The 188146-nt window shown below is 65.0% G+C and carries 167 protein-coding genes and 6 pseudogenes; 66 read left to right on the top strand and 107 right to left on the bottom strand.

Features of this window, described 5'->3' with window-relative positions:
• Positions 1–65 precede the first annotated feature (65 nt).
• Entirely contained in the window at positions 66–704 is a 639-nt protein-coding gene (locus HWY30_RS14325; protein WP_090809956.1) for a peptidoglycan recognition protein family protein, read from the bottom strand.
• A 228-nt stretch (positions 705–932) separates the two neighbouring features.
• On the opposite strand from HWY30_RS14325, the gene HWY30_RS14320 reads away from it, so the two are divergent.
• Complete coding sequence (locus tag HWY30_RS14320; protein ID WP_090809955.1) at positions 933–1130, top strand: hypothetical protein; 198 nt, start codon at positions 933–935, stop codon at positions 1128–1130.
• Positions 1131–1212: 82 nt separating this feature from the next.
• On the opposite strand, the gene HWY30_RS14315 is transcribed toward HWY30_RS14320, so the two are convergent.
• Positions 1213–1509, bottom strand: coding sequence for a DUF2628 domain-containing protein (locus HWY30_RS14315; RefSeq protein WP_090810532.1), 297 nt, complete (start codon positions 1507–1509; stop codon positions 1213–1215).
• A 172-nt stretch (positions 1510–1681) separates the two neighbouring features.
• Between HWY30_RS14315 and HWY30_RS14310 the strand changes: the two genes are divergently transcribed.
• The 3 genes from HWY30_RS14310 (at position 1682) to HWY30_RS14300 (ending at position 3554) form a co-directional block, all read left to right on the top strand.
• Positions 1682–2002: a thioredoxin family protein gene (locus tag HWY30_RS14310; RefSeq protein WP_090809954.1), complete on the top strand. Its 321-nt coding sequence runs from the start codon at positions 1682–1684 to the stop codon at positions 2000–2002.
• Between the two features lie 15 nt (positions 2003–2017).
• Entirely contained in the window at positions 2018–2437 is a 420-nt protein-coding gene (locus HWY30_RS14305) for a secondary thiamine-phosphate synthase enzyme YjbQ (protein WP_090809953.1), read from the top strand.
• A gap of 97 nt (positions 2438–2534) precedes the next feature.
• A complete protein-coding gene (locus HWY30_RS14300) occupies positions 2535–3554 on the top strand; it encodes a class I fructose-bisphosphate aldolase (protein WP_090809951.1) in 1020 nt (339 codons plus the stop codon).
• Positions 3555–3743: 189 nt separating this feature from the next.
• Here HWY30_RS14300 and HWY30_RS14295 read toward each other — a convergent pair whose 3' ends face one another.
• From HWY30_RS14295 to HWY30_RS14280, 4 genes are all read right to left on the bottom strand, one after another.
• A complete protein-coding gene (locus HWY30_RS14295) occupies positions 3744–4229 on the bottom strand; it encodes a hypothetical protein (RefSeq protein ID WP_090809949.1) in 486 nt (161 codons plus the stop codon).
• A 28-nt stretch (positions 4230–4257) separates the two neighbouring features.
• Positions 4258–4647 (bottom strand): hypothetical protein, encoded by a 390-nt coding sequence (locus HWY30_RS14290; protein WP_244144908.1) that lies wholly within the window; start codon positions 4645–4647, stop codon positions 4258–4260.
• Positions 4648–4944: 297 nt separating this feature from the next.
• On the bottom strand, positions 4945–5238 hold the full coding sequence (locus tag HWY30_RS14285; RefSeq protein ID WP_090809947.1) for a hypothetical protein: 294 nt from the start codon (positions 5236–5238) through the stop codon (positions 4945–4947).
• Between the two features lie 151 nt (positions 5239–5389).
• The gene (locus HWY30_RS14280) at positions 5390–7549 is read right to left on the bottom strand and encodes a hybrid sensor histidine kinase/response regulator (protein WP_090809945.1); all 2160 of its coding nucleotides are present in this window, start codon (positions 7547–7549) and stop codon (positions 5390–5392) included.
• A 251-nt stretch (positions 7550–7800) separates the two neighbouring features.
• Between HWY30_RS14280 and HWY30_RS14275 the strand changes: the two genes are divergently transcribed.
• The 5 genes from HWY30_RS14275 (at position 7801) to HWY30_RS14255 (ending at position 14265) form a co-directional block, all read left to right on the top strand.
• On the top strand, positions 7801–9411 hold the full coding sequence (locus HWY30_RS14275; protein WP_090810528.1) for an FAD-dependent oxidoreductase: 1611 nt from the start codon (positions 7801–7803) through the stop codon (positions 9409–9411).
• Between the two features lie 39 nt (positions 9412–9450).
• Positions 9451–9624 (top strand): hypothetical protein, encoded by a 174-nt coding sequence (locus tag HWY30_RS14270; protein WP_167368765.1) that lies wholly within the window; start codon positions 9451–9453, stop codon positions 9622–9624.
• Positions 9625–9762: 138 nt separating this feature from the next.
• Positions 9763–10992, top strand: coding sequence for an HlyD family secretion protein (locus tag HWY30_RS14265; RefSeq protein ID WP_090809943.1), 1230 nt, complete (start codon positions 9763–9765; stop codon positions 10990–10992).
• The gene (locus HWY30_RS14260) at positions 10989–12587 is read left to right on the top strand and encodes a DHA2 family efflux MFS transporter permease subunit (RefSeq protein ID WP_090809941.1); all 1599 of its coding nucleotides are present in this window, start codon (positions 10989–10991) and stop codon (positions 12585–12587) included. The genes HWY30_RS14265 and HWY30_RS14260 overlap by 4 nt, the downstream gene beginning before the upstream one ends.
• 70 nt (positions 12588–12657) lie before the next feature.
• On the top strand, positions 12658–14265 hold the full coding sequence (locus HWY30_RS14255) for an efflux transporter outer membrane subunit (protein ID WP_244144909.1): 1608 nt from the start codon (positions 12658–12660) through the stop codon (positions 14263–14265).
• A gap of 22 nt (positions 14266–14287) precedes the next feature.
• Here HWY30_RS14255 and HWY30_RS14250 read toward each other — a convergent pair whose 3' ends face one another.
• The 3 genes from HWY30_RS14250 to glgX form a co-directional block, all read right to left on the bottom strand.
• Entirely contained in the window at positions 14288–16267 is a 1980-nt protein-coding gene (locus HWY30_RS14250; protein ID WP_090809939.1) for an AI-2E family transporter, read from the bottom strand.
• 95 nt (positions 16268–16362) lie between these two features.
• Positions 16363–16539, bottom strand: a complete 177-nt coding sequence (locus tag HWY30_RS14245) for a DUF2934 domain-containing protein (RefSeq protein WP_090809937.1) — start codon at positions 16537–16539, stop codon at positions 16363–16365.
• A gap of 151 nt (positions 16540–16690) precedes the next feature.
• Positions 16691–18904: a glycogen debranching protein GlgX gene (gene glgX, locus HWY30_RS14240; RefSeq protein WP_090809935.1), complete on the bottom strand. Its 2214-nt coding sequence runs from the start codon at positions 18902–18904 to the stop codon at positions 16691–16693.
• Positions 18905–19198: 294 nt separating this feature from the next.
• On the opposite strand from glgX, the gene HWY30_RS14235 reads away from it, so the two are divergent.
• The gene (locus HWY30_RS14235) at positions 19199–19621 is read left to right on the top strand and encodes a PRC-barrel domain-containing protein (protein ID WP_090809933.1); all 423 of its coding nucleotides are present in this window, start codon (positions 19199–19201) and stop codon (positions 19619–19621) included.
• Between the two features lie 71 nt (positions 19622–19692).
• On the opposite strand, the gene HWY30_RS14230 is transcribed toward HWY30_RS14235, so the two are convergent.
• From HWY30_RS14230 to HWY30_RS14195, 8 genes are all read right to left on the bottom strand, one after another.
• Positions 19693–21954, bottom strand: coding sequence for a xanthine dehydrogenase family protein molybdopterin-binding subunit (locus tag HWY30_RS14230; protein WP_090809931.1), 2262 nt, complete (start codon positions 21952–21954; stop codon positions 19693–19695).
• Positions 21951–22958, bottom strand: coding sequence for an FAD binding domain-containing protein (locus tag HWY30_RS14225; protein WP_090809929.1), 1008 nt, complete (start codon positions 22956–22958; stop codon positions 21951–21953). Before HWY30_RS14225 ends, HWY30_RS14230 begins: the two co-directional genes overlap by 4 nt.
• A complete protein-coding gene (locus tag HWY30_RS14220; RefSeq protein WP_090809927.1) occupies positions 22955–23515 on the bottom strand; it encodes a (2Fe-2S)-binding protein in 561 nt (186 codons plus the stop codon). The genes HWY30_RS14225 and HWY30_RS14220 overlap by 4 nt, the downstream gene beginning before the upstream one ends.
• 155 nt (positions 23516–23670) lie before the next feature.
• Positions 23671–23985 carry a hypothetical protein gene (locus HWY30_RS14215; protein WP_090809925.1) on the bottom strand — a complete coding sequence of 105 codons (315 nt, stop codon included), beginning with the start codon at positions 23983–23985 and terminating at the stop codon, positions 23671–23673.
• 87 nt (positions 23986–24072) lie between these two features.
• A complete protein-coding gene (locus HWY30_RS14210) occupies positions 24073–24939 on the bottom strand; it encodes a glucose 1-dehydrogenase (protein ID WP_090809923.1) in 867 nt (288 codons plus the stop codon).
• A gap of 270 nt (positions 24940–25209) precedes the next feature.
• Positions 25210–25686 (bottom strand): response regulator, encoded by a 477-nt coding sequence (locus HWY30_RS14205; protein ID WP_018425151.1) that lies wholly within the window; start codon positions 25684–25686, stop codon positions 25210–25212.
• 443 nt (positions 25687–26129) lie between these two features.
• Complete coding sequence (locus HWY30_RS14200) at positions 26130–27803, bottom strand: ATP-dependent DNA ligase (RefSeq protein ID WP_090809921.1); 1674 nt, start codon at positions 27801–27803, stop codon at positions 26130–26132.
• A 10-nt stretch (positions 27804–27813) separates the two neighbouring features.
• Positions 27814–28896 carry a ligase-associated DNA damage response exonuclease gene (locus HWY30_RS14195; RefSeq protein WP_090809919.1) on the bottom strand — a complete coding sequence of 361 codons (1083 nt, stop codon included), beginning with the start codon at positions 28894–28896 and terminating at the stop codon, positions 27814–27816.
• A 159-nt stretch (positions 28897–29055) separates the two neighbouring features.
• Between HWY30_RS14195 and HWY30_RS14190 the strand changes: the two genes are divergently transcribed.
• The 5 genes from HWY30_RS14190 to HWY30_RS14170 all read left to right on the top strand — a co-directional run bounded on the left by HWY30_RS14190 (position 29056) and on the right by HWY30_RS14170 (position 34446).
• Positions 29056–29958 carry a YihY/virulence factor BrkB family protein gene (locus HWY30_RS14190; RefSeq protein ID WP_090809917.1) on the top strand — a complete coding sequence of 301 codons (903 nt, stop codon included), beginning with the start codon at positions 29056–29058 and terminating at the stop codon, positions 29956–29958.
• A 96-nt stretch (positions 29959–30054) separates the two neighbouring features.
• Positions 30055–31890: a thiamine pyrophosphate-requiring protein gene (locus tag HWY30_RS14185; protein WP_090809915.1), complete on the top strand. Its 1836-nt coding sequence runs from the start codon at positions 30055–30057 to the stop codon at positions 31888–31890.
• Positions 31891–32150: 260 nt separating this feature from the next.
• On the top strand, positions 32151–33251 hold the full coding sequence (gene zapE / locus HWY30_RS14180; protein WP_090809913.1) for a cell division protein ZapE: 1101 nt from the start codon (positions 32151–32153) through the stop codon (positions 33249–33251).
• A 250-nt stretch (positions 33252–33501) separates the two neighbouring features.
• The gene (locus tag HWY30_RS14175; RefSeq protein ID WP_090809911.1) at positions 33502–33930 is read left to right on the top strand and encodes a VOC family protein; all 429 of its coding nucleotides are present in this window, start codon (positions 33502–33504) and stop codon (positions 33928–33930) included.
• Between the two features lie 228 nt (positions 33931–34158).
• Positions 34159–34446: a hypothetical protein gene (locus tag HWY30_RS14170; protein ID WP_090809909.1), complete on the top strand. Its 288-nt coding sequence runs from the start codon at positions 34159–34161 to the stop codon at positions 34444–34446.
• A gap of 161 nt (positions 34447–34607) precedes the next feature.
• Here HWY30_RS14170 and HWY30_RS14165 read toward each other — a convergent pair whose 3' ends face one another.
• Positions 34608–35519: an AraC family transcriptional regulator gene (locus tag HWY30_RS14165; RefSeq protein ID WP_244144907.1), complete on the bottom strand. Its 912-nt coding sequence runs from the start codon at positions 35517–35519 to the stop codon at positions 34608–34610.
• 154 nt (positions 35520–35673) lie between these two features.
• Between HWY30_RS14165 and HWY30_RS14160 the strand changes: the two genes are divergently transcribed.
• Complete coding sequence (locus HWY30_RS14160) at positions 35674–36507, top strand: oxidoreductase (RefSeq protein WP_090809906.1); 834 nt, start codon at positions 35674–35676, stop codon at positions 36505–36507.
• A 262-nt stretch (positions 36508–36769) separates the two neighbouring features.
• On the opposite strand, the gene HWY30_RS14155 is transcribed toward HWY30_RS14160, so the two are convergent.
• On the bottom strand, positions 36770–37123 hold the full coding sequence (locus HWY30_RS14155; RefSeq protein ID WP_090809904.1) for a DUF4148 domain-containing protein: 354 nt from the start codon (positions 37121–37123) through the stop codon (positions 36770–36772).
• Positions 37124–37755: 632 nt separating this feature from the next.
• Here HWY30_RS14155 and HWY30_RS14150 point away from each other — a divergent pair.
• Both HWY30_RS14150 and HWY30_RS14145 read left to right on the top strand, forming a co-directional pair.
• The gene (locus tag HWY30_RS14150; RefSeq protein WP_176078892.1) at positions 37756–39705 is read left to right on the top strand and encodes a hybrid sensor histidine kinase/response regulator; all 1950 of its coding nucleotides are present in this window, start codon (positions 37756–37758) and stop codon (positions 39703–39705) included.
• 69 nt (positions 39706–39774) lie between these two features.
• Positions 39775–41721, top strand: a complete 1947-nt coding sequence (locus tag HWY30_RS14145) for an ATP-binding response regulator (protein WP_090809900.1) — start codon at positions 39775–39777, stop codon at positions 41719–41721.
• A 43-nt stretch (positions 41722–41764) separates the two neighbouring features.
• Here the strand turns inward: HWY30_RS14145 and HWY30_RS14140 are convergent, their stop codons facing one another.
• Entirely contained in the window at positions 41765–42469 is a 705-nt protein-coding gene (locus HWY30_RS14140) for a LuxR C-terminal-related transcriptional regulator (RefSeq protein WP_090809898.1), read from the bottom strand.
• A gap of 370 nt (positions 42470–42839) precedes the next feature.
• On the opposite strand from HWY30_RS14140, the gene HWY30_RS14135 reads away from it, so the two are divergent.
• Complete coding sequence (locus HWY30_RS14135; RefSeq protein ID WP_425199380.1) at positions 42840–43904, top strand: DMT family transporter; 1065 nt, start codon at positions 42840–42842, stop codon at positions 43902–43904.
• On the opposite strand, the gene HWY30_RS14130 is transcribed toward HWY30_RS14135, so the two are convergent.
• The 5 genes from HWY30_RS14130 to HWY30_RS14110 form a co-directional block, all read right to left on the bottom strand.
• Entirely contained in the window at positions 43901–44359 is a 459-nt protein-coding gene (locus HWY30_RS14130; RefSeq protein ID WP_018425186.1) for a ferritin-like domain-containing protein, read from the bottom strand. The genes HWY30_RS14135 and HWY30_RS14130 overlap by 4 nt on opposite strands.
• Before the next feature lie 162 nt (positions 44360–44521).
• A complete protein-coding gene (gene tkt, locus HWY30_RS14125; protein ID WP_090810524.1) occupies positions 44522–46603 on the bottom strand; it encodes a transketolase in 2082 nt (693 codons plus the stop codon).
• A 265-nt stretch (positions 46604–46868) separates the two neighbouring features.
• A complete protein-coding gene (locus HWY30_RS14120; protein WP_090809896.1) occupies positions 46869–47414 on the bottom strand; it encodes a cupin in 546 nt (181 codons plus the stop codon).
• A gap of 53 nt (positions 47415–47467) precedes the next feature.
• On the bottom strand, positions 47468–47644 hold the full coding sequence (locus tag HWY30_RS14115; protein WP_167368764.1) for a hypothetical protein: 177 nt from the start codon (positions 47642–47644) through the stop codon (positions 47468–47470).
• Between the two features lie 60 nt (positions 47645–47704).
• Positions 47705–48031, bottom strand: a complete 327-nt coding sequence (locus HWY30_RS14110; protein WP_090810523.1) for a hypothetical protein — start codon at positions 48029–48031, stop codon at positions 47705–47707.
• A gap of 198 nt (positions 48032–48229) precedes the next feature.
• Between HWY30_RS14110 and HWY30_RS14105 the strand changes: the two genes are divergently transcribed.
• Positions 48230–48466 (top strand): hypothetical protein, encoded by a 237-nt coding sequence (locus tag HWY30_RS14105; protein ID WP_090809894.1) that lies wholly within the window; start codon positions 48230–48232, stop codon positions 48464–48466.
• 47 nt (positions 48467–48513) lie between these two features.
• On the opposite strand, the gene HWY30_RS14100 is transcribed toward HWY30_RS14105, so the two are convergent.
• Positions 48514–48759 carry a DUF6723 family protein gene (locus HWY30_RS14100; protein ID WP_090809892.1) on the bottom strand — a complete coding sequence of 82 codons (246 nt, stop codon included), beginning with the start codon at positions 48757–48759 and terminating at the stop codon, positions 48514–48516.
• A gap of 177 nt (positions 48760–48936) precedes the next feature.
• Here HWY30_RS14100 and HWY30_RS14095 point away from each other — a divergent pair, with 177 nt between their 5' ends.
• Positions 48937–49305, top strand: a complete 369-nt coding sequence (locus tag HWY30_RS14095) for a hypothetical protein (protein ID WP_244144906.1) — start codon at positions 48937–48939, stop codon at positions 49303–49305.
• Here the strand turns inward: HWY30_RS14095 and HWY30_RS14090 are convergent.
• A complete protein-coding gene (locus HWY30_RS14090; RefSeq protein WP_018425193.1) occupies positions 49222–49899 on the bottom strand; it encodes a MarC family protein in 678 nt (225 codons plus the stop codon). The two genes, HWY30_RS14095 and HWY30_RS14090, sit on opposite strands and share 84 nt — an antisense overlap.
• Positions 49900–50248: 349 nt before the next feature.
• Here HWY30_RS14090 and HWY30_RS14085 point away from each other — a divergent pair, with 349 nt between their 5' ends.
• The 3 genes from HWY30_RS14085 to HWY30_RS14075 all read left to right on the top strand — a co-directional run bounded on the left by HWY30_RS14085 (position 50249) and on the right by HWY30_RS14075 (position 52749).
• Entirely contained in the window at positions 50249–50464 is a 216-nt protein-coding gene (locus HWY30_RS14085) for a DUF3311 domain-containing protein (protein WP_090809890.1), read from the top strand.
• Entirely contained in the window at positions 50461–51936 is a 1476-nt protein-coding gene (locus HWY30_RS14080) for a sodium:solute symporter family protein (RefSeq protein WP_090809888.1), read from the top strand. The genes HWY30_RS14085 and HWY30_RS14080 overlap by 4 nt, the downstream gene beginning before the upstream one ends.
• A gap of 162 nt (positions 51937–52098) precedes the next feature.
• Complete coding sequence (locus HWY30_RS14075) at positions 52099–52749, top strand: glutathione S-transferase family protein (protein WP_090809886.1); 651 nt, start codon at positions 52099–52101, stop codon at positions 52747–52749.
• 12 nt (positions 52750–52761) lie between these two features.
• Here HWY30_RS14075 and HWY30_RS14070 read toward each other — a convergent pair whose 3' ends face one another.
• Complete coding sequence (locus tag HWY30_RS14070) at positions 52762–53958, bottom strand: GGDEF domain-containing protein (RefSeq protein ID WP_244144905.1); 1197 nt, start codon at positions 53956–53958, stop codon at positions 52762–52764.
• Positions 53915–54694 (bottom strand): hypothetical protein, encoded by a 780-nt coding sequence (locus tag HWY30_RS14065; RefSeq protein ID WP_090809884.1) that lies wholly within the window; start codon positions 54692–54694, stop codon positions 53915–53917. Before HWY30_RS14065 ends, HWY30_RS14070 begins: the two co-directional genes overlap by 44 nt.
• Before the next feature lie 589 nt (positions 54695–55283).
• On the opposite strand from HWY30_RS14065, the gene HWY30_RS14060 reads away from it, so the two are divergent.
• Positions 55284–56351, top strand: a complete 1068-nt coding sequence (locus HWY30_RS14060; RefSeq protein ID WP_090809879.1) for an aromatic acid exporter family protein — start codon at positions 55284–55286, stop codon at positions 56349–56351.
• Positions 56352–56426: 75 nt separating this feature from the next.
• The gene (locus tag HWY30_RS14055; protein ID WP_090809877.1) at positions 56427–56732 is read left to right on the top strand and encodes a hypothetical protein; all 306 of its coding nucleotides are present in this window, start codon (positions 56427–56429) and stop codon (positions 56730–56732) included.
• 78 nt (positions 56733–56810) lie between these two features.
• On the opposite strand, the gene HWY30_RS14050 is transcribed toward HWY30_RS14055, so the two are convergent.
• The 4 genes from HWY30_RS14050 to HWY30_RS14035 form a co-directional block, all read right to left on the bottom strand.
• Positions 56811–57194 (bottom strand): cupredoxin domain-containing protein, encoded by a 384-nt coding sequence (locus HWY30_RS14050; protein ID WP_425199379.1) that lies wholly within the window; start codon positions 57192–57194, stop codon positions 56811–56813.
• A 33-nt stretch (positions 57195–57227) separates the two neighbouring features.
• Complete coding sequence (locus HWY30_RS14045) at positions 57228–58172, bottom strand: metallophosphoesterase family protein (protein ID WP_090809872.1); 945 nt, start codon at positions 58170–58172, stop codon at positions 57228–57230.
• A 172-nt stretch (positions 58173–58344) separates the two neighbouring features.
• A complete protein-coding gene (locus HWY30_RS14040; RefSeq protein ID WP_090809870.1) occupies positions 58345–59304 on the bottom strand; it encodes an aldo/keto reductase in 960 nt (319 codons plus the stop codon).
• 163 nt (positions 59305–59467) lie between these two features.
• Positions 59468–60643 carry an epoxide hydrolase family protein gene (locus HWY30_RS14035; RefSeq protein WP_090809868.1) on the bottom strand — a complete coding sequence of 392 codons (1176 nt, stop codon included), beginning with the start codon at positions 60641–60643 and terminating at the stop codon, positions 59468–59470.
• A 116-nt stretch (positions 60644–60759) separates the two neighbouring features.
• Between HWY30_RS14035 and surE the strand changes: the two genes are divergently transcribed.
• Positions 60760–61539, top strand: coding sequence for a 5'/3'-nucleotidase SurE (surE, locus tag HWY30_RS14030; protein WP_090809866.1), 780 nt, complete (start codon positions 60760–60762; stop codon positions 61537–61539).
• 31 nt (positions 61540–61570) lie between these two features.
• Here the strand turns inward: surE and HWY30_RS14025 are convergent, their stop codons facing one another.
• From HWY30_RS14025 to HWY30_RS14010, 4 genes are all read right to left on the bottom strand, one after another.
• Positions 61571–62356, bottom strand: a complete 786-nt coding sequence (locus HWY30_RS14025; protein WP_090810518.1) for a DUF4148 domain-containing protein — start codon at positions 62354–62356, stop codon at positions 61571–61573.
• Between the two features lie 166 nt (positions 62357–62522).
• Positions 62523–62696: a hypothetical protein gene (locus tag HWY30_RS14020; protein WP_167368763.1), complete on the bottom strand. Its 174-nt coding sequence runs from the start codon at positions 62694–62696 to the stop codon at positions 62523–62525.
• A gap of 45 nt (positions 62697–62741) precedes the next feature.
• Complete coding sequence (locus tag HWY30_RS14015; protein WP_090809864.1) at positions 62742–63377, bottom strand: carbonic anhydrase; 636 nt, start codon at positions 63375–63377, stop codon at positions 62742–62744.
• A 319-nt stretch (positions 63378–63696) separates the two neighbouring features.
• Positions 63697–63972, bottom strand: coding sequence for a DUF1488 family protein (locus HWY30_RS14010; RefSeq protein ID WP_008923225.1), 276 nt, complete (start codon positions 63970–63972; stop codon positions 63697–63699).
• On the opposite strand from HWY30_RS14010, the gene HWY30_RS14005 reads away from it, so the two are divergent.
• Positions 63971–65671, top strand: a complete 1701-nt coding sequence (locus tag HWY30_RS14005) for an MDR family MFS transporter (RefSeq protein ID WP_279613286.1) — start codon at positions 63971–63973, stop codon at positions 65669–65671. The two genes, HWY30_RS14010 and HWY30_RS14005, sit on opposite strands and share 2 nt — an antisense overlap.
• Before the next feature lie 37 nt (positions 65672–65708).
• On the opposite strand, the gene HWY30_RS14000 is transcribed toward HWY30_RS14005, so the two are convergent.
• The 7 genes from HWY30_RS14000 to HWY30_RS13970 form a co-directional block, all read right to left on the bottom strand.
• The gene (locus HWY30_RS14000) at positions 65709–66884 is read right to left on the bottom strand and encodes an alpha/beta hydrolase family protein (RefSeq protein WP_090809860.1); all 1176 of its coding nucleotides are present in this window, start codon (positions 66882–66884) and stop codon (positions 65709–65711) included.
• A 2-nt stretch (positions 66885–66886) separates the two neighbouring features.
• Positions 66887–67912, bottom strand: a complete 1026-nt coding sequence (locus HWY30_RS13995; protein ID WP_090809858.1) for an AraC family transcriptional regulator — start codon at positions 67910–67912, stop codon at positions 66887–66889.
• 171 nt (positions 67913–68083) lie between these two features.
• Positions 68084–68812: a precorrin-4 C(11)-methyltransferase gene (cobM, locus tag HWY30_RS13990; RefSeq protein ID WP_090809856.1), complete on the bottom strand. Its 729-nt coding sequence runs from the start codon at positions 68810–68812 to the stop codon at positions 68084–68086.
• 20 nt (positions 68813–68832) lie between these two features.
• Positions 68833–69573, bottom strand: coding sequence for a cobalt-precorrin-6A reductase (locus HWY30_RS13985; protein ID WP_090809854.1), 741 nt, complete (start codon positions 69571–69573; stop codon positions 68833–68835).
• A complete protein-coding gene (locus HWY30_RS13980) occupies positions 69570–70670 on the bottom strand; it encodes a cobalt-precorrin-5B (C(1))-methyltransferase (protein WP_090809852.1) in 1101 nt (366 codons plus the stop codon). Before HWY30_RS13980 ends, HWY30_RS13985 begins: the two co-directional genes overlap by 4 nt.
• A complete protein-coding gene (gene cbiE, locus HWY30_RS13975; RefSeq protein ID WP_090809850.1) occupies positions 70670–71893 on the bottom strand; it encodes a precorrin-6y C5,15-methyltransferase (decarboxylating) subunit CbiE in 1224 nt (407 codons plus the stop codon). The genes HWY30_RS13980 and cbiE overlap by 1 nt, the downstream gene beginning before the upstream one ends.
• Positions 71894–71930: 37 nt before the next feature.
• Entirely contained in the window at positions 71931–72161 is a 231-nt protein-coding gene (locus HWY30_RS13970; protein WP_143037283.1) for a hypothetical protein, read from the bottom strand.
• 39 nt (positions 72162–72200) lie between these two features.
• Here HWY30_RS13970 and cobG point away from each other — a divergent pair, with 39 nt between their 5' ends.
• Genes cobG through cobJ form a run of 4 tightly spaced genes read left to right on the top strand, consistent with a single transcriptional unit; the run spans position 72201 to position 76754 of the window.
• Positions 72201–73640, top strand: a complete 1440-nt coding sequence (cobG, locus tag HWY30_RS13965) for a precorrin-3B synthase (RefSeq protein WP_090809846.1) — start codon at positions 72201–72203, stop codon at positions 73638–73640.
• Complete coding sequence (locus HWY30_RS13960) at positions 73633–74259, top strand: precorrin-8X methylmutase (RefSeq protein WP_090809844.1); 627 nt, start codon at positions 73633–73635, stop codon at positions 74257–74259. Before cobG ends, HWY30_RS13960 begins: the two co-directional genes overlap by 8 nt.
• Complete coding sequence (locus tag HWY30_RS13955) at positions 74260–75003, top strand: precorrin-2 C(20)-methyltransferase (RefSeq protein WP_090809842.1); 744 nt, start codon at positions 74260–74262, stop codon at positions 75001–75003.
• On the top strand, positions 75000–76754 hold the full coding sequence (gene cobJ, locus HWY30_RS13950) for a precorrin-3B C(17)-methyltransferase (protein WP_090809840.1): 1755 nt from the start codon (positions 75000–75002) through the stop codon (positions 76752–76754). The genes HWY30_RS13955 and cobJ overlap by 4 nt, the downstream gene beginning before the upstream one ends.
• A gap of 34 nt (positions 76755–76788) precedes the next feature.
• Here the strand turns inward: cobJ and HWY30_RS13945 are convergent, their stop codons facing one another.
• Together HWY30_RS13945 and HWY30_RS13940 are read right to left on the bottom strand one after the other, a co-directional pair.
• On the bottom strand, positions 76789–79410 hold the full coding sequence (locus tag HWY30_RS13945; RefSeq protein WP_090809838.1) for an AAA family ATPase: 2622 nt from the start codon (positions 79408–79410) through the stop codon (positions 76789–76791).
• On the bottom strand, positions 79407–80612 hold the full coding sequence (locus tag HWY30_RS13940) for a metallophosphoesterase family protein (RefSeq protein ID WP_090809836.1): 1206 nt from the start codon (positions 80610–80612) through the stop codon (positions 79407–79409). Before HWY30_RS13940 ends, HWY30_RS13945 begins: the two co-directional genes overlap by 4 nt.
• 215 nt (positions 80613–80827) lie before the next feature.
• Between HWY30_RS13940 and HWY30_RS13935 the strand changes: the two genes are divergently transcribed.
• Both HWY30_RS13935 and HWY30_RS13930 read left to right on the top strand, forming a co-directional pair.
• Complete coding sequence (locus tag HWY30_RS13935; protein ID WP_090809832.1) at positions 80828–82108, top strand: DUF445 domain-containing protein; 1281 nt, start codon at positions 80828–80830, stop codon at positions 82106–82108.
• A 142-nt stretch (positions 82109–82250) separates the two neighbouring features.
• Positions 82251–84245, top strand: a complete 1995-nt coding sequence (locus tag HWY30_RS13930) for an AI-2E family transporter (protein ID WP_090809830.1) — start codon at positions 82251–82253, stop codon at positions 84243–84245.
• A gap of 49 nt (positions 84246–84294) precedes the next feature.
• Here HWY30_RS13930 and HWY30_RS13925 read toward each other — a convergent pair whose 3' ends face one another.
• Positions 84295–85200 carry a LysR family transcriptional regulator gene (locus HWY30_RS13925; protein ID WP_090809828.1) on the bottom strand — a complete coding sequence of 302 codons (906 nt, stop codon included), beginning with the start codon at positions 85198–85200 and terminating at the stop codon, positions 84295–84297.
• Between the two features lie 114 nt (positions 85201–85314).
• Here HWY30_RS13925 and HWY30_RS13920 point away from each other — a divergent pair, with 114 nt between their 5' ends.
• The 5 genes and pseudogenes from HWY30_RS13920 (at position 85315) to HWY30_RS13905 (ending at position 88843) form a co-directional block, all read left to right on the top strand.
• The gene (locus HWY30_RS13920; protein WP_090809826.1) at positions 85315–85743 is read left to right on the top strand and encodes a (R)-mandelonitrile lyase; all 429 of its coding nucleotides are present in this window, start codon (positions 85315–85317) and stop codon (positions 85741–85743) included.
• A complete protein-coding gene (locus HWY30_RS13915; RefSeq protein WP_341809932.1) occupies positions 85700–86419 on the top strand; it encodes a carboxymuconolactone decarboxylase family protein in 720 nt (239 codons plus the stop codon). The genes HWY30_RS13920 and HWY30_RS13915 overlap by 44 nt, the downstream gene beginning before the upstream one ends.
• A 124-nt stretch (positions 86420–86543) precedes the next feature.
• Positions 86544–86762, top strand: a pseudogene (locus HWY30_RS41620) (MocR-like pyridoxine biosynthesis transcription factor PdxR); the annotation flags it as partial.
• 128 nt (positions 86763–86890) lie between these two features.
• On the top strand, positions 86891–88627 hold the full coding sequence (locus HWY30_RS13910; RefSeq protein WP_090809822.1) for an FAD-dependent oxidoreductase: 1737 nt from the start codon (positions 86891–86893) through the stop codon (positions 88625–88627).
• 21 nt (positions 88628–88648) lie between these two features.
• Positions 88649–88843 carry a hypothetical protein gene (locus tag HWY30_RS13905; RefSeq protein WP_090809820.1) on the top strand — a complete coding sequence of 65 codons (195 nt, stop codon included), beginning with the start codon at positions 88649–88651 and terminating at the stop codon, positions 88841–88843.
• Between the two features lie 108 nt (positions 88844–88951).
• Here HWY30_RS13905 and HWY30_RS13900 read toward each other — a convergent pair whose 3' ends face one another.
• From HWY30_RS13900 to HWY30_RS13890, 3 genes are all read right to left on the bottom strand, one after another.
• Positions 88952–89935 (bottom strand): 2-dehydropantoate 2-reductase, encoded by a 984-nt coding sequence (locus HWY30_RS13900; RefSeq protein WP_090809818.1) that lies wholly within the window; start codon positions 89933–89935, stop codon positions 88952–88954.
• Positions 89936–90006: 71 nt separating this feature from the next.
• Positions 90007–90801 carry a class II aldolase/adducin family protein gene (locus HWY30_RS13895; RefSeq protein WP_090809816.1) on the bottom strand — a complete coding sequence of 265 codons (795 nt, stop codon included), beginning with the start codon at positions 90799–90801 and terminating at the stop codon, positions 90007–90009.
• Between the two features lie 99 nt (positions 90802–90900).
• Positions 90901–92100, bottom strand: a complete 1200-nt coding sequence (locus tag HWY30_RS13890) for an amino acid aminotransferase (RefSeq protein ID WP_090809814.1) — start codon at positions 92098–92100, stop codon at positions 90901–90903.
• 65 nt (positions 92101–92165) lie between these two features.
• On the opposite strand from HWY30_RS13890, the pseudogene HWY30_RS13885 reads away from it, so the two are divergent.
• A pseudogene (locus HWY30_RS13885) lies at positions 92166–92548 on the top strand (hypothetical protein); the annotation flags it as partial.
• Between the two features lie 58 nt (positions 92549–92606).
• Here the strand turns inward: HWY30_RS13885 and HWY30_RS13880 are convergent.
• The 9 genes from HWY30_RS13880 to HWY30_RS13840 form a co-directional block, all read right to left on the bottom strand.
• Complete coding sequence (locus HWY30_RS13880; RefSeq protein ID WP_090809812.1) at positions 92607–93431, bottom strand: helix-turn-helix transcriptional regulator; 825 nt, start codon at positions 93429–93431, stop codon at positions 92607–92609.
• Positions 93432–93531: 100 nt separating this feature from the next.
• Positions 93532–94659 carry a hybrid sensor histidine kinase/response regulator gene (locus HWY30_RS13875; RefSeq protein ID WP_090809810.1) on the bottom strand — a complete coding sequence of 376 codons (1128 nt, stop codon included), beginning with the start codon at positions 94657–94659 and terminating at the stop codon, positions 93532–93534.
• Positions 94660–94668: 9 nt separating this feature from the next.
• Positions 94669–95310 carry a chemotaxis protein CheB gene (locus tag HWY30_RS13870; protein WP_090809808.1) on the bottom strand — a complete coding sequence of 214 codons (642 nt, stop codon included), beginning with the start codon at positions 95308–95310 and terminating at the stop codon, positions 94669–94671.
• 10 nt (positions 95311–95320) lie between these two features.
• Positions 95321–96166, bottom strand: a complete 846-nt coding sequence (locus HWY30_RS13865) for a CheR family methyltransferase (protein WP_090809805.1) — start codon at positions 96164–96166, stop codon at positions 95321–95323.
• A gap of 34 nt (positions 96167–96200) precedes the next feature.
• Positions 96201–99662 carry a response regulator gene (locus HWY30_RS13860; RefSeq protein WP_090809803.1) on the bottom strand — a complete coding sequence of 1154 codons (3462 nt, stop codon included), beginning with the start codon at positions 99660–99662 and terminating at the stop codon, positions 96201–96203.
• 262 nt (positions 99663–99924) lie between these two features.
• Complete coding sequence (katE, locus tag HWY30_RS13855) at positions 99925–102045, bottom strand: catalase HPII (protein ID WP_090809801.1); 2121 nt, start codon at positions 102043–102045, stop codon at positions 99925–99927.
• A gap of 119 nt (positions 102046–102164) precedes the next feature.
• Positions 102165–103064, bottom strand: coding sequence for a MipA/OmpV family protein (locus tag HWY30_RS13850; RefSeq protein WP_090809799.1), 900 nt, complete (start codon positions 103062–103064; stop codon positions 102165–102167).
• A gap of 358 nt (positions 103065–103422) precedes the next feature.
• Entirely contained in the window at positions 103423–104181 is a 759-nt protein-coding gene (gene msrA / locus HWY30_RS13845; protein WP_090810517.1) for a peptide-methionine (S)-S-oxide reductase MsrA, read from the bottom strand.
• A gap of 147 nt (positions 104182–104328) precedes the next feature.
• Positions 104329–104844, bottom strand: a complete 516-nt coding sequence (locus tag HWY30_RS13840) for an Lrp/AsnC family transcriptional regulator (RefSeq protein ID WP_026226668.1) — start codon at positions 104842–104844, stop codon at positions 104329–104331.
• 140 nt (positions 104845–104984) lie between these two features.
• On the opposite strand from HWY30_RS13840, the gene HWY30_RS13835 reads away from it, so the two are divergent.
• A complete protein-coding gene (locus HWY30_RS13835) occupies positions 104985–106001 on the top strand; it encodes a 1-aminocyclopropane-1-carboxylate deaminase (protein ID WP_090809797.1) in 1017 nt (338 codons plus the stop codon).
• A 12-nt stretch (positions 106002–106013) separates the two neighbouring features.
• Here the strand turns inward: HWY30_RS13835 and HWY30_RS13830 are convergent, their stop codons facing one another.
• Positions 106014–106925: a LysR family transcriptional regulator gene (locus tag HWY30_RS13830; protein WP_090810514.1), complete on the bottom strand. Its 912-nt coding sequence runs from the start codon at positions 106923–106925 to the stop codon at positions 106014–106016.
• 137 nt (positions 106926–107062) lie between these two features.
• Between HWY30_RS13830 and HWY30_RS13825 the strand changes: the two genes are divergently transcribed.
• Positions 107063–107788 (top strand): pirin family protein, encoded by a 726-nt coding sequence (locus HWY30_RS13825; protein WP_090809795.1) that lies wholly within the window; start codon positions 107063–107065, stop codon positions 107786–107788.
• 97 nt (positions 107789–107885) lie between these two features.
• The gene (locus HWY30_RS13820; protein ID WP_090809793.1) at positions 107886–108299 is read left to right on the top strand and encodes a DoxX family protein; all 414 of its coding nucleotides are present in this window, start codon (positions 107886–107888) and stop codon (positions 108297–108299) included.
• Between the two features lie 112 nt (positions 108300–108411).
• On the opposite strand, the gene ahpF is transcribed toward HWY30_RS13820, so the two are convergent.
• The 3 genes from ahpF to prpR form a co-directional block, all read right to left on the bottom strand.
• Positions 108412–110010, bottom strand: a complete 1599-nt coding sequence (ahpF, locus tag HWY30_RS13815) for an alkyl hydroperoxide reductase subunit F (protein WP_090809791.1) — start codon at positions 110008–110010, stop codon at positions 108412–108414.
• 172 nt (positions 110011–110182) lie between these two features.
• Positions 110183–110746, bottom strand: coding sequence for an alkyl hydroperoxide reductase subunit C (gene ahpC, locus HWY30_RS13810; protein ID WP_090809789.1), 564 nt, complete (start codon positions 110744–110746; stop codon positions 110183–110185).
• A gap of 148 nt (positions 110747–110894) precedes the next feature.
• Complete coding sequence (gene prpR / locus HWY30_RS13805; RefSeq protein WP_090809787.1) at positions 110895–112916, bottom strand: propionate catabolism operon regulatory protein PrpR; 2022 nt, start codon at positions 112914–112916, stop codon at positions 110895–110897.
• Between the two features lie 200 nt (positions 112917–113116).
• Between prpR and HWY30_RS13800 the strand changes: the two genes are divergently transcribed.
• The 3 genes from HWY30_RS13800 to HWY30_RS13790 all read left to right on the top strand — a co-directional run bounded on the left by HWY30_RS13800 (position 113117) and on the right by HWY30_RS13790 (position 116187).
• Positions 113117–114001, top strand: coding sequence for an isocitrate lyase/PEP mutase family protein (locus HWY30_RS13800; protein WP_090810512.1), 885 nt, complete (start codon positions 113117–113119; stop codon positions 113999–114001).
• A 271-nt stretch (positions 114002–114272) separates the two neighbouring features.
• Positions 114273–115706 (top strand): MFS transporter, encoded by a 1434-nt coding sequence (locus HWY30_RS13795; RefSeq protein WP_090809785.1) that lies wholly within the window; start codon positions 114273–114275, stop codon positions 115704–115706.
• Positions 115707–115746: 40 nt separating this feature from the next.
• Entirely contained in the window at positions 115747–116187 is a 441-nt protein-coding gene (locus HWY30_RS13790) for a GNAT family N-acetyltransferase (RefSeq protein WP_090809783.1), read from the top strand.
• A gap of 39 nt (positions 116188–116226) precedes the next feature.
• Here HWY30_RS13790 and HWY30_RS13785 read toward each other — a convergent pair.
• Positions 116227–116367, bottom strand: a pseudogene (locus HWY30_RS13785) (2-oxoglutarate-dependent dioxygenase); the annotation flags it as partial.
• Between the two features lie 3 nt (positions 116368–116370).
• On the bottom strand, positions 116371–116850 hold the full coding sequence (locus HWY30_RS13780; RefSeq protein ID WP_090809781.1) for a nuclear transport factor 2 family protein: 480 nt from the start codon (positions 116848–116850) through the stop codon (positions 116371–116373).
• A gap of 178 nt (positions 116851–117028) precedes the next feature.
• On the opposite strand from HWY30_RS13780, the gene HWY30_RS13775 reads away from it, so the two are divergent.
• On the top strand, positions 117029–117541 hold the full coding sequence (locus HWY30_RS13775; protein WP_244144903.1) for a LysR substrate-binding domain-containing protein: 513 nt from the start codon (positions 117029–117031) through the stop codon (positions 117539–117541).
• A 140-nt stretch (positions 117542–117681) separates the two neighbouring features.
• On the opposite strand, the gene HWY30_RS13770 is transcribed toward HWY30_RS13775, so the two are convergent.
• From HWY30_RS13770 to HWY30_RS13760, 3 genes are all read right to left on the bottom strand, one after another.
• Positions 117682–119121: a nicotinate phosphoribosyltransferase gene (locus HWY30_RS13770; RefSeq protein WP_090809780.1), complete on the bottom strand. Its 1440-nt coding sequence runs from the start codon at positions 119119–119121 to the stop codon at positions 117682–117684.
• 291 nt (positions 119122–119412) lie between these two features.
• Positions 119413–120615, bottom strand: coding sequence for a CpaE/TadZ family protein (locus HWY30_RS13765; protein ID WP_090809778.1), 1203 nt, complete (start codon positions 120613–120615; stop codon positions 119413–119415).
• 181 nt (positions 120616–120796) lie between these two features.
• Entirely contained in the window at positions 120797–121066 is a 270-nt protein-coding gene (locus HWY30_RS13760; RefSeq protein ID WP_090809776.1) for a hypothetical protein, read from the bottom strand.
• Positions 121067–122102: 1036 nt separating this feature from the next.
• Here HWY30_RS13760 and HWY30_RS13755 point away from each other — a divergent pair.
• The 3 genes from HWY30_RS13755 to HWY30_RS13745 all read left to right on the top strand — a co-directional run bounded on the left by HWY30_RS13755 (position 122103) and on the right by HWY30_RS13745 (position 126893).
• Positions 122103–122372 (top strand): hypothetical protein, encoded by a 270-nt coding sequence (locus HWY30_RS13755; protein ID WP_143037282.1) that lies wholly within the window; start codon positions 122103–122105, stop codon positions 122370–122372.
• 19 nt (positions 122373–122391) lie between these two features.
• Positions 122392–123819, top strand: a complete 1428-nt coding sequence (locus HWY30_RS13750) for a sigma-54-dependent transcriptional regulator (RefSeq protein ID WP_090809774.1) — start codon at positions 122392–122394, stop codon at positions 123817–123819.
• A 416-nt stretch (positions 123820–124235) separates the two neighbouring features.
• Positions 124236–126893, top strand: coding sequence for a mechanosensitive ion channel domain-containing protein (locus HWY30_RS13745; protein WP_090809772.1), 2658 nt, complete (start codon positions 124236–124238; stop codon positions 126891–126893).
• A 34-nt stretch (positions 126894–126927) separates the two neighbouring features.
• On the opposite strand, the gene HWY30_RS13740 is transcribed toward HWY30_RS13745, so the two are convergent.
• From HWY30_RS13740 to HWY30_RS13710, 7 genes and pseudogenes are all read right to left on the bottom strand, one after another.
• Positions 126928–129189, bottom strand: a complete 2262-nt coding sequence (locus HWY30_RS13740) for an ATP-dependent DNA helicase (protein WP_090809770.1) — start codon at positions 129187–129189, stop codon at positions 126928–126930.
• The gene (locus tag HWY30_RS13735; RefSeq protein WP_090809768.1) at positions 129186–130955 is read right to left on the bottom strand and encodes a VRR-NUC domain-containing protein; all 1770 of its coding nucleotides are present in this window, start codon (positions 130953–130955) and stop codon (positions 129186–129188) included. Before HWY30_RS13735 ends, HWY30_RS13740 begins: the two co-directional genes overlap by 4 nt.
• 69 nt (positions 130956–131024) lie before the next feature.
• On the bottom strand, positions 131025–131609 hold the full coding sequence (locus tag HWY30_RS13730) for a LutC/YkgG family protein (RefSeq protein ID WP_090809767.1): 585 nt from the start codon (positions 131607–131609) through the stop codon (positions 131025–131027).
• Positions 131596–132999: a lactate utilization protein B gene (locus HWY30_RS13725; protein ID WP_090809765.1), complete on the bottom strand. Its 1404-nt coding sequence runs from the start codon at positions 132997–132999 to the stop codon at positions 131596–131598. Before HWY30_RS13725 ends, HWY30_RS13730 begins: the two co-directional genes overlap by 14 nt.
• Complete coding sequence (locus HWY30_RS13720; protein WP_090809763.1) at positions 132996–133739, bottom strand: (Fe-S)-binding protein; 744 nt, start codon at positions 133737–133739, stop codon at positions 132996–132998. Before HWY30_RS13720 ends, HWY30_RS13725 begins: the two co-directional genes overlap by 4 nt.
• 41 nt (positions 133740–133780) lie before the next feature.
• Positions 133781–134242 (bottom strand): annotated as a pseudogene (locus HWY30_RS13715) (FadR/GntR family transcriptional regulator); the annotation flags it as partial.
• Positions 134243–134335: 93 nt separating this feature from the next.
• The gene (locus HWY30_RS13710; RefSeq protein WP_090809761.1) at positions 134336–136150 is read right to left on the bottom strand and encodes a S10 family peptidase; all 1815 of its coding nucleotides are present in this window, start codon (positions 136148–136150) and stop codon (positions 134336–134338) included.
• Between the two features lie 215 nt (positions 136151–136365).
• Here HWY30_RS13710 and HWY30_RS13705 point away from each other — a divergent pair, with 215 nt between their 5' ends.
• Positions 136366–137355, top strand: coding sequence for a hypothetical protein (locus HWY30_RS13705; RefSeq protein ID WP_090809759.1), 990 nt, complete (start codon positions 136366–136368; stop codon positions 137353–137355).
• 68 nt (positions 137356–137423) lie between these two features.
• Here HWY30_RS13705 and HWY30_RS13700 read toward each other — a convergent pair whose 3' ends face one another.
• Positions 137424–138617 carry a pyridoxal phosphate-dependent aminotransferase gene (locus tag HWY30_RS13700; RefSeq protein WP_090809757.1) on the bottom strand — a complete coding sequence of 398 codons (1194 nt, stop codon included), beginning with the start codon at positions 138615–138617 and terminating at the stop codon, positions 137424–137426.
• A 216-nt stretch (positions 138618–138833) separates the two neighbouring features.
• Entirely contained in the window at positions 138834–140321 is a 1488-nt protein-coding gene (locus HWY30_RS13695) for an RNA polymerase factor sigma-54 (RefSeq protein WP_090809755.1), read from the bottom strand.
• Between the two features lie 509 nt (positions 140322–140830).
• Between HWY30_RS13695 and HWY30_RS13690 the strand changes: the two genes are divergently transcribed.
• The gene (locus tag HWY30_RS13690; protein WP_090809753.1) at positions 140831–141169 is read left to right on the top strand and encodes a BON domain-containing protein; all 339 of its coding nucleotides are present in this window, start codon (positions 140831–140833) and stop codon (positions 141167–141169) included.
• A 94-nt stretch (positions 141170–141263) separates the two neighbouring features.
• Here HWY30_RS13690 and HWY30_RS13685 read toward each other — a convergent pair whose 3' ends face one another.
• The 6 genes from HWY30_RS13685 to HWY30_RS13660 form a co-directional block, all read right to left on the bottom strand.
• Positions 141264–141716, bottom strand: coding sequence for a PA2169 family four-helix-bundle protein (locus tag HWY30_RS13685; RefSeq protein WP_090809752.1), 453 nt, complete (start codon positions 141714–141716; stop codon positions 141264–141266).
• Positions 141717–142042: 326 nt separating this feature from the next.
• Positions 142043–142624, bottom strand: a complete 582-nt coding sequence (locus HWY30_RS13680; protein ID WP_090809750.1) for a hypothetical protein — start codon at positions 142622–142624, stop codon at positions 142043–142045.
• 97 nt (positions 142625–142721) lie between these two features.
• Positions 142722–143066, bottom strand: coding sequence for a DUF1488 family protein (locus HWY30_RS13675; protein ID WP_090809747.1), 345 nt, complete (start codon positions 143064–143066; stop codon positions 142722–142724).
• Positions 143063–143635, bottom strand: a complete 573-nt coding sequence (locus HWY30_RS13670) for a DUF4142 domain-containing protein (protein WP_090809745.1) — start codon at positions 143633–143635, stop codon at positions 143063–143065. Before HWY30_RS13670 ends, HWY30_RS13675 begins: the two co-directional genes overlap by 4 nt.
• Positions 143636–143695: 60 nt before the next feature.
• Complete coding sequence (locus tag HWY30_RS13665; RefSeq protein ID WP_090809743.1) at positions 143696–144247, bottom strand: type 1 glutamine amidotransferase domain-containing protein; 552 nt, start codon at positions 144245–144247, stop codon at positions 143696–143698.
• A gap of 202 nt (positions 144248–144449) precedes the next feature.
• Positions 144450–144794: a chemotaxis protein gene (locus tag HWY30_RS13660; protein ID WP_090809741.1), complete on the bottom strand. Its 345-nt coding sequence runs from the start codon at positions 144792–144794 to the stop codon at positions 144450–144452.
• 171 nt (positions 144795–144965) lie between these two features.
• Here HWY30_RS13660 and HWY30_RS13655 point away from each other — a divergent pair, with 171 nt between their 5' ends.
• Positions 144966–146273, top strand: a complete 1308-nt coding sequence (locus tag HWY30_RS13655) for a DNA topoisomerase IB (protein ID WP_090809738.1) — start codon at positions 144966–144968, stop codon at positions 146271–146273.
• A gap of 250 nt (positions 146274–146523) precedes the next feature.
• On the opposite strand, the gene HWY30_RS13650 is transcribed toward HWY30_RS13655, so the two are convergent.
• The gene (locus HWY30_RS13650) at positions 146524–146835 is read right to left on the bottom strand and encodes a hypothetical protein (RefSeq protein ID WP_090809736.1); all 312 of its coding nucleotides are present in this window, start codon (positions 146833–146835) and stop codon (positions 146524–146526) included.
• Positions 146836–147136: 301 nt separating this feature from the next.
• On the opposite strand from HWY30_RS13650, the gene HWY30_RS13645 reads away from it, so the two are divergent.
• Both HWY30_RS13645 and HWY30_RS13640 read left to right on the top strand, forming a co-directional pair.
• Positions 147137–147640 carry a PRC-barrel domain-containing protein gene (locus tag HWY30_RS13645; protein ID WP_090809734.1) on the top strand — a complete coding sequence of 168 codons (504 nt, stop codon included), beginning with the start codon at positions 147137–147139 and terminating at the stop codon, positions 147638–147640.
• Between the two features lie 62 nt (positions 147641–147702).
• Entirely contained in the window at positions 147703–148116 is a 414-nt protein-coding gene (locus HWY30_RS13640) for a DUF3175 domain-containing protein (RefSeq protein WP_090809732.1), read from the top strand.
• 38 nt (positions 148117–148154) lie between these two features.
• Here the strand turns inward: HWY30_RS13640 and HWY30_RS13635 are convergent, their stop codons facing one another.
• Both HWY30_RS13635 and HWY30_RS13630 read right to left on the bottom strand, forming a co-directional pair.
• Positions 148155–150920: a winged helix-turn-helix domain-containing protein gene (locus HWY30_RS13635; protein ID WP_090809730.1), complete on the bottom strand. Its 2766-nt coding sequence runs from the start codon at positions 150918–150920 to the stop codon at positions 148155–148157.
• Positions 150921–151079: 159 nt separating this feature from the next.
• A complete protein-coding gene (locus HWY30_RS13630) occupies positions 151080–151865 on the bottom strand; it encodes a response regulator transcription factor (protein WP_090809728.1) in 786 nt (261 codons plus the stop codon).
• Between the two features lie 321 nt (positions 151866–152186).
• On the opposite strand from HWY30_RS13630, the pseudogene HWY30_RS13625 reads away from it, so the two are divergent.
• Positions 152187–152474 (top strand): annotated as a pseudogene (locus HWY30_RS13625) (aminotransferase-like domain-containing protein); the annotation flags it as partial.
• Between the two features lie 71 nt (positions 152475–152545).
• A complete protein-coding gene (locus HWY30_RS13620; protein WP_090809726.1) occupies positions 152546–153118 on the top strand; it encodes an FUSC family protein in 573 nt (190 codons plus the stop codon).
• Positions 153119–153143: 25 nt separating this feature from the next.
• Here the strand turns inward: HWY30_RS13620 and HWY30_RS13615 are convergent, their stop codons facing one another.
• Positions 153144–154124: a cupin domain-containing protein gene (locus tag HWY30_RS13615; RefSeq protein ID WP_090809724.1), complete on the bottom strand. Its 981-nt coding sequence runs from the start codon at positions 154122–154124 to the stop codon at positions 153144–153146.
• Between the two features lie 117 nt (positions 154125–154241).
• Between HWY30_RS13615 and HWY30_RS13610 the strand changes: the two genes are divergently transcribed.
• A complete protein-coding gene (locus HWY30_RS13610; protein ID WP_090809722.1) occupies positions 154242–154583 on the top strand; it encodes a carboxymuconolactone decarboxylase family protein in 342 nt (113 codons plus the stop codon).
• A gap of 364 nt (positions 154584–154947) precedes the next feature.
• Here the strand turns inward: HWY30_RS13610 and HWY30_RS13605 are convergent, their stop codons facing one another.
• A complete protein-coding gene (locus tag HWY30_RS13605; protein WP_090809718.1) occupies positions 154948–156003 on the bottom strand; it encodes an aldo/keto reductase in 1056 nt (351 codons plus the stop codon).
• Positions 156004–156264: 261 nt separating this feature from the next.
• Here HWY30_RS13605 and HWY30_RS13600 point away from each other — a divergent pair, with 261 nt between their 5' ends.
• Positions 156265–161064: a DEAD/DEAH box helicase gene (locus HWY30_RS13600; protein WP_090809716.1), complete on the top strand. Its 4800-nt coding sequence runs from the start codon at positions 156265–156267 to the stop codon at positions 161062–161064.
• A gap of 205 nt (positions 161065–161269) precedes the next feature.
• Complete coding sequence (gene pdeR, locus HWY30_RS13595) at positions 161270–163273, top strand: cyclic di-GMP phosphodiesterase (RefSeq protein WP_090809714.1); 2004 nt, start codon at positions 161270–161272, stop codon at positions 163271–163273.
• 18 nt (positions 163274–163291) lie between these two features.
• Here the strand turns inward: pdeR and HWY30_RS13590 are convergent, their stop codons facing one another.
• Positions 163292–164395, bottom strand: coding sequence for a malate/lactate/ureidoglycolate dehydrogenase (locus tag HWY30_RS13590; protein ID WP_090809712.1), 1104 nt, complete (start codon positions 164393–164395; stop codon positions 163292–163294).
• Between the two features lie 123 nt (positions 164396–164518).
• Positions 164519–165979 carry a M20 family metallopeptidase gene (locus tag HWY30_RS13585; protein ID WP_090810511.1) on the bottom strand — a complete coding sequence of 487 codons (1461 nt, stop codon included), beginning with the start codon at positions 165977–165979 and terminating at the stop codon, positions 164519–164521.
• Positions 165980–166148: 169 nt separating this feature from the next.
• On the opposite strand from HWY30_RS13585, the gene HWY30_RS13580 reads away from it, so the two are divergent.
• Positions 166149–166460, top strand: coding sequence for a superinfection immunity protein (locus tag HWY30_RS13580; protein ID WP_090809710.1), 312 nt, complete (start codon positions 166149–166151; stop codon positions 166458–166460).
• Positions 166461–166551: 91 nt separating this feature from the next.
• Here the strand turns inward: HWY30_RS13580 and HWY30_RS13575 are convergent, their stop codons facing one another.
• The 4 genes from HWY30_RS13575 to HWY30_RS13560 all read right to left on the bottom strand — a co-directional run bounded on the left by HWY30_RS13575 (position 166552) and on the right by HWY30_RS13560 (position 170167).
• On the bottom strand, positions 166552–166824 hold the full coding sequence (locus tag HWY30_RS13575) for a YodC family protein (RefSeq protein ID WP_090809708.1): 273 nt from the start codon (positions 166822–166824) through the stop codon (positions 166552–166554).
• 490 nt (positions 166825–167314) lie between these two features.
• Positions 167315–168862, bottom strand: coding sequence for an MFS transporter (locus HWY30_RS13570; protein ID WP_090809706.1), 1548 nt, complete (start codon positions 168860–168862; stop codon positions 167315–167317).
• 58 nt (positions 168863–168920) lie between these two features.
• On the bottom strand, positions 168921–169550 hold the full coding sequence (locus HWY30_RS13565) for a TetR/AcrR family transcriptional regulator (RefSeq protein ID WP_090809704.1): 630 nt from the start codon (positions 169548–169550) through the stop codon (positions 168921–168923).
• A gap of 191 nt (positions 169551–169741) precedes the next feature.
• Entirely contained in the window at positions 169742–170167 is a 426-nt protein-coding gene (locus HWY30_RS13560; RefSeq protein WP_090809702.1) for an OsmC family protein, read from the bottom strand.
• Positions 170168–170486: 319 nt separating this feature from the next.
• On the opposite strand from HWY30_RS13560, the gene HWY30_RS13555 reads away from it, so the two are divergent.
• Positions 170487–170795, top strand: a complete 309-nt coding sequence (locus HWY30_RS13555; protein WP_090809700.1) for a DUF4148 domain-containing protein — start codon at positions 170487–170489, stop codon at positions 170793–170795.
• Between the two features lie 141 nt (positions 170796–170936).
• Here HWY30_RS13555 and HWY30_RS13550 read toward each other — a convergent pair whose 3' ends face one another.
• From HWY30_RS13550 to HWY30_RS13530, 5 genes are all read right to left on the bottom strand, one after another.
• A complete protein-coding gene (locus HWY30_RS13550) occupies positions 170937–171491 on the bottom strand; it encodes a carboxymuconolactone decarboxylase family protein (protein ID WP_090809698.1) in 555 nt (184 codons plus the stop codon).
• A 32-nt stretch (positions 171492–171523) separates the two neighbouring features.
• Positions 171524–172852 (bottom strand): aspartate aminotransferase family protein, encoded by a 1329-nt coding sequence (locus tag HWY30_RS13545; RefSeq protein WP_090809696.1) that lies wholly within the window; start codon positions 172850–172852, stop codon positions 171524–171526.
• Between the two features lie 5 nt (positions 172853–172857).
• The gene (locus tag HWY30_RS13540; RefSeq protein ID WP_425199378.1) at positions 172858–173214 is read right to left on the bottom strand and encodes a hypothetical protein; all 357 of its coding nucleotides are present in this window, start codon (positions 173212–173214) and stop codon (positions 172858–172860) included.
• A gap of 97 nt (positions 173215–173311) precedes the next feature.
• Positions 173312–174166 carry a MurR/RpiR family transcriptional regulator gene (locus HWY30_RS13535; protein ID WP_090809694.1) on the bottom strand — a complete coding sequence of 285 codons (855 nt, stop codon included), beginning with the start codon at positions 174164–174166 and terminating at the stop codon, positions 173312–173314.
• An 80-nt stretch (positions 174167–174246) separates the two neighbouring features.
• Positions 174247–174969, bottom strand: a complete 723-nt coding sequence (locus HWY30_RS13530) for a haloacid dehalogenase type II (protein ID WP_090809692.1) — start codon at positions 174967–174969, stop codon at positions 174247–174249.
• A gap of 144 nt (positions 174970–175113) precedes the next feature.
• Between HWY30_RS13530 and lhpH the strand changes: the two genes are divergently transcribed.
• Positions 175114–176121 carry a trans-3-hydroxy-L-proline dehydratase gene (gene lhpH, locus HWY30_RS13525; protein ID WP_090809690.1) on the top strand — a complete coding sequence of 336 codons (1008 nt, stop codon included), beginning with the start codon at positions 175114–175116 and terminating at the stop codon, positions 176119–176121.
• Positions 176122–176254: 133 nt separating this feature from the next.
• Here lhpH and HWY30_RS13520 read toward each other — a convergent pair whose 3' ends face one another.
• The 4 genes from HWY30_RS13520 to gltA all read right to left on the bottom strand — a co-directional run bounded on the left by HWY30_RS13520 (position 176255) and on the right by gltA (position 181519).
• On the bottom strand, positions 176255–176926 hold the full coding sequence (locus HWY30_RS13520; protein ID WP_090809688.1) for a hypothetical protein: 672 nt from the start codon (positions 176924–176926) through the stop codon (positions 176255–176257).
• Between the two features lie 61 nt (positions 176927–176987).
• Positions 176988–177614, bottom strand: coding sequence for a DUF429 domain-containing protein (locus HWY30_RS13515; protein ID WP_090809686.1), 627 nt, complete (start codon positions 177612–177614; stop codon positions 176988–176990).
• Positions 177611–179890 carry an amylo-alpha-1,6-glucosidase gene (locus HWY30_RS13510; protein WP_090810509.1) on the bottom strand — a complete coding sequence of 760 codons (2280 nt, stop codon included), beginning with the start codon at positions 179888–179890 and terminating at the stop codon, positions 177611–177613. Before HWY30_RS13510 ends, HWY30_RS13515 begins: the two co-directional genes overlap by 4 nt.
• A gap of 330 nt (positions 179891–180220) precedes the next feature.
• On the bottom strand, positions 180221–181519 hold the full coding sequence (gltA, locus tag HWY30_RS13505; RefSeq protein WP_090809684.1) for a citrate synthase: 1299 nt from the start codon (positions 181517–181519) through the stop codon (positions 180221–180223).
• A 381-nt stretch (positions 181520–181900) separates the two neighbouring features.
• Here gltA and HWY30_RS13500 point away from each other — a divergent pair, with 381 nt between their 5' ends.
• Positions 181901–182302, top strand: coding sequence for a hypothetical protein (locus HWY30_RS13500; protein WP_090809682.1), 402 nt, complete (start codon positions 181901–181903; stop codon positions 182300–182302).
• A gap of 62 nt (positions 182303–182364) precedes the next feature.
• On the opposite strand, the pseudogene HWY30_RS41615 reads toward HWY30_RS13500, so the two are convergent.
• From HWY30_RS41615 to HWY30_RS13490, 3 genes and pseudogenes are all read right to left on the bottom strand, one after another.
• Positions 182365–182493: pseudogene (locus tag HWY30_RS41615) on the bottom strand (alpha/beta fold hydrolase); the annotation flags it as partial.
• Positions 182494–182715: 222 nt separating this feature from the next.
• Positions 182716–183768, bottom strand: a complete 1053-nt coding sequence (gene mreB, locus HWY30_RS13495) for a rod shape-determining protein (protein WP_090809681.1) — start codon at positions 183766–183768, stop codon at positions 182716–182718.
• A gap of 189 nt (positions 183769–183957) precedes the next feature.
• Complete coding sequence (locus tag HWY30_RS13490) at positions 183958–184620, bottom strand: alpha/beta hydrolase (protein ID WP_090809679.1); 663 nt, start codon at positions 184618–184620, stop codon at positions 183958–183960.
• A 293-nt stretch (positions 184621–184913) separates the two neighbouring features.
• Here HWY30_RS13490 and HWY30_RS13485 point away from each other — a divergent pair, with 293 nt between their 5' ends.
• Complete coding sequence (locus HWY30_RS13485) at positions 184914–186515, top strand: DHA2 family efflux MFS transporter permease subunit (RefSeq protein WP_090810507.1); 1602 nt, start codon at positions 184914–184916, stop codon at positions 186513–186515.
• 54 nt (positions 186516–186569) lie between these two features.
• Here HWY30_RS13485 and HWY30_RS13480 read toward each other — a convergent pair whose 3' ends face one another.
• Positions 186570–187418, bottom strand: a complete 849-nt coding sequence (locus HWY30_RS13480; RefSeq protein ID WP_090809677.1) for an AraC family transcriptional regulator — start codon at positions 187416–187418, stop codon at positions 186570–186572.
• A gap of 414 nt (positions 187419–187832) precedes the next feature.
• On the opposite strand from HWY30_RS13480, the gene HWY30_RS13475 reads away from it, so the two are divergent.
• Entirely contained in the window at positions 187833–188009 is a 177-nt protein-coding gene (locus HWY30_RS13475) for a DsbA family protein (protein ID WP_090810505.1), read from the top strand.
• The last annotated feature ends 137 nt before the right edge of the window (positions 188010–188146 follow it).

The raw sequence follows: 188146 nt of genomic DNA, 5'->3' as shown, positions 1-188146 counted from the left end.
CGAAACCCTGGCAGGCCTGCACTTCGTCGTCTTCGCCATGCTTATGCTCGTTCATGCTGCACCGATTATGAAAAGTGCCTAACACGCTCTAAGACGCCACACAAAGCTGTGGCAGCTTGAATCTGAGCCGGGGTTGGCTTATCATGCCCTGAAATAGTCTGATCGGTTAGAATCCCGCGAATATTTTTGAGCTTATCAAATATCGATAGATTGCCGTATTCCTGTTCATAGGCCTCACCTGCCTCAACCAAATCGGATAGAAACACAATACCGATTTTTCCCGAATTGCTTGCAGCCACATGCTCACCAACAAACCGAATATCGCGGGCCTCATATATCTCGCCCTGACATGAAACTGCGTAGTGGTATCCTGCATCGCCAAAAGGCGGGCTTCTGCGCATGTCCTCCGCCTGTAAGCGCTGCATCTCTTCAATAGAAGGTGCGCCACAAGAATAGCTGCGGCCCGCGTGGTGTATCACAATATCCTGATAGTCCCAATGACTTTCCCGCATCGCGCCACTCGGGGGCTTTGCGTGCCACGCTGAACGCTCAATCAGCCTGTAGCCTTTTCGCGCAAGCATATTGATAATCGCCTGCCGGGTGGCGGCGCGGTCATCGACCGATATTGCAATGGCGTTTTGCTTGCTGTCATGCTTTTCTGTAGTTGAGGAGGTCCAGTAGTTGCTGCTGTTATAGTCAGCCATTATTAGGTTTCTGAGGCATTAAGTTTGCGTGCGTGAGGGATGCGTGGGGATCACGCTAGCACGGAAGGAAATTCTGGCGCAATCAAACGGATTTTGGTTTTTGTTAACAATGGTCAATTATCCGGGGTGCATAGCGATGTCTAGCGTTGCTGCCCGCTCGGCGTAATCCGTTGTTAGGGCAGACAACCAGACAGCAGCGCGAGTCGTTCGCGACGGTAGGATAAGCAAGTGCCAGCAGTCGCTTTCGTCGTCATCGTTCAAGCCGCAGCCGTCATGCGTTCGGCGGGACGGGTCAATCGAGCGACGAGCCTGAATGTGTCCGTGGGCCGCACATTCGCAATGCTCGGCCAGTTGCCGCAGCGTGAGGGCAAGGCCGGCGCGTCGAAAGCCGATCAGCGGAAAGACCAGCGACTGCCGATGCAATGAGCATAAAACGCCTCCATGACGGATTGAACTCAGCTTCGATCACATTCCTGCGCGCAGCAATCCCCGCTCCAGCGCGAACGCATCACACCACGACGTAGCCGCGCTGTTCGAGCGTCCAGCGGTGCCACCGGTTGCCATACGCGCCGCATGCGAACGCGAACACGATCGACAGCACGAAGCCGATCAGATCGGCCGTCTCGCCCCACAGACCGATGCCGAGCAGGATCACGTTGATGCCTAGCATCACGAACGCGGCGAACCACATTCTCTTCGACAGCGCCCAGATGAAGCCGAGCAGGCACGCGCCCCAGCTGAAGCCGGTCGCGACCGCGATAGCGTCTTTGTGTTGCGGATGTTGCAGATAGATTCGTGCGTTCATGTTTTGCGAGGTTCCGTGCGATGACGCGGCGCGTCGATCGATCGAGCACGCGCGCACCGCTTTTTAACATGCCGCGGCGACACCGCGCGCATCGGCAGCATACAGCCGCTGCGCTGACGATCCGCGGCATAGCTGCTACCCTTGGCAGATCACGATCAGCAGCGGAGCACGCATGACCTCGCCGACAGCTTATTCCCCGAAAGGACCGACCCGCGCGGAGCTCGACTCGCTGCCCGGCGTCACCGTCGTCGAATTCGGCACCGACTGGTGCGGCTATTGCCAGGGCGCGCAGGCATCGATCCGGCAGGCGCTCGCGCCGCACGCGGGCCTGCGGCATCTGAAGATCGAGGACGGCCCAGGCCGCCCGCTCGGCCGCTCGTTCAAGGTCAAACTGTGGCCGACGCTCGTGCTGATGCGCGACGGCGCCGAGGTCGCGCGCGTGGTGCGGCCACGCAGCGCCGAGGATATCGACGACGCGTTCGCGTCGCTCTGAGATTCGAGCTCCGTCATGCGCCAGGTCATCCATCATCTGAGTGTCCAGGCCCGCGGCCGCGGCCTCGTCGAATTTACCGACGACGCGCGCCGCTTCGTCGACGAGACGGACATCCGTACCGGTCTGCTGACGCTGTTTTGCCGGCACACGTCGGCGTCGCTGCTGATTCAGGAGAATGCCGATCCGTCCGTGCGGCGAGATCTGCAGCGCTACTTCGAGACCCTCGCGCCCGAGGACGACACGCGCTACGAGCACGACACCGAAGGCCCCGACGACATGCCCGCGCATCTGCGCACGGCGCTCACCCAGGTGCAGTTGTGCGTGCCCGTCGAGCATGGAAGGATGGTGCTCGGCACATGGCAGGGGCTGTATCTGTTCGAACATCGGCGTCACCCGCAGCCGCGCGATATCGTGTTGCATCTGCTCGGCGAATGAAGTCCGCTTTCGCACCCACTCGTCACGCAAAGGAAACTGTCACCGGCACTTCTTTGCACACCGCATCGAACGGAGCCTACCCAAGGGAGCACACCTCATGGACACCCGTAGCGAGCTGCAAGCCACCGTCAAGGCGATGGTTCAACCGGGCAAGGGTCTTCTCGCCGCCGACGAAAGCGGCCCGACCATCGCCAAACGCTTCAAGACGATCGGCCTCGAATCGACCGAGGAAAACCGTCGCGCGTATCGCAACCTGCTCCTGACGACGCCCGGTCTCGGCGAGTTCGTGAGCGGCGTGATCCTCTACGAAGAAACGCTCGGCCAGAAAGCCGACGACGGCACGCCGTTCCCGCAGGTGGCCGCGGCAAACGGCATCGTGCCCGGCATCAAGGTCGACCTCGGCAAGGTGCCGCTCGCGCTCGCTCCCGGCGACGAGATCACCGAGGGCCTCGACGGTCTCGCCAAACGCTTCGTCGATTACAAGCGGCAAGGCGCGCGCTTCGCGAAGTGGCGCGCGGTCTACAACATCACGGCGAGCCTGCCGAGCCGGCTCGCGATCGAGGCGAACGCCGATTCGCTCGCGCGCTACGCGGCGATCAGCCAGGAAGCCGGCATCGTGCCGATCGTCGAACCCGAGGTGCTGATGGACGGCGAGCACACGATCGAGCGTTGCGCGGAAGTCACCGAGGCCGTGTTGCACGAGGTGTTTCATGCGCTGCATCGGCATCGCGTGGTGCTCGAACATATCGTGCTGAAGCCGAGCATGGTGCTGGCCGGCTCCGAGCATCAGCAGCAGTCGAGCACGGCGCATATCGCGGCGGCGACCGTGCGCGTGCTGATGCGTACGGTGCCCTCTTCGGTTCCCGGTCTCGTGTTCCTGTCGGGCGGACAGTCGCCCGAGGAGGCTACCGCCAATCTCGGTGCGATGAACCGGCTCGGCGCGCTGCCGTGGAATCTGAGCTTTTCGTACGGGCGCGCGTTGCAGGAGCCGCCGTTGAATGCGTGGCGCGGACAGCCGGCCAACGTGAAGGAAGCGCAGCAGGCGTTGCTCAAGCGCGCGCGCCTGAACGGCGCGGCCGCGCTCGGCAAGTACGACGCGGCGATGGAAAAGGATTGAACCCAGGGATTGAACCCAGGCGCGGGCGCAGGCTATCCGGGAGCTGTGGAAAAAGGCTTCTGGATCGCGTCCGCGCATAACATCCATCCCGCACATATCACAGCCGACAGTACGAATTGACGGTCAGCGATTGTTACGGGCTTTGCAGATAATCCAACGCCGAGATTTGCCTTTTCCTGGGGACGTTCGTCACGATAAAGACCAGGGATCAACCTTGCCGCCCTCGATGATAAAGTGCTTCGCATCGGAGGTTGGGTCAAAAAAGCGCCAGTCTTCTTCGTCAGGCGCACTGTTCGGGCTGATGACAAGCCGCAAGCCACCGGACAGTAAAATGTCTGCACCGCCTTCTTCGCTTCCCGATACGCCTTTCACAATGGCAGGGCCCTGTTTGACCAGCAAATCGTCAATACGCTGAGCCGAACGGTGTGCCTTTTCATCGGGACCGAAAAGATCATCTTGCGTTGCAATCGCACTGCCAGCCTGTTCTATTTTCCAGTTGCATTGGACGTGTAACGACCACTCCCCAACGTGCCTGATCGCACCTTTGAAATTGGCTACCGGTCTTAGGGAGCCAAACTGCATCGTCAGCGTGCCTGCTGCATGATGTACCGCACTTATCGGCAGTCCTTCAACAGCTGACAGGCGGCGCTCAATCTCGTCTCGTGTGTTAATCATTCGGTAATTCCACTGTTTGTTGGCCGCGTTACCACAAGTTGAACATATCTTTGGCGCGTTCCATTATTTCGTGATAACCGAGCCGTTGACCGCCAATTTCCCGATGAAGCTGCTGCGCCTGATTTTTGTTGAGGCCCAAGGCAGTTGCTACATCACGAGTCTGCCTGCCACCGTTCTGCACTTCGTTGTAAAGGGCCTTTGCAACCTCATGGTCGTCCATCCGGCGCATATCGAATCGGTTGTCACTTCGGCCAAGCACGTCGCGCAGCTCGTACGACTGGAAGGACAGCAGCATCGAGGGGGCGTGTTGCAGCCACGCTGCGCGCGCTTCCTCCATGCCTTGCGCCAAGTCGTCGTTTCCCGCGCGGGGTGCGCCGGCTGGCAGGGCAAAATGAAACCAGCGGTCCGCGTCAAACATGCGGGGCGACTCAATGTGAAGGTAGATCGATTTGCGAACGCTCTGCCAGAAGAAATGTCCGTGCCGTCTTTCACGGATGTCGAGGTGAGGAGCGGGAAAAGTGAAGTCATCGTGCCTCACAGTCAATTGACGAGGCCCGATTGTGCAACATGGCACCATCTCATAAAACCCTCCCCCCGTTGCCGACAGTGCCGGGCTCTGGGGGGACTGCGGCGCACAGAAAAACTGCCGGAGCCGACGCGCCAGACGATGCTCGACGCGGGGCGCCTGCCGCCCTTCTGCCTTGACACGCTGCGCTTACTGCCCCTTCGTATCGCTGCTCGCGTCGGCGCCCGGCGTATTCGTCGAGTCGGTCATGGGCTTCTTCGACTTCGAATGCTTCTTCATGTGATGGTGAGTCGAAGGCGTGGTCTCCCCGGTCGCGCCCGCATCGCCGCCCTCGCGTGTCGAGGTCGCGGCGTTGGTGTTCGGGTCGTTGCCGGCCGGCCCCCCGCCGCCGCCTGCGCCACCGCCGGCGCCGGCGCCTTGGGCCATTGCGAGCGACGAAGCCGCGAGCAAGGTGGAAACGAGCACTGCGTGTCTGATTTTCATGGCGATTCTCCTGGGTGTCGAGAGTGTCGAAAGAAAGTGGGCGCGCGGTGACCGCACGCGCAAACCTCGCGCTCTTTTCAGCAAGGGCTGTGCCGCAGCACAGCACGCCAGGAAAAGCCCATGGACGCGATAGACGAACGGTGCCGCGGCTTCAGGTGCCGCAAGCCACCAGCGCATGCAGTTCGTCGATATTGAACGGCTTCGCGAGTATCGCAATGCCGAGCCGACGCGCGCGGTCGAGCTCGTCGGCGTAACCGGTCATCAGCGCGATCTTCTGCGACGGCCACGCGCTGCGGATCTTCTCCGCCAGGTCGATACCGTTCAGCCTGCCCGGCATCTGGATGTCCGACAGCACGAGCTCGAAGCGCTCGCCGGCGCTCAGCACGTCGAACGCCTGGTCGGCGGTCGGCTCGTGATGCACCTCGCAGCCGAAGGTTTCGAGCACCGCGGTCACGCCGGCCGCGACGTCCTCGTTGTCCTCGACGAGCAGCACGGCCCCGGCCGCGGTCGGCAGAGGCTGGCGCGCATCGGCGCCGGCCAGCGCGGCGCCCTCACGATAGCGCGGCAAAAACATCCGCACCGTCGTGCCGCTGCCCAGCACGCTGTCGATCTTCGCGGTGCCTCCGGCCTGCTCGGACATCGACAGCACCTGGGCGAGCCCGAGGCCGGTGCCCGAGCCGCGCAGCTTGGTCGTGAACAGCGGCTCGAACGCGCGTCGCGCGACCGATTCGGGCATCCCTTCGCCGTCGTCGGAACAGGCGATCAGCACGTACTCGCCGTCCGGCAGCAGCGTATCGCCGCTGACCAGCCGATTGTTCTGGCAGCGGATCACGAAGCGTCCGCCGCGCGGCATCGCATCGCGCGCGTTCATCGCGATGTTCACGATCGCGAACTCGAGATCGGTCGGATCGACGAGCACCTGCCACAGGTTCTCCGGCATGCGCAACGCCAGTTCGATCGTGTCGCCGAGCGCCGCGTTGATCAGCGGCACGGCGGCCGGCAGCCAGCGCGCAAGCTCGACGGGCTCCTGCTTCAGCGGCTGCTTGCGCGCGACGCTCAACAGACGCCGCGTCAGCGCTTCGGCCGTAGCGGTGGCACGCTCGACCGCATGCACTTCCTTCTCGAGATCGTTGTAATGCTTCAGGCGCGCGAGCTCGGTGTTCGCCGACACCACCATCAGCAGATTGTTGAAATCGTGCGCGACATTCGCGACCAGATTGCCGAGCGCGCCCATGCGCTGCAGTTGCCGGCTCGACGCCTCGGCCGACAGACGCATCGCGACCTCGCCCTGCCACCGCTCCCACGCGCGCCGCTCCGCCTCGAGCTGACGCAGCGAATACAGCACGAGCCCCCAGATCGCGATGCAGGGCACCGCCGTCAGCGCCGCGATCAACATAAAGTGCGTGCGCCACGCCGCCACGATCGATGACATCGCGTACGCGCTCATCACATACAACGGATAGTCGCCGACGCGGCGAAACGCGAGCAGCCGCTCGACACCATCGACGGTCGAATTCAGATGCAGGTGCCCGAACAGCTGTTTGTCGCGCAACGCGGACATGAACGCGCTGTGCATCGACGGCCGCGCGCCGGCCGGCCATGGCGGATAGTGCACCAGCAGATTGCCGTCCTGCCGGTACAGCGCGAGCGCGAGCGACGGATCGCCGTTGGTCAGCTCGCGATAGAAGCGCGAAAAATATTCGCTGCGCAGCGCCACCGTGACCACGCCGAGAAACTGACCGTCCGTACCCGTGCGGCCGATCGCGGTCGTGAACACGTCGACCTTCGACGGCGCGCCGACCATCGGCAGCGAGAAATACGGCTGGGGACGCATCGCCTTCGCGGCGAGAAAGTCGTCGCGCAAGCCGCTCGTCACTGCCGGCGCCGGATACGCGAGGCTCGACGCAAGTAACTGGCCGTTCACACCGAGCAGCGAGATCGACGCCACCTGCGGAAAGTCGCCGCCGATGCTCTGCAGACGCTCGTGCAATTCGCGCTCGCGCGCGCGGATCTGCGCGTCGTCGGAATTGCCGAGCAGCTCGATCACGCGCGAGGCCATCTGCCGGTTCAAATCCAGCACCTTGACGGCCTGCTCCTGCGCCACGCGCGCGAGGCGGTCGAGCGCATCGTTCGCATCGGAGATGCGGCGCTGGTAGTCGAAGTAGCCGTAGCCCACGAGGCAGGCCAACGGAAACACGATCGACACGGCCAGCAAGATCAGCAGCATGCGCTGCGTCGCCGCGAAGTTGCGTGACGGCATCGGCACATCGACTGCGACACGTTCTGCACGCTGCACGGTCACCTGCTCCATCAAAGTTGCATACGGTCAGGGAAGGCATTGCCTGTGAATTCGCACGCCGCTGTTCGCGCGCTAATTCCCCTGTCTCGAAATTTACCGCAACTCGGCCTATCTTCCCAAGCAGCTTCACGGCATCACTCCGCCGACGCGTCCGGGCACGACGATTGCTGCCTTATCGCTGCTTGATGGCAAGCGTACTTCCGTCACCGCTCGCGACGCGTTTGCGTGCGCTGCGCGAGCTCTTTCTTGCGCGAGGCCTCACCATGTCCACGACTGCCCACCGCGTCGCGCGGCTCTCGGAATTGCCAGCGGACCGCGCGCTGCGCGTGATCGTGGACGGCACGCCGATTCTGCTGGTGCGCGATGGCGACACCGTGCGGGCGTACTCGCCTGATTGCCCGCATGCCGGGGGCCCGCTTGAAGAGGGCGCGCTGTGCCACGGCCGCATCATCTGCCCATGGCACAAGGGTACGTTCGACGTCTCGACCGGCAACGTGCTCGAGCCGCCCGCGCTGCTGCCGCTCGATCGCTACCCGGTCACGCTCGATGGAGACGACGTGCTCGTGTCGGCGGAAAAAATCGCAGCGCCGGCACCGGCGGCACACACATCCCCGCCCGATGCCACCGCGCAACGCAAGCACTACGTGGTAATCGGCGCGGGCGCGGCCGGCGCCGCTGCCTGTGCCGCGTTACGCGAGTTCGGCTTCGAGGGCCGCATCACGCTGATCGGCGACGAAGCGCACGCGCCCTATGACCGCACCTCGCTGAGCAAATTCGTCCCCTCGTTTGAAATGACGCCGGCCGACGTGCCGCCGCTGCTGCCGCCCGACTGGCTGCACACGCACGGCATCGAGCGTATCGTCGCGAAGGTCGCGCGGCTCGACGTGCCTGCGCACACGATCCATTTCGAAGCCGGCGCGGGTAGTAGCGAGCAGAGCATCGAGCCGCTGAAATACGACACCGCGCTGCTCGCGACCGGCAGCGTGCCGAAAGTGCCCGACATGCCCGGCTGCGAACTCGGCGGTGTGCATGTGCTTCGACACCTCGACGATGCCGCCGCGTTGATCGACGCGCTCGGTGACGATGCATCGCAAACCCGGGTCGCGATTCTCGGCAGCAGCTTCATCGGCCTCGAAGTCGCGTCCGCGTTGCGCAAGCACGGGGTGCCCGTCACCGTGATTTCGCGCGACAAGGTGCCGTTCGCGAAGCAGTTCGGCGAGCGCGCGGGCCAGATGTTTCGCGCGCTGCACGAAAGCAATGGCGTGAAGTTTTATCTCGACGCCAAGGTCGCCTCACTCGAGGGCGAGGAAGGCAATGTGCATACGGTGATGCTTGCCGGCGGCGAGGCCATCGCGGCCGATGTCGTGCTGCTGGGCACGGGGGTTGCACCGGCTACGGGGTTTGTCGAAGGACTGCCGTTGCAGAAGGACGGCGGCGTGGTCGTCAATGCCGGCATGAACGCCGCGTGCGGTCTATATGCGGCCGGCGATATCGCCGTGTTCACGCTGCATGAGAACCAGGAGCCGGTGCGTATCGAGCATTGGCGCGTCGCGCAGCAGCATGCGCGCATCGCCGCGCAGAACATGTGCGGTTTGCGCAATCGCTATGCCGACGTGCCGTTCTTCTGGACCTATCACTACGGCAAGAACTTCGAATACCTCGGCCACGCGAGCGAGTGGGATGAGATCGTCGTCGATGGCGACTTCGATCATCACCAGTTCATCGCGCTGTACGTGTGCGACGGCCACGTCGACGCGGTGTTCGCCTGCGAGCGCGAAGCGCTGACCGCGCGGCTTTCCGACGCGATGCGCGGCGGGCTGTCGCGGGCCGACGCGCTCGCGATCATCGGCGCGCCGGAAGCGGCGGCGTCGTGACCCATCGTGTTGCCGTTCAACCTTGACTAAGGAGTCACCATGACGACATACAAGGAAAAACATCCTCACTCGGAAAAGAGCGAAAAGCAGATCGACAAGCAGGTCGAAGACAGCTTCCCGGCTAGCGACCCGCCGTCGACGGGCGGCACCACGAGGATCGAGCCGGAGCAGGACAAGGCAAAGGCCGGGCACGACAAGCCCGCCGGTCAATAGCCGCGTGGCAGCGGTTCGCGCTGCCCGCGCTTGCCGAGCGCCCGCGGCCTCGCCCATCACTGTGTTCGCGGCGGCCGCGGATGGCATCTATTGCACTCCCCCATTCTCAACCCACTGGAACGACGGAAACGACTCACCATGTCAGACGAGACCGGCTCGGCCAGCGCCGGGCAGGAAGCATTCGGGCGTGATGCGCCGCACGGCGATGATCGCCGCGACGGCAACGACGAACGCGACGGCGTCGGCAAACGCGGCGACCAGGGCCGCGCTGACGGCAAACATGGCAACGGCAACAACGACAAGGACAACGGCGACGACGGTCAGCAGAAAAAGACGCCCGGCAAGAAGCCGCTGATCATCCTCGGCGCGGTCGTGATCCTGATTGGCATCGTCGGCTTCGTCTGGTGGTTCGCGACGCGCAACGAGGTGACGACCGACGACGCCTACACCGATGGCAACGCGATCACGATGGCGCCGAAAGTCTCCGGCTACGTGGTGACGCTGGCGGTCGACGACAACCAGTTCGTGCACAAGGGCGACCTGCTGCTCGTGATCGACAAGCGAGACTACCAGGCGCAGGTCGATCAGGCGAAGGCGCAGCTTGGTCTTGCAAAGGCGCAATTGAACGCCGCACAGGTGCAGCTCGACATCGCGCGCGTGCAGTATCCGGCGCAGTACCGCGAGGCGAAGGCGCAAACCTCGTCGGCGGAAGCGAATCTGCGCGAGGCGCAAGCCTCCTGGCAGCGTCAGCACACGGTCGATCCGCGCGCGACCACGCAGCAGAACGTCGATACCGCCGACGCACAGCGCCAGTCGGCCAACGCGAGCCTCGAGCAGGCGCGCGCGCAGCAGCGGACCGCGAGCCTCGTGCCGCAGCAGTTGCGCGAGGCCGAGGCCGCCGTCGACGAACGCCGCCAGCAGGTGCATCAGGCTGAGGCACAGCTCGAACAGGCGAAGCTGAATCTGTCGTACTGCGAGGTGCGCGCGCCGTCGGATGGCTGGATCACGCGGCGCAACGTGCAGCTCGGCAGCTTCCTGACCGAGGGCGTGTCGCTGTTCTCGATCGTCACGCCGCAGGTGTGGGTTACCGCGAACTTCAAGGAGTCGCAGCTCGAACGCATCCGCCCCGGCGAAAAGGTCGAAGTCGACGTCGACGCGTATCCGAAGCTCGATCTGCGCGGCCATGTGGATAGCGTGCAACTCGGCAGCGGCTCGCGCTTCTCGGCGTTCCCGACCGAAAACGCAACCGGCAACTTCGTGAAGATCGTGCAGCGGGTACCGGTCAAGATCATCATCGACGAAGGTCTGCCGCGCGATCATCCGCTCGGGCTGGGCTTGTCGGTCACGCCGAAGGTGTACCTCAAATGACGGCGTCCGACGCGCCCGGCGAGGCGTCGCTTGGCGAGGCGTCGAACTGGAAGCCATCCGCGAATCCGTGGCTGATCGCGATCGTCGTCACGCTCGCCGCGTTCATGGAAGTGCTCGACACGACCATCGTCAACGTCGCGCTGCCGCACATCGCGGGCACGATGTCTGCCAGTTACGACGAAGCGACGTGGACGCTGACCTCATATCTGGTCGCCAACGGCATCGTGCTGCCGATCTCGGGTTTCTTCGGTCGGCTGCTCGGGCGCAAGCGCTATTTCCTCGTCTGCATCATTGCGTTCACCGTGTGCTCGTTTCTATGCGGCATCGCGACCAATCTGTGGCAGCTGATCATCTTCCGCTGTTTGCAGGGCTTTTTCGGCGGCGGACTGCAACCGAACCAGCAATCGATCATTCTCGACACGTTCCCGCCGCAGCAGCGCGGCCGCGCGTTTTCGATCTCGGCGGTCGCGATCGTCGTCGCGCCGGTGCTGGGACCCACGCTCGGCGGCTGGATCACCGACAACTTTTCGTGGCGCTGGGTGTTCCTCGTGAACGTGCCGTTCGGCGTGCTGACCTCGCTCGCGGTGATGCAACTGGTCGAGGATCCGCCGTGGAAACGCAAGGGCGATCTGCGCGTGTCGGTGGATTACGTGGGCATCCTTTTGATCGCGATCGGCCTCGGCTGCCTGCAGGTGATGCTCGATCGCGGCGAGGACGACGACTGGTTTTCGTCGAACTTCATTCGTACGTTCGCGGTGCTCGCGGTGTCGGGCATCGTCGGTGCGACGTACTGGCTGCTGTACACGAAGAAGCCGGTCGTCGATCTGCGCTGTCTGAAGGACCGCAACTTCGCGCTCGGCTGCGTGACGATCGCCGCGTTCGCGACGATTCTGTATGGCAGCGCGGTGCTCGTGCCACAGCTCGCGCAACAGCAGCTCGGCTATACGGCGATGCTCGCGGGCCTCGTGCTGTCGCCTGGCGCTGTGCTGATCACGATGGAAATTCCACTGATCAGCAAAATGATGCCGCACGTGCAGACGCGTTTTCTGGTGGCCACCGGCTTCGGGCTGCTCGCGTGCGCGCTCGCGTATTCGCACATGCTGGTGCCGGACATCGACTACTTCACGCTGGTGAAGATGCGCAGCGCGCAGTCGCTGGCGATCGGCTTCCTGTTCGTGCCGATCACGACGCTTGCGTATCTGACGGTACCGCCGCGACTGAACGACGACGCGTCCGCGCTGTTCACGATGTTCCGCAACGTCGCGGGTTCGATCGGTATCTCGCTGTCGACCGCGATGGTTCGCGAGCGCACGCAGGCTCGCATGGCGCATCTATCGGAGTTCATGTCGCCGCTTTCACAGAATTACAACGATACGTTGCAACGCAACGCGCGGACGATCGCGGACATCAATGGCATGCCGCTTTCTCAGGCGCTGCAAACGGCGAACGGTCATCTGTACACCACGTACATCTCGCAGGCGACGTTCCTTGCCTATGTCGACGTGTTCGCGTTCCTCGCGATTTTCTGCACGCTTTGCATTCCGATCACGATTTTCTTTTCACCGGCCAAGGCGTCCGGCGGCGGAGGACATTGAAGTGAAGCCTGGTTTGAAGCGCGGCGTTCCCGAACCCGCCACGTGTTTGATTGCCTGTGTCGTCGTCGCCATGTCCGCGCTGCTCGCGTCCTGCACGGTCGGCCCCGACTTTCATGCGCCGCACGCCGACGTGCCGGCGCAGTGGCACGATACGCAGTGCACCGCGGCGAATGCCGCCGCGAGCGACGCGTCCGCTAGCGGCGCCTCCGCAACGAGGCCCAACGTCGCTTCGGTGCCCACCCTCGACACCGATCCCGACCCGCGCTGGTGGCGCAGTTTCAACGATCAGACGCTCGACGCGCTGATCACGCGCGCCGCGCTCGGCAATCTGGACTTGCAGCAAGCGGTGCTGCGCATCGTCGAAGCGCGCACCCAGGTCCAATCGGCGGCCGCGCAGGGTCTGCCGAATCTGCGCGCGACCGGCAGCTATCAGCGCGAGCAGCTTGGCCTCAAAGGTTTTCTGCAGGAGAACGGCGCCTACGACAAGGTCGATCAGCTCGGCGCGCCCAATTCGTCCGTCAATGCGATCGCACCGGGCGCGGGCGCCGCGTTGCAAAAAGGCGCGAACAACCTGCTCGACCAACTGACCGCGCCGATCAATCTGTGGCAGGTCGGCTTCGACGCAACCTGGGAGCTCGATCTGTTCGGCCGCGTGCGTCACTCGGTCGAGGCCGCGAACGCGCAAACCGAGGCCGCGTACGAGAGCCGCAACGACGCGTTGCTGTCGCTCGAAGCCGAGGTCGCGCAGACCTATATGCAGCTGCGCGGCGCGCAAACCTTGCACAACATCGCGATGAGCCTCGTCGAGCAGCAAGCCGAGACCGTCGAGTTGACGCAGAACAAGGCGAAGGTCGGACTCGCGAGCGAGCTCGACGTGCAAAGCGCGCGGGCGCAGCTCGCGCAAACGAAAACGCAGTTGCCGCAATACGATCAGCAGATCGCCCAGTCGCTCAACGCGCTCGCGTATCTGATCGGCGAGCCGCCCGGCGCGCTCGAAGCGCAGCTGAGCACGCCGCAAACCGTGCCGCCGGTGCCGCCCGTCGTGCCGATAGGCTTGCCGTCGACGCTCGCGCGGCGCCGGCCCGACATCCGCCGCGCCGAGGCGAATCTGCATGCGGCAACGGCCAGTGTCGGCGTCGCGGTCGCGCAGTTCTACCCCGACGTGTCGCTGACCGGCCAGGCCGGCATGCGCGCGACGAATGCCCGCGATCTCGCGCGCTGGTCGCACCTGTTCTATTCGCTCGGGCCCACCGTGTCTCTGCCGATTTTCCAGGGCGGCGCGCTGGTAGCCAATCTGCGCATGTCGAAGGCCCAACAGGCCGAAGCCGCGCTCGATTACCGCAAGACCGTGCTGAGCGCGCTGAGGGACGTCGACAACGCGCTGGTCGTCTATCGCACCGATCAGGCGCGGCGCGATGCGCTCGCGGACAGCGTCACCGCGCAGCAGACCTCGTTCGATCTGTCGCGCGATAGCTATCGCAAGGGCCTGACGAGCTTCATCAACGTGCTCGATGCGCAGCGGCAGCTCGCGCAGGCACGAGAGCAATACGCTCAGGGCACGACCCAGGTCAGCACCGACCTGGTGGCGCTGTACAAGGCGCTAGGCGGCGGCTGGCAGAGCGATGCCGATGCGGCGGGAGCAACGGGCGCGGCGACGCCGTCAGGCAGCGGCGGATAACCAGCCACGCTGCCGCAAGGCTTCAGCCATGCTCGAACTGGGGCTCCGCGATCACCGTTCGCGTCGCATCGAGACGACGGCACGCGGCCAGCATCTGCTGCAACGACGTCACGGCGCACTCCGCTTCCAGCGATTCCTGCTGTTCCGCACTCCACTGCTGCGTATCCTCGGGTGTCCAAAGGCCGGCCACGATCGACACATTCGGCAAGCGCGTGCGGATGCGCCGGATCAGATTGCGCAGATGCGACGGAATGCCGTCGATCTGCAGATACAGAAGGCAGACGATGCCCACGTCGTCCGCCACGAGGCTGTCGATCGACGCGCGCGACACCGCCTCGTGCGGCAGCGAGCGCGCCGCGAAGCCGTGCTTGCCGAGCAACTGCAGCAGAATGATCGTCGCGAGCGCATCGAGCGGGCCACGGCCCGGCAGGCACAACACGCGGCTCGTCGGCGCCTGCGAGGCGAACACGGGCGCGGCGTCGACCGATCGTGGCATCGCCCGCGCGGCCTGCGTTTCGTCGGAAGGTGCCAGCGGCCCCACTGGGCCCCGGTTCGCCTGCGTCGCGAGCGGCGCCGGCTCGCGATCCTCGTAGCCGTCGAGGCCGTCGACCAGGTCGTTGGTCGTCGACTCGATGCGCGCGAGTTGCGCGCTGGTCACGCTGCCGCGCGTCACGTCGTTGGCCGCGAGCCGCAAGCCCTGGATCGCGACTTTGTCGTAATAGGCAGACAGCGAGCAGTCGCGCAATAGCACTTCGGCCTGCTCGATCGCGTCATCCGGATCGCCGGCGAGCGCGCGTTGATAGAAGTTTTCGACCGGCGTCAGCGCGGGCTGATCGCCGAGCAGCACGTCGAGAAACTCGAGACGCCGCACGTGCCGGCCGAGCACCAGCAGACACAGCGTCAACGGTGTCGACAGGATCAGCCCGATCGGCCCCCAGATCCAGCTCCAGAAGATCGCCGCGACCACCACCGAAAACGGCGACAGGCCGGTGCTGCGCCCATACAGCAGCGGCTCGACCACCTGCCCCACCGCCAGCTCCGCGACCACGAACAGCACCAGCGACCAGATCGCCATCGCCCAGCCGGGACTGACCGCAGCGGCGAGCGCGGTGGGCAGTATCGCCGCGATCCAGATGCCGACGTAGGGCACGAGCCGCAGCAGCGCCGCGAGAATGCCCCACAGGATCGGGCTCGGCACGCCGATCAGAAACAGCCCCGTCCCGATCACGACGCCGACGCCGGTGTTGACGCCGAGTTGCGACACGAAGTAGCGGCTCAGGCGCCGCGCGGTCTCGTCCATCACCGTGGTCGTGCGGTGCAGGTCGCGCGAGCCGAACAGCCGGATCGCGCGATCGCGCAGGTCGTCGCGTTGCAGCAGGATCACGATCGTGACGACGAAAACGATGAACGCGGTTGCCAACGGACTGATGGCCGGCGACAGCACGCGTCGCGCGAGCTCGAACGGCGTCGGCACCGGCTCGCGCACTTCCACCGGCACCGCCGTCGACGCCTGCGGACTCGCCGCGGCCGCCGCGCCGTTCGGCGCTCGCGGCTGCGGCGGCTCGATCGTCGCGCGCTGCAATGCCTGCCCCGCCTCGCTCGCGAAACGGTTCAGCTTGCCGATCGTCAGACTGCGCACGGTGTCGATCTTGTGCTGGATGGTCGCCTGATAGCGCGGCATGCCGGCCGCGAGATCGGTCAGCTGCGTGGCGATTACCGCGCACAGCAGCGCGATGACCGACACCGAGATCAGGACCGCCGCGCACACCGACGCGACATGGCCGAGTTTGAGCCGGGACAGCGCATCGGCGAGCGGTGCGACGAGAAAGCTCAACAGGATCGCGAGCGTGATCGGAATCATCACCGCGCTCGCGACGTACAGGCATGCGACCGCGATCACGCCGACGCCGAACGTGACGAGCCCCTCGATACCGAAGGCGGTGGAGGCCGCCTGAATGCGCGCGGCGGCGCTCGTGCCGCGCGGCTCGGGTGTGTCGTTCATGTTGCGGAGCGAAAAGCGGGCATGGAAAAACGGTCCCTGAGCCGGACGCGGTTCGCCGGCTCGGAGTCTTATTACTCAATCCCGTTGAGGAATGTCTATTTCAGCGAATCGCCCGACACCGGCCCGCTCTCGACCGGTGGTGCCTCCTTCTCGATCTCACTGCGGGCCTGCTCCCAGTATTGCTCGGGCGTGCCCTTCGGCTCGGCCGCCTGCTCCCACAGATAGTAGGCGCGCGTGCGGATCTGCTCGTCGACGCTTGGTTCCTGTTCCATTTGTTCACTCCAGCTTGGCCGTTTGCGTGCGCACGCCTGCCGTGGCGAAGGTCGCAGACGCGTGCGTATCGCCAACGACAGAAGGAGCAAACCTTGTACCTGTGCTGCGGCCCGCTTTTGCAACGGGGCTGGCGTCGCTCGCCAGCCGGGACTAGCCTGGCGCGGAGTCGCCTTCGTCGGAAGTCAACTGCTCTTCGAGGCGGTCGAACACGCGCTGCGTCGCGCGGCTCGGCGCTTCGAGCGCGAACAGCAGCAGCGAGCGGCCGGTCACCTGGTAGGCATCGCCCGCGCTGAATTGCGGCAGCTCGGCGCGCACCGGCATGTTGGTGTCGACGAGGCAGGTCCAAAAATCGCCCTCGGGAATGTCGGGCAGCGTGAAGTTGACGACGTCGTGATACGCGTTCAGCACCAGCAGCAAGGTCGCGTCTGACGCGAGACGGCGAATGCCGCTCGCCTGCGCACGTCCGTCGATCACGAGGCCGAAGCAGCGCATCGCCGGATCGGCCCACTGCTCGCCCGTGATGTCGGTGCCGTCCGGCGATAGCCAGCGCGTGTCGGTCACGTCGAGCGTCTCGTTGTATTCGCCAGTCAGAAAACGGCCGCGCCTCAGCACCGGCAAACGGTGGCGCAACGTGGTCAGATTGCGCACGAACTCGGTCAGCGCGCGGCCGTCGTCGTCGATCGCATCCCAATCGACCCAGCTGATCTCGTTGTCCTGGCAATACGCGTTGTTGTTGCCCTGCTGCGTGCGGCCGAATTCGTCGCCGGCGAGGATCATCGGCGTGCCCTGCGACAGCAGCAACGTCGCGAGCAGATTGCGCTTCTGGCGCTCGCGTTGCTGGCGGATGTCGGCGTCGTCGGTCGGTCCTTCGGCGCCCATGTTCCACGACTTGTTGTCCGAATGGCCGTCGCGGTTGTCCTCGCCGTTTGCCTCGTTGTGCTTGTCGTTGTACGAGACCAGATCGCTCAGCGTGAAGCCGTCGTGCGCGGCGATGAAGTTCACGCTCGCCCACGGCCGCCGGCCGCGATGATTGAACTTGTCGCCCGACGCGGTGACGCGCGTCGCGAGATCGGCGGCGCTGCCCTCGTCGCCCTTCCAGTACGCCCGCGCGGTGTCGCGGAAGCGATCGTTCCATTCGGCCCAGCCCGGCGGAAAACCGCCCACCTGATAGCCGCCGGGGCCGCAATCCCACGGCTCGGCGATCAGCCGGATGCTGGAGAGGACCGGGTCCTGGCGGCAGCTGTCGAGAAAGCCGCCGCCCTCGTCGAAGCCGTGATCTTCGCGGCCGAGGATCGTCGCGAGATCGAAGCGGAAGCCGTCCACTTTCATTTCGGTGACCCAGTAGCGCAGGCTGTCGGTCACCATCTGCAGCACGCGCGGATGCGACAGGTTCAGCGTATTGCCGGTGCCGGTGTCGTTGATGTAGTAGCGCGGCTCGTCGGGCATCAGCCGGTAGTACGACGCGTTGTCGATGCCCTTGAACGAGACCGTCGGGCCGCGTTCGTTGCCTTCGGCCGTGTGGTTGTACACGACGTCGAGTATCACTTCGAGATCGGCCTGGTGAAAGCGGTCGACCATCTCCTTGAATTCGCCGACCGACTCGGTCGATGACGCGAAAAAGCGCGGATCGGCCGCGAAGAAGCCGATCGTGTTGTAACCCCAGTAGTTCGTGAGACCCTTGTCGAGCAGATGGCTGTCGTTGACGAAAGTCTGGATCGGCATCAGCTCGACCGAGGTCACGCCAAGGCTGCGGATATAGTCGAGCACCGGCTGCTGCGCCAGACCCGCGAACGTGCCGCGCAAATGCTCGGGCACCCGCGGATGACGTTTCGTGTAGCCGCGCACGTGCGTCTCGTAGAGAATCACGCGCTCCCACGGCAGCGCGTTGCGCTCCGGATGGCTCCACGAAAAATTCGCGTCGACCACCTTGCACTTCGGCACGAAAGGCGCGCTATCGCGTTCATCGAATGACAGGTCGAGTTCTTCCGAGCCGAGCGTATAGCCGAAGATTTCCGGCGCCCATTTCAGCTCGCCGATGTGCGCCTTCGCATATGGATCGAGCAGCAGCTTGTTCGGATTGAAGCGATGCCCGTTTTCGGGCTCGTAGGGACCATGCACGCGATATCCATAGACGGCACCCGGTTTCAGATTCGGTACGAACACATGCCATACCTCGTCGGTGTATTCGGGCAGCTCGATCCGTTCGAATTCGTATTGGCCAGTTTCATCGAACAGACACAGTTCGACTTTGGTTGCGTGCGCGGAGAACAACGCGAAGTTGACGCCACTGCCGTTCCATGTCGCGCCGAGCGGAAAAGGCGTGCCTTCGGCAATGCGTGTCGAGTAGCTGGCTGGGGAAGACATAGGTGTTCTCAGTGGCTGCAAGGAGGTTGGTATCTCAGGGTCATGCATGTGTTTTTTTCAACTGCCTTTCCACGTGTTCTTTGCTGCTCATTGTTCCAGTGTAGGCATTCGAGGCCCGCGCGCCGGACATTGCACCGCGCGCAAGCAGCGGGCCGGTGCGTGCAGCAACTTATGGGCCTGATGCGCCTCGCTTTCCCTCAGCTCAAAGTCGCGGCATGAGATTTGCAGCATACCGGCAAGGCGCACGCATTGCGCGCCGTCGAAACGCCACCACACCAAACCGGGAGAACACAGATGATGCGCAACCCGCAGATCACACCGCTGGCCGCTTCCGCATCGCTTCTCGCCGCCATTACGCTGATTTCCGCGTTAGGCACGTGCGGCAGCGCGTTCGCGCAAGGCGCGCCGCAGGCGATCACCGAAAAACGCACGGACGTCGTGCAGCTTGCGAGCGGCTATCGCGCGTCGAAGCTGTCGGGCGCGGACGTGTACAACCGCAACAAGGACAACATCGGCACGCTCGATGATCTGATCGTGTCGCCGGGCACCGAGCGCACCACGTATGCGATCCTGTCGGTCGGCGGCTTTCTCGGCATGGGCAAGCATCTGGTCGCCGTGCCGTTCAACGATCTGCAGATCGACAACCGGCGCGTCGTGCTGCCCGAGGCGACGAAGAAATCGCTCGAGGCGTTGCCGGAGTTCAAGTACGCGAATTGAGCGCGGCGTTGCCGCGTCGAATCGATCGACGCGGCAACGGGCCGTCCATGCACATGCGCTCAGGGGCGTAGTCAGCCGAGCAGCTTGTCGGGCGTAATGGGCAAATCGCGGATGCGTTTGCCGGTCGCATGCCAGATCGCGTTGCACACTGCCGCGGCCACGCCCACCACGCCGATTTCGCCGACACCTTTGACGCCGAGCGGATTGACGATGTCATCGCGCTCGTCGACGAACAGCACGTCGATCTCGTGAATGTCGGCATTCACCGGCATGTGATATTCGGCGAGGTTGTGATTCATCTGGCGCCCGAGCGCGTGATCGAACTGGCCGTGCTCGTGCAGCGCCATGCTGATGCCCCACACGACGCCGCCTGCGACCTGATTGCCCGCCGTCTTCGGATTGACGATGCGTCCCGCCGCGACCGCGCTGACCACGCGCGTGACCCGCACAGTGCCGAGCGCTTCGTCGACGCGCACTTCGGCGAACACCGCCGAATGCGTGCCCATCGAATACGCCTGCTGCTTTTCGTGCGGCTTCACGCTGGCCTGCTCTTCGAGTTCGTCCAGCCCGGCGCGCTGCAACAGCGTCGCAATCGCGATCGAGTCGTCCGCGTGTGGGCCGCACACGAGCCGGTTGCGCTCGCGCCGCACGTGTTCGCGAGTCGCCGACGCGAACCGTGCCCCACCATGTTCGCGCGCCAGTTCAACCAGACGGTTGTGCAGGCGCGTACACGCGGCATCGACTGCGCTGCCCACCGACGACACCGTCCACGATCCGCCCTCGATCGGCGCCTTCGGCAGCCGGGTGTCGCCGAGTTCGAAGCTGACGTCGCCGAGCGGCACGCCGAGCGCATCGGCGGCGATCTGCGTCATCGCGGTGTAGGTTCCGGTGCCGATATCGGCGGTCGAACTCGACACGCTGACGCGGCCATCGGGCGTCAACACCGCGCGTGCGGCCGCTTCGTTCTGCATCGCGTCCCACACACCGGTCGCCATGCCCCAGCCGATCAACTCGTTGCCGTCGCGGCGTGCGCGCGCCTCGAGCGGCCGCCCCGCCCAGCCGAAGCGGGCCGCGCCATCGCGATAGCAGTCGCGCAGCGCCTTGCTCGAAAACGGCAGATTCTTGTTCGCGTCGCGCTCCGCATAGTTGACGAGCCTCAATTCGAGCGGGTCCATCCGCAATGCCTCGGCCAGTTCGTCCATCGCGACTTCGAGCGCAAAGAGCCCTTGTGTCGCGCCGGGCGCGCGCATGTCGGCCGGTGTCGGCACGTCGAGCTTCGCGACCCTGTAGCCCATCGACACGTTGTCGCATCGATACAGCTGCCCCGCCCAGTTGACCACCACGTCGCAGTAGTCCTCGTAGCGCGAGGTTTCCGACACCGCCTCGTGGATCACCGCCTGCAGGCGGCCATCCGCCGACGCGCCGAGCGCGACGCGCTGCACCGTTTGCGGACGATGCGCGAAGGTGAACATCTGCTGCCGCGTCAGCGTGACGCGCACGGGTTTCTTCAGTTCGCGCGCGGCCATCACCGCGAGCGCCAGATGATATTGCGGCCGCAAGCCGGAGCCGAACGCGCCGCCGACGAACGGCGACACCACCTGCACTTCGTCGTCCTTCAAACCGAACACACGTGTCAGATAGCCCTTCGTATTGACGACGCCCTGAGTCTTTTCATAGACGGTCAAGCGTCCTTGCGCATCGGGCACCACGGTGCATCCGTGCATTTCCATCGGATTGTGATACTCCGGTGGTGTCGTGTAGAACGCGTCCACGCGCGCCTTTGCTGCGGCCAGGGCCTTGCGTGGGTCGCCACGCTCGGGCGGAGGCGGATCGAAGCCGCCCTTCTCGGCCGACGGCGGCACGGCGCTCGTCAACGCTGCTTCGATATCGGTCTGGTGCGAGCCGGCCTCGTAACGCACCTGCACCAGCGACGCCGCGTAGCGCGCCAGTTCCAGCGATTGCGCGACCACCAGCGCGACCGGCTGCCCGCTGTACCACACGCGCTCGTCCCACAGCGGCCTCAATGGCGTGCCGCCGGGCGCGACCATGTCCTTGAACGCGTCGACGTCCGACGGCAGCGCCGGGCGCTTGCGATGCGTGAGCACGAGCAGCACGCCGGACAGCGCCTCGGCGGCCGAGGTATCGATCGACACGATCTTGCCTGTCGCGATCGTGCCCGACACGACGACGCCATACACGAGCCCTTCGACGCAGAACTCGGCGGCATATTGCGCGGCGCCGGTCACTTTGACGGGCCCGTCCACACGCGAATGCGGCGCGCCGGTGGCAGGCTTCGGGCTGCCTGTCGACGGCAAGGTTTCGGCACGGTTCATCGCGCGGCCTCCTCGAACGAACGTTGTGTGGCCTCGCCGAAGGCGCGCACGATCACGCGCGCCGCGAGTTCGATCTTGAACGCGTTGTCGCGCTGAGGGCGCGCACCGCGCAGCAGCGTCGCCGCAAAGTCGCGCAACGTTCGCGCGTTCAGCATCGCGCCGCGCAGTGCGGCTTCGGCGGCGGGATCGCGCCACGGCTTGTGCGCGACCCCGCCGAGCGCGCAACGCGCGTCGACGATCCGCGACTCGTCATCGAGCTCGACACCGACCGCGGCCGACACCAGCGCGAACGCATACGATGCGCGGTCGCGCACCTTCACGTACGCGTGATGCGCGGCAAAACCTTGCGGCGGCAGTTCGATCGCGGTCACGAGTTCGTCGTCGCGCAGGTTGGTGTCGATCTGCGGCGTATCGCCGGGCAGCCGGTGAAAATCCGCGAACGGCAGCGTGCGTGCGCCGTCGTTGCCGATCAGATGCACAGTGGCGCCGAGCGCCGCCAACGCGACGCACATATCGGACGGATGCACGGCGATGCAGTGCTCGCTCGCACCGAGGATCGCGTGAATGCGGTTCACGCCGTGCAGCGCCGGACAGCCGCTGCCGGGTTCGCGCTTGTTGCACGGCGTGCCCACGTCGTAGAAGTAGTAGCAGCGCGTGCGTTGCAGCAGATTGCCGCCGACCGTCGCGACGTTGCGAATCTGCGGCGACGCGCCCGCCAGGATCGCTTTCGCGAGCAGCGGGTAGCGTGTCGCGACAGTATCGTCATACGCGAGCGCGCTATTGGTTACGAGCGCGCCGATCTTCAGGCCGCCTTGCGCCGACGCTTCGATCTGCCTGAGCGGCAAACGGTTGATGTCGACGAGCAAAGCCGGGCGCGCCACGTCTTCGCGCAGCAGGTCGACGAGATTCGTGCCGCCCGCGATGAACGCGGCGCCCCTGTCCGAACGATGCCGTTCGAGCGCATCCTGCACCGCATCGGCGCGCGTGTACGAGAAGCGGTTCATGGCCGCGCCCCAGATTTATTCGCGACCGCACTGTCTTGCCTTGCGTCATCGTCACCGAAATGCGCAGCGTCGAGAATCGCCGCGACGATGTTCGGATACGCGCCGCAGCGGCACAGATTGCCGCTCATCTGCTCGCGCACATCGTCCGCGCAGCGCGCATGTCCTTCTTCGAGCATCGCGTGCGCGGAGCAGATTTGTCCGGGCGTACAGTAGCCGCACTGGAACGCGTCGTGATCGATGAACGCCTGCTGCAGCGGATGCAACGTGTCGCCGTTCGCGAGACCTTCGATCGTCGTGATCGATGCGCCGTCGTACACGACCGCGAGCGCGAGGCAGGTATTGATCCGCTGGCCATTGACGATCGCCGTACAAGCGCCGCATTGACCGTGATCGCAGCCCTTCTTGGTGCCGCTCAGGTGCGCATGCTCGCGCAGCAGATCGAGCAGCGAGGTCCACGCTTCGACGTCGAAGCGCCGCGTCTCGCCGTTGATCTCGAACGTCAATGCATGCGACGCGGGCGCGTCGGCCCGGGCGGTTTCAGCATCGGGGGTAGCCATCGGATTTCCTCCTCACAAGGCATCGCGCAAGCAATGCGACACGCGACGGAACTCAACGCAACTCAAACCAATGCAAAGCGGCGACAGCGCGCGAGCGCGATGCCGCCGCGGCGTCCGGCGCGTCGCGAGGCAGGCCGACGCGCTCGACGGATCGCTTATTGCCCCGCCCCACTACCCGCGCGCGGCGGCGTCGCGCCTTTGAAGCGCCTGTTGGTGGTTTTCCCATTGCCGCCGCCGGCCACCCCATTGGTGGCGCCCCCCGATTCGCCGACATTGCCGTTCGCGTTGTTCGCGCTGGTCGTGTCCGGCGTGCGCGATTCTTCCAGGCTTGCGCCGGGTTGCGCGGCAGACTTGCCGTTTTGCATGGACGGATTGGTACCGGTCTGCGCGAAGCCCGCCTGCGCAAAGCCTAGCGCGAAGCAGCCTGAAACGAGCGCGGCAGCCAGTTTGACGGATACATCGATCTTCATGGCACTCTCCCTTAGGACGTTATGAAAACCCGCTGCGCGAACCTCGTACGTGAGCGCAGGCGGCCATGCCGCCATCAGTTCGACAACCTAAATAATCGGCGCGCCGCCCGTTACCGCAATTGTCGCGCCCGAGATGTAGCTCGCTTCATCCGACGCGAGCATCACGTACGCGGCGGCCAGTTCGGCCGGTTGGCCGGGGCGCTTCATCGGCACCTGCTTGCCGAACTGCTCGACCTTGTCGGCCGGCATCGTCGATGGAATCAACGGCGTCCAGATCGGTCCCGGCGCCACGCAGTTCGCGCGAATGCCCTTTTCCGCGAGCAATTGCGCGAGGCCACCGGTGAAGTTCTGGATCGCGCCCTTGGTGGTCGCGTACGCGATCAGGCCAGGATTCGGATGATCGGCATTGATCGACGAAGTATTGATGATCGCGCCGCCCGGCTTCATATGGCGCACCGCCGCGCGCGTGATTCTGAACATCGCGCCGATGTTGGTATCGAAGGTCCTGTCCCATTCTTCGTCGCTGATCGCATCGAGCGACGGATAGCTCATCTGATACGCGGCGTTGTTGACCACCACGTCGAGCCGGCCGAATGCCTCGATCGCCTTGTCGACGATCGCATCGCAATGCGTGCGATCGCGGATATCGCCGCCGACCAGCACCGCCTTGCGACCCGCGTCCTCGACCCAGCGCGCGGTCTCGCGCGCATCGTCGTCTTCGTCGAGATAGGCGATCAGCACATCCGCACCTTCGCGCGCGAACGCGATCGCGACCGCGCGGCCGATGCCGCTGTCGCCGCCGGTCACGATCGCCGCCTTGCCTGCGAGACGCCCCGATCCTTCATAGGTTTTCTCGCCGTGATCCGGTTGCGGGTTCATGTCGGCCGTGCGACCGGGCCTCTGGTCCTGCTGCTGTTCAGGAAACGGCGGTGCCGGACGTTGCGTGTCGCTCATGTCGGATCTCCCTCGGTGCGAATGACCATGGGCGGCGCGCACGAACGCGCCGCGTCATCGGTCTTTCAGCAACGAGTGGGCCTGCATGCAATAGCGAGAGGAAACTCCTGTGCGCCGGCTAGCGCAGGGGCACGCATGGCTTAAGAAACTGCGTTGGACAGAACGGTGGCGGACAGATGGCAGATTGATGACAAACGGATTCGCAGAGCGACGAGTGCGATTTTCTGCCGACGACCGTGCAGAAATAACAGAACTGTCAGTGAGTTTTCGCTAACAACGTGATTCAGATGATGGCTCCGCCGCATGCAACGCCGCCGCCGATTCGAGCACGCGCAGCAGACGCTCGGGTGTCAACGGTTTGGCGCAATGCGCGTCGAAGCCGGCGGCCTTCGCGAGCGCGCGATCGTCGCGCGACGCAAACGCGGTACACGCGACCAGCAGCATGTGTGAAGTCTGCGGATGCGCGCGCAGCCGCCGCGCGAGTTCGAGCCCGTCGAGTCCAGGCATCTTGATGTCGAGCACCACCGCGAACGGCTGCCATTCGCGCGCGGTCTCGCACACGGCAAACGGATCGTCGAGCGCGCGGCATTCGAAGCCGTCGGCCATCAGTAGCATTTGCAGCGCATCGGCCGCTTCCCGGTAATCGTCGACTACCAGCACGCGACGATGCGCGGCCATCGCATAGCGGATCGGTCGCCATACGAGCACGTCGTCGCTGCTGTCCACGTTGTCGTTGAACACTGTCATTTTTCTCGCCCTTTTACATTGGCCCTGAAGGGCATCCGCGCCACACGTGCAAGATTCGATCCCATTGCTTTTGCCGGACTACGAGCAGCTTTTTGTTATTCCCGCTTCGCATCGGACGATGCCGCGGCCAGCACGCCTCGTCGCGCTTTCCAGCATTTCAATCAGCTGGAATGCGGGATTCAGCGTGCCCATTCATCACGGCGTTTGAATGACGGCGCCTGCGATGTGCGCGCTGCGCAGCATCGATTGGCGCTCTGTCTTTGTGCTATCCGCCTCGTTCCGGGGCGTCGCGGGTTATCGGTAATTTCAACGGATTGGGGGGCCACGCAATGCATGCCGCTTGCGCACTGATGGCGCGAATCGATGACGCGGTCTTATCAAAAGAATAAGCGACGATGCCGATAAAAAAATGCTCGACATGTTAGGGGTTTGTGCTCTGCGGGTTATCCCGCACGATTATCGATAAACCCTTTCAGCATCGCGAGCGTATCTGCGTCGTCGATGTGTTTGTCCGTGCGCCAGCGCAGCATGCGCGGAAAACGCACGGCCACGCCGGACTTGTGACGCGAACTCGCTTGTATCCCTTCGAAGCCGATCTCGAACACGAGCGTCGGCGTCACGCTGCGCACGGGGCCGAATTTATCGACGGTGGTCTTGCGCACGATCGCATCGACCCGACGCATCTCTTCATCCGTGAGCCCTGAATAGGCCTTCGCGAACGGCACCAACATGCGCACGCCGTCGGCCTCGTCCCACACCGCGAACGTGTAGTCCGTGTAAAGACTCGCGCGACGGCCATGACCGCGCTGCGCGTAAACAAGTACAGCGTCCACCGCATAAGGCTCGATCTTCCATTTCCACCACGTGCCCGACGCCTTGGTACGACCGACGCCGTACATCGACTCGCGCTCCTTGAGCATCAAGCCTTCGACGCCGCGCGCGCGGCTCTCGTCGCGCAACGCCGCGAGCGCGGTCCAGTCCGCTGCAAGGACGAGCGGCGATACGCGCAGCAGACCACGCGCGAGCGTGCCATCGACGGAGCTGGCCAGCGCATCGAGGCGTGCACGCCGTTCAGCGAGCGGGTTCATGCGCTGGTCCCGTCCGTTTGCTTCGAGCAGGTCGTATGCGAGCAGCGCGGCGGGCGAATCCGCGAGTATCTTGCGCGTCAGCGTCTTGCGCGCGATGCGCGGTTGCAGCCGCGCGAACGGCAATGGCGCTGCCGCGCCGGGCTCCCACGCGAGAATCTCGCCATCGATCACGTAGCCATCGGGTAATGACTCGCCCAATGCCGCGACTTCGGGAAAACGATCGGTAATCAGATCCTCGCCGCGCGACCACAACCACACGCGGCCGCCGCGTTTGACGAGTTGCGCGCGTATGCCGTCCCACTTCCACTCGATCAGCCAGTGCGCGGGATCGCCGAGCGTCGCCGGATCGGTCTGCAAGGGATGCGCGAGAAAGAACGGATACGGCAGGCCGAGGTCGCTATCGTGTTCAGGCGCGTGCGCTTGCGGATCGTCGTCGGTCTGCGGCGCGATCAGACGCAGATAGCGCGCCGCATCGGGCTTCTGTTGCGAATCGGTCCAGCCGACCATTCGTTGCGCAATCCGCTTGTGATCGACGCCGGCCATTTCGGCGAGCGCACGCACCACCAGTTGCCGCGCGACGCCGACACGAAAGCCGCCGCCGATCAGCTTGGTCAGCAGGAAACGACCGCCCCAGTCGAGTTCGTCCCAGTAGCCGAGCAGACGCCTGCGCAACTCGTCGGGCGGCAGGCCGCGCAGCGGCAGCATGCGTTGCTCGATCCATTGCGTGAGACCCAGCTCGGAGTTGCGCGACGCGGGCGGCAGGATATGCGCGATGGTCTCGGCCAGATCGCCCACCGCGTGATACGACTCCTCGAACAGCCACTCGGGCAAGCCGGCGCGCTCGCGCGCGATTTCGGTCAGCAAACGCGTCGGCACGAGTTGACGCGGCTTGCCGCCCGCGAGGAAATACGACGCCCATGCCGCGTCTTCGGGGTCGGCCACCGAGAAATAACTCGTCAGCGCCGCGAGCTTGTCGTGCGTCGACGTGGTCGCATCGAGCGCGGTGTAGAGAGCCGCGAAGCGTTTCATACGGTGCCCGTCATGATTCGCTCGTCGCCGGCGCTTCGTCGGCGCCGGCCGCGTCGGCTTCGACGGTATCGTCGCCGTATTGCGTTTCGAACGCGCTGGCGTGCAGGCCCTGCTCGTTGAGCCAGCGCACCATCGGTTCGATCGAGCCATGCGTGACGATCACGCGGGAGGCGCCGCTCTCGCGTATCGCCGTTTGCAAACCCGGCCAGTCCGCGTGATCCGACAGCACGAAGCCACGATCGACGCCGCGCCGGCGACGCGCGCCGCGCAGGCGCATCCAGCCCGACGCGAACGCATCGCTGTAGTCGCCGAAGCGCTTGAGCCACGCGCTGTTCTGCGCGGACGGCGGCGCGACGATCAGCGCCTGTTTGAATACGCCCTTGTCTTTCGCTGCAATCTCGCCGACCAGACCGAGCGCCGGCAGACGCACGCCCGCGTCGCGATACGCGCGATTGAGCGGCTCGAGCGCGCCGTGGCAGAAGATCGGCCCGATCGCCGCATCGACACTCGCGAGCACGCGTTGCGCCTTGCCGAATGAATAGCAGAACAGCACCGACGCGCGCCCTTCGGAGGCGTTGTGACGCCACCATGAATCGATCGAATCGAACACGCTTTGCGGCGTATCCCAGCGATAGATCGGCAGACCGAACGTCGATTCGGTGATGAACGTATCGCAGCGCACCGGTTCGAACGCGGCGCAGGTCGGATCGGCTTCGAGCTTGTAGTCGCCCGACGCCACCCACACGCGGCCCGCGTATTCGATCCGCACCTGCGCCGAGCCGAGCACGTGCCCGGCCGGATGCAGCGACACGCGCGCCGCGCCAATCGTCAGCGGCTCGCCGTAGTCGAGCGTGTGCAGCGCGATGCCGGGCAGCCGCGATAGCAGCACGCTCGCGCCCGCGCGCGCGGCCAGGTAGCGCTGATGACCGAAACGCGCGTGGTCGGAATGCGCATGGGTGATCACCGCGCGTTCGACCGGCCGCCACGGATCGATGTAAAAATCGCCGGGCGGGCAATACAGTCCCTCCGGCCGCGCGATCACCAGATCGTTGGCTTGCGGCGCGGTGTCGGTCTGACGCGGCGGCTGATCCATCGGCTGTCCTCGGCAAGGGAACGCGATCTTGCGAACGCGGCCAAGCAAACTATATGCCGCGCCATTGATGGCTCCGTTTCTGCTTACGGTATATAAAGCACACAGGCGTGTCGAGAGCGGCTGCCATCCGGCAGTGCCCGGCGCGCACCGCGAGGCCTCATGCCGATCCTGCTCGACCAGCAAGCGCTGTATATCGCCAGACATCCCTGGCGCTTCCTGCTGCAAACGCTGAAAGCGTTTCGCGCGAACCAGGGGCTGCTGCTCGCGGGCGCGGTCGCGTACTACGCGTTGCTGTCCATCGTGCCGCTGTTGATCCTGATCGTCATCGTGTTGTCGCGCGTGGTGCCGCAGCAACTGGTGCTCGACGCGCTTGCGCATCTGCTGCGCTGGCTCGTGCCCGGGCAGTCGGCCGCGCTCGTGCGTGAGCTGTCGAACTTCCTGCTGCATCGCGCGGTAATCGGCTGGGTGCTGCTGCTGACGATGATCTTCTTCAGCTCGCTCGCGTTCACCGTGCTCGAAAACGCGATGTCGCTGATCTTCGTGCATCGGGTCGTCGTGAAGCGGCGCCACTTCCTGATCTCGGCGCTGCTGCCGTACTGCTACATCCTGTTTCTTGGCGTGGGACTGCTGATCGTCACGTTCGTGTCGAGCGCGCTCGACACGATCGGCGCCGAAGGACTCAGACTGTTCGGCCTGCACGTATCGTTGCAGGGCTTCTCGCGAGTGATGCTGTATCTGTTCGGGCTCGCCGGCGAAATCTTCGTGCTGACCTCGGTGTATCTGGTGATGCCGGTGGGACGGCCGTCGCTCAAACACGCGCTGATCGGCGGCGTGGTGGCCGGCGCGTTGTGGGAGATCACGCGGCACGTGCTGGTCTGGTATTTCGCCACGCTGTCGCAGGTCAGCGTCGTCTATGGCTCGTTGACGATGGCGATCGTGATCCTGCTCAGCTTCGAATGGCTCGCGACACTGCTGCTGTTCGGCGCGCAGGTGATATCGCAATACGAGCGCTTCGGCCACGAACCGCTCGACGCGCCGCAGCCGAGGATCAAGACCGGGTAGCAAGCCATTCGCAAGGAACAACCCTTGCTCGCCGATACCGACGACGGCCGCCCATTTCGGAGGGCGGCATCGACTGGCTATCGAGGAGCGAGGATCATGGCTGAAACCGTCGGCGATTTCATCATCGGGCGGCTGCATGCATGGGGCGTGCGGCGTATCTACGGCTATCCGGGCGATGGCATCAACGGCGTGTTCGGCGCGTTGAACCGCGCGCAGAGCGAAGCGAAGAAACGCCACAAAAGCACGGATCAGCCGGGCCCGATCGAATTCATTCAGGTCCGTCACGAAGAAATGGCCGCGTTCATGGCCTCCGCGCATGCGAAATTCACCGGCGAGTTGGGCGTGTGCATCGCCACCTCGGGGCCGGGCGCATCGCATCTGCTGACGGGGCTGTACGACGCGCGCATGGATCACATGCCGGTGCTGGCGATTACCGGTCAGCAGGCGCGCGCGGCGATCGGCGGACACTATCAGCAGGAGCTCGATCTGCCCGCGATGTTCAAGGACGTGGCCGGCTCGTTCGTCGGCTTTGCGACGATGCCCGCGCAGGTCCGCCACCTGGTCGATCGCGCGGTGCGCATCGCGCTCGCCGAGCGCGCGGTCACGGCGCTGATACTGCCGAACGATCTGCAGGACATCCCCTACGAGCCGCCGGGGCGCAAGCACGGCACGCTGCATTCGGGCATCGGTTACGCGCGCCCGCGCGTCGTGCCGAGCGATGAGCAGTTGCGCCAGGCCGCCGACGTGCTGAACGCGGGCCGCAAGGTCGCGATCCTGGTCGGCGCGGGCGCGCTGCACGCGACCGACGAAGTGATCGCGATCGCCGAGAAACTCGGCGCCGGCGTCGCCAAGGCGCTGCTCGGCAAGGCCGCGCTGCCCGACGATCTGCCGTGGGTGACCGGTTCGATCGGCCTGCTCGGCACGAAGCCGAGCTACGACATGATGACCCATTGCGATACCTTGCTGATGATCGGCTCGGGCTTCCCCTACTCGGAATTTCTGCCGAAGGAAGGCGACGCGCGCGGCGTGCAGATCGACATCAAGGCCGACATGCTGAGCCTGCGTTATCCGATGGAAGTGAACCTCGTCGGCGATAGCGCCGAGACGCTGCGCGCGCTGCTGCCGCTGCTCGAGGAAAAGAAGGATCGGCTGTGGCGCGAGCGCATCGAAGGCTGGGTGTCCGACTGGTGGAAGACGCTGGAGAAACGCGCGCACGAACCCGCGAAAGATGGCCTGAATCCGCAGCTCTCGGTATGGGAGCTGTCGAAGCGCATTCCCTCGAACGCGATCGTCACCAGCGATTCGGGCTCGGTCGCGAACTGGTACGCACGCGATCTGCAAGTGCAGCGCGGCATGATGTGCTCGCTGTCGGGCGGGCTCGCGTCGATGGGCGCGGCCGTGCCCTATGCAATCGCCGCGAAGTTCGCGTACCCCGAGCGGCCCGTGATTGCGCTCGTCGGTGACGGCGCGATGCAGATGAACAACATGGCCGAGCTGATCACGGTCGCGAAGTACTGGCAAGGCTGGAGCGATCCGCGCTGGATCTGCATGGTGCTCAACAATGGCGACCTGAATCAGGTCACATGGGAGCAGCGCGTGATGGAAGGCGATCCGAAGTTCGAGGCCTCGCAGAGCATTCCGTCCGTGCCGTATCACCGCTTCGCGGAGCTGATCGGTCTGAAGGGCATCTATGTCGACAATCCCGATCAGATGGCCACCGCCTGGGACGACGCGCTCGCGTCGAATCGTCCGGTCGTGATCGAGGTGAAGGCCGATCCGAACGTGCCGCCGCTGCCGCCGCACGTCACGCTCGCGCAGGCCAAAGCGTTCGCCGAGACGTTGATGAAGGGCGACCCCGATCAGGGCAACGTGGTGGTCGAAACGGCGAAGCAGGTGCTCGGTGCCGTGCTGCCGGGGCATCACGACAAGTGAATGACGCGGTAGCGGCTCGACGACGCGTGTGCGCGCCAACGTTCGACGCAGAACGTGGCTGGTAAAATGGCGCGCGCACCGTGCACGCGCTCATTGGGTCTGCTTCGCCGCAGGCCATCACGTCGGCCGTTATCTCATGCTCACACACGTCCTCGCCGTTTTCGCGGCGGCCCACACTGCGTCATTCGCGCAAGTCGCATCATTCGCGTCACTCGCGTCATTCTCGTCATTCGCGTCATCAGGCATGGACGCTCTTGCCGATGCTTGACGAAACCCGCATCGCGCGCGCACTGACCGCGCGCGGCATCTCTGCCGATGCACGGCAGCGCGAGGCCATCGGCGCGCTCGTCGGGTTGGTCGGCGCGCAGCAGCGCGCGCGGCAGGCATGGTCCACCGCCGCGTTCGGGCCGCAAGGCGTCTACTGTCACGGACTGCCGGGCCGCGGTAAGAGCCTCGTCGTCGATACGCTGTTCGAGCTTGCGCCATGCCGCAAACGGCGCCTGCATTTCCACGAGTTCCTGCGCGAGATGAACCGCCGGCTCGTGCACGCGCCGCGCGGCGACGACCGGCTCGGCGACGTGTCGCGGCAATGGCTCGACGGTATCGAGCTGCTGTGCTTCGACGAATTCCATGTGCACGATATCGCCGACGCGTTCCTGATGGGCCGCTTTCTCGACACCGCGATCAAGCTGGGCACGCGTATCGTGCTGACGTCGAACTACGCACCGGACGATCTGTTGCCCGACCCCGAGTTTCACGAGCGCTTTCTGCCGACCATCGCGCAGATCAAACGCGGCTTCACGGTGATCCATTTCGACGGCGTGCGCGATTACCGCTTCGGCGGCGAAGCGGCCGAGGTGCCGCGCTTTTTCGCGCCGCTCGACGCATCGAGCGAGGCCGCGTTGCGCGATATCTTCACGAGCCATGAACGCGACGCTGCGATCGAGCCGGTCAGGCTGAGCGCGGCGGGCCGGCCGCTCGAAGCGCGGGCAGCCGGCCGCGCGCTGCTGTGGGCGGACTTCGAGCAGTTGTGCGTCGCAAGCCGCTCGCACTTCGACTACCTCGATCTCGCCGAGCAATGGCAAGGCTTGATCGTCGATCGTCTGCATACGGAAGCGCTGAGGCAGCCGCATACGCTGCAGCGACTCGTCTGGCTGATCGACATCTTCTACGACCGCAAGCGTGCGCTCTTCATCGCCTCCGATCGGCCGATGGAGACCGCGTTGATCGGTCTCGAAGGCGCGCATGATCTGTCGCGTACGCTGAGCCGGCTTGCCGAGATGCAGTCGCGCGCATATCGCAGCGCGCTTGAACGAGGCGGCGAGGAGAACGCGCAAGACGGCATCAACGCCAAGGCTTGATGGCCGGGCATCGCACTCGCGCGCATTTCTGCAATTCTTGCAAAGCGACGGTAAAGCGTGCCAACGCCGTTTCGCGTCGACGCACGCGCCACGGCGCCCGGCGATGCATCGCCGGCCACCCGAAACAAGCCTACACTCAACCATGCCATGCCCCGCGGTACCGGCAAACTCGCCGCCAGATCAGTTCGATGGGCGTGGGCGAACATGTTCGTTCTTCATCGCGCCGCTCTTTCGCGGCAAAGGAGAAGCCATGGAAAAGATCCCAAAAGCCACGGCCTTGTTCATCGCAGGTTTTGGCCCGATTGTGATTGAAGCCCAGGCAAGCCGCGATCTCTACGGTCGGGCCTTCGGTATCCCCTTCAAGGAAGAGAACGGCGGCTATCTCCATACGGAGGGTCTGAACGGCGCAAACTCTTTCGCCTTGTGGCCGCTCTCCCACGCCTCCCAGTCGTGCTTCGGCACGGATTCGTGGCCTCGCGACGTACCCATTCCGCAAGCCTGGATCGAGTTTGATGTCGACGACGTCCAGGCGGCAACGGCGGAACTTGAAGCGCAAGGGTATCGGATGCTGGTCAGGAACCGGAATGAGCCGTGGGGCCAGACGGTCAGTCGCTTCATCGGGCCGGAAGGATTGCTGGTCGGAATCACGTTTACGCCGTGGATGCGGGAAGAGAAATAATGGCGGCCGCAGTGGCCGTCTTGCGCGCGGTGACTGATAGCCTCAGATTGGGGACCAGCGCGCGTCAGGTTACCCGGTTAGCGCCGAAAATCGATATTCACCATTGTGAATAATGCGCGTAACTATCAGCCGCCGCTTTCCTAAACTTGGCATTACGGGACCGCGACGGAAACGGTACGAAAGCATCGTTTGCGTGGAAATCGCAGTCCAACCAAGGAGAAGCGTGTCATGAACAAGGCAAGCAGCACATTGATCGCGGCCGTCGCCGCACTCACGCTGTCGGGCGGCGTATATGCACAAAGCAACAACACGCTGGCGACTCCGACCACACAGTCGCCGGCCGCTGCAACGAGTGGCTACGGCACGCCTGGTGCCACCAACACGGACAGCGGCGCCGGGTCGCCGACCTCGGGCCAGCCGAATAGCGCGAACAGTAGCTCGACGTCCCGCCCCCCCGCTTACGGGGTTAACAACTCGCTGGCGACCCCAACCACAAAGTCGCCAGCCGGCCAATGACAGCAATCAAGGCTGGCAACCGGGCGCAAATGAGCGCAAAGCGACCAGGCGGTTCAATTTCGTCGGGCGTAGCGTGACCGAATAGCCGCGACTGGCAACACAGATCGCGACGGTAGAAAAAAGTTGGTGTGACTGGCCGATCGAACCGAACCGCGGCAAATTCAGTGCGACGAGACATAAGCCGTATCAGCGAATACTGCCGGGATCGCGAAGCTCTCGCGCATACGCTTAGCCTCTGCGGCAGGCGTCAAGCCAAACAGACGCCTGAATTCCCTGCTGAACTGGGACGGGCTCGCATAACCCACAGCGTGTCCCGCCGCCTCCGCGGTTAGTTCCTCGCGCACCATTAACAGGCGAGCCTGATGAAGGCGCGTCGACTTCACATATTGCATCGGCGACACCTGCGTAATTGCCTTGAAGTGGCTGTGGAAACTCGGAATGCTCATACCCGCCTCGTCGGCCAGTTGCCTTACGTCGAGGGGCTGCGCATAGCTTGCATGAATCAGGCGGAGTGAGCGGCCTATCTGTCCGAACTGTCCTCGCATCGCCAAAGCCTCGCGCAACGAGCCTCCCTGGGCTCCGGTGAGCACCCGGAAATACAGTTCACGCAGCAGCCCGGCGCCCAACACAGCAGATTCGAGTGGCCGATGCATCGCCTCGAGGAAGCGCAGCACGGACGCTTGCATTGCGTCATCCATCGGCGTCGACATCATGCTTTGAGGTGCTGGTGCGCACTCCCCCACGCCTTCGCGGTCGATCCGCTCCGCAAGTTCGGCGGCCAATGCGAAATCGAGGTGCAGATACAGCGCGAGCAGTGGGCGCTCCTCGGTTGCGTCGGTCTCCATGCTGAACGGCACCGGCACGGACACGGCCAGGTAGTGACGCTCGTCGTACAGGTAGAGCTGGTCGCCGAAATAACCTCGCTTGCGGCCCTGGCAGACGATCACGATACCGGGATCGTACAGAACGGGCGTGCGCGATAGCGCCCGGTTCGACCGCAAGATGCGGACGCTCGGCAGTGCCGTCAGGTTGTAGCCCTCGTCGGGCGCCAACGCGCGTAGCAGGACAATCATGCGTTTCTGGCTTCGAGAGGATAGAGCTGGATGCTGGGCCAAAGCGCGTATCGTGTTCATAGTTTTATGCAAGAAAATCAGCGGAATTCGGCTTAATTTGCCTCGCTGGTCAGATTAGCATGCACTCTCCAATCGACATTCGGGAGAAGCTTCAATGGCAACCAGCAAAACTCTGCTCATCACCGGCGTCAGCAGCGGCTTTGGCCGCGCGCTCGCACAGGAAGCGCTGGCGGTGGGTCACAAGGTCGTCGGTACGGTGAGAAGTGCCCAGGCAAAGCGTGAATTCGAGTCCGTATCCGCGAATGCCGCCTGGGGACGCGTGCTCGACGTGACCGACTTCGACGCGATCGACGGCGTCGTGGCGGAAATCGAGGCTGGCGTCGGACCAATCGATGTGCTGGTCAACAATGCCGGCTACGGCCACGAGGGCATCATGGAGGAATCGCCGCTCTCGGATATGCGCCGACAGTTCGATGTGAATGTATTTGGTGCGGTCGCCATGATGAAGGCCGTCCTGCCGTTCATGCGTGAGCGCCGCCGCGGCCACATTCTGAATATCACATCGATGGGCGGCTACATCACGATGCCGGGAATCGCTTATTACTGCGGGAGTAAGTTTGCGTTGGAGGGCATCTCCGAGGCGCTTGGCAAAGAGGTCAAGCCCTTCGGTATTGCGGTGACGGCCGTGGCGCCGGGCTCATTTCGCACTGACTGGGCAGGTCGCTCGATGACGCGGACCCCCCGCTCGATTTCGGATTACGACGATATTTTCAATCCTATTCGCCAGGCCCGCGAGGAAAAAAGCGGCAAGCAGTTGGGAGATCCCAGCAAAGCGGCGCGCGCAATGCTGGCCGCCATGGCAGGGGATCATCCGCCCACGCGTCTTTTGCTCGGTAGCGACGCACTCGGGCTCGTACGAGACAAGTTGTCGGCATTGAACGTGGAAATCGATGCGTGGGAGGCTACCACCGTTTCGACGGACGGCTGATGAGCGCCGAGGCTGAGAAGCTGTCGAGAACCGTATCCCGCCGCGTCGGGTGCGAACGAAGCGATGCTTGCCCGATCTGAAAGTCCGTTGGCAGCGAGGTCAACACCATGTGGCCGACGATGTATCGCCCGCGGGTTCATCATTTCACCTGGAATTCGATGCGCAGGGTCCGAAGATTCGGACGCCACCGGTGAGGACGCCCCCCGACGATCCAGGCACGTTACCCGGATCGTCGGGGCGGTGTCGGGCGAGCCATCTGCGGTCAATTGCCGAAGAAAAGGTTGCAATAACTTGCGGGGCCGACGCACGACGATGGCGAGGGCGTCGACACATGCTCGACACTGCCGGAAGCTGCGGTGCCGTTGGTCGTCGTACCGCCAACGTCACTGTTGCCCGCCTGCTGGCTGTCCTGTGCAGCGATCTTCGCTTCAGCAGCCTGAATTTGCTCGGGATACTTCGTATGGTCGCCGTCGCCCATGTGATAGCCGGCCTGCTCGAGACGGATCAGATCCGCGCGCACCTGCGCACGGGTGACGGGCGCGGTGCTCTGAGCGAAGCTGACGACTGGGCTGGCAAGCGCACAGCTGGCGAGGACAAGGCATGCAAGGGTTTTCATCGTGGAGCTCCTTGATTCATGGCTAACTTAACAATCGGGAAACCGAATAGCACACTGCAGCCAGTTCTGCAGACAAACTGGAAGTTGTGGTTGATATGGGGGGCATTCGACAAGAGAAGAACGCGGGCCATTGTGCGGTGATTGACGCCCTCCTTGTATCGAATTATGTTGCATTATTGCGCCGTGTAATCGTGTCAGTTGTAGTTACGTCGGTAATTTGATGTTCGGCATTAAAAGTTCCTTTTCGGGAGAATAAATGTTCGGCGTCGCTTTACGATTATTCGTTAGAGTGATTTCTTGAGCGTACGGCGCACGCCTGGTTACGGATGCAGTTCGACGCGGCACACACGGAGCGAGCACCCAATATCGCAATTGGCGAACCGTGCTTGATCGGGACAACCGCGAGTTACTGGTACTGCGCAGCGCGAGAGATCAGCCTCATACTTACCCTCGTTCAGTAGCTTTGACGGTCTTCCGCCCAACGCTCGGCAGCGGGCACAAATCTCCGGTAGGGACCACCTGCGTGGATCACGAACTTTTGTTCGGCAAAAAACAGAACACTTGTCCATCGACTTGCTGGCGGACCGCTAGCACAATGGCGTGTAGCTGCACCTGATGCCCGGAGGCCTGTTATGGCGTCCTGTACTCGAACACCGCGTGATTCCGACGCGGGCGAAAAGCCCGGGGCCAGAACATCACTGTGCGCGGGCGAAACGGCTCACACAATCGAGCGCCGCAGATTCGCTGAATTTATGAATCTGTTTGTGGGACCGGTTGCAGCACTCAGTGCTGAGCAGAATCTCCTCGTCAAACGCGAGTTATTGCAATCGCTGTCCCGCCGATCGGTATATTGGATCGCGCTACTGCTAGTCGGAAGCCCGTTCTGGTTCGTATCTGGATCGTGGATCGAAACATCGGATATTTATCCCTTGTTCCGTGTCGTCTGGATCCTGGGACTGTGGGGGATAGCCGCTCCTTTGGCAGCATACTTGCTGAAAAAGACCATGACGCTCCCGAAGCACGCCAGCGTCAACGCGGTCGAGCAGATGCACTGGGCATGGGCTGCATTGGTCATGCTGACATCTTTCTGGTGGGCGGCGGCCAGCTTTGGGCTCATCCCACCCAAATTCGTGGTCCTCCATGGTTATTACTTTAGATTCGGCCGGTATGGCTTTCTGGAACTGACGATGATCTGCCAGGCATTCACGTTGCTGCTGCTCGCACCCAGTCTTCGTGCGGCTTTAGGCGCACTCGTGATTGGCACTATTCCATTCGGATTTAACATGGCACCACTGTTCTTTATTAACCGGCCAGGAATGTTTGACTGGTATACGGCTCAAATAATTGGCTATTGTGTCGTCGCATGGTTCATTTGCAACGATCAGCAACGCACATGTGTAAAAGAGGTTGTTCTCGAGGAGGCGCGATCTCAGGCTGTAGCGGCAACGGCGGAGAAGAACCAATTTATCGCCGCAATAAGCCATGACCTGCGTCAACCGCTCACCACGCTCGGCCTGAAGTTAAATTTCATCGAGCGGGGCATTAAATCGACCAATCTGGTTGAAGACGTCTCGATTGCGCAAAGGCAAGTGGATGCAATGGAAGGGATGATTAACGGGGCACTGGATATCTGCCGCCTCGAGTCCGGCACCTGGAATGTAGAAATTCAGGAGGTGGCGCTGCCTTCCCTTTTACGCGGCATAGTCGTCGATATGCAGCCGCTGGCTGAGGCAAAGGGGCTGAAGTTAAGACTCCGTAGTCGCCCCTATCTGGTCCGTACGGATCGACATGCGTTGGACAGGATCGTCCGGAATATGGTGATCAATGCGGTCCGTTACACGCCTTCCGAGCGGGGAGGCAAGAAGGGACATGTTCTGGTGAGTTGCCAGAGGCGAGGCAGCCGCATAAAGATAAGCGTCTGGGACAACGGGATCGGTATCCCTGAAGGTCGACAGGCGGATATCTTCAAAAGCTATGTACAGGTCGATAATCCCGAGAGGAATCGTGAAAAAGGGTTCGGCCTGGGTCTGTCCATTGTCCAGGGGCTCGCGAGCCTTCTTGGTCACAAACTGGACGTGGACTCGACACCAGGACGTGGATCGCGTTTTTCGGTTACGGTCCCGTTCATGGGACTCATACCGCCGGAGTTGCGCGAGGTTCAAACGGTTGAAGACGGCGACCCGGACCTGACCAATATGGTCGTGGCGATCATCGAGGACAACAGCGACTTAAGAATCGAAATATCGATGCGCCTGATCGAGCATGGCTGCTACGTCGTGGCGGGGGAATCGTCATCCGACGTCATCGAGCAGTTGCGCATTGAGGCTTTGGCAAGCGGTCCGCACTTCATCCTCTCCGACTACCGGCTGGAAAACGAGAACGGCATTGCGGCGATTACGGCGGTCCGCGCTGCTACCGACGCCTCGATCCCTGCGATCCTGTGGTCGGGCGACCCCTCGTCAGCTGTGCTCAAAAAAGTAGCCGTCAGTGGCATCAAGCTTTTGTCGGGACCGGATTCTAACCAGACCTTATTGACCATACTTGCAGAACATAAGCCAAAAACATTGACCGAAGGCGGGTGAAAGAGATGGCAGGGGAACACAAAGCTAGCGCAACGGAGCGTAGCTGCACTTGATTCTCGGAGGCCTGTTATGGCGTCCCGTATTCAAACACGACGTGATTCCGACGCGGGCGAAAATCCCGGGGCCGGAACATCACTGTGCGCGGGCGAAACGGCTCACACAATCGAGCGCCGCGTATTCGCTGAACTTGTGAATCCTTTTCTGGGACCGCGTGCGGCACTCAGTACCGAGCAGAATCTCTATGTCAAACGTGAGTTATTGAAATCGCTGTCCCGTCGAGCGGTATGTTGGACCGTGCTAGTGTCGGTCGGAGCCTCGCTGTTGTGCGTATATGGATCGTGGATCAAAACGTCGGATAGCTACCGTTGGTTCCGTGTCGTCTGGGTCCTGGGACTGTGGGGGATAGCCACTCCCATGGCAGCATACTTGCTGAAAAAAACCATGGCGCTCCCGAAGCACGCCAGCGTCGACGCGGTCGAGCAGATGCACTGGACGTGGGCTGCAGTCGTCACACTGACATCGTTCTGGTGGGCGGCAGGTAGCTTTGGGCTAACTCCACCCGATTTCTCGGGCCATGCTCCCTACGTCAAATTGGCCAGTTCTGGCTTCCTTGAGTACACGCTAATCAGCCATACATTTACCTTGCTGCTGCTCGCACCGAGTCTTCGTGCGAATTTAGGTTCATTCGTGCTCGGCGCTATCCCGTTCGGATTTAGCTTGGGACCACCTCTATTTATTTACCGGCCAGCAATGCTGGGCTTTTATACGGCTCAACTGATTGGCTATTGTTTCCTCGCGTGGTTCATTTTTTACGCTCAGAAGCGCGCATATGTTAAAGAGATCATTCTCGAGGAGGCGCGATCTCAGGCTGTAGCGGCAACGGCGGAGAAGAACCTGCTTATCGCTGCGATAAGCCATGACCTGCGTCAACCGCTCACCACGCTCGGCCTGAAGTTAAATTTCATCGAGCGGAGCGTTAAATCGACCGATCTGGTCGAAGGCGTCTCGATTGCGCAAAGGCAAGTGGATGCGATGGAAGGGATGATTAACGGGGCACTGGATATCTGCCGCCTCGAGTCCGGCACCTGGAATGTAGAAATTCAGGAGGTGGCGCTGCCTTCCCTTTTGCGCGGCATAGTCGTGGATATGCAGCCGCTGGCTGAGGCAAAGGGGCTGAAGTTAAGACTCCATAGTTGCCCCTATCTGGTCCGTACGGATCGACATGCGTTGGACAGGATCGTCCGGAATATGGTGCTCAATGGGCTCCGTTACACGTTTTCCGAGCGGGGAGGCAAGAAGGGACATGTTCTGGTGAGTTGCCAGAGGCGAGGCAGCGGCATAAAGATAAGCGTCTGGGACAACGGGATCGGTATCCCTGAAGGTAGACAGGCGGATATCTTCAAAAGCTATGTACAGGTCGATAATCCCGAGAGGAATCGTGAAAAAGGGTTCGGCCTGGGTCTGTCCATTGTCCAGGGGCTCGCGAGCCTTCTTGGTCACAAACTGGACGTGGACTCGACACCAGGACGTGGATCGCGTTTTTCGGTTACGGTCCCGTTCATGGGACTCATACCGCCGGAGTTGCGCGAGGTTCAAACGGTTGAAGACGGCGACCCGGACCTGACCAATATGGTCGTGGCGATCATCGAGGACAACAGCGACTTAAGAATCGAAATATCGATGCGCCTGATCGAGCATGGCTGCTACGTCGTGGCGGGGGAATCGTCATCCGACGTCATCGAGCAGTTGCGCATTGAGGCTTTGGCAAGCGGTCCGCACTTCATCCTCTCCGACTACCGGCTGGAAAACGAGAACGGCATTGCGGCGATTACGGCGGTCCGCGCTGCTACCGACGCTTCGATCCCTGCGATCCTGTGGTCGGGCGACACCTCGTCAGCTGTGCTCAAAAAAGTAGCCGTCAGTGGCATCAAGCTTTTGTCGAAACCGGTTTCGGAACGAACCTTATTGACCACACTTGCAGAACATAAGCCAAAAACGTCCACCGAAGGCGGTTAAAAGTGATGGCAGGGAAACATGAAGAGCGGTGTAGCAGAGATCTTCACGACAGTCGCGTATCTGCTGTCCCCCTTCCAAGGGTAAGCTCGGCATTGACTCGAAGTGCAGCTTCAACGCGGTTTCTGACTTGAAGTTTGTCGTAAATAGCACAAGAAACCTGTCTGACATGTCCCTCGGAGACGCCAAGTTCTCTTGCGATCTGTTTACCTGAAAGGCCACGTGCAATGCAACGCGCCAAATCCCACTCTCGCGGAGAAAGCCCAAGATGATGCTGATTCCGGCTAGCTGAGGGCGCTTGTGTCGAGCAGGCAAAGCGGAGCAAGACTTCTTCCGGAATCCAGAGTTCACCTCCTAAGATCCTGCTCAGTCCAATGAACATTTTTTTGTGCGCGCCTCCTTTCAACAGGATTCCTCGAGCGGCGTAGTCACGCATGCACATTCGCAAAATTTCAACTTCATGATCGTTGCCAGGAGCAAGTCCTGTGCAGATGACCACGGGAACATTGGATGGATTTCCGGCCTGAAAATGCTCAAGTGTCGCGGCGCCACGATTCTCACCATCCAGATTAAGATCCAGGAATACCAGGTCCGGGGGCGGTGTCTTGTTGACTTCTTCAAGCGCGCTGGCAAGCGTAAAGACGGGCGTGATGTCGATTGGGGCTGCGCTCAGCTCCGACGCGTGTGTTTGGACATATTCGGACAGAGCAACGCAAAGAATTTCGTGGTCATCGACCCATAGGATTTTCATGGTCGCTTCTCCTCTTTATACATCCGAGAAAAGCATCGATCGTGCGCTACGTTTGTGCAGAGTACTGCCTGACAGCTTAGCATATCGAGCGAGGCCGCAGATCCTTGAACTGCAGAGTGTTGCGGACCCGCGATCTCTAGGGCACAGGGTGTGCCATGTTCGCGCCGCGTGCCGCCGGCATGAAGGCGATTCGCGAGTGGTGGTGGCGCACGGACAGCCTCGCGGCGAAATGTCTGCGGCGTGCCGACAGTTCGATGCTCCGAACACGTGCGAAGTGCGTCGACGTATGCCCCTATCATTTCGTCCAGGCGGTGTTGAACGACCGATGTACCTTGGAAACTGCCCCTTCTGCTGCGGACAGGAGGTTGGAGTGGTGAGATCAGGATACGGCGCGATATTCGCCGCCTTAATCGGCGCGGCGCTGTTCGGCGCCGCGACACCGTTGGCCAAGGCGCTGCTCGGCTCAGTCAGCCCCTTCATGCTCGCAGGACTGTTTTATCTCGGTAGCGGCCTGGGGCTTGGCGTCGGCATCGCGTGGCGTGCCTTTCGATCGCGGGGGCTTCAGTCCGCCGCGAACCACCGCATCACCAAAGGCGAGTTGCCTTGGCTGATCGGGGCGATAGCGATGGGTGGCGTCGCCGGCCCCGCATTGCTGATGCTGGGCCTGTCCACCACACCAGCGGCAACGAGTTCGTTATTGCTCAACCTTGAGGGTGTGTTGACCGCAGTGATTGCCTGGGTGGTCTTCCAGGAAAATGTCGACATTCAGGTTTTTCTCGGGATGGTGGCGATCGTTGCGGGCGGCGTGCTTCTGTCGTGGCATCCGGGACAGTCAGGCGTGCCCGTGGGTGCGTTACTGATCGTCGGCGCGTGTCTGTGCTGGGCAATCGACAACAACCTGACGCGCAAGGCCTCGGCGAACGACGCGATGGTGATCGCGTGTCTCAAAGGGATGGTGGCCGGTCCCGTGAATCTCGGCATTGCGATCGCGGCGGGCGCTTCGCTTCCGTCAGCAGGAATCATGGCGGCAGCGATGCTGACCGGGCTTGGCGGTTACGGCATCAGCCTCGTGCTGTTCGTTGTTGCACTTCGCCATCTCGGTACGGCGCGTACAGGCGCGTACTTTTCCGTTGCGCCGCTTTTCGGTGTCATGCTTTCGCTGATCATATGGCCCGCGCTACCCAATCTGTCTTTCTGGATTGCCGCCGCTCTGATGGCGCTGGGTATCTGGCTACATGTGCGCGAGCGGCATGAGCATGAGCACAGCCATGAGTTTTTTGAACACGCGCACCAGCATCGCCATGACGAGCACCATCAGCACGCGCATGAGTTTCCTTATGCTGGTGAGGAGCCGCACACGCACCTTCACGTGCATCTGCCCATTACACATTCGCACGCGCATTTCCCCGATATCCATCATCGGCATCAGCACTAGCTGTCCTCCGACGTCGTCATCTCCCCAGGGCGGCGCAGCATCTTGTCGACTTCGCCCGCGTGCATCTCCTCGACGTGGATCATCTGACGGGCGAACTCCTCGAGTGCAACCGAGCGGTCCTCGACGAGCGCCAGCAGGTCGCGATACAACTGCAACGCAAGATTCTCGGCTTGCAACGACTCGCGGAGGATCGAAGAGATATCGAAGGTGTGCGAGTCGAGCAGAGGACCGATCGCAAGCGACGGATAGGCACCCAGAGTCGTGATCCATTCGCCGGCCTGCTGTGCGTGCAACAACGATTCATCGGCCTGCGCGCGCAACCACGACCTGATCGGAATGCGTCCGAATCCGAAAACAAGGAACGAATAGTGCGTATATCGGACGACGCCGGCCAACTCGGATTCGAGAATCCGGTTCAGCACCGCAACAACGTCTTCCTTATTGATCTCGGCCATTTGAAGTCTCCTTTCATGGCGCGGCGAGGCGTCCGGCCTCGCGACCGAGTAGGCCGGCAAGCGGCCGCAAACCGTGGCCGCACGCCTGATCGAAACGGATAGATTCCGCCGGCCCACCGCTTTTCGCATCAAGCGTTCACGACGTCGTCGAGCGCCGCACGCTCAAGTGCCCTTCCCCTTCTTCACCCGCTCGATCTGCTGCTTCGCCGCCTGATACACGACTTCCGGCGTGAAACCGAATTTCTTCTTCAGATCCGCGATCGGCGCCGACGCGCCGAACGTATGCATGACGACCTGCGCACCGAGCCGTCCTGTATACCGATCCCAGCCGAGCGACGCAGCCTGCTCGACCGCGACGCGCGCCTCGACGTCCGCGGGCAGCACCGACTCCTGATACGCGCTGTCCTCGCGCTCGAAGATGTCCCACGACGGCATCGACACGACGCGCGCCGCGATGCCCTCGCTCTTCAGCCTCTCGTACACGTCGGCGCAGATCGATAGCTCGCTGCCGGTCGCCATCAGGATCACCTCTGGCTTCTTGCCAGCGGGCGCATCGGCGAGGACATACGCACCGTGCCTGACGCCGCTCGCGGGCGCATAGCGGCTCCGGTCGAGCGTCGGCAGCGGCTGGCGCGACAAGACGATGCACGCCGGTCGATGCGGCTGCGTCAGCGCAACGCGCCAGGCCTCGGCCGCTTCGTTCGCGTCGCCGGGACGCAGTACCGTGAGGCCGGGCACGCCGCGCAGCGACGCGAGCTGCTCGATCGGCTGATGCGTCGGACCGTCTTCGCCGAGGCCGATCGAATCGTGCGTGAACACAAAGATGGCCGGCACTTCCATGATCGCGGACAGGCGGATCGGCGGCTTCATGTAGTCGCTGAAGATCAGGAACGTCGAGCCGTACGCGCGCAGATTCGATAGCGCAAGACCGTTGACCACCGCGCCCATCGCATGCTCGCGAATGCCGAAGTGCAGATTGCGGCCGCCATAGTTATTCGCCTGGAAGCTGCCGGCGCCTTCGAACTTCAGGTTGGTTTTCGTCGACGGCGACAGGTCCGCCGCGCCGCCGATCATCCACGGCACACGCGCGGCAATCGCATTGAGCACCTTGCCCGACGATTCGCGTGTCGCGATGCCCTTCGGGTCCGCGTTGAAGCTCGGGATGTCGCTGTCCCAGCCCTGCGGCAATTCGTGCGCCTCGATCTGCGCGAATTCGCGCGCGAGCTCCGCATACTGCTTTTTGTAGCTGTCGAACTTCGCCTGCCATTGTTCGCGCGCCGCCTTGCCGCGCGCGCCGATGCCCTGCGCGAAGCGCTCGTGCACGCCCTCGGGCACGTAGAAGAACTTGTCCTCGGGCCAGCCGTAGAACTTCTTGGCGAGCGCGACTTCCTCGACGCCGAGCGCTTCGCCATGCGCGGACGCGGTGTCCTGCTTGTTCGGCGCCCCCCAACCGATGATGCTGTGGACCACGATCAGCGACGGCCGGTCGGTCACGCTCTTTGCTTCGACCAGCGCCTTTTCCAGCGCGGCGGTGTCGTTCGCATCGCCGACGTGCAGCGTGTGCCAGTTGTAGCCGTGAAAGCGGCTTGCCACATCGTCGCTATACGCGAGGTCCGTATGGCCTTCGATGGTCACGCGGTTGCTGTCGTAAATCCAGATCAGGTTCGACAGCTTCAGATGCCCCGCGAGCGAGGCCGCTTCGTGCGAGATGCCTTCCATCATGTCGCCGTCGCCGCAAATCGCGTACACGCGGTAGTCGAACAGCGGCGCGTCCGCGCGATTGAAGTGGCTCTCGTACCAGCGCGCGGCCATCGCCATGCCGACGCTATTGCCGAGCCCTTGCCCAAGCGGTCCCGTGGTGGTCTCGACGCCGGTCGTCATCCGGTACTCGGGGTGGCCCGGCGTATTGCTGTCGATCTGGCGGAAATGCTCGATGTCGTCGAGCGACACGGCCGGCGCGCCGGTCGGCTTGCCGTGTTCGTCGACGGCTTTCACGTTGGCCAGATGCAGCAGCGAATACAGCAGCATCGACGCATGCCCGGCCGACAGCACGAAGCGGTCGCGATTCGGCCACAGCGGCTCGTCAGGGTCGTAACGCAGGTGGTGTTGCCACAGGTGATAGGCGACCGGCGCGAGCGCCATCGGCGTGCCGGGGTGGCCGGAATTGGCTTTCTGCACGGCGTCCATCGACAGCGTGCGGATCGTGTTGATGCACAACTGATCGAGGGCGGAATCGTTTTGCATGGGACGCTCCTTGTTCGGCAATTCGGGAGACGGCCGACGCGCGCCGCGGAGCGCGCGGATGGATCGGCGCATCGTGTCGACATGGAATCGCGCGCGTCCGGGCATGTCGATAAGGACGCGAAGCCGCACGTGGAACCGCCCACGTGCCAGCGTCAGCGCCGAAAGCGCGCGGGAAAATCGCGGCAAAGCCCACAGATGATGCGCCTAACCGCGCGACTCTGCACGCCACGCCGCGGCAGGTCGGTTGCTTCGCGAACGACGAAGTTCAGGCCGACTGCAGCCAAAACTCGATGACGGGACCGTGCTTGCCGTCGATCGGATCGAGCGGCGGAAACGGCAACGCCAGCATCTCGGTGAGTTCCTGCGGCGTCAGCGCTTCGCGGCGAATGTCCCATTGCTGTCCTAACGGATAGCCCGCCACCACCTGAAAATGCCGCTCGAACGATTGCAGACAATGGCCGGTGCCGGCCGGCAGCAGCAGCACGTCGCCCGCGTGCACCGTCACCACGCGTCCGCCCGGCCCGCCGACGATCACCTCGGCGCTCGCCTCTGTCACGCCGAGCACCTCGTGCGCGGTCGCGTGAAAGTGATGGAAGTCGAAGATGCTGTTGCGCCACTGCGCGGGCCATGCATTGCGCTCGAAGAGGATTTCGAACGCGGCGGGCAGATTGCCGCTGCCGGGCGACAGCGCGCGCCGGTACAGCACGACCGGCAGCTTGCTGTTGTTCGGCACCCAGTCGTGCGACTCCAGCATGAACGCTTCGTATTCGGTCTGCGCGGCGTCGAAGCCGTGCCTGGACTCGTTGAACATGGTTGCTCCTGGCTTGTGATGCGGTTGCCGCGAACCTGCGGACGAGCAGCCGGCTAGCCTCCGCCGATGCCCTGCAGCACCTTGCCCGTGCCGCCGCACACCGCGCAGCGAGCCCCCTCGACCTTGCCCGTGCCGTGGCAGGCGCCGCACAGGTCTTCGCCAGCGCCCGGCGTGTTGGGCGGCGCTTCGTCGCCGGGGTTCACCGATTGGGTTGGATTGTCCGGTTGCATGCGCTTTCTCCGGTTGGGTGTTGACGGATTGGATGCACGGCTGGCACGCAACGCGCCGCGTCATTGCTCGCCCGGCTGCTTGTGATGCGATTCGCGCCCGCCGCCGCCCGGCGGCTCGGCGTGCTCGCCGGTGCCGAGCGGCACTTCGGCGCCCTGGCGCGGCCGCTCGCTCGACCGTGGCGGATTGGTCGCTTTGTCCACGCCGGTCTGCACGACCGGTTCGATGCCGAGCGGACTCGGCTCGACGTAGTGCGTGCCGCTCGGCTTGTTGCGGGCTTTGACTTCGTCGGACAGCGTGGGCGCGGCGCGGTTATCTGGCCTCGCGGACTGCTCGCCGCCCGGCGTCGCGCTCTGCTGCGGGGTGTCGGTCGATTGGGGATCTTGCATCGCGCCCTCCTCGTTTGTTCTGCCGTCGATTCGCGTCATTACGCGCCATCTCGAACGGGCACCTGGTTCATGCAGCAACATTCGAGCCTTGCCGGAGAAGTCCGCGCACAGCGCAACAGGCACGGCCATTGCGATCTCGAAGGCAGTAGCGCGGCACTTTCGCTTTGTAAAAAAGGCGCGCCCCCGAAGGAGAACCTCATGAGCATTACGACAATTCGCATATCCGATACCGAGGTGCAGGTCGAGCGCACGCTGTACACGTTCGCGCAAAAGAGCGACGCCGATGCGTTCCAGAACTGCCTCGTCGACGGTTCGGTCGACACCTGCTATCGCGATCATCCACCGCTGTCGGCGCGCCCTACCCTGCCCGACGAACATCCGGACGATCCCGCGCGCGGCAGCACGATTTCGCCGTCGCTCGGCGGTATGCCCTGATGGCTCTGCGCCTCTCACGCAAGCACTGCCAAACCGGCTGCGCCCGCTCAGCCTTCGGGCGCGGCACGATCGGCCGCGACGAGCTTGCGGCCGTATGCAATTGCGGCGCGGCGTGCTTCGTCGGCGGTCGCATAGGGGCCGATCTGCGGTGCGCCCTCGAATGGGAACAGAATCCGCCGGTCCGCTTTCCTCACAACCTTCAGTCCACCTATGTATCGGCCGTCGCCAGTTCCGTGATAGCTGGCGAAAATCTCGAAGTCGTCGTCGGCAACGTCGGCCTTATGTCGCGCCATATGCGCTCCTCGTCCTGTGCTTTGCGTGGGCGATGTCCAATGTGAGCCGGGCGCGCGCGGTCATCGCGATGCGGCACGCGTGCCGGGTTCCAGCAATTGGCGTTCCACGCGAACGAGATCCGTCGGCATGCGGCACGGGCATTGCGCGTCTGAACGAAGACTATAGGGAGAGGACCGATGGATTCACCTGATACGAGCCGGCAAGCGCCCGGTGCAATCGGCACATTCGACCTGAACGCGCCAACCCACGCGCAAATTTCGATGCAGCCGCTGCCGCTGCCGCTGCATCCGCATGCGCCGATGCCGCCCGAAGTCGACCCCGACATCGCGCCGAACACGCCGCCGCCGAAGATCGACCCCGACCCGATCCCGGACGATCCGGTCGACGTTCCGCACGAACCACCCGAAGGCGATCCACCTGCGGCGCCGCCGCCACAGCGTGCATGGCGCCGGCATGCGGCGCTAGCCCGCCGGCGGGCGCATCGTCGCGATCGGAATCAGGAATTCGGATACGCCGGTCAGAATGATCTGCACGCCGATGCATAGCAGCAGGAACGCCGACACCCGCAACGCGACCTTGGTGCCCTCGACGCCGAGATAGCGCGCGAGGATCGTCGCGCGGCTGTAGATCAGATACACGCAGACGGCCACCGCGAACGTGATGGCGACCGACGCGATGCCCGACATCACGAACGCCGACAGCTTGTGCGTGCGATTCGCCGACAGCGCGATCGCGGTCGCGATCGAGCCGGGCCCGGTGGTCAGCGGCACGGTCAGAGGAAAGAACGCGCGCGATTTCGCGGTTTCGGCGTCGACGCGCTTGACTTCCGTCTGCTCGACCGCCGGCGTGTCCGGCGCATTGAGCATTTGCCAGCCGCCCACGGCAAGCGCGAGCCCGCCGCCGATGCGCAGCGCCTCCATCGAGATACCAAAGAAATGCAGGATCGGCGTGCCGATGAAGAATGCCACCAGCAGCACAACGGCGGCGTTGATCGCGATCTTGCGGGCGAGTAGGGTGCGCTCGTCGAGGGTCAACGACGCGGTCCGGTCCAGAAACACGAACGCGCCGCTGAACGGATTGATGATGCTGATTAAGCCGATAAAGCCAAACATGATGTCCGAGATCAGACTTTCGACCATGTGGGTGTCCGTGTGCCTGCTTGTCTGCGTGTGCTCGCGCGGGTTCGCGCCTGGGCGCGCTGCCGGTCATGAACCCGGCCGGAATCGCGCGGTCCGGAAAATGCTGCAATGCTCGCAGATCATATCGCGGCGCGCCAGTCGGCCTGCAGAAAAGCCGCGCGACGCCTTGCGCGCCACGGCGCGTCCCGCTTTGCACTGCAGCAATCCGGGCTGGAAAGATGCAATTGCAGCGGTCGAAACTCCGACATTTATTTTGACCTGCTTTACGGGACCGAAGTATCCGGCATACAGTCCTCAGCGAAGCCGGAATTTCAACGACACATACCTACTGGTTCGAGGAGTTGTCCACATGCTGCTTCGTGTACTTGCCGCGTTGCCGTTCGTCGGCATCCTGGTCGGCGTTTCGTTTGTCAATCGCGTCGAGCCGCTCGTGCTCGGCATGCCGTTCGTGCTGGCCTGGATCGTCATGTGGGTGGTGTTGAGCGCGATCATCATGGCGATCATCTACAACCTCGATCCGTCCAACCGACACGTCGCCGCCGATGGCGAGGAGGTTCGCCCATGAGCGCACTCGTCATCATCGCCGCCGTTACGCTATTCGCGCTGTTCCTCGGCGTGCGCGCAAGGCGCGGCCACGACATGAGCCTCGAGCAGTGGACCGTGGGCGGCCGCAGCTTCGGCACCGCGTTCGTGTTCCTGCTGATGGCCGGCGAAATCTATACGACCTTCACGTTCCTTGGCGGCAGCGGCTTCGCGTACGGCAAGGGGGCGCCGGTCTACTACATCCTCGCGTACGGCACGCTCGCGTACATCCTGTCGTACTGGATGCTGCCGCCGATCTGGCGCTACGCGAAGACGCACCGCCTGGTCTCGCAGCCGCACTTCTTGAGGCGCAAATACGAGAGCCCGGCGCTCGGCACGCTGGTCGCGCTGGTCGGCGTGGCCGCGCTGATCCCGTACCTGGTGCTGCAATTGAAGGGCCTCGGCATCATCGTCGCGACCGCGTCGTACGGCGCGATCTCGTCGACGGCGGCGATCTGGATCGGCGCGATCGTCGTGACCTCTTACGTGATCGTGTCGGGCGTGCGCGGCTCCGCCTGGAACTCGGTGGCCAAGGATCTGCTGATTCTCGCGATCGTGCTGTTCCTCGGCATCTATCTGCCGCTGCATTACTACGGCGGCATCGGCGCGATGTTCCGCACGATCGACGCCGCCCGTCCCGGCTTCCTGACCTTCCCGGCGCGCGGTTCGAGCGTCGTGTGGTTCCAGTCGACGGTGCTGCTGACCGCGCTCGGCTTCTTCATGTGGCCGCACACGTTCGGTTCGATCTTCACGGCGAAGGACGAGCGAATCTTCCGCCGCAATGCCGCGATTCTGCCGCTCTATCAGCTGATCCTGCTGTTCGTGTTCTTCGTCGGCTTCGCGGCGACGCTGCGCGTGCCGGGCCTGAAGGGCGCCGACATCGACCTGTCGTTGTTCCGCCTGTCGCTGCAGACGTTCGATCCGTGGTTCGTCGGCGTGATCGGCGCGGCCGGTATCCTGACCGCGCTGGTGCCGGGCTCGATGATCCTGACCTCGGCGTCGACGCTGCTCGCCAACGACGTGTATCGCGGCATGGTGAACCGCAACGCGTCGGATGCGTCGGTCGCGGTGATCGCGCGCTTCCTCGTACCGGTCGTGGCGCTGGTCGCGGTCGCCTTCACGCTGAACGGCGGCGAAACCATCGTCGCGCTGCTGCTGATGGGCTACAGCTTCGTCACGCAATTGTTCCCGGCCGTGCTCTGCAGCCTGTTCCCGCACAACCGCGCGACGAGGCAAGGCGCGTTCTGCGGCATCGTCGCGGGTGTCGCGGTGGTCACACTGACCACGACGCTGCACTGGAGCGTCGGTCACCTGATGCCGTTCCTGCCCGATGCGCTGAAGGACGTCAACATCGGCTTCCTTGCGCTCGCGGTCAACGTGATCGTGTTCGTGATCGTCAGCGCGGTGACGCAGCCGAGCGCAGCCGAGCAGGAGAAGCACGCGTCGGCGCATTGAAAGACCTGGCCGCGGGCGTGATTCGAGGCTTGCTGCTTCGAGCGCCCGCATTTGCGTACGCTGGCGCCTGACGCATCTGAAGGGGCTGTTCGTTTCGGCGACAGCCCCTGATTCTTTCTGTTCACGGCTCGACCGCGCTCTCGACGATCCGCGGAGCCCCGAATGTCCTACGTTCTCTACTACTCGCCCGGCGCGGCTAGCATGCCCGTGCACTGGATGCTGCTCGAAATGGGCGTGCCGTTCGAAGCGCGCCTCGTCGATATCGACGCGGGCCAGCAGCGCGATCCCGAGTATCTGCGTCTGAATCCGGCCGGGCGCGTGCCCACGCTGGTCGTCGATGGCGTGCCGCGGCATGAATCGGCCGCGCTGCTGATGCTGCTCGCCGAGCGCCACGCCGAGGCCGACCTCGCGCCCGCGCCGGGCTCGGCCGCACGCGCGCAATGGCTCGAATGGATGATCTACCTCGCGAATACGCTGCTACCCGCGATGCGCGACTGGTTCTACGCCGGCAGCGACGGCGACCCCGCGGGCGCCGAGGCGGTGCGCGCGCTCGCGCAACGCCGCATCGAAGAAGCGTGTGCGCGGCTCGACAGGCATTTCGCCGACGGCCACGCATACCTCGCGGGCGGCAAGCTCAGCACCGCCGATCTGCTCGCGCTCGTGCTGATGCGCTGGACCCGCAACATGCCCCACCCGGCGACGGTGGGCTGGCCGCATCTCGCGAGCTATATCCGCAGGCTGCGCGCACGGCCGGCGTTCATCGAACTCAACGAGCGCGAAAAGCTGACGGAGTGGCGCAACGAAGGCCAGTGACGTTCAGACGGTTCACAACGTCGCTTCCCTGCCCGTCTGCGCCGCGAACGCGAAGCCGTTCTTGCCGTCGCGCTTGACCTGATACATCGCGGCATCGGCGGCGGCGACCAGACGGCGGTGATCGTCGACGTCGTCGGGATAACTCGCAATGCCCACGCTCGCGCGCACGCCGCCGATTCCCAACTGCTCGTCGGTGTCGACCACGCAGGCCATCAGCCGGCACGCGATCTCGGCGAGCTCGTCATCGCCCGCAAAGGTGCGCACCAGCACCGCGAACTCGTCGCCGCCGATGCGCGCGACCAGATCGCCTTTGCGCACCGACGCGCGAAACCGGGCGGATACCGCGGCAAGGAATTCGTCGCCGGTGCGATGCCCGAACGAATCGTTGACCTGCTTGAAGCCATCGAGGTCGATATACAGCACGGCGAAGCGCTGCTCGACGGCCGCGGTCCGCGCGTGCCTGGCGGCAGAGTCGAGCGCGGCCAGCAGCTTGCGGCGGTTCGACAGGCCCGTCAGCGAATCGTGCAGCGACGCCAGCTCGAACTCGTGCGACTGCCCCGCGAGCTGGCGGGTGCGCTTCGCGTACATGCCGAGCGCCGTGATCAGCATGCAGAACAGCAGCGCGGCGAGCGCGATCAGCGTGCGCGCGACGTGCGCGACGCGCAGCCGCACGTCGGCGCTCGACGCGTCGCGTTGCGCGCGCCAGTAGGCCGACACGCTGCCGAGCGCCGCCGCGACGGCTTCGGGCGTCGCCTGTGTCGGTGACATCGACGGAATGGGCGGCGCCGGCGACGGACTCGCGTTGACGAGCGCCGCGAGCGCCGCGAAACGCCGCGCGAGTTCGGCGCGCGCTGCGTCATAGGCCGGCACGAACGACGCGTCGTGACTCGCCAGGGTGTCGGCCATATGCTGCCACGCGGCCAACTGCTCGCGCGCGCTGTCGACGCGCCCGGCGGCTTCGAGCACGAGGCCCGCGTACTCCTGCTTCAACTGATCGGAAAACACCGTGCGGATCTGCATCGCCACATACAGCAGGCCGAACAGCAGACACAACAGCGCGGCCACGCCGACACTCGCGGGCCCCGGCCGGAAGCGCCACATCGGCGCGCGCGCGCGTGCGGCGCCGCGCAGCCCTGCTCGCCCCGCTGGCCCGACGACCGCGTGCTCAGGGATGGGAGTAGATATCTTGTTGCCGTCGGCCATTGTCATGTTGACGATAGCTCACGCGTCGAAAGAACTGTCCGATCCGCGCAAACAGACCGCCCTTGTGCTGCGACGACGCGCGCCGCTCCTGCTGTGCGAGCCGCGTTTCTTTCGCGTCGTGACCGGCCGCGGGCTTCGCGGTGGAATTGGCGGCATTGGCGACGTGCCGCGTGTAGCCCGGCGGTGGCGTGGGAACAATGGGGGCTGTGGGTGGGGTGGCCGACATATCCGCCGACATATCCGCCGAGGTATCGACCGGCGTATCGGCCAGCGTGGCGGTGAGATTCGGGTCAGGCGTACTCGGGCGGATCTGCCCGGACCACACGGCCGGGTTGGTGCCCTCGAAGCCGCCGTTCGCGCCGGCCGCTTCGAGCGCGACCCCTGGCGCAGCGGGCTGCCTGGCTGACGGCATGGCAAACGGCATGGCAAACGGCGCGGCGGCCTCCTCCGGCGCGTGCGCGACGGCCACCGTCGGCACCCGGGCCGATGCCGATGAGCCGAGCGCCTGGCGCGCGCCCGCAATGGCATCCGCGTACGTCTGCTGATCCTGGTTGAACCAGACGCCGTAGGCGACGGTGCCCATCACACCGAAGGTCAGCGCGCCGGCCGCCGCGAGGCACAGGGCGAGGCGGCCGAAGCGCGGGGGCGGCACGCCCGATTCGTCAGGGCCGTCGGGTTCGAAGGAGGCCCGACCGTCCGTTGTGGAATGACGCAAGTCGATATCGTCGGGATCGGTAGCCATCGCAATACGCTCCGGGTATGCCACTTCTTGCAGACAAGCTGGCGCGCTGACGAGCCGGCGCGTAAACCGAGCTCGCGGACTGCCGCTGCACGCAATGCTCAATGAATGTAATCCTGTCGCGAACGGCCGACAACATAGCAGCGTTGCGTTTCCGCCTCGCTTCGGCGGTGCTTCAAACGACGCCGCCCGATGCCGTGTGAGTTGGCAAAAAAGCGTGCAAAGCCGGTAAAAACTCCAACCTGGCACAGAGCCCGAGAGCCAGCCGTGCGCCTGCCGGAGGCCGCTACGCTCGATGCGACGCGGATTCTGCGAAACGCGCCAACGCGGTCGCCGTTTCGCACGCAACAACCGGGCCTGGCGGCGAACGCGCGCGCGACGCCGAACCCGCCGCTTGAAACCCGCGTTGGACTGCGCGCGCCGCGCGCCTCGAGCCGCATTCCGCGAACCTGCTGCCGTGCGAATTCCCGAAGCCGTCCGCGCCGGATGATAAGGTCACGTGCGCGCATGTCGCGAACGCCGCGCCGTGCCGGGCCCAACGGTGCCGGGCCCAACGGTGCTCGGCCCCACGTCATCGGTCAGCATAAAAATCATGTCGAACAGGTATCTGCACCAACCACTCACGCCCTTGCGCCGCGCGCTCGCGCGCTTTTCTCTGTCGGAAACCGCCAAGTACACGAAGCTGACGCTCGGCCTGTGGATCGGTTTCGGCATCCCATACCTGCTCGGCTTTCCCGACGCGGCCGTGCCGCTAGCCGGTTCGACGATGCTGACGCTGGCGCTCGGTAGCTCGATTTCGGCGGCTCGAAGCTACTTCTACAAGCGGGTGTTTTCGAACGTGGTGGCGATGCCGATCGGCACGCTGCTGATCTGGCTGACCGCGCCGCACCTGTGGATGGGCGCGGCGCTGCTGCCGGTCGTGATCTTCAGCATCGTCGCGCTGCGGCCGTCGCTGTTCCAGATGACCAGCATCACGGTGCCGATCACGCTCGTGCTCTATACCGGCGAACATCTTCCGCTGCTCGAACAGCGCCTGATCGGCGTGGTACTCGGCATGTTGCTCGGCTTCGTCATCCAGCAGATCGCGTTTCCGCCCGATCACGGCTACTGGGCGAACACGCTCGTCAACGACGGCAACGAACAGGCCACCGATGTCGTCGCGCAACTGGCCGCGGGACAGCTCGACAAAGCGCAGATCAAGCCGGCGGCCTCCAGGCTGCGCACGCTGAGCACGAACCTGAAGCAGGCGCACCTGCTGCTGAAGACCGACCTCGAGCAGGCGTGGGTGTCGCCACATCTGAAGCGCAACGCGGCACGGCTGCCGGTGTTCGCGAGCTATCAGGAGACCTTCGATTCGCTGGTCAATTTTCTTGAAACGATGGACACGTTTCACGATCAGTTCGCCGCGCTCGACGCCGCGTGGCGCGAAATGTTTCTCGCGCGGCTCGCGCGGCTCGTCAACGCGCACCGGCAACTGGCCGAGGCGGCGGACCTGCGCGTCGAGCGTCCGCCGCTCGACGCGCCGCCGCTGCATTTGGAGGACCTGCGTCAGCTGACCGAGGACCTGCCCGCGTCGGACGTGTTTACGAGCGTGTACCTCGGGCATCTGACCGGCTATGGGATTCTGCTGTGCCGGTTGAGCGAGCTGCATACCGCGTGACCCAAAACCCCCGTGCTTATGCCATGTGCAAACAGACGGCATTTCAAAATTACCAGAGCTGCAGAGGTTTCTGAGATGACAAAGCGCCAGCGTGCCACCGTGATTTTTTATAACGAGGATGCCTGTGAAATCCAGGTATGTACCGTGTCGCGCGAGGAAGTCGAGGGGGCAATAGATCGGCAGATAGCGCGCGGAATGGCAATGACTGTGCCTCTGGGTTCGGACGATTGCCGCGCGCCGATCACGGACGAAACCTTGCGTCAAATCGGAGGCATGGCTGTCCTCAACCAGGCGTCTGTCCATCCCGAATTGCGCGATCGTCTGCAGATTTCGCTGCACCACCCCGTCGACTGGGGGCAGGCCAAGCCGCCTACGGAATAACAGTGCTCGCGATCCAGGGTTGAGTTCGGAGCAAAATCCAAACTGCCCTTGCTGAGCAAGGGCTTGGCGGCAATCGGATCATTGCACGGTAATGGTCGCCTTCATGTTCGGATGGATGCCGCAAAAGATCTTGTACACGCCCGGTTTATCGAATTTGAACTGATAGGTGTCGTCCTGATCGAGCGCGGCCGAGCGGAACAGGCCCGCGTCGTTGACCACGGTGTGCGGCTCGCCGTCGAGATTCTTCCATGTGACCGTCGTGCCCGCCTTGATGGTCAGTTCCATCGGCGAGAACATGAAGTTCTTGATGACGATCGCGTTAGGCGTCGACGCGACGGTCTGTTTCTGCACCTGCATCGGCATCGTCGTTTGCGCAAAACCGAGCCCCGCCGACACCGCCACAATCGCGACACTGCCGAGCAGAATCGCGAGCGCGCGGCCCATCATATTGGTTAGCATCATTGATCTCCTCGAGCGTAAAAGTAGCGCGTGTCGTCAGGCGAGCGTCGTGTCGTCGAGCGTCGCCTTCAGCGGATGACGCGCGATGCTGACGCTCGTCACGCCGAGCATCTTCGGCAACTGGTCGCTCGCGACCTTCAGCGGCCCGGGGCCATCGCCCTGGCCGGCGGTCGGCTGCGGATAGGCGGTCGAGCGCGCGGTATGGAACGTCACGTTGCCCTCGACCTTCGTCACGATCTGATGAATGTGGCCGTTCAACACCGTCACGGAACCGAAGCGCTTCAGATAGCTCATCGCCTGTCCCGCGTCGCCGGTGCCCCAGCCCCACGGCTCGTAGATGGTCCACATCGGCATGTGCGCGAACACCACGACCGGGGTGCTCGACGAGCGGCCTTTCAGATCGTTTTCGAGCCATTCGAGCTGCTCGTCGCCAAGACCGCCGAGGCCGTTCGGCTTGAAATGCATCACGTTGACGAGCCCGACGAAATGCACGCCCTGGTGATCGAAGCTGTAATAGCCGCGGTTATCCGAAGCCTTGCCAAAGCGGCTGAAGTACTCCGTGCCGGGGCCGTCGGTGACGTCATGCTCGCCGGGGACGGTGTGCAGCTCGGTGATCTTCAGTCCCGACATCAGTTGCGCGGCCAGATCGAATTCCGCGGGCTTCGACAGATGCGTGATGTCGCCGGTGTGAATCGCGAGCGGCGGACGCGCCGGCATCGCGTTGACGTAATCGATCGTCTGTTTCAGCGTGCCCGCGACGTCGGGATTCGCCTCCTTGTTGAAGCCGATATGCGTGTCGCTGATCTGCAGGAAAAGCGGCGTGCCAGCCGCTGGCGTCGCGGTGTTCGCGTCGGCCGCGAGCGCGAGCTCGACCGGCGTCAGCACGCCGCCCGACAGCATGAACACGGTGCCGAGGCCGCCGAACGCAAGACACTTCAGCGCGCCGCGACGCGCCGGATCGAATGAATGATGTGACGACATGATGACCTCACGATAAGGATTCGCCGAACTGAACCCGGTTCGTGAGGCATGACTGGCGTGTGGCCGGTTTTATTCCCGTGTCGTGCGGCGTTTGTGGGAGGCGGCACCTGTATGCGAATAGCAAGCGGCAAGTAATCGCCGTGATGGATTGCGCACTGGATTGCGCATCAAGTCAGCCGCCGACCGCCGCGATGATCCGCGCGCGCATCGCGTCGTCGGGTAGCGGTCCCGATCCCGCGCGCACATTGTCCGCCATGTATTGCGGCCGCCCGGTGCCCGGAATCACGACCGTCACCGCCGGCTGCGCGAGCACGAATTTCAACAGAATCTGCGCCCAGCTCGTGCAGCCGATTTCGCCGGCCCATGCGGGCAACGGCGTTTTCATCACGCGCGCGAGCAAACCGCCGCCGCCGAACGGCTGATTGATCACGACGCCGATGCCGAGATCCGCCGCGAGCGGCAGGATACGCTGCTCGGCCGCGCGATCGTCGGCGGCGTAGTTGATCTGCACGAAGTCGGGCTTCTCGCTGCGCATCACCGCCGCGACTTCGTCGAAAGCGCTCGATGTGTAATGCGTGATGCCGAGATAGCGAATCCGGCCGCGCGCTTTCCAGTCGCGCAAGGTCGCGAGCTGCGTGCGCCAGTCGAGCAGATTGTGGATCTGCATCAGATCGACATGCGGCTGCTGAAAACGCCGCAGCGATTCCTCCATCTGCGCGATGCCGGCCTCGCGTCCCTCGGTCCAGACCTTGGTGGCGACGAACGCCTTGCGATGCGCGTCGAGCTGCGTGAGCAGCGCGCCCACGACCGCTTCCGACGAACCGTACATCGGCGAAGAATCGATCACCGAGCCGCCCGCTTCGAACAGGATGCGCAGCACCTCGGCGAGTCGGGCGCGGGCGGCGGCATCGTCGCCGATGTCGAAGGTGCGCCACGTGCCGCAGCCGATCACCGGCAGCGCTTCGCCGGTGGACGGGATCGCGCGGCGGCTCACGCGGGGTAAGGCGGCACCGGATTGCGCGTGCGCCTCAGTTTGCGCGGACGTGACGCGCGACAGCGCAAGCGCTGCCGGCAGCCCGAGCGCCGTGCGCAGAAAGCGGCGGCGGTGATCGTGGTTCGACGAATGTGCCATAGCGTGTATGGTGCCCTCGTGCATGAAAGTTCGACCACCGTCCACGCTGGCCTGGCTGTCGTCGATGAATGCGTGCAGCCTGCGATCGCCGCGAGACGCTCGACGCGAGGGGCGCGGTCGTGCCAGGTGAAACAGAAGCAGCGTGACGCGTCGCGCTGCGCGCCTAGCGCGCTTTCTGCCGCAACGGCCTGAAGAACTTTCGAATCTCGGCCGCGAGCAACGCGGGCTTTTCCATCGCCGCGAAGTGCCCGCCGGCTGGCATTTCGCTCCACTGCGCGACGTTGAAGGTTCGTTCGAGCCAGCTTCGCGGCGGATGATTGATCTCCTTCGGAAACAGCGCGAAGCCGACTGGTGTGTCGATGCGCTCGCCGTCGGAGAAACGCATCGGCTGCAGGCGGTTTTCCCAATACATCTGCATCGCCGGGCCGATGCACTGCGTGAACCAGTACAGCGAGATATTGGTCAGCAGATCGTCTTTCGAGAACACGCTTTCCACCTCGCCGCCGCAATCGCTCCACGCGCGAAACTTCTCGCCGATCCATGCGGCGAGTCCCACCGGCGAATCGTTTAGCGACGCGGCGACCGTCAGCGGTTTGGTGCCGTGCTGATGCGCGTAACCGCCTTCGAGTGCGGCCCAGTCGTTCTTCTCGCGCAGATAGTCCTGCTCGGCCGGCGTCAGCTCCCGCTGCGCCGCGCCGATCGCGGGCTCATAGGAACTCGGCAGGAAGTTCAGATGGATGCCGTCGACCACCCGCGGATGATGCGCGGCCAACGCGATCGACACGCCCGCGCCAAGATCGCCGCCCTGCGCGCCGAAGCGCTCGTAGCCGAGCCCGCGCATCAGTAACACCCACAGGTCCGCGACCTGGAACGCGGACATGCCGGCCTGCGCGGGCGCAGGCGAAAACGCGAAGCCCGGCAGCGACGGCGCGACGACGTCGAAGGCGTCGGCGGGATCGGCGCCGAACGCGACCGGATCGCACAACTGATCGAGCAGCGCGTGAAACTCGAAGAAGGAACCGGGCCAGCCGTGCGTGATCACCAGCGGATAAGCCTGAAAGCCGGGCGCGACACTGGCGGCGCGCCGATGCGCGAAGTGCACGGTCTGGCCGTTCACGTCGGCGAGAAATTGCGGCAACTGGTTCAACCTGCGTTCGGCCGCGCGCCAGTCGAATTGCCCGGCCCAATAGCTCGCGAGTTCGCGCAGCCAGGCCGGGTCGGCGCCCTGCTGCCAGGCGGGCGCGGGCGTCGTGGGCGCCCAGCGGGTGGCGTGGATGCGGCGGCGCAAATCGTCGATGTCCTGATCGGCGATCGCAATCTCAAACGGGTCGATCTGCATGGGGGGCGTCCTGGGTCGTTGGCGGCTCACCGTCATCGTACGCGCGTGCGACGAAAGCTCGATAATGGGCGTCCCTTCCCTACGATTCATTGACCGAGCCACAGGAGATTGACGCGATGTCCGCTTACGAATCCAAGCTGCCGCGAGTGCTGCTGACGAACGACGACGGTATCGACGCGCCCGGCCTCGCCGTGCTCGAGGCCGTGGCCGCCGAGCTCGCGCACGAAGTCTGGGTGGTCGCGCCCGAGCACGACCAAAGCGGTACGTCGCACTCCATCAGCCTGCATTCGCCGCTGCGCGTGAGCCGCCAGGGCGAACGCCGTTTCGGCGTGACCGGCACGCCCGGCGATTGCGTCGTGATGGGCGTGCGTCATCTGATGCGCGAGGCGCCGCCGTCGCTGGTGCTGTCCGGCGTCAATCGCGGCGGCAACCTCGGCATCGAAACGATGTTCTCGGGCACGGTCGGCGCGGCGATGACGGGTCTGCTGCTCGGGCTGCCGTCGTTCGCGCTGAGCCAGGCGTTCAGCGATCGCGAGCGCGTGCGCTGGGACACCGCGCGCACGCTCGCACCCGGCGTGATCCGTCAATTGCTCGCGATCGAGCATGCGGCGCCGACCTGCCTGAACATCAACTTCCCCGACGTCGATGCCGCCGACGCCGGTCCGCTGACGCCGACGCGCCAGGGCGTCGGGCTCGTCAGGGACATCGAGGTGCTGCCGGAAGTCGATCCGCGCGGCATCGCGTATCACTGGCTGCGCTTCGATCGTGGCCCGCGCGAGAACGATGCCGACAGCGAAACGGCAACCGTCGCGGCGGGGCGCGTATCGGTCACGCCGCTTGCGTTCGATCGCACCGACGAAGCCACCTTCGCGCGGCTCGCCGCGTCGTTGATCTAACGGTTGCCGGGGACGCGGCGCGAGGCCCGCTTCAGTGCGCCCCAGGTCCCGATGGCTCGGGTCTGCCGAACGCGGGCATCGTGCCGTTCTCACGCGCGCGCACGAGTTCGGCCTCTACCTCGGCGCGGGTTTTGGGGCCGTTGCTGGCGACCGCCTGAGTTGCGGACTGGCTGGTCAGCCCCGCGCGCGGCATCGACCATGGCGACTCGACGCCTTGCGTTGCATATTGCGGCAACGGCCGCGCCTCTGGCACGACGCTGGCCGCTTTCTTCCCAGACCGCTCAGCAGTAGAACTTTTCCGGTGGCTGCCGCCCCGCGCATGACTACCCGATGTCGTCGCGACACTTTGCGCTGAGCGAGGTTTCGTCGTGGTACCCGACGCAACGCGGCTATGGTGTGCGTGCCCGGTCTTTGCCGTGGATGGCGCCTGGGTCCGGTTCGAAGTCACCGCAGGCTGCGGCGGCAAACTCGTCTGCTGCGGGTGCGGCTGCTGCTGTTGCTGCGCCTTGTTCGACTCCCGCGCGAACTGTAGCGCCGCGATGGCCAGAGCATCGCCCGCCTGCGCTCCAATCGACGCGGCCCGCTGAGCCCGCAAGGCGGCCACGTCGTCGCGCAGCGCATGGCGGCGCGTTGCCGGCGCGACCGTCGCCGCGCCGGGCCGGCCTTCGCTCTGCCCCGCCGCCGCCGTCGCGCTGACACCCCGTCCGCCGTCGGCGACGAGACTCACGTCCCGACCGGACGACCAGTCGTTGTCCAGCTGCGACACATAGGCCCCAATCGTCACCGCGCCGAAGACGAGGCCCATCAACACGATCATTCTCGGTTCGCTATACAAGGCACGCTCCCCATTCCAACCGATCGACCGACCCATTAGTCGAAGTGTGGGCGATCCGAATGACAGTGTTTTCCTTTTTAGCCCCAACAACCGACGAATCGGCGGATCTGGTCGGGGATGTGTCCGAAACCGACGGGTATTCTTCCGTTCAAACGCGCGCTTTAATCGGAGTCCCAAGCGGTTCTTCCGGCGCCGCCTTCGACCCTGTTTTCAGCGACGCAAGCGCAGCGCCGGATTCGCTGGTGACGTCGAGCTGATAGGGATGGTCGTGGCGGGCGGCGCGGTGGGGTTGAAACCGCGCCGCCGCGCCGGCTTTTAGCAAGCCGGGTGTTAATCCTTCAAACTAAAAACCCGTTTTAATGCCGCTTCAACTCGCACAAATTTCCCGATTATCCGCAAGCGGCAAGAAGTTACCGGTCTTGCCATCGAGCGCAAGCATTTCACCGCTTTCGATATTGAAGATCCAGCCATGCAGCCGCAGCGTCTTGTTCACGAGTCCGACCGCCACCGACGGATGCGTGCGGATGTTGCTGAGCTGCGCGATCACGTTGTCCTTGACCAGCGCCTCGAGACGCTCCGCATCCGAGCAGTAGTGGCGCGACGCGTTGATCGCCTTCGCCGCATCCGCGTGACGCAGCCAGCTCGCGACCGCCGGCATGTGCTCCAGATTCGTGCAGCTCGAGATCGCCGTCATCGCGCCGCAGTTCGAATGGCCGCAGATCACGATGTCGGTCACGCCGAGCACGGCAATCGCATATTCGACGGTCGCCGACACGCCGCCCGGCTCCGGACCGTACGACGGCACGATGTTGCCCGCGTTGCGGATCACGAACAGCGACCCCGGTTCGGTCTGCGTCAGCAGTTCCGGCACCACGCGGCTGTCCGAACACGTCACGAAGAGCGTGCTGGGATTCTGCGCGGTCGACAAACGCTTGAAGAGCGCGCTTTGCTGTGGAAAGACCTCGCGTTGAAAGCGGATCAGACCTTCGATGATTTCCTGCACGATATTCTCCAGAGAATCGAAGAGACGGATTTAAAGTCGCCGCGACTATACCGCAGCCTTTCAATCGTCGCGCGAATCACCGTGCCAATCGTCGCACGCTCCTGCGGCGAACGGCCAGCGAAATAATGGCGTGCTCGCACGCGCCATAAAAAAAGACCCGGCTGCCGGCAGCCGGGTCCAACTCTCTCGCTCACACGCGTTAAACGGTGTGTGCGTCGATACTGTAGCCGCGCCGACGTCGCGTATATAGTCGCCGCGATGGAAGAGTCCTTTCCACCGCGGCACGAATCGCTTGACCCGATACAAGCAAGCGGGCCGCTCAATCGAAGTCGCGCGTCTCGAGCTCCACGGACCGTCCCCCGTTGCGTTCGAGCACCCGCCGCGTAGCATTTTCAATGCGGGCGCGGTTCGCCTCGAACGCTCCCACCAGATCGTGAGCCGACGGGGCGCCGTTGCCGAGGCTGCCATTGCCGAAATGGTCATTGAGCGCGTCGAGCGACACGCTGCACCATACGTCCTTCCCGTCCACATTGGCCTCGTAGGCGACGCGCGCAGCAGCCACCACTTCCCGGCGTCCGGTGAATTCGATCCTCATGATTGTCCTCCGTGTGTCAAAGGGAAATCCGAATACGCAACGGTCGTGCCCAATCCGGCCGGCTCGCCGGCTGCCCGGGCGCGAGCGCGCATTCTCCGCAAGGTGCATACTCCTGACCGGCCGCCACGCGCGGCCGCGCCGATGCGTCGCAGCAAGGCCTCCTCCGGGCCGTCGACGCATTCAACATATCGATACTACGCCCTTCATGTCCCGCAATACTCAATCTTCACGCCCGCTCGTGATCGCCGCCGTGATGGCCTCGATGGCGATGGTCGCGATCGAAGCGACCATCGTGTCGACCGCGATGCCGCAGATCGTCTCGCAACTCGGCGACCTGCATTTATACAGTTGGGTGTTCTCGTCGTTCCTGCTCACGCAGACCGCGATGACCGTGGTGTTCGGCAAGCTCGCCGACCTCTATGGGCGCAAGCCCGTGATCCTCGCGGGCATCGCGATCTTTCTCGTCGGCTCGGTGCTCGCCGGCTTCGCGTGGTCGATGCCGGCGATGATCGTGTTCCGCCTGATCCAGGGGATCGGCGCGGGCGCGATCCAGCCGGTCACGCTGACCGTCGTCGCCGATCTGTACCCGGCGCGCGAACGCGGCAAGGTGCAGGGTTATCTCGCGAGCGTGTGGGCGATTTCGGCGGTCGTGGGTCCGATGGTCGGCGGCTTCATCATTCACAACCTGTCGTGGGCGTGGATCTTCTGGATGAACGTGCCGATCGGGCTTGCGTCGGCGGCGGGCTTCATCGCGTTCCTGCGCGAATCGGAACGGCACGCGCGGCCGTCCATCGACTTCGCCGGCGCCGCGCTGTTCATGGCCGCGATCGCAGCGCTGATGATGACGCTGACCTACGCCGGCGACGACGCGTTGGCGCCAGCCTCGTTCGCAGGCGGCGTCTTCGTGCTGTGCGTGCTGCTGTTCGTGCTGCAGGAGCGTCGCGCGGCCGAACCGATGATCTCGTTCGCGCTATGGAGCCGCCGCCCGATCGCCGCATGCAACAGCGCGACGGTGCTGGCCGGCATGATCCTGATGGGCGCGACCACGTTCCTGCCGATGTACGTGCAGGGCGTGCTGCATCGTTCGCCCGTGGTGGCCGGCCTCGCGCTGACGATGATGATGGTCGGCTGGCCCACCGGCGCGACGTTCGCGGCGAAGTCGTTTCACCGGCTCGGTTTGCGGCGCATCCTGATCTGCGGCAGCGCGTTCGTGCCGCTCGGCGCGGTGCTGCTGCTGTTGCTGTCGCCGGGCGCGTCGCCGCTCGTCGCCGGGTTCGCGTCGCTGATCATGGGCTTTGGCATGGGGACGTCGAGCGTCAGTTCGCTCGTGCTGATCCAGGAGATCGTCAGGATGGACGAACGCGGCAGCGCGACCGCGTCGAACCTGTTTTCGCGCAATCTCGGCAGCACGCTCGGCGCGACGCTGTTCGGCGCGGTGCTGAACTTCGGGCTCAGTCATTCGCAGGGCGTCGCGACGGTCACGTCGGATCAGTTGAAGGCGCTGCTGCAGAACCGCGCCGCCGATCTCGGCGACAGCGATCTGGTCCGGCTCGTGCTGCACCAGTCGCTGCATCTGACCTTCGTGTCGATGTTCGTGATCGCGCTATTCGTGGTCGCGCTGCTCGCGCTGGTCCCAACGATCCGATTCGGCGACGACAAGCCGGCACCACTCAAGGCCTTGTCGCCGCTCGAGGACTGAGTCGCGCGGCGTCGCGAACCACGTGCGTTCGCGAGCGCTATGAGCCGCCCGCCGGCAGCGTCGCCGCGAAGAAATCACGCACCTGGGCCGCGGTTCGCGCATGAATCGCGGCGCGATCGACACCCGGCCCGTCCTTGCAGATCGGCGCCAGACGCTCCATCGCCTCGGGCTCGCACACATCCATGAACGTATAGTGCGAGGCGCCCGGCACCATCGTCACCGTCGCTTGCGGCATGAAGCCCGCGATGCGGTGAATGTTGGTGTTGACTGGCGCGGTCGTGTCCGCCTCGCCCGCCAGCAGCGCGACCGGAATCGTCACTTCCTTGAACGACGAACTGTTGAATGCCTCGCCGAGCGCGGGCGCGATCGCGAACGCGGCTTTGACGCGCGGATCGCGATACGAGTCGCCCGAGCGCGCGCGCGATGCGTTCGTTTCCGCCGATAGCCCCTCGACCGTTAGCGCCGGCGTGCCCGGCGCGTGCGCGAGATTGGCGGCTTCGGGCGGCGAGCAGATCGCATCGGCTTCGGGCGACGTGCAGAAGCGCTCCAGCGCCGCCCGATCGGTCCGTGCGCCCGCGACTTCGAGCACCGTATAGCCGCCGAGCGAAAAGCCCAGCGCGCCGATCCGCGTCGTGTCGACGCGCGGACCGAAACGCGGGTCCGCGAGCACCCCGTCGAGCACTTCGCTCAAATCGGTCGCGCGCTCCCACCAGAGGATGAAGCCGTCGCGCGTGCGCGGCTCCAGCGCGTTGTTACCCGGATGATTGACGCCCGCGACGATATAACCCTGCGCGACCAGCGAGGCCGCGAGCCAGTCGAGACTGTCCGCGCTGCCGCCGGTGCCGTGCGATAGCAGCAGCAACGGGTATTTGGGCTGCGCGGCGGACAGCGGGGCATCGGCGGCGGCCGCGTGGCCGACGAACATCGGATGGCCCGGCGCGCCGATATCGTGAGGCGTTTCGGGTTGCGCCGCATCGGCCGGGTACCAGATACGCGTGATCAGCGCCTGCGTTTGCGCGCCGCGCCAGTTGCGGGCCACGGCGGGGTGAAATACGCGGCTCGTTTCGCCGACATGCCAGCCGGCGGAGGCGGTTTGCGCGATGGCGTTCGCCGGCAACGACGCCCACATCGCGCCGGACAGCGCCCCTGACAGCGCCGCGGTCAACGACACCACCACCGCGCTCGACAGCGCGGCACAACCTCGACGCAACATGGTTAGTCCTCGCAAATGGGAATCAGCAGATCGGTGACGCAGGGATGTTGCGCGCCGCGATCGGGCGTGCTTCGATACAGTTCCAGTCCCGGCCGCTGATCGCGCCGGTAGCCGCTGCGCGGCAGCCAGCCGCTGTACAGCGCCCTGAAAGTGGGCGAGATCAGCGCATAAGGGCCGACGAGGCGGTGCACCGCATACAGCCCGCCTTCGAGCCGCAGCGGCTCGATGCCCGGCGGCGGCCCGGCAACACGCGGGCGTTGCGCGGCTTCGTCGAGCCGCTCCATCGCACCGCTCAACGCCGCCTGCGAGCCCGCGACAATTGCCGCGTGATAGCAAAACCCGCCAGCCATCGACGGATCGCGCGCGCAAATGCCGACGCGCTGTTGCAACAGCGGGTTCTCGTCACAGCGCAGCGTCGTCATCAGCGTGTGGAAGGTCTGGCCGATCGTCGCGATCGGGCCGTCATGGCGAAGGCATAGCACGTCGAGCGGCGCGAGCTCGGTGACTTCGACGCACGGCAGCGCAGGCGTGCTTTGGCTTTCGGTGCTTTCGTCACGGTTATCGTCGACGCCATCGTGAATGCGGGCGCCGTCGCCATCGCCGTCGCCTCGCCGCGCGATGCGCGCTTGCGCCGTTCGCAGGGTCCGCGCCGAAGCTGTCGAAACCGCCGGATTCGCCACCAGATGCCGCTGCCGGGTCCTGAATTCGCTCGGCGACACACCGGTGAAATCGCGAAACGCGCGCGCGAATGCTTGGGGACTGTCGTAGCCGGCGTCGTGCGCGACGGCGGTGACCTGCGCGGCGTCGGTCAATCGCTGGGCCGCCTCGGCGAGCCGCAGACGCTTGACGGTGTCGCCAACGCTCTCGCCCATCAACGCGCGATAAATCCGGTGGAAGTGATACGGCGACATATGCGCGACGGCCGCGAGGCTGTCGAGCGTGTGTCGCGCGCCGGGCTCGACCAGAATGGCCTCGACCACGCGAGCGATCCGTCGACGGTAATCACGTTCGGTGCTGGGCTTCATCATGGCGCCACGATAGCGGTCTGCGCGCCGCGAGGCGGTGCAGAACTTGCGGATTTTCGCGTTTTCGCGCTTCGCGTTTTGCCAGCAGACGGGCGGCCAGGCTCGCGCGCTGCGTCACATTATGATCGACAACCCAAGCGGCTTCCTGACGCCAGAACGGCTTTCACGGCGCCGTCAACTGCCCTTCGCATACAGCGTCGAATCGGCGAATCCTTCGGCGGCCAGCACCTCGCCGACCAGAATCAGCGCGGTGCGCTCGATCGCGCTGCCCTGCACCTTCGCGACGATATCGTCGAGCGTGCCAGTGATCTTTTCCTCGTCGGGCCAGCTCGCGCGATAGATCACCGCGATCGGACACGCGCCGCCGTAATGCGGCCGCAACTCATCGACGATGCGCGCGAGATGCCGCACGCCGAGGTGAATCGCCAGCGTCGCGCGATGCCGCGCGAGATCGCCCAACTGCTCGCCTTCGGGCATCGACGTTTTGCTCGCGTAGCGCGTGAGGATCAGCGTCTGCGACACGTCGGGCAGCGTCAACTCACAGCCGAGCGCCGCCGCGCATGCGGCCGTCGCGGTCACGCCGGGCACGATTTCGTAAGGAATGGCCAGCTCGCGCAAACGGCGGATCTGCTCGCCGATCGCACCGTACAGCGACGGATCGCCCGAATGCACGCGCGCGACATGCTGGCCCCTCGCGTGCGCCGCCGCGAGCAGCGCGACGATCTGGTCGAGATCGAGCTCCGCGGTGTTGATCACCTGTTGCGCGCTATGACCTTCGAGCACCGCGGCCGGCACCAGCGACCCCGCATACAGGATCACCGGACAACTGCGCACGAGACGCTGCCCTTTGACCGTGATCAGTTCCGGGTCGCCCGGACCCGCGCCGATAAAAAACACTGTCATTCAGTACTCCAATTATTTGCTCACTTACCCGAATCCGCATTCGCCTGCGCGGGCAACGCATCGAGAAGATCGGCAACGCTGGCGAACTCGCGATCGACCTCGGGCAACACCGGCCGTCCCAGCATGATCACCGGCAAGCCACGTTCGCGCGCGACCTCGAGCTTCGCCTCGGTCGCGCCGCCGCCGCTGTTCTTGCTGACGACGACGTCGAACGCCTGCAGCGCGAACAGCGCGCGTTCGCCGTCGAGCGTGAACGGTCCGCGCGCCGCAAGGATGCGCGAGCGCGCGGTGTCCGGATGCGAATCGAGCACGCGCACGGTCCAGAATTGATGCGGCGCAATCTCGTCGAGATGCGCGAGCGGTTCGCGCCCGAGCGTGAAAAGCGGCCGCCTGAACGGCGCGAGCGTGTCGATCAGTTCGTTCCAGTCATCGACCATGCGCCAGTCGTCGCCGGCTTGCAGCTGCCACGCTGGACGCCGCAGCGCCCAGCACGGCAGCTTCGCCACGCGGCACGCGTCTACGGCATTCGCGCTGATCCGCGCCGCGTACGGATGCGTCGCGTCGATCACGAGGCCGATCGCTTCGCTCGCGAGGTAACGCGCCAGACCCGCGCTGCCGCCGAAACCGCCGACGCGCACCGCGCACTTCAAGTCGTCGGGGACCTTGCCGAGTCCCGCGAGGCTGTACACATGCGCGGGACCGAGTCGGCGCGCGATCTTCAGCGCGTCGCCGGTGCCGCCGAGCAGCAGGATGCGCGTCATCGCGCGACTCCGACGATGTTGCCCTGCCGGTCGATCGCGAAGATTTCGACGCTGACCTGCGGCGGCACGATATCGCGAGCAACGGCCAAAGCGTGCTGACAGACGATATCGCCGAGCGGCACCTGCCGCGCGTGAGCAAGCGCGAGCGCCTGCTGGCTCGTGTTGGCCGCGCGCATCGCCGCTTGCAGCGCGGCGTCGGCGCCATGCGCGGCAGCCCAGCCGGCGAGTTGTTCGAGATCGATGCTGGAGTTGCGGCTATGCAGATCGAGATGGCCGGCCGCGAGCTTGCTGAGCTTGCCGAAGCCGCCGCAAATGCTCAGTCGCTCGACCGGCGCGCGCTTCACATGCTTGAGCACCGCGCCGACAAAATCGCCCATTTCGATCAGCGCGATATCAGGCAGGCCGTAGTGCGCGCGCATCGCGTCCTCGCTCGCGTTGCCGGTGCAGGCGGCCACATGCGTATAGCCGTTCGCGCGCGCGACGTCGATGCCCTGATGGATCGACGCGATATATGCCGAGCACGAAAACGGCCGCACGATGCCGGTGGTGCCGAGGATCGACAGTCCACCGACAATCCCGAGTCGCGGGTTCATCGTTTTCAGCGCGAGCGCTTCGCCGCCTTCGACGCCGACCGTCACTTCGAAGCCGCCGCGATACGCATGGCGCGCGGCGAGTTCGTCGAGGTGCTGCGTGATCATCTGGCGCGGGACCGGATTGATCGCCGGTTCGCCGACCGGCAGCGTGAGCCCCGCGCGTGTGACCGTGCCGACGCCCGGCCCCGCGCGAAAGATCACACCGGGCCCGGGCACGAGGCGCACGCGCGCGAACACGAGCGCGCCGTGGGTCACGTCGGGATCGTCGCCGGCATCCTTGATCGTGCCGGCTTCGGCGATCCGCTCGCCGTCCAGCGCGGCAAGGCGGCAGAACGTGAGCCGCATCGGCACATGCTGGCCCTTTGGCAACACGATCTCCGCGACCTCGCTAACCTCGCCCGCCAGCAGTAGACGAGCGGCCGCAAGCGAGGTCGCGGTCGCGCAACTGCCGGTCGTATAGCCGCTGCGCAGCGGCGCCGGCTCCTCGGGAGTCTCGTCGCGCATCACGAATCGGCCGATGGTTTGGCGGGTTTGGTCACGTCGAGCAGGGTGATCGGCAACGCCTGGCGCCACGTATCGAAGCCGCCGAGCGGTTGCGCGTGAGCGAGTCCGATGCGCGTCAGCGTACCGCCATGCCGCTCGCGCCATGCGGCGAGCACCGCCTCGCCTTGCAGCGTCACCGCGTTCGCGACGAGCCGGCCGCCGTCGCGCAGTTGTGTCCAACAGGTGTCGAGCACGTCAGGCTCCGTCACCCCACCGCCAATAAACACCGCGTGCGGCGCCGGCAGTCCCCGCAACGCGTCAGGCGCGCGGCCGGCCACGAGTTGCAGCCCGGGCACGCCCAAAGCATCGCGATTCTGTTCGATGAAGCGCTGCCGCGCTTCGTTCGCTTCGATCGCGATCGCGCGACACGTGGGATGCGCGCGCATCCATTCGATTCCGATCGAACCGCTGCCCGCGCCGACGTCCCACAGCAACTCGCCGGGCGCGGGCGCGAGGCGCGCGAGCGTGATGACGCGCACGTCGCGCTTGGTCAACTGGCCGTCGTGGATAAAGGCGTCGTCGGGCAAACCGCAGGTCAGCGGCAGACGCGGCGCATGCGCCGACGCGCGGCACTCGAGCGCGATCAGATTGAGCGCGGCCATCTCGCCGGCCGGCCATTGATCCGCGCGGCCATCGACCCGCCGTTCGCGTGCACCGCCCAGATGTTCGAGCACGGTCATGGCAGTCGCGCCGAAACCGCGCGCATCGAGCGAGGCCGCCAGTGCCGCGGGCGTGCGCCCGTCCGCGCTCAGCACGAACAGGCGCGCGCCGTCACGCAGATGCGCAATCAGCGCGGCAAGCGGTCGGCCGACCAGCGAGACGGTCGCGACATCCTGCAACGGCCAGCCGAGCCGTGCGGCCGCGAGCGACAACGACGACGGCGCCGGCAGCACGCGCAGCTCGCCGGCCGGCAACTGCCGCGCGAGCGTCGCGCCGACGCCGAACAGCATCGGGTCGCCGCTCGCGAGCACGCACACCGCGTGCGGACGCTCGGCGAGCAACGGCGCGAGATCGAACGGACGCGGCCACGCGGCACGGCGCGCGGCGAGCCGCGCGGGCAGCATCGCCAGATGGCGCTCGCCACCGTACACGACCGACGCGCCCAGCAACGCACGCCGCGCGGGCCGCCCCAAACCGGCGAAGCCGTCGTCGCCAATGCCCACTACGGTCAGCCATGCCGGCATGCATCCATCCTCATCGGTTGCGTCGATTCTTTAGCGATTACACCGGCTCACGCATGCGGCTTTGCGCAGGCTCGGAGCGCGGGTTGCGAAAGTCGGCATGATACCGCCGCCATGCGGCCCGCGGGTTCGCGGCGGAGCGCCATGCCGCCGGGATCACCGGCATCGCGCGATGGCCGGCAAACAGGCGCTGCGGCCACAGCGTAAAGATATAATGGCTGCTTTCATTGCCCATGGTCGGCCCGAAGCGCCTTTCGGCCGCACCGTTCACGCCGGCCCTCGTCGGGCAGCATGCAGCGAGGCCGCAGCCATGCCGTCGCGCGACGCTAAACCCGGTGCCCCTTTGAATCGAGCTTCGCCTCCCACCGTTTCGTCCCACGCGGTCACGACACCGCGGTCCTCGGCATGTCCGGGGTTGCTGCGCATCGTCCCCGCGCGCGACGGCGGCATCTGCCGCATCAAACTGCCCGGCGGCGTGCTGAGCGCGGCGCAGGCACGCGCGATCGCCGATGCCAGCACGCGGCACGCGAACGGCGCCGCCGAGCTGACCAATCGCGCGAATCTGCAACTGCGCGGCGTGCGTAACGGACACGAAGCGGCGTTGAGCGCGGCGCTGATCGGCGCCGGGCTTGGACCGGCCGGCGCGCTCAGTTGCGCCGACGACGTCCGCAACGTGATGATCAGCCCCGCCGCCGGACGCGATCCGCACGCGCTGATCGACACGACGCCGCTGTGCGGAGAACTGCTGACGCTGCTGCAAGGCGATGCGCGCTTGGTAGCGTTGTCGCCGAAATTCGCGCTGCTGCTCGACGGCGGCGAACAGCTTGCGCGGGTCGATCATCCGCATGACGTGTGGCTCGCGGCGTCGGCTGACGAAGAAGGCGTGCGCTTCGTGTTCGGCCTCGCGGGGTGCCCGGCTCCGGCAGGCGAGAACTCGAACCCGCGCGACCATCGCGATTCCAACGGCACGGGCGCGCTCGCGGCGGTGCCGGCATCGCGCGTGCCCGCGCTCCTGCGCGCGTTGCTGCACACGTTCCTCGACCTCGCCCCAGCCGACGCGACCCGCATGCGCGACCTGCTCGCCACGCAGTGCGCCGACGCGCTGCTGCGGCACGCGCAGCGCTACGTCGATTTCCCGCTCGCGCGCGACGCATCGCTGAGCCACTGGCAACGACACATCGCCGCCGACCCATCGCTGCGGCTCGGCGCGCACGCGCAGCGCGGCGACGGCAGCTCGCATGTCGGCGGCCAACCACCGCTCGGCCGAATCGATGCGGCCACGCTGCGCGCCTTGGCTGCGCTCGCGCAAAAACACGGCAACGGCAGGTTGCACGCGACGCCATGGCAAAGCGTGCTGCTGCCCGACATCGCGACGACGGCGGTGCCCGCCGTGCTCGCGAAGCTGATCGCACTCGGTCTCGCGTGCGATCCCGCGCAGGCCATCACGCACGTGATCGCCTGCGCCGGTTCGGCCGGCTGCGCGAAGGGCCTCGCCGACACCAAGACCGACGCGCTGCAACTCGCCGAGCGCTTACCCGCCGGCGTCGACGTGCATCTGACGGGCTGTCCGCGCTCCTGCGCGGCCGCCCATCGCGCGCCCTACACGCTGCTCGCCGCCGCGCCCGGCCTCTACGACCTTTATCGACGCGACGGCCGCCCCGGCTTCGGCCAATGCGTCGCGCCCCAACTGACGATCGACGAGGCCGCCGCGCTGCTCGCGCGCCTCGCCCGGAGTACTCCACATGCTTGATTACATTCGCGACGGTCAGGAGATCTATCGCCAATCGTTCGCGACGATCCGCGCGGAGGCCGACCTCGCGCGGATCCCCGCCGACCTCGAAAAGCTCGCGGTGCGCGTGATCCACGCGTGCGGCATGGTCGACGTGATCGACGACCTCGCGTTCTCCGACGGCGCCGGCAGCGCGGGCCGCCGCGCGCTCGCGCAAGGCGCGCCGATCCTGTGCGATGCGGGCATGGTCGCGCAAGGCATCACGCGCGCGCGGCTGGCCGCGAACAACGAAGTGATCTGCACGCTCACGCACCCGGACGTGCCCGCGCTCGCGCGCGAAATCGGCAACACGCGCTCCGCCGCCGCGCTCGAATTGTGGCGCCCGCATCTGGCGGGCAGTGTCGTCGTGATCGGCAATGCGCCGACCGCGCTGTTTCATCTGCTCGACATGCTCGATGCCGGCGCGCAGAAGCCGGCGCTGATTCTCGGCTTTCCGGTCGGCTTCGTCGGCGCGGCGGAATCGAAAGCGGCACTCGCGCAAAACAGCCGCGGCGTCCCCTATGTGGTCGTGCACGGACGGCGCGGCGGCAGCGCGATGGCCGCTGCCGCGGTCAACGCGCTTGCGACGGAGGTCGAATAAATGGCGAGCCAGCTAACGAGTCGCGGACGGCTGTACGGCATCGGCGTCGGTCCCGGTGACCCGGAATTGCTGACGTTGAAGGCACTGCGGCTGCTCAAAGCGGCGCCGGTGGTCGCGTATTTCGTCGCGAAGGGCAAGAAGGGCAACGCGTTCGGCATCATCGAGGCGCATCTGCACGACGCGCAGCAGCATCTGCCGCTCGTCTATCCGGTCACCACCGAAGCACTCGAACCGCCGCTGTCGTACGAAGCGATCATCGCGGACTTCTATGACACCGCCGCCGAAATCGTCGCGGGCCATCTCGACGCGGGCCGCGACGTCGCGGTGATCTGCGAAGGCGATCCGTTCTTCTATGGCTCGTACATGTATCTGCACGACCGGCTCGCGGCGCGCTACGACAGTGAGGTAGTGCCCGGCGTGTGCTCGATGCTCGGCGGCGCGGCGGTGCTCGGCGCGCCGCTCGTCTATCGCAACCAGAGCTTGTCGGTGCTGTCGGGCGTGCTGCCCGAAGATGAATTGCGCCGCCGTCTGGCCGACGCCGACGCGGCGGTCATCATGAAACTCGGCCGCAATTTCGACAAGGTACGGCGCGTGCTCGACGAACTCGGACTCGCGCAGCGCGCGCTGTACGTCGAACGCGCGACGATGCGAAATCAGCGCATCGTGCCGCTCGCGGAAGTCGATCCGATGGCGTCGCCGTATTTCTCACTGCTGGTCGTGCCGGGGCAAAAATGGCAAGGATGAACGCGCCCGCCATCGTGATTCTCGGTACGGGCGCGCTTGCGACCGCGCGGCGGATTCAGGCGTCGTATGTCGAGCGTGGCGCGCATGCCGCGGCCGGCGTTGCCACGGACTGCCAGGTCCATGCGCTGCAAGGGCGCGTCGACGCCGACGTCTCGTACGGCGAACTCGGCGCGCATCTGCGCGAGCTGTATGCGCGCGGCACGCCGATCGTCGCGCTGTGCGCGGCCGGCATCGTGATTCGCTGCCTCGCGCCGCTGCTGTCGAACAAAGGCGCCGAGCCGCCGGTCCTCGCGGTCGCCGAGGACGGCAGCGCGGTCGTGCCGCTGCTCGGCGGCCTCGCGGGCGTCAACGTGATGGCGCGCGACATCGCCGCGGCGTTGGCCGTACAGCCCGCGATCACGACGAGCGGCGAGCTGCGTTTCGGCACCTGCGTGCTCAATCCGCCCGATGGCTATGCGCTCGCCGACCTGGGTCAGGGCAAGCGCTTCGTGTCGGATCTGCTCGCGGGCGAAAGCACGCGCATCGAAGGCGACGCGCCGTGGCTCGAGGACGCGCAACTGCCGCGCTCGGCGTCGGCGCGTCTCGCGATTCGCGTGACGCCGCGCGCGTGGGATGGGCGTGAAGACGAGCTCGTGATTCATCCGCGCAGTGTGGTGGCGGCTGTCGCCAGCGACGATGCCGATGCCGCCGACGCGATCGTCGCGCGCGTGCGCGCGGCACTGAACGCGCAGGGTCTCGCGATGCTTTCGCTTGCGGCCTTGCTCGCGCCATCGACGAGCATGGCCGACCCGGCGCTCGCGCAAGCGGCAAGGCTTCTCGAGGTGCCGCTGCGCTTCGCCGATGCCGGCGCCGAACCGGGCGAATCGAGTGCCGCAAGGTTGCTGCATACCGCGCTACGCGTCCCCCACGAAACGCTGCGCGACGACGCACACCCCAACGTCGCGCTCGCCCTCTCCCCGCTCGCCATCGACCCCGCGACGCTCGGCCGTGCTCGCGGCCGTCTGACCGTGATCGGCCTCGGTCCCGGCCGGGCCGAGCTGATGGTTCCGGCCGCGCGCACCGCGTTGAACGAAGCGACCGACATCCTTGGCTACGACACCTACGTGAAAATGGCCGGCCCGCTGCGCGCCGGTCAGCGCGTGCACGGCACCGACAATCGCGAGGAAATGCAGCGCGCGCGGCACGCGTTCGAGCTCGCGAGCGAAGGCCGCTCGGTCGTGATGGTGTCGTCGGGCGACCCCGGCGTGTTCGCGATGGCCGCCGCCGTGCTCGAAGCGCTCGAAGCTTCCCGGAACGACGCATGGGCGGCCGTCGAACTATCGATCGTGCCGGGCGTGTCGGCCGCGCTCGCGACCGCCGCGCAGGCCGGCGCGCCGCTCGGCCACGACTTCTGCATGCTGTCGCTGTCGGACAACCTGAAGCCGTGGACGATCATCGAAACCCGCCTGCGCCATGCGGCGCAAGCCGATCTCGTGATGGCGTTCTACAACCCGATTTCGCGCGCGCGTCCGTGGCAACTCGACAAGGCACTCGACATCGTGCGGGAGTATCGCGTGCCATCGACCCAGGTGGTGCTGGGTCGCGATATCGGCCGGCCCGGCGGCACGCTGCGCACGCTGACGCTCGGCGAGCTTCGCTCGGCCGATGTGGATATGCGCACGATGGTGATCGTCGGGTCGTCGCTGACGAGAAGATTCGCTTGCGGTCATCACGGCGCGCAGTGGGTGTACACGCCGCGGTGGTACGAGTAAGCGGACCGTACCGGGTGGTACCGGCCCGCCCCGCTCACGCCACCTTCAGATCCTGCACCGCCCGCTGCCTGACGCCCAGGTCGTCCCACAACTCCGGATGGCACGTGAACACCAGAATCTGATGCCGCGTCGCCGCGTCGATCAACGCGCGTTTGAGCGCGTCGCGGCGCGCGGCATCGGTGTGTACCGCGGCATCGTCGAGCATCAGCAGAGTCGGCCGGCCTGAGGCCTGCAAGAGATCCGCATACGCGAGCCGCGTCAGGATGCCGAGTTGTTCGCGCGTGCCGAAGCTGAGCGCATCGAGCAGTTCCGCGCGGCCGTCGCGATCGAGCATCGCCGGAATCAGATCGTCGCCGAGCGCGAGGCTCGACTGCGGAAAAAGCCGCTTCAGGTAGTGACCGACCCGCTCGGTCAACGGCGCACGCAGTTGGGCGAGCGCGGCGTCGCGTTCGTCGACCAGCACTTCGTCGAGCAGACTCAGCGCGCTCGCGCGCAGGCGCAGTTCGTCCTTGCGACGCGTGGCCTGCTCGACCTGGGCTTCGAGCGCGGCATGCCGTTCACCGAGGCCCGATGCGCCCATCGTTTCGAGCTGGCTGCGCAGCTCCGCGATCCGCAGTTGACGCTCGTGCTGCTCGTTGCGCGCGAGCTCCGCCGATGCGCGATAGCGCTTCGCCTCCGCCACGGGGTCGTCCAGACGTGCCGCATCGAGTTCGCGCTCGCGCTCGCCGCGCTGGTTCTTCAGCGCATCGACCTTGACGCGTTGCTCGACGATATGCGCCTGCCATTGCGCGCGGTTGCGCCGAAACGCTTCGTCGTGCAGCTGCGCTTCTTTACGCTGCAACTGCGCCGTGAGCGAATCGGCCTTCGCAACGCCGCTGGATTGCGCGCCCGCCGCCTGTTCGAGCACCTTGCGCGCGGTCTCCAACGCGTCGCGCGCGATGTCGGCGTTGCGGCGCGCGTCGTCGAGCGGTGGCGCCGCGGACACGTCGGGCAGACTGGCAAGGCGCTCGCTCGACGCCTGCAAGCGCGCCGCCGTCGATGCCAGCGCCGCGCGCAACGCATCGATGCCTTGCGGCGCATGGACTTCGAGTATCCTCGCCTGGCTCTTCTGTTGCGCGACCAGCGTTTTCCATTGCTCGTGACGCGCCTGCGCATCGCCCACCGACGCGACGCCGAGCGAGCGCAGCAACTGCGCGTGCTTCGCCTCGAGCGACGCCAGCTCAGACAACCGCGCGGACAGATCGGACACGCCCGGAATCACGCGCAATTCGCCGAGCTTCCCGAGACCGATGCGCTTTTCGTCGTCGACATGCAGCACGCCCGTGCCGCTGATCGTCTGATCGCCGACGCTCAACTCGCCATTCAAGCTGTACTCGATGCGCGTCATCGCCGCTTCGGTCCGCGCGCGCAACACGGTCAATTCGCCGTCGAGCGCGACGAGGCGCTTGAACTGCGCTTCGTCGAGTTCGAGCGCCGCCGCCTCGCGCGCGGCCTGCAACACCGCCGCGTTCGCCTTGTCCGCCTCGCCGATCGACGCTTCGAGCCGCTGGCCCTCCGCCCGATAGAAATCGACCTGGCTGCGCAGATCGGCGGCGGTCACGGCCGCGTTCGCGAGTTCGAGCGCGCGGTTCGCCTCGGCCGATGCCTGCTCGAATTGCGCCACACGGCTTTGCGCCTGTAGATGCGCGGTTTGCGCGGCCGCGACCTCGACGCGCGCCGCGTCGAGCTGCTCGCGTTCGCGCGCGATGGCCGCCTCCAGTTCGAGCGCGCCCTGCTCCTGCTGCACCGACAACGCGAGTTCGGCCTCGCCGATCTTCAGCGACTGCGCGAGCCCTTCGAGACCGCGTTCGAGTTGTTCGACCGCCGCGGCACGTTGCTGCGCGAGCGCGGCCTTCTGCTCGTGAAGCTCCCACGGACGCCTGCGCTCGGCGTCGTCGAATGCCTGCTGTTGGGCGGCGAGGCGCGCGATGTTGTCGTCGAACTGCTGGCGCTGCTGTTGCAGCTCGTCGCGGCTCGCGATCAGCGAAGCGAGCTTCTGCTCCGCCTCGGCGAGCGGCCCGGTCGACTTCTGCGTGCGCGCGGTCAGCAGTTGCCGCAGCTCGCGCTGCACGGCCGCGATCAGCGCGTCCTCGCCGCCCGCTTCGCGGCCGCCCGACAGTTGCGTGAGCGCGTCGCGCAGATACTGCGCCGCGTGCCCGGTCGAATCGCGCATCTCCTGCGTGCCGCCTTGCTGCACCCACAACAGACCCGGCACGCCGGCGTTCTCGGCTTTCATCGGACCGCGCGCCGCGCGCGAGAAGCCGAGCAGCGCGGCGAGCTTGTCTTCGGCTTCGTCCTCGCTATACACGGCCTGGCCGATCCTCAGCTCGCAACGCTGACGCGACACGAACTGCTTCGACAGACGGCACGCCACACCATCGAGCTCGAAGCTGACCTCGACCGACGGCTGCCCGCTCGCGAGCCCCCACGGCAACAGGTCTTTCAGATGCGACGCCTTGTAGCGTTCGAGGAACACCGTGCGCACCGCCTCGGCAATCGTGCTTTTGCCGGCCTCGTTCGGGCCGATGAACAGATTGAGACCGGGCTGCAGATCGTCGATCACGATCTGCCCGCCGAACTGCCTGAATTCCTGAATCGCGATACGTTGCAGCTTCATGCGGGGGCTCCTTCACGCGGCGCTTCAGGTTGCTGCCGCTCGCGCGTCTGCGCGGGTGGTGCGGCCTGCGAATCGCGTTGCCGCTGGTCGCGCTGAAAACGCGCCAGCAGCAGCAACGCCTCGGCCGCGCGCCGCGCCTCTTGCGGATCGGCTTGCGCGTCTTCCTGCAGACCGCGCAGCCGCGCCACCACCTTCGCGAGATAGCCGCTTTGCGCGCCGAGTTCGGCGAGATCGTCGGCGGTCGGCAGCACGTGCAGACTGCCCAGATCGGCACGCAACGCGCGCACGCGCGCGCGCGCCTGTTCGACCGCGACATGCAGCGCCTCGGCATCGGCGAGCGCCGCGGTGCCGCCGACCTCGATGCGCAGCACGTCATTCGCGCCAAGTTCGGCGAGGCGGGTTTTCAATGCATCGACATCGGTCGGAACCGAAATCGTCTCGTCCCAGCGATGCCACCGGTATTGCCCGACCCGCACCGCGGCGACCTGCGGCACCGCGCCGGGATCGCTGACGGTAACGTCGAGCACGAAGCCCGGCTCGTTCGCGCGGAAACGGTCCTGCTCGTGCGTGCCCGCGTACCACGTGCGTTCGTCGACGCGCAGATGGCCGTGCCAGTCGCCGAGCGCCAGATAGTCGAGCCGCGCACTGGCGGCGCGCGTCGGCGCGATCGGATTCGACGAATCGATGCCGTCTTGCAGAATGCCGCCGACGCTGCCATGCGCGAGCCCCACGCGGTGATAGCCGGGCGGAGTAGCGGTGGAATCGAAGAACGCGGTGGTGTCGTCGTAGGTGATGCGCTGCGTAAGCGGCGCGCACAGCAGCGCGCAACGGCATGCGTCGAGCAGCACGACGCCGGCTTCGAGCACGAGGCGCACGTTCGGCAGCACGCAATCGAGCCGCTGCGCGCGAGTCCACACGCTTTCGACGAGCGCCGCGTCGTGATTGCCCGGCAGCATGATCCACGCTCCGGAAAACGCTTGCAGCGCGGCGAACAAACGCCGGATCACGGTGTCCGACACCGTCTGCAGATCGAACACGTCGCCCGCGACGAGCACCGCGTCGACGTTGCGCGCGGCCGCTTCTTCGGCGATGCGGCGCACCGTGTCGAAGCGCGCCTGGGCGAGATGCGCGGCCTCGTCCGGTTCGAACTGACCGAATTGCGTGCCGATCTGCCAGTCCGCGGTGTGCAGAAACCTGATCACTGTGCCTCCATTGCGATTGCGATTGCGTTGCGTCCTCTTGCGTTGATTTCGCCGAGGAGCCCGATCGCGAATGTTACCTTGCCGAAGCGCCGGCGCGTATTGCGCGCGCGCGTATCCAGGCTGGACGCGCGCGCGGGCCGTACCGCATCATTGCAACCGAACCGGCTGAGCCCGCCGACTTTCCAGCCCCCGCCCGACACGATCAACCGCGCCCGATGGACAAGATCACCGAACTGAAGAAGGCCAAGCGCACGCCTTTACTGCTGCTGCTCGCGGCCGCCTGCGTTTTCGTCGTCGCCGCATTCCTGCCGCGCGGCCTGTGGGTCGACGGCATCAAGGCCGTCGCCGAAGCGGCGATGGTCGGCGCGCTCGCCGACTGGTTCGCGGTCGCGGCGCTGTTTCGCCGTGTGCCGATTCCCCTCGTGTCCGCGCACACCGCGATCATCCCGCGCAACAAGCACAAGATCGCCGACAACCTCGCGCACTTCGTGCAGGACAAGTTTCTCGACGTGCCGTCGCTGGTCGGTCTGATCCGCCGGCATGATCCGGCGCAGACCATCACCGCGTGGCTCAGCGAATCGGCCAACTCCGCGCGCCTCGGCGACTACGTGGTGCGGCTCACCGGCGGCATCCTCGACGTGGCCGACGACGCGCGCATTCAGAACTTCATCAGGGACGGGTTGCGCGACGTGCTCGCGAAGGTCGATCTGTCGCAATCGCTCGGCGCGATTCTCGACACGCTGACGCGCGACGGCCGCCATCAGGAACTGCTCGACACCGCGATCGATCAGGTGATCGCGGTGCTGCGCGAGGCGCCGGCGCGCGAATTCATTGCCGCGCGCATCGTCGATTGGGTGAAAAGCGAGTATCCGACGATGGAGAAGTTTCTGCCGTCGGTATGGCTCGGCGACAAGGGAGCGGAGGCGATCGCGAGCGCCGCGAACCGTATGCTCGAACAGATCGCGCAGAACCCCACGCACGAGCTGCGCGACAAGTTCGACCACGCGGTGCAGACGCTGATCGTGCGGCTGAAGACCGATCCCGTGTTCCTGCAGCAAGGCGAAGCACTGAAGCGCTATCTGGTCGAAGGCGAGGCTTTCGGCAGCTACGTGAAGGACATGTGGGGCGAGCTGCGTGCGTGGCTCAAGCGCGATCTGCAAAGCGCCGATTCGGCACTGCATGCGCGTGTCGCCGCGATGGGCGCGTGGGTCGGCCGCGAACTCGCGCGCGATCCAGCGCTGCGGCAATCGCTGAACGATCACCTCGAGGAAGCGGCGCGCGCGATGGCGCCGGATTTCGCGCGGTTCCTCACTCGCCATATCAGCGATACGGTGAAGAACTGGCCCGCGCACGAGATGTCGCACCAGGTCGAGATGAATATCGGCAAGGATCTGCAGTACATCCGCATCAATGGGACGATCGTCGGCGGATTTATCGGCTTGTTGCTGTATGTGAGTTCGCTGTGGCTGGAGATGCTGCGGGTGCATGTCGGCTGACGACTCGAGCGCATCGAGCGACTCAACGCGCAGCCACGCGTGAGCCCCCTCCCGCCAAACCACCTACAATTCGGGCATCCGTCTTGCTGACAACCAGTGCTCCGCTCGGTCGTCAACGCGTCCCAACCGGAATTCTGCTTACATGAAAATATCGCTGCCGCCACCGCAAGGGCGGCCCAACCGCGTTTACCCGCCGGGCACGCCGGGCCTGCATGGCCTCGTGTCGCTGATCACCGGCGTGGTGGTCGTGTGCGGGCTGTACTTCGGGCGGGAGGTACTGATTCCGATCACGTTGTCGGTGCTGCTGAGCTTCCTGCTCGCGCCGCTCGTGCAGATGCTGCGGCGTCTGCATATGGGCCAGTTGCCGTCGATCTTCATCGCGGTGCTGTTCGCTCTCGCCTCGCTGCTCGCGATCGGCGCGCTGATCGGCGCGCAGCTCGTGCAGCTCGCGGACGCGCTGCCGCAGTACCAGGAAGCGATCGAGCAGAAGATCGAAACCGTGCAGGAAAAGACCGTGGGCCGCGCCGACGCCCTGATGAGCAGCGCTGCCAGCGCGCTGCAGCGCGTGGCGCCATCGCGCCCCGCGCCGCCGCGCCCGACCGGCCGCGCCGCGCGCAACGCGCCGCAGGTGCCGCAACAGGTCGAGGTGCACGAGCCCGCGCCGACGCCGGTGCAACTCGCGCAGCGCGCGCTGACGCCGGCCATCGCGCCGATCGAGACGACCTTCATCGTGCTCGTCGTGACCATCTTCATCCTGTTGCAGCGCGAGGATTTGCGCGACCGTCTGATCAGCCTGTTCGGTTCGCGCGACCTGCACCGCACGACTACCGCGATCAACGACGCCGCCGGGCGCCTGTCACGCTATTTCGTCGCGCAGCTCGGCGTGAATCTGAGCGCGGGCGGCATCATCGCGATCGGGCTCGCGATCATCGGCGTACCGGGGGCGCTGCTGTTCGGCGTGATCGCCGCGCTGCTGCGCTTCGTGCCGTACATCGGCATCTGGATCGCGGCGATCCTCGCATTCTTTCTCGCGGCCGCGATCCAGCCGCAATGGACGATGGCGGTCCTCACGCTGATCCTGTTCATCGTCGTCGACGTGGTCGCCGGGCAGATCGCCGAGCCGCTGCTGTACGGTCATCGCTCGGGCCTGTCGCCCCTCGCGGTGGTGGTCGCGGCGATTTTCTGGAGCTGGCTGTGGGGGCCGATCGGCCTCGTGCTGTCGACGCCGCTCACGCTGTGCGTCGTCACGCTCGGGCGCTACGCGGACCGGCTGAACTTCCTGACCGTGCTGCTCGGCGATCAGCCCGCGCTGACGCCCGCGCAGAACTTCTATCAGCGCCTGCTCGCCGACGATCCGCACGAGGCGATCGTGCAGGCCGAACGGCTGCTGCGCGAGATGTCGCTGATCGACTACTACGACAAGGTCGCGCTCGAAGGCCTGCGGCTCGCGCGCAACGACGCGCAGCGCGGCGTGCTGATGCCCGACCAGTTGCAGCGGATCAACGACGCGCTCGTCGATATCGTCGAGAACCTCGAGATCGCCGAAGGGCTGCGCGATTCGCTGTCGCCCGCCGAACCGGCGGACGCGGGTAACGCGCTGCTTGCCGGGACGCCGGATCTGGCGTCGCCGGGCGCGGGTGCCACGGAGCGATACCGCAGCGATCTGCTCACGCGCCCGCAACAGCCGGACGGTACGGGCAAAGCAGCGGTGTTATGCGTGCCCGGCCGCGGCGCGTTCGACGAAGTGACGACCGCGATCGCTGTGCAACTGCTGAACCGCCAGGGCTTCGCGCCGCTGATGGCGACGCACTCGGGCTATCGCAGCGCACGCGCCGACGAGCCGAGCTTCAAGGACACGTCGATCATCTGCATCGTGTCGCTCGACGCGCCCGAGTCGCCGCTGTACCTGCGCAACATGCTGCGGCGCACGCGCGAATGGCGGCCACGCGCGACGCTGGTGGTCGGCGTCGGCGTCGGCGACGCGCCGGACGGCAGCGTCGAACTCGATGCGGGCGGGGAACTGCATGCGTCGCCGACGTTCCGCGCGATGATCGAGGCATGTCACGCGGCGACGGCTGGGCAGCCCATGCGGCAGCCGTCGCAGACGGCCAGCGCCGGCCGAGGCTGGGTGGGCTGAGGCCGTGACCGGAGTGGTAAAAATCTGCGTCGTGATCGCCATTTGGCGGTCACTGCGCTCGACGCTGATAACCGCTCTTCAATGCGTCCACCACAAGCTCGACTGCCCGGGATGATTTGCGGCGACTTGGATAATAGACGTGATGTCCGACGAACGTGGGAAACCAGTCTTCCAGCACCCAATTCAAGCGCCCGGCCCGGACATGCACCTCAGCCAGGTCTTTGGGCACGTACGCGAGCCCAAACCCGCCAAGCGCTGCGTCCATCATCTGGTAGACGCTATTGAAGGTGAGCTGCCCTTCGACCCGCACCTGCAGTTCTCGCCGCCCCTTCCGTAGCTCCCACGGGAGCAGTGAATCTCGCGTTGGCAATCGAAGATTGATGCAGTTGTGCAGCGTTAGATCCTGCGGCGTCTTCGCCGGTGCGGTCGATTGCAGGTAGCCTGGAGAGCCCGCGATTGCCATCGTCATGTCAGGCGCGATTCGCACCGCGATCATGTCTTTGGCCACCTGGTCGCCTAGCCGCACGCCGATGTCGTACCGATCCGCGACGATGTCGGCTAACCCGTAGTCATTGAGCAATTCAATCTTCAGATCCGGATACTGGCGCAGCAACGGTTGCAGACGCGGCCAAACGTACGAGTTTGCCGCGTAGTCGGTGGTCGTGATCCGGACAGTTCCGCCTGGACGGCTCGTCATCGCGCGCAAGGAATCGACCTCCGCTTCGATTTCCTGAAAACGCGGTGCAATCGCCGCCAGTAGCCGTTCGCCTGCCTCCGTCAACGAGACACTCCGGGTAGTGCGCATCAGTAACTGAAGGCCCATCCGCTTTTCAAGGCCGGCAACCGTCCGGCTCAAGGCCGACTGCGAGACTCCCAGTTGCGCGGCCGCCCGCGTGAAGTTGCGCTCACGCGCAACGTTCATGAAGCCGACCAGATCGTTGAAATCCTCTTTCAATTAATGCTCCACAGCATAAGGGCATCCCGATATTGTGATCTAGTCGCATCAATTGCCAGGAGTTAGATTAACAGCAGTGGCATATCGCCCCGACGATACCGACGAGGAACAGTCATGGAATTGAAACGCGCGGGCTTCCAGCCCTCGAAGAAAGGCCCTGAAGAATGGTTTACGGGCACGGTGCGGCTCGACCCGCTGAACGCTCCGCCTCCGCCGGCACGCGTTTCGTGCGCGAGCGTCACTTTTGAGCCGGGAGCGCGGACTAACTGGCATACCCACCCGCTCGGCCAGACTTTGATCGTTACGGCCGGCTGTGGCTGGACCCAGTGCGAAGGCGAGCCGCGCGTCGAAATCCGGGCTGGTGACGTGATCTGGTGCCCGCCTGGCCACAAGCATTGGCATGGCGCAACTTCGACGACCGCGATGACACATATCGCCATTCAGGAAGCGCTCGACGGCAAGAACGTCGAATGGCTGGAGAAGGTCACGGACGAGCAGTATGGAAAGGACTGGAAACATGCAAGATCCATTGTCACAAGTTGATCTCACTCCCGTTTCTCCGGCATTCGCGCGTTATACGAGCCAGACCGTGCTCGGCGGCCTCTGGAAGAGGCCGCAACTGTCACCGCGAGACCGGAGCATCGTGACGCTGTCGGTGCTCATCGCCCGCAACCAGACCATCGAGATGCCGTTCTATCTCCGGTTGGCGCTGGATAGCGGTGTGAAGCCTGCCGAGATTTCGGAAATGATCACGCACCTCGCCTTCTATTCCGGCTGGGGAAATGCGACCGCAGCGGCTGTCGTCACGAAGCGTATCTTCGATGAACGTGACATCGGTATCGATCAGGTCCCTCGGGCCGATGTCGAGCCGCTACCACTGAACGAAGTCGCAGAGCAACAGCGTGCGCAGGCGGTCGAGCAAAGCTTCGGCTCGGTCGCTCCCGGCGTTGTTCAGTACACGACCGATGTGCTGTTCCGCGACCTTTGGCTGCGTCCAGGACTCGCTCCACGCGACCGGAGCCTGGTCACGGTGAGCGCCCTGGTTGCCAGCGGTCAGGTCGCGCAGATTCCGTATCACCTCGGCCGTGCCATGGACAACGGTCTGACGAAGGACGAGGCGTCCGAAATGCTGACGCAGCTCGCCTTTTACGCAGGCTGGCCGAACGTCTTTTCGGCGATGCCCGTGTTCAAGGATGTATTCGCGAAGCGAGCGGCATAAACGTCGATGCCGGATCGTCCACCGGTTGGGAAGCCGCGTTTTTCCGACCGAGGTGGAAGCTCGTCGGCCCGGATGCTGCACTGGCACCGCGGAAGCTCGAACAAACATCAGTGAGGGACCGCGTCTTCACTTCGTCGACGGCCCTGATGGCCCGGTCGACGACGTCGCGGTTGCGGCGCGCGCCCGCGAAGCGGGGCTCGCCGTTCTGCCGCTCTCGGTCTGGTACGCGAATGGTCACACGCGTAGCACGCCGCGTGGCGTTGTGATGGGCTTCGCAAACATCGCCAATGCAGGTGAGGCGGGCCACCTCGCGCGGAGCTTGCGCGCCTGTCTGGACGGCTAACGAGCGGCGAAGGTCCAGGTCTCTACCACTCCTCAGGCTCGCGCGCGGCGCTGTACCCAAAATGAGGACAGCCGCGCGCGAACGCTGACGCATACTGCACCGATAACGCAAGCAAACTGGAGACACGCATGACCCGCCCGTTCAAGCCCTATCCGTTCGCCCCGCGCCGCTATCCGGCCGTGGTGCCGCCGCTCATCGACGGACGCGATCCACAAGCGCGCGCCGTCGCGATCGTCGGCGGCGGTCCGGTCGGCATGACGCTCGCGCTTGCACTCGCGCGCCAAGGCGTGCGCTCGGTGCTGATCGAGGCGGACGACAGCGTGTGCACCGGCAGCCGCGCGATCTGCATCTCGCGACGCAGCCTCGAAATCTTCAAGCGGCTCGACGTCGTCGACGGTTTTCTGCAAAAGGGGCTGGCGTGGACCGGCGGGCGCAGTTTCTATCGCGACACCGAGGTGTTTCGCTTCGCGATGCATCAGGACGACGAGCAGTCGCTGCCGCCGATGATCAATATCGCGCAGTATCAGATCGAGCAGTTGCTGCTCGACGAGATCGAACGGCACGCCGATCTGATCGACGTGCGCTGGCAAACGCGTGTGACGGGCCTCGAGCAACGGCCGCAGGGCGGCGCGAGCTTGACCTTGCGCAGCGCCGATCCTGCCGATCCGCAAGGCAAAAGCTGGCAGATGGACGCTGCGTGGGTCGTCGCCTGCGACGGCGGACGCAGCACGATCCGCGACCTGCTCGGGCTGAAGCTCACAGGCACGACCTACGAAGGCCGCTACGTGATCGTCGATATCGAACTCGACAGCACGCGCGCGACCGAACGGCTCGCGTACTTCGATCCGCCGTCGAATCCGGGCTCGACGGTGCTCGTGCACAAGCAGCCTGACAACGTGTGGCGCATCGACTATCAGTTACGCGACGACGAAGACCCCGACGCCGCCGTGCTACCCGGGAACGTGATACCGCGCGTGCAAAACTTGCTCGACTCGATGGGCGAAGCCGGCACCTGGTCGCCGATCTGGATCACGATCTACAAGGCCAATGCGCTGACGCTCGAACGCTATCGGCATGGCAGCGTGCTATTCGCGGGCGACGCCGCGCATCTGGTGCCGATCTTCGGCGTGCGCGGCGCGAACTCCGGCATCGACGACGCCGACAATCTCGGCTGGAAGCTCGGCTGCGTGATCAATGGGAGCGCGTCGCCAGCGCTGCTCGATAGCTATAGCGACGAACGTGTGTACGCGGCGCGCGAGAACCTGAGCTACGGCATGAAAAGTACCGAATTCATGGCGCCGCCGACCTTCGCGTTCGACTTGCTGCGCACGGCCGTGCTCGGGCTCGCCGAGCGGCATGCGGCGGTGCGGCCGCTGATCAATCCGCGCCAGACGCATGCAATCGCGTATCGGCAATCGCCGCTGAACTTCGCAGGCGACGGAGCCGATGCGTTCGATCGCGGCCCCGCGCCGGGTACCGTGCTGCCCGAGGGCAGGCTGCTCAAACAATCGCAAGATGGCGCACGGCTCGGCATTCATCTAACCGATCTGCTCGGACCGTGCTTCACGGCGCTGCGCTTCGACGCAGACCACGCGAACGATGATGACGCGTGGCGGCAACTGCAAAGCACGCTAGCCAGCCGGGGCATTCCGTTCAACGTGATCGATATCGTCACGGCCGAAGCGCAATCGGCAAACAGCCCTCGAGCGATCGACCCAACCGGCCGCCTGCACGACATGCTCGACGCACAGCCCGGCACCGTCTATCTGATCCGCCCCGACGGCCACGTGCTCGCGCGCTGGCGCAACGGCAGCGCGGCGGCCGTTCTGCGCGCGCTCGATGCCACGCTGACACAGCAGAACTAACGCGCAAGGACCTTCGACATCATGACCGATTCCGATCTCGACCTCGTCTATACGACGCTGTGCAACACGCTGACCCACGAAGGCGAGGCGCAGGCGTCGCTGTATCTCGCGCGCCTCGCGCTCTTGTGCCTGACCGAACTCGACGACTCGCGGCGCGCGTTGTCGTTGATCGAAGCGGCGAAGCTGCCGGCTGCCGCCACGGCCTGGCGGGGGTAAAAGAAACCGCCTACCTGGAGGCGGTTCGCTAGAGGCGGTAACGGCAATACCGCAGCAGTGCGAGGGAATTACAGCCATCACAACAGAACGGGCGCTGGCAGACCGACCTCACTGCCTCGGATACAAGCCCAACGTACTCGCATGCAGCCGCGCGAGTCCGAGCAACGCATCCGTATACGGCGTCGGCACGCGCGTCAGTTGCCCGAGTTCGCGCACCGCGCCGACCAGCGCATCGAGTTCGACCGCCTTGCCGGCCTGCACGTCCTGCAACATCGATGTCTTCATCGCGCCGAGTTTCAGCGTGACCGCGTGACGGTCGTCGGGCGCCTGGTCGATCGGGATGCCGAAGCGCGCGCCGATTTCCTTCGCCTCCAGCATGATGTGCGTGACGAAACCGCGCACGAGTTCGTCGCCGAGGATCCGGTCGGTCGTTGCGCCGGTGATCGCGCTAACCGGGTTCATCGTCATGTTGCCCCACAGCTTGAACCACACGTCGCGCTGGATCTGCGCCGAAGCCGTTGCATGGAAGCCCGCCGCCTGCAACAGCGCGGCGAGCAGCTCGACACGCTCGCTCGGCTTGCCCGACGCCTCGCCGACGATCAGCCCGTTGCCCTGGTGATGCCGGACCACGCCGGGCGCGTCGATCAGGCAACTGGCATGCACGACGCAGCCGACCGTCTGCGCGGCCGGGATCGCGGCGCTGATCGCGCCGTCGGGATCGATCGTCTTCAGGCGCTGGCCGGCGAGTTCGCCGCCCAGGCCGTCGCAGAACCACCACGGCACGCCGTTCATCGCCGTCAGCACGATCGTCTCGGGGCCGAGCAGCGGTTTGATATGCGCAGCCACGGTCGCCATCGCCGGACCCTTCACCGCGATCACGACGAGTTCCTGCACGCCGAGATCGGCCGGCTTGTCGCTCGCCTTCACCTGCTCGGCGTAGATCACGCCGCCTTCGATCAGCCGCAGACCATGCTGGCGCACCGCGTCGAGCGTCGCGCCGCGCGCGACCACACTGACCCGATGGCCCGCCTGCGCGAGCTTCACTCCCATCCAGCCGCCGATCGAGCCGGCGCCGTAGATCGCTACTTTCATCGCCTGAATCCTTGCCTGTTGCTGTGATTATTGCAGCGTCGATTGTCGCGCTCTTTTACGCGTGGCTTCAATCATTGCCGGAAACTCGCATCGATCCGGTCGACCCGCCGCACCAGCGCATCGAACACGTCCTGTCCGGCGCCGTGGCGCGGATCGAACTGCAGCGCGTCGCGCGAGCAGCGAATCGCGACCTCCTCCGGCACCGGCCGAGCGCGGCCCATCGAGAACGTCGCCACCTGGACTTCGCACGCGCGATTCAGCGTCCACAGAATCGCGAAGGTCTGCGGCAACGTCCGGCCCCACGATAGCAGACCGTGGTTGCGCAGGATCACCGCCTGCCTGTCGCCGATATGCGCGAGCAGCCGCGGCCCCTCTTCCGCATGAATCGTGATGCCTTCAAAGTCGTGATACGCGATCCGGTCGTGCAACTGCGCGCTATAGAAGTTGGTCTGCTGCAGGCCCTCTTCGAGGCAGGCGACCGCGACGCCCGCCGTCGTATGCGTATGCATCACACAGTGCGCGTCGGGCAAGCCCTCGTGAAGCGCCGCATGCACCACGAAGCCAGCCGGATTCACCGGATACGGCGAGCCATCGAGCACGCGCCCCTGCGCATCGATCTTCACCAGATTGCTCGCGGTCACTTCGCTGTAGTGCAGCCCGAACGGATTGATCAGGAACTGGCGCTCCGGGCCGCTGACGCTTTCGGGCACGCGCAGCGTGATGTGGTTGTAGATCATCTCGGTCCAACCGAGCAGATCGAAAATCCGGTAGCACGCGGCAAGTTGCACGCGCGCCTGCCATTCGTCCGGATGCATCGCGGCCGATCTGGGCGGGCTCGCCGGTTGCGCTTCGAGGGTCGTGGCCATCGTCGGTGTCTCCAAAATTGTCGTTGTGACGGCGCGCCCGTGCGCGCCGCCCATCATATTCACGCGTGCCGTAACAGCGGCCCCGAGCGCCGGAGCGCTTCAGGCGCCCGACACCACCGCCGCGATCGACGACGCGACATAGTCCGCGTTGCGCGCGTTCAGCCCGGCGACGCACATGCGGCCCGAGCGCAGCACGTACACCGCGTATTCGTTGCGCAGACGCTCGACCTGGCTTTCGGACAGGCCCGTATACGTGAACATGCCGCGCTGCGCGATATAGCGCGCGCGCATCACTTCATCGACGCGTCCGTCGAGTCCGGCGTGGATCACCTTGCGCATCGCCAGAATGCGCTCGCGCATCGCGCCGAGCTCGGCTTCCCACGACGCGCGCAGCGTCGCATCGGCGAGCACGTTGGCGACGAGGCGCGCGCCGTGCGTCGGCGGATTGCTGTAGTTCGCGCGCACCGCCGACATCAGTTGGCCCGCCACGCGCGCCGCTTCGTCGGCGCTCTTGCAGACCACGCTCAACGCGCCGACGCGCTCGCCGTAAAGCGAGAAATTCTTCGAGAACGAGTTCGCGACGATCAGCGGCACGTTCGCGTCGGCGAGCAGGCGCACCGGCGCGGCGTCTTCTTCGAGGCCCGCGCCGAAACCCTGGTAGGCCATGTCGACGAACGCGATCAGCTTGCGGCGCTGCAAGACCGGCACCAGTTCCGCCCATTGCGACGGGCTCAGATCGACGCCCGTCGGGTTATGGCAGCACGCGTGCAGTAGGACGATGCTCTTTTCCGGCAGCGCGTCGATTGCGGCGAGCATGTCGGCAAAGCGCAGGCCGCCCGTCTGCGCGTCGTAGTACGGATAGGTGTTGACCGTGAGGCCCGCGCCTTCGAACACCACGCGATGGTTTTCCCAGCTCGGATCGCTGATCCACATTTGCGAGCCGGGGAAATAGCGCTTCAGGAAATCGGCGCCGACCTTCAGCGCGCCCGAGCCGCCGAGCGTTTGCAGCGTCGCGATCCGGCCTTCGGCGCGCGCCGCGCTGTGGGCGCCGAACACGAGCGCCTGCGCGGTGTCGCGATAGAGCGGCAGACCCGCCATCGGCAGATACGAGCGCGGGCCGATCGCGTCGAGCAGCGCGGTTTCGGCGCGGCGCACCGCGTCGATCACCGGCAGCTTGCCGGCGTCGTCGAAATAGATGCCGATGCTGAGGTTGACCTTGTTCGGCCGGGGGTCCAGCTGAAAGTCTTCGTTCAGGCTCAGAATCGGGTCGCCCGGATAGGCGGGAATATGGTCGAACATGACGGGTCCTTGAAGACGGCCTCTGCAGGCCTGTTGTAGCGGTCGTCCGCGCGCCGCGGGACGACAGGGCAAACCTTGAGTCTAAGCGGGTTTGCCGGGCCAAGTCGACCCGCACGAGTGTCGGTCGTCGACGCGCCGCGCACAATCATATCCGCAACCGCGCGGCCGGCATCGTGCGGGTCGGCGCGCCGCTCGTCATCGCGTCGACGGCGCTGCCCGCGGCGATCGCCGAATACGCGCGCGACAAGCCGAAGGTGGTCGTGCGCGTCTGCGATAGCTCGTGATGGGGCGCATCGTCGATCCTGAAACGATTCGCGAGGTGTGCGTGTATCGGTCGACCAAGCGTGCGCTGTCGCCATCGGCCGACGGCTTCGCGGATTTCGTGATGCCGTGGTTGAAACGCTGGGATCGGGAGACGCAGGACGAGGCGCGGGGTAAGCGGAGTTGAAGCGGACTCGAAGCGCGATGCGACGCGCGCTTCGGCGCGAGTTTCGACAGATGTGCAGCTAGGGCTGCATACACAGCGCGAACAGTTGCCGCTGATTTGAAATCCCGAGCCGCGCGTACGCGCGCTTCTGGTACGTGACGACGCTCGCCCGCTTCACGCCCATCTGCCCGGCGATCTCGGCCGCGCTCGCGCCATCGAGCGTGCCACGCAACACGTCGAGCTCGCGCGGCGTCAGCGTCGGACATAAGCGCCGCACGCGCGCGAGCATCGCCGCACCGGTGCCCTGCTGATGTTGCCCGTTCAGCGCGTATTGGCCCTTCGCCGCATGCGCGAACAGCGGCGCGACGCTTTCGATCCGCTCCAGTTCGCCCGGCGCGAACACGCCGTACGCGCGGTCGCGATACAGGTTGATCGACAGCCACACGCTATCCGCCGGCTGCACGAGCAACGACAGCCGGTCGGATACGTTCGGCTGCGCGTAGCAGGCCGCGCGATACGCTTCGTTTTCGATTTCGTCGCCGCGCTGCTGATGCAGCACCAGCGCATCGCGCGAAGCGGTGCGCCGGCTGTGGTTCGATTGACCGATGATCGCGCGATTGCCGTCGAGCGCATAGAAATGCGCGGCGTAGCGTTCGGCGACGTCGCGCAGAAAATGCCCGCCGCGATGGTCGGCCGCCGACACCGTACGGGGCCGCGCGTCGAACTCATACGCGAAGATCGTGCACTGCGAGACGGGCAGCGACAACGATTCGCCAACCGTCAGCAGAATGCTCGCGGCGAGCGCGTCGGCATCCGGGTGGGAGATCGCCATGACGAGGTCGGTGGCGCGCGCGGTGCTGATCTGACCGCTGCGCTGCGGTGATGCGAGGCGCCAGGAACGCATGATGGGGATTCGTGCTTGCGCTGCGTGAATTGGGTTGCGGCAAGCGTAGCACAGCGGGCACGCGGTGGCCCACCGGCGTGATCGCCGGCCTGGCGATGCTTTATCGCCGGGTAAACGACCCCCGCTGCAACGCCACCGTCCTCGGCAATTCGATCGTAAAGGTCGTGCCGGACTCGTCCGTGGATACGACGCTGACGTCGCCGCCATGCATGCGCGCGATCTGCTGCACGATATGCAAACCGAGCCCGAGCCCTTCGCGCGAGCGCGCGCCGTTGCCGTTCGACACGAACGCCTTGAACAGATGCGGAAACACCTCCGCCGGAATCGTGCCGCGATTGGACACCTTCAGGCGCACGCAATCCTCGGCGTCGCCATCGACCTCCACGCCGATATCGCCCTCCGGCGCCCCATGATGCAGCGCGTTGCTGACGAGATTCGACACCGCCTGCCACACGAGATCGGTATCCCACGCGCCGGCCGTATTGCCGGTGCAGGTGAACACGATCTGCTTGCCGCTCTTCTGCGATGCGAATTCGTCGATGACCGAGCGGCACAGCGTCGCGAGCTCGATCGAGCGCGGCTGCAACGGCAGACGTCCGCCTTGCAGGCGCGCGAGGTTCAGCAGTTGATCGACCATCCGCGCCATGCGCAGGGCGCTGTTCTTCACGCGCGCGGCGACGGTTGCGGCCTGCTCGTCGGCGGCCGTGCGCATCAGGTATTCCGCCGACGCCAGCACCGCGCCGAGCGGCGTGCGCAGATCATGGCTGAGCACCGCCATCAGCATTTCGTTCGCTTCGAGCATCTGGCGCGTCGTCACCAGTTGCGCGGCGAGCTCGCGCTTCTGCTGCTCCAGCTGCACGAACACGTCGACCTTCGACTGCAGGATGCGCGGATCGAACGGCTTGTACAGGAAGTCGACCGCGCCTGCCTCATAGCCACGGAACGTGCGCGACGCGTCCTGCGCGGTCGCGCTCAGGAAGATGATCGGCACGTGCGACGTGCGCGGGCTGCCGCGCATCAGCGCGGCCAGCTCGAAGCCGTTCATGCCGGGCATATTGACGTCGAGAATCGCCAGCGCGACTTCGTGCTTGAGCAGCAGATCGAGCGCGGCGGTGCCGCAGTCGGCGACCAGCACCGCGACGTCGGGCCGCGCGAGCAACGCTTGCAGCGCGGTGATGTTGTGGACGATGTCGTCGACGATCAGGATGTTCACAGGTGAGTTCGTCATGGCACCGGATCAGAGGGAAGTCGGCAGCGCGGCAAGGCGCTTCGCCAGGGTTGCGGGATTGTAGATCGCGTCGGCCGCGCCGCGCTCGATCGCCGCGCGCGGCATCTCCGGTGCACCGGCGCTGCCGGGATCCTGCACCCACGCGGTGCCGCCGAGCGCGCGCACGCGTTCGAGCCCGTGCGCGCCGTCGTCGTTGGCGCCGGACAGCAGGATCGCGAGCAGCCGCTCGCCGTACACCGCGGCGGCCGATTCGAACAGCACGTCGATCGACGGCCGCGAGAAGCGCACCGCCGCGGCGGTCGACAGCGCGACCGTGCGGTCCACTTCGACGAGCATGTGATAACCGGCCGGCGCGACGTACACGCGGCCCGGCAGAATCAGCTCCCCCGCATCGGGTTCGACCACCGGCAGCGCGCAGCGATGCGCGATCGCCGGCACCAGATAGCTCGGCGAATCGGGCGGCAGATGCGCGACGATCATCACGGCTGCCGCGAAGCGCGCGGGCAGCGCGGCGAGCAGCACCTTGAGCACCTCGATGCCGCCCGCCGACCCGCCGATCACGACCAGTTGATAGCCGCGGCGCGCGTGCGTCCGCGCGGCGCTGGCGTCGGCGGCCTGGGTGGGCGGGGGTTCACTGGTCGAGCGTGGCATCGCGACCTCGCTAACGCTTCTGATAAATGCGTTCGGCCGCGCGAAACTCGTCGAACGCCGGGTAGTGACGTGAAAACCGCAGGGTTTCCTTGCTGCCCAGGCCGAGAAAGCCGCGCCGCACCAGTGCGTTCTCGAACAGCCCCAACGCACGATCCTGCAAGCCGCGATCGAAATAGATCAGCACGTTGCGGCACGACACCAGATGCGCTTCGAGGAACACTTCGTCGGTGGACAGGCTGTGATCGGCGAACACCACGCGCTCTTTGAGCGAGCCGGCAAAGCGCGCGCCGCCATATGCTGCATGATAGTAGTCCGACAGCGAACGCGTGCCGCCCGCCGCCAGATAGTTCTGCGTGAAGCCCTGGATGCGTTCGAGCGCGTAGATGCCCGCCTCCGCGCGCGCGAGCGCGTCGGGGTTGATGTCGGTCGCGTAGAACAGCGTGCGCTCGGTGAGACCCTCCTCGTCGAACAGGATCTTCAGCGACCACAGCTCTTCGCCGGTGCTGCATCCGGCGACCCACACCTTGATCGACGGGTAGGTGCGCAAACGCGGCAGCACATGCTCGCGCAGCGCGAGGAAATACGACGGATCGCGAAACATGTCGCTGACCTGCACGGTCAGGTAGCGGAACAGCCGCGAAAACTCGTAGCCGTCGCGCATGATGCGGTCCTGCAATTGCGACAGCGTCTCCACGTTGAATTCATCGAGCGCCTGCGTGAGGCGGCGGCGCAGCGACGACATCGCGTAGTGGCGAAAGTCGTGCTGATACTTCAGATAGATCGCCTCGAGCAGCAGCCGCAGCTCGATGTCGAAATCGCTGATGCGGTGCGGTACCTCAGATGCGGACGGTTTCATCGCATTGCTCGCTTGCGTGCCAACGCTCGCGCCGTCAGCGCTGCCGCAGCCACACGCGGCACAGCGCGACGAGCTTGTCGACGTCGATCGGTTTCGACACGTAGTCGTCGGCACCCGCTTCGAGGCAGCGCGCGCGATCGTTCGCCATCGCCTTCGCGGTCAGCGCGATGATCGGCAGATGCGCGAAGCGCGGATTGCGGCGAATCTCGCCCATCGCGGTCAGGCCGTCCATCTCGGGCATCATGATGTCCATCAGCACCAGATGCACTTCCGGCCCGTTCTCCAGTTCGTCGAGCGCCTCGCGGCCGTTGCGCGCGATCAGCAGTTTCGCGCCGAGCGGCTCCAGCACGTGCGACAGCGCGAAGATGTTGCGCACGTCGTCTTCGGCGAGCAGGATCGTGCGGCCCTCGAACGCATTGTCGCGTTGCCGCACGGTGCGCAGCATGCGCTGCTGCTCCGGCGCGAGCGACGACTCCACGCTATGCAGAAACAGCGTGACTTCATCGAGCAGACGCTCCGGCGATTTCGCGCCCTTGATGATGATCGACTTCGAGTAGCGGCGCAGCCGGTGCTCCTCTTCGCCGGACAGCATGCGGCCCGTGTAGACGATCACCGGCAGCGATGCATGCGCGCTGTTCGCGGCGAGGCGTTCGAGCAGATCGTAGCCGGTGCCGTCCGGCAGCGCGAGATCGGTGACGACGCAGTCGAACGTCAGCGCCGACAGTTGCTCGAACGCCTCGGCGAGCGTCGCGACCGCGACGATCTCGGTGTTCTCGCTTTGCAGCAGCGCGCGGATGCTTTCGCGCATCGGCGCGTCGTCCTCGATCACCAGCACGCGCTTCAGGCGCTGTTGCAGCCGCGCTTCGAGGCGGCGGATCGCGGCCTCCATCGTCGAGCGCGCGGTCGGCTTCAGCGTGTAGCCGATCGCGCCGAGGTGCAGCGCCTTGTCGGCATGATCGGTGGCCGACACGATATGGATCGGAATATGGCGAGTCAGCGGATCGTTCTTCAGCCATTCGAGCACCGTGAGGCCCGAGCGGTCCGGCAGACCGACGTCGAGCAGCACCGCGGCCGGCCGCATGTCGCGCACCAGCGCGAGGCCGCTCGCGGCATCGCTCGCGTGCACGAAGTCGAAGTCGAGTTCGTGCACGAGATCGCGCAGAATCGCGGCGAACGGCGGATCGTCTTCGACCGCGACGATCAGACGGCCCGCGCGGGTGCGATGGTCGCGATCGTCGGCTATCGACGCGGCGGCGGGCTCGGCGGCGCCGGGCAGCAAGGCTTCGCGCGACGCGGTGGGCGGCGCCCGGCCTGCCAGACCATTCGCTGGCGGGATCACCGCGGCGGGTGCGGTGTCGAGCGGCAGCCACAGCGAAAACACGCTGCCCTTGCCGACTTCGCTCGCCACCGTGATGCGCCCGCCCAGCAGCCGCGAGAACTCGCGCGAAATCGATAGCCCGAGGCCGCTGCCCCCATATTGACGGCTCGTCGAGCCATCGGCCTGCTGGAACGCCTCGAAGATCAGGTCGAGCTTGTCGGCCGGAATACCGATGCCCGAATCGCGCACGTCGAAGCGCAGCACGTTGTCCTCGACCCTGGCGACCTCGAGCGTGACCTCGCCGCGCTCGGTGAACTTCACCGCGTTCGACAGCAGGTTGCGCAGGATCTGCGTGAGCCGCTGGCCGTCGGTGACGAACGTATCGGGCGTGCCCGGCAACTTGTCGAAGGCGAGACGCAAGTGCTTGGTCGCCGCGATCGGACGAACCATTTCTTCGAGCGATTGCAGCGTCGCCTCGATCGACACCGTTTCGTGCTCGACCGTCAATTGACCCGCCTCGACCTTCGACAGGTCGAGAATGTCGTTGATCAGCACGAGCAGATCGCTGTTCGACGCGTGGATCGTCTCCGCGTAGCGCACCTGCTCGTCGGTCAGATTGCCGCTGCGATTCTGCTGCAGCAGCTTCGCGAGAATCAGCGAGCTGTTCAGCGGCGTGCGCAATTCGTGCGACATGTTCGCGAGGAACTCGGACTTGTAGCGGCTCGACTGTTCGAGGCGCTCCGCATTGGCCGCCAGATCGTTCTGCACGCGCAGCAGATCCGATTTTTGCCGCTCCAGCCGCAGCGCGTATTCCTCGAGCCGCACATTGGTCTGTTCGAGCTCGGCCTGCTGCGCTTCGAGGCGCCGTTGCGATTCCAGCAGCGCGCGGCCGCGTTCCTCGAGCCCTTCGTTGGAGACCCGCAACTCCTCCTGCTGGACCTGCAACTCCTCGTTCAGCTGCTGCGTCTCGGCGAGCGCATCCTGCAGGCGTTCGCGATACAGCGCCGCCTCGAGAAAATTGCCCATGCTGTGGCGGATCAGCTCCATGAACTCTTCGTCGCGCGGCGTCACCTCGCGCAGGAAGCCCATTTCGACGACGCCGTTGACCTGGCCGTCGTTGTCGATCGGCAGGATCAGCAGATTGCGCGGCGCGCCGCTGCCCGTCGCCGACACGACCCGCACGTAATCGGCCGGCACGTCGCGCAACACCAGCGTGCGGCGCGAGCGCGCGGCCTGGCCGACCAGCGTTTCACCCTCCTCGAAACTCAGAGCGGCCGTCTGCTCGCTGTCACGGCTATAGCCGTACGCGGCGATGCGGCGCAGCGTGCCGCTCTGCCTGTCGCGCACGTACAGCGCGGCGACGAGCGCATCGAGATATTGGGCGAGAAACTCGAGCATCGCGCGGCCGACGAGCGGCGCGCTCGTCTGGCCGACGACCTTGTCCGCGAGCAGGCGCTGGCCCGAGCGCAACCAGACCTGCTGCTCGAGCAGCGCGGTCTGTTCGCCCTGGCGGCGCAGCACGTCGTCGTAGGTCTCGGACAGGTCCAGCAGTTCGCGACGGCCTCGCCACGCTAGCAGGCCGCTGACGACGAGGCTGAACAGCAGGAACACGCCGACCAGCGTCGCCGTCACGTTGCGCGTCGCTTCGACGCGCTGCTGGCGCAAGCGCAATTCGACGTCGAGAAAATCGCCGAATTCGCGGCGCATTTCGTCGAATTCGAGCTTGCCGCGCCCCGCTGCGATCGTGCTCTCATAGTCCTGGTTGCGGCGGCGCGCGTCGATGATCTGTTCGGCGAAGCGGCTCCAACGCTCCTGCAAGACCTCGATCTGCTTGAGCCGCTCGATTTGCGGCGGGTTGTCGGCGACCTGCTTTTTCAACGCTTCGAGCTGTGCCTTGAATTTCGGGCCGCCGTTTTCATACGGCGCGAGGAAACTCTCGTTACCGGTGATCAGAAAGCCGCGCATCGACGATTCGCGATCCACCGCGAGCCGCAGCAATTCGTTGGCGTCGCCGATCACGCGCCCGGAGTGCTCGGCCCAGTTCATCGTCGACACGAGATACGCGATCAAGCCGACGAACAGCGCCATCGTGACGAGGCCGACGCCCAAAGGCAGCGCGATATTGCGGCGAAGTATGCGGCGGAAACGGAGTTGATCGACGGCCTGCGATGCGGTCATTTTTTCTGTAAGTGGCATGGCGAATCGGGTCGATGCGGAATATCTTTCGGGTCTGCGCACGGTGTTGAGTGCCGCGATGCGACCGCTGTCATCATACAAGGACGACCCGCACGCGCGCGACGCGGAATGCCAAAAAGAACCTGGCCGGCTAACACCGGCCAGATTCCTGCATCGACGCGCATCGACGCGCCGTGTTTCAGCTACGCTCAGCACCGTTCAGCGGCTAACGCGGCAGCGCATCAGCGCAACCGGCTCGGCCCGCTCAGGCCGGCACCGATTCCGCCTGCGCCGCGCGCGACCATACGCGATGCTGTCCGGCGGCCTTGATGAACGCCTTCAACACATCGGCAGACTGCGAGTCCTCGCCGGTCGCCACGCCGTCCGGCTGCGCGGGCAACTGCGCGGCCGTGAGCACGTCGCGCCCCGCGCCGAGCGCCGCGATCGCCTTCAGATGCTTGAACGCTTCGAGCACGAAGTGCCGCGCATCGCCCGATTGCGACAGTGCCTTCGCCCCCTTCTCGCCGCCGACCACGATCACCGCGTCGAACATCACCGATGGCAGCCCGGCGATCGTCGCGTCGGGCGCGAGGCCATCGATCTCGGCGAGCGTCGGCGCGATCAGCATCGGCGTTGCGCCTTCATCCGTGAGCGCCTGCTGCAACTGTTTGATCGCCGCGCCATCGGAGCCGGGTGCGGCGAGCAGCGCGATCTTGCGGGTCTTGATGCCGGGCTTCACGCGATTGAGCAGACTCAACGCCGGCGAAGTCTTCGGCCCGACGAGTTTCGCCGTGCCCTTTTTCGGCGCCGGCAAGCCGAGTCCTTCGGCGACCTTCGCGGCGAGAACGGCGTCGAAGTTCGCGAGAATCTCGTTGACCTGACGCGCGCGAATCTCGGGCTTCGTCACCTTGCCGAGCTCGAACTGATAGGCCGCCGCGATATGGTCTTTTTCCGGCTGCGACATGCTGTTGTAGAACAACGCGGCCTGCGAGAAATGATCGGCGAACGAGTCGCTGCGCACGCGAATCTTCGTGCCCTCGACGTGTTCGTGATGGCTGTCGAAGCCGCCATCTTCAGCGGCCGGATCGGTTTCCTTCGGCCAGCCGTCGTTCAGCGAGTTCGGCTCGTACGACGCCTGGCCGACATGGATCGCCTGCCGATGCATCGCATCGCGCTGATTGTTGACGGATGGACAGACCGGCCGGTTGATCGGAATCTCGTGAAAGTTCGGGCCACCGAGGCGGCTGATCTGAGTGTCCGTATACGAGAACAAACGCCCCTGCAGCAACGGATCGTTGGTGAAATCGATGCCCGGCACGATATGCCCCGGATGGAACGCGGCCTGTTCGGTCTCGGCGAAGAAGTTGTCCGGATTGCGATTGAGCGTCATCTTGCCGATGATTTTCACCGGCACCAGCTCTTCCGGAATCAGCTTGGTCGGATCGAGCAGGTCGAAATCGAACTTGTGCTCGTCGGCTTCCTCGACGATCTGCACGCCCAGTTCGTACTCCGGATAATCGCCGCGCTCGATCGCTTCCCATAGGTCGCGGCGGTGAAAGTCCGGGTCCTTGCCCGCGAGCTTCTGCGCTTCGTCCCACAGCAGCGAATACGAGCCGAGCACGGGACGCCAGTGGAACTTGACGAAACGAGCTTTGCCCTGCGCATTGACGAAGCGGAACGTGTGAACGCCGAAGCCTTCCATCGTCCGAAAGCTGCGCGGAATCGCGCGGTCCGACATCGTCCACAGCACCATGTGCGCCGATTCGGGCACGAGCGAGACGAAGTCCCAGAACGTGTCGTGCGCGGACCCGCCGGTCGGCATTTCGTTCGGTGCTTCCGGTTTCACCGCGTGCACGAAGTCAGGAAACTTGATCGCGTCCTGGATGAAGAACACCGGCATGTTGTTGCCCACCAGATCGAAATTGCCTTCCTGCGTGTAGAACTTCGTCGCGAAGCCGCGCACGTCGCGCACGGTGTCGGCAGAGCCGCGCGGACCTTGCACGGTCGAGAAACGCACATAGACCGGCGTTTCGGCGGCCGGGTCCTGCAAAAACGCGGCCTTGGTGTACTCGCGCATCGATTCGTAGACCTTGAAGACACCATGCGCGGCCGAGCCACGCGCGTGCACGATCCGTTCGGGAATACGCTCGTGGTCGAAGTGCGTGATCTTTTCACGCATGATGAAATCTTCCAGCAGCGATGGACCGCGCGGTCCCGCACGCAACGTGTTCTGGTTGTCGGCGATCTTGACGCCCTGATTGGTCCTCAGGGCCTCGCCTTGCGGCTTCACGCGATTGCGTTCGAGATCGTTCGATTTCGCGTCGTTCGACTGCGCGGCCCCGTTTGCCTGGGCCGCGGCCTTCTGGGTATTCGCTTTACCTGCCATGGGGATCGACTCCTTGTGTTCGGGCGCGCGGCGACGGAGGCGTCGCGGCGCGCGATCACAGAGTCAGCAAGGGCTATACCCACCAAGTCACGGCGCATTGGCTGCGCGGCGGCGGTGCGTCAGAACCGGTAGTTGATCGACACGTCGGCGACGCCGGTCGCGCGGCTGCGCGTGATCGGACTGTTGCCCGCGCTGCCGACGAGCTGCTCGAACGCGCCGTCGGCGGTCGCGAACCAGTGCTTGCTGAACAGCCAGATCGCGCTGACGCCGAAACCCACCGACTTGAAGCCCGCGCTCGCGTGGTACTGCGGATACTGCGAGTGCGCAGCCTGCTCCTGATTGACGCCGAACCAGCTGTTCATGTAATTGGAGTCCGCGAGCACCACGTTCGGGCCGGCGAACCAGAAGAACTGCCTGGTGCTGCCGGGCATCGGCATATAGGCGCCGAGATCGCCGATCCAGCCGTTCGATCCGCCGAAATAGCGGCGGATATCGGCGCGCAGGACGAGCGGAAAATCCTTCGACACGACGTACTCGCCCGAAAGCTTCAGACCGGGCGCCGGGTTGATGTTGCCGAGCCCGTTGAGCTCCTGCGGATCGTTCTGGCCGCGTCGCCCGAGGTCGTAGACCGCGGCGAGACTCATGCGCCAGTTCTCGCCCTGCGCGAAATTCACGCCGAAACCTTCGCCGCTCGACAGAAAGAACAGATCCTTGTAGCGCACGTCGATGCTCGGGCCGGCCACCAGGTGATAGCGGTCCGATCCTACGAAGCGCGGCTGGAACGATGTGGCCACGCCGAAGCGCAGTTGCCAGTCGGGAATGTTCGGCTGCCACATCTTCTGCAGCGGAACGCCCACCGAATATTGCCATTCGCCGAGCGGCGACGGCGTCTGCGCGAAGACCACACCCGGCACGCAGGCCATCGCGCCCAAGGTCGCGGCGACGAGCGAACTCGCCGCGATGCCGGTTTGTTTATGGCGAGGCATGGCGCCCCGCTTCTTTCTACGGCTGTTGACCACCGGAAGCCTCCAATTTCGCTCGTCGCGATGAGGTTAGGTTTTCGCCCGGGGTCCAGCGCGGACCCAAAAACGCGGACGACCGCCGCGCTGTTACTTACGGCGTGTAATTTTTCCAATCGATGAAGCGGGCAGCGCGATGTGCACGAGGCGCGGCGAGCCCGCATGACCCACGCGCTAGCGTGGTGGCCACTGCGCATAGTCCTTGCGCGCCGCGGTGACGCGGACAATGGCCAACGGAACATTGCTGCGCAAGATATGCGCCAACTCTGTGGAAGATTGATGACGAGCGCGACCCAAGGCGTAAGCCGAAGACGGTCCGGCGCTGCGGCGGCGCCGCTGGCGCCGCCGTTCGGAGGGGTTATTGCCCTGCTTCGACGAGCACCGGCTTGTCGCGATACAGGTTGGGGAACAGGCGTTTCAGGTTGGCGATTTTCGGCATGTCATTGAACACGATGTAGGCCGAATCGGGATGCAAGGTCAGATAGTTCTGGTGATACGACTCGGCCGGATAGAAGCCCTTGTAGGGCTCCGTCTTCGTGACGATCGGCGCGGGGAACACGTGCGACTTGTCGAGCTGCGCAATGTAGCTTTGCGCGACACGCCGTTGCGCGTCGTTCAGCGGAAAGATCGCGGAGCGGTATTGCGTGCCGCTGTCGGGCCCCTGACGATTCAGCTCGGTCGGGTCCTGAACCACCGAGAAATACACCTGCAGCAACTGGCCGTAGGTGACCTTGCCAGGATCGAACGTGACCTGCACCGATTCGGCGTGTCCCGTCTCGCCGCCGCTGACGGTCTCGTACTGCGCGGTGTCGCGTGAGCCGCCCGAGTAGCCGGACACCGCCCGCGTGACACCGCGCACATGCTGGAACACCCCCTGGACGCCCCAGAAGCAGCCACCCGCGAACACCGCGGTTTCCTCGTGCGCGGTGCTGGCCGGGATCGGTTCGTCGAGCGCGGGCGGCGCGATCACGACGGCGCTCTCCGCCGCGAACGCGACGCGCTGCGCGAGCGGCAACGCGAGCGCGGCCGCGCCTAGCAGCAACGACAACACGGCCGCGCGTGTGCGTTTCGAGCTGCCGCCGAACGATGTAAGGAATTGCGGTCTGTTGCGAGTCATGATGGTCGCTCCGGAAAAGTGCCGGCGCCCGCCCGCGTTGGCACGGTGCTGCCACGGCCGCATGCGGGTGCGCCGAAGCTTGGTCGCGCGGGCGCGGCGTTTATGACAGCATGCGCGCTTTCGCGGCCGGCGGCGCGGCCGCGCGGCTCACAGCGGAAATTTCGTGGTCGACAGGATTTCCTTCAGCACCATGAATGAGCGGATCTGCCGTACGCCCGGCAGATACAGCAACTGCTCGGCGTGGAGTCGATTGAAGCTGTCGCTGTCGCGCGTGCGGATCACCATGAAATAGTCGAACTCGCCGGTCACCACGTGGCACTCCATGCAGCCGGCCACTTTCTGCGCGGCCTTCTCGAACTCGGCGAACGACTCGGGCGTCGAGCGATCCAGTACCACGCCGATGATCACGAGCATGCCCGCGCCGGCCGCCTTTGGATCGAGCAGCGCGACCACGCCGCGAATCAGCCCCGATTCCTTCAAGCGTTCGACGCGCCGCAAACACGCCGGCGCGCTCAGCTTCACTTTCGCGGCGAGCGCCACGTTCGAAATAGACGCGTCGGTTTGCAACTGCCGCAGGATCGCGCGATCGATGCGATCGAGCGGATGGTGAATCGCGCCGATGCCCGAAGGTGGCGCTCCAGCACGAACTTTCGTTGCGCTCATGACCATGTGTACGAATTTTTGTTAGGAAGCGGACATTCTTTGATTTCGAAAAATACGTCTAAGCGATTTTTTTCGCAAGCTCATTTCGAGCGGTATTTCCTAACATGTACTCACGGAAATCACCCCACCACGGAGCCGCGATGAACCTGCAACGATTCCCCCGCTACCCGCTCACCTTCGGACCGACGCCAATTCAACCGCTCAAGCGTCTGAGCGAGCATCTCGGCGGCAAGGTCGAGCTGTATGCCAAGCGCGAGGACTGCAATAGCGGCCTCGCGTTCGGCGGCAACAAGACCCGCAAGCTCGAATATCTGATCCCCGACGCGCTCGCGCAGGGCTGCGACACGCTCGTGTCGATCGGCGGCATCCAGTCGAACCAGACGCGCCAGGTCGCGGCGGTTGCCGCGCATCTCGGCCTGAAGTGCGTGCTCGTGCAGGAGAACTGGGTCAACTACTCGGATGCGGTGTATGACCGCGTCGGCAACATCCAGATGTCGCGCATGATGGGCGCCGACGTGCGGCTCGTGCCGGACGGCTTCGACATCGGCTTTCGCAAGAGCTGGGAAGACGCGCTCGACAGCGTGCGCGCGGCCGGCGGCAAGCCGTACGCGATTCCGGCCGGCTGCTCCGACCATCCGCTCGGCGGCCTCGGCTTCGTCGGCTTTGCCGAAGAGGTGCGTCAGCAGGAAGCCGAACTGGGCTTCAAGTTCGACTACGTCGTCGTGTGCTCGGTGACGGGCAGCACGCAGGCTGGCATGGTCGTCGGTTTCGCCGCCGACGGCCGCGCCGATCGGGTGATCGGCATCGACGCATCGGCGAAACCGGCGCAGACACGCGAGCAGATCACGCGCATCGCGAAGCGGACCGCCGAGAGCGTCGAACTGGGCCGCGACATCACCGCGAAGGAGATCGTGCTCGACGAGCGCTACGGCGGCCCGGAATACGGTCTGCCGAGCGACGGCACGCTCGAGGCGATCCGTCTGTGCGCGCGACTCGAAGGCATGCTGACCGATCCGGTGTACGAGGGAAAGTCGATGCACGGCATGATCGACAAGGTGCGTAACGGCGAATTTCCGGCCGGCTCGCGCGTACTTTATGCGCACCTGGGCGGCGTGCCGGCGTTGAGCGCGTATAGCTTTATCTTCCGCAACGGTTGAGGGTTTAGGGGATTAGCCGACGGGCGTCCGCGGTTCGGTCGCGAGCTTCTTCCTCAGATGCCTGCGCAGAAACTCGACGAATGCCCGGATCGTGACCGAGCTTTGCCGATGCTGCGGATACACGGCATAGACGCCCGTCGCCGACGGCAGGAACGCTTCGAGCACGGGCACGAGTTGTCCGCTTGCGAGCGCATCGGCGACGATGAAATCCGGCAGCCGAACGATTCCAAGTCCCGCGACGGCCGCATCGCGAATCAGATCGCCGTTATTGGCGCGTAACGGCCCGCGCACCTCGACGCTCTTCACCACGCCCTCGACGCTGAAGTCCCAGCTCACCGCGCCGCCGTGGCCGTACAGCAGACATTCGTGGTTCGCGAGATCGCCAGGCACGGCCGGGCTGCCACGCCGGCGCAGATAACCGGGGCTGCAGCACGCGACCATCTTCACATCGATCAGCTTTTGCGCGATCAGCGACGAATCCGCCAGCGTGCCGATACGGATCGCCATGTCGAAGCCTTCGCCGACCACATCGACGGCGCGGTCGCTCAGTTCCATGTCGAAGCGCACGTCGCGATGCTCGCGCAGAAACGCCGCGACGAGCGGCGACAGATGCGTCATGCCGAACGACATCGGCGCGCTCACGCGTAGCAGCCCGCGCGGCCCGGCGCGGCGCAGCGACATGGCCTGCTCGGCGTCCTCGACCTCGCCGAGGATGCGCTTCGCGCGCTCGTAGAACTCCTGACCCAGATCGGTCACCGCCAGCTTGCGCGTGTTGCGGATCAGCAGTTGCACACCGAGCGCTTCCTCGAGCGCCATCACACGGCGGCTCACGAACTGTTTCGACAGCGACAGCCGGTTGGCCGCGGCGGTGAAATTGTGGGCGTCGACGGTCGCGACGAAGATGCGCATGTCATCGAGTTGCATCGTATTGTCCACTCCAATGCGACAGTGTTTCCGGCTTGATCATGATTATAGCCATCCGGATTGACCTACACTGTCGTTCATGGATCGCAGCCAAACATCTGGCCCGGATCGCACGACAAAACTCAAGGAGAAAGAGCATGCTCGAAATCAGACACGCCAACCAACGTGGCCGCGCGGAACACGGCTGGCTCAGCTCGCGTCATACGTTTTCGTTCGCGAACTATCACGATCCGAAGCAGAACGGCTTCTCCGACCTGCTCGTGATCAACGACGACCGTGTGGCGCCGGCGCAGGGCTTCGGCAAGCATCCGCATCGCGACATGGAGATCTTTTCGTACGTGCTCGACGGCGCGCTCGAACACAAGGACACGATGGGCACGGGCTCGGTGATCGTGCCGGGCGACGTCCAGTTGATGAGCGCGGGCACCGGTGTGGCGCACAGCGAATACAACCATTCGAAGAGCGAGCCGGTGCACTTTCTGCAGATCTGGATCGCGCCGGCCCAGCAAGGCACGAAGCCGCGCTATCAGCAACAGCACTTCGACGCGGCCGACAAGCGCGGTGTGCTGCGGCTCGTGCTGTCGCCGGACGGTGCGCACGGTTCACTGCAGTTGCAACAGGATGCGCGCGTGTATGCCGGTCTGTTCGACGGCGAGGAAACCGCGCGGCTCGAACTCGCGAAGGACCGCTACGCATATGTTCAGGTGGCGCGCGGCAGCGTCACGGTGAATGGCGTCGAGCTTGGCGAGGGTGACGGCGCGCGGGTGCAGGGTGAAGAAGCGCTGACGTTCACGCAGGGCCGCGATGCGGAAGTGCTCGTGTTCGACCTGCGTAATATCGAAACCTCGGCGTTGTGGGCATAAGCGCTCCGCTTGCGCCGCTATTGACTCAAACCTGAACGCGGCTCGCTGGACGACGATTTCCAGCGAGCTTCATCGCTCGACCCTATCGGGAAAAATCATGCGCTACACACTGTTTGAAAACCAGAAAGACGTCGTCGTTCTCGTCGCTCGAATCCTGCTGATGGTGCTGTTCGTGATGTTCGGCTGGTCGAAGCTGACCGGCTTTGCCGGCACCGTCGCTTATATGACGTCGATCGGCGCGCCCGTGCCGGCGTTCTCGGCTGTTATCGCGGTGGTGATGGAGCTTGTGGTGGGCGTCGCGCTGTTAGTGGGATTTTTCACGCGACCGCTGGCGCTGCTGCTTGCGGTGTATACGCTCGGCACCGCGATCATCGGCCATCACTACTGGAACATGACCGGCGCGATGCAATACGACAATATGATTCATTTCTACAAGAACATCGGCATCATCGGCGGGTTGCTGCTGTTGTGCGTGACCGGCCCCGGCAAGTATTCGTTCGACCGGCGGTGATACCGATTCCCGTGCTTTAACGAAAAAGGCCCGCACGAATGCGGGCCTTTGTTGCATGCGCAAACTGAAACGGCGGCCCGCGAGCCGCCGTTTGCCTCTCTGAGCTACCGAATCAAACCGCTGCTTCGGCTTCCGCTTCCGCTTCGCTGACCGCCGCGACTTCTTCGCTGTTGCGGATCAGGTGATCGAATGCGGACAGCGATGCCTTCGCACCCTCTCCCACCGCGATCACGATCTGCTTGAACGGCACCGTGGTCACGTCGCCGGCGGCGAACACGCCCGGCACCGACGTCGCGCCGCGCGCATCGACGACGATCTCGCCATGCTTCGACAGCTCGACCGTGCCCTTCAGCCATTCGGTGTTCGGCACGAGACCGATCTGCACGAACACGCCTTCGAGTTCGACCGTCTTCACTTCGCCCGAAGCGAGGTCCTTGTAGACCAGACCGTTGACCTTCTTGCCGTCGCCGGTGATTTCCGTGGTCTGCGCCTGCGTGAGGACCGTCACGTTCGGCAGGCTGCGCAGCTTGCGTTGCAGCACCTCGTCGGCACGCAGCGTCGCACCGAATTCGAGCAGCGTCACTTCGCGCACGAGACCCGCGAGGTCGATCGCCGCCTCGACGCCCGAGTTGCCGCCGCCGATCACCGCGACGCGCTTGCCCTTGAACAGCGGGCCATCGCAGTGCGGGCAGTACGCGACGCCATGATTGCGATACTCGCGCTCGCCCGGCACGTTGATTTCGCGCCAGCGCGCACCGGTCGCGAGGATGATCGTCTTCGCCTTCAGCACCGCGCCGTTGGCCAGACGTACTTCGATGATGCGCCCAGGAATCAGCGCTTCGGCGCGCTGCACGTCCATGATGTCGACGTCATAGGTCTTCACGTGCTGTTCGAGCGCGGTCGCGAACTTCGGTCCTTCGGTTTCGGTCACGGAGACGAAGTTCTCGATCGACAGCGTGTCGAGCACCTGGCCACCAAAACGCTCGGCCACGACACCGGTCGCAATGCCCTTGCGCGCCGAGTAGATCGCCGCCGCCGCGCCCGCCGGGCCGCCGCCGACGATCAGCGTGTCGAACACCGGCTTGTTCTCCAGTTGCTTCGCGGCGCGCGCACCGGCGTTGGTATCGAGCTTCGCGAGGATTTCCTTCACGCCGCTGCGGCCCTGGCCGAAGGTTTCGCCGTTCAGGAACATCGTCGGTACCGCCATGATCTGGCGCGCGTCGACTTCGTTCTGGAACAGCGCGCCGTCGATCGCGACGTGACGGATGCGCGGATTGATCAACGCCATCACGTTCAGCGCCTGCACGACTTCCGGGCAGTTCTGGCACGACAGCGAGAAATACGTTTCGAATTGATAGTCGCCGTCGAGGCTGCGGATCTGTTCGATCACCGCATCGTCGAGTTTGACCGGGTGGCCGCCGACCTGCAGCAGTGCGAGGACGAGCGACGTGAATTCATGCCCCATCGGAATGCCGGCGAAACGGATGCCGGTTTCCTTGCCCGCTTCGCCAATCGAGAACGACGGCTTGCGTTCGTCGTCGCCGCGACGCTCGATCACCGTGACGCGCTCCGACAAGGTCGCGATGTCGTTCAGCAGGGCCAGCAGCTCCTGGGACTTCGCGCTGTCATCGATCGACGCGACGAGCTCGATAGGCCTGCTAACTTTTTCGAGGTACGACTTCAGTTGAGTCTTGAGATTGACGTCGAGCATGGCGTTGCGATTCCGTGACGAGGGGTGTGGGTGTCCCGGCGCCGCACGCATCCGGATAGGACGTGTTGGGCCCGGGGACGCGCGAAGCGCCGTATCAGGCGATTCGCGCGGTGAAGCGCCGGGAAGATCCCGGCAGATGCAGACTGCGGGTGCAGCGTGAGCTGCGCGGACCTTAGATCTTGCCGATCAGGTCGAGCGACGGGGTCAGCGTTTGCGCGCCCGGCGTCCACTTGGCGGGGCACACTTCGCCCGGGTGCTTGGCGATGTACTGAGCAGCCTGAACCTTGCGCAGCAGTTCGCCAGCGTCACGGCCGATGCCGTTGTCGTGGATTTCGCACAGCTTGATCTCGCCTTCCGGGTTGATCACGAACGTGCCACGCAGCGCGAGGCCTTCTTCTTCGATCAGCACGTCGAAGTTGCGCGAGATAGCGAGCGTCGGGTCAGCCAGCATCGGGTACTTGATCTTGCGGATCGTATCCGACGTGTCGTGCCAGGCCTTGTGCGTGAAGTGCGTATCGGTCGACACGCTGTAGATTTCCACGCCCAGCTTCTTGAAATCTTCATAACGATCGGCCAGGTCACCGAGTTCGGTCGGGCACACGAACGTGAAGTCGGCCGGGTAGAACACGAAAACCGACCACTTGCCCTTCAGGCTTTCTTCAGTGACGGTCTGGAAATCGCCGTTGTGAAAAGCCTGTGCTTTGAACGGTTTGACTTGACTGTTGATGATCGGCATTTGCTAAATCCTCTCTTTGAGGGGGTTGGAAAGTGGAGCCAGTATGTCAGAGTGCGCTTAATAGGTAAAGCAGATTGTATTAATGAGTTCGATAGTCTCGCACTATTCATTTCGTCAGTCGAAACTATCGGACGATTTGCCGGGCGTTTCAGCCCTTCAGAAGCCGCCACAGCGTGGTTCTGCCGATGCCGAGCGCTCGGCTCGCGGCGGCGCGATTGCCGCCCGATTGTTCGAGAGCGCGCAGCGCAGCCTCACGGCTGGGGGTAGCGCGGGGCGCCGTACTGCCGGGCGCAGGGCCCGGAGGCGCCTGGGTGATCTGCTCGACCTCGACCGCGCTGATCCGGAAGAACTCGGGAAACACGGCCTGCCGGTCTGGCAAGGCGTCGGCAGTCAAGTTCCCGGACATCTCGTTGGTTGGCTCACCGATATAAATCGCCGCGCGGGCCAGGAGATTTTCCAGTTCACGGACGTTACCGGGCCACGCGTAATCCGCAAAAAGCGGGGCGAGAAACACGAGCACCCGCTCGAGCCCGGCCGCCGACAAGCCGTACTGCAGCGCGCTGCGCTGCAGCAGGTGCCGCGCCAGCGGCGCGATGTCGGCACGGCGTTCGCGCAGCGGCGGCAATTTTATCTGAAGCAGATTTAATCTGAAATACAGGTCCGCGCGAAACGCGCCCTCCTCGACGAGCGCGTGCAGATCACGGTGCGTCGCAGCGATCACCCTCACGTCGACCGGCGTCGCGCGGCCCGCGCCGAGCTTCATCACCTCGCGCTCCTGCAGCACGCGCAATAGCCGGCTTTGCAGCGCGGCCGGCATTTCGCCGATCTCATCGAGAAAAATAGTGCCGGTGTGCGCGATTTCAAACAACCCCGGCTTGCCGCCGCGCCGCGCACCCGTGAACGCCCCTTCCTCGTGTCCGAACAGTTCGCTTTCGATCAGCCCCTCGGGCACCGCCGCGCAGTTGAACGCGACGAACGGATTGCCGCGCCGCCGGCTCGCGTTGTGGATGCCCTGTGCGACCAGTTCCTTGCCGGTGCCGCTTTCGCCGCTCAGGAGCACGGTCGCGTCGTGCGCGGCGCCGGCGCGCGCGAGCCGGCGCACGCGCTCGAGCGCCGCCGAAGCGCCGATCAGATCGTCGAGCCGGTGCCGCGCGACCAGATGCCTCGGCCGCTGGCTGGTGCGCAGGGAACGGTCGATCCGCTGCGCAACGAGCGCGTCCTGCGCCGTCACGACGAAACCGGCGCGCGCGCCCTGCTCGACGATCGGCACACAGCCGACGATCAGTGCGCGGCCGCCAATCTGTTCGATGCGTTCGTCGACCGGCTGGTCGGCGGCGCGCGTCTCGCGCAGCAGCGGCGCGAGCGCGCGCGCGACTCGTGCGGGGGTGTCCTCGTCGTCGTTTGGGACCGCCTGCGCGGCGCCTAGACCGAGCAGTTCGAGCATTGCCGGGTTGACGGCTTCGAGCTGGGCGGCTTCGTCGAACGCGGCGACGCCGTCGCGCAGATGCGCGACGATCGTGTTCAGGCGCACCCGCTTCGATTCCTTCTGGCGGCTCACCCGCGCCAGTTCGACCGAGCGCTCGAACGCTTCCTCGACCGCGGCAAGCGAATACAGGAACACGCTTTCCATGCCGGCCTGCTGCGCCAGATCGCAGGCCATGCCAGCGCCGACCACCACGCGGCAGCCCTGCGCGGCGAGTTCATCGACTGCGAGCCGCACTTCGTCGATCGACCGATACGCGCGCTGCCGCAGATCGACGTTCAAGAGCGGGCCCAGGTCGGCCAGCTCCTGCGCGATTGCTTCGTGCAGCACGAGCCCGATGCGCGCCTGCGGCCATGTGGCGGTCGCGCGCGTGATCGCGCTCAGCACGTCGAAGCCATTCACCTTGACCATTACCACCGGCACGCTGAGGTTCTCGCGCAGGTACGCGCCGTTCGAGCCGGCGGACAGCACGACGTCGACCGAACCTGCGTCCACGTAAGCCTGCAACGCGGCGACGGCCGCGCCGTAGCCCTCCCGCACCGTGAAGAACTTCGCCCGGCCCGCGTAGCGCGGCGCCACCGTCTCGCAAAGCGACTGCAGTCGGCTGATACTGACGAGTGCGACACCGGGCCGCCTGGCATCGACGGCGGGGCCAGGATTCGCGACAAATGGGGTGAACGTGGACACGCGGCTCTCCTTGATTGAAACGTTCCTCGAAACGTTTCATGAAACGTTCCACCGATTGTGCCATGAACGTCCAGGCAGGAGTTCACATCGCGCAAAGCCTTGTTCCAGCGGCACGACCGGCGAACTGCCGTTCAATGGCACGCTTCCTGCAGAAGGTCGGCCGCGTTCCCTTACCGATTTCCCTTCTGGAGACCTGCATCATGACCACCACTTCCGCCACCCGCCGCGCCGCGTTCCGCGCCAAGGTCAATCAGCGTCAGGGCCTGCTCGTGCCCGGCGCGTTCAACGCGATGAGCGCGCGCGTGATCGAGGACGCCGGCTTCGAGGCGGTCTACATCACCGGCGCGGGCGTCACCAACATGTCGCTCGGTCTACCCGACCTGGGCTTCATCGGCCTTGCCGAAGTCGCAGAGCACACCGCGCGTATCCGCGACGCGGTCGCGCTGCCGCTGATCGTCGATGCCGACACCGGCTTCGGCAACGCGCTGAACGTGCGCCAGACCGTGCGCGTGCTGGAGCGCAGCGGCGCCGACGTGATCCAGTTCGAAGATCAGGTGATGCCCAAAAAATGCGGCCACTTCTCGGGCAAGGAAGTCGTCGCGGCGAGCGAGATGGTCGGCAAGATCCGCGCGGCTGTCGACGCGCGCGAAGACGCGAACCTGCAGATCATGGCGCGCACCGACGCGGCCGCGGTCCACGGCATCGAGGACGCGATCGAGCGCGGTCATCGCTTCATCGAGGCGGGCGCCGACATCCTGTTCATCGAGGCGACCGAATCGCTCGCCGACATCGAGCGTCTGCCGGGGCTGTTCAATGTGCCGCAGCTGATCAACATCGTGATCGGCGGCAAGACGCCGGTGCAGTCGCGCGACGCGCTCGCGAAGCTCGGCTACGGCATCGTGCTGTACGCGAATGCGGCGCTGCAGGGCGCGGTGCTCGGCATGCAGCGCGCGCTCGGCACGCTGCAAAGCAACGGCCGCCTCGACGAGGACGCGACGATCGTCGCGCCGTTCAGCGAGCGCCAGCGGCTCGTCAACAAGCCGCTGTATGACCGGCTGGACAAGGAGTACGCGGGGAAGGACTGACGCTCGGGCGGCGGCGCGGCGGTGCGACGCGCTGCATGCCTGCGCGATGTGGAACCCTTTATTGCGTTAGGATTCAGGGCTGGCAATCGGGCACGCTGATGTTCGCGGCGCCGGCCTCGTCCGCGGGGCCGCTCTCCCGGCTGCCGGCAGAAGCACGAAAACGCAAACGAAAGGTAGTCGCAAGCACCATGACGTCAAACTCTTCACGCGCCCCGCGCGGGCTCGTCAATTGTCTTTCAGCGCGCACGCGCGCAGCACGGGAGCTCGCCCGATGAGCGGCACCCGCACCGCGCACGTCGGCTGGCTGCCGTACATCGTCGCGGCTACCTTCTTCATGGAGTACCTCGACACCACGGTGATCGCCACCGCGCTGCCGCAGATGGCGCGTTCGTTCGGCGTCGGCCCGAACAGCCTGAGTCTCGGCATGACCGCCTACATGCTCGCGCTCGCGATCTTCATCCCGGCGAGCGGCTGGGTCGCCGACCGCTGCGGCGCGCGCACCGTGTTCGTCAGCGCGATCGGCGTGTTCACGGTCGCGTCGGTGCTGTGCGGACTGTCGCAGAACGTGCCCGAGTTCACGGCCGCACGGCTGCTGCAAGGCATCGGCGGCGCGATGATGGTGCCGGTCGGCCGTCTCATCGTGGTCCGCAGCACCGAGAAAGCTCGCATGATGCAGGCGATCTCGACGATCACATGGCCGGCCATCGCGGCGCCGGTGGTCGGCCCGCCGATCGGCGGCTTCATCACGACCTACGCGTCGTGGCGCTGGATCTTCCTGCTGAACGTGCCGTTCGGCCTCGCGGCGATTGCCGTCGCGCTCGCCATCGTGCCGAACCTGCGCGGCACCGAACGCAAGCCGCTCGACGTCGTCGGCCTGCTGCTGAGCGGCGTCGCGCTGACCGCGATTCTGTACGGCGCGGAACTCGCGAGCCAGCCGACCACCAATCCGTGGCTCGCGGTCTCGATCGTGGCGGGCGGTCTGCTGGTCGGCGCGCTCGCGTTCCAGCATGCGAAGCGTCATCCGTATCCGCTCGTCGACGTGTCGACGCTGAAGGTGCCGACGTTTTCCGTGACGGTCATCACCGGCTCGTTCACGCGCATTGGCATCGGCGCGGTGCCCTATCTGATGCCGCTGCTGTTCCAGGTCGGTTTCGGGCTGTCGGCGTTCCGCTCGGGGCTGCTGCTGCTCGCGAGCGCGCTCGGCAATCTCGGCATGAAGGCGCTGACCACGCGCATCCTGCAGCGCTACGGCTTCCGGATGGTGTCGATCGTCGATGTGGCGGTGGCCGGCATTTTCATCATCGCGTGCGGACTGCTGACGCCGGACGTGCCGCTCGTGTTCGTGCTGATCGTCGTGTTCGTGTACGGCGTCGCGCGCTCGATGCAGTTCTCGACGCTCGCGACGCTCGCCTATGCCGACATCCCGCAGCCGCAGATGAGCGCGGCGAGTACGCTGTGGAGCGCGGCCGCGCAGATGACGATCGGTCTCGGCATCGCATTCGGCGCGGTGTCGCTGCGCGTCGCGGCGCTGTTCAACGGCGAGACGACCGGCCACGTGTTCACGCTCGACGATTTCCGCCTCGCGTTCCTGTTCGCGGGCGTGCTGACGCTGCTGTCCGTGCTTGGATATATGGGGCTCGCCCGCAATGCCGGGCAGAGTATCGGTGGGGGTTCGCGCGGCGGTGAAACTCCGGCGAAGAGCTAGCGGACGCAGCAAGCGCTGCGCGATCAAAAGGAGATGTGCCGTGCAAGCAGGCGAACTGACGATTTCCAGCCGCATCGACGATCTCGACCTCGACCTCGTCTACACATTCCTGTCGCAGGAAACGCCGTGGGCGCGAGGCATGCCACGCGCGACCTTCAAGCGCGCCGTCGCCGGGTCGCTCTGCTTCGGCGGGTTTGTCGACGGCAAGCAGATGGCGTTCGCGCGCCTCGTCACCGACGAGGCGACCTTCGCCTACCTATGCGACGTGTTCGTGCTGCCCGCGTATCGCGGCCAGGGCTATGCGTCGGCGTTGATGAAACATATCTTTGCGAGCCCTTCGCTCGTCACGCTGCGCAGAATCATGTTGGTCACGACCGACGCGCGTCACCTCTATGCGCCGCATGGGTTCACGTCGCTCGAGAACCCCGAGCGGTATATGGAGCTGCATCGACCGGATGTTTACAAAGAAGCGGCCGAATAGGCCCCGCCTCGGCACGCCTCCCACTGATGGGACCCAGCCTCAGCCGTACGCGCGCTCGCGCATCCACTTCGTCATGATCCACTTATCGCCGGCAAGCACCGGCGCGCCGCCGTGCAGGGTCGACGGATCGAGCTGGCGCTGGCCGTTCGTGTAGCGGAAATACACCACGCCGCCCGCGCGCACCTAGTCGCGCGTCAACTGCCCGCGATAGTGCAGCAGCCCTCGGCGCGCCTGCTGCCTGAGCATCCGCTGCACGAACGGCGACCAGCCGAACAGCGTGCCGCGCACGCCCATCGCCTGGCGCATCCACAGCCACAGATCGAAGCGGTCGCGATGCTCGACGATGAGCCCATCGCGGAACACGAAACGCGCCTCGATCCGGTTCACGACGTCGCGCCCCGTCTGGACGAAACGGTAGCGCGCCACCCACTGCGCGCGGCCGGTATGGTCGTCCGCCTCGATGTCGCTGAAGCTCAGCGTGAAGTCTTGCGCATGCTTGACGAGCATGCGCCACATGTCGCGCGCTTCGTCGCCGACCAGCTCGCCGAAAGCGGGGTCGCTGAAGACGACGTCGTCGGCATAACAGGCGACCATGGTCTCGGCGTCGCGTTGCTGGAAGGCGGTGTAGAAACGTTCGATCAGCTCGGTGTTGGGATGGCTCATTGATGTCGTATGGTGTATTGCGGGAGCGCGTCATGCACGCGCAGCGTCGCGCCACGCTCCGGAAAAACAGCCCGCGCGCTGTAGGCGGCGGCGATGGCGCACACGATATCGGAAAACGGCGTGAAAGGGGGTGCCGGCGCGAGCCGACGACGGCTTTTACCCTTCCGATATCGCTCCCTTGAAGCGCACCACCTCCGCCCGCCCGGCGAGCTTCCACACCACCGCCATCACCGACGCCGCGACGAGCGCCGCTACCCCCAGCGCCGCCGCAAAACCCGCGGCGAAGCTGCATTTCGCGCGCGCCGCGCAGCGCGCGTTGCTCGCCGGACGCGGCGAGGTGGGACGCATCGAGATCGGCTATGTGGCGTCGGCCGCGTACGCGGGCGTGTTGCAGAAGGCGGTCGGCGGCTTTCGTGGCACGCATGCGGGCGTCGAGGTATCGATCCGCGAAGTGCCGACGGACGCGGTCGCCGCGATGCTCGGCGACGGACTGCTCGACGCGGCCTACGTGCGTCCGCCGATGCCGCTCGCAACCGGCATTCAGGCCACGACCGTGCATCGCGACCGCTTCGTGCTCGCGCTGCCAGCCGATTCGCCACTCGCGGACTCGGCCAGCGTGCGGCCCTCGCAACTGTCGGCACGAGCGAGCGCCCGCCGTCAAGGCGTTCCTGCGCTTCGCGCGCGATGGTAAAGATTCACGCTGACGGCAGCGTCGCTACGTTGATCGGGGTCGGCGTTCTGTCGGATATTGCGGTAGGTCCGCCCTTCATGCAGCACTGGGCGCTGATGACCCACCCGCTCGTGACCATGCCGATGCGTCAGAAAGCTGGATCAACCTTCGTCCGCATAGGCGCGGCCTCGAATCGCGGCCAGCGACGTATCGACCAGCAAGCGGCCCGCATCGAACACCGTCTCGAGCGCTTCGTCCCACTCGCCCTCCACCGTGCTCCCGTCCCACGCGATCGGCAACGTGACCGTCCGGTACTCGCCGGTGCGGCGATGGCGCAGCAAGGTGAGCCGGCCTTTCATCGAGCGCTTGGCGTGATCCGTGACTGGATCCTTCGACACATCGTGCCACGTGTCGCCTAGCCGGATCGCCGAGCACTTCATCGCGAAGCGCTGCGTATCGCGGTTGATCTGCTGCAACAGCGCACCGCCCATGCCGAACACGATGTTGTCGGTGGCGAAGCCGGCCTCGTCCATCGCGGCGAGGATCGCGACGATCGAATCCGGGTTCACGCCGTCACCCTGAATCACGCGCACATGGTCGAGCACGCGCCGCCCCTTGCTGTTGGTCTGCGACCCGAACGAAGCCTCCAGCGAGCGCAGCGTGTGCAGGACGATCGTGCACGGATCGCCGGAGTCCGGGCGAATCACGAGCATGCCGCCGCAATCGAGCACGGCCTGCTTCAGCTCGCCGCCCCATGCGTTCAGCGCGGCGAACAGGTCGTAAGAGTCGGACACCACCGAAACGATCGCGCCCGGCTTGCCGAAGCGGGCGATCATGTTGCGATACGCGTCGACTTCGCGCTCGCGGCCCCACGACGTGATCGTGCTGTGCTCGGCCGCCGGCACCGAGAACGCGGCCATGCGGTCGCGGTAGTAGTGATTCGCCGCAACCACGCCGAGCACCGTATCCGAGCCCATGAAGCTGACGAGATGTGCCGCGCCGCCGATCGCCGCCGACTCCGCGCTCGACACGCCGCGCGCGCCGAAATCGTGCAGCTTGAACGGCAGCTGCGAGAGATCGTCGCTGCTTTTCAGCAGATACGCGCGGATCGTCTGGCGCAGATGCCAGCTTTGCGTCGCGACCGTGATCGGATACCACACGCGCATCAGCATCGTCTCCAGATACGACGTGAGCCAGAACACCTGCGGATCGTCGCATTCGACGGTGACGAGCACGTTGTGCGTGGGCACGACCGAGCCTTCGGGCGCCGCGCGAATCCGCACCGGCAGATGGCCGCCGTATCGCTGCACGACGTAGCGCCAGCCCGCCTCGTTGAACGGCTCGCCGTGCGCGCTGAAGAAGGTCCGCGCCTGGTCGATCATCGCGCCGGTAACCGGCCGGCACAGGTACTCCTTCAGCAGCATCTGCAAGCCGAAGAACAGCGTGCGGCCGTAACGTCCGCCGCGCGATTCGATGTACGAGAACATCGCCGTCGCGTCGGGCGGATATTGCAGATAGTGCGATGCCTTGTACGAATCCGTATTCAGAATCGGATTGGACAGGATCGACGCGAGGTCGCTGAAACCCTGCGCGTTTTGCATGGACGGTGCTGCGCTCACGTGATTTTCTCGCTGGAGTGACCGGACGGCGCGAGCCTGCCCGACGCTTTCGGAACTCTGAGGCCGCGGCTCTACGCCTACAGACTATGCCGGGGATGACCCTGTATCTCACCTTACTACGGTATGCGCGATAGCGCTCGTCGTCGGACTGTAGCTTCTCTTCGCCCAGGATGAGTCTGGCCCGCAGCGCCAACTGCAGCCGCAGACGATCATGTTCCGGATCTCGAGGTTCACCAGCAGAAGACCGGGCTCGAGCAGCGAGTAGACGTCGTCCTAGCCCCCCGGCTTCAATTGCGGCGGCAGATTCGGCCACGTCGCGAGCAACCTGCCGAGCATGCTCCTGCGGCGCTCCGCACCCGCGGGCCACAGCATGTTCGCCAGCAGCACGATGCCTTGCGCGAGCCCGCTGTCGCGCGCGCACGCGACGAGCGGCACGCCGCGGCTGAGCGCATCGTTGACGTGCTGATCGTCGCGCGGCAGTTGATGCGCGACCTTCGCGCCGAGCGTGCGTTCGAGCATCGGCAGATTGATCTGCGCGTCCTTGTCGTACTGGTTGACGACGACCCGCACCTTGCTGGCCGGATGCCCCAGTTCGCGAAAGATATCGAGCATGCGGCGCGCGCCATGCAGGTACAGCGGGTTCTGCCGCACCACCATGCAGATCGCGTCGCTATGCGCGAGCGCGCGGATCGTCGACGGATTCAGACTCGGGCCGACGTCGATCAGCACCGCGTCGTAGCGCTCGCGCACCAGCGTCAGAATCCGGTCCAGCTGACCGGGCAGCAGTTCGGCGGCCTTCAACGGATCGCCGGCGCCGGCGAGCAGATCCAGGTTCGGGCACACGTGCATTGCGCACGCGTCGAACAGCGCCGGGTCGAGTTGCTCGTTGCGCGAGCACAGATCGACGAGCGTCATGGGCGGGGGGCGATTCGCCATCAGCAGGCTCGCGTCGGCGAATTGCTGGCTCAGGTCGATCAGCAGCACGCGCCGCTCACGCCGCGCGGCGAGCGCGCACGCGAGGTTGACCGCGATCAGCGTGGTGCCGCTACCGCCCTTGCTCGACGCCAGGGTGACCACGCGCGCGTGGCGCCGCCCGGGCTCGCGGCGCCGCGCTTCGATCTGCGCAAGCGCATCGACGACGGCCTGACGATCGAGCGGCCACGACAGCACCTGGCGCACGCCGACGCGCAGCGCCGCGCCGATCAGCGCGGTGGACGGTGCCGGCGTCACCAGCATGCAATGGAGCGTCGGCGCGCAGGCGAGCGTCTCCTCGATGCCGTCTAGTCCGCGGACGTTCAGATTGGCGTCGTCGACGATCAGCAGGTCGGCGCCGCGGACCACGCGCGCGTGCATCGGCAGTTGCCGGGCCGGACCGAACGCGGTGTGCAGCCGGTAACGCACGCCGCTCTCTTCGAGCCGCACGACGATTCGCTGCGCGTGTTCGATGCTCGCGGCAATCAGGAAGATATCGATCATGGCAGCTCTGCGGCGCTTGGCGCGTCATGCGCGGGCTTTTATTCCAGTCGTCTGTTCACGATTGACGACGCAGGCTTCGGCGCGAGTTCCTTACCGCGACGCTCCTCCGTGAAAACCATGGGCCGGCAAACGGTGTTATCGAATTCCTGCGCGGTCGCTGCGAGCCGACGAGCGGCAAGCGTCAGAAGTCGGTTTCATCGTCGTCGCGCCGCTGCGCCGCGCTGCGTTCAGCGCGCACCGGCATGGCGTACAGCGCGTCGCGCAGCAGGTCGCGGCGGATCTCGGCTTGCGCTCGGCGCTCGAGCGCCTCGGCGACGACGAGCGTCAGCAGATCGATCGACGAGCCCGCCGCCTGCGCGAAAAAGCGCGCTCGCGATGCCGCGACATACCGCCGGTAAGTGCTTCTGGTTCCTCCCGAAGCGGCCGGCCTGCGAATCACTTGTGGTTTCATGTCAGTCCCCGATGTCGAGCAGATTTGCGCCAGGTCACGCCGTCTGGTCTCAGCGCCCCGGCCGTTGGGCCAGGTCGCCGTGCCCGTGCCAACCCACGGACACGGCCCCTGGTTCACCTCGTACATTCGTCTCTCTGTGGAGACTAGCGTCTCTCCCCGCTTCGTCGCGCCGGCCGGTCCTGCTCCGGCGCTGCCCCTTCCCTTTGCGGCGCGTCGCTCGCGAACGTTGCCAGCGCGTTGCCTGTCGTTATCGCCACCCTTTTCGCGTCGTGAGGACAAAAAGTCGAAAAGGAAAAACGGCGAAGTCGTTGCCCTTTTTTCGTCCGGTTTTGAATGGCCGCCAAACCGGTCCGCCACTCACCCGTTTGCTAACGTATTTAGAAGGCCCCGCCGCGCTCCCGCAAACACCCGATGGCTTCCCCGACCATGTCTGCGAGTGACTTTTTTACCGCCGGTCTTTTTTAATCCGGTTTTCCCCGTACCGTCGACCTGGCGGCAAAACATTTTTCTGTGCAGACCTTATTGCAACGGTTATGCCAACACGCGTTCGAATTTGTAAGGCGCCCGCCAAAGCTTCACTCTGCCGAGAAATCGGTTTGCTTTTGACGCAGTGCGAACCGGCCCGATTTTTGGCGTGGCGCGCATTGATTCGTTTCTGACACGCCAAAATCGCCGCGCGCTGGCCGCAAAGCGCGCCTCCCGCTCCGTCTCGCCAGCCTGCTGACAGGCCGCGGGGCCGGCCGCACGTGGCTTCGCCGCTCCTTCCGGTTGGCAAAGCGCCCCACCCGGCGCGGCAAAGCGCATTCGACTCGCGCTGTCCAATCTGTCGCAACTGTGAAACATGACTGCTCGCGCCCCGTCCGTTTTAGTCACGCCTTAATACCAGGGCAATTGCCACGCAATGTGCGATTGCGCGCATAACCGGCCTTGACCGCTTATTCATTAGTGATCCGTGTTAATCCGAAAATCCAATCCGCATTCTTCATCCATGTTTCTTTGTCTGGCGCTTTCAGGCGCTTTCGCTTATCGTTAGGCCATGCGCCAATCAGAGCGCTTCTATCAGGTCAACGAGGCAAGCCACGGTTCAAGTGGTTTTCACGGTTCGGGGAAAAAATCGCCGGGCAGTTTCAGCAATGAACGACAAGGTCGCCGCCATTGCATGAATCGGTCCGCCATGCAGCGCGTTCCGGTTCGCGCCGCGCTTGAAGCGTGTCCCTTGTTCGTGATTGCTGCTGTCGTGAATGCGTCGCAGCCGGAGTGCAGCAACTGGCCGCCTGAATCTCACAACGTCGCACGGCAGTCCTGAGGATCGAACAGGGGGAACCATGACTACGACTTGCACGCCGGCCGATATGGAACGCACGGTTCTGTACGTGGCGAACACGCCCGACCAGAAACTCGTCGAGTTTCTGGCCGCGTCGGGATGGCAAGCCGTGCACGCAAAAAGCACGGCCGTGGCGGAACGCATGATCGAACGCGGCGACATCAAGGTCGGTCTCGTTCAGTTGCCCGAAGATTGCACGTCACAGCAGCTGTCCGCGCTCGCGCTGTGCATGCGCCGCGTCGAAACCAACTGGGTCGCGCAGATCGTGCCGGGCCAGGCCGACAACGAGCTGGTCAGCCGTTTCATCCTCGATTACTGCTTCGACTTCGTCACGCAGCCGTGGCTCAACGAGCGGCTCATGTTTGCGCTCGGCCACGCGCATGGGCTGTCGAGCCTGCGTCAGCCACGCGTCGTGCCGGAGCCGTCGCTCGGCCGCCACGGCATGGTCGGGCAATGCGAGCCAATGCAGCAGCTCTACCGGCGCATCGACAAATGCGGCGTGACCGATGCGCCGGTGTTCATCGCGGGCGAATCGGGCACCGGCAAGGAGCTGACCGCTCGTGCTATTCACGACCGCTCGCCGCGCGCGGGCCGCACGTTCGTCGCGATCAATTGCGCGGCGATTCCGCCGAGCCTGTTGCAGGCCGAACTGTTCGGCCACGAGCGCGGCGCTTTTACCGGCGCGGTGCAACGCAAGCTCGGCCGGATCGAGAGCGCGCATGAAGGCACGCTGTTTCTCGACGAAATCGGCGACATGCCGCACGAATGCCAGGCGGTGCTGCTGCGCTTCCTGCAGGAAGGCACGATCGAGCGGCTTGGCGGCAACGGTCCGATCAGCGTCGACGTGCGCGTGATCTCGGCCACCCACGTCGATCTGGAGCGCGCCGTCGAAGACGGGCGTTTCCGTTCCGACCTCTATCACCGGCTGTGCGTGCTGCGCCTCGTCGAGCCGCCATTGCGCGAGCGCGGCGGCGACATCAAGCTACTCGCCAATTACGCGCTCAGCATGTACAAGCAGGACGGCGCGCGCAAGCTGCGCGGCCTGTCGAGCGACGCGATCGTCGCGATGTCGAACTATCCGTGGCCCGGCAACGTGCGCGAGCTGATCAACTGCGTGCGCCGCGCGGTCGTGATGAGCGAGGGCCGCTTCATCACCGCGAGCGACCTCGGTCTACCCGAAGCTGACAATGGCCCGGCGGTCACGCTGGCGGAAATCCGCAGCAAGGCCGAAAAGGATGCGATCGAGAACGCGCTGCTGCGGCATGGCTACAAGCTGTCCGATGCGGCGGCCGAACTGGGCATTTCGCGCGCGACGCTGTACCGGCTGATGCACGCGAACCGGCTGCATCAGGAGCCGGCCGGACGCGGCGCGAGCAGCGGCCCCCATGCCGATGACGAAGCAGAGCGGCAGACCTCTTCAGTGGCATAAGCGCGGATTTAAGCGTTTTTTGTAGTGAACGCTTAGCAGCGCACGGTCACGGCGATTGAGCATTCCCGACTTTCCGCGCTCTGCCCCCACGTAGCGTGGTCGTCGAGAACATCCTCGCGCCGCCGCCAGCATGGCCGCCCGGCAAGCGGCCTCCTACCTCCTGCGCCGCCCCGCCCACGGGGCTTTCCGGGCAAGCTTTCTGCTGCCTTCGACAGGCCTGCCGGCCATCATCGGCTATCCTGTCGGGTCAACGCCCCGCCCGACGGGCGCCGCTCTCGCGGCGCTTTCGCCCGTCCGGCGGGCCTCCGCCGCAGGAACTTCAGCGCCCCGCCCCGTGTCGGTCCCGGGTCACCCCGCTGAAACAGCCCATATTCCGGCACAATCGTCCGCACTGGCTTCATCCCGCTTTACACCCTATGCAAAAATTTCTGCGTATCTGTTTTTTCATTTTTCTGCTCGCAGGCGCGGCGCCCGTCTTCGCCGCCGCGCCTGAGCCTGCCCATCCCACGCCCGCGACACCCGCTTCCGCCGCCGTCACGCTGACACCTCAGCAGGCCCGCGACGCGCTCGCTGTCCTGAACGACCCCAAACGCCGCGCGCAAGTCGCCGATACGCTGCAAGCGATCGCCGCGGCCGGCGCGTTGAGCGCGCCGCCCGCATCCGCGCCGGCGGCGGCGTCGGCGCCCGCCGCCGCAAGCGGCGCAGCCGCGCTCGTGCCGGACGCGTTCAAATCCAATGGCCTCGCCTCGCAACTCGCGCGCGAGGGCGCGCATTACGCCGGCCATCTCGCGACCTCGCTGCGCGGCTCGATCGCCGCGCTGCTCGACGTCGCGTCGGTGCGCGCATGGTGGAACTGGCAGTTCGCCAATCCGCACGCGCGCGCGGTGCTGTTCGAGGTGCTGTGGTCGCTGCTGGCCGCGCTGATCCCCGCTCTGGTGCTCGAATGGCTGGCGCGGCGGCTGCTGCGGCGCGTCTATCGGGCGATCGCCGCGCGCCGCGAAGCCGCGCTGCAGAATGACAACGACAACTCACCGCCGCCCGCGCACGCCGCCGGCGCCGCGCCGGCAGGTCATCCGCCCACCAGCACGCCGCCGCTGCCCCCGCTGTCATCGGCGCCGTCAGTGCTCGAAGCGGAGGCGCAAGCCGTCGCGACTGGCCCGGCCGCGCCGTACGCGACGCCATCCGCCAAAGGCCGCGCCATCGAAGCCGAAGGCAAGCGCAACGCGACGCACCACTGGACGCTGCTGCAACGTCTGCCGCGCGCGTTGCTGATCACGCTGGCGCGGCTCGTGCCGATCGCGGTGTTCCTCGGCGCGGCGAGCGCGCTGATGTCGATCTTCGCCGGCAACGGCACGCCGCAGGATCGCGCGCTCGATTCGCTGATCGACGTCTATGTGGTGTGCCGCTGCGTCGTGATCGTCGGCGCGTTCTTCCTGCAGCCGAGCGCACCGCGTCTGCGGCTGCTGCGCATGGGCGATGCGTGGGCCGCGTTCGTGCTCGGCTGGATCGTGCGAATCGTCAGCGTGGTCGGCGCCGGCGTCGCGCTAGCCGAAGTCGCGCAGGCGCTTGGCATGAACGACGCCGCGCATCTCGCGCTGCTGAAAGTGGTCGCACTCGCCGGTCACGTGATGATCTCGATCCTCGTGCTGCGCTGCGCGAAACCGGTCGCCAACCGAATCCGCAATCGCTTCGCCGCTCACGAGTCGTTGGAGATGTTCGGCAACGCGTTCGCGGACGCGTGGGCCGTGGTGACCGTGGTCATCGTGATGGGCCTGTGGTTCGTGTGGGCTTTCGACGTACGGAACGGCTATCACGCGCTCGTGAATATCGGCGGCATGACGCTCGCGATACTGATCGGCGCGCGGCTCGTGTCGATCGTGATCTTCGGCGCGCTCGCGCGCATCTTCCATGTGCAGGACGAGGCGTCACACTCGCTCGTGCATCAGCACGCCTACCGATACTATCCGGCGCTGCGGCGAGTGATCGGCTGGATCATCGGCAGCGTCACCGCGCTGGTGCTGTTGCAGGCGTGGGGCGTCGACGTCGTCGATCTGTTCCGCAGCGGCACGATCGGCCACCGGCTCGCCTCGGCGCTCGCGACGATCGCCGTCGCCGCGATCATCGCGCTGGTGGTGTGGGAGATCGTCAACGTGTCGGCCGAACGTCGCCTCGATAACTGGACGAGCAGCGGCGATCTGGTGCGCGCCGCGCGTCTGCGCACCTTGATGCCGATGCTGCGCACCGCGCTGTTCTGCGTGATCGCGCTCGTCGTCGCGCTGACCGGCCTGAGCCAACTCGGCGTGAACATCGGCCCGCTGCTCGCGGGCGCGAGCATCTTCGGCGTCGCGCTCGGCTTCGGCTCGCAGAAGCTCGTGCAGGACTTCATCACCGGCATCTTTCTGCTGATGGAAAACGCGATGCAGGTCGGCGACTGGGTCACGCTCGCGGGCGTGTCGGGCACCGTCGAATATCTGTCGATTCGCACCGTGCGGCTGCGCGGCGGCGACGGCTCGCTGTTTACGGTGCCGTTCAGCTCGGTGTCGACCGTGAACAACACGAATCGCGGCATCGGCAACGCGGCGGTGCGCGTGAATATCGTGTTCGGCCAGGACGTCGAGCGCGCGATCGAGACGCTGAAGGAAATCGGCGCATCGCTGCGCACGGACGACAACTTCAAGGACGGCATCCTGGCGGACTTCTCGTTCTGGGGCGTCGATGCGGTCGACGGTTCGGCGATCACGCTGGCCGGGCAGATGCAATGCCGCGATACGTCGCGCTGGGGCGTGCAACGCGAATTCAACCGACGCATCCTCGAACGCTTCAGCGAACTCGGCATCGAGATCGCGAATCCGCAGCGTCATCTGCTCACGTGGGACCCGGCGAGCAAGGCCAGGTTCGATACGGCCCCGCCGCGCGAACGCCATGGCAACCGGCCGGACGGCGACGCCGCGGGGGACGGTCACGCTCCGCACAAGGGCGACGCGCCGCTCGACGACCAGATCCCGGTTGATCCGAGCCCGGCCGGCGGCCCTGGTACGCCCGGCAATCCGGGCTCGACCTCGCCGCACGCGTGACGCGTCGCGCGCGTAAAGGTTCGCTGGCGCGGCGCTAGCGAACCTGCCACCAGCGCGGCAACAGGCGCCGCACTTCCGGCCTGCGAAAGCGGTCGTCGATCAGATGCACGACGCCGCGGTCCTCTTCGGTGCGGATCACGCGCCCTGCCGCCTGCACGACTTTCTGCAAACCCGGATACAGGTACATGTAGTCGTAGCCATTGCCGAAGCGCGCATCGAGCGCGCGGCGCATCTGCTCGTTGACGTCGTTGATCTGCGGCAGACCGAGCGTCGCGACGAACGCGCCGATCAGTTGCTGCCCGGTCAGATCGACACCCTCCGAAAACGCGCCGCCGAGCACCGCGAAGCCGATGCCCTGATTCATCGTCCTGAAGCGCGCGAGAAACGCATCGCGCGCGGCTTCGTCCATGCCGGGTTCCTGCGCCCACACCGGCAAGCCGGGGTGCCGCTCGCGCAGCAGCGCGACCACGCGTTGCAGATAGTCGAAACTGCTCAGGAACCCGAGATAATTGCCCGGCTGGGAGTCATACTGCTTCGCGATCAGCTCCACGATCGGCGCGAGCGAGCGTTCGCGGTCACGCCAGCGCGTCGACACATGAGCGGCCACGTGCACCTGCAACTGCTCCGCGCGAAACGGTCCCTCGACGTCGAGCCATTGCGTGTCCTCGGCTAGCCCAAGCGTGTCGCGATAGAAATGCTGCGGATTCAGCGTGCCGGAGAACATCACCGTGGTACGCGCGGCCGCATAGCGTGGCGCGAGGAACGGCGCGGGGATCACGTTGCGCACGCAGAGCGTCGCACTGGTTTTGTCGCGCGGCGCGTAGCGCTCGGCGCTCAATGTCACGTCGAACATCGAGTGCTCGCCGAACTGCTCGGCGAGCGCGACGAAGTGCATCGCGTCGAAGAAAACGCGCAGCGCATGTTCGTCGATCGACAACGGCGCGTCGGCGAGCTGATCCGTTACCGCGCCGATCAGATTCTGCGCGGCGCACAGCAATTTTCCGGGCACCTCCGCGTACACCTGATAGCTGGACGTCTGCGTGCGCTTCACCGCATTCCACTCGCGCTGCAAGCGTTCGAGCGGCTTCTTCAGCGCCACCGGCGCGCTCTTGCGCGCGAGCCGGAACGCGCTCTGATCTAGCGACGCGGTATACATGCGCCGCGCGCGTTCGAGCAGGTTGTGCGCTTCGTCGACCAGCACGCCGACGCGCCACTGGTTGATCTGCGTGAGCGCATGCAGCATCGCGCTCCCGTCGTAGTAGTAGTTGTAATCGCCGACGATCACGTCGGCCCAGCGCGCGAGCTCCTGCGACAGATAGTACGGACAGATATTGTGCGTGAGCGCAGCCTCGCGCACCGCCGCGCGATCGAGCCGTGGCGTCGCCAACGCGGCGGCGCGCGCCGCATCGAGACGGTCGTAAAAGCCGCGCGCGAGCGGACAGGACTCGCCGTTGCAGGCTTTGTCCGGATGCTCGCAGGCTTTGTCGCGCGCGACGAGTTCGAGCGTTCTGAGCGGCAACGGCGCGCTCTGGTGCAGCGAGTCGATCGCATCGAACGCGAGCGCGCGGCCCGGCGTCTTCGCGGTCAGAAAGAACACGCGATCGAGCCGGTCTTCGCCGCAGGCTTTCAGCAACGGAAAAATCGTCGCCAGCGTCTTACCGATACCGGTCGGCGCCTGCGCCATCAACGGCTTGCCGTCGCGTGCCGCGCGATACACAGCCACCGCGAGCTCACGCTGCCCGCGCCGAAACCGCCCATACGGAAACTGCAACGCGACGAGCGCCGCGTTGCGCGCGACGCGATGCGCGTCTTCCTGCACGGCCCAATCGAGAAATCGTTCACACTGGTCGACGAAGAAGATTTCGAGTTCGCGCGCGCTGTGCTGCTGCGTCAGCACGGTTTCCTTCTGACTGCCGATATCGAAGTAGACGAGCGCGATCGTCAGCTCGCCGAGCCCGCGCGCCCGGCACAGCAGATGCCCATACACGAGTGCCTGCGCCCAATGCAGCACGCGATGATTCGCGGGCATGCGCGCGAGATCGCCGCGATACGTCTTCACTTCTTCGAGCCGGTTCGCGATTCCGTCGTAGCCGTCCGCGCGGCCACGCACGGTCAGACTGCGATGCGTGCCCGTCAGCGTGAGTTCGGTTTCGTAGCCGCTCGCGCGACGGCCGGCGACCATCTGATGACCCGCGATGCCTTCGAGCGAAGTCGGCGCGGGCGTGAAGCGCAGATCGAGATCGCCGCGCCGAGCGGTGAATTCGCACATCGCGCGGACGGCCACCACGTAGCTCATACGACGCGCTCCGCTGCGGCTTGCGTCGCGGCGTCCGCTTCGCTCTGCGCCTCTTGCCCGGCCCAGCGCACGTCGACGACGCGCACCGGCATGCCGTGCCGCGCGCAGTACGCGAGCCAGCGGATCTGGTTGTCCTGCAGACGATCGCCGGGGCCTTTCACCTCGATCAGTTCATAGCGACGCTCGGCCGGCCAGAACCGGATCAGGTCGGGCAAGCCCGAACGATTGCCGCGAATGTCGCGCAGCAAGCGCTCGAAGCACAGCTTCAGATGCGCGGCGGGCAGACAGTCGAGCGCGAGCGCGATGAGCTCGGGCGTCAGCAGTCCCCAGAACACGAACGGCGACTGCATGCCGGCCTTGTCGTGCAGATGCCGCAGAATCGTGTCGCGATAGACGCCGCTATCGAGCTGCGCGAAGCACGCGGCGAACTTCGTGGCGCGACGCGCGTGAAAGTCCGGCGCGTGCAGATCGGCCGGTCCGCGTTGGAACGGATGAAAAAACGCGCCGGGCAACGCCGTGAACACCGGCTCCCAGCACAGCAGGCCGAACAGCGAATTGATCAGCGCGTTCTCGACGTAGTGCACCGGCGCGGCGTCGCTGCTCAAATGATCGCGCACCAGGTACTCCACGGCCACCGGCGTATCAGGCTTCGGCAGCACCAGCGTGCCGCGCTCCACAGGCCTCGCCGCTGCTGCGCGCGGCACCGGCTCGCCGCACTTGCGCCGCAAGCGCGGCAACATCCGGGCGACGCGCTGCGCCTCTTCTTCGCTCTCAGGCGCGGCATCGGCCTGCGAGGCCAGCGCCAGCGCTTCGTCGTAACGCTCGCTGCGCTCGAGCACGCGCATGCGTCGAAGACGCGCGCCGGGCCAAGCGCACGCGTCGTACACCGCGAGCGCGGTGTCCCACTGCCCGCGCCGCTCGCAATCCTGGCCGATCCGGAACAGCAGTTTCGCGCGACGCGTTTCGAGCCACGGATTCGCGGTGCCGATCGAGCGGACGGTCGCGATCAGTTCGTGAAGGTTGGGGGTGTCGGTGCCGACCGGTAGCCATTCGAGCGCTTCGCGGCACGCGTGCAGCGCGAGATAAACGTCGACGTCCGCGCGTTGCTGGAACGCGCGCGACAAAGGCCCGAACGCGACCTTCTCGTACTGGAACACGCCAAGATCGGCGAGCACGAACTCCGACCAGTCCTGATGCAGATTGCCGAAGAACATCAGGCGCAAGCGATCGCACAACGGCGCGATCGCGACGTGCAGCACGCGGTCCGTAGAAGCGTCGTGCCAGGCGGCGAGCGGACGTGATGTGCACGCTTGCGCGTCGCCGCTTGCGGTTTCGTAAGACTCGCGCAGCGTTTCGAGCAGATCCGGTTTGCGCAAAGCCTTTGCGCCGGGAATCCGCGCGATCGCGTCCGAGAAAATGTCCAGCAATTGCGCCCGCGTGCTGAGCGCAAACAGGTCGTCGAGAGACAGGGCCGGCTCGGTGTCGATCCAGCGATGCACCGTCATCGGCATCGCCGCCTGCAACGGACAGCCGATTTCGTCGTAAGCCAGGCGGCTCGCGCGGAACAGCATGCCTTTGCGCATCAGCATGCGCACCAGCAGCGCACGCGATGCCTGCGGCAACGTCGCGAAAGTTTCCAGAAAAGCGTGCTCTTCGTCGTCGAGCAGATCGTCGTAACGCGCGGCGAGCCACGCAAGCGCGCGCTCGAAATTCAGCAGGTAGTAAGGGGCTTCAGAGCGGATCTCTGAGCGAGCGTCGGTTGCCACGGACTTTGTGCGGGCCCTGTATGTTTATACAGTGATGATAGCAAAGTCCGGCGCTGCAACCGCCGCGCATCAGCCCGCGAGCCACACGACCGTCAGCGAGCGCACGCCCTGCGCGCCGCGAATCAGTACGCCCTCGATATCGGCGGTGGCCGAAGGGCCGGTAACGAGCGCCGCGTAACGCGCCCTGCGGAAATCGTCGCGACGATAGACGTCTTGCAGTCCATCGAGCAATTGCGCCGGATCGAGCAGCACGACCAGATGCTGAACGATGTAGCCCAATGCATTGACCACATATTCGCGCTCGCTAAACCACACCGAGCCGGTTTCGGCGACGCCAAAGCGCGCACGGACCAAACCGACGTCGACGTCCTGCAGCGATGCGGGGTCCGTATCCGCGCCGATCACGCGCGTGCCCGGCACTTCGGCGCTCGCCGATGCGATCGATGCCGCCGCGCCAAAACGCTCGCGAATCAGATCGCTGACGTCGCTCGCGCTGGCCGCTTCGACGCACGTGCCGCCCATCGTTTGCAACGCCGCCGTGAAGCGCGCCCGCAGATCGCCGCCAACCGCCTCGAACAGCGGCACGTCGGGACGCGGCCGCGCGGCCGGTTGCGCGGCACGCACCTTGGCGAGAAAAGCCTCACGCGTTGTCATCGCCGCCTCCGCGACTCTTTTTGTACCAGGCATGAAAAGTCATCTTCGGCGCCTCCGGCAATTCGCGCTGCCGGCCCCAGATATTCAGAGGGTTGTACAGCACGAAATTCGGCAGCCGCCGCAACGCGCTGCCCATCGACGACACCGTCGCGCGATACAAGGTCGGACTCGATAGCAGACGCCCCGCCATCTTCAGGACCTCCTGCTTCACGAACGGCACTTCGTGCTGCTCGGCGATCACCGCGCGCCACTTATAGATCTGCTCGTGAATGTTGATCTTCACCGGACACACATTCGTGCAACTGCCATTGAGTGTCGATGCGAACGGCAACGCGCTATAGCGTTTCAGATCGAACGTCGGATTGATGATCGCGCCGATCGGCCCCGAATAGGTGCCGCCATACGACAGGCCGCCGCTGCGTCGATAGACCGGACACGTATTCATGCACGCGCCGCAGCGTATGCATTTGAGCGAGTACCAGAAGTCCTCCATCGCGAGCCGTTCGGAGCGGCCATGATCGACGAGGATGAAATGCATCTCGGTGCCCGGCCGCGGCGCACGAAAATGCGACGTGTACTGCGTGATCGGCGAACCCAATGCGCTGCGCGACAGCATGCGCACGAACACGCCGAGATCCGACACCTTCGGTATCAGCTTCTCGATTCCGATCGATGCGATATGCAGCGGCGGCACGTTCGCCGAAAGATCGGCATTGCCTTCGTTCGTGCAGACGACGACCGTGCCCGTTTCCGCCACCGCGAAATTGCAGCCGGTCATGCCAGCCGTTTTCTCGCGCACGAAATACGGCCGCGTATTCATGCGCTGGCTTTCGGCCAGATAGTGGATATCGCTATTCTTCGGATCGGTGCCGATGGTCCGGCCGAACAGCTCGGCCACGTCCGCGCGCAGCTTGTGCACGGCCGGCACGACCATATGACTCGGGTCCTGATGATCGAGCTGCTGGATGCGCTCGCCGAGGTCCGTTTCCATCACGGTAATGCCGCGCGGTTCGAGATACTCGCGCATCCGGCATTCGTCGGTCAGCATCGACTTGCTCTTCACGAGCGTCGTCATGCCGCGCTCGGACATCAGCTTGTGGACGATCGCGTTGTGCTCTTCCGCGCTCGCTGCCCAATGCACGACCACGCCATTGGCCTCGGCCGCCGCCGCGAACTGCTCCAGGTAGTCGGCCAGATGCGACAGCGTGTGTTCCTTGATGCCCGACGCCAGCGAGCGCAACGTTTCCCATTCGGCAATGCCGTGCGCCTGCGCATCGCGCTTCTCGCGCAGGTCCCACAGACGCTTGTCGTGAAACGCGACATGCTCGGTCTTGCTGATGAAAGAACCCGCGGCTTTGGCGTGATCGATGCGGTGATGGTCGCCGCTCATGCGCGTGCTCCATTGAGAACCTGCACGATATGAATGAAGCGCGCGTCGGCTTTCATGCGTTCCGCGCAACCCTGCTGGTGCATCAGGCACGACATGTCGCCCGAAACGATGTACTCGGCGCCCGCATTCAGATGGTCGCGCACCTTGTCCTGCCCCATGCGCACCGACACCGCCTCTTCGGTGACCGAGAACGTGCCGCCAAAACCGCAACATTCGTCGGGCCTCGCCGGCTTGACGAACTCGATGCCCTTCACGCCTTCGAGCAACGCGCGCGGCTTCGAAAACGGCGTGCCGGCGATTTCCGACGCCGACGCCTGCTTCAGATGACGCAGCGCGCTGCAACTGGTGTGTAGACCGACGCGGTGCGGAAACTCGGCCCACGGAAATTCGCGCGCGCCGATCACGTCGTGCAGAAACTCCACCAGTTCGTAAGCGCCTGCGCGTACTTTCTTCACTTCGTCGGTCTGCTCGAGCGCGGTCAGATGTTCGCGCACGTGATGAATGCAACTCGCGGACGGCCCGACGATGTAGTCGTAACCCGCGAAGTTGCGCGCGAATAGTCGCTCCGTGGCGGCGGCGTCCGCATGCGCGCCGCTATTGGCCATCGGCTGGCCGCAGCAAGTCTGCTGCTGCGGATAGTCGACCTCAATGCCGAAACGTTCGAGCAGTTCGAGCGTCGCGATACCGACCTCCGGATAGAACGCGTCGATAAAGCACGGGATAAACAGCGCGACTTTCATAGGCTCTTCAGGAAAAGCGGCGGGAACGATGTCTGTTGACCGGTGTGGTCGGCGATCGCGAGATGAAACGCGGCATCGAGTTCGGCGAGATTCGTGCGATCGCGCGACAGCGACGCGGCCTTCAACGCCTCGAACGCCGCGCGGATTTTCTTCAGATCGGTGGCGGTTGCGCGCTGCGCGACATAGACCGTCGAAATCGCTTCGAGCCCCTGGCGCAACTCCAGAATGTCGGCGCTGGTGCGCGGATTCTGCAGCGACAGTTCGGCAAGCGGCTTCGAGATGATGGGCGCGGTCGACGTTTCGATGTAACCGTCCGCCTCCAGCCGGATCAGCGCCTCGCGCAGCGATGGTCGCGACACGCCGAGCTGCGCCGCGAGATCGCGCTCGGCCGGCAGACGGTCGCCGGGCATCAGCGTGCCCTCCGAGACCAGTTGCTTGATCTGGTCGGACACCACGTCGGAAATGCGCTTGCGCGCGAAGGACGGAATCGGGGTGAATGGCATAAGCGGCGAACGATGAAGCCGGTTGACAGAGCGCGCGGCTACTCCACGGTGCGGGAATTATACCGTTCGACACCATGCGACGATTCGCCGATCTCAACGCGGCTGCCCCGTATAAAAGCTCACGAGGTCACGCTTCATCGCGTGCAGCGCGGCATCGTCGAGATACACCATATGGCCGGTCGGATAGTAGGCGATGCGCACGTTCTCGCGCAGCGACCGATCGAGGCCGAGATGTGCGAGCGCATATTCGGTCGCATAGAACGGCGTGGCGAGATCGAAGTAGCCGTTCAGCGATAACACCCGCAACTGCGGATTCTGCCGCATCGCTTCGGCCAGATCGCCGCCCGCGTAGGGCAGCTCCAGCCGTTCGCCCCACCATTCGCGATGTTTCCAGTCCCATTGCTTCAACGCGTCGTCGCTGAACACCAGGTAACGGTCGGTTGGCGTGTAGTGCAGGTCGTCCGACAGATGCTGATGAAGCGCCGCATTGAACGCATTCGACACGCTGCTCACCGACGCATCGAAGTCCGGATGCTCCGATGCATCGTCGTAGTTCAGGCCTTCGAAACGCGCATCGTAGCGGCCCACGCTGCGCGACTCGTTGCGCAGCAACTCGTTTCGAAAACGCGACGGATAAAGACGCAGACGGTTACGCTTCACGAACCCCACGTCCAATCCGGTGAAGTACGCGATGCGCGCGGCGATCGCGTCGCGCTGATCGTCGGGCAGCGCATCGCCCTGTTCGAGCGCCTGCGCATAGGGTCCGCGGGCGAACGCGCGTGCTTCGTCGAGAAAGGCCGGCAGGCTCGCGGGCTTCGGCGTGACCTTGTCGTGATACCACGCGATCGCCGCGAAACTCGGCAGATAACTCTCGCTCCTGAAATCGTTGCCGGGCGCGAACGCCGCGGAATTGAGCACCGACGACAGCAGGATCACGCCGTTCAGCGCGATATTGTTCTGCCCCAACTGATAAGCGAGCATCGCGGCGCGCGCGGTCCCATACGATTCGCCGAGCAGGTACTTCGGCGAATTCCAGCGCTGATTCACCGTCAGATAACGGTCGATGAATTGCGCAAACGCACGGACGTCCTGATCGACGCCCCAGAAGTCCTTGCCCGTGCCATGCCCGACCGGTCTCGACAGGCCCGCGCCGACCGCGTCGATGAACACGAGGTCGCTGGTGTCGAGGAGGCTGTCGGGGTTGTCGTCGAGCGTGTACGGCGCGGGCGGCGTGCTCGCGGGGCTCGCGGTGCGCACGCGTTTCGGGCCGACCGAGCCCATCATCAGGAATACGCTGCCGGCGCCTGGGCCGCCGTTGAACAGAAAGGTGATCGGACGCGTCGCAGGCGTCCTGGTCGGCACCGTGTACGCGACATAGAACACGCTCGCGTTCGGCGCGCCGGTCTTATCGTGCAGCAACAGATTGCCCGCGCTCGCCGTGTAGTCGAGCTTGCGGCCGTTCAGGCGCAGCGAATGCGTGGTGACGCTGGTGGTTTCGGGCGGCACGGGAATCGCGGGCGTCGAAGTCCTGTCGTTGCGAGGCGTTGCCGTCGCGTCGGCCGAGTCCGGTGCATTCGATGCAGCCTGCGTGTCGCCACGCGCAGCCGTCCGCTTGCGCGGCTCGCCGTTCGGGCGCGCCGTCATCGCGTGCGGCTCGCTCGATTCGCCGACCGGCGACGCGTTCGCCTCCGGCCCCTGGGGTGGTGCGATCGGCGCGAATGCGGCGGCGTCCGTGCTTCCCCCCGTCGCCGTGCTTTCCGAGGTGCTCGACGCATCGGCCTGGGCGGCTGCCATGCACCGTTCGCCGAACGGCACCACACCAGCGACAGAAAGCGTCACCGTCAGCGCGGCGGCCGGTAATCCGGCTGTCAGCAAGCGGCGCAATGAAGAAGAGAAGCGATGGATCATGAAGTTTTCCGCGACGAGTCGAAACGCGCTGGAATCGGGCTAGCCGGGTTCGGGAGCACACCCGGCGCTCGATTCTTGACGCAAGTTTGCGCGACGTCAACCGTTGGCGTCACAGCACGCCAAACATTACAAAGCGCTTTTTCCTCGACGTGGCGCAGACCTGCGCAGTCATGGCAGAATCGACAGCGCCTTCGTCGCCTTGTCGAGAATACCCAATGGACCAACTGGTACTGGATGCATTCGACGCTGCCGCGCTGATCCCCGGCTTTCGCGCGCCGCAACTGCCGCACGAGCAGCCCGACCCCTCGACCCTCGACGCCGCCGACCACGCGATGCGGCACTGGACTAGCACCGTCAGCGGCCCGCTGGCGCCCGGCTCCGACGTGCACCGGCAGGAAATGTGCCGCATGTTTCGCGAGACCTTCAATCCGTATCGCCCGTCCGTGCTCGCATGGCCGCAGCTCGAAGCCGCGACGCTCAAGCGCATCGTCGATCTGCCGATCTGGGACATCGCCGTGCAAACCGAAGGCAGGGCGCGGCTGCGCATGGCCGCCTACGCGGCCTCGCTCGACAGCCCGGAGCTGCGCGACGCACTTGCGCTGAACGCGTGGGAAGAGAACCGCCATAAGGAAGTGCTGTCGCGCATGGTGCATGCGTATGGCATCGCGCTCGCGAGCGAGCCGTCGTACGTCTATCCGAAAGACACGGAACGGGCTTACCTCGTGACCGGCTATAGCGAATGTATCGACAGCTTCTTCGCGTTCGGCCTGTTCGAGGTGGCGCGGCGCTCGGGCCTGTTCCCGCCGGCACTGACCGAGACATTCGAGCCGGTGATGCAGGAAGAGTGCCGCCATATTCTGCTGTTCGCGAACTGGGTCGCCTGGCATCGCGCGCAGCTTTCATGGTGGCAGCGCATCCGCTTCGAGCTCAAGGTGGCGGGCGTGTGGGCGTTTCTGGTGTGGGAGCGCATTGGGCTCGCACGCGCGATGGATGCTGACGGCAACGTCCAGGAGCACGATAACAACTTCACGGTAAACGGCGCGCAGTCGGTAACGGATGTCGATATCAGCGTGCCCGAATTGATGCAACTGTGTCTTCAGGAAAACGAACGTCGATTCGCTGGGTATGACCCACGGTTGTTGCGGCCCGAAACGATGCCTCGGCTGGTGCGCTTCGGCTTGAAATTCGTGCGCAGGAAAAAGTAAGCCGCGCCGAACGCACCGCCCAGCCACCTTCGGCTGGCCGTGGTGCCCACCGACCGGATCGCCGCAATCTACAACCCACCGCCCTCTCGGCCCCGCCCCCCTTCCACGAACCGCGCGATCCTCTCGCACGCCTCGATCAATCGATCCTCGCCCACCACCAGCCCCAACCTCACGAAGCCGTTCGCCGTCTCCCCGAACGCACTCGCGTCGAGCACGGCCACGCCTTGTGCGCGAAACAGCTGCCATGTGAACTCGGTCGTATCGAGCCCGGTCCCGCTGACGTCGACCATCATGAACATGCCCGCTTCGGGCAACAGGCACCGCAAGCCCGGCACACGATGCAAACGCTCGAACACGACGTCGCGCCGCCGCCGGTAGATCTCGCGAATATCGGCGACGATCTCCGCCCTGTTCTCCAAAGCCGTCAACGCGGCCTGCTGGATGAAACCCGGCAGGCCGTACAGCATCGCGAGCGCGAGCCGCGCCATGTGCTCGATCAGCGTCGCGGGCCCGATTGTCCAGCCGACACGCCACCCCGCCATCGCATGCGACTTCGACAGGCTGCCGAGCGTGACCGTGCGCTCCGCCATGCCGGACAGCGACGCAATGCTCACGTGATCGCGTTCGAACGTGAGTTCCGCGTACACCTCGTCGGACAGCACCCACAGGTCGTGCTCGCACGCGAGCCGCGCGATGCGTTCGAGATCGGCGCGCTGCATCACCACGCCGGTCGGGTTGCACGGCGTCGCGAAGAATATCGCCCTCGTGCGCGGCGTGATCGCCGCTTCGAGCGCGTCGCAGTCGACGTGAAACGCGCGCGCCGGATCGACCGGCACCGCGACGAGCGTCGCACCCGCCGCGCGCACGCAAGCCTCGTAGGTCAGATACATCGGCTCGGGAACGATCACTTCGTCGCCCGCTTCGAGCAGGCACAGCGACACCGCGAACACGCCGTTTTGCGCGCCGGCGGTCAGCACCACGTTGGCGGCGCTCACGTCGCAGCCCGTCGTGCGCGCGTGCTCGGCGGCGATCGCGGCGCGCAGCGGCTCGCGACCGGCCATCGCCGTATAGTGCGTATCGCCGGCCCGCAACGCATCGATGGCGCGCTCGACGATCGGCGCGGGCGTCGAGAACTCGGGATCGCCGACGCTCAGCACGATCACGTCTTCGCCCCTGGCGGCCGCCTGCTGCGCGACCCGATGAATTTCCCACGCCGACGTGCGCCGCCCTTGCAGTCGCTCGACCAGATTCGAATACTTCATTGCGCTCACCCGTTGTTGTGCGGTCCGATCCGCCGATCTCTTTCCATTCGACCCGCCAATGTAAAGGCACGCCGGCGAAACGTCCAGATACGAAAAAGGGTCATGCGAGCGGATAACCTCGCATGACCCTGTGCGCAATGTACTGCTGTTTGAATGACTGCTTTGCTTCAAACCCCCGCCAGGTTTTATTTCAACCCCCGTTAAAACTTCGGCGCTTCAAAGCTGCCGGCGCAGTTCAGCCGGCGGCACCTTCATCAGATGCCGGTATTTCGCCACCGTGCGTCGCGCGACCAGCACGCCCTGATCCGCGAGCATCTTCGCGAGCGTCACGTCCGACAGTGGATCACGCGTATTTTCCGCGGCGATCATCTCCTTGAGCAGCGCGCGCACAGCGGCGGCCGAGCAGGTTCCGCCGCTTTCGGTGCCGAGCTCGCGCGGGAAGAAATGCTTGAACTCGAAGATGCCGCGCGGCGTCGCCATATATTTGTTGCCCGTCGCGCGCGAGATCGTGGATTCGTGCAGGCCCAGCTCGTCAGCCACGTCACGCAGCACCATCGGCTTCAGCGCGATCTCGCCGTACAGGAAGAATGCCTTCTGATGCGCGACGATGCATTCGGCAACCCGCTGGATCGTATCGAAGCGCTGTTGCGCGTTGCGGATCAGCCAGCGCGCCTCCTGCAGCTGCTGCGCGAGCGGCGAACGGCTCGCGCCGGCCGACTGCGCGAACAGCTGCGCATACATGCGATGGATTCGCGCCCGCGGCTGCACCGCCGGATTGATCGACACGACCCACTTGTTGCGCACCTGACGCACGATCACGTCGGGCACGACATAGTTATCCTCGGTGCGGCCGTAGCAATTGCCGGGCTTCGGATCGAGCTTGCGCACCAACGCGCAAGCCACACGCAATTCCTCCGCGCTGCAGCCGATCTGTTTTTGCAACTCGGCCTGCTCGCGGCGCGCGAGCCTTTCCAGATGATGCTCGGCAATCTGCCGCGCGACGTCGCGTCCCGGCGTATTGGCGGGTAGCGCATTGATCTGCAGCGCGAGGCATTCCGATAGCGAACGCGCGCCGAGCCCCGGACGATCGAGCGCCTGCACGAGGCGCAACGCCACCAGCAGTTCTTCCTCGGTCAGCGTGGGTTCCAGATCGACGCTATCGGCCAGGTCGGCCAGCGATTGCCGCAGATAGCCGTCGTCGTCGAGCGCCTCGATGATGAAACGGGCCACCGCGCGATCGCGGTCGTCTAGCCGGTACAGGCGCAACGCGTCGTGCAACTGTTCGCGCAGCGTGGGTTGCGAGCGAGCCCAATCGGCCGGGTCGCTGCCGTCCGCGTCGCCGTTCTGGCGCATCGAGTTGCGCGAACCGTAGTCGCCGGAAAAATCGGCGGGCATGTCGTCCTGGCCCGCGCTTTCGAGCGTATCGCTACCGGCGCTTTCCGCCGGCACTCCGTCCGGCTCGGCGGCGGCAAGCGTATCGACGGCGGGCGGCGCGTTGGCGTCTTCACCCTCGCCTGGCGTCGTGCCGGCGAGCGCGACGTCTTCGGCTTCGGATGAGTCGTATTCGAGGAACGGATTGGTATCGAGCGCCGTGCGCAATTCCTGCTGGAACTCGAGCGCCGACAATTGCAAGAGCCGCACCGACTGCTGAAGACGAGGCGTCAGTGCGAGAGACTGCCTTGTACGAAGTTCGATTGAAGGCATTGGAGTGATCCCGTTCGTTAATAGCCTCAGACTCAACGAGCCGAGTTCACTGACCAACGCAACGTCCGTACCAGATCGCGCAAGACGCTGTTTTGATTGCGCTTTGTTTATTCAGGCGGATGAATTGCCCTGACCGGGCGCGCCGGTTTTTACAAACGGCAGGCAATTTCCGGTCCCTTTCTTCATCTCTTCGGCGGCCTCGCGCATGGCCGCGCCGCAGCCCTATTCGTCAGTCGAAACTCCCCGGTGCATGCGGCTTTCGCGAGCGGCATGGATTGGCTCGCAGCCGGCAGGCACGATGGTTGCGGAGCAACGGTGTGTGGACGGACGCCGCCCTTCGCAAACGCCTCGATCGAGCGCGGATGCGAGCACAGCGTCCGGTGTCGAGAAACGGGCCCCTGACGGTACCGTAGCGGCGACGACCCCACGTGTCTCATCAGCGGCTTCGGCCGCGATCGGCCACCGGCCAACAAGACCGCCATTTTCATTACCACCTGATGGAGAGAACCATGAAGACGATCCAGCTTCTGAAGACCGCAGGCAGCATCGCCGTCGTCGCGTTCGCGCTGAACGCGAACGCCCAGACCAGCGCTTCGGCCCCGCCAGCGGCGTCGGAAAGCGTCGGCCAGCATATCGACGATGGCACCATCACGACCAAGGTCAAGGTTGATCTGCTTGCCGCGAAGAACGTCAAATCGACGCATATCCACGTGAAGACCCGCAAGGGCGTCGTGTGGCTCACGGGTTCGGTGCCTTCGGCCGACGACAAGTCCGCCGCCGAAGATGTCGTGCAAAGCGTGAAGGGCGTGACCAGCGTGAAGAACCATCTGAAGGTCGCGGCTGACTGATATCCGCGCGATTGGTTCGCACCGATTCGACTGAACAGAACGTAACAGAGCCGGCTGGCAGAGCCGGCTCTTCCTTATTGCACTGACGCGTCGATCAATGCTTCATCGCCGCATACTGGTCGCGCAGATCGCGCACGCGGTCATGCGTTTGCAGCACGCCCTGGTACTGCCGCTCGACGATTGCCCGCACGTCCGCCGGCAAATCCTTCTCCAGCGCGTCGTGATAGCGTTTCTTCGCGACGTCCTCGCCTTTTTCGCACTCGGCAAGAATTGCATGGTCGCTGCGATTCGCTACCGCCGATTTCACGTCGACCCAGCCGCGATGCAGCGCACCGCTCATGCTGCCGCCGGTTTCGGGCTTGCCGCCCAGAGTCTGAACGGCATCCTGCAACTCACGCGCGCCGCGCGAGCAGTCCTCGGCACTCGAGCGGAACAGCATCTTCAGCTGGTCGTCGTGCGCATCCTCGGCTGCCTTCATAAAGCCCTTTTCGCCATCCTTCGACGTTTCGACCAGTTCATTCAATACGGAAACAACGTTGGTAGCCATTCAATACCTCCAAGGGTTTCGTTCATCGCGGAATCCGCCGCGCGGGGCTTTTTATGTGCCTCGCGATGAATCGGTTCGACGCGCGGCGGGCTGCATTTGATAGCACGCATCACGCGTGCCCGGCACCTCGCGCGAGCCGATGCGTAGCGAAAGGCAGCTCGAACGATCGCAGCCGCCGCGCGATGCGCGGCAACCGCGGGTGTCGCGCGACGTCGAAACAGCGCGGAAAACGGAAAACGGAAAACGGAAAACGGAAAACGGAAAACGGAAAACGGCCCGGTGATCGTCATCGGGCCGTTTTTGGTTGGTATGCCGCGTCGCTCATATCACGCGCGCTTCTCCGCGAATTCCTTGATCGGCTCGGGGGTCTTCAGCGGATCGAAATCGGCCCAGCGTCCCTGCTGCCAGCGGCCGGTCGCCTTCTCGATCGACACGCCGCCCGCTTCACGCAGCACGCGCGCGGCGTCCAACTGATTGTCGGGCGACACGTGCACGGCGACGAGCACGCCCGAATCGCGCGACTCCTCGTGATACGGCACGCGATGGTCCGATTTGCCGCGCTCCGTGGTGCGCGACATCGCGCCGACCAGCGAGCCGACATACGCGCCGACGCCGGCCGCGATCAGCGACACCAGCAGCGGCGCGGAAAACACCGCGAAGATCGCCACGCCAATCACCGCGCCAATCACCGCGCCGATCGTCACGCCCATGCCCGCGCCTTTAGGCGCTCCTCGCGCGCCGGGGTCGGTATCGGTGTCGCCGCCGATCGGGAAACGCGCATGCTGGCCGCGCGGATTGACGAAAAACAGCGTGACGTCCTCTTCCACGAAACCCGCATCGAACAGTTTTTGCGCCGCGCTTTCCGCAGCAGGAAAAGTCGTGAAGCGTGCCGCGACGATGAGTGACATACGGCCTCCTTATCGTTAATTGCCGTTCGTGGACCATCCTGTCGCCGCTGGCGCGAGTCGGAAGCAGCGCGCCCAGTCAATGCGACATGCAGCGGCGCTACGCCGCGGCGCCGCGATCCGGTTCCATGCCTTCCACTCTGAACAGTCCGCTATGCAACACTACGCCTTCTCCGTTGTTCTGGTCGAGCGCTTCCGCGCAGACCGAGCGGATGCGCTGACGGCCTCTGTCGAAAGCGGCCATCAACGCCGCTTCAAGCGCGGACTCCGCGCCGAAATGATCTTCCAGAGCCTCGGCAGTGATCGCGCAAACCACTGGCTCGCCATCGACGCGCGCAAGAAAGCGCACGGTCAGATTGGCGCCGTCGAAGGCCGCTTCGTCATCGGGGAAAGTGATCTGCATCAGAGAGTCCTCATAAGCAGGCCGTGGCAGGATCGCGTTCATGACGAGCCCTTCAATTGGCCGGCCAGTTGCTCCGCCATCTCGAGGTGATGCTTGATGGTTGGCAGCGCTTGCGCGGCCGCGGCCTTCAGTTGCGAGTCGGTGCCGCTCTCGCTTTGCTGCTGGAACAGGTCGACCGCGCGCTGATGCGCTTCCACGCCGACCTGCTCGACATAGGCCCGATCGAACTCGGTGCCCTTCAACGTCTGCAGTTTGCCGACCAGCGCGGAATCCGCGGACGGCGTCGGCTTGAAGCCCTTCTTCGCGACCAGCCCGGCCATTGCGTGCGACAGCTTCGTGTGGTCGGCGATCATCTGTTGAGCGAACTTCCTGACATGCGGATCGTTGGAGTTCTTCAGCGCGACCTTGCCAGCGGCGATTTCAGTGGCGTCCGACTTCGACGCTTCGAGCACGAACTGCTGATCCGCGGGTGACAGCGTCGTGCTGCCGGTCGGCGCTGCGCTCGCGGGCGCATCGCTCGCCTGCGCGCAGGCCGTGTCGATCGATGCCGCGCTCACGCCCAACACGGCCAGCGCGGCAGTCAACACTTGTAGGGAATACCGGAATTTCATGCATTTTCTCCCTGTCGAATCACCGATGCGCAGGCTCCGAAGCCAACGCGCCGCCTGCGATCAAGCCGCCTTGCGCTTCGTCAGTTGCGCGATCAGCGCCTTGTTGAACGCGGGAAGGTCGTCGGGTTTGCGGCTCGAAATAAGATTGCCGTCCTCGACCACTTCCTGATCGACCCACGTGCCGCCCGCGTTGCGAATATCGTCCTGCAGGCTAGGCCAGCTCGTCACCGTGCGCCCCTTGACGATCCCCGCCGATACCGGCAGCCACGTGCCGTGACAGATCACCGCGATCGGCTTCTTCGCGTTGTCGACCGCTTTGACGAACGCCTGCGCCTGCGGCAGCAGTCGCAGCGCGTCGCCGTTCACGACGCCGCCCGGCAACACCACCGCGTCGTAGTCGTCGGGACTGGCCTTGTCGAAGGTCGCATCGACGTCGACGGAATCGCCCTTGTCGACGTGTTTGAAGCCCTGGATCTTGCCCGGCTTCGCCGAGATCACATGGACCGTCGCGCCCGCCTCGGTGAGCGCGCGTTTCGGCTCCATGAGTTCTGCCTGCTCGAAGCCATCTACGGCGAGTACGGCTACCTTGTAGCCATTCAGTGCATCAGTCATGTGTGCTCTCCTTCATGCGGCGCCCCGCTCATGCACTTGCCCGTGATGCATGTGCATAGGTCTGCGCCTTCGCTAAGCATGGTTACGCAAAACACGTGCCTGGTTGAGGCAGTGTTCAGCGGGCTGACGTTACGTTGGCGATGCCCCGACGCTGCGGTTGCGCCGTTCAGCTCGCGCCGCCGCGTGTGCAAAAGCGCCGTGGTCAGACGTCGGTTTCGTCCTCGTCGGAGCGTTCCGCGCCCGGCGGCACTTGCGGATCGACGACGTGGTCGGTGTCGATATCGCGGTCCATTTCCAACGTCGAATCGCCATCGGCCGACGCGCGCTCGCCCGTACCTGAGCGATCGGTATCGCTGCCGAGTGCGGCGTCGCCGGCTTCGAGCGCGTGATTGTCGAGCTCCGTATCGACGTCGAAATCGTGACGCCTCGCGCCCGCCACGTCGCTGCCGCTATCGGACGAGTCGCTGGGACCCAGCGCGCCCGTCGTGCCGGACGTTTGCTTGACGGTCTGCTGCGGCTCTTCATCGGGGTTGAGTGTGCTGCTCATGAAAGCTCCCTTTCCGGTTGGTCACGTCGACTTGTCCGCAAGGACCGTTCCGCCTCAGCGCGCTGGTCACCTACCAGTGGCATCGCCCTTGCTTCCCGCCGATCACACGGCACACATCGCGCCTACTCGGCGAACCGGTTCGAACCGGGTTTGAAACTTCTACCTGCAACAATGGCTACCGCGACTCATTCCACGACCACATCACGCAACCCGACCACCGCGAATGGCAACACCGCGCCCCAACCGATGCCGCCGGGACTGCGCCACGCCGACGACACGAGGCCCGGCTACACACGCAAGCGCGAGCGGAACGGCTTCATCTATTTCGACGTCGACGGCAAGCGCATCGTCGATGAGGACGAGATTCAACGCATCAATTCGCTCGCGATTCCACCCGCGTACGAAAACGTGTGGATCTGCCCCGATCCGCGCGGTCATCTGCAGGCGACCGGCCGCGACGCGCGCGGCCGCAAGCAGTACCGCTATCACCCCCACTGGCGCGAAACGCGCGACGCCGACAAGTACGAACGGATGGCCGAGTTCGGCCGCGCATTGCCCAAAATCCGCGCGCGCGTGGCGCGTGATCTGAAGCTGCCCGGCATGCCGCTCGACAAGGTCGTCGCGGCCATCGTGCAGTTGCTCGACACGACGCTGATCCGCATCGGCAGCGCAGAATACGCGCGCGATAACCACTCGTACGGATTGACGACGCTGCGCAAGAAGCACGTGAAGATCAGGGCCGGTCAATTGCGCTTCCAGTTTCGCGGCAAGAGCGGCATCGAGCACGACGTGACAGTGGACAATCCGAACATCAAGCGCATCGTGCGACGTTGCGCGGAGCTGCCCGGTCACGACCTGTTCCAGTATCTCGACGAAGACGGCACGCGCCACAGCGTCGGCTCGACGGATATCAACGACTACCTGCGCCGCGTAAGCGGCGCGGACTTCACCGCCAAGGACTACCGCACGTGGGCCGGCAGCGTGTACGCGCTGGCGGCATTGCGCCTCTTGATGTGCAGCAGCGCGGCCGAAGCGCGTCGTCATATCGTCGCGATCGTGAAAGAAGTGGCGACGCTGCTACGCAATACGCCCGCCGTCTGCCGGCGCTGCTATATCCACCCAGCGATCATCAGCGCGTTCGAGGCGGGCGAGTTGCAGAGCCTCGCGCCAGGCCAATCGCGCCGCGGACTCAAGGTAGATGAAGTGGCCTTTGCGGTGCTGCTCGCGCAGGCGGAAAAGCGTGCGGCGAAACTCGCGCGCGCATCCCGTGCCAAAGGACGCAAGACCCGGGAGTCGTCGGTCGACGACAGTATCAACGGTTCGTTGACGAGTCTGCTAAAAAAGTCACGCGTGGTGCGCAAGAAAGCCACCGCCGCGAAAGACAAAAGCGCCGCGGCACATTTGCGAGCCACGCCACGCGTGCGTACGCGGCGCGCTGCGCGGGAAATGGCCTCCGAACCGAAACCGCCGGCTCAGTGACGGGCTCAGCGCCGAATCGACTCCGGCTCAAACGTCTTCCTCGAACGCCGCCATCACGAGCCAAACGTCGCGTTCGCCGGCGCGTATCTCCGCCGCCAGCGCATAGGCATTGCGCGAGGTCCCCGCCGCAGATGTTCGCCTGATAATGAATTTTCTTAGTCACGATTTTCTCCCTCGATGGGGAGCGCGATATCGCCGGCGCGTTACGATGAACGCACAGGTGCCTGGCCGCGCCCGCATCGATCCAGCGTTACTGTCCCTTCGTATCGCTGCTGGCATTGGCGCCGGGCGTGTTCGTCGTATCGGTCATCGGCTTGTTTGCCTTCGACTTCTTGTGATGATGTTTCATCGACGAAGTCGATCCCATGGTGCTGCCCGTGACATTCGACGCGGGCTCGTTGCCCGCCGTCGGCGCCGCGGTCGCCGCGCCATGCGCGTTGCCGCCGCCGGTGCCGCTATTGCCGTTACCGCCGCCCGCCTGCGCGAACGCGGCGCCCGACGCGACGGCGCCCGACGCGACCATACATGCCGCGAACAGCCATGCCTTCGGATACTTGCTCATCTGGGTTCTCCCTGAAGTAAAAGGACGGGTGCGATCCTTCGGTTCCCTGCTGCCATCACTGAGAATCGAGCAAGGCCTATGCCGCGCGATGCAGTCGTCGCATGCGCGCATCGCGCTTTGCTGATCAGCGCTGGCGTCGGCACTGACGAAATAATTGCAAACGCGCTCGCATCCTTTACGCACGCGGTGCCCTCGTCGCGCGGATGCGCCGCGCGCCACGGCGTAACGGCGCCGCATGGCTAGATGGAACGGCCGTTGCTAAATGCCTCGGTACATTCACCCCTTCAAAAAGGAGCCCATCATGGTGATGCAGACCCAGACACAAGGTGCGAACATCGTCGGTAAAGGCGCCGCGACCGCGGAAGGCCCAGGTCCGGATGTTATGGCAGCGGCTACGCTCGACGGCAACAAGGTTATCAGCAGCGACGGCGAGCACATCGGCAAGATCAAGGACATCATGCTGGACGTGCGTTCGGGCCGCGTCGCGTATGCGGTGCTGTCGAGCGGCGGTTTTCTCGGCATCGGCGACAAGCTGCTCGCGATTCCGTGGCGTGCGCTGACACTCGATACGCAGGAAAAATGCTTCGTGCTGAACATGGTGGCCGAGCGCGTGAAGAACGCACCGGGATTTGATAAGGATCACTGGCCATCGATGGCGGATCAGACGTGGGCCACCACCGTGCATCAGTACTACGGCAGCGAACCGTACTGGGGCGACGTCTATACGAGGCGCGACGACCTCGGCGTCGGTGACATTCCCGCGGGTTCGTCGGATGCGCCCGAGGCCGGGGGCGTGAAGCTCTGATCGCCAAATCGACCATTTTTGACGCGTGGCGAGTCCGACATTCCGCTTCAGGAGACAACACAATGGCGACCCGAAAGACCAGCAGCAAATCGAAACGCCCTGTGTCTCGTGGCAAGTCGGGACGGCCAGCGCGTCAGCGCCACGCGCAGGCGCACGCCGCGCATCGCGCTAAAACCGCGAAGTCGAGCGGCGCATCCGGCGCGAAGAGATGGTCGCATCACGTAATGGAAACGAGCGACGCGATGGACATCCAGAAGGATATTTTCAAAACCGGCAGCGCGGAGTCCATCGCGCAATCGTTGAAGCACTCGTCGACGGCAAGCCGTCGACGCAAGGGCACGCCGTTTCAATCGGCGATGTCGATGCTCAATTTCTACATCAATCGAGCGGGCCGAAACCTGCCGAAGGAGCGGCGCGATACGTTGCAGCGGGCCAAGCGCAAGCTGCGCGAAGCGTTTGGACGAGAGCCGCGGTGAGGTGACCGGATGGCGGCGCCATCACGCGGCACGGCGCTTCAGTCGGCTCCAGGCTGAATGCCGAAGGCACTCTGCACGGCCTCGTACCGCGAATTGACGTTCAGTTTTTCGAACACGTTCTTCATGTGCCATTTGACCGTCTCGGGTGCCAGATTCAATGATCGTCCGATTTCCTTGTTGGACAGCCCGCGAGCGACGTAGCCCAGTATTTCGAGTTCACGCGCGCTCAGTGTGCCCGGCGTTATCTTCGTGTCGGCATAGCTCGACGAAGAAGATGGCGTGTTATCCGCCTCGTCGAAAGCCGACAGCACCGTGCCGATATACGTGGCGTGCCCGGTCGCGATTTCCGATGGCGTGCGGCGAAAGCGTTCCAGTAACGCACGCATCGGCGGCCCCTCGTCCACGAAGCTATTGATCATCCCCATCGCGCCGCCGATCCGCAGCGCGTTTCCCAGCGCGGCGAACGCCTGTTCCGAGGCATCGTTCTGCTCATGCGCGAGAGAAAGCAGCAGCGAAACGACGGCCTCGGCATAGCGCCAGCCCAGTGCAACCAGATTGTCGAGTGAGCGCGAGAGAAAGCCAACGGCGTCGCCGGCGGCATTTTCAGCGAGTAGAACGCGGGCTTGCAGCACGCAGTAGCTTGCCCACGTTTCCATCGCCGAGCCCCGTCGCCCTTCGCACATCATCGGTACACTCGCGCTCAGTTCGTCGGTGACCTGTCGCGCCTCGACCACCCTACCGTCGGCAAGCAGCTGTCTGACGGTTTCCGCATCGCACGCGAGCTTCAGACGCAACCATCGACGGGTTATCGCGAGCTGTCGACCGTCCTCGAGAACGGCGAGCGCCGGCCCTTTTTTGCCATCCCGCCACAGCAGGCGCGACGCGGTAAGCATATAGCGCATCAATGCGGCGAGCGGCGAAGTCTCCAGCGCGATGGTCATGCGACCGTCGATCAACTTCCGCGCCTTGGACAGCTCGTTGCACTCGTAGTAAATCGACGCAAGGCAACCGGCTACCGCGGCCGCGCCCGCCGACCACTCTCCTGGCTTGTCTTCGGAGTACCGCATCGCGACCTCCATCACCCGCCTCGCATCGGGAAGTTCGCCGTGTATCAGCGCGGCGATGCCGTACACCGCGTCGCGCAACATATCCGCGCTGTTCGGCTTCCGGCTGAGTCCCACCTGATCGACCCGCGCTCTCCATACGCGGGAGATGTAGGCGAACTGCCCTCTATACATCAAGCCGAAAATCTCCGCGCTTTGCCCGTAATGGCGTACCCACGGTTCCGCAGGCGCCGTCGATGCCTCAACGGCACGCCCGAGTTCCAGCGCATGTTCGCTGTCGTCGTTCCCGCAAGCGATCACCGCGTGGATCGCGTTGATCTCCGCCCATGCGACCTCGTCGGCTACCGACCGATCATCACGGGCCATTCGTTCGAACTCGTCGGCAATCTCGCCGATCTCCTTCGACGCGCGCGCGGTCTCAAGCGACATCGCGAGAGCCCAGGCTTTCGCCAGACGCAAGCGCAGTCGACCCGCGATCACGTCCGGCGGCAGTTTGCGAATCCAGCCCGGCAGCATGAACGGGTCGCCGCGTTGGAGCATCTCCATCGCACAGTTTTCGGCCCACTGCGCCGCCTGCCCGATGTCGCCCGCTGCCAGCGCATGTCGCACGGCTTCGCGCCACAGGCGAGCCCGCGCGAACCACAGGCTGGCCCGGCGATGCAGCAACGGAACCTGTCGTGGCGTCTGACGCATGAGACGGCGGCGAAGCGCATCGCTCAGCAATGCGTGATAGCGATACCAGTTCTGCGTCTCATCGAGCGGCCGGATGAACACGTTATGCCGCTCGAGCCAGCCCAGCTTTTCTCCGCTTTCGCCCTCACCGCCCATGACATCGTCGCACAGCGTCGCCGTAAGCCGCTCGAGAATCGACGTGTAAAGCAAAAACGTCAGCATGGGCGGCGGCAAATGCGCAAACACCGTATCGTTCAGGTAGCGATCGATGCCGAAGCGGGAACCGGCGAGATGACTGGCGAGCGCGGCCACGTCATCGATCCGGTTCAGTCCGAGCGAAGCCAGTTGCAAACCGGCCACCCAGCCTTCGGTCGCGCTGTTCAACAACTCGACGCTGTTGCGGTTGAGCAGCGCGTTACCGGTGTGATCGAAAAACGCCTGAGCATCGTCGAGCGAAAAGCGCAGATCGTCGACATTCACACGCGAAAGTTTGTCGGGCGAGCGCAGCCCGCTCAGCGACAGCGCCGGTTCGCCGCGCGCGCCGAGCAGCACGTGAAGGTTGTCGGGCGCGTAGCGCAGCAGGCGCGACACGATCGCGAGAACGGGTTTCGCGCTCAGACGGTCGACGTCGTCGAGCACCAGGAAAACACCGCGGCCGTATGCGGCGATGCCATTGAGCAGCACTGAAATGACCGTTCTGACCGGCGTGTGTGCATCGTTATCGAGAAGTTGCTGTGCCTGCCACGCGATCTCCTGCGACGCGCGACAAAGCGCCGCCACCAGATAGGCCCCGAGTTGCTGCGGATCGTCGTCTTCTCCATCGAGACTGAGCCACGCAACGGGACGCTTCTTTCTCGTTTGCGCTTCGCTCCACGCGGCAAGCAAGCTCGTTTTGCCGAAACCCGCGGGCGCGGTCACGAGCGTAATGTGACGCAGACGTCGTTCATCGAGTCGTCGGAGCAATCCCGGCCGTTGCACGCAACCCGCGGGAAGACGCGGCGGCATCATCTTGGTCTGGATCAACGAGACGATCCATTCACGCTCGAAACTATCAGCGGTTGTATTCATGAGGTGTCCTCTCACCGGCTATCCGTGAGAGGCATGGAGGGTCGTTGTGAATTTGCTTTGAAGATACGCCGAACCGTATGACGACTCAATGAGTCGCCGCGCAACGAGGCGCGACCAGCGCAATCCGCTTCAGGTCGCTCATGGCCTCGTGTCGGATCGCTAGCGGAGATCGCTTTGCGCGCCCTGCTCGGACCTGTCCTTCTCCGCGACAGCGTCTTCCGGCTCGGTACTCGCCGGCGCTTGCGCTTCCGCGCTGCCGGCATCGGCCTCGTCGAGGCGGTAGCCGTGCGTATAGATGGTCGTCAATCGCACGCCGTTGTCCGGATGCAGGGCCAGCTTGCGTCGCAGCCGGTAGATATGCGTGTCGATCGTGCGCGACGTACTATCCAGCTCGCGGCCCCACGCAAGCTTCGCCAGAAGCCGCTTGGAAACGACCCGTCCGACGTTCGCGAAGAAATAGGCCGCCACGTCGAATTCCTTTTCCGTCAACAAGATCGATTCGCCGTGCAGAAAAACACTGCGCTGCGTGACGTCGAATACATACGGCCCGACCGCGATTGCACTTTCCACCTTGATGCTGCGTCGTGTGCGACGCAACAGCGCGCCTACCCGTGCCCCCAGCTCTTTGGCCCGGAACGGCTTGACGACGTAGTCATCCGCGCCGGCGTCCAGCGCCTGCACGATGTCGACTTCCAGAAGTCGGCTGGTCACGAACAGCACCGCGGGTTCGCGGCCCAGGTGACGGCGTATCCAGTACAGCACCTCGAAGCCGCTCATGCCCGGCAATTCCCAGTCGAGCACCACGAGATCGACCTCGTTGGCCTGAAGAAAACTGATTGCGTCCTTGCCCCGCTCGACCTTGTTTATTCGATGCCCGGATTGCCCGATTTCCCTTTCGACCGAATCAGCTTGCGCGGGATCGTCTTCCACCAACAGGATATTCATCTATCACCTTTTTTCTTTCGCCCTGGCGACTTGAAGACCGGCCCGCTCGACAGATGCGGCGAAAGACATTCGCATCTGGAATTCCACTCACACGAGCAAGCAGTTCAAACAGGACGAAAAAGCCAACATAAAAAAATCGCCTACGGCACCAGGTCGGCGTGAGCGGCCAGCGGCGCCGGCCCCGTATGCATTGTGAATTTCGAGAAGAAAGATAGAGCCAGTCGCCTTTCAAATCCCCCCCCTTTCGGAGGGGGGGATGGTGTTTTCGAAGGGGGGGGTCATATTGCACGACCGTCCCCCTTATCAGTGATTCGATCTGGCGCGCGCGAACTATTGCCCGCCGAGCATCTGAAGAGCGACCCCGCATGCATGTTCGTGTGGTTGCGCGTGCCGCCGCCGTGGCGCTCGGACGACTTCGCGGCAAACGCGCTCGCGCGCGGGGTCAACACGATGCCCGCATCCGCGTTCGCGGTCGATCGCTCGACGGTCGAGCACGGCGTGCGCATCAACCTCGCTTGCGCCGAGTCGCGCGAGCAGTTGACGCGTGGCCTGCAGATTCTCGCGCACACGCTACGCGACCGGCCGCGCGCGCTGTTCGGCACGATCTAGCTCGCGGTGGAAGCGTGAAGCGGAGCCGCTAGAATACGGGACCCCCTGTCCAGCCGAGCCGCCTTAATCCGATGACTCCGTCCGACGATTCAAGCTTTCCCTCGCGCACGCACGCCGCCGATGCGCTGTTCGCTTTCCTGAAGACGCTGCCGCTCGGCGACCGCTTGATCGAGGGCGGCTTCATGGCCGTGCAGGCCGTGGCGGGCGCGAGTCTCGCGTTCGGCATCGGTCGCGCGCTGCACACCGAGCAGGCGTTCTGGGCCGCCATCACCGCGATCGCGGTGAGCCAGCATAGTTATATCGACACCCGCAAGCTGTCGCGCGACCAGTTCATCGGTGCGATGGTCGGCGGTATTTGCGGGCTGATCGGCACGCTCGCGGGCGGCGGCCATTTTGCCGCGTACGCGGCGACCGCGGCGGTCGCGATCCTGATCTGCTGGGTCGTCAACGTCGGCAGCGCAGCGCGCCTCGGCGGCATCACCGCGACGATCATGCTGCTGGCGCCAGGCATCGGCCCGGCGTGGGACAAGGCCTTTCTGCGGCTTGCCGAAGTGACGCTCGGCACGGGGTGCGCGCTCGTGGTCGCGCGACTGATGGCGTCGTTCGAAAGGCGCGTGTTCAGCAAGGGCGGACCGCCCAGATAGAATCGCCCACGCGTTGAGTCTTTAGTCACTCATCCAGAGCATCGTCCGTTGGTGTGCGACGCCGGTAACGTCCCGGCGTCACACCGACGCTTTGCGCGAACGCCTTGCCGAACGCCGCCTCCGATTGATAGCCGACCGCCTCGCCGATGTCCGCCGCGCTGCGTTGTGTGCGCAACAGCAGATCGCTGGCGATCGCCATGCGAATCTGCATCAGAAAATCCATCACGGTCACGCCCGCGCGCTCGTTGAAGTGGCGCGCGTAGGTCGCGCGCGACATCGCCGCGCGCTCGCCTAGTTCAGAGATCGTCCATGCGCGTTCGGGCGCGTCGAGCATGGCCTGCACCGATGCGCCGAGGCGTGCGTCCGTCAGCAACGCGAGCATCCCGGTGCCGTTCGCATTGCGCTCGCCGTGCACGCGCAGTGCCATCGCGAACAGCGCGTGGCTCAAGGCCGTCACGATCGCGAGCGCGCCAGGTTGACGCCGCTCCGCTTCGCCGCGCATCAGAGTGATCACCGCCTGCAACGCATCGAGCGTTTGCGCATCCCCGAGCGATACGTGCAGCGGATCGGGCAGCACATTGAGCAGCAACGCCGATGAACCGGGTGCATAGACGAAGCGGCCGCACAGCAGATCGACGCCGTCATGAACCGCGCTGTCGTTGGGCGCGTGCGCGGCCGTGGCAGTGGTTTCGTGGCCATCGTTGCGCCGCACCGGCAGCATGCCGTCATGCCCGAGCGTCAACGGCAGGCCACCCGCCGAGCGCTTTACGTCGCGCATGCGATGCGCGGCGCCACGCGGAAACAGCATGAAATCGCCGGCCTGCAATTCGAGCGGCTCGCCGGCGGCGGTCTCGATCACACAGCTGCCGTCGAGCACCAGATGAAACGGCGCGACGCCCGCCTCCAGCGGCGCATGATCGATGTCGAATGCGCCTGATAGCAGGCAGCGAAGATCGAGACTCGCTTGCGGCCGGGCAAGGTCGATCAGGCGACTGAGCGTGTCCATGAGACGAGCGCGCTAAAAGTTGAGTCGAATGAGTATTCAGGATATCGCGGCGCGGCGCAATACTTTGTCCCACGACGCCGGCAACCGCCGGCGCGCAACGGACCAAGGAGCACTGCGATGTTGAACTGGATCGATTACCGCAAGGAACTGTTCGGCCGTATCGGCGAAATGTCGAAGCTCGCGCCCGAAAGCGTGAAGGCTTATCAGGCGATGTCGAGCGCCGGTCAGAAGACCGACCTGCTCGGCGCGAAAATGCGCGAGCTGATTGCGCTCGCGGTAGCGGTCAGCCTGCGCTGTGACGGCTGTATCACGGTCCATACGGCCGAGGCGCTGAAGCACGGCGCGACCCGCGAGGAAATCGCCGAAGCGCTCGGCGTCGCGATGGCGATCAACGCGGGCGCGACGCTGGTGTACTCGGCGCGCACGCTGGACGCGGTCGCCGCGCATACACAGGGGTAAGCGAGGTTGATGATTAGCCGCAGCGATTGCTAAGTCATCGTCCGTCCTTACGTGCCGCATCGACCGATCATGTCCGGCGATGCGGCGCGCGGCCCTTGTTGAAGCGATCGATCAAACGCGTACCGGCCCGATGACCGTTCTCAGAACTGAATCGTCGTGCGAGACTTTCAGTCTCGCGGACGTCGAGACCTGAGCGAGTGCCGAAACGAAATGGCCGCGGAGAACCTGAGAGCGGTGGATCGTCTTCACGAGTTGGCGTTTTTTCCAGTCGACCCGCCTCAGGCCCACGCGCGCGAGCATGAAACTCGCGCGGCCCATCGATGAAGATTCGGGCTTCCAGGGCGAACGCGAGTACGCCGTCGCGTTATCGCTGCACGACGTGCCGAACCTCGGCCAGTTGCTGCCGGCGTTGCTCGCCCTGCCGCTCCAGCATCCAGCCGGGGTACTCCGCCGGCAGCGCGCTGACTTCGGCCAGCTTCGCGAGTTCATCGGCGGATAGCGCGACGTTGGTCGCCGCGATGTTGTCGTCGAGCTGCTCGATTTTCTTCGCGCCGACGATGACCGTGCTGACGACACGCTGATGCAGCAGCCACGCCAGCGCGATCTGCGCGACCGAGACGTTTTTCGCTGCAGCGATTTTGCGCATCACGTCGATGCAGTCATACGCGCGCTCGCGATCGACAGGCGGAAAATCGAAGTTCGTGCGACGGCTGCCCGCCTCGGCCTGCTGCTCGCGTCCGTATTTGCCGCTCAGCAAACCGCCCGCGAGCGGACTCCACACCATCAGGCCGAGGCCTTCGCTTTGCAGCATCGGTACGAGTTCGCGTTCGAGATCGCGGCCCGCGAGCGTGTAATACGCCTGCAGCGTTTCGAAGCGCGCGGTGCCGAGCCGCTCGGCGATGCCGAGCGCCTTCGCGATCTGCCACGCGGCCCAGTTCGACACGCCGACGTAGCGCACGTGGCCGTGCTGCACGAGCGTATCGAGCGCGCGCACGGTTTCTTCGATCGGCGTGGCCGGATCGAAACCGTGGATCTGATACAGGTCGACGTGATCGAGTTGCAGACGCTTCAGGCTCGCCTTGATGCCGTCGAGGATGTGATAGCGCGACGCGCCGCGCGCGTTTGCGAACTCGCCGGTCTGGCCGAACACCTTGGTCGCGATCACGACCTTGTCGCGCGGTACTTGCAGATTCTTCAGCGCCTGGCCGGTGATCTGCTCGGACAGGCCGCCCGCGTAAACGTCGGCGGTGTCGATGAAATTGATGCCTGCGTCGAGCGCCCGGCCGACCAGCCGCTCCGCGTCGTTCTGCTGCAGATCGCCGATCTGCCGCCAGATGCCTTCGCCACCGCCGAAGGTCATCGTGCCCAAACACAACTCTGAAACAAACACACCGGTACGGCCCAACTGGTTATATCGCATCGTCGACGCTCCATCGTGGGTGCAGGAAGAGTCGTCAAGCGTACTGCAATTGGCGGAGGTTGGTAGGAGTGGCACACACGCCGCAAAAGACTACGAATTCCAGCAGCGGCGCGAAGCCCGATGCGCCGCGCACGAGCCGCGAAAACCTGCGAGACTGACGGCTATTGCGCCGTCAGCGTGGAATGACCCACAACCGCCAAAACGGTCGACATTGCCCGGTGCCGACTGGATATCCCCCGCGCCGCCCTCATCTGCACAAGCATGACTTCGGCAAAGACTTCCGCCGCACTCGACGCGGCGCCCCGCTCCCGCAAGACCCGCTCCACCGCGAGCGCGGCGCGCCCCGCCGCGCCAGCCTTACCGCCAGCCCAGCAGGCGCTCGACGGTTTTCACCCAGCCGTCGCCAACTGGTTCCAGCAAACCTTCGCCGCCCCGACCGACGCACAAGCCGCCGCGTGGCCGCAGATCCGTAGCGGCCGCTCGACGCTGGTCGCCGCGCCGACGGGCTCCGGCAAGACGCTGACCGCATTCCTGTCCGCGCTGAACGAGCTGGTCTCGCAAGGCCTCGCGAACGGCGGCACCCTGCCCGACGAAACGCTGGTCGTCTACGTGTCGCCGTTGAAGGCGCTTTCGAACGACATCCGCCTGAATCTGCAACTGCCGCTGCAAGGCATCGCCGCCGAACTCGACAGGCTCGGCCTGCCGCCGCTCGACATTCGCACCGCGGTGCGCACCGGCGACACCACGCAGCAGGAACGCAATGCGTTGAAAAAGCGCGCGCCGCACATTCTCGTGACGACGCCCGAGTCGCTGTACGTGCTGCTCGGCTCGGATTCTGGCCGCCGCATGCTGGCAACGGTGCGCACGGTGATCGTCGATGAGATTCATGCGCTCGCCGGCAGCAAGCGCGGCAGTCATCTCGCGCTGAGCCTCGAACGGCTCGACGCGCTCTGCGCCCGGCGCCTGCCGCGCATCGGGCTGTCGGCGACGCAAAAGCCGGTCAGCGCGGTCGCGCGGTTTCTGGTCGGCGGCGCGAGCCTCGAGAGCGACGTACCGGCCGAGTGCGCGGTGATCGACGTCGGCCACGTCCGCGCGCGCGACCTCGCGCTCGAGATCCCGCCGGTGCCGCTCGAAGCGGTGATGGCCAACGAAGTGTGGGAGCGCCTCTACGACCGGCTCGCCGAGCTGGTCGCGCAGCACCGCACGACGCTGATCTTCGTCAACACGCGCCGGATGGCCGAGCGCGCCGCGCGTCATCTGACCGAGCGGCTCGGCAAGGACGCGGTCGCCGCGCATCACGGCAGTCTCGCGAAAGAACATCGTTTCGACGCCGAACAGCGCCTGAAACGCGGCGAACTGCGCGTGCTGATCGCGACCGCTTCGCTCGAACTCGGCATCGATATCGGCGAGGTCGACCTCGTCTGCCAGATGGGTTCGCCACGCGCGATCGCGCCGTTCCTGCAACGCGTCGGCCGCTCGGGCCACCACGTCGGCGGCATGCCGAAGGGGCGGCTCTTTCCCGCCTCGCGCGACGACCTGCTCGAATGCGCGGCGCTGCTCGATTGCGTGCGGCGTGGCGAACTCGATGCGCTACGCATCCCGCGCGCGCCGCTCGACGTGCTCGCGCAACAGATCGTCGCGGAAGTGTCGAGCGCCGAGTGGAGCGAGGATGCGCTGTTCGACATGCTGCGGCGCGCAGCGCCGTACGCGGATCTGTCGCGCGAGCAATACGACGCGGTGCTGCGCATGCTCGCCGAGGGCTACACGAGCCGCCACGGTCCGCGCGCCGCGTACGTGCATCGCGATGCGGTAAGCGGCACGCTGCGCGGCCGGCGCGGCGGCAAGCTGGTCGCCGTAACGTCGGGCGGCACGATCCCCGAAAACGCCGATTACGCCGTCGTGCTCGAACCGCAGGCGATCAACATCGGCACCGTCAACGAGGACTTCGCGGTCGAAAGCCTCGCCGGCGATGTGTTCCAGCTCGGCAACGCGTCGTACCGGATTCTGCGAATCGAGAGTGGCCGGGTGCGGGTCGAGGACGCACAAGGGCAACCGCCGAACATTCCGTTCTGGCTCGGCGAGGCGCCGGGGCGCAGCGACGAGCTGTCTTTCGCGGTCGCGAGATTGCGGGAGCAGGTCGAGCGTTTGCTGACGGAGGGCGAACCGGCGTCACACGCGGTTGCGTCGGTGCCAATCGCCGCGGCGCAATTCGAAGCAGCCGCAACGCCCGCGAAATCCGCGGCAAAGAGAGGACGCAAAGCGAAAGCTGCCGTGGCGCAGAGCGCGACGCAGACCACAACGGCGTCCGCAACCGCCGCAGCCACGTTGCCCGCGAGCGAAGCCGAACCCACGACCGCGCGCCTCGACCACGCCATCGCCTGGCTCGCCGACGAGCTCGCGCTCGACGAGCCCGCCGCGCGCCAGATCGTCGAATACCTGGCGCGTGCCCGCGCCGCGCTCGGCGTACTGCCGACGCAGAGCACGCTGGTGATGGAGCGCTTCTTCGACGAATCGGGCGGCACCCAGCTCGTGATCCACTCGCCGTTCGGCAGCCGCGTGAACCGCGCGTGGGGGCTCGCGCTGCGCAAGCGCTTCTGCCGCAGCTTCAACTTCGAGTTGCAGGCCGCCGCCACCGAAGACGCGATCGTGCTGTCGCTGACCGGCAGCCACTCGTTCGTGCTCGACGAGGTCTGGCGCTATCTGCACTCGAACAGCGCCGAACGTCTGCTGATCCAGGCACTGCTCGATGCGCCGTTGTTCGGCGTGCGCTGGCGCTGGAACGCGACGACCGCGCTCTGCCTGCCGCGCTACACGGGCGGCCGCAAGACCGCGCCGCAACTGCAGCGCATGCGAAGCGAGGATCTGCTCGCAAGCGTGTTTCCCGAGCAGGCCGCGTGTCTGGAGAACGTCGTCGGCGAACGCGAGGTGCCGCGCCACCCCTTAGTCGACCAAACCATCGACGACTGTCTGCACGACGCGATGGACAGCGAACGCTGGCTCGCGCTGCTGCGCCGCATCGAGCGCGGCGAGTTGCGGCTCGTCGCGCGTGATCTGCCGGCGCCGTCACCGCTCGCCGCCGAAATCCTGACCGCGAAGCCCTACGCGTATCTCGACGACGCGCCGATCGAGGAGCGCCGCACCCAGGCGGTGCTGAACCGCCGCTGGACGGACCCTGAAAGCGTCGACGATCTTGGCGCGCTCGACGCCGCCGCGATCGACAGCGTGCGCGACGAGGCGTGGCCGCAGGCGCGCAACGCCGACGAAATGCACGAAGCGCTGACGGGCCTCGCGTGCATCACCGGGGCCGAGGCGCTCGCGCACGAGGATTGGCCGACGCTGCTTGCGGCGTTGGCGAAAGCCGGCCGGGCGACGCGCTTGCCGCTGGCCGCGCAAGCCAACGCGAGCACGGGCAACGCCAGCGACAGCGCACTGTGGCTGCCCGCCGAACGCCTCACCTGTTTCGAAGCGCTCTACCCCGGCATCGCGCGCAATTGCTACACACCGCCGCTGAGCGCCCCGAAGGGCTACACCGAGAGCTGGAGCGCCGACGACGCGCTCGTCGACGTGTTGCGCGCGCGGCTGACCGGCTTCGGCCCGCTGACGGTCGAGGCGATCGCGCGCCCGCTCGGTTTGCCGACCGACCGGATCGAACAGGCGCTGATCCGGCTCGAAGCCGAAGGCTATCTGTTGCGCGGCCGCTTCACGCCGCACACGAGCGACGAGGAATGGTGCGAACGACACCTGCTCGCACGCATCCACCGCTACACGGTGAGGCGGCTGCGGCGTGAGATCGAGCCGGTCGAGCGGCACGACTTCATGCGCTTCCTGTTCGAATGGCAGCATCTGACGCCGACGACTCAGCATCTGACGCCGACGACACAGCATCTGACGCCGACGGCTCAGCATCTGACGCCGACGTCTCAGCATCTGACGCCGACGTCTCAGCATCTGACGCCGACGACTCAGCATCTGACGCCGACGTCGCGCGCCGAAGGCCGCGACGCGCTCGCCGCCGCGCTCGACCAGCTCGAAGGCTTCCAGGCTGCGGCCGGCGCGTGGGAGGAAGACATCCTGCCCGCGCGCGTGCGTGCCTACACCAGCAGTTCGCTCGATGAGCTATGCCGCGCCGGCAAGATCGTCTGGACCCGCCTGACCGAGCGGGCGCGCGGCGCCGCCGGTCCGGTCCGCGGCACGCCGATCGTGCTGCTGCCGCGCGTCCAGCTGCGTGCGTGGCGCGCGCTGCTCGATCCGGCGCGCCAGGTCGAGTTGTCGGCGCTCGCGCAAAGCGTGCACGACACCCTCGCGCAACACGGCGCGATGTTCTTCGACGAACTGCTCGCCGAGGTGCGCGTGCTGCGCATGGAGCTCGAAAACGCGCTCGGCGAGCTGGTCGCGGCCGGCCTCGCGAACTCCGACAGCTTCGCGGGCTTGCGCGCGTTGCTGAAGCCGGTCGCCAGGCGCAACGCGTTTTCCAGCAGCCGGCGCGCGCGAGCGAGCGCGCTGATCGGCGGCATGGACGACGCGGGGCGTTGGGCGCTCGTGAGCCGTCCGCCCGCCGTTGCGCCGGAAAATCCCCCCGAACGGCGGCGCCAGTTGCCGCCCGAGGCGCTCGAACACGTCGCAATGACGTTGCTGCGCCGCTACGGTGTCGTGTTCTGGCGCGTGCTCGAACGCGAGGCCGAATGGCTTCCGCCGTGGCGCGATCTGCTGCGCGTTCTGCAGCGGCTCGAGGCGCGCGGCGTGATCCGCGGCGGGCGGTTCGTCAACGGACTCGCGGGCGAGCAGTTCGCGCTGCCCGAGGCGATTCCGCTGCTGCGCGAGGTGCGCCGGCAGCCGAACGACGGTGCACTTATTTGCGTTGCTGGGACCGATCCGCTGAATCTCGTCGGCACGCTGCTGGTCGGCGACAAGGTGCCGGCCGTGACCGGAAACCGCGTGCTGTATCGCGACGGCGTGGTGGCGGCCACGCTGGTGGCCGGCAAGTTCCGGTTCGACGCGGCGCTCGACGCCAACCCGCCCGAACGCGAACGCGCCCGCGCGCTGCTGGCGCGCCGCCTCTAGCAACGTCATCGTGGCGTCGTTCTGGCGGGTAATAATCGCGCCGCGCGCGGGCGCGCCGGCCCATACTCATGCTTAGCAAAACGTTAATGATTCTTCGCTCGAATTGTCACGCTTAGATACAATGAGGCAGTTTCACTTTAGTATGAGGAAGACTGTCTGCCGCCGCCCGCCTTGCTAGGGACCGCCGGCACACTCCGGGGATTTCATGAGCGACCAGCTACACGACCAGGTGCTTCACGCGCGGTTCGGCACGAGCAGCCCTTGCTGGCGCCTGGCGGCCGCCAGCGACACGCTGGAACTCGTGCCTGCGCACGGCCACGCGGCTGTCGGCGTCGCCATTTCCCTCACCTCTTCTCAAGCTTCCCAGGTCCGCGCGCTGAGCGGCGTGACCTCCCACGTCGTCGTCGACGTTCAGTTGGACGCCGCGCCGCTGCGGCTGCATCTGGTCGGCAAGAAACTCGATTGTCATGGCTGGGGCGGCACCGCGTCGGCCGATGGCGACACCGAATCCGTCGCGCGAGCGCTGCTGCACGGTCTGTCGTTCGCTGAACAGGTCGTCTCGGAGGTCAATTCGGTCGTCGTGATCGTCGACCGGAACGGCCGGATACAGCGCTTCAACCGGCTCGCCGAGGAGCTGACCGGGCTCAGCGAAGAGGACATCATCGGCCGCAGCGTCTGGACGTTGTTCATGTCGTCCGACGACGACCGGGTCTCGAACGAGGTCAGCGCGAATTTTTTCAATCGTGGCGAACCGTACGAGATCGAACGGCGCATTAAAACGGTGCACGGCGAACGGCTGTTCCTGTTTCGCAACAAATTCGTGCGCAGCGGCAGCGGCATCGAAGAGCAGTTCCTGATCTGCTCGGGTACCGACATCACCGAGCAACGGCTCGCGCAGGACCGCCTGATCGAGCAGGCCACCACCGACCCGCTCACTGGCCTCGCCAATCGCAACGCGATCCAGGAGCGCATCCAGATCGCGATCGAACTGGCGGCGCCGGGCGAAACCGTCGGCATCCTGTTTCTCGATCTCGACAACTTCAAGAAGGTCAACGATCACTACGGCCACGTGTTCGGCGACCGCCTCATCTGCGACGTGTCGGACGCGATCCGCGACTGCCTGAATCCGGGCGACTCGCTCGCGCGTCTGGGCGGCGACGAATTCATCGTGCTCGCGGCGAAGGGCTTCGCGCATGAATTGGAAAACACCGCGCAGCGCATTCTCGATCGTATGCGCATGCCGTTCGCTGTCGGGCTCGTCGAGGTCTATACCGGCTGCTCGATCGGCATCGCGCGTTCGCCCGAGCATGGCGAAACCCTCGAATCGCTGATCCGTTCGGCCGATACGGCGATGTACGTCGCGAAGGACGAAGGCAAGCGCACGCATCGCGTGTTCTCGCCGGACATGAATCGCCGCGTCGCGGAGTTCATGTGGCTCGACACGAATCTGCGCCGCGGACTCGACGAAGGCCAGTTGGCGCTGCACTATCAGCCGAAGCTGAACCTCGCGACGGGCGCCGTGCAAGGCGCCGAAGCGCTGGTGCGCTGGAACTCGCCGGAGCGCGGCCAGATCATGCCGGCGGAATTCATCCGTTATGCCGAGGAATCCGGACTGATCGGCGTGCTCGGCCGCTGGGTGATGGAAACCGCAGCGAAACAGGCGGCCCGCTGGAAAGCGGCCGGCTATGACCTGCGCGTCGCGATCAACGTGTCGGCGCGACAGCTCACGGATACAGCCGTGGTCCGCCATTTCACCGAGGCATTGCAGCACGCGAGTCTCGATCCATGCCTCGTCGACCTCGAACTGACCGAAAGCTGCCTGATCGAAAACGAAGCGGCCGCGATCGAGCTGATCAAGCAGTTCCGCCAACTCGGCGCGCAGGTGCATCTCGACGACTTCGGCACCGGCTACTCGTCGCTGTCGCAACTCGGCCGTATTCCGCTCGACGTGATCAAGCTCGACCGCAGCTTCACGCGCTCGATCCACGCGGATATGAAGGCACAGGCGCTGGTGCGCTCGATGGTTGCCGTCGCGCAGGAGCTCGATTTCCAGGTGGTCGCCGAAGGGATCGAAACCGAGGCGGAAGAAGCCTTCATGAAGGGGCTCGGCGTCGATTACGTGCAGGGCTTCCTGTACGCGAGGCCGATGCCCGCCACCGAGTTCGAGCGCTGGCTGCTCGATAGGCGCAAGCTCAGGCTGATCGCCTGAGCGCTGCTGTCGCGCGCTTCAGCCGAGGCGCGCGGACCAACCACCCACTTCGTCTTCATTCATCCCGACGGCGCGCGCCGCGCAGTGGATTTGCGTCCACGTAGCCGCGTCGATCGGAATGCCGGCGGCCTCACGCTGCGCGCGCGTCATGCGCTCGGGCTCGCCGGGTTCGTAGATGCGCTCCGCGCCCGCCGCGAGCGGCGACGCCTTCACCCACGCGAGGAACGCATCGGCTTCGGCTTGCGCATCGGGCGCGTCGAACGCGGTGGGATCGATGATCACCGATAGCATGCAGTTGATGATCGCGTGCGTGGTACCGAGCGTGTCCGCATGCGTCGTGAAGCCGCCCGACAGCGCACCGCCGAAAATCTCGCAGATCGCCGCGAGCCCGAAACCCTTGTAGCCGCCGAACGGCGTCAGCGCGCCGAACGGCGCTTCGTGCATGACTTTCGGTTCGAGCGTCGGCATGCCTTCGTGATCGATCAGCGCGCCGGGTGGTGTGGGCTTGCCCTGGTTATAAGCGACGCGCGTCTTGCCGAACGCGATCGTGCTGGTCGCGAAGTCGAGCACCAGCGGCGGTTTGCCGGGCCGCGGATAAGCGGCGCAGAACGGATTCGTGCCGATGCGCCGGTCCGCGCCGCCGAATGGCGCGACGAGCGGATCGCCCGCCACGTTGACGAAGTGAAACGACACCAGCCCGGCGCGCGCGCACTGCTCGGCCCAATGCCCGATGCGGCCGATATGATGCGCGCCGCGCAAGCCCACCGCGCAGACGCCGAGCCGCCGCGCGCGCTCGATGCCCCGCTCCATCGCCTCGAACGCGATCACCTGACCGAAACCCTTGCCGCCTTCGACGGTCAGTACCGCGCCCGCGTCCTTCACGACGTCGGCGTGTCGATTCAGTTGCAGTTGCTGGTCGGCGAGCGATTCGACATAGCGCGGGATCATGCCGACGCCGTGCGAGTCGTGCCCGGTCAGATTCGCGGCCACCAGGTGATCGGCCACCAGCTCCGCTTCGCGCGGCGTACTGCCCGCTCGCTCCCAGATCGCTCTGACGTAGCCATGCAGTTGATCGGCCGGAATCCGGGGCGTGGTGGTTCGGGCAGTCTGGGAGTCGGTCATTCAGCGTGTCGGTGAGGTTCGAACGGAAGGAATGAAACGGCGGGCAAAACAGCTGCATCAAAGCAGCATCGATAAACAGCGGGCCCGGGTCACGCCCGAGCCCCACTCAAACGAAACCAGAACTCACGGCGCCGCGGCAATCACTTCGGCAACCGCGGCCGTCAGCTTCTTGCCGTACGGCACGTGCAGGAACTCGTTCGGCCCATGTGCGTTCGACTTCGGCCCGAGCACGCCGCACACCATGAACTGCGACTTCGGGAAGCCCGCCTTCAGCACGTTCATCAACGGGATCGTGCCGCCGAGACCCATGTAGGCCGCGTCGGCGCCGAAGTGCTGACGCGACGCATCGTTGAGCGCGGTGGCGAGCCACGGCGCGACCTCCGGTGCGTTCCAGCCGCTCGCCGCGCCCGCATCCGGCTTGAACGTGACCTTCGCGTTGTACGGCGGATCGAATTCGAGCAGCGCCTTCAGTTCGGCGACCGCCTTCTCCGCTTCGATGGTCGGCGGCAGCCGCAGCGACAGCTTGAACGCCGTGCGCGGACGCAGCACGTTGCCGGCGTCGGCGAGCGCGGGCAAGCCAGCCGCGCCCGTCACCGACAGCGACGGACGCCACGTCGAATTGAGCAGCGCCTCGCGCGGATCGGTCGTGGTGGGCAGCACCTGACGGCCGTCCTGGCCGCACGCCCACGGCATCTTCTTCCAGACCTCATCGCCGAGAATCTTTGCGGCGGCCTCCGCTTCGCGCAGACGATCGGCCGGCACCGTGCAGTGGAAGCCCTTCGGCAGCAGCGTGCCGTTGGCGGAGTCTTCGAGACGGTCGAACAGTTGCCGCATGATGCGGAAGCTCGACGGCACGATGCCGCCGTAGACGCCCGAGTGAATCCCTTCGTCGAGCACCTGCACTTCGAGATCGCCGCCGACGAGTCCGCGCAGCGACGTGGTCAGCCACAGCTGATCGTAATTGCCCGCGCCCGAATCGAGACACACGACCAGCCCGACGTTGCCGAGCCGCTCGCGCAGCGCGTCGACGTAGGGCAGCAGATCGTAGCTGCCCGACTCCTCGCAGGTTTCGATCAGCCCGACGCAGCGCGGACGTTCGACACCCTGTGCATCGAGCGCGGCGAGCGCCGTCAGGCTCGCATAGATCGCGTAGCCGTCGTCCGCGCCGCCGCGGCCGTAGAGCTTGCCGTCTTCGAACTTCGGCGTCCACGGACCGAGGTCGTTGCGCCAGCCATCGAACTCGGGCTGCTTGTCGAGGTGGCCATAGAGCACGACGGTTTCGTCGCTACCCGAGCGCGTCGCGGCCGTCTCGAAGAAGATCACCGGCGTGCGGCCCGGCAGGCGGATCACCTCGAGCTTCAGGCCGCGCACCGGTTGCTGCTCGGCCCATTGTGCGGCGTCGGTGATCACGCGCTCCAGATAACCGTGTTTCGCCCAGTCGGGATCGAACGCCGGACTCTTGGCCGGCACCGCGATGTAGTCCGTCAGCGCGGGCACGATCTCGTCGTTCCACTTGCGCTCGACGAATTCTCGTAGCGTGTCCGGGTTGAGTTGAGCCTGCTGGGTCGTGTCGTCGGTGATCATGATCGGGTCCGTGAAGTACTGTTCGGTCGAAACGATCATGATAGTCCCGATGCGTGTCGGGCTGAACCCCTTGCGGTGATTGGGGTGGAGACTGGAACGCGCAGGTGCGAGGCGCGCGGCCGCCATTCGCGCGACAATCGCTACATGCATCGTGCATCAGGGAGCTTGTATGGGTGGCAACGTGGCCGTTCAGGCCATCGGTGCGGCGTTCGCGCTGGCCTTGTATTTTCTGCCGGCGATCATCGCGGACCGGCGCAAGCGCCGCGACGTGCTGACGCTCGCGCTCTTCAATGCCTGCCTCGGCTGGACCGTGCTCGGCTGGCTGCTCGCGCTGTATTGGGCGCTACAGCCGAATCCGGCGGAGAGCCTCGCGCGGGACGTCGTGGCGACACGCAAGGTGTCGACCTTGCGCGCGTTTTCGTCGGCGCTGACGCTGCGCGTGCGGCGACGCCAAGCCGCGCGCGACCGGCCCGAGCGCTGAAACGATTCGGGCGGCTCGAGCAAGACGAGCAGCAAACGAACTACAGGAAACCGATTGATTGACGTGCACGGGCGTCAGTCAGGGGCGTCAGTCAGGCCGCGCGCCCGATGCGACTCCACTGTACCGAGCCCGCCGGAATGGAGCGCGGCTCCGCACGCACGGCTTGCGCGGCAAAGCTTTCGTGGCGCAGTTCGCCGTGTTCGTCGAACCACTCGCAGATCACCCAGTCGCCGGGATTCAGCGCGACCGGACCTGCGTACGTCACGGTCATGCGCGGGCCCCCTTCTTTTAACTTGACGACGTCGCCCACATTGAAGGCGGCGGCGGATGTTGTCTGGAATGCGTCAATGGTAGCGGTCAGCATATTGGGTCCCCCTATCTTGAGCGTTTATTAAGTTGAGCCCGGCTTTATCGACTCCGACCTGTTGAACGTACACTCTAAAGTTAAGACAGATTAACAATCGAATTTAAACGCGGCAAGCGCTTTTTTATTGATACCGTTTTCACCAGACCCGCAGTCCATGCTCGCTGGCTAAAGTTCTCGGCATTACCGAAAAACAATCATCGCGACACCTTGCGGCTAACCCTATGTGCGCTACCGCACAAACGCAACACTTACTGTAGGCCGTTTGCAGGCCGGTAGAAAATGCGAGGTCGATTTCGTCTGATTACAAAAAGCTGATGCGATGTCGTCGAGCCGTTAATCGGAATCAGCCAGTTTGATCTAAATCAGAATTACCTGTGAACGAGTAGATCGCCGGTAAATACGATGCAGTTGGTTATACCGCTTCGTTCAAATTGAACGATTTTTTTCAGCAAGCTAACAAATGAAAACGATTACCAGCGGATTAATTTCAAACTGCCGGGGCCACCGAGCGCCGCACGCCTTGCTGATGACGTACCAGCAGCACGCTCAGGCCGATACACACGAACATCAGCACGGCATTGATAGCGAGGCTCAGCTGGAACGCGTGCGCATAAGAGGCGGGTGCCGAACGGCCGCCGAGCGCCCCGAAGAACGCGCCGCTGATCGCCGCGGTGCCGAACGCGGAGCCGATCTGCAACGTCGACGAGACCACACCCGATGCAAGCCCGGCCTTCTCGGGCACCACCTCCTGCAGCACGATGCGCATGATCGACGGCAACAGCAGACCATGTCCGACGCCCGCGCACACTAGCCCGCAGTAGAACAGCAGATCGGGCGTCGCGGATTGGGTCGCGGACCAGCCGGTCGCCGTGAAGCCCAGCGTCATCATCGAGAAACCAAGCGTCAGCACATGGGCGCCGATGCGCTTGACCACGGCCGGCGACGTCAACGGCCCGATCACGAAGCCGAGCGCGAACGGCATGATCGCGATGCCCGACGCGAGCGGCGTCCAGTGCAGGCCGGTTTGCAGAAAGATGCCGTAGGTCAGGAAGAACGCGCTATTGCAATAGAACAGGAACGCGAGCACGAGACCAAGCGCGAACGCGCGATTGCGGAACAGTTGCAGATCGACGAGCGGATGGCCGCCAGCGCGCTCGACGCGTCGCTCGGTCGCGACGAACAGCGCGAACACCGGCACCGCGAGTGCGAACATGGCGAAGGTCCACGCGGGCCAGCCCGCTTCACGGCCATGCGTCATCGGATAGATGACGAGCAGCAGCACCGCCGACAGCAGCGCGACGCCCTTCAGATCGACGCCGGTATGCGTGGCCGGCTGGTTCTCCGGCACGAACTTCCATGTGCCGATGAACGCCGCGATGCCGATCGGGATGTTGATCAGGAAGATCACGCGCCAGTCGAGCCCGAACGGGTGATACGTGATCAGCGCGCCGCCGCCGAGTTGCCCGACGATCGACGACAAGCCGAACACGAAGCCATACAGACTCATCACGCGCGTCTGCTGATGCAACGGCACGACCGCACGAATCGTCGCGAGCACTTGCGGCGCCATCACCGCGGCCGCGATGCCTTGCACGATGCGCGAGATCACGAGCATGTGGCCGCTCGTCGCGAAGCCGCACAACGCCGACGCGATCACGAAAGCCGCCATACCCGTCATGAACATGCGACGGCGGCCGAACAGATCGCCAAGGCGGCCCCCCGTGATCAGCAGCACCGCGTAGGCGGACGCATAAGCCGACACGACGAGTTGCAGTTGCGCGTCGCTCGCGTTGAGGCCCGTGTGAATCGACGGCAGCGCCAGATTGACGATGAAGTAATCGAGCGGCGCGAGAAAGGCGCCGACGAACAGCACGGCGAGCGCGAGCGCCTGGCGCTGAAAGCCGGGCGCCGACGCTTTGGCGGCGACAGCCATGCCGGCCATCGCCGGGCCGGGACCGGTCACGGCTGCGCTCGCCGCGCAGCTGACGGACCCACCGAATGCCGCCGGAGCGGACTTGATTGCCTCAGGTTTCATGACCGATCGTTCAAAAATTGGTTAAAAAATTTTTGCGCCACCGCTCGCGCACGAGGCGTTACACCAGCGCGCGCATCGCCACATCGACGATACCGATCAGCTCATCTTGCTGATGCGCGACCCGCCCCATGACCCGCAAGCCTTGCATCACGCATAGCAGGAAATCGCCGACGGCTTTTTCGTCGAGCGTCGAATCGAATGCGCCGCTCGCCTGACCGCGGATCACCGCCGCCGCGAGCAAAGTCGCCATGCGGCGCTGAATCGTGGCGACGCGCGCGCGCAGCACTTCGTCATCGGGCTGCATTTCGAGCGTCGTATTCGTAATGAAACAGCTGCGCCGGCCGCTCAATGCGCAGGACACCCTCGCGTAGTGGAGCAGCGCGTCGCGCAGCGCCTGCTCCGGCTCGGCCGTCGCGCTCAGTCGCTGCGCAAGCCGCGCGACCGCGCCTTCCGAGTAATGATCCAGCGCGGCGAGCATGATGCCGTGCTTGTCGCCGAATACGCCGTACAGGCTGCCGCGCAGCAGACCGGTGGCCTTGCACAGATCGTCGATCGACGTCGCGTGGTAGCCGTGATCCCAGAACACCTGGCTCGCGTTCGCCAGCACAGTGGCCGTGTCGAACTCGCGCGGACGGCCGCGCTGACACGTTTCGCCGGCTTTTTTCGCGGCTTGCTTTGAATGACTCAATTGCGATGACCTTGTTGCCTGGTTGCGTCGGTCCGTTGATATTATGACTGGATGTTCAATAAATCAAGGATGGCATTCCGTAGGCCTACTCGCGTCGGGGTCATCCGTTCATACGACAACCGGCATCAAAAAACCGGCGGCGGACATGGCCCGTCGCCGGCTTCGTTGCGCGCTCACAGTGACAGCGGGGCTCAGGTCTCGAGCTTCGCATCCATCGTAATCGTCGCATTCAGCACCTTCGACACGGGGCACCCGGCCTTCGCGTCCGCGGTGGCTTTGTCGAACGCGGCCTTGTCTCCGCCCAGAATCTTCACGGTCACGTCGAGATGCACCGCGGTGATCGCGAAGCCGCCGCCGTCCTTGTCGAGCGTGACGGTGGCCGTGGTGCCGATGCGCTCCGGCGTGATGTTGGCCTTGCCCAGCTCCGCCGACAACGCCATCGAGAAACATCCCGCATGCGCAGCCGCGATCAGCTCTTCCGGATTCGTGCCGATGCCGTCCGCGAAGCGCGTCGCGAACGAGTACTGGGTGTCCTTCAGGACGCCGCTGTCGCTAGAAATCGAGCCCTTGCCGTCCTGCAGGCCGCCTTGCCAGACTGCCGATGCCTTGCGCTTCATTGCTCTCTCCTGTTTGTGCCTTGCCGCGCACGCTGCTCGACCAAAGATGATGCCCGCCGCGGCGGTCCGCCCGGATGTGTCCGCGCCTGGGCATCGGTCGCAGGTGCCGCGCGGCTTGCAGGCGCGGGCGTGGACCGGATTTCATCATAGGCGCTTCCGCGTCCCGGCGCGGAAAAGCGCCTTTTTCACTATCTCAAAACTGGCAATAATATTTCGCCAGAAAGCCGCTTTTTTACTGACCTCGTAAGAAATAGACTGCGTTCAGCGGATCGGGAAAGCGGTTCACACCGATCCACCACACAATCAATTGGAGGTCGTCATGAAATCGCTTCTTTCCGCAGTCGTCGTCGCATCCGCTCTTATCGTTCCGGCACTGTCGTTCGCCCAGCAGACAAACGGTCCGGTCACGCGCGCTCAGGTGCGCGCCGAACTCGTAGCCGCGCAAAAAGCAGGCCTCCTGAACCAGAACGACACCACCTATCCGAAGGCCGTGCCCCAGGACTCGACGATCGTCACCGCTGCGGCGCAAGGTTCGCAAGACGTCGGCGGCGCGAAGGCCAGTTCGTCGGACGCGGGCGCGCCGGCGACGGTGCAGCAACGTCTCTTTTCGACGTATCGCGGTAACTGAGCGTGGTAACTGATCGTGATAACTGAGCGCGCAAGTCGTTAATGCAGCGCGCAGTAAAAAGCCCCGGTTGCGAAGTTCGGCAACCGGGGCTTTTCGTTGGCGCGCGCGGCGCTGCTGCGCAGCCGCTCGTTGGCAAAAGCGCTATTCGGGAAACGGCAGGCTTTGCTGCCCCACTGCGCGCATGTCGAACACGTTCAGCGTCATCGCGACCAGCGCGTAGTAGCCGAGCAGGCCGACCAGGTTGATCACGACCTGATGCCCGAAACGCCCGACCGCCTGCGCATACGTCGCGGCCGTCACGCGCTTCGTCTCGTACAGTTCGCTCGCGAAGTCGTAGATCAGCGCGTCGTCGGCATCGGCGAACTCGGGGCGGCGCCCCTGGCGGATCGCCTCGGCGTCCGCTTCGCCGACGCCCGCCTGCAGCGCGATCGGATAGTGGATGTACCACTCCGCCTGGGCCTCCCAGCGCGAAGCGGTCACCAGAATCGCGAGTTCCGACAGCCGCAACGGCAGCCCGGTCTGGTAGCGGCAAAACGCGCCGAGGCGTTGCGCGTGCTGCGCGAGATCGGGGCTGTGAATCCAGCCGAGGAACGGCCCATTCAGGTTGCCGCGCGGGCCGGACAGGATTTCGTCGAGCACCGCCTTCTGTTCGGGCGTGGCAGTGGACATGTCGAAGTGAGGCAAGCGCTCGGTCATCGTCGTTCTCGCAAAAGTCGGTGGGTCGAATCTCAGCGGGCGGCGAGCGACGCGCCGATCGCATCGCTGAGGCGGCTGACGATCTCGTCGATGTCGCGCTCCGTGCAGATGAACGGCGGCGCGAGCAGCACGTGGTCGCCGCTCTCGCCGTCGACGGTCCCGCCCATCGGATACACCATCAGGCCGCGCGCGAACGCTTCGCGTTTGATCGTCGCGTGCAGTTTCAGTTTGGCGTCGAACGGCTCTTTGGTAACGCGATCCTTGACGAGTTCGACGCCGACGAACAAGCCGCGCCCGCGCACGTCGCCGATATGCGCATGTTGCGCATAGTGCTCGCGCAGCCGGCCGCGCAACTGCTCGCCGCGCGCCTGCACGTTCGCCAGCAGATCGTCTTCCGCGATCACGCGCTGCACTTCGAGCGCGGCCGCGCACGCGGTCGCATGGCCGATATAGGTATGGCCATGCTGGAAGAAGCCGGAGCCGCCGACGATGGTCTGATAGATGCGGTCGCTGACCAGCGTCGCGCCGATCGCCTGATAACCCGCGCCAAGGCCCTTGGCGATCGTCAGCATATCGGGCGCCACCCCGTCTTCGTCGCAGGCGTACAGATAGCCGGTGCGACCCATGCCCGACATGATCTCGTCGAGAATCAGCAGCACGCCGTAGCGGTCGCACACCGCGCGGATCTTGCGGAAGTATTCGCGCACCGGCGGCACCGCGCCCGCCGTGGCGCCGACCACCGTTTCCGCGACGAACGCCGCGACCGTGTCCGCACCGAGCGCGAGAATCTTCTGCTCGAGTTCATCGGCGAGACGCTGAGCGAACGCTTCTTCGGTTTCGTCCGCGCGCTGCTCGCGATATGCGTAGCACGCGCTCACGTGATGCGCTTCGATCAGGATCGGCAGGAACGGCTCGCGGCGCCATGCATTGCCGCCGATCGCAAGTGCGCCGAGGGTGTTGCCGTGATAGCTCTGCCGACGCGCGATGAAATGGCGCCGCTGCGTCTCGCCCTTCTCGACGAAATACTGACGCGCGAGCTTGAGCGCCGCCTCGATCGCCTCCGAGCCACCCGACACGAAGTACACGTGCTCGAGTCCGGCCGGCGCGCTCGCGACGAGCCGGTCGGCCAGTTGCTCAGCCGGCTCCGTCGTGAAGAACGACGTGTGCGCGTACGGCAACCGTTGGGCTTGCCGCTTGATCGCGTCGATCACGCGCTGGTTGCTGTGACCGAGGCACGACACGGCTGCGCCGCCCGACGCGTCGATATAACGCTTGCCCGTGGAGTCGATGATTTCGATGCCGTCGCCCGCGACGGCCACCGGCAAGGATTGCTTCGGAGAGCGATGAAAAACGGTGGACATGATGTTCAGTTCCTGGTGAGGGCGGCGGGCGCTGAAACGCGGGCCGGTTCGGGCGTCGCGCATGCGACGAAAGTGTCGAACGCGCATTGCTTCTGGCGATACGCTTTCATCGACACACCAGCGTTGCCGATTTCGAACAGCGCGGTGGCGAGGGTGTTTTCGTCGTCGGGATCGTAAGGATCGTCGCGATAGATCGGCAAGCCCGCCGGCGCGCGATCGTGCAGTACGTCGAGCAGGGCTGCCGGTTGTAGCGGGCCGGCCGCGGCGAGGCGATTTCGCCAAGCCGGTAGCCGATGTCGTACGGCTCGCCGCTGACCTGAAAAAACACTGAATTCCTGCATCGACGCCACGGGTCGCACCATATTCAACAATCGGTACGTATTTATACGCCAATACAACATTTGTTGTCAAATACCTTGAACGGCATCGAATGGAGCGCGGCGTGCCTCACGCAATCGCTCAAGGCACGTACGCGCCCTTCGCATGCAACGATTGTTCGGCGAGCGCAAGCTGCTCGAGCGCATCCGCGCCTTCGAGCGCGAGCAAATGCGCGACCAGCGCTTCGGCGATCGCTGTGGCGGCCACCAGCGACGGAAAGAACGATGGGCTTTCGTGCGAGAAGATCAGTACCTTGTCGGCGTTCAACGCGATCGGCGACACGGCGCTGTCGGTGAGGGCGATCAGTTTGCTGCCTTTTTCGAGCGCGGCCTCGGCGACGCGCGCGGCTTCGACCGAATACGGCGCGAAGCTGATGACGATGGTCGCGCTGTCGCGCTCGATCGTGCGCAGTTGCATTTCGAGCGTGCCGGCCTCGCCGTTGAGCAGCGACACCGACGGACGAAACAGCCGGTAGCCATAGACGAGACCGAACGCCACCGCGTAACACGAGCGGAAGCCCGCCACGTGCACGTGCGATGCACGCCGCAACACGCGCGCGGCCTCGACGATCACGCGGCCGCTATGCGCGGCGGTCGTTTCGAGATTGTGCTGCTGCGCGACGAGAAGATCGTTCGCGAGCGCATCTTTCGATTTGACCATCGAGCGCGCCCGGCTCGTCAACGGCTCGGGCCGCGTGCGCACGCGCGCGACGAACAGATCGCGCAATTCGTTCCAGCCGGGAAACCCCAGTTGCTGCGACAGCCGCACCAGCGACGCGGGCTGCACCTGCGCGCGCTCGGCCACCTTGCGCATCGACGACACCGCGACCTCGTCGGGATGATCGAGCAGGAAGCCCGCTCCCATCTGGAACTGCGGGCTCAGTTCGGGAAAGCGCGCCCGGATCAGGGCGACGAGCTGATCGAAGCTGTCTGGCATGGGGAGGTGGTCGGCGCCGGAGTGAGAGATGACAACAAATGTTACCACCGGGCAGGCGCGTTTCAACGGCGCGAAGATGCTCAGTTCACCAGCGCTTCCCGATGCGCGTCGACGAAGTCCGCCATGCTGTCGAAGCGGAAGTCGATGTCAGGCTGCGAGCCCGGGTTCATCGTCGCGCCAAAGCCCGGCTGCGAATGACGGCGGTAAATCCAGCACGACGCCAGGCCGAACTCGTTTGCGGGCTTGTGGTCATGGAAGAGGCTTTCTGCCGTGTGAAGGATTTTTTCCTTCTTGATGCCGCGCTGATCGAGCTTCTGAAGCATGTACTCGAAGTTGCGCGGCGACGGCTTGTAGGACCCGACGTCCTCCGCTGTGATGACGGCGTCGAACTCAACCTGCAGCCTGGCGTTGCTGAAGGTGAAACTTTCGTTGTCGATGTTCGACAGGATGACCAGCTTGTAGTGCTTCTTCAGATATTGCAGCGCGAGCGCGGAATCGGCGAATGCCGGCCAGTTTCTGATCGACTGGCCGTACGCCACGCATTCTTCGTGTGTATAGGGCAGGCCCCACTCTTCAGCCATGCGCTTATATACGATGGGAAGCAGTTCCTGATAGCGCTTCGCAGGGGTGAAGTTCTGCTGCGACGACTCGTGGCGAGCGTGCGCTTCGAGAACCTCGTCACGCGTGAGCGGCGTCCTGGCTCGCTCCAGCAGAGGCCTCAGGCCTTCAAGGATGCCACTCTCCCAGTCGATCAAGGTGCCGTAGCAGTCAAAAGTCAGTGTATCGAAATCGGTCAGTTTCACGAGTCCTCCTGTCGGATGGCGTGCTCAAAGGTTGAACCCGTGCCGAAGCGCAGCTAATCTGGTCAAACACGGGTCCAATACCTGGAGACTATATGCGCCACCCTACGGGCAGTGACGTTCAATCGAATAACCCCCAACGCCCACATGAAAATCACTCGTACTATTTCGACAGTCGAGGTCCATACCGGCGGCGAAGCGTTCCGTATCGTGACGAGCGGGCTTCCTCGTGTTCCCGGTGACACCATCGTCAAGCGTCGAGCGTGGCTGAAGGAGAACGCCGACGAAATTCGTACCGCGCTGATGTTCGAACCACGTGGTCATGCTGACATGTACGGCGGATACCTGACCGAACCCGTTAGTCCCACGGCAGACTTCGGAATCATCTTCGTCCACAACGAGGGTTATAGCGACCACTGCGGACACGGCGTTATCGCGCTGTCTACCGCGGCGGTCGCGTTGGGCTGGGTTCAGCGCCAGATTCCCGAGACGCGAATCGGCATCGACGCTCCATGTGGCTTCATCGAGGCGTTCGTGCAATGGGATGGTGAACACGCCGGCAACGTACGCTTCGTCAACGTTCCGTCGTTCATCTGGAAACGGGATGTCACGGTCGAGACGCCATCGTTTGGCATGGTAAAGGGTGACATCGCCTTCGGTGGTGCCTTCTACTTCTATACGGACGGAGCGCCGCACGGTCTCGCAGTCCGGGAGTCTTCTGTCGAGGAACTGATCAAGTTTGGCGCCGAGGTCAAAAAAGCTGCAAACGACGCGTACCCGGTTGAGCATCCCGATATCCCGGAAATCAACCACATCTACGGGACCATCATTGCCAACGCACCACGGCACGAAGGCTCGACGCAAGCCAACTGTTGCGTGTTCGCCGACCGCGAAGTGGACCGTTCGCCCACCGGCTCAGGGACGGGCGGACGCGTCGCGCAACTCTATCTGCGCGGCGAACTGGCGAGCAACGAGACGCTCGTCAATGAGTCCATCATCGGCACGGTCTTCAAGGGGCGTGTACTCAGTGAGACGACCGTCGGCGACTTCAAGGCCGTCGTCCCCGAGGTCCAGGGCAACGCATACGTTTGCGGTTTCGCAACCTGGATCGTGGACGAGCGTGACCCGCTGACTTACGGTTTCCTCGTCCGATAATCGGTTCCTTGCAGTCGCTTTTAGCGCGGAACGCCGTGACAGGCATTCCGCGTTGTCTGATTGGCGATTCGAGCGGCCCGACCGGTAGGTCAAAGCGCGGTTTCGTGCGCGAGGCCAGCGCGTTGGCATCACCTCATCGCCCGTTCTTACCTCGCGTCTTCTTTGCGGTCGCTCTGCTTCGGTTCCGAAGCGCGAAGAACACACCGGCACCGAGCGCGACGAGCAGAACCACGATCAGGCCGCCACTGATGTCGCTCATGCCGGTCATGCCACGAGATTCGCTCTGGCTGGGCGCCGCCGAGGCAGCCACGGGCGCGGAAGCCTCCGCCGCGACGGGCCGCGGAAGCGCCACACCGGCGGCACTCCCTTGACGCACCAGAGAAGCCTCCGATGTCGGCGAGGCCTGGGACACCTGAGATGCATCAGAGGCGGATACGACTGGAGGCGCTTCGGGATTGGGACCGACAGGTGCCATCGCCGCTTCAGAGGCCGTCACGACAGGCGCGGCCGGCTCAGGCGCGGCCGCCTGAGGAGCGACGTCGACGGACCGGGCCATCGCCTTCCACTGCGCGAACACGCCATCCACGCAGTGCACATCGATACAGGCGTTTCGCGCCTGCCGCCACTTCGCCAGTTGCGCGGACGAGAGTTTCCCGCTGCTCAGAAGAGCCTGTTGCTGCGCGAAGATGTCGTCGTACTCGTTGTTCAGGATCGCGTGATCGCAAATGACGCGCTCAGCGGGTTGCTGCGAGGTTGCACACTGAATGTCGTTCGCCGATGCCGCGGTCGAACCCAACGCCGCCATGGATAGCAGCAATACTCCGAATCGTCGTGCCAGGTGCACCCGTCCTCCCAGAATGTGAGTGTCAAAGTCCAGGCACCACGATGAATCCGCCTGGCTCGTCACCGTATGTTTCGACTCTGCCTTCCAGCAGATAACGTGCCGCCAGCGCGCATAGCGCCGCGTCGACGTCGTCGATCGAAGTCAGCGACGCTGTTGCGATACCTTCCCGTTCGAGGATTGCCCGGCGCTGCGGACCCTTTTGCTTCGCGGATGCGACGTCCGTCCCGAGGAAAGCGCACGTGATCGCGTGGGGGAATGTCTCGAAGCACACGCGGCCATTGATTTTTTCGCCGCCGCTGAAAAGCGGAAAGTGCGCGACGAATGCGTCGTAGACGCGCTCGCCGTTGAGCATCCATCCGTAGAAGCCGCTTTTGCTGGCGAGCGCCGTTTCGCGAGCCGGTGTCGCAAACGAAAAGATTCGCTGCCGCGCGAGCGCCTTCTCGGCTAGTCGTCCCGCGGCGCCTGTACGCCAACGACACGGCGCATCGATGCCGACCGCCGCCACCCCGAATGCGCGACACCGTTCCAGCATCTGTTCGGGGGTCGCGTTGCCGAGATGGCTCACGATCTCGGTGCCGCGCAGGACGACCAGATGGTTTCCCTTCCGGTCGCCGCCAACATCGATGCCCGCTACCGCGGTCGGCGTCAAAGCAGCGCCACCACCCTCACATCGCCCTGCTCCGCCGACGCCACCACCTTCTCGCCGATCCGGCGGAACGTGATCGACACCGACGCATCCCCGACCCGCAGATCGCTGACCTCGAGCCAGTCGATACCTTCGGGCAGCATCGGCTGTTCGATCAGCACTTCGCGGCGCTCGGCGTCGATCGTGATGCCCAGACACGCCTCGAGCATCATGAACGGCGAGCCCGCCGCCCATGCCTGCGGCAAACACGCGACCGGATAGGCCGTGGGCGGCTCGCCGCGGCGTCGCGGGAAGCCGCAAAACAGCTCGGGCAAGCGCATGTCGAAATTGACCGCGGCCTGGAACAGCGCCTGCAGCAGCTTCACGGCCGACGCCTTGCCGCCATAGCGTGACAGCCCGCGCGCGCACAGCGCGTTGTCGTGCGGCCAGACCGAGCCGTTGTGATACGCCATCGGATTGAAGCGCGCCTGGCTCGCGGCCAGCGTGCGCACGCCCCAGCCGGTGTGGAACAGCGTCGAGTCGAGCGCCCGCACCACCGCCTCGCCGCGCTCGCGCGTGGGCAGGCCGAACGCCAGCAGATGCCCCGCGTTCGATGCCATCACGCGACACAACTCGCCATGACCGTCGAGCGCGATGCCGTAAAAGCCGACCTCGTCCATCCAGTACTTTTCTTCGACGCAGCGGCGGATCTTCTTCGCGCGCTCCGCGTATTGCGCGGCCGCGTCGCGCAGGCCGCGCAGCTTCGCGTAGTGAGCCATCGTGTCGAACGCGGCGCTCGCATAGGCCTGCACTTCGACGAGCGCGATCGGGCCGTCAGGGAAGCGCCCGTCCGCATGGAACACCGAATCGTGACTGTCTTTCCAGCCCTGGTTCGCGAGGCCGCCATCCGATTCGCGCTGGTAATCGAGCAGCCCGTGCCGGTTTTTGTCGCACACGCCCGCGACCCACTGCGCCGCGCGTTCGAGCGCCGGCCATAGTTCGTCGATCAAGCCGACGTCGCCGGTGCGGGCCGCGTAGGCGCCGGCCAGCACGATGAACAGCGGCGTGGTGTCGACACCGCCGTAGTACAGCGCAAACGGCACTTCGCCGGCCGCGGCCATTTCGCCCTTGCGCATCTCGTGCATGATCTTGCCCGGCGCGGCGTCGCGAAACGGCGAGTTCTCGCGCGCCTGATGCTCGGCGAGAAAGCGCAGCACGCCGGCTGCGAGATGCGGTTGCAGCCACAGTGTCTGCAGCGACGTGATCACCGCGTCGCGGCCGAACGGGGTCGAAAACCATGGGATGCCCGCGTACGGGTACGGGCCGGTCGCGAGATCCGTCGTCAGCAGGCCGAGGTCGGCGAACGAGCGGTCGATCCACGCGTTGAACAGCGGATTGCTCGAACGCACGCGCGCGCTCGCGTTGCGTCGCTCGCGCATCACCAGGTGCGCATCCACCATTGCCGCGCGTACCGCCGTGCGGCCGACGCGCGGGCGCTCCGCATCGATCTGCGAGAGATGCGCTTCGCTCAACGCATGCATCGGCTGCGACACGTCGGCGCCGGGCTTGCCGGTCATCGGCACGACATGCACCGCTATCGACAGATAGATCGACACGCATGCCTGCGCGGGCAGCTTGACGGTGTAGTCGGCGCGGTCGGCGAACAGCTTGTCCGGCTGCGGAGAGAACGCGATCCGCACGTTGCGCGCCACGTCGTCGAGACCGATGTAGCCGAGCAGCACCTCCTGATTCTCGATGCGCGCGGGCTGCACGCGACCCTGTTTGTCGCGCTTCAGGCCGCGCACTTCGAACATGTCGCGGAAATCGCTGGAAAACGAAATCGACAGCGGCACGGTCGCATCGTGCGTGCCGTAGTTCGTGAGCTCGATCGCCTCGTTGAGCACGGTGCCGGACAGCACGCGCACACGCTCGACGTGGATCACGCCTTCGGGCGTGCTGTCGCCGCCGAGCGGCGGCAGCGGGCGGTTGGTCAGATGCGCGGTGAAACTGGTGTTGTCGCTGCTGACGCTGCCCGACAGCAGCGACGGCGCGCGGCCGCCGAAGGTCAGCCGCAGTTGCGACATCACGCGCGTATCGTTGACGAACAGGCCATCGTCGTGGCCGGTGATATCGCCGAGCGGATCGTTGACGACGAAGGTGTCGCCCGACTTGAGCACGTGCTGCGTAACGCTCGCGACGTTAAGGTTTTCCGTCGGGATGAAAACGCCGTCCTGCTCGGGCTCGCGATGATCGACGCCGCCCGAGTGGGTCAGCCCGCCGAGGGCTTCTGGCTGCTGTATCAAGGTCGCTCCTATGGATTCGCTGCTGCGTTTGGTTGCACTTCGGGTCTCGCCTCGGATCGGCCGCCGGATTGCCCGGTTGCCCCGTCACCCGGGCCCCGGTTGGCCGGCCACCCGGTTGGCCGGCCCATCCGATTGTAGAGGCTCTTTCCGCGTGAGACGAGCTTATCGCCTCGGAGTTTCGGCTTTTTGCGCCGTTTTTTGACGGCGGTTTCGGTGGCACGGGACGTGCAGGCGGCAGGATGCGCGGAACGTAAAAAAACCCACGGCCTCGTGAGCCGTGGGTTGGCGACCGTCGTTGAACGCGTTGTCGGGCGTCTATCCGGCCTGTTACCGCTTCGCGACCGGCTTCGCCTCGCGCAGCGTCTCGCCGATGAACAGCTGACGCGGACGGCCGATCTTCTGCTCGGGATCGGCGATCATTTCGTTCCACTGCGCGATCCAGCCGACCGTGCGTGCCATCGCGAAGATACAGGTGAACATCGACGTCGGAATGCCCAGCGCGCGCTGCACGATGCCCGAGTAGAAGTCGACGTTCGGGTACAGCTTGCGCGACACGAAATATTCGTCTTCGAGCGCGATCTTTTCCAGCGCCATCGCGAGTTTGAACAGCGGGTCGTCGTGCAGGCCCAGCTCTTCGAGCACTTCGTGGCAGGTTTCGCGCATCAGCTTCGCGCGCGGGTCGTAGTTCTTGTACACGCGGTGGCCGAAGCCCATCAGCTTCACGCCCGAGTTCTTATCCTTCACCTTCGCGATGAAGTCGGGAATGTTGTCGACCGAGCCGATCTCTTCCAGCATGTTCAGCGCGGCTTCGTTCGCGCCGCCGTGCGCCGGGCCCCACAGACACGCGATACCGGCCGCGATACACGCGAACGGATTCGCCCCCGACGAACCGGCGAGCCGCACGGTCGACGTCGACGCGTTCTGCTCGTGGTCCGCGTGCAGGATCAGAATGCGGTCGAGCGCGCGCACCAGCACGTCGTTGACCTCGTACTCCTCGGCCGGATTCGAGAACATCATGCGCATGAAGTTCGCGCTGTACGACAGGTCGTTCTTCGGATACACGAACGGTTGACCGACGCTGTACTTGTACGCCATCGCGACCAGCGTGGGCAGCTTCGCGATCATGCGGATCGCCGATACGTCGCGATGCTGCTGGTTCGTGATGTCGAGCGAGTCGTGATAGAACGCGGACAGCGCGCCGACCGCCGCAACCAGAATCGCCATCGGGTGCGCGTCGCGACGGAAGCCGCGGAAAAAGAAGTGCATCTGCTCGTGCACCATCGTGTGCTGCGTGACGGTGTTCTCGAACTCGGCTTTCTGCTGGGCGTTCGGCAGTTCGCCCTTCAGCAGCAGGTGGCAGGTTTCGAGGAAGTCGGCGTTCTGCGCGAGGTTGTCGATCGGGTAGCCGCGGTACAGCAGTTCGCCCTTGTCGCCGTCGATATATGTGATCTCGGAGTTGCACGCCGCCGTCGACATGAAGCCAGGATCGTACGTGAATTTGCCGGTCTGGCCGTACAGCTTGCGGATGTCGATGACGTCGGGGCCCAACGAGCCCTGATAAATCGGCAGATCGATGGTCTGGTCGCTGTCGGAAAAGCTCAGCGTTGCGTGTGACTTCGAATTCATGTACGTCTTCCTTTTGCTTGATACCGCACTCGCGCCGGCATGCATCGCAGTCGTACGGCGAGGCGCGACATCGGCGCTCCCGAAGACGGGCATGCTCAGGCTCCGCTGCGCATTCTACGGGTCGGCGTGTCGTTGATTGCGTCGATTGATCGCAACAGTCCATCTCCTTGGGCGCAACATTCGTTGTCGGCACGCGGCGGGTGCATCGCGATGCCGTTGAAAGTTGCACGAAAGTCGGAACACCAGCCGCAACAATGTTTTGCTGCCAGCACACTGCGTCGGCGTGGATCCATCTGCGATACTCGATCCGTGCATTGATGCTTGCGGCCCGCGATTCGAAGCGGGTTTTTTTGATCACACAGAAAAGCAGGACGAATACAAATGAATGTCTCTCTCGAAACGCTGTTTCCGGATCATGTCCATACCGAAGACCACACGGTCACCGCGCTGAATCATCAGGATATCGTCGTCGCGTTGTCGGCGGCGCTGAAGACGCAGAACGTCGCAGTGCTGCACATGCTCTATCCGCGCACCGACGCGCGCACGCATCGCAGTCTCGACACGCTCGTCGACGTGCTGCATGGACACGGCCTGCATGAAGTCGCCGATCTGATCGCGCAGGAAGCGCACTATCTGTTGTTCAAGGACCCGGTAAAGGCGTGGAAGGTATTCCACGAAATCCGCAACGACTCGCTCGCGATCGGCGTACATCTGTACTATCACGGGCTCGTCGGCGAGGTGGCCGAACGCGCGCTCGACAAGGACGCGCATCGCAAGGCCTGATGCAGTAACGGGCGATCGGCGGCGCGCGCCGGCCGATCGCCCTTGATCTTCGCTTCACTTGCTCAGCGCGCGCTCATCGCCTGAATGAAATCATCCACGTAACGATTGAACGCGGACGGATGCGCGAGGTTCATGCCATGCGACGCACCGCGTACCGTTTCGCGGCGCGCATCGGGCAACCATCCCTGCAACGGAGTGTTTGCCAGCGTCGATCGAACGGCCCATCGCAAGCGCCTTCACGTGCGTCCGCAATAGAGACCTCGGGAGACACGCCGGGCCCGCATCGCGTCGCTTGCCCGTCACAGGGCCGGTAAAGCGCAGCGTCCATTTGCAGCCCGCCCTGCCAAGGGCCGGTTACCTTGCCACCGAATGCCGGGTTTTTGCCGAGCTGTAGTGAAGCCCTTATCCACCGCTCACGCGTCCCCGGCTTCGTCCACCCACCCCGCCGCGGCCGCCGCGCCCGCGCCGCGCACCGCGCAGGTCAGCGGTTCGTCGGCGACGTGCACGTCGAGGCCGATTTCCCGGCTCAAACGCCGCCCCAGATTGCGCAGCAGCGCGCCGCCACCGGTCAGCACGATGCCGTTGTGCGCGATGTCCGTCACGAGTTCGGCGGGAGCCAATTCGAGCCCGCGCTTCACCGCGCCGATCACCTGACTCAGCGGCCCTTCGATCGCCTCCGAAATATCGCGGTTGCTCAACTGCACCGTGCGCGGTAGCCCATCGTCGACGCTGCGGCCGGTTGCGTTCATCTGCTCGAGCGGCACGTCGTGCACGGCCGAGCCGATGGCTCTCTTGACGTGCTCGGCGGTCTGCTCGCCGAGCAGCACGCCATACAGATTGCGCACGTAGCCGATGATCGCCGCGTCGAAATTGTCACCGCCGACGCGCACCGAGCCACTATACGCGGTGCCGCCCAGCGCGATCACGCCGACCTCGGTGGTGCCGCCGCCGATGTCGACCACCATCGAGCCGGTCGGGTCGCCCACCGGCAGGCCCGCGCCGAGCGCCGACGCGAGCGATTCGCCGATCAGGCTGACCTTCCACGCGCCAGCCGCCTCGGCCGCTTCGCGGATCGCGCGGCGCTCGACGTGGGTCGCGGAGGCCGGCACGCACAGCGTGAATGCCGCGCGCCGGCTGAAGAGCGAACGCGGCCGCGCCATGTCGACGAATTGCTTGATCATGTGTTCGGCGGCGGAGAAATTGGCGATGACGCCGTGGCGCATCGGCCGCACCGCTTCGAGATTGCGCGGCACGCGGCCGAGCAGCTGGCGCGCCTCGGCGCCGATCGCGGCGATCCGCTTCGACCCGCTCGCGGGCTGCGTCTCGAAGCACACGACGGACGGCTGGTTCAGCACGATGCCGCCGTCGTCGGTATAGATAAGGGTGTTGGCCGTGCCGAGATCCACCGCCACGGCGTGGCGGAACAGTCGCTCAAAGAGCGGGTAATGCGGCGTCGGTCTGGCCATATGCAGGCTCTGATGTGTCGTTATGCGCCGTCCAAGGCGGTCTGGAAATGCGCCCCCGGTACCCCGAAGCCGCGCGACACGCCCCGCTGGGCGTTGCGCTTCCCGCACGGCGGGGGTGATTTTCAAGCTATTGCCCATATGACGGCAAGCCCATCAGAATCTTTAGGGCCACTTTCTAGTGGGTTTGTGTCAATCGCGCGACAGCTCGCCCAGTGCGCGTTCCAGCGCGTCACGGCCGAGCGCGACGCCGTCGCCGGTGATCGTGTGGCCGACGCCGGGCAGCACGTAGGCGTCGACCGCATAGCCGGCGGAGTTGAAAGCGTCGGCCGCGAATTCGAGTTCGCGCACCGGGATCACCTCGTCGTTCTCGCCGTGGACGAGCGTGAGCGGCGTCGCGCGGTTCGACGACACGATCGGCGAGGCGAGCCGCCCCGAATACGCGACGACGCCCGCCGCGCCCTCAACGCTCGACGCGACGTGATGCAGCGCCATGATCGAACCTTGCGAGAAGCCGACCAGCGCAAGCCGATCGAAAGACAGCTGCCAATGCGCGAGCTCGGCGTCGAGCACGCGGCGCAGCGCCGGATAGGCGGCGGCGACGCGCGCCTCGCGGTTCGCCGCGCCGACGTCGCGCAGGCTGAACCACTGGCGGCCGCCGAAGCCGCCGTCGAACGGATCGGTGCCGTCGAGCGACACGAACGCCGTGCCGGGCAGGTCCTCGCTCCAGATGTCGGCGAGCGGCATCAGATCGCGCGCGTTGCTGCCGACGCCGTGCATCAGCACGACGAGGCTCGTTGCGGGCGTGTTTTGCGGCGAGCGCCGCCAGCCGTGTTCGAATTGTTGCCAGCTCATGGTGGGGTCCTTTTTTCCGTGGGATTGGGTGTACGTTTCGGCCTTTGCTGACGCAACCTCAGCCGCGAGCATACGCCGCGTGCCGCGTTCGCGCCGTCGGGCGCCGCATCGGCTGCTGCTGTGGCCGGCGCCGCCCGGCGATTGCGGGTATGCTTTTGCGCATCGACGGACCCGCCGCCGCGGTGCACGGTGCACGGCATCCTGCGCCGACCACGCATTGCGAATCGCGCGCCCTCGCCGTCCGTCCTCACGCCGTTCGCGCCGTCCGCCGCAAACCCTCCGGAGAACGCCTTTTGAGCCAGCCCAACGCCGCGCCTGATTCCGCGTCGTCGCCGCCTCAGCCACCCGCGCCACCGTCACCGCCCGCGCCTCTCGAAGGCGGCCGGCTGGTTCTCGCGACGATCGCCGTCGCGCTCGCCACGTTCATGAACGTGCTCGACACGTCGATCGCGAACGTCGCGATTCCGACCATTTCCGGCAACCTCGGCGTCTCGGTCGACGAAGGCACGTGGGTGATCACCGTGTTCGCGGCCTCCAACGCGGTGGCGATTCCGCTGACCGGCTGGCTCACGCAGCGCATCGGCCAGGTGAAGCTGTTCGTCGGCGCGATCCTGTCCTTCACGCTCGCGTCATGGCTGTGCGGCATCGCGCCGACGCTGCCGATCCTGCTGCTGGCGCGGGTATTCCAGGGCGCGGTGGCCGGGCCGCTGATTCCGTTGTCGCAGGCGATCCTGCTCGGCTCGTATCCGAAGGAGAAGTCGTCGACCGCGCTCGCGCTGTGGGCGATGACCGCCACCGTCGGCCCGATCGCGGGCCCGGCGCTAGGCGGCTGGATCACCGACAGTTACAGCTGGTCGTGGATCTTCTACATCAACATCCCGGTCGGCCTGTTCGCGGCCGGCGTCACGTGGATGATCTACCGCACCCGCGAATCGCCGACGCGCAAGCCGCCGATCGACGTGGTCGGCCTCGGCCTGCTGATCACGTGGGTCGCGTCGCTGCAGATCATGCTCGACAAGGGCAAGGATCTCGACTGGTTCTCGTCGCCGGTGATCGCGATTCTCGGCCTCGTCGCGCTGATCAGCTTTGCGTTTTTCCTCGTATGGGAGCTGACCGAGGAGCACCCGATCGTCGATCTGCGGCTCTTTCAGCAGCGCAATTTTCTCGGCGGCACGATCGCGATTTCGATCGCCTACGGGGTATTTTTCGGCAATCTCGTGCTGCTGCCGCAATGGATGCAGGAGTACCTGAACTACCGTTCGATCGACGCCGGCCTCGTCACCGCACCGCTCGGCATCTTCGCGATCATTCTTGCGCCGATACTCGGCCGCGTGCTGCCGCACTCGGACGCGCGCGTGATCTCGACGGTCGCGTTCGTCGGCTTCGCGATCGTGTTCTATATGCGCTCGAAGTACGTGATCGAGATCGACACGTGGCACCTCGTGCTGCCGACGCTGCTGCAAGGCATTCCGATGGCGCTGTTCTTCGTGCCGCTAACGGCGATCATCCTGTCCGGCCAGCCGCAGAGCCGGATTCCGGCGGCGGCGGGGCTGTCGAATTTCGTGCGGGTGTTCTGCGGCGCGGTGGGCACGTCGATCGCGGGTACCGCGTGGAACAACCGCACGATACTGCATCATGTGCGGCTCACCGAGCAGGCGTCGGTCGACAACCCGTTGTTCACGCAGCAGATCGACAACACGCAGTCGGTGCTGCATCTGAATCCACAATCGGCGAATGCGCTGTTCGATTTCACCGTGAACACGCAGGCCGCGATGATGGGCCTGAACGACGTCTTCTATGTGTCGGCGATCATCTTCGTGCTGATCATTCCGCTGATCTGGATCACGCGGCCGGCCAAGGGCGGAGGTGGACCGGATGCGGCCGGCGCCCATTGAGGCAGATTCGTTTTCGTGCGACGGCGACGCTCGCGCGGTGCCCACGAAGCGGCGTCAGCGGAAATAGCGCGCCGGCGTGTCGCCGAACGCATCGCGAAACACCGCGATAAACGACGACACGTCGTTATAGCCGACTTCGAGCGCCACCTGCGTGACGCTCTCACCGGCACCCAGATGTTCGAGCGCGGCCAGCAGACGCAACTGCTGGCGCCATTGACCGAAGGTCTGCCCCGTTTCCTTCGCGAACAATCGCGCGGCCGTGCGCGCGGTCACGCCCGCGGCCGCGGCGAGTTCCTCCAGCACCAGCGATTGCGCGGGATTCGCGCTGAGTGCCTCGGCGATGCGCCGCGCGCGCGGATCGCCCGGCCAGTTCAAGCCAAGCGGCGCGGCGGGCAAGCCGGCGACGCGATCCAGCAGCACCTGCAGCAGACGGCGGGCGGGTTCATCGGGCGTGTGATCGTGCGGCAGATCGGCCGCGGCGGCGAGCAGCGCCTGCACCAGTGTGTCGGGGATCAGCGCGCCGGTCTGCGCGGGCAGCGGCGCGGCGGAGTCGGCGGAGTCGGCGGAGTCGGCGGAGTCGGCGGAGTCGGCGGAGTCGGCGGAGTCGGCAGCGGCGGAGTCGTCGGTGGCGTCCATTGCGGCATCGGTTGCGACGTAGAGCGAATACGACTGCACCGGCCGCGTCGCGTGCAGGCAGTGCAGCGTATTCGCGGCGATCCACAGCGCGCGGGCGGGCGGCACGACCCAACGGCCGGATGCCGTGCGCACGGTCAGCACGCCTTCGCTAACGTAAATCAGACGCGCGCGCCGATACGCGCGCCACGGCTCGTCCAGCGTCGCATGGCGCTCGCCGACCACGAAGACCGCTTGCTCGATGCCGTCCGGATCGAAGGCTTCCGTCATGGTGTCTGCTCTGACGCGGGACGTCCGCGAAGGGAGCAAGATTAGCACGCGCGCGGGGCGCGGCTGCGAGGCGGGCTAACAGGGGCTCGCCACCGTGAGCGCGCAACCCGCCTAAAGCGGGCAGCTCAAAAATCTCTCGAAGGCGATGTTAGCTTTCTCGGCAAGCTGTTAGCCTTGAGCACCTGAACAACGAGCCCCTTCGTCCATCGGGCCAGCCGTAATCAGAGCCTGAACGAGGTTGACAAATGGCGCGATCCCCGGCAACGCTCCTCACGCCGCCGGGATCGCCACGAGCCTGATCGCCGAATGGGCCATTGCGCCACGCGCAACACGAGCTCGCGCGCTGAGTATATTCAGCTGGGAGCTCGTGTTGTTTTGCTTGGTGAGCATCGCAACTTGCCCACGGGGCATGCCATGGAACGCGCAAAAATCACGATCGCCTACGACTTCATTTGTCCATGGTGCTGGATCGGACATCGAAATCTGGAGGCCGGCAAGGCCCTTGACGATCTTCCCGAATTAGATGTTCGTTATCTTCCGTTCAAATTGAACCCGGAAATACCGCCTCAAGGGAGAATGGCACTTACTTAAGCCCGTGGAGCGTGCCCATATTTTTGGACGCGCTCACGTGCGATGTGACGAGGCTCTTTCAGCCATGGGTAGGACTTCGGTCTTCGTTTGCGCATTCGTGGTTCGATGCGACCGGGGCGACTCCCAACGCAAGACTG

The sequence above is a fragment of the Paraburkholderia tuberum STM678 genome (assembly GCF_902833905.1).
GTDB classification, from domain to species: Bacteria; Pseudomonadota; Gammaproteobacteria; order Burkholderiales; family Burkholderiaceae; genus Paraburkholderia; species Paraburkholderia tuberum.
Note: the sequence above shows the minus strand (reverse complement) of the source record. Positions and strands in the feature narration are given on the sequence as shown.

Bases quoted from the DNA above. Each gene is read 5' to 3' on its own strand.
- HWY30_RS14260 (WP_090809941.1), top strand. From the start codon at position 10,989: ATGACGGCGTCCGACGCGCCCGGCGAGGCGTCGCTTGGCGAGGCGTCG.
- HWY30_RS13610 (WP_090809722.1), top strand. From the start codon at position 154,242: ATGTTGAACTGGATCGATTACCGCAAGGAACTGTTCGGCCGTATCGGC.
- HWY30_RS13905 (WP_090809820.1), top strand. From the start codon at position 88,649: ATGACCGATTCCGATCTCGACCTCGTCTATACGACGCTGTGCAACACG.
- HWY30_RS14235 (WP_090809933.1), top strand. From the start codon at position 19,199: ATGATGCGCAACCCGCAGATCACACCGCTGGCCGCTTCCGCATCGCTT.
- HWY30_RS13770 (WP_090809780.1), bottom strand. From the start codon at position 119,121: ATGCAAAACGCGCAGGGTTTCAGCGACCTCGCGTCGATCCTGTCCAAT.
- gltA (WP_090809684.1), bottom strand. From the start codon at position 181,519: ATGAATTCGAAGTCACACGCAACGCTGAGCTTTTCCGACAGCGACCAG.
- HWY30_RS14095 (WP_244144906.1), top strand. From the start codon at position 48,937: ATGGATTCACCTGATACGAGCCGGCAAGCGCCCGGTGCAATCGGCACA.
- lhpH (WP_090809690.1), top strand. From the start codon at position 175,114: ATGAAAATCACTCGTACTATTTCGACAGTCGAGGTCCATACCGGCGGC.
- HWY30_RS13670 (WP_090809745.1), bottom strand. From the start codon at position 143,635: ATGAAATTCCGGTATTCCCTACAAGTGTTGACTGCCGCGCTGGCCGTG.
- HWY30_RS13980 (WP_090809852.1), bottom strand. From the start codon at position 70,670: ATGCGCGACGAGACTCCCGAGGAGCCGGCGCCGCTGCGCAGCGGCTAT.
- HWY30_RS14050 (WP_425199379.1), bottom strand. From the start codon at position 57,194: ATGATGCTAACCAATATGATGGGCCGCGCGCTCGCGATTCTGCTCGGC.
- HWY30_RS13955 (WP_090809842.1), top strand. From the start codon at position 74,260: ATGGCGAGCCAGCTAACGAGTCGCGGACGGCTGTACGGCATCGGCGTC.
- HWY30_RS14325 (WP_090809956.1), bottom strand. From the start codon at position 704: ATGGCTGACTATAACAGCAGCAACTACTGGACCTCCTCAACTACAGAA.
- HWY30_RS14120 (WP_090809896.1), bottom strand. From the start codon at position 47,414: ATGTTCAACGAGTCCAGGCACGGCTTCGACGCCGCGCAGACCGAATAC.
- HWY30_RS13750 (WP_090809774.1), top strand. From the start codon at position 122,392: ATGACTACGACTTGCACGCCGGCCGATATGGAACGCACGGTTCTGTAC.
- HWY30_RS14060 (WP_090809879.1), top strand. From the start codon at position 55,284: ATGTCGAACAGGTATCTGCACCAACCACTCACGCCCTTGCGCCGCGCG.
- HWY30_RS13835 (WP_090809797.1), top strand. From the start codon at position 104,985: ATGAACCTGCAACGATTCCCCCGCTACCCGCTCACCTTCGGACCGACG.
- HWY30_RS14185 (WP_090809915.1), top strand. From the start codon at position 30,055: ATGGCTGAAACCGTCGGCGATTTCATCATCGGGCGGCTGCATGCATGG.
- HWY30_RS14090 (WP_018425193.1), bottom strand. From the start codon at position 49,899: ATGGTCGAAAGTCTGATCTCGGACATCATGTTTGGCTTTATCGGCTTA.
- surE (WP_090809866.1), top strand. From the start codon at position 60,760: ATGTCCGCTTACGAATCCAAGCTGCCGCGAGTGCTGCTGACGAACGAC.
- HWY30_RS13910 (WP_090809822.1), top strand. From the start codon at position 86,891: ATGACCCGCCCGTTCAAGCCCTATCCGTTCGCCCCGCGCCGCTATCCG.
- HWY30_RS14170 (WP_090809909.1), top strand. From the start codon at position 34,159: ATGAACAAGGCAAGCAGCACATTGATCGCGGCCGTCGCCGCACTCACG.
- HWY30_RS13920 (WP_090809826.1), top strand. From the start codon at position 85,315: ATGGAATTGAAACGCGCGGGCTTCCAGCCCTCGAAGAAAGGCCCTGAA.
- HWY30_RS14175 (WP_090809911.1), top strand. From the start codon at position 33,502: ATGGAAAAGATCCCAAAAGCCACGGCCTTGTTCATCGCAGGTTTTGGC.
- HWY30_RS13675 (WP_090809747.1), bottom strand. From the start codon at position 143,066: ATGAACGCGATCCTGCCACGGCCTGCTTATGAGGACTCTCTGATGCAG.
- HWY30_RS14070 (WP_244144905.1), bottom strand. From the start codon at position 53,958: ATGACAATGGCCGACGGCAACAAGATATCTACTCCCATCCCTGAGCAC.
- HWY30_RS13690 (WP_090809753.1), top strand. From the start codon at position 140,831: ATGAAGACGATCCAGCTTCTGAAGACCGCAGGCAGCATCGCCGTCGTC.
- HWY30_RS14010 (WP_008923225.1), bottom strand. From the start codon at position 63,972: ATGAGGATCGAATTCACCGGACGCCGGGAAGTGGTGGCTGCTGCGCGC.
- HWY30_RS13820 (WP_090809793.1), top strand. From the start codon at position 107,886: ATGCGCTACACACTGTTTGAAAACCAGAAAGACGTCGTCGTTCTCGTC.
- HWY30_RS13560 (WP_090809702.1), bottom strand. From the start codon at position 170,167: ATGAAGCGCAAGGCATCGGCAGTCTGGCAAGGCGGCCTGCAGGACGGC.
- HWY30_RS13765 (WP_090809778.1), bottom strand. From the start codon at position 120,615: ATGATCGATATCTTCCTGATTGCCGCGAGCATCGAACACGCGCAGCGA.
- HWY30_RS14200 (WP_090809921.1), bottom strand. From the start codon at position 27,803: ATGAAACGCTTCGCGGCTCTCTACACCGCGCTCGATGCGACCACGTCG.
- HWY30_RS14230 (WP_090809931.1), bottom strand. From the start codon at position 21,954: ATGAACCGTGCCGAAACCTTGCCGTCGACAGGCAGCCCGAAGCCTGCC.
- HWY30_RS13535 (WP_090809694.1), bottom strand. From the start codon at position 174,166: ATGCCAGACAGCTTCGATCAGCTCGTCGCCCTGATCCGGGCGCGCTTT.
- HWY30_RS13490 (WP_090809679.1), bottom strand. From the start codon at position 184,620: ATGAGCTGGCAACAATTCGAACACGGCTGGCGGCGCTCGCCGCAAAAC.
- HWY30_RS14195 (WP_090809919.1), bottom strand. From the start codon at position 28,896: ATGGATCAGCCGCCGCGTCAGACCGACACCGCGCCGCAAGCCAACGAT.
- HWY30_RS14310 (WP_090809954.1), top strand. From the start codon at position 1,682: ATGACCTCGCCGACAGCTTATTCCCCGAAAGGACCGACCCGCGCGGAG.
- HWY30_RS13760 (WP_090809776.1), bottom strand. From the start codon at position 121,066: ATGAAACCACAAGTGATTCGCAGGCCGGCCGCTTCGGGAGGAACCAGA.
- HWY30_RS14115 (WP_167368764.1), bottom strand. From the start codon at position 47,644: ATGCAACCGGACAATCCAACCCAATCGGTGAACCCCGGCGACGAAGCG.
- cobG (WP_090809846.1), top strand. From the start codon at position 72,201: ATGCCGTCGCGCGACGCTAAACCCGGTGCCCCTTTGAATCGAGCTTCG.
- HWY30_RS14270 (WP_167368765.1), top strand. From the start codon at position 9,451: ATGACGACATACAAGGAAAAACATCCTCACTCGGAAAAGAGCGAAAAG.
- HWY30_RS13840 (WP_026226668.1), bottom strand. From the start codon at position 104,844: ATGAGCGCAACGAAAGTTCGTGCTGGAGCGCCACCTTCGGGCATCGGC.
- HWY30_RS14315 (WP_090810532.1), bottom strand. From the start codon at position 1,509: ATGAACGCACGAATCTATCTGCAACATCCGCAACACAAAGACGCTATC.
- HWY30_RS14145 (WP_090809900.1), top strand. From the start codon at position 39,775: ATGGCGTCCCGTATTCAAACACGACGTGATTCCGACGCGGGCGAAAAT.
- HWY30_RS13575 (WP_090809708.1), bottom strand. From the start codon at position 166,824: ATGCTGACCGCTACCATTGACGCATTCCAGACAACATCCGCCGCCGCC.
- HWY30_RS13745 (WP_090809772.1), top strand. From the start codon at position 124,236: ATGCAAAAATTTCTGCGTATCTGTTTTTTCATTTTTCTGCTCGCAGGC.
- HWY30_RS14130 (WP_018425186.1), bottom strand. From the start codon at position 44,359: ATGGCCGAGATCAATAAGGAAGACGTTGTTGCGGTGCTGAACCGGATT.
- HWY30_RS14100 (WP_090809892.1), bottom strand. From the start codon at position 48,759: ATGGCGCGACATAAGGCCGACGTTGCCGACGACGACTTCGAGATTTTC.
- HWY30_RS13960 (WP_090809844.1), top strand. From the start codon at position 73,633: ATGCTTGATTACATTCGCGACGGTCAGGAGATCTATCGCCAATCGTTC.
- HWY30_RS13570 (WP_090809706.1), bottom strand. From the start codon at position 168,862: ATGAAACCTGAGGCAATCAAGTCCGCTCCGGCGGCATTCGGTGGGTCC.
- HWY30_RS14215 (WP_090809925.1), bottom strand. From the start codon at position 23,985: ATGAAGATCGATGTATCCGTCAAACTGGCTGCCGCGCTCGTTTCAGGC.
- HWY30_RS13710 (WP_090809761.1), bottom strand. From the start codon at position 136,150: ATGATCCATCGCTTCTCTTCTTCATTGCGCCGCTTGCTGACAGCCGGA.
- HWY30_RS13685 (WP_090809752.1), bottom strand. From the start codon at position 141,716: ATGGCTACCAACGTTGTTTCCGTATTGAATGAACTGGTCGAAACGTCG.
- HWY30_RS13795 (WP_090809785.1), top strand. From the start codon at position 114,273: ATGAGCGGCACCCGCACCGCGCACGTCGGCTGGCTGCCGTACATCGTC.
- HWY30_RS14255 (WP_244144909.1), top strand. From the start codon at position 12,658: ATGTCCGCGCTGCTCGCGTCCTGCACGGTCGGCCCCGACTTTCATGCG.
- HWY30_RS14275 (WP_090810528.1), top strand. From the start codon at position 7,801: ATGTCCACGACTGCCCACCGCGTCGCGCGGCTCTCGGAATTGCCAGCG.
- HWY30_RS13860 (WP_090809803.1), bottom strand. From the start codon at position 99,662: ATGACCGCATCGCAGGCCGTCGATCAACTCCGTTTCCGCCGCATACTT.
- HWY30_RS13600 (WP_090809716.1), top strand. From the start codon at position 156,265: ATGACTTCGGCAAAGACTTCCGCCGCACTCGACGCGGCGCCCCGCTCC.
- HWY30_RS13705 (WP_090809759.1), top strand. From the start codon at position 136,366: ATGGACCAACTGGTACTGGATGCATTCGACGCTGCCGCGCTGATCCCC.
- HWY30_RS13650 (WP_090809736.1), bottom strand. From the start codon at position 146,835: ATGAGCAAGTATCCGAAGGCATGGCTGTTCGCGGCATGTATGGTCGCG.
- ahpC (WP_090809789.1), bottom strand. From the start codon at position 110,746: ATGCCGATCATCAACAGTCAAGTCAAACCGTTCAAAGCACAGGCTTTT.
- katE (WP_090809801.1), bottom strand. From the start codon at position 102,045: ATGGCAGGTAAAGCGAATACCCAGAAGGCCGCGGCCCAGGCAAACGGG.
- HWY30_RS13900 (WP_090809818.1), bottom strand. From the start codon at position 89,935: ATGAAAGTAGCGATCTACGGCGCCGGCTCGATCGGCGGCTGGATGGGA.
- HWY30_RS14305 (WP_090809953.1), top strand. From the start codon at position 2,018: ATGCGCCAGGTCATCCATCATCTGAGTGTCCAGGCCCGCGGCCGCGGC.
- HWY30_RS13635 (WP_090809730.1), bottom strand. From the start codon at position 150,920: ATGAATACAACCGCTGATAGTTTCGAGCGTGAATGGATCGTCTCGTTG.
- HWY30_RS13680 (WP_090809750.1), bottom strand. From the start codon at position 142,624: ATGTCACTCATCGTCGCGGCACGCTTCACGACTTTTCCTGCTGCGGAA.
- HWY30_RS13915 (WP_341809932.1), top strand. From the start codon at position 85,700: ATGGAAAGGACTGGAAACATGCAAGATCCATTGTCACAAGTTGATCTC.
- HWY30_RS14245 (WP_090809937.1), bottom strand. From the start codon at position 16,539: ATGGAACAGGAACCAAGCGTCGACGAGCAGATCCGCACGCGCGCCTAC.
- HWY30_RS14140 (WP_090809898.1), bottom strand. From the start codon at position 42,469: ATGAAAATCCTATGGGTCGATGACCACGAAATTCTTTGCGTTGCTCTG.
- HWY30_RS13605 (WP_090809718.1), bottom strand. From the start codon at position 156,003: ATGCGATATAACCAGTTGGGCCGTACCGGTGTGTTTGTTTCAGAGTTG.
- HWY30_RS14290 (WP_244144908.1), bottom strand. From the start codon at position 4,647: ATGTTTGACGCGGACCGCTGGTTTCATTTTGCCCTGCCAGCCGGCGCA.
- HWY30_RS13520 (WP_090809688.1), bottom strand. From the start codon at position 176,926: ATGGCGGCGTTGGGTTCGACCGCGGCATCGGCGAACGACATTCAGTGT.
- HWY30_RS13585 (WP_090810511.1), bottom strand. From the start codon at position 165,979: ATGATCACCGACGACACGACCCAGCAGGCTCAACTCAACCCGGACACG.
- HWY30_RS14250 (WP_090809939.1), bottom strand. From the start codon at position 16,267: ATGAACGACACACCCGAGCCGCGCGGCACGAGCGCCGCCGCGCGCATT.
- HWY30_RS14105 (WP_090809894.1), top strand. From the start codon at position 48,230: ATGAGCATTACGACAATTCGCATATCCGATACCGAGGTGCAGGTCGAG.
- HWY30_RS13475 (WP_090810505.1), top strand. From the start codon at position 187,833: ATGGAACGCGCAAAAATCACGATCGCCTACGACTTCATTTGTCCATGG.
- HWY30_RS14225 (WP_090809929.1), bottom strand. From the start codon at position 22,958: ATGAACCGCTTCTCGTACACGCGCGCCGATGCGGTGCAGGATGCGCTC.
- HWY30_RS14300 (WP_090809951.1), top strand. From the start codon at position 2,535: ATGGACACCCGTAGCGAGCTGCAAGCCACCGTCAAGGCGATGGTTCAA.
- HWY30_RS13550 (WP_090809698.1), bottom strand. From the start codon at position 171,491: ATGACCGAGCGCTTGCCTCACTTCGACATGTCCACTGCCACGCCCGAA.
- HWY30_RS13640 (WP_090809732.1), top strand. From the start codon at position 147,703: ATGGCGACCCGAAAGACCAGCAGCAAATCGAAACGCCCTGTGTCTCGT.
- cbiE (WP_090809850.1), bottom strand. From the start codon at position 71,893: ATGCCGGCATGGCTGACCGTAGTGGGCATTGGCGACGACGGCTTCGCC.
- HWY30_RS13880 (WP_090809812.1), bottom strand. From the start codon at position 93,431: ATGCGTTCCTGGCGCCTCGCATCACCGCAGCGCAGCGGTCAGATCAGC.
- HWY30_RS14210 (WP_090809923.1), bottom strand. From the start codon at position 24,939: ATGAGCGACACGCAACGTCCGGCACCGCCGTTTCCTGAACAGCAGCAG.
- HWY30_RS13695 (WP_090809755.1), bottom strand. From the start codon at position 140,321: ATGCCTTCAATCGAACTTCGTACAAGGCAGTCTCTCGCACTGACGCCT.
- HWY30_RS13500 (WP_090809682.1), top strand. From the start codon at position 181,901: ATGAATGTCTCTCTCGAAACGCTGTTTCCGGATCATGTCCATACCGAA.
- HWY30_RS14000 (WP_090809860.1), bottom strand. From the start codon at position 66,884: ATGTTGCGTCGAGGTTGTGCCGCGCTGTCGAGCGCGGTGGTGGTGTCG.
- HWY30_RS14065 (WP_090809884.1), bottom strand. From the start codon at position 54,694: ATGGCTACCGATCCCGACGATATCGACTTGCGTCATTCCACAACGGAC.
- HWY30_RS13655 (WP_090809738.1), top strand. From the start codon at position 144,966: ATGGCTACCGCGACTCATTCCACGACCACATCACGCAACCCGACCACC.
- HWY30_RS14005 (WP_279613286.1), top strand. From the start codon at position 63,971: ATGATTGTCCTCCGTGTGTCAAAGGGAAATCCGAATACGCAACGGTCG.
- HWY30_RS13985 (WP_090809854.1), bottom strand. From the start codon at position 69,573: ATGACGCGCATCCTGCTGCTCGGCGGCACCGGCGACGCGCTGAAGATC.
- HWY30_RS14220 (WP_090809927.1), bottom strand. From the start codon at position 23,515: ATGGCTACCCCCGATGCTGAAACCGCCCGGGCCGACGCGCCCGCGTCG.
- HWY30_RS14055 (WP_090809877.1), top strand. From the start codon at position 56,427: ATGACAAAGCGCCAGCGTGCCACCGTGATTTTTTATAACGAGGATGCC.
- msrA (WP_090810517.1), bottom strand. From the start codon at position 104,181: ATGACTCGCAACAGACCGCAATTCCTTACATCGTTCGGCGGCAGCTCG.
- HWY30_RS14265 (WP_090809943.1), top strand. From the start codon at position 9,763: ATGTCAGACGAGACCGGCTCGGCCAGCGCCGGGCAGGAAGCATTCGGG.
- HWY30_RS13875 (WP_090809810.1), bottom strand. From the start codon at position 94,659: ATGACGAACTCACCTGTGAACATCCTGATCGTCGACGACATCGTCCAC.
- HWY30_RS14205 (WP_018425151.1), bottom strand. From the start codon at position 25,686: ATGACAGTGTTCAACGACAACGTGGACAGCAGCGACGACGTGCTCGTA.
- HWY30_RS13580 (WP_090809710.1), top strand. From the start codon at position 166,149: ATGGGTGGCAACGTGGCCGTTCAGGCCATCGGTGCGGCGTTCGCGCTG.
- HWY30_RS13590 (WP_090809712.1), bottom strand. From the start codon at position 164,395: ATGACCGACTCCCAGACTGCCCGAACCACCACGCCCCGGATTCCGGCC.
- glgX (WP_090809935.1), bottom strand. From the start codon at position 18,904: ATGTCTTCCCCAGCCAGCTACTCGACACGCATTGCCGAAGGCACGCCT.
- HWY30_RS13865 (WP_090809805.1), bottom strand. From the start codon at position 96,166: ATGAAACCGTCCGCATCTGAGGTACCGCACCGCATCAGCGATTTCGAC.
- ahpF (WP_090809791.1), bottom strand. From the start codon at position 110,010: ATGCTCGACGTCAATCTCAAGACTCAACTGAAGTCGTACCTCGAAAAA.
- HWY30_RS14045 (WP_090809872.1), bottom strand. From the start codon at position 58,172: ATGTCGTCACATCATTCATTCGATCCGGCGCGTCGCGGCGCGCTGAAG.
- mreB (WP_090809681.1), bottom strand. From the start codon at position 183,768: ATGGCCAGACCGACGCCGCATTACCCGCTCTTTGAGCGACTGTTCCGC.
- HWY30_RS14085 (WP_090809890.1), top strand. From the start codon at position 50,249: ATGCTGCTTCGTGTACTTGCCGCGTTGCCGTTCGTCGGCATCCTGGTC.
- HWY30_RS13700 (WP_090809757.1), bottom strand. From the start codon at position 138,617: ATGAAGTATTCGAATCTGGTCGAGCGACTGCAAGGGCGGCGCACGTCG.
- HWY30_RS14155 (WP_090809904.1), bottom strand. From the start codon at position 37,123: ATGAAAACCCTTGCATGCCTTGTCCTCGCCAGCTGTGCGCTTGCCAGC.
- HWY30_RS13740 (WP_090809770.1), bottom strand. From the start codon at position 129,189: ATGAGCTACGTGGTGGCCGTCCGCGCGATGTGCGAATTCACCGCTCGG.
- HWY30_RS13620 (WP_090809726.1), top strand. From the start codon at position 152,546: ATGACTCCGTCCGACGATTCAAGCTTTCCCTCGCGCACGCACGCCGCC.
- HWY30_RS13800 (WP_090810512.1), top strand. From the start codon at position 113,117: ATGACCACCACTTCCGCCACCCGCCGCGCCGCGTTCCGCGCCAAGGTC.
- HWY30_RS13660 (WP_090809741.1), bottom strand. From the start codon at position 144,794: ATGAGCAGCACACTCAACCCCGATGAAGAGCCGCAGCAGACCGTCAAG.
- HWY30_RS13870 (WP_090809808.1), bottom strand. From the start codon at position 95,310: ATGCCACGCTCGACCAGTGAACCCCCGCCCACCCAGGCCGCCGACGCC.
- cobM (WP_090809856.1), bottom strand. From the start codon at position 68,812: ATGACAGTGTTTTTTATCGGCGCGGGTCCGGGCGACCCGGAACTGATC.
- HWY30_RS13665 (WP_090809743.1), bottom strand. From the start codon at position 144,247: ATGACTGATGCACTGAATGGCTACAAGGTAGCCGTACTCGCCGTAGAT.
- HWY30_RS14165 (WP_244144907.1), bottom strand. From the start codon at position 35,519: ATGATTGTCCTGCTACGCGCGTTGGCGCCCGACGAGGGCTACAACCTG.
- HWY30_RS14040 (WP_090809870.1), bottom strand. From the start codon at position 59,304: ATGGCACATTCGTCGAACCACGATCACCGCCGCCGCTTTCTGCGCACG.
- HWY30_RS13555 (WP_090809700.1), top strand. From the start codon at position 170,487: ATGAAATCGCTTCTTTCCGCAGTCGTCGTCGCATCCGCTCTTATCGTT.
- HWY30_RS13630 (WP_090809728.1), bottom strand. From the start codon at position 151,865: ATGAATATCCTGTTGGTGGAAGACGATCCCGCGCAAGCTGATTCGGTC.
- HWY30_RS13895 (WP_090809816.1), bottom strand. From the start codon at position 90,801: ATGGCCACGACCCTCGAAGCGCAACCGGCGAGCCCGCCCAGATCGGCC.
- HWY30_RS13645 (WP_090809734.1), top strand. From the start codon at position 147,137: ATGGTGATGCAGACCCAGACACAAGGTGCGAACATCGTCGGTAAAGGC.
- HWY30_RS13755 (WP_143037282.1), top strand. From the start codon at position 122,103: ATGCGCCAATCAGAGCGCTTCTATCAGGTCAACGAGGCAAGCCACGGT.
- HWY30_RS13615 (WP_090809724.1), bottom strand. From the start codon at position 154,124: ATGGACACGCTCAGTCGCCTGATCGACCTTGCCCGGCCGCAAGCGAGT.
- HWY30_RS13540 (WP_425199378.1), bottom strand. From the start codon at position 173,214: ATGGTGCGACCCGTGGCGTCGATGCAGGAATTCAGTGTTTTTTCAGGT.
- zapE (WP_090809913.1), top strand. From the start codon at position 32,151: ATGCTTGACGAAACCCGCATCGCGCGCGCACTGACCGCGCGCGGCATC.
- HWY30_RS13825 (WP_090809795.1), top strand. From the start codon at position 107,063: ATGCTCGAAATCAGACACGCCAACCAACGTGGCCGCGCGGAACACGGC.
- HWY30_RS14075 (WP_090809886.1), top strand. From the start codon at position 52,099: ATGTCCTACGTTCTCTACTACTCGCCCGGCGCGGCTAGCATGCCCGTG.
- HWY30_RS14080 (WP_090809888.1), top strand. From the start codon at position 50,461: ATGAGCGCACTCGTCATCATCGCCGCCGTTACGCTATTCGCGCTGTTC.
- HWY30_RS14280 (WP_090809945.1), bottom strand. From the start codon at position 7,549: ATGGAGCAGGTGACCGTGCAGCGTGCAGAACGTGTCGCAGTCGATGTG.
- HWY30_RS14150 (WP_176078892.1), top strand. From the start codon at position 37,756: ATGGCGTCCTGTACTCGAACACCGCGTGATTCCGACGCGGGCGAAAAG.
- HWY30_RS14160 (WP_090809906.1), top strand. From the start codon at position 35,674: ATGGCAACCAGCAAAACTCTGCTCATCACCGGCGTCAGCAGCGGCTTT.
- HWY30_RS13720 (WP_090809763.1), bottom strand. From the start codon at position 133,739: ATGAAAGTCGCGCTGTTTATCCCGTGCTTTATCGACGCGTTCTATCCG.
- HWY30_RS13725 (WP_090809765.1), bottom strand. From the start codon at position 132,999: ATGAGCGGCGACCATCACCGCATCGATCACGCCAAAGCCGCGGGTTCT.
- cobJ (WP_090809840.1), top strand. From the start codon at position 75,000: ATGAACGCGCCCGCCATCGTGATTCTCGGTACGGGCGCGCTTGCGACC.
- HWY30_RS13945 (WP_090809838.1), bottom strand. From the start codon at position 79,410: ATGAAGCTGCAACGTATCGCGATTCAGGAATTCAGGCAGTTCGGCGGG.
- pdeR (WP_090809714.1), top strand. From the start codon at position 161,270: ATGAGCGACCAGCTACACGACCAGGTGCTTCACGCGCGGTTCGGCACG.
- HWY30_RS13480 (WP_090809677.1), bottom strand. From the start codon at position 187,418: ATGACGGAAGCCTTCGATCCGGACGGCATCGAGCAAGCGGTCTTCGTG.
- HWY30_RS13935 (WP_090809832.1), top strand. From the start codon at position 80,828: ATGGACAAGATCACCGAACTGAAGAAGGCCAAGCGCACGCCTTTACTG.
- HWY30_RS13780 (WP_090809781.1), bottom strand. From the start codon at position 116,850: ATGAGCCATCCCAACACCGAGCTGATCGAACGTTTCTACACCGCCTTC.
- HWY30_RS14110 (WP_090810523.1), bottom strand. From the start codon at position 48,031: ATGCAAGATCCCCAATCGACCGACACCCCGCAGCAGAGCGCGACGCCG.
- HWY30_RS13830 (WP_090810514.1), bottom strand. From the start codon at position 106,925: ATGCAACTCGATGACATGCGCATCTTCGTCGCGACCGTCGACGCCCAC.
- HWY30_RS14025 (WP_090810518.1), bottom strand. From the start codon at position 62,356: ATGATCGTGTTGATGGGCCTCGTCTTCGGCGCGGTGACGATTGGGGCC.
- HWY30_RS14190 (WP_090809917.1), top strand. From the start codon at position 29,056: ATGCCGATCCTGCTCGACCAGCAAGCGCTGTATATCGCCAGACATCCC.
- HWY30_RS14285 (WP_090809947.1), bottom strand. From the start codon at position 5,238: ATGAAAATCAGACACGCAGTGCTCGTTTCCACCTTGCTCGCGGCTTCG.
- tkt (WP_090810524.1), bottom strand. From the start codon at position 46,603: ATGCAAAACGATTCCGCCCTCGATCAGTTGTGCATCAACACGATCCGC.
- HWY30_RS13995 (WP_090809858.1), bottom strand. From the start codon at position 67,912: ATGATGAAGCCCAGCACCGAACGTGATTACCGTCGACGGATCGCTCGC.
- HWY30_RS14295 (WP_090809949.1), bottom strand. From the start codon at position 4,229: ATGATTAACACACGAGACGAGATTGAGCGCCGCCTGTCAGCTGTTGAA.
- HWY30_RS13890 (WP_090809814.1), bottom strand. From the start codon at position 92,100: ATGTTCGACCATATTCCCGCCTATCCGGGCGACCCGATTCTGAGCCTG.
- HWY30_RS14035 (WP_090809868.1), bottom strand. From the start codon at position 60,643: ATGCAGATCGACCCGTTTGAGATTGCGATCGCCGATCAGGACATCGAC.
- HWY30_RS13730 (WP_090809767.1), bottom strand. From the start codon at position 131,609: ATGACAACGCGTGAGGCTTTTCTCGCCAAGGTGCGTGCCGCGCAACCG.
- HWY30_RS13930 (WP_090809830.1), top strand. From the start codon at position 82,251: ATGAAAATATCGCTGCCGCCACCGCAAGGGCGGCCCAACCGCGTTTAC.
- HWY30_RS13545 (WP_090809696.1), bottom strand. From the start codon at position 172,852: ATGTCCACCGTTTTTCATCGCTCTCCGAAGCAATCCTTGCCGGTGGCC.